General features: G+C 62.0%; 161 protein-coding genes and 6 pseudogenes. 53 read left to right on the forward strand and 114 right to left on the reverse strand.

All coding sequences use genetic code 11. The features are described from left to right. Nucleotides 1-124: 124 nt before the first annotated feature. The 4 genes from DMO26_RS23895 to mtgA form a co-directional block, all read right to left on the reverse strand. Nucleotides 125-532 carry a hypothetical protein gene (locus DMO26_RS23895; RefSeq protein WP_117194685.1) on the reverse strand — a complete coding sequence of 136 codons (408 nt, stop codon included), beginning with the start codon at nucleotides 530-532 and terminating at the stop codon, nucleotides 125-127. A gap of 132 nt (nucleotides 533-664) precedes the next feature. After that, complete coding sequence (rpmF, locus tag DMO26_RS23900) at nucleotides 665-850, reverse strand: 50S ribosomal protein L32 (RefSeq protein WP_003543812.1); 186 nt, start codon at nucleotides 848-850, stop codon at nucleotides 665-667. 148 nt (nucleotides 851-998) lie between these two features. Next, nucleotides 999-1,646, reverse strand: coding sequence for a glutathione S-transferase family protein (locus DMO26_RS23905; protein ID WP_117194686.1), 648 nt, complete (start codon nucleotides 1,644-1,646; stop codon nucleotides 999-1,001). 73 nt (nucleotides 1,647-1,719) lie between these two features. Then, complete coding sequence (gene mtgA, locus DMO26_RS23910) at nucleotides 1,720-2,466, reverse strand: monofunctional biosynthetic peptidoglycan transglycosylase (protein ID WP_404947082.1); 747 nt, start codon at nucleotides 2,464-2,466, stop codon at nucleotides 1,720-1,722. A 129-nt stretch (nucleotides 2,467-2,595) separates the two neighbouring features. Here mtgA and DMO26_RS23915 point away from each other — a divergent pair, with 129 nt between their 5' ends. Continuing rightward, nucleotides 2,596-3,510: a polyprenyl synthetase family protein gene (locus DMO26_RS23915; RefSeq protein ID WP_117194688.1), complete on the forward strand. Its 915-nt coding sequence runs from the start codon at nucleotides 2,596-2,598 to the stop codon at nucleotides 3,508-3,510. A 16-nt stretch (nucleotides 3,511-3,526) separates the two neighbouring features. After that, entirely contained in the window at nucleotides 3,527-4,159 is a 633-nt protein-coding gene (locus DMO26_RS23920; protein WP_205421259.1) for a LysE family translocator, read from the forward strand. A gap of 24 nt (nucleotides 4,160-4,183) precedes the next feature. Here DMO26_RS23920 and DMO26_RS23925 read toward each other — a convergent pair whose 3' ends face one another. From DMO26_RS23925 to DMO26_RS23950, 6 genes and pseudogenes are all read right to left on the reverse strand, one after another. Next, the gene (locus DMO26_RS23925) at nucleotides 4,184-4,843 is read right to left on the reverse strand and encodes an OmpA family protein (RefSeq protein ID WP_117194689.1); all 660 of its coding nucleotides are present in this window, start codon (nucleotides 4,841-4,843) and stop codon (nucleotides 4,184-4,186) included. 73 nt (nucleotides 4,844-4,916) lie between these two features. Further along, nucleotides 4,917-5,068, reverse strand: a pseudogene (locus tag DMO26_RS34515) (histidinol-phosphate transaminase); the annotation flags it as partial. Between the two features lie 3 nt (nucleotides 5,069-5,071). After that, nucleotides 5,072-6,322: a flavodoxin-dependent (E)-4-hydroxy-3-methylbut-2-enyl-diphosphate synthase gene (gene ispG / locus DMO26_RS23935; RefSeq protein ID WP_117194827.1), complete on the reverse strand. Its 1,251-nt coding sequence runs from the start codon at nucleotides 6,320-6,322 to the stop codon at nucleotides 5,072-5,074. Nucleotides 6,323-6,452: 130 nt separating this feature from the next. Next, nucleotides 6,453-7,643: an MFS transporter gene (locus DMO26_RS23940; RefSeq protein WP_117194828.1), complete on the reverse strand. Its 1,191-nt coding sequence runs from the start codon at nucleotides 7,641-7,643 to the stop codon at nucleotides 6,453-6,455. A gap of 330 nt (nucleotides 7,644-7,973) precedes the next feature. Continuing rightward, nucleotides 7,974-11,435 carry a pyruvate carboxylase gene (gene pyc, locus DMO26_RS23945; RefSeq protein ID WP_117194690.1) on the reverse strand — a complete coding sequence of 1,154 codons (3,462 nt, stop codon included), beginning with the start codon at nucleotides 11,433-11,435 and terminating at the stop codon, nucleotides 7,974-7,976. A gap of 132 nt (nucleotides 11,436-11,567) precedes the next feature. Continuing rightward, on the reverse strand, nucleotides 11,568-12,308 hold the full coding sequence (locus tag DMO26_RS23950; RefSeq protein ID WP_117194691.1) for a helix-turn-helix transcriptional regulator: 741 nt from the start codon (nucleotides 12,306-12,308) through the stop codon (nucleotides 11,568-11,570). Nucleotides 12,309-12,618: 310 nt separating this feature from the next. On the opposite strand from DMO26_RS23950, the gene DMO26_RS23955 reads away from it, so the two are divergent. After that, nucleotides 12,619-14,388 (forward strand): glucan ABC transporter ATP-binding protein/ permease, encoded by a 1,770-nt coding sequence (locus DMO26_RS23955; RefSeq protein WP_117194692.1) that lies wholly within the window; start codon nucleotides 12,619-12,621, stop codon nucleotides 14,386-14,388. Between the two features lie 281 nt (nucleotides 14,389-14,669). Here the strand turns inward: DMO26_RS23955 and DMO26_RS23960 are convergent, their stop codons facing one another. Beyond that, nucleotides 14,670-23,171, reverse strand: coding sequence for a GH36-type glycosyl hydrolase domain-containing protein (locus tag DMO26_RS23960; RefSeq protein WP_117194693.1), 8,502 nt, complete (start codon nucleotides 23,169-23,171; stop codon nucleotides 14,670-14,672). 429 nt (nucleotides 23,172-23,600) lie between these two features. Between DMO26_RS23960 and DMO26_RS23965 the strand changes: the two genes are divergently transcribed. Beyond that, nucleotides 23,601-24,764, forward strand: a complete 1,164-nt coding sequence (locus DMO26_RS23965) for a M20 aminoacylase family protein (RefSeq protein WP_226951407.1) — start codon at nucleotides 23,601-23,603, stop codon at nucleotides 24,762-24,764. 85 nt (nucleotides 24,765-24,849) lie between these two features. Here DMO26_RS23965 and DMO26_RS33840 read toward each other — a convergent pair whose 3' ends face one another. The 6 genes from DMO26_RS33840 to DMO26_RS23990 all read right to left on the reverse strand — a co-directional run bounded on the left by DMO26_RS33840 (nucleotide 24,850) and on the right by DMO26_RS23990 (nucleotide 31,599). Continuing rightward, entirely contained in the window at nucleotides 24,850-24,990 is a 141-nt protein-coding gene (locus DMO26_RS33840; protein ID WP_162895045.1) for a hypothetical protein, read from the reverse strand. A gap of 179 nt (nucleotides 24,991-25,169) precedes the next feature. Continuing rightward, on the reverse strand, nucleotides 25,170-26,144 hold the full coding sequence (locus DMO26_RS23970; RefSeq protein ID WP_117194830.1) for a threonine ammonia-lyase: 975 nt from the start codon (nucleotides 26,142-26,144) through the stop codon (nucleotides 25,170-25,172). Between the two features lie 86 nt (nucleotides 26,145-26,230). Then, nucleotides 26,231-27,064: an endonuclease/exonuclease/phosphatase family protein gene (locus DMO26_RS23975; protein ID WP_117194694.1), complete on the reverse strand. Its 834-nt coding sequence runs from the start codon at nucleotides 27,062-27,064 to the stop codon at nucleotides 26,231-26,233. Between the two features lie 69 nt (nucleotides 27,065-27,133). Beyond that, a complete protein-coding gene (gene cls / locus DMO26_RS23980) occupies nucleotides 27,134-28,594 on the reverse strand; it encodes a cardiolipin synthase (protein ID WP_117194695.1) in 1,461 nt (486 codons plus the stop codon). Nucleotides 28,595-28,670: 76 nt separating this feature from the next. Further along, nucleotides 28,671-30,026 (reverse strand): aspartate aminotransferase family protein, encoded by a 1,356-nt coding sequence (locus DMO26_RS23985; RefSeq protein ID WP_117194696.1) that lies wholly within the window; start codon nucleotides 30,024-30,026, stop codon nucleotides 28,671-28,673. 139 nt (nucleotides 30,027-30,165) lie between these two features. After that, entirely contained in the window at nucleotides 30,166-31,599 is a 1,434-nt protein-coding gene (locus DMO26_RS23990) for a M20 family metallopeptidase (protein ID WP_117194697.1), read from the reverse strand. Nucleotides 31,600-32,130: 531 nt separating this feature from the next. Between DMO26_RS23990 and DMO26_RS23995 the strand changes: the two genes are divergently transcribed. The 5 genes from DMO26_RS23995 (at nucleotide 32,131) to DMO26_RS24015 (ending at nucleotide 37,601) form a co-directional block, all read left to right on the forward strand. Then, nucleotides 32,131-33,726, forward strand: a complete 1,596-nt coding sequence (locus tag DMO26_RS23995; RefSeq protein ID WP_117194698.1) for an ABC transporter substrate-binding protein — start codon at nucleotides 32,131-32,133, stop codon at nucleotides 33,724-33,726. Nucleotides 33,727-33,886: 160 nt separating this feature from the next. Beyond that, a complete protein-coding gene (locus tag DMO26_RS24000; protein WP_117194699.1) occupies nucleotides 33,887-34,891 on the forward strand; it encodes an ABC transporter permease subunit in 1,005 nt (334 codons plus the stop codon). Between the two features lie 81 nt (nucleotides 34,892-34,972). Next, nucleotides 34,973-35,890 (forward strand): ABC transporter permease subunit, encoded by a 918-nt coding sequence (locus tag DMO26_RS24005; protein ID WP_117194700.1) that lies wholly within the window; start codon nucleotides 34,973-34,975, stop codon nucleotides 35,888-35,890. A 2-nt stretch (nucleotides 35,891-35,892) separates the two neighbouring features. Further along, the gene (locus DMO26_RS24010) at nucleotides 35,893-36,750 is read left to right on the forward strand and encodes an ABC transporter ATP-binding protein (protein ID WP_117194701.1); all 858 of its coding nucleotides are present in this window, start codon (nucleotides 35,893-35,895) and stop codon (nucleotides 36,748-36,750) included. 8 nt (nucleotides 36,751-36,758) lie between these two features. Beyond that, nucleotides 36,759-37,601 carry a dipeptide ABC transporter ATP-binding protein gene (locus DMO26_RS24015; protein WP_117194831.1) on the forward strand — a complete coding sequence of 281 codons (843 nt, stop codon included), beginning with the start codon at nucleotides 36,759-36,761 and terminating at the stop codon, nucleotides 37,599-37,601. A 1,403-nt stretch (nucleotides 37,602-39,004) separates the two neighbouring features. Here DMO26_RS24015 and pbpC read toward each other — a convergent pair. The 20 genes and pseudogenes from pbpC to DMO26_RS24115 form a co-directional block, all read right to left on the reverse strand. Further along, nucleotides 39,005-41,086: a penicillin-binding protein 1C gene (pbpC, locus tag DMO26_RS24025; protein ID WP_117194703.1), complete on the reverse strand. Its 2,082-nt coding sequence runs from the start codon at nucleotides 41,084-41,086 to the stop codon at nucleotides 39,005-39,007. Between the two features lie 16 nt (nucleotides 41,087-41,102). Next, the gene (locus DMO26_RS24030; protein WP_117194704.1) at nucleotides 41,103-46,553 is read right to left on the reverse strand and encodes an alpha-2-macroglobulin family protein; all 5,451 of its coding nucleotides are present in this window, start codon (nucleotides 46,551-46,553) and stop codon (nucleotides 41,103-41,105) included. A gap of 216 nt (nucleotides 46,554-46,769) precedes the next feature. Next, entirely contained in the window at nucleotides 46,770-47,519 is a 750-nt protein-coding gene (locus DMO26_RS24035) for an SDR family NAD(P)-dependent oxidoreductase (RefSeq protein ID WP_117194705.1), read from the reverse strand. A 9-nt stretch (nucleotides 47,520-47,528) separates the two neighbouring features. Next, nucleotides 47,529-48,284, reverse strand: coding sequence for a PCC domain-containing protein (locus tag DMO26_RS35110; RefSeq protein ID WP_404947083.1), 756 nt, complete (start codon nucleotides 48,282-48,284; stop codon nucleotides 47,529-47,531). 111 nt (nucleotides 48,285-48,395) lie between these two features. Continuing rightward, a pseudogene (locus tag DMO26_RS24040) lies at nucleotides 48,396-50,036 on the reverse strand (acyl-CoA synthetase); the annotation flags it as partial. Then, complete coding sequence (locus DMO26_RS24045) at nucleotides 50,033-51,202, reverse strand: acetyl-CoA acetyltransferase (RefSeq protein WP_117194707.1); 1,170 nt, start codon at nucleotides 51,200-51,202, stop codon at nucleotides 50,033-50,035. The pseudogene DMO26_RS24040 and the gene DMO26_RS24045, both read right to left, overlap by 4 nt. Before the next feature lie 56 nt (nucleotides 51,203-51,258). Next, nucleotides 51,259-52,122, reverse strand: coding sequence for an IclR family transcriptional regulator (locus DMO26_RS24050; RefSeq protein WP_226951408.1), 864 nt, complete (start codon nucleotides 52,120-52,122; stop codon nucleotides 51,259-51,261). A gap of 33 nt (nucleotides 52,123-52,155) precedes the next feature. After that, nucleotides 52,156-53,175, reverse strand: a complete 1,020-nt coding sequence (locus DMO26_RS24055; RefSeq protein ID WP_117194708.1) for a TRAP transporter substrate-binding protein — start codon at nucleotides 53,173-53,175, stop codon at nucleotides 52,156-52,158. Nucleotides 53,176-53,223: 48 nt separating this feature from the next. Then, entirely contained in the window at nucleotides 53,224-55,128 is a 1,905-nt protein-coding gene (locus tag DMO26_RS24060) for a TRAP transporter large permease subunit (RefSeq protein ID WP_404947080.1), read from the reverse strand. A 268-nt stretch (nucleotides 55,129-55,396) separates the two neighbouring features. Then, a complete protein-coding gene (locus tag DMO26_RS24065; protein ID WP_117194709.1) occupies nucleotides 55,397-56,203 on the reverse strand; it encodes an SDR family NAD(P)-dependent oxidoreductase in 807 nt (268 codons plus the stop codon). A 124-nt stretch (nucleotides 56,204-56,327) separates the two neighbouring features. Beyond that, nucleotides 56,328-57,338, reverse strand: a complete 1,011-nt coding sequence (locus DMO26_RS24070) for an amidohydrolase family protein (RefSeq protein WP_117194710.1) — start codon at nucleotides 57,336-57,338, stop codon at nucleotides 56,328-56,330. An 18-nt stretch (nucleotides 57,339-57,356) separates the two neighbouring features. Further along, nucleotides 57,357-58,136 (reverse strand): ABC transporter permease, encoded by a 780-nt coding sequence (locus tag DMO26_RS24075; RefSeq protein WP_117194711.1) that lies wholly within the window; start codon nucleotides 58,134-58,136, stop codon nucleotides 57,357-57,359. Beyond that, nucleotides 58,133-58,945 (reverse strand): ABC transporter permease, encoded by an 813-nt coding sequence (locus DMO26_RS24080; RefSeq protein ID WP_162895046.1) that lies wholly within the window; start codon nucleotides 58,943-58,945, stop codon nucleotides 58,133-58,135. The genes DMO26_RS24075 and DMO26_RS24080 overlap by 4 nt, the downstream gene beginning before the upstream one ends. After that, entirely contained in the window at nucleotides 58,942-59,736 is a 795-nt protein-coding gene (locus tag DMO26_RS24085; RefSeq protein ID WP_117194713.1) for an ABC transporter ATP-binding protein, read from the reverse strand. The genes DMO26_RS24080 and DMO26_RS24085 overlap by 4 nt, the downstream gene beginning before the upstream one ends. Nucleotides 59,737-59,800: 64 nt before the next feature. Further along, nucleotides 59,801-60,784 carry an ABC transporter substrate-binding protein gene (locus tag DMO26_RS24090; RefSeq protein ID WP_162895047.1) on the reverse strand — a complete coding sequence of 328 codons (984 nt, stop codon included), beginning with the start codon at nucleotides 60,782-60,784 and terminating at the stop codon, nucleotides 59,801-59,803. A gap of 66 nt (nucleotides 60,785-60,850) precedes the next feature. After that, nucleotides 60,851-62,137 (reverse strand): MmgE/PrpD family protein, encoded by a 1,287-nt coding sequence (locus DMO26_RS24095; protein WP_117194715.1) that lies wholly within the window; start codon nucleotides 62,135-62,137, stop codon nucleotides 60,851-60,853. Continuing rightward, the gene (locus DMO26_RS24100; RefSeq protein WP_117194716.1) at nucleotides 62,134-63,189 is read right to left on the reverse strand and encodes an aminopeptidase P family N-terminal domain-containing protein; all 1,056 of its coding nucleotides are present in this window, start codon (nucleotides 63,187-63,189) and stop codon (nucleotides 62,134-62,136) included. The genes DMO26_RS24095 and DMO26_RS24100 overlap by 4 nt, the downstream gene beginning before the upstream one ends. Next, complete coding sequence (locus DMO26_RS24105; protein ID WP_117194717.1) at nucleotides 63,186-64,298, reverse strand: M24 family metallopeptidase; 1,113 nt, start codon at nucleotides 64,296-64,298, stop codon at nucleotides 63,186-63,188. Before DMO26_RS24105 ends, DMO26_RS24100 begins: the two co-directional genes overlap by 4 nt. An 11-nt stretch (nucleotides 64,299-64,309) precedes the next feature. Continuing rightward, nucleotides 64,310-66,019, reverse strand: coding sequence for a hydantoinase B/oxoprolinase family protein (locus DMO26_RS24110; protein WP_117194718.1), 1,710 nt, complete (start codon nucleotides 66,017-66,019; stop codon nucleotides 64,310-64,312). Nucleotides 66,020-66,022: 3 nt separating this feature from the next. After that, nucleotides 66,023-68,086 (reverse strand): hydantoinase/oxoprolinase family protein, encoded by a 2,064-nt coding sequence (locus tag DMO26_RS24115; protein WP_162895048.1) that lies wholly within the window; start codon nucleotides 68,084-68,086, stop codon nucleotides 66,023-66,025. A gap of 233 nt (nucleotides 68,087-68,319) precedes the next feature. On the opposite strand from DMO26_RS24115, the gene DMO26_RS24120 reads away from it, so the two are divergent. Beyond that, complete coding sequence (locus DMO26_RS24120) at nucleotides 68,320-69,228, forward strand: LysR family transcriptional regulator (RefSeq protein ID WP_117194720.1); 909 nt, start codon at nucleotides 68,320-68,322, stop codon at nucleotides 69,226-69,228. 1 nt (nucleotide 69,229) lies between these two features. On the opposite strand, the gene DMO26_RS24125 is transcribed toward DMO26_RS24120, so the two are convergent. Then, the gene (locus DMO26_RS24125; protein ID WP_117194721.1) at nucleotides 69,230-69,865 is read right to left on the reverse strand and encodes a LysE family translocator; all 636 of its coding nucleotides are present in this window, start codon (nucleotides 69,863-69,865) and stop codon (nucleotides 69,230-69,232) included. 120 nt (nucleotides 69,866-69,985) lie between these two features. Between DMO26_RS24125 and DMO26_RS24130 the strand changes: the two genes are divergently transcribed. Next, nucleotides 69,986-70,468 (forward strand): Lrp/AsnC family transcriptional regulator, encoded by a 483-nt coding sequence (locus DMO26_RS24130; RefSeq protein WP_117194722.1) that lies wholly within the window; start codon nucleotides 69,986-69,988, stop codon nucleotides 70,466-70,468. 5 nt (nucleotides 70,469-70,473) lie between these two features. On the opposite strand, the gene DMO26_RS24135 is transcribed toward DMO26_RS24130, so the two are convergent. Together DMO26_RS24135 and DMO26_RS24140 are read right to left on the reverse strand one after the other, a co-directional pair. Next, nucleotides 70,474-71,049: a DUF2239 family protein gene (locus DMO26_RS24135; protein WP_117194723.1), complete on the reverse strand. Its 576-nt coding sequence runs from the start codon at nucleotides 71,047-71,049 to the stop codon at nucleotides 70,474-70,476. A gap of 57 nt (nucleotides 71,050-71,106) precedes the next feature. Further along, nucleotides 71,107-72,186 (reverse strand): acyltransferase family protein, encoded by a 1,080-nt coding sequence (locus DMO26_RS24140; RefSeq protein WP_117194724.1) that lies wholly within the window; start codon nucleotides 72,184-72,186, stop codon nucleotides 71,107-71,109. A gap of 187 nt (nucleotides 72,187-72,373) precedes the next feature. Between DMO26_RS24140 and DMO26_RS24145 the strand changes: the two genes are divergently transcribed. Then, complete coding sequence (locus DMO26_RS24145) at nucleotides 72,374-73,177, forward strand: MBL fold metallo-hydrolase (RefSeq protein ID WP_117194725.1); 804 nt, start codon at nucleotides 72,374-72,376, stop codon at nucleotides 73,175-73,177. A 54-nt stretch (nucleotides 73,178-73,231) separates the two neighbouring features. Here the strand turns inward: DMO26_RS24145 and DMO26_RS24150 are convergent, their stop codons facing one another. The 18 genes from DMO26_RS24150 to pehA form a co-directional block, all read right to left on the reverse strand. After that, complete coding sequence (locus tag DMO26_RS24150) at nucleotides 73,232-74,245, reverse strand: amidohydrolase family protein (RefSeq protein ID WP_117194726.1); 1,014 nt, start codon at nucleotides 74,243-74,245, stop codon at nucleotides 73,232-73,234. Between the two features lie 164 nt (nucleotides 74,246-74,409). Continuing rightward, nucleotides 74,410-75,189, reverse strand: coding sequence for an IclR family transcriptional regulator (locus tag DMO26_RS24155; protein ID WP_117194834.1), 780 nt, complete (start codon nucleotides 75,187-75,189; stop codon nucleotides 74,410-74,412). 92 nt (nucleotides 75,190-75,281) lie between these two features. Then, nucleotides 75,282-76,532 (reverse strand): LysR substrate-binding domain-containing protein, encoded by a 1,251-nt coding sequence (locus tag DMO26_RS24160; RefSeq protein WP_117194727.1) that lies wholly within the window; start codon nucleotides 76,530-76,532, stop codon nucleotides 75,282-75,284. Between the two features lie 80 nt (nucleotides 76,533-76,612). Continuing rightward, a complete protein-coding gene (locus DMO26_RS24165) occupies nucleotides 76,613-77,536 on the reverse strand; it encodes a methylenetetrahydrofolate reductase (RefSeq protein ID WP_117194728.1) in 924 nt (307 codons plus the stop codon). Nucleotides 77,537-77,627: 91 nt separating this feature from the next. Then, nucleotides 77,628-79,040, reverse strand: coding sequence for a vanillate/3-O-methylgallate O-demethylase (gene ligM / locus DMO26_RS24170; protein ID WP_117194729.1), 1,413 nt, complete (start codon nucleotides 79,038-79,040; stop codon nucleotides 77,628-77,630). 147 nt (nucleotides 79,041-79,187) lie between these two features. Continuing rightward, complete coding sequence (locus tag DMO26_RS24175) at nucleotides 79,188-79,922, reverse strand: GntR family transcriptional regulator (protein ID WP_404947081.1); 735 nt, start codon at nucleotides 79,920-79,922, stop codon at nucleotides 79,188-79,190. Between the two features lie 179 nt (nucleotides 79,923-80,101). Further along, nucleotides 80,102-80,974 carry an NAD(P)-dependent oxidoreductase gene (locus DMO26_RS24180; RefSeq protein ID WP_117194731.1) on the reverse strand — a complete coding sequence of 291 codons (873 nt, stop codon included), beginning with the start codon at nucleotides 80,972-80,974 and terminating at the stop codon, nucleotides 80,102-80,104. Nucleotides 80,975-80,988: 14 nt separating this feature from the next. After that, a complete protein-coding gene (locus DMO26_RS24185) occupies nucleotides 80,989-82,044 on the reverse strand; it encodes a 4-oxalomesaconate tautomerase (RefSeq protein WP_117194732.1) in 1,056 nt (351 codons plus the stop codon). A gap of 191 nt (nucleotides 82,045-82,235) precedes the next feature. Beyond that, nucleotides 82,236-82,907, reverse strand: coding sequence for a 4-carboxy-4-hydroxy-2-oxoadipate aldolase/oxaloacetate decarboxylase (ligK, locus tag DMO26_RS24190; RefSeq protein ID WP_117194733.1), 672 nt, complete (start codon nucleotides 82,905-82,907; stop codon nucleotides 82,236-82,238). A gap of 9 nt (nucleotides 82,908-82,916) precedes the next feature. Further along, a complete protein-coding gene (locus tag DMO26_RS24195) occupies nucleotides 82,917-83,645 on the reverse strand; it encodes a PIG-L deacetylase family protein (protein WP_117194734.1) in 729 nt (242 codons plus the stop codon). 18 nt (nucleotides 83,646-83,663) lie between these two features. Then, on the reverse strand, nucleotides 83,664-84,620 hold the full coding sequence (locus tag DMO26_RS24200; protein WP_117194735.1) for a VOC family protein: 957 nt from the start codon (nucleotides 84,618-84,620) through the stop codon (nucleotides 83,664-83,666). A gap of 269 nt (nucleotides 84,621-84,889) precedes the next feature. After that, nucleotides 84,890-85,543, reverse strand: coding sequence for a TerC family protein (locus DMO26_RS24205; RefSeq protein ID WP_117194736.1), 654 nt, complete (start codon nucleotides 85,541-85,543; stop codon nucleotides 84,890-84,892). A 343-nt stretch (nucleotides 85,544-85,886) separates the two neighbouring features. Continuing rightward, nucleotides 85,887-86,708, reverse strand: coding sequence for an ABC transporter permease (locus tag DMO26_RS24210; RefSeq protein WP_226951414.1), 822 nt, complete (start codon nucleotides 86,706-86,708; stop codon nucleotides 85,887-85,889). A gap of 58 nt (nucleotides 86,709-86,766) precedes the next feature. Beyond that, the gene (locus tag DMO26_RS24215) at nucleotides 86,767-87,696 is read right to left on the reverse strand and encodes an ABC transporter permease (protein ID WP_117194738.1); all 930 of its coding nucleotides are present in this window, start codon (nucleotides 87,694-87,696) and stop codon (nucleotides 86,767-86,769) included. 3 nt (nucleotides 87,697-87,699) lie between these two features. Then, nucleotides 87,700-88,683, reverse strand: coding sequence for an ABC transporter ATP-binding protein (locus DMO26_RS24220; protein WP_117194739.1), 984 nt, complete (start codon nucleotides 88,681-88,683; stop codon nucleotides 87,700-87,702). Continuing rightward, nucleotides 88,680-89,678 (reverse strand): ABC transporter ATP-binding protein, encoded by a 999-nt coding sequence (locus tag DMO26_RS24225; RefSeq protein WP_117194740.1) that lies wholly within the window; start codon nucleotides 89,676-89,678, stop codon nucleotides 88,680-88,682. The genes DMO26_RS24220 and DMO26_RS24225 overlap by 4 nt, the downstream gene beginning before the upstream one ends. 89 nt (nucleotides 89,679-89,767) lie before the next feature. Continuing rightward, a complete protein-coding gene (locus DMO26_RS24230) occupies nucleotides 89,768-91,402 on the reverse strand; it encodes an ABC transporter substrate-binding protein (RefSeq protein WP_117194741.1) in 1,635 nt (544 codons plus the stop codon). A 22-nt stretch (nucleotides 91,403-91,424) separates the two neighbouring features. Beyond that, nucleotides 91,425-92,969, reverse strand: a complete 1,545-nt coding sequence (gene pehA / locus DMO26_RS24235) for a phosphoric/sulfuric ester hydrolase PehA (protein WP_117194742.1) — start codon at nucleotides 92,967-92,969, stop codon at nucleotides 91,425-91,427. Between the two features lie 218 nt (nucleotides 92,970-93,187). Here pehA and DMO26_RS24240 point away from each other — a divergent pair, with 218 nt between their 5' ends. Beyond that, a complete protein-coding gene (locus DMO26_RS24240) occupies nucleotides 93,188-94,006 on the forward strand; it encodes a sugar phosphate isomerase/epimerase family protein (RefSeq protein ID WP_117194743.1) in 819 nt (272 codons plus the stop codon). 51 nt (nucleotides 94,007-94,057) lie between these two features. On the opposite strand, the gene DMO26_RS24245 is transcribed toward DMO26_RS24240, so the two are convergent. From DMO26_RS24245 to DMO26_RS24260, 4 genes are all read right to left on the reverse strand, one after another. Next, nucleotides 94,058-94,744, reverse strand: coding sequence for a GntR family transcriptional regulator (locus tag DMO26_RS24245; protein ID WP_117194744.1), 687 nt, complete (start codon nucleotides 94,742-94,744; stop codon nucleotides 94,058-94,060). 363 nt (nucleotides 94,745-95,107) lie between these two features. Continuing rightward, on the reverse strand, nucleotides 95,108-95,617 hold the full coding sequence (locus tag DMO26_RS24250) for a flavin reductase (protein ID WP_117194745.1): 510 nt from the start codon (nucleotides 95,615-95,617) through the stop codon (nucleotides 95,108-95,110). Continuing rightward, on the reverse strand, nucleotides 95,614-96,708 hold the full coding sequence (locus DMO26_RS24255; protein ID WP_117194746.1) for an LLM class flavin-dependent oxidoreductase: 1,095 nt from the start codon (nucleotides 96,706-96,708) through the stop codon (nucleotides 95,614-95,616). The genes DMO26_RS24250 and DMO26_RS24255 overlap by 4 nt, the downstream gene beginning before the upstream one ends. Further along, a complete protein-coding gene (locus tag DMO26_RS24260) occupies nucleotides 96,705-97,412 on the reverse strand; it encodes a GntR family transcriptional regulator (RefSeq protein WP_117194747.1) in 708 nt (235 codons plus the stop codon). The genes DMO26_RS24255 and DMO26_RS24260 overlap by 4 nt, the downstream gene beginning before the upstream one ends. Before the next feature lie 249 nt (nucleotides 97,413-97,661). Here DMO26_RS24260 and DMO26_RS24265 point away from each other — a divergent pair, with 249 nt between their 5' ends. The 3 genes from DMO26_RS24265 to DMO26_RS24275 are packed head-to-tail and all read left to right on the forward strand — an operon-like array spanning nucleotide 97,662 to nucleotide 100,317. Continuing rightward, nucleotides 97,662-98,417: an HpcH/HpaI aldolase family protein gene (locus DMO26_RS24265; RefSeq protein ID WP_117194748.1), complete on the forward strand. Its 756-nt coding sequence runs from the start codon at nucleotides 97,662-97,664 to the stop codon at nucleotides 98,415-98,417. A gap of 9 nt (nucleotides 98,418-98,426) precedes the next feature. Next, nucleotides 98,427-99,386 (forward strand): C-terminal binding protein, encoded by a 960-nt coding sequence (locus tag DMO26_RS24270; protein WP_117194749.1) that lies wholly within the window; start codon nucleotides 98,427-98,429, stop codon nucleotides 99,384-99,386. Between the two features lie 4 nt (nucleotides 99,387-99,390). Next, nucleotides 99,391-100,317 (forward strand): NADP-dependent oxidoreductase, encoded by a 927-nt coding sequence (locus tag DMO26_RS24275; RefSeq protein WP_117194750.1) that lies wholly within the window; start codon nucleotides 99,391-99,393, stop codon nucleotides 100,315-100,317. A gap of 4 nt (nucleotides 100,318-100,321) precedes the next feature. Here the strand turns inward: DMO26_RS24275 and DMO26_RS24280 are convergent, their stop codons facing one another. Then, nucleotides 100,322-101,128: an aspartate/glutamate racemase family protein gene (locus DMO26_RS24280; protein WP_117194751.1), complete on the reverse strand. Its 807-nt coding sequence runs from the start codon at nucleotides 101,126-101,128 to the stop codon at nucleotides 100,322-100,324. A 97-nt stretch (nucleotides 101,129-101,225) separates the two neighbouring features. Between DMO26_RS24280 and DMO26_RS24285 the strand changes: the two genes are divergently transcribed. Continuing rightward, a complete protein-coding gene (locus DMO26_RS24285; protein ID WP_162895049.1) occupies nucleotides 101,226-101,759 on the forward strand; it encodes a winged helix DNA-binding protein in 534 nt (177 codons plus the stop codon). On the opposite strand, the gene DMO26_RS24290 is transcribed toward DMO26_RS24285, so the two are convergent. The 6 genes from DMO26_RS24290 to DMO26_RS24315 all read right to left on the reverse strand — a co-directional run bounded on the left by DMO26_RS24290 (nucleotide 101,738) and on the right by DMO26_RS24315 (nucleotide 107,494). Further along, nucleotides 101,738-102,529 carry a cyclase family protein gene (locus tag DMO26_RS24290; protein WP_117194752.1) on the reverse strand — a complete coding sequence of 264 codons (792 nt, stop codon included), beginning with the start codon at nucleotides 102,527-102,529 and terminating at the stop codon, nucleotides 101,738-101,740. The two genes, DMO26_RS24285 and DMO26_RS24290, sit on opposite strands and share 22 nt — an antisense overlap. Next, entirely contained in the window at nucleotides 102,526-103,770 is a 1,245-nt protein-coding gene (locus DMO26_RS24295; RefSeq protein WP_117194753.1) for an SDR family oxidoreductase, read from the reverse strand. The genes DMO26_RS24290 and DMO26_RS24295 overlap by 4 nt, the downstream gene beginning before the upstream one ends. Further along, a complete protein-coding gene (locus tag DMO26_RS24300) occupies nucleotides 103,770-104,945 on the reverse strand; it encodes a thiolase family protein (protein ID WP_117194754.1) in 1,176 nt (391 codons plus the stop codon). The genes DMO26_RS24295 and DMO26_RS24300 overlap by 1 nt, the downstream gene beginning before the upstream one ends. Next, nucleotides 104,945-105,370, reverse strand: a complete 426-nt coding sequence (locus DMO26_RS24305) for an organic hydroperoxide resistance protein (RefSeq protein WP_117194755.1) — start codon at nucleotides 105,368-105,370, stop codon at nucleotides 104,945-104,947. The genes DMO26_RS24300 and DMO26_RS24305 overlap by 1 nt, the downstream gene beginning before the upstream one ends. A 71-nt stretch (nucleotides 105,371-105,441) precedes the next feature. Further along, complete coding sequence (locus DMO26_RS24310) at nucleotides 105,442-107,055, reverse strand: AMP-binding protein (RefSeq protein ID WP_117194756.1); 1,614 nt, start codon at nucleotides 107,053-107,055, stop codon at nucleotides 105,442-105,444. A gap of 10 nt (nucleotides 107,056-107,065) precedes the next feature. Further along, the gene (locus DMO26_RS24315; RefSeq protein ID WP_117194836.1) at nucleotides 107,066-107,494 is read right to left on the reverse strand and encodes a hypothetical protein; all 429 of its coding nucleotides are present in this window, start codon (nucleotides 107,492-107,494) and stop codon (nucleotides 107,066-107,068) included. A 399-nt stretch (nucleotides 107,495-107,893) separates the two neighbouring features. On the opposite strand from DMO26_RS24315, the gene DMO26_RS24320 reads away from it, so the two are divergent. The 4 genes from DMO26_RS24320 to DMO26_RS24335 all read left to right on the forward strand — a co-directional run bounded on the left by DMO26_RS24320 (nucleotide 107,894) and on the right by DMO26_RS24335 (nucleotide 113,264). Further along, the gene (locus DMO26_RS24320; protein WP_117194757.1) at nucleotides 107,894-109,429 is read left to right on the forward strand and encodes an ABC transporter substrate-binding protein; all 1,536 of its coding nucleotides are present in this window, start codon (nucleotides 107,894-107,896) and stop codon (nucleotides 109,427-109,429) included. A 77-nt stretch (nucleotides 109,430-109,506) separates the two neighbouring features. After that, complete coding sequence (locus tag DMO26_RS24325) at nucleotides 109,507-110,523, forward strand: ABC transporter permease (RefSeq protein WP_117194837.1); 1,017 nt, start codon at nucleotides 109,507-109,509, stop codon at nucleotides 110,521-110,523. A gap of 1 nt (nucleotide 110,524) precedes the next feature. Then, complete coding sequence (locus DMO26_RS24330) at nucleotides 110,525-111,400, forward strand: ABC transporter permease (RefSeq protein ID WP_117194758.1); 876 nt, start codon at nucleotides 110,525-110,527, stop codon at nucleotides 111,398-111,400. A gap of 1 nt (nucleotide 111,401) precedes the next feature. Further along, nucleotides 111,402-113,264 carry a dipeptide ABC transporter ATP-binding protein gene (locus DMO26_RS24335; protein ID WP_117194759.1) on the forward strand — a complete coding sequence of 621 codons (1,863 nt, stop codon included), beginning with the start codon at nucleotides 111,402-111,404 and terminating at the stop codon, nucleotides 113,262-113,264. A 22-nt stretch (nucleotides 113,265-113,286) separates the two neighbouring features. On the opposite strand, the gene DMO26_RS24340 is transcribed toward DMO26_RS24335, so the two are convergent. After that, nucleotides 113,287-113,991 carry a hypothetical protein gene (locus tag DMO26_RS24340; protein ID WP_117194760.1) on the reverse strand — a complete coding sequence of 235 codons (705 nt, stop codon included), beginning with the start codon at nucleotides 113,989-113,991 and terminating at the stop codon, nucleotides 113,287-113,289. A 377-nt stretch (nucleotides 113,992-114,368) separates the two neighbouring features. Between DMO26_RS24340 and DMO26_RS24345 the strand changes: the two genes are divergently transcribed. Then, entirely contained in the window at nucleotides 114,369-115,166 is a 798-nt protein-coding gene (locus DMO26_RS24345; RefSeq protein ID WP_117194838.1) for an ABC transporter substrate-binding protein, read from the forward strand. A gap of 76 nt (nucleotides 115,167-115,242) precedes the next feature. Beyond that, a complete protein-coding gene (locus tag DMO26_RS24350; RefSeq protein ID WP_117194761.1) occupies nucleotides 115,243-115,917 on the forward strand; it encodes an amino acid ABC transporter permease in 675 nt (224 codons plus the stop codon). 9 nt (nucleotides 115,918-115,926) lie between these two features. Here DMO26_RS24350 and DMO26_RS24355 read toward each other — a convergent pair whose 3' ends face one another. Beyond that, the gene (locus DMO26_RS24355) at nucleotides 115,927-116,442 is read right to left on the reverse strand and encodes a MarR family winged helix-turn-helix transcriptional regulator (protein WP_117194762.1); all 516 of its coding nucleotides are present in this window, start codon (nucleotides 116,440-116,442) and stop codon (nucleotides 115,927-115,929) included. Nucleotides 116,443-116,513: 71 nt separating this feature from the next. Continuing rightward, nucleotides 116,514-118,091, reverse strand: a complete 1,578-nt coding sequence (locus DMO26_RS24360; RefSeq protein WP_117194763.1) for a phytoene desaturase family protein — start codon at nucleotides 118,089-118,091, stop codon at nucleotides 116,514-116,516. Between the two features lie 317 nt (nucleotides 118,092-118,408). On the opposite strand from DMO26_RS24360, the gene DMO26_RS24365 reads away from it, so the two are divergent. The 3 genes from DMO26_RS24365 to DMO26_RS24375 all read left to right on the forward strand — a co-directional run bounded on the left by DMO26_RS24365 (nucleotide 118,409) and on the right by DMO26_RS24375 (nucleotide 121,482). Further along, the gene (locus tag DMO26_RS24365; RefSeq protein WP_117194764.1) at nucleotides 118,409-119,194 is read left to right on the forward strand and encodes a cyclase family protein; all 786 of its coding nucleotides are present in this window, start codon (nucleotides 118,409-118,411) and stop codon (nucleotides 119,192-119,194) included. A gap of 159 nt (nucleotides 119,195-119,353) precedes the next feature. Beyond that, nucleotides 119,354-120,943, forward strand: a complete 1,590-nt coding sequence (locus DMO26_RS24370) for a phytoene desaturase family protein (protein ID WP_117194765.1) — start codon at nucleotides 119,354-119,356, stop codon at nucleotides 120,941-120,943. 29 nt (nucleotides 120,944-120,972) lie between these two features. Continuing rightward, nucleotides 120,973-121,482: a MarR family winged helix-turn-helix transcriptional regulator gene (locus DMO26_RS24375; RefSeq protein WP_117194839.1), complete on the forward strand. Its 510-nt coding sequence runs from the start codon at nucleotides 120,973-120,975 to the stop codon at nucleotides 121,480-121,482. 2 nt (nucleotides 121,483-121,484) lie between these two features. Here the strand turns inward: DMO26_RS24375 and DMO26_RS24380 are convergent, their stop codons facing one another. The 4 genes from DMO26_RS24380 to DMO26_RS24395 form a co-directional block, all read right to left on the reverse strand. Beyond that, nucleotides 121,485-122,846, reverse strand: coding sequence for a virulence factor family protein (locus DMO26_RS24380; RefSeq protein WP_117194766.1), 1,362 nt, complete (start codon nucleotides 122,844-122,846; stop codon nucleotides 121,485-121,487). Further along, nucleotides 122,843-125,425 (reverse strand): bifunctional lysylphosphatidylglycerol flippase/synthetase MprF, encoded by a 2,583-nt coding sequence (gene mprF / locus DMO26_RS24385; protein ID WP_117194767.1) that lies wholly within the window; start codon nucleotides 125,423-125,425, stop codon nucleotides 122,843-122,845. The genes DMO26_RS24380 and mprF overlap by 4 nt, the downstream gene beginning before the upstream one ends. 89 nt (nucleotides 125,426-125,514) lie before the next feature. After that, on the reverse strand, nucleotides 125,515-127,062 hold the full coding sequence (locus tag DMO26_RS24390) for an indolepyruvate oxidoreductase subunit beta family protein (protein ID WP_117194768.1): 1,548 nt from the start codon (nucleotides 127,060-127,062) through the stop codon (nucleotides 125,515-125,517). Nucleotides 127,063-127,065: 3 nt separating this feature from the next. Further along, on the reverse strand, nucleotides 127,066-129,222 hold the full coding sequence (locus tag DMO26_RS24395; RefSeq protein ID WP_117194769.1) for an indolepyruvate ferredoxin oxidoreductase subunit alpha: 2,157 nt from the start codon (nucleotides 129,220-129,222) through the stop codon (nucleotides 127,066-127,068). Between the two features lie 330 nt (nucleotides 129,223-129,552). On the opposite strand from DMO26_RS24395, the gene DMO26_RS24400 reads away from it, so the two are divergent. From DMO26_RS24400 to DMO26_RS24495, 20 genes are all read left to right on the forward strand, one after another. Further along, complete coding sequence (locus DMO26_RS24400) at nucleotides 129,553-131,088, forward strand: ABC transporter substrate-binding protein (protein WP_117194770.1); 1,536 nt, start codon at nucleotides 129,553-129,555, stop codon at nucleotides 131,086-131,088. Nucleotides 131,089-131,255: 167 nt separating this feature from the next. Then, the gene (locus DMO26_RS24405) at nucleotides 131,256-132,263 is read left to right on the forward strand and encodes an ABC transporter permease (protein WP_117194771.1); all 1,008 of its coding nucleotides are present in this window, start codon (nucleotides 131,256-131,258) and stop codon (nucleotides 132,261-132,263) included. Further along, complete coding sequence (locus DMO26_RS24410; RefSeq protein WP_117194772.1) at nucleotides 132,256-133,152, forward strand: ABC transporter permease; 897 nt, start codon at nucleotides 132,256-132,258, stop codon at nucleotides 133,150-133,152. Before DMO26_RS24405 ends, DMO26_RS24410 begins: the two co-directional genes overlap by 8 nt. Then, nucleotides 133,149-134,009: an ABC transporter ATP-binding protein gene (locus tag DMO26_RS24415; RefSeq protein WP_117194773.1), complete on the forward strand. Its 861-nt coding sequence runs from the start codon at nucleotides 133,149-133,151 to the stop codon at nucleotides 134,007-134,009. The genes DMO26_RS24410 and DMO26_RS24415 overlap by 4 nt, the downstream gene beginning before the upstream one ends. Next, nucleotides 134,009-134,836 carry an ATP-binding cassette domain-containing protein gene (locus DMO26_RS24420; protein ID WP_117194774.1) on the forward strand — a complete coding sequence of 276 codons (828 nt, stop codon included), beginning with the start codon at nucleotides 134,009-134,011 and terminating at the stop codon, nucleotides 134,834-134,836. Before DMO26_RS24415 ends, DMO26_RS24420 begins: the two co-directional genes overlap by 1 nt. Nucleotides 134,837-134,950: 114 nt before the next feature. Then, nucleotides 134,951-137,299, forward strand: a complete 2,349-nt coding sequence (locus DMO26_RS24425) for a bifunctional salicylyl-CoA 5-hydroxylase/oxidoreductase (RefSeq protein ID WP_117194775.1) — start codon at nucleotides 134,951-134,953, stop codon at nucleotides 137,297-137,299. A 9-nt stretch (nucleotides 137,300-137,308) separates the two neighbouring features. Beyond that, entirely contained in the window at nucleotides 137,309-138,106 is a 798-nt protein-coding gene (locus tag DMO26_RS24430; protein ID WP_117194776.1) for an SDR family NAD(P)-dependent oxidoreductase, read from the forward strand. Nucleotides 138,107-138,147: 41 nt separating this feature from the next. Then, the gene (locus DMO26_RS24435; protein WP_117194777.1) at nucleotides 138,148-138,594 is read left to right on the forward strand and encodes a cupin domain-containing protein; all 447 of its coding nucleotides are present in this window, start codon (nucleotides 138,148-138,150) and stop codon (nucleotides 138,592-138,594) included. 58 nt (nucleotides 138,595-138,652) lie between these two features. After that, nucleotides 138,653-139,495 carry an enoyl-CoA hydratase family protein gene (locus DMO26_RS24440; RefSeq protein WP_117194778.1) on the forward strand — a complete coding sequence of 281 codons (843 nt, stop codon included), beginning with the start codon at nucleotides 138,653-138,655 and terminating at the stop codon, nucleotides 139,493-139,495. Beyond that, nucleotides 139,495-140,670 carry an acyl-CoA dehydrogenase family protein gene (locus DMO26_RS24445; protein WP_117194779.1) on the forward strand — a complete coding sequence of 392 codons (1,176 nt, stop codon included), beginning with the start codon at nucleotides 139,495-139,497 and terminating at the stop codon, nucleotides 140,668-140,670. The genes DMO26_RS24440 and DMO26_RS24445 overlap by 1 nt, the downstream gene beginning before the upstream one ends. 5 nt (nucleotides 140,671-140,675) lie before the next feature. Beyond that, on the forward strand, nucleotides 140,676-141,107 hold the full coding sequence (locus DMO26_RS24450; protein ID WP_117194780.1) for an acyl-CoA thioesterase: 432 nt from the start codon (nucleotides 140,676-140,678) through the stop codon (nucleotides 141,105-141,107). Continuing rightward, entirely contained in the window at nucleotides 141,085-141,480 is a 396-nt protein-coding gene (locus DMO26_RS24455; protein ID WP_117194781.1) for a RidA family protein, read from the forward strand. The genes DMO26_RS24450 and DMO26_RS24455 overlap by 23 nt, the downstream gene beginning before the upstream one ends. A 5-nt stretch (nucleotides 141,481-141,485) precedes the next feature. After that, on the forward strand, nucleotides 141,486-143,468 hold the full coding sequence (locus DMO26_RS24460) for a 3-hydroxyacyl-CoA dehydrogenase NAD-binding domain-containing protein (protein ID WP_117194782.1): 1,983 nt from the start codon (nucleotides 141,486-141,488) through the stop codon (nucleotides 143,466-143,468). Nucleotides 143,469-143,769: 301 nt separating this feature from the next. Beyond that, complete coding sequence (locus DMO26_RS24465; RefSeq protein WP_117194783.1) at nucleotides 143,770-145,374, forward strand: ABC transporter substrate-binding protein; 1,605 nt, start codon at nucleotides 143,770-143,772, stop codon at nucleotides 145,372-145,374. After that, the gene (gene argE, locus DMO26_RS24470; protein WP_117194784.1) at nucleotides 145,374-146,528 is read left to right on the forward strand and encodes an acetylornithine deacetylase; all 1,155 of its coding nucleotides are present in this window, start codon (nucleotides 145,374-145,376) and stop codon (nucleotides 146,526-146,528) included. Before DMO26_RS24465 ends, argE begins: the two co-directional genes overlap by 1 nt. Nucleotides 146,529-146,538: 10 nt before the next feature. Beyond that, on the forward strand, nucleotides 146,539-147,510 hold the full coding sequence (locus DMO26_RS24475) for an ABC transporter permease (RefSeq protein ID WP_117194785.1): 972 nt from the start codon (nucleotides 146,539-146,541) through the stop codon (nucleotides 147,508-147,510). After that, nucleotides 147,507-148,451 (forward strand): ABC transporter permease, encoded by a 945-nt coding sequence (locus DMO26_RS24480; RefSeq protein WP_117194786.1) that lies wholly within the window; start codon nucleotides 147,507-147,509, stop codon nucleotides 148,449-148,451. Before DMO26_RS24475 ends, DMO26_RS24480 begins: the two co-directional genes overlap by 4 nt. Beyond that, complete coding sequence (locus DMO26_RS24485) at nucleotides 148,448-149,428, forward strand: ABC transporter ATP-binding protein (protein WP_117194787.1); 981 nt, start codon at nucleotides 148,448-148,450, stop codon at nucleotides 149,426-149,428. Before DMO26_RS24480 ends, DMO26_RS24485 begins: the two co-directional genes overlap by 4 nt. Next, a complete protein-coding gene (locus DMO26_RS24490; RefSeq protein WP_117194788.1) occupies nucleotides 149,425-150,432 on the forward strand; it encodes an ABC transporter ATP-binding protein in 1,008 nt (335 codons plus the stop codon). The genes DMO26_RS24485 and DMO26_RS24490 overlap by 4 nt, the downstream gene beginning before the upstream one ends. Before the next feature lie 17 nt (nucleotides 150,433-150,449). Further along, nucleotides 150,450-151,868, forward strand: a complete 1,419-nt coding sequence (locus tag DMO26_RS24495; RefSeq protein WP_117194789.1) for a M20 family metallopeptidase — start codon at nucleotides 150,450-150,452, stop codon at nucleotides 151,866-151,868. 1 nt (nucleotide 151,869) lies between these two features. On the opposite strand, the gene DMO26_RS24500 is transcribed toward DMO26_RS24495, so the two are convergent. Together DMO26_RS24500 and DMO26_RS34520 are read right to left on the reverse strand one after the other, a co-directional pair. Continuing rightward, entirely contained in the window at nucleotides 151,870-153,132 is a 1,263-nt protein-coding gene (locus DMO26_RS24500; RefSeq protein WP_117194790.1) for a type 1 periplasmic-binding domain-containing protein, read from the reverse strand. 109 nt (nucleotides 153,133-153,241) lie between these two features. Then, entirely contained in the window at nucleotides 153,242-153,730 is a 489-nt protein-coding gene (locus DMO26_RS34520) for a hypothetical protein (RefSeq protein ID WP_226951409.1), read from the reverse strand. On the opposite strand from DMO26_RS34520, the gene DMO26_RS34525 reads away from it, so the two are divergent. Further along, nucleotides 153,711-154,247 (forward strand): transglutaminase-like cysteine peptidase, encoded by a 537-nt coding sequence (locus DMO26_RS34525; protein WP_226951410.1) that lies wholly within the window; start codon nucleotides 153,711-153,713, stop codon nucleotides 154,245-154,247. The two genes, DMO26_RS34520 and DMO26_RS34525, sit on opposite strands and share 20 nt — an antisense overlap. 36 nt (nucleotides 154,248-154,283) lie before the next feature. Here the strand turns inward: DMO26_RS34525 and DMO26_RS24510 are convergent, their stop codons facing one another. From DMO26_RS24510 to DMO26_RS24540, 7 genes are all read right to left on the reverse strand, one after another. Next, complete coding sequence (locus tag DMO26_RS24510) at nucleotides 154,284-154,934, reverse strand: ribbon-helix-helix domain-containing protein (protein ID WP_117194791.1); 651 nt, start codon at nucleotides 154,932-154,934, stop codon at nucleotides 154,284-154,286. An 11-nt stretch (nucleotides 154,935-154,945) separates the two neighbouring features. Beyond that, a complete protein-coding gene (locus tag DMO26_RS24515; RefSeq protein WP_117194792.1) occupies nucleotides 154,946-156,238 on the reverse strand; it encodes an HlyD family type I secretion periplasmic adaptor subunit in 1,293 nt (430 codons plus the stop codon). Continuing rightward, nucleotides 156,235-158,388 (reverse strand): type I secretion system permease/ATPase, encoded by a 2,154-nt coding sequence (locus DMO26_RS24520; protein ID WP_117194793.1) that lies wholly within the window; start codon nucleotides 158,386-158,388, stop codon nucleotides 156,235-156,237. The genes DMO26_RS24515 and DMO26_RS24520 overlap by 4 nt, the downstream gene beginning before the upstream one ends. A gap of 21 nt (nucleotides 158,389-158,409) precedes the next feature. Further along, a complete protein-coding gene (locus DMO26_RS24525) occupies nucleotides 158,410-159,765 on the reverse strand; it encodes a TolC family outer membrane protein (protein WP_117194794.1) in 1,356 nt (451 codons plus the stop codon). Nucleotides 159,766-160,179: 414 nt separating this feature from the next. Further along, the gene (locus DMO26_RS24530) at nucleotides 160,180-177,600 is read right to left on the reverse strand and encodes a T1SS-143 repeat domain-containing protein (protein ID WP_117194795.1); all 17,421 of its coding nucleotides are present in this window, start codon (nucleotides 177,598-177,600) and stop codon (nucleotides 160,180-160,182) included. A gap of 214 nt (nucleotides 177,601-177,814) precedes the next feature. Beyond that, complete coding sequence (locus tag DMO26_RS24535; RefSeq protein ID WP_117194796.1) at nucleotides 177,815-178,531, reverse strand: response regulator transcription factor; 717 nt, start codon at nucleotides 178,529-178,531, stop codon at nucleotides 177,815-177,817. Beyond that, entirely contained in the window at nucleotides 178,528-179,766 is a 1,239-nt protein-coding gene (locus DMO26_RS24540) for a GAF domain-containing sensor histidine kinase (protein ID WP_117194797.1), read from the reverse strand. The genes DMO26_RS24535 and DMO26_RS24540 overlap by 4 nt, the downstream gene beginning before the upstream one ends. Before the next feature lie 240 nt (nucleotides 179,767-180,006). Here DMO26_RS24540 and DMO26_RS24545 point away from each other — a divergent pair, with 240 nt between their 5' ends. The 5 genes from DMO26_RS24545 to DMO26_RS24565 all read left to right on the forward strand — a co-directional run bounded on the left by DMO26_RS24545 (nucleotide 180,007) and on the right by DMO26_RS24565 (nucleotide 185,400). Beyond that, nucleotides 180,007-181,023: a substrate-binding domain-containing protein gene (locus tag DMO26_RS24545; protein ID WP_117194798.1), complete on the forward strand. Its 1,017-nt coding sequence runs from the start codon at nucleotides 180,007-180,009 to the stop codon at nucleotides 181,021-181,023. An 87-nt stretch (nucleotides 181,024-181,110) separates the two neighbouring features. Then, nucleotides 181,111-182,574 (forward strand): sugar ABC transporter ATP-binding protein, encoded by a 1,464-nt coding sequence (locus DMO26_RS24550; RefSeq protein WP_117194841.1) that lies wholly within the window; start codon nucleotides 181,111-181,113, stop codon nucleotides 182,572-182,574. Further along, complete coding sequence (locus DMO26_RS24555; RefSeq protein ID WP_117194799.1) at nucleotides 182,571-183,512, forward strand: ABC transporter permease; 942 nt, start codon at nucleotides 182,571-182,573, stop codon at nucleotides 183,510-183,512. Before DMO26_RS24550 ends, DMO26_RS24555 begins: the two co-directional genes overlap by 4 nt. Beyond that, the gene (locus DMO26_RS24560; RefSeq protein WP_117194800.1) at nucleotides 183,509-184,459 is read left to right on the forward strand and encodes an ABC transporter permease; all 951 of its coding nucleotides are present in this window, start codon (nucleotides 183,509-183,511) and stop codon (nucleotides 184,457-184,459) included. Before DMO26_RS24555 ends, DMO26_RS24560 begins: the two co-directional genes overlap by 4 nt. A gap of 23 nt (nucleotides 184,460-184,482) precedes the next feature. Continuing rightward, nucleotides 184,483-185,400: an SMP-30/gluconolactonase/LRE family protein gene (locus DMO26_RS24565; RefSeq protein ID WP_117194842.1), complete on the forward strand. Its 918-nt coding sequence runs from the start codon at nucleotides 184,483-184,485 to the stop codon at nucleotides 185,398-185,400. Nucleotides 185,401-185,593: 193 nt separating this feature from the next. Here the strand turns inward: DMO26_RS24565 and DMO26_RS24570 are convergent, their stop codons facing one another. Beyond that, nucleotides 185,594-186,184, reverse strand: a complete 591-nt coding sequence (locus DMO26_RS24570) for a CGNR zinc finger domain-containing protein (RefSeq protein ID WP_117194801.1) — start codon at nucleotides 186,182-186,184, stop codon at nucleotides 185,594-185,596. A 149-nt stretch (nucleotides 186,185-186,333) separates the two neighbouring features. Here DMO26_RS24570 and DMO26_RS24575 point away from each other — a divergent pair, with 149 nt between their 5' ends. Further along, entirely contained in the window at nucleotides 186,334-187,188 is an 855-nt protein-coding gene (locus tag DMO26_RS24575; RefSeq protein WP_117194802.1) for an alpha/beta fold hydrolase, read from the forward strand. Between the two features lie 324 nt (nucleotides 187,189-187,512). Here DMO26_RS24575 and DMO26_RS24580 read toward each other — a convergent pair. The 28 genes and pseudogenes from DMO26_RS24580 to DMO26_RS24725 all read right to left on the reverse strand — a co-directional run. After that, a protein-coding gene (locus DMO26_RS24580) for an IS5 family transposase (protein ID WP_117194803.1) occupies nucleotides 187,513-188,264 on the reverse strand; the annotation gives its coding sequence in 2 pieces (ribosomal slippage) (nucleotides 187,513-187,934 and nucleotides 187,934-188,264; 753 coding nt in all). 356 nt (nucleotides 188,265-188,620) lie between these two features. Then, nucleotides 188,621-189,038 (reverse strand): annotated as a pseudogene (locus tag DMO26_RS24590) (PIN domain-containing protein). Continuing rightward, a pseudogene (locus DMO26_RS34530) lies at nucleotides 189,035-189,167 on the reverse strand (FitA-like ribbon-helix-helix domain-containing protein); the annotation flags it as partial. The pseudogenes DMO26_RS24590 and DMO26_RS34530, both read right to left, overlap by 4 nt. A 179-nt stretch (nucleotides 189,168-189,346) precedes the next feature. Beyond that, nucleotides 189,347-190,195 (reverse strand): alpha/beta fold hydrolase, encoded by an 849-nt coding sequence (locus DMO26_RS24600; protein ID WP_117194806.1) that lies wholly within the window; start codon nucleotides 190,193-190,195, stop codon nucleotides 189,347-189,349. 62 nt (nucleotides 190,196-190,257) lie between these two features. Further along, nucleotides 190,258-191,760, reverse strand: a complete 1,503-nt coding sequence (locus DMO26_RS24605; protein ID WP_117194807.1) for an ABC transporter substrate-binding protein — start codon at nucleotides 191,758-191,760, stop codon at nucleotides 190,258-190,260. A gap of 75 nt (nucleotides 191,761-191,835) precedes the next feature. Continuing rightward, a complete protein-coding gene (locus DMO26_RS24610) occupies nucleotides 191,836-192,978 on the reverse strand; it encodes a PLP-dependent cysteine synthase family protein (protein WP_319025410.1) in 1,143 nt (380 codons plus the stop codon). 3 nt (nucleotides 192,979-192,981) lie between these two features. Further along, complete coding sequence (locus DMO26_RS24615) at nucleotides 192,982-193,368, reverse strand: Rid family detoxifying hydrolase (RefSeq protein WP_117194844.1); 387 nt, start codon at nucleotides 193,366-193,368, stop codon at nucleotides 192,982-192,984. A 19-nt stretch (nucleotides 193,369-193,387) separates the two neighbouring features. Continuing rightward, entirely contained in the window at nucleotides 193,388-193,966 is a 579-nt protein-coding gene (locus DMO26_RS24620) for a peroxidase-related enzyme (RefSeq protein ID WP_117194808.1), read from the reverse strand. Continuing rightward, nucleotides 193,963-194,454 (reverse strand): CMD domain-containing protein, encoded by a 492-nt coding sequence (locus DMO26_RS24625; RefSeq protein ID WP_117194809.1) that lies wholly within the window; start codon nucleotides 194,452-194,454, stop codon nucleotides 193,963-193,965. Before DMO26_RS24625 ends, DMO26_RS24620 begins: the two co-directional genes overlap by 4 nt. Before the next feature lie 4 nt (nucleotides 194,455-194,458). After that, complete coding sequence (locus DMO26_RS24630) at nucleotides 194,459-196,726, reverse strand: molybdopterin-dependent oxidoreductase (protein WP_117194810.1); 2,268 nt, start codon at nucleotides 196,724-196,726, stop codon at nucleotides 194,459-194,461. Continuing rightward, entirely contained in the window at nucleotides 196,692-197,648 is a 957-nt protein-coding gene (locus DMO26_RS24635) for an ABC transporter ATP-binding protein (RefSeq protein ID WP_117194811.1), read from the reverse strand. Before DMO26_RS24635 ends, DMO26_RS24630 begins: the two co-directional genes overlap by 35 nt. Continuing rightward, nucleotides 197,645-198,655 carry an ABC transporter ATP-binding protein gene (locus DMO26_RS24640; RefSeq protein WP_117194812.1) on the reverse strand — a complete coding sequence of 337 codons (1,011 nt, stop codon included), beginning with the start codon at nucleotides 198,653-198,655 and terminating at the stop codon, nucleotides 197,645-197,647. The genes DMO26_RS24635 and DMO26_RS24640 overlap by 4 nt, the downstream gene beginning before the upstream one ends. A 7-nt stretch (nucleotides 198,656-198,662) precedes the next feature. Beyond that, a complete protein-coding gene (locus DMO26_RS24645; protein WP_117194813.1) occupies nucleotides 198,663-199,853 on the reverse strand; it encodes a M24 family metallopeptidase in 1,191 nt (396 codons plus the stop codon). Beyond that, entirely contained in the window at nucleotides 199,850-200,707 is an 858-nt protein-coding gene (locus DMO26_RS24650) for an ABC transporter permease (RefSeq protein ID WP_117194814.1), read from the reverse strand. The genes DMO26_RS24645 and DMO26_RS24650 overlap by 4 nt, the downstream gene beginning before the upstream one ends. 11 nt (nucleotides 200,708-200,718) lie before the next feature. Further along, complete coding sequence (locus tag DMO26_RS24655; protein WP_117194815.1) at nucleotides 200,719-201,636, reverse strand: ABC transporter permease; 918 nt, start codon at nucleotides 201,634-201,636, stop codon at nucleotides 200,719-200,721. Nucleotides 201,637-201,670: 34 nt separating this feature from the next. Next, nucleotides 201,671-203,155 carry an NAD(P)-binding domain-containing protein gene (locus DMO26_RS24660; RefSeq protein ID WP_117194816.1) on the reverse strand — a complete coding sequence of 495 codons (1,485 nt, stop codon included), beginning with the start codon at nucleotides 203,153-203,155 and terminating at the stop codon, nucleotides 201,671-201,673. Nucleotides 203,156-203,157: 2 nt separating this feature from the next. Next, nucleotides 203,158-204,129, reverse strand: a complete 972-nt coding sequence (locus DMO26_RS24665) for a LysR family transcriptional regulator (RefSeq protein ID WP_162895050.1) — start codon at nucleotides 204,127-204,129, stop codon at nucleotides 203,158-203,160. Between the two features lie 256 nt (nucleotides 204,130-204,385). Further along, a complete protein-coding gene (locus DMO26_RS24670; protein WP_117194818.1) occupies nucleotides 204,386-205,321 on the reverse strand; it encodes a LysR family transcriptional regulator in 936 nt (311 codons plus the stop codon). A gap of 134 nt (nucleotides 205,322-205,455) precedes the next feature. Continuing rightward, nucleotides 205,456-206,949, reverse strand: a complete 1,494-nt coding sequence (locus tag DMO26_RS24675) for a carboxylesterase/lipase family protein (RefSeq protein ID WP_117194819.1) — start codon at nucleotides 206,947-206,949, stop codon at nucleotides 205,456-205,458. A 7-nt stretch (nucleotides 206,950-206,956) separates the two neighbouring features. Beyond that, nucleotides 206,957-207,751 (reverse strand): ABC transporter permease, encoded by a 795-nt coding sequence (locus tag DMO26_RS24680; RefSeq protein ID WP_117194820.1) that lies wholly within the window; start codon nucleotides 207,749-207,751, stop codon nucleotides 206,957-206,959. 8 nt (nucleotides 207,752-207,759) lie between these two features. Continuing rightward, entirely contained in the window at nucleotides 207,760-208,641 is an 882-nt protein-coding gene (locus DMO26_RS24685; protein ID WP_117194821.1) for an ABC transporter permease, read from the reverse strand. Next, nucleotides 208,638-209,705, reverse strand: coding sequence for an ABC transporter ATP-binding protein (locus DMO26_RS24690; RefSeq protein WP_117194822.1), 1,068 nt, complete (start codon nucleotides 209,703-209,705; stop codon nucleotides 208,638-208,640). Before DMO26_RS24690 ends, DMO26_RS24685 begins: the two co-directional genes overlap by 4 nt. Before the next feature lie 24 nt (nucleotides 209,706-209,729). Continuing rightward, entirely contained in the window at nucleotides 209,730-210,812 is a 1,083-nt protein-coding gene (locus DMO26_RS24695) for an ABC transporter substrate-binding protein (protein ID WP_117194823.1), read from the reverse strand. A gap of 131 nt (nucleotides 210,813-210,943) precedes the next feature. Beyond that, on the reverse strand, nucleotides 210,944-211,945 hold the full coding sequence (locus tag DMO26_RS24700) for a dipeptidase (RefSeq protein WP_205421260.1): 1,002 nt from the start codon (nucleotides 211,943-211,945) through the stop codon (nucleotides 210,944-210,946). Next, entirely contained in the window at nucleotides 211,945-212,580 is a 636-nt protein-coding gene (locus DMO26_RS24705) for a 2-hydroxychromene-2-carboxylate isomerase (RefSeq protein WP_117194825.1), read from the reverse strand. Before DMO26_RS24705 ends, DMO26_RS24700 begins: the two co-directional genes overlap by 1 nt. Then, on the reverse strand, nucleotides 212,573-214,054 hold the full coding sequence (locus tag DMO26_RS24710) for an FAD/NAD(P)-binding protein (RefSeq protein WP_162895051.1): 1,482 nt from the start codon (nucleotides 214,052-214,054) through the stop codon (nucleotides 212,573-212,575). The genes DMO26_RS24705 and DMO26_RS24710 overlap by 8 nt, the downstream gene beginning before the upstream one ends. Before the next feature lie 184 nt (nucleotides 214,055-214,238). After that, nucleotides 214,239-214,565 (reverse strand): annotated as a pseudogene (locus DMO26_RS34980) (transposase); the annotation flags it as partial. Nucleotides 214,566-214,881: 316 nt separating this feature from the next. Beyond that, a pseudogene (locus DMO26_RS24725) lies at nucleotides 214,882-215,124 on the reverse strand (IS110 family transposase); the annotation flags it as partial. Nucleotides 215,125-215,253: the final 129 nt, after the last annotated feature.

A 215,253-nucleotide genomic window follows, 5' to 3' on the forward strand; every position in this document is an offset into this window, starting at 1 on the left:
TCGACATAGCTGAAGAGTTCCCCCGTCCGAACATCGCCGCCACGCATTCCATAATCCCCAAAGCCCCTCGGACGCAGTGAATCATTTCGAAGCAGTCAATGCCAGTGGCTTTTTCAACAGCCTGCTAGAGCCCGATGGATACGTCGCGGCCGGCCGAGCGGACCGCCACCGCAAAGCCGCCGACGACATCGATGAACGTGATCGTCATCAGGATGAAGAAGATCTGCGTCGCGGCATCCCTCACCAGCAGGAATTCCACCAGATAGGCGATGAAAACCAGCATCGACAGCATGTGATTGAGAAGCGAGCCGCGCCCGTTGCGGCTCGCTTTCAGGATTTCCACGAACAGGAAGACCAGCGAGACAACGATGATGCCGTCGCCGAGCGTCATGGTCCATGTCGCGCCGGAGAGCATCTGGAGCGAACTGACGACACTGCCGAGCGATGCGATCCCTCCGCCGCCCAGAAGGCCGAGCATCGCGAGATTGTAGAGGATGAAGGGAATGATCATCAGCGGCAATGCGGCGAGCATGAAGGGCTCCGGAGCTTTAACGGAATGGGTCGGCCCGGACTGTGCTTCCTGAATACGCTTTCCGCAAGACGTCGCGGAAACAAAAAAAGGCCGGCAGAGCCGGCCCTTCAAGCGAACGTTCAAGTAAAACGCTTACGCGCTTTCCTTCGGCGTCAGAACCTGACGACCGCGATACATGCCGGTCTTCAGGTCGATGTGATGCGGACGGCGCAGTTCGCCGGAATTCTTGTCTTCGACATAGGTCGGAGCCTTGAGCGCGTCGGCGGAGCGGCGCATACCGCGCTTCGACGGGCTCGTTTTTCTCTTCGGTACAGCCATTTTCGTTACTCCACTTTCGTGCAAAACATGATCTCCGGCCGGAACTGAGGCCGATTGGACATGTTTCGATCTCGGAAATTTGGGCGGCTTATACATGGCCGGCAGGGCTTTGACCAGTCCTTGCTGGGATTTTTTGAGAAATATGCGGCTATGCCTCGTCCTCGGGCACGATCCAGGTCTCCTTGAGGGCCGCGTCCTGCCATTGCACCCAGGCCGGATGAGACTTCATGGCATTCATGTAGGCAAGCGTCTCCTCGTCCTTGACCAAGTCATAGACATCGAACCGGTTGACGACGGGCGCGAACATCGCATCCGCGGCGGAAAACGCGCCGAACAGAAACGGCCCGCCGGACTTGCCTCTGAATTCCCGCCAGATCGTCTCGATCCGGGCGACATCGTCCATCACGCCGTCAGGCAGGTCGATCACCCTTTTCGGCCGGCGCATGTTCATCGGGCAGGCATTGCGCAACGCCCGGAAGCCGGACAGCATTTCCATCGAGATGGAACGGGCGGCGGCACGGTCGTCGCCCGCATTCGGCCACATGCCTTTGTCCGGAAACATCTCGGCGACGTATTCGATGATCGAAAGCGATTCCCAGACGCGCACGCCGCCATGATGCAGGACCGGAACCCTGCCCGTCGGCGAGATCGGCTTGAACTTCGGATTGCCGGCTGGAAAATCGAAGGGGATCAATACCTCCTCGAAAGGCACGCCTGCCGCCGTCATCGCGATCCAGGGGCGGAATGACCAGGAGGAATAGTTTTTGTTGCCGATATAAAGAGTAAGCTTTTCCATGGGCGGCGTCTCCGGTTGGCTGCATCAGCCTATAATCGGCATCACCGGATGCGACCAATGAAATCGCTGAAACTCAACCATAAATGCATTTGATATAGTCGCCGGCGCTCCGCGCCCTGCGCTCCACGATGCCGGCGAGCCGCTGCATGCCGCGGCCCGGCTTGCCGGCAACGCGGGTGATGGGATTGGGCAGCGAAACGGCCAGAAGCGCGGCCTGCCGCGCGCTGAGTTTCGAGGCGGGTATCCTGAAGTGATATTGGGCGGCGGCCTCGGCTCCATAGATGCCCGGCCCCCATTCGGCGATGTTCAGGTAGATTTCCATCATCCGCCGCTTCGACCAGACGAGATCGGCTCCGAGCGCCAGCGGCAGTTCGAGCCCCTTACGGATGAAGGACCGGCCGTTCCAAAGGAAGAGGTTCTTGGCCGCCTGCATGGGAATGGTGCTGGCCCCGCGCGTCGCTTCTCCATCCAGTGCATCCTCGACCACGCCGCGCATCTGGTTCCAGTCCACTCCACCGTGGAAACAGAACTGGCCGTCCTCGGACATCATCACCGAACGGACGAGATTGGGCGAAATGTCGTCGATGCTCATCCAGCGACGGTCGTAACCGCGAAACAGCGCAAGTTCCGACAGCATCAGCGTCGAGACCGGGCGAGTGAAGGGCAATGCGTAGACGAAAACGAGGAGATAGGGCAGCAGAAGAACCGCAAGGACGATCAGCACGGCGCGGCGGATTAGGCCGCCGGAAAACAGGCGCCGGCGCAATCCTGTGTTCACCGGCTCGTCCTCCTGCACCTGGCTTTCGGGCGTTATATCCAATGTCCCGCTCATCCCTGTTTCCGTTTTCATAACCGCACAACGCGGCCAAGGCGAGTCCGGCACCGAAAACTTCGCGTGTGCTGGTAAATCGCCGTTGCCAGCCAACAATCGCCATGCCAAACAGCGGCCATGACGGACAGCAAGACGGAATTCGAAATGCGCCTGCGGCAGAGCGCCGCCGAGACGGAGGTCATGCTTTCGTCGCTGCTGTCCGATACCTGTCTCGGCGACGAAATCGCCCGTCCGCCGCACTTGATGGCCGCCATGCGGCATGGCTCACTGAACGGTGGAAAGCGGTTGCGGCCCTTTCTTCTGCGCGAGGCCGCGGCATTGCTCGGCGGTTCCTCGCAGGCAGCCTTGCGCGCCGGCGTGGCGCTGGAATGCCTGCACTGTTATTCCCTGATCCATGACGATCTGCCGGCCATGGACGACGACGACCTGCGCCGCGGCCAGCCGACCGTGCACAAGGCCTTCGACGAGGCGACCGCGATCCTCGCCGGCGACAGCCTGCTGACCTATGCCTTCGACATCATCGCCGCGCCCGAGACCGAGCTTGCCGACCGGCTGAAGATGGAACTCGTCCTGTCGCTTGCGCGGGCTGCCGGGCCGGGAGGAATGGCGGGTGGTCAGGCCTTGGATCTCGCCGCGGAGAAATCCCCACCCGACGAAGCCGGCATCGTGATCTTGCAGACAATGAAGACCGGTGCTCTGCTGCGCTTTGCCTGCGAAGCCGGCGCCATCGTCGCCGGTTCGCCCTCGGCCGATCGCGAAAGGCTTCGCCTTTTCGGCCAGAAGATCGGCCTTGCCTACCAGCTCGCCGACGATCTTCTGGACCTTACCTCCGATGCCGCCACCCTGGGGAAGGCCGCCGGCAAGGATGCCGCGCGCGGCAAGGGAACGCTGGTCGGCATGCATGGCATGGACTGGGCCGAAAAAAGGCTCGATGCGCTGACCGAAGAAGCCGTCGAGCTGCTTGCGCCCTACGGAGAAAAGGCGCTTATTCTGCAGGAGACGGCACGCTTCATCGCCAGCCGAGATAACTGACGCCTGGGGAAAGACCTTGCCCGATATCCTGATCTACATGTGGCCGGCTTATATCGCCTATATCATCAACGTCGCGAGCCCCGGCCCGGCCAATTTCGCGATCATCGGCGCGTCGATCTCGCAAGGCCGCCGTGCCGGTCTCGTCACTGCGCTCGGCATTGCCTGCGGCTCGTTCACCTGGGCCTGTGCGGCAGCACTCGGCCTTGCCGCGCTGCTGCGCAACTATGCGATCGCGCTGGAAATCCTGAAGGTCCTTGGCGGGCTCTACCTGATCTACCTGGCCTGGAAGGCTTACAGATCCGCACGCCTGCCCGATGCGAAAGCCGCGATCGGCAATGCCCGGACGGATTATACGTCGCGCCAGCTCTGGCTGCGCGGCTACATGATCCACTTGACCAATCCGAAGGCGATCTTCGCATGGCTGGCGATCATTTCGCTGGGCCTGCCGGAAAACGCGTCGACCTCGGCAATCGTCCTGATCATCGCCGTCTGCATGACGTCCAGCCTGACGATCTTCACCACCTATGCTATGGTTTTCTCGACATCCCACGCGTTGCGCGGCTACAGGGCCGCCCGACGCTGGATCGAAGGCACGATGGCCGTCTTCTACAGCGTCGCCGGCTTCAAGCTTCTGACGAGCCGCATCTAAGCGACTCGCCGGAGCTTTTTACGATCAGCCTTGGGTAATCGGAGCAATCGCCACCTCGACGCGGCGGTTCTGCGCACGGCCGTCCGCGGTCGCGTTGGATGCGATCGGCTGCGACGGACCGAAACCCATCGTCGACATGCGGCGCTGGTCGACCCCGCGGCTGCCGAGATAGTTTGCGACGGAAGCGGCGCGGCGCTCGGAAAGTCCCTGGTTGTGCTGCAGGCTGCCGGTCGAGTCCGTATGGCCGTTTACGTCGACGAAGGTCCTGTTGAACTTGTTCAGCACGAGCGCGACGGAATCGAGCGTCCGGTAAAACGGCGGGATCACCTGGTCCTGGTCCGTGGCGAAGGTAATGTTGGACGGCATGTTGAGGATGATGCGGTCACCCATGCGGGTCACCGAAACGCCGGTGCCCTGGAGTTGCGCACGCAGTTCCGCTTCCTGATTGTCCATGTAGGCACCGATGCCGCCACCGGCCAGCGCCCCGATGCCCGCGCCGATCAACGCGTTGCGGCCCGCATGGCGCCCGCCCGTCAGGCCACCCGCAAGAGCACCGAGACCGGCACCGATCGCGGCGCCGCCGGCCGTATTGGAAATCTTCTGCTCGCCCGTATAGGGGTCGGTCGTGGTGCAGGCAGAAAGATAGGTCGCGCAAAGCGCAACGATCGCGATTTTCTTGATCATATAAATCGAAGTCCCCGTCGTCAGTGGTGACTCTCATTTACCATGAATTGCGGCAATAGCGAGGTGGCCCGCCGTCGGCTGCGGCACGGATGGCTTCGAGCTCTTTCGGCGACGGGCCGTAAGGGTTCTCGTTCGTGTTCAGCTTGACGAGATTCCGGATGCCCGGCTGTTCGTCGGCGGCATAGGGTTTCAGCGTGCTGACGACGGCGACCAGTACTGGCTCATGGATTATTCGGCAGCCGTCTTCTGGCCGAAACGGTTCTCGATATAATCGATGACGAGCTTCTCGAAATCGGCGGCGATATTGGGACCACGCAGCGTCATCGCCTTCTTGCCGTCGATGAAGACTGGGGCGGCCGGCGTCTCGCCCGTACCCGGCAGCGAAATGCCGATGTCGGCATGCTTGCTCTCGCCCGGTCCGTTGACGATGCAGCCCATGACCGCAACATTCAGCGCTTCGACGCCTGGATACTTCTCGCGCCAGACCGGCATGTTCTTGCGGATATCGTTCTGGATGTTCTGGGCAAGTTCCTGGAAGACCGTCGACGTGGTGCGGCCGCAGCCCGGACAGGCGGCGACGACCGGCACGAACTGGCGGAAGCCCATGACCTGCAGGAGTTCCTGCGCCACCTGCACTTCACGGGTGCGGTCGCCATTCGGCTCCGGCGTCAGCGAAACGCGGATCGTATCGCCGATCCCCTGCTGCAGCACGTAACCCATGGCGGCCGAAGACGCGACGATGCCCTTCGATCCCATGCCGGCTTCGGTGAGACCGAGATGCAGCGCGTGGTTGGAACGCTCCGCGAGCATGGAATAGACGGCAATCAGGTCCTGTACCTGGCTGACCTTGGCCGAGAGAATGATGCGGTTGCGCGGCAGGCCGATCTGTTCGGCAAGCTCGGCCGAGATCAGTGCCGACTGGCAGATCGCCTCGTGCATGACTTGGCGAGCGGAGAGCGGCGAGCCCTCGGCGGCATTGCGGTCCATCAGGGTCGTCAGCAGGTCCTGGTCGAGCGAACCCCAATTGACACCGATGCGCACCGGCTTGTCATAGCGGATCGCCATCTCGATGATGTCGGCGAACTGCTTGTCCTTCTTGTCCTTGAAACCGACATTGCCCGGATTGATGCGGTATTTGGCGAGCGCCTCGGCGCAGGCAGGATGATCGGCGAGCAACTTGTGGCCGATATAGTGGAAGTCGCCGACCAGCGGCACATCCATGCCGAGCCGCAGCAGACGTTCGCGGATCTTCGGGACGGCGGCGGCGCTCTCGTCGCGATCGACGGTGATGCGGACGATTTCGGAACCTGCCTTGTAGAGGGCAGCGACCTGAGCGACCGTCGCGTCGATATCGGCGGTATCCGTATTCGTCATCGACTGGACGACCACCGGTGCACCCCCGCCGACAATGACGCCGCCGACATCGACGGCCACGGTCGCGCGGCGCGGCTTCGGATCATAATCGATGGGTGACGACATCGGAAATCTCATCGGCTTGGTGAAATGAGCGCTTTTCAGGTGGCGTATGCGTTGCCGCTTGTCAACGGCGCGCCGCATACTTTGATCCTGGCGCCGCGCAACTCTTCTATCGAAGCCCTATTACGCCTTTTTAATGGTGGGCGTTGTCGGCATGCCTGGCGAGCGACGACAGGAGCAGCACCACGAGGATAAGCACCGAAAGACCCGCGAAGATCGCCGCAAGGCCGGTATGTTCGGCGATGAAACCGATGCCGGAAGGCGCGACGAGAATACCCGAATAGCCCATGGTCGTCACCACGGAGAGACCGACGCCGGCCGCCATGCCCGGCAGGTTGCCTGCCGCCGAGAAGCAGATCGGCACGATGTTGGAAATGCCGATCCCGGCCAGCGCGAACCCTGCGATCGCCATCGGCGCGTTTTCGGCGAAACCGATCAGCAGCAGCCCCAGGATTGCAATGACCGAACAGACACGGAGCGTCATGACCGCGCCGAAACGATCGCGGATCAGGTCACCGGCAAAGCGCATCGCCGCCATGGTCAGCGAGAAGGCCGCATAGGCAAGCCCTGAGAGGCTCACCGACGCCGCAAGCTCATTGCGCATGTAAAGTGCGCCCCAGTCCAGGATTGCCCCCTCGGGGATCATACAGAACAGCGCCATGATGCCGATCAGCCAGGGCAACGGCGAAAGCGGCAGTCGGCGGGCGGCCGCGTGGTTCGCCTCGTCCGGATGCGGCGCATCATGCAGCACCGTTCGCCAGGCTGCGACGATCATCAATGCGGCGAGGATCGTCACCAGGATTACATGCGCGGAAACGCCGATGTGTTCGATCAGGAACCCGCCGGTGGATGACCCGACCAGACCGCCGAGGCTCCAGAAGGCATGGCAGGACGACATGATCGACCGACGCATATGCTTCTCGACCGAAACGGCATTGGCATTCATCGCCACATCCATGGCGCCCAGCAATCCGCCAAACAGGAAGATCGCCACGGCGCCGGTCCAGACATCGCCGACCCAGGTGAGCAGCAGCAGCGTCGGCGTCAGGAGAATGGCGGCAACCTTGCTGACCTGGCTGGAGCCGAAGCGGGCGATCTGACTGCCGGCGATCGGCATCATCACAATCGACCCAAGGCCGAAAGTCAGAATCATCAGACCAAGCGCGCTTTCGCTGAGGCCGAGACGACCGGCGAATTCCGGAATCTTCGGCGCCCATGCTCCGACCATGAAGCCGTTCATGAGGAAAAGCAGCGCCACTCCCACCCTTTCGCGGGTAATGAAGGCGGGGCGTCCGTGAGGCCGGGAGGAGGAGCGGGTATCCATGAAATCAATCCTTCTGGTTGCGGCAACCTTCATTTAAATCGATTAGATTTGCAACGACGCACCACACCTCTCCCTCTCACAAATTATATCTGAAGGAAACCTGAACAGGTGGCAGAGCCGGGACTGACAGCCGGCGCGCAGCGCGCCGGTCTCCGTTCTGGCACCGTTCGGATATAGGCGATTGTCTGGCTCGGCTTTCTGGTCTGAGAAGACTTGCCGGCCAACGATGCGATTATCGGCGCCATCCTGATCGGCAGCGCCGGCCTCATGATCATCTTCGGCAAGAGGCTCGGCCGGAAAGTTCACGGAACGAAGGAAAGCGGCTGAAAATCAGCCGCCATAGACGATCAGCAGATCCTTGGCATCGATCTGGTCGCCGGCCTTGACCAGCACTTCGGCGACGCTGCCGTCCTTTTCGGCATGCAGCGCCGTTTCCATCTTCATCGCCTCGATGGACAGCAGCACGTCGCCGGCCTTGACGGCCTGACCGGCTGAAGCGAAGACGCGGGAAATGACGCCCGGCATCGGCGCACCGAGATGCGCAACATTGTCTGCCTCGGCCTTGCGGCGAACGGCGCTTCCGGAGGCGCCATGCGCCCGGTCCGGCACCTTGATGCGGCGCGGCTGGCCGTTCAGTTCGAAAAAGACGGTCACCATGCCTTGCGCATCCGCGCCACTCATCGCCTGATTGACCACGACCAGCGTCTTGCCCCTCTCGATATCGGCAAACAGCTCCTCGCCGTCCTTCAAACCGTAAAAATAGGCATGTGTCGGCAGGACCGAGACCGGACCATAGGTGTCGGACGCCAGCGCGAAGTCGGTGAACACCTTTGGATACATCAGGTAGGAGGCGAATTCGAAATCGTCGACCTTACGGTCGAGCTTGGTTTCGATCGCCTTGCGCTCGGCATCGAGATCGGCCGGCGGCAGAAGCGAACCCGGCACGGCCGTGTACGGCTCCTCGCCCTTCAGCGCCTTCTTCTGCAGCGCCGCGGGCCAGCCCCCCGGGGGTTGGCCGAGATCACCCTTCAACATCGAGACGACCGATTCCGGAAAGGCGATGTCCTTGGCAGGGTTTTCGACATCGGCGACGGTCAGGTCCTGGGAGACCATCATCAGCGCCATGTCGCCGACCACCTTGGAAGACGGCGTCACCTTGACGATATCGCCGAACATCTGGTTCACGTCCGCATAGGTCTGCGCGACCTTGTGCCACTTGGTGTCGAGGCCGAGCGAACGGGCCTGTTCCTTGAGATTGGTAAACTGGCCGCCCGGCATTTCGTGCAGATAGACTTCCGAGGCCGGCCCCTTGAGATCGCTTTCGAAGGCGGCATACTGGTTGCGCACGGCTTCCCAATAGAAGGAGATGCGGCGAATCCATTCTGGATCGAGCCCCGGATCGCGCTCGGAGCCGGACAGCGCTTCCACGATCGAGCCGAGGCAGGGCTGCGACGTGTTGCCGGAGACCGCATCCATCGCCGCATCGACTGCATCGACGCCGGCGTCGACCGCGGCAAGCACCGTCGCAGCCGAGATCCCCGACGTATCGTGCGTGTGGAAATGGATCGGCAGGCTGGTCGCCTCGCGCAGCGCCTTGAAGAGAACGCGTGCGGCCGCCGGCTTCAGCAGGCCCGCCATGTCCTTCAGCGCGATGATATGGGCCCCTGCCTTTTCCAGTTCTTCGGCGAGAGACGTATAATATTTGAGGTCGTATTTCGGTCGGGCGGAGTTCAGGAGATCGCCAGTGTAGCAGATCGCCGCCTCGCAGAGCTTGTTTTCTTCCTGGACCGCATCCATGGAAACGCGCATGTTCTCGACCCAGTTCAGGCAATCGAACACGCGGAAGAGATCGATACCGCCCTTCGCCGCCTGGCGGACGAAATATTTGACCACGTTGTCCGGATAGTTCTTGTAGCCGACGCCGTTTGCTCCGCGCAGCAGCATCTGCAGCAGAAGGTTCGGCGCGCCCTCGCGGATCAGCGCCAGCCGCTCCCACGGATCCTCGGTGAGGAAGCGCATCGACACGTCGAAAGTCGCTCCGCCCCAGCACTCCAGAGAAAAGAGATCGGGAAGCGCCCGCGCATAGACGCCGGCGACGCGCGCGATGTCATAGGTGCGCATGCGGGTCGCGAGCAGCGACTGGTGCCCGTCACGCATCGTCGTGTCGGTCATCAGAACGCGCTTTTCATTGCGCATCCATTCGCCGAACTTCCGGGGTCCGAGCCGGTCCAGAAGCTGCTTGGTGCCGTCCGGAACATCGCCGTTGATATAGGGCAGAACCGGCCTGGCCGACTGCGGCGAAGGCTCCGGCCGCCCCTTGGTTTCCGGATGGCCGTTGACGGTGACGTCGGCGAGATAGGTCAGGAGCTTGGTGGCACGGTCGGCCCGCTTCACCTGTTCGAACAGTTCCGGCGTGGTGTCGATGAACCGCGTCGTATAGGAATTGTCGCGGAATTTCGGATGGCCGATGATCGCTTCCAGGAAGGTGAGATTGGTTGCAACCCCGCGGATGCGGAATTCGCGCAGCGCCCGGTCCATGCGGCTGATGGCTTCCTGCGGCGTGGAGCCGGCGGCCGTCACTTTGACGAGCAGAGGATCGTAATAGCGGGTGATGACCGCGCCGGAATAGGCCGTGCCGCCATCAAGACGGATGCCGAAGCCTGCCGCCGAACGATAGGCGGTGATCCGGCCGTAGTCCGGGATGAAATTGTGCTCCGGATCTTCCGTGGTGATGCGGCACTGCAGCGCATGACCGTTGAGGCGGATATTCTCCTGGGCCGGCACCCCCGATTCTGATGTGCCGATCGCAAAACCTTCGAGGATATGGATTTGCGCCTTGACGATGTCGATGCCGGTGACGACTTCGGTCACCGTATGCTCGACCTGGATGCGCGGATTGACTTCGATGAAGTAGAATTTGCCGGTATCGGCATCCATCAGGTATTCGACCGTGCCTGCACCGATATAGTTCGTCGCCTTGGCGATCTTCAGCGAATATTCAGCCAGCTCCTGGCGCTGCGCTTCGGAAAGATAAGGCGCCGGGGCACGTTCCACGACCTTCTGGTTGCGGCGCTGGATCGAACAGTCGCGCTCGAAGAGGTGCACCACGTTCCCGTGCGTATCGCCGAGGATCTGGCTTTCGACGTGGCGGGCGCGCTCGACGAGCTTTTCGAGATAAACCTCGTCCTTGCCGAAGGCCGCCATCGCCTCACGCTTGGCTTCTGTCACTTCCTTGGCCAGATCGGCCTCCGAACGGATGACGCGCATGCCACGGCCGCCGCCGCCCCAGGACGCCTTGAGCATGACGGGATAACCAATGGCTTCGGCCATCTTCGCGACTTCGCTCATATCGTCCGGCAGAGGTTCGGTCGCCGGCACCACTGGTACGCCGACCGAGATCGCCAGATTGCGCGCCGCGACCTTATTGCCGAGCTGGCGCATCGTCTCCGCCGTGGGGCCTATGAAGATGATGCCCGCATCGTTGCAGGCCTCGACGAATTCCGGACTTTCCGACAAAAGGCCGTAACCCGGATGAATGGCATCGGCTCCGGAAAGCTTCGCGACGCGGATCACTTCCGGGATCGAAAGATAACTCTCGATCGGCCCCATGTCCTTCGCAAGGTGCGGGCCGCGGCCGACCTGATAACTCTCGTCCGCCTTGAAGCGATGCAGGGAGAGCTTGTCCTCCTCCGCCCAGATAGCGACCGTCTTGATACCCAGTTCATTGGCAGCCCTGAAGACGCGGATCGCGATCTCCGAACGGTTGGCGACGAGAATTTTCGAAATCTGCAAAGTGGCTCTCCCCAGGCCCAGCGATAAATTGCTGCACTGCAAAGAGAACAATATCGCGCTAATTAAGCAAGCGGAATCTGCTGCCGAGCCGCATGTTGAAATTGTGTCACGATTGATTTGGGGAACTGTCGCTTAGGTCGTAAGCCCGAGGCGAAACGCCGAGGCGACGACGTGCTGGCGGTTCTTGGCCTTCAACTTCTCCTGCAGGCCATTGATATACCAGTCGACCGTATGGCTGGAAATATCCAGCGACCGGGCAATCTCGTTGGACGTCAGGCCGTCCGCAAGCAGGACTATCACTTCCATTTCGCGTCTGGTCAGCTGAGTATCCACATTTGCGACGGCTTCGAAGCCGTCGGACTGGTTCCGGATTTCCAGAAACCGCCAGAATACTTTCTTGGCGGCCGCGTCGAAGAGCGCCATTTCCGCCGGCGAGAGATCGACGGGCCGGCCGCCCAATGTCATGTAGCCGAGCAATCCATTGCGGCCATGGATCGGAAACGTATATCCGTCAAGCAGGCCGTAGCGGGTTCCTTCCTGCATCATCCGCTGCATGCGCTGCCTGTGCGGATCGTTTTTCAGCCTGACAACGGCATCCCGCCAGCGGAAGGGCCTCTGCGCCATGCTCAGCATCCGGACGGTCGGATCGACGAGAACGTATTTGCGGGCGAGATAGATTTCCTGCCACCCCTCCGGCCAGCGGCCGGCGAGAACGAAGTTCATGGAGTCCTGATTCGGCCGCGACTGGAGAAGAACGCTGTAATATTCAAAACCATAGGCTCGCAGAAGGGATTCCACCTGGGCTGTCAATTCGGTCTCAGTCTTGCTTTCTCCGACAAGCACCAAAAGTTGCACGATCAGTTGAATATTCAAGACTGCCCCCTGCCCGGCCTTCTTTGGCGCATTTTTGCTTTGGATTAAAATTCAGTTATTTCCTGCGTGATAATCGATTAGCATAGTTATCATTCGTTGAAGGTACACCGCGAAATCTAGCCCTCGATCGTTTTGTGACGAGGCAACGCCCTTCGGACAGGACACGGAATTCGCGAACTCTTGCCCTCCATTAAATATTTCTGGCAGAAGAGGTTCCACGTCCGGCATTCGTCGCGGAATTGCCGTTTCCGATCCATATGTTCCATGTCCCGCCGCGCCGTCGGCTCGATTATCAATGAGGTTGCCGCAGTTGACGCTGTTCCAGGTTTATGCACGGGCTCTCCAGTATCTGGCGAAGAACAAGTGGCGAGTCACCGCCGTCGTCATCGCCAATATCGTGCTTGCCGTCATCACGATCGCCGAGCCGGTCCTTTTCGGCCGCATCATCGATGCCATTTCGTCCGGCACCTCGGTGGCTCCTGTCCTCATGCTGTGGGCGGGCTTCGGCGTGTTCAACACTGTCGCCTATGTACTCGTCGCCCGTGAGGCGGACCGGTTGGCGCACGGCCGCCGCGCGTCGCTGCTGACGGAGGCATTCGGCCGCATCATTTCCATGCCGCTCACTTGGCACCATCAGCGCGGTACGTCAAACGCTTTGCATACGCTGTTGCGTGCTGCGGAAAGCCTGTTCGGCCTATGGCTGGAATTCATGCGCACGCATCTCGCGACTGCGGTCGCCATCGTCCTTCTGGTGCCCACCGCAGTCTCGATGGACTGGCGGCTCAGCATCGTGCTTCTGGTGCTGAGCATCCTCTACTGGATCATCGGCGTCACGGTGATGAACCGCACCAAGGAAGGCCAGGCCTCCGTCGAGAACCACTACCATACGGTTTTCTCGCATGTCAGCGATTCGATCAGCAACGTCTCGGTCCTGCATAGCTACGACCGGATCGAGGCTGAGACCAAGGCCCTCAAGGCCTACACCAAGGATTTGCTCGCCGCTCAGTATCCCGTGCTCGACTGGTGGGCGCTTGCTGGCGCCTTGAACCGGACAGCGTCCACGGTCTCCATGGGCATCATCCTCGTCATCGGAACCATGCTCGTGCAGCAGGGTGAGATCCGCGTTGGCGACGTCGTCGCCTTCATCGGCTTTGCCAACCTGCTGATCGGTCGCCTCGATCTTCTGCGCCAGTTCGCCACCCAGATTTTCGAAGCCCGCGCCAAACTCGAGGATTTTTTCATCCTCGAGGATTCCGTCGAAGACCGCGCCGAACCGGCGGATGCCCGCGACCTCGGCACGGTGAATGGCGAGGTGGAATTCCGCGACGTTTCCTTTGGTTTCGCCAATACCAACCAGGGCGTTCACAACATCTCCTTCACGGCCAGGGCAGGTGAGACTGTCGCGATCGTCGGTCCGACCGGCGCCGGCAAGACGACGCTCATCAACCTGCTGCAGCGTGTTTATGATCCGCAGGAAGGCCACATCCTGATCGACGGCGTCGATACTAGCACCGTCACGCGCAAGTCGCTCCGCAGCTCGATCGCCACCGTCTTCCAGGATGCCGGGCTGTTGAACCGCTCGATTAGCGAAAACATCGCGCTGGGCCGCGAGGGTGCGACCGACGAGGAAATCCTCCAGGCGGCGGAAGCTGCCGCGGCAACCGATTTCATCGAAAGCCGCCTGACGGGCTACGACACCACGGTCGGCGAGCGCGGCAACAAGCTTTCCGGAGGAGAGCGCCAGCGCATCGCGATCGCCCGCGCCATTTTGAAGAACGCGCCGATCCTCGTCCTCGACGAGGCGACCAGCGCCCTCGACGTGGAGACCGAAGCCCGCGTCAAGGCGGCGATCGACCGTCTGCGCGAGAACCGCACCACCTTCATCATCGCACATCGCCTGTCGACCGTCCGCGACGCCAACAAGGTGATCTTCCTCGACAACGGCCGCATCGTCGAAATGGGCAGCTATGACGAGCTCAGTCAGCTCGGCGGCCGCTTCGCCTCGCTGCTGCGCACCAGCGGTTTGTTGAGCGACGAGGATGAAGACGCAGACAAGGCGGAAGCCAGCCAGCCGGCCTGAGAAACGGCACGCGGCAAGCATCCGCGCTCGTCCGCCCCTTCCGGAATTATTCTGCGGGAGGGTTCGCAAACCTCTCCGCCGTCATACTCAGGCCTGTCCCGGGCATCTATCCACGTTCATGCGCTGAACCGGCCTAGGCCCTTGGAACGTCGTCGGGTTAAACCGAAGACGAAGATGGCGGCGGAGCGGGACGCGCTATCCGTAAACAACAATGCAAAAAGCCGCCTTTCCGGAAGGCGGCTTTTTGTTTGACGTAAACCTTATACGGGAGGGACCGGGCCTCAGTTGTTCGCCGGCTCCGGCAGCCGCTTGGCGGCGGCACTTGCCACGACGAACTCCCCGTTCTTGTCCGCAGCCTTGCCGTCTACCGTCACCTTGCCGCCTTCGACGACGATCTTGTGAACCACGCCGTCGAGCGTCAGGTCTGCGCTGAAACCATCCCAATCGCTCGGCAGCGACGGATTGACGTGCAGCTTGTCGCCCTGGCGGCGGATGCCGAGAATGCCCTCGATCGCCGCGCGGTAGAGCCAGCCCGCAGAACCCGTGTACCAGGTCCAGCCGCCGCGGCCCTGATAGTCGCCGGCGCCGTAGACGTCGGCCGCGACCACATAGGGCTCGACGCGATAGGTTTCCGCCGCCTCACGGTTGAGGGCATGGTTGATCGGATTGAGAATCTGGAAGCACTTCCAGGCATCGTCGCCGCGCTTCAGCGCCGCCAGCGCCATCACCACCCAGATGGCCGCATGGGTATATTGGCCGCCGTTTTCGCGCACACCCGGCGGATACGCCTTGATATAGCCCGGGTCCCTGCGGGTGTTCTCGAAGGGCGGCGTGAAGAGGCGGATGATGCCTGCATTCTCGTCCACGAGCTTCTCCATGACCGCATCCATCGACTGACGGGCACGCTCCGGATCGCCCATGCCGGAGAGCACGCTCCAGGTCTGGCCAAGCGAGTCGATACGGCATTCGTCGCTGCTGGCCGAGCCGAGCGGAGAACCGTCGTCAAAGTAACCGCGGCGATAATAGGTGCCGTCCCAGCCGGCCTTTTCGAGCGCCTGCTTGAGGCTCTCGATATGGTCGGCCCAGCGCTGCACGCGCTTGCGGTCCTTGCGGGCTTCCGCGTAGGGAATGAAGTTCTGCAGCGCGGCTCCGAGAAACCAGCCGAGCCAGACGCTCATGCCGCGATGGCCGACGCCGACACGGTTCATGCCGTCGTTCCAGTCGCCACCGAGGATCAGCGGCAGGCCCTTGTCGCCGGTCCGGGCGATCGCAAGATCGAGCGCACGGGCGGCATGTTCGTAGAGCGTGCCGGTTTCCGCCGAAACGGTCGGCTGGATGAAGGCGTCGTGCTTGTGCTTTTCAAGCGCCGGCCCTTCGATGAACGGCAGTTCCTCATCAAGCAGCGTCCCGTCGCCGGTCACCGAGACATACTGGTGCATCGCATAGGCGAGCCAGACCACGTCGTCGGAAATCTGCGTGCGGACGCCGGCGCCGGTGCCCGGCAGCCACCAGTGCAGCACGTCGCCTTCCTTGAACTGGCGCGACGTCGCGTTGATGATCTGGGCGCGGGCGAGCGATGGCTCGTGCACCAGGAAGGCCAGCGTGTCCTGCAGCTGGTCGCGGAAGCCGAAGGCGCCGGACGCCTGATAGAAGGCGGAGCGGGCCATGATGCGGCAGGCGAGCGCCTGATAGGGCAGCCAGTAGTTGACCATGTTGTTGAGCGACTTGTCCGGCGTCGAGATCTTCAGGCGGCCGGTGAAGCCGGTCCAGAAGGCCTTGTTCTCGGCCAGGATCGGCTCGAACTCCTCGGTGCGCAACTGCGCCACGAGTGCTTCCGCCTCTTGCCTTGTCTCGCCGTCACCCATGTAGAAGGTGACGGTCTTCTCTTCGCCCGGCGCGAGCTCGATATCGTAGAGGAGCGCCGCGCAGGGATCGCCGTCGAGATCGAGCGAACCGCTGAGATCGGACGCCGCCGTGACCGCTGCCGGCGTCTGTATGGAGCCGAACCTGCCGATGAATTCCCGCCGGCTGACGGTGAAGCCGACCGGCTGTTCCTTCATCGCCATGAAGGCGAAGCGGCGGTAGTCGATGCTGAACGGGTTGGTGGCGTAAAGCGCACCGGTTTCTTCGTCGCGGCTCGACAGGATGAACGGCACGGTACGCGCCGCATTGCCTCCGAGCAGCCATTCCGCATAGCCGTAGACGCGTAGCCTGCGGGTTTCCGAACCGCCATTGTGCAGCAGGATATGCGACAGCTTGGCGGGACGGTTGCGATCGACCGTCTGCGTCATCTTCAGCTTCAGGCCGTTCTCCTCGCTGGAGAAGACCGAATAGCCGAGACCGTGACGCGCCTCGAACTTGACCTCCGGTTTGCGCGACAAGGCCGCGATCGGGGTCATGACGGCGCCGCTGTCACGGTCGGCGACGTAGAAGCCTTCGCTCGGACGGTTGAGCACGAGGTCGTTGGTCCACTGCGTCAGCTGGTAGTCGCGCGAGTTCTTGGCCCAGGTGAAGCCAGCGCCTTCCGCCGAAACGTGGAAGCCGAACTTGTCGTTGGAGATGACGTTGATCCATGGATGCGGCGTCGCCTGGCCGCCATGCAGCCGCACGACATATTCGTTGCCTTCTGCCGAAAAGCCACCGAAGCCGTTCCAGAATTCGAGATCGCCACGGGTTTCGGTCACAGCCGGAACCTGGAAGATGTCGCCGTTGAGCAACGGACGACGATCGACCTCGATCTCGCGGTCTTCCGGCGGCGCAAAGATCGTCGCCGTGCGGTTGAGCTGGTCGATGATACGGCCGTTGCGGGCATGCAGGACGACGCGCGAAGCGGCGATCATGCCTTCAGCCGCCGCATCGCCCATGATTTCGCGGCGCAACAGGAAGACGTGCTGGCGCTGACCTTCCGCCTGTCCGGTCCGCCGGGCGTTGGTCGCCATATGTTCGATGGCCTGCTGCAGGTCCTGCGTATCCTCCGCGATGCGCTCGTTGAGGATGATGAGATCGCTCGCAACGCCCCGGGACCGCAGATATTCCTGCGCACCCATCGCCTCCTTGGCGACAGTCAGGTCGTTTTCGTCGTTGAGACGCAGCGTGAAGATCGGAAGGTCGCCGGACACACCCGATGGCCAGAGGCCGGATTGCTGCTGCATGCTGGCGTTGAGCGTCGCCTGGTCGGCGCGGAGCTGCATGTCCGGATAGACCAGGTAGCGGGCGAGATGCTGGAATGCGGCCGCGTCCTGAGACGTGACGCCGAGATGGCGCATCTGCACCTGTGTGCGGGTCCAGGCCTGCGTCAGCTCGCCCTGGAAAGCGTCGGCGTGACGGTAGCGTTCGATCGCCGCGTCGAGGTCCTCGCGCTGGGCGGCAGCGATGGTCCAGAACACCACGCTGACCTTCTTGCCTGCCGGCACGCGCACGACGCGGCGAAGCGACAGGACGGGATCGAGCGTGAAGCCGTCGGTGTTCGACAGCGTCGCGCCCGGATCGAAAGCGGCAGCTTCCGCAAGCGTGCGGCCGCGGCCGAGGAACTTGCGGCGATCCGTTTCATATTCGGTCGGCCGCGCCGAGCCGGCATTGTCTGCCGCCAGATGCGCGATCATCATATCGGGATCGGTCGGGCTGCGCTTGTTGCGCCAGGCGCGGATCACGTCGCCGCGACGGCCGATCTCGGTCTTGACGAACATGCGCGCAAAGAGCGGATGCCCGCTGTCGTCCGCTTCGTTGGTCAGCACGGGTTCCATATAGGAGGTCACTTCGATGAAGCGGTCCTCGGTGCCCATGTTGAGCAGCGTCAGACGACGGCCTTCCGCATCGTGCTCGCTCGCGACGATGACCTCGACCGTACTGGTCAGGTCGCCGATCGTCTTGTGGAATTCGGCCCGTTCGTCCGAAAAGATCGTCTTGGTTTTCTCGCCTTCGGCGCGGCGCGGCTCGGATGTCGCCGACCACCACTCACCGGTCGCGGTATCGCGCAGGAAAAGGAACTGGCCCCAGCGGTCTTCTGTCGGATCCGCCTTCCAGCGCGCGACGCCGAGACCGTTCCAGCGGGAATAGCCCGTGCCGGCGGCGGTGAGCATGATCGAATAGTGGCCGTTCGATAGAAGAACGAGTTCGCGGTCCTTGGTCGCCGGGTTGTTGATGGTGCGGATTTCCGGCCGCAGCAATTCACCACCGCCCTTGCCGGGGGTTTCCTCGTGCTTGGCGCTCATCACCGGGATGTCGCGCGGCGCCTTTTCCTGCAACAGCAGTTCCGCCGCCTCGATCACCGGATCGGAATGGAAGAGCTCACGCAGCAGGCCGTTCATGACGACGTTGGCGATCGCCGCGATCGACATGCCGTGATGGTGGGCATAATAGTTGTAGACCACGGCGCAGCGCTTGCCTTCCGGCACGCGGGTCGGCGTGAAATCGACCGCATCATGGAAGCCGAACTGGCCGAGCGCGCCGAGCGAACGGAGTTCCGCAAGATTTTCCGCCGCCGAGATCGGATCGTACTGACTGGCGAGGATCGATGCATAGGGCGCAATGACGGCATTCTGGCCGAGACCGCGCTTCAGACCGAGCGTCGGCACCCCGAAATTGGTGTACTGGTAGTGCATCTGATGGTCGAGCGCGTTGAACGCAGCTTCCGAAATGCCCCAAGGCGTGCCGAGGCGGCGGCCGTGGTTCATCTGTTCCTGGACGATCAGGTTGTTGGTCTGGTTCAGGATACCGCCCTGACGCTCCTGCATGACGAGCGGCGGCATCAGGTATTCGAACATGGAACCCGACCAGGAGACCAGCGCGCCGCGCGCACCGATCGGCACGACCTGGCGGCCGAGCTTGTACCAGTGTTCCGTCGGCAGATCACCTTTTGCGATGCCGAAGAGGCTGGTGAGACGCGCTTCCGACGCCAGAAGGTCGTAGCAAGCCTCGTCGACTTCGTTGCTTTCGACGCGATAACCGATCGACAGGAGGCGTCGGTCCTTGCGGAACAGGAAGCTGAAATCCATCGAAAAGGCAAGATTGCGGGTCCGGTCGCGAAGCGCGCTGAGCCGCTCGCGCAGCGATTCGATATTGGCGTTGTCGAAAACGCTGTCGGAAATATGCGCCTCGCAGATCGCCACCAGCGATGCCGACCAGCGGGTCACTTCCTCGCTCTGCGCCGTTCGGACTTCCTGGTCGAGATTGATTGCCAGCTTCTGGATATCGCGGGCGAGGACGGCGAGATTGATGATACGGATCGACGCGAATTCATGCTCGCGCTTGACGGCGGCCAGCGCGTTGCCGAAGCCGACGATGCGCTCTTCGAGACGGCGGCGCAGCGGACGGACGGTCTTGCGGTCATCCGGCAGGGCCTTGAGCGTTTCGGCGAGAATGCCGGAGACGTCGCCAATGCCGTCGAGATTGCCCTGCAGATGCGCGGAAGGCGCTTCCGCCCAGATGCGCAGGGCCGAAGAAATGGCGATCAGGTGGCCGGCGAAGTTGCCGCTGTCGACCGAGGAGACGTAACGCGGCACAAGCGGCTTCATGGTATCGATATGATACCAGTTGAACATGTGCCCGCGGAACTTCTCGGCCCTTTCGACGGTCGAGATTGTCTGTTCGAGACGCTCGATCGTGTCGGTGAAGCTGATCCAGCCGAAATGGCGCGCCGAGATCGTCGAGAGCAGGTAGACGCCGATATTGGTCGGCGACGTCCGCTTGGCGACCGACGGGTTCGGCTTTTCCTGGAAATTGTCCGGCGGCAGGTAATTCAGTTCGGCCGTCACGAAGGTCTCGAAATAGCGCCAGGTGCGGCGCGCGATCTTGCGCATCTCGACGGAAACCGGTTCCGGCACGAACAGGCGGTCCTCGGTTTCGGCCGACTGGCTGACATACCAGGCGACGAGCGGCGAGAAGATCCAGAGCACGGCGAACGGAATGCCGACGAGGAAGGCGTTGTCGCCGGGCAGCGCGGACAGGATGATGCTGAGCACCGCGATTGCCGGCGCATGCCACATCGCGCGGTAATAGTCCTGGGGACTGCCCTGCGCGTTCGACTGGATCGATGCGGCCGTGCGCCATTCCAGCATCAGCTTGCGGCTGAAGAACAGGCGATAGAACGAACGGGCGATCGCATCCGTCATGATGCAGGCGGCGTCGGCGATGAAGACGATGCGGAGCGCGACCTGCGCATTGGCCGAACGGATATCCGACCAGACGGAATAGAAATGCGCCCGCGGCACGATGTCGGTGGAATGCGGCAGGAGACCGGTGATGAGGCCGATCGTCGGCGCGACGAACAGCGAGAAGATCAGCAGGATCTGCCAGATCAGCGCGCCGAGCGGATCCATGAAATACCAACCGAGTACCGATGCGAAGAACCAGGCGATCGGCGTGAGCGACCGGCGCAGGTTGTCGAACATCTTCCAGCGGCCGAGCGCCGTGACCCCGCGTTTCGGGTCCATGATATAAGGCAGGAGCTGCCAGTCGCCGCGGGCCCAGCGATGCTGGCGCGAAACTTCGACCTCGTAGCGGGTCGGGAAGTCCTCGACCAGTTCCACGTCGGTGACGAGCGCGCAGCGCGCGAACGAACCTTCGAGCAGGTCGTGCGACAGAACCGAATTCTCCTCGATCCGGCCCTTCAGCGAGGCTTCGAACGCATCGACATGGTAAAGGCCCTTGCCGGTGAAGCTACCTTCGCCGGTCAGGTCCTGATAGACGTCGGATACCGTGAAGACGTAAGGATCGAGGCCGCGGCCGACCGAGAAGACGCGCTGGAAAACCGAGGCTTCCTTGCCGGTCGTCAGCGACGGCGTGACGCGCGGCTGCATCAGGCCGTACCCATGGACGACCCGGTTGGTCTCGGGATCGAGCACCGGCTGGTTGATCGGATGATGCATCTTGCCGACGAGCTTGGTGACGGCTTCGCGCATCAGACGCGTATCGGCGTCGAGCGTCATGACATATTGCACGCCCTGCGGCACCATGTTGGCGCCCGAGAGATAGGTTGTGTCCTGATCGCCGCGCAGCAGCATGTTGAGTTCATGCAGTTTGCCGCGCTTGCGCTCCCAACCCATCCACGCGCCTTCGTTCGGGTTGAACAGGCGGCGGCGGTGCAGCAGGTAGAAACGGGTCCGGCCGTCCTCGTCATATTTCGCATTCAGTGCCGCGATTTCGCGCTTGGCATAGTCGAGGATTTCGAGGTCCGCTTCGGTTTCCTCGAACTTGCTGTCGCGCCAGTCGCTGAGTAGCGAGAAATAGATTTCACCATGCGGATTGGCGAGATAATGGACTTCGAGATTGCGGACGAGTTCATCGACCGTATCACGGTCGGTAATGAGGCAGGGTACGGCAACGAGCGTCTTTGCCTCGTCCGGAATACCTTCCTTGAACTCGTAGCCCACCAGCCGCGCCGGACGGACCACATAGGTCACCAGCGTGTTGAACAGCCCCGTTGCGCCTTCGGAAGCCGGCAAGGCGAACATCAGCAGGAAGAAGACGACGACCGGCAGCGGAATATCCGCCTGTACCAGGAAATAGCCGGTGATCGCGAGCACGACCAGGGTAATGAAAATGACAGGGCCCGCGATGGCGAACCAGTTCAGCTTGCGGACCATCCGCACGAACTGCTGCACCATGAGCGGATTGTAGCCGACGGCGGCTTCCAACTCGCGGCGGCGACGGCCGACGACGAACGCTCCGACATTGGTTTCGCGTGGATCGGCATTTTCTTCCGCCGCGGCTTTTTCGGCGAGTCGAATCGCGATTTCCGCAATCTCGGCTTCGCTCTTACGAGAGCGACGGGCGATCTGTTCGATGCGATTGCGGTAGCTGTTGCGCGAACCGAAATCGAGCGCCTCGTAATCCGTGCGCTCGCGGAAGAGCTTGTCGATCTGCGAGACGTCCTCGAACCAGACGCTCCATTCGGTATCGTCGATTTCGCGCAGGCTCTTGATGATGTTGCCCATCGTCACGTTGCCGGACGAAAGACGATTCTGCTCGGCCTGCATCACCTCTTCGACGGTGGTGCCGGCCTCTTCGAGACGCTTTTCCAGCCAGGCGACGGCGAAACCGGTGTTCTGGGAGGCGTTGCGCAGACGATAGAGGAACTGTGCCGTGAACGTATTGTCGCTCGTCAGGTCCTCGATGCCCTTGAGCAAACCCGCGCTCTGTTCCTCGCTATTCAGCCGGATGATTTCATCGGCCGTCTCGTTGGCGCGGCGGCGCATGTTGCGCGAACGGTCGACGCGGGTGGCGATGCGGCGCAGGTTCTCGATCAGCACGAAACGGATGAAGGACGGCAGCGCCCAGATTTCGCCGATTTCCAGCGGCTCGGTTTCCTGGAAACCCTCGACCATCGCCGCCAGCCCGTCGCGATTGAGACTGCTGTGGGTATGGGCGACATAAAGCCAGGCAAGCACCAGCACGCGCGGCATTTCCTGGCCGCCGACGGTCGCCGTCCTGAGCTGCTTGAAGAACTTCTTCGGGAAGTCGCGGCGGACTTCCTGGATCGCCTCTTCGACGATGTAATAGTTGTCGAGCAGCCATTCCGCCGCCGGCGTGATCGAGGCGCCCGCGTCGACATCGACCGACGTCGCCCGGTAGACGCGGAAAATTTCCTGCTCGTTTTCCTTGTGACGCTTGAAGAATTCGAAATCCACGACGCCCGGCAGGCTGGATGCGCCCTCCCTGCCCAGCTTCTCGCCGCATTCCCTCAAGGCGTCGATATTGAAATAGGTCGCGCGGATCGAATCGTTGTGATCGATCTGCTTGGCTTCGGTTTCGCGCGGGGAAGCTGACGGGTTATTAAGGGACATGGACACGCTTCTGGTGAAAATCTCGGGGTTTTGTCGGCCTCGCCTTACTCGGCCTGCCTCGTCGGCGCCAGTCATCATTTGAAATATGGTGACCGCACCTCAAGACAAATCCATGAAGAGGGAAATAGAGAGCGCCTCGGATATGGCAAATGACCGAACGGAATCTATTTCCCGCCTTCGCGGATTGACGCATCCTACGCCTCTAAGCAGACCTGCCTGAATGGAACCTGAACAGAAGCAGGCCCTTGATAAAACGATTGAATTCCAGCTTCCGGTCTGGCGTGGACTTTCGCCATCCGGGATCGTTCCGCAGCTGGACTTCTAACGAAGACGGGTTACTTCGCCGGCCGGTGCTGCTATTCATGCCACCGACGGCAGGCGGGCACGGCGCCTGCCGATAACCCAATCGATTTTTCGGTGTTTCAAGCGATGACGATCCAGTTTTCCAACTACATGGCAGAAGTCGTGGCCACACGCCGCTACCTTCATCAGCATCCCGAACTCGGCCTTTCCGAATTCAACACTTCGGATTTCATCGCCCGGCAGCTTGGCGACTTCGGTTATGAAGTGACCCGCGGCCTCGGCCAGACCGGCCTGGTGGCGACGCTGAAGAACGGCACGGGCAGCCGCTCGATCGGCATTCGAGCCGACATCGACGCGCTGCCGATCGAGGAGGAGACCGGCGCGGAATATGCCAGCCGGAACAAGGGCTTGATGCATGCATGCGGCCATGACGGCCACACCGCCATGCTGCTCGGCGCTGCCAAGATCCTGGCCGAGCGCAGGAATTTCGACGGCACGATCCACCTCATCTTCCAGCCGGCCGAGGAAAACTTCGGCGGCGCGAAGCTGATGATCGACGACGGCCTCTTCGAGCGCTTCCCCTGCGATGCGGTTTTCGGCCTGCATAACGACCCGAGCCTCCCCTTCGGCCAGATCGGCGTCAAGGAAGGCCCGATGATGGCAGCGGTCGACGAATGCCGCATTACCGTCAACGGCCACGGCGGACACGGTGCCGAACCGCAGGGCGCATCGGACCCGATCGTCTGCGGTGCGAGCATCATCATGGTGCTGCAGACCGTCGCCTCGCGCAACATTCATCCGCTTGATGCCTGCGTGGTCACCGTCGGCGCCTTCCACAGCGGCACCGTCAGCAACATCATCCCCGAACGCTCCGAAATGATCCTGACCATCCGCTCCTTCGATCCGGACGTCCGCGACGAACTGGAACGCCGCATTCGCATGATCGCCGAGGGCCAGGCAGCGAGCTACGGCATGAGCGTCACGATCGACTACAAGCGCGGCTACGAGGCGACGGTCAACCATAAGGCCGAGACCGATTTCGTCCGCGACCTTGCCCGCCGCACGCTCGGCGAGGACAAGGTCGTCGATCTGCCGCGCCCGTCGATGGGCAGCGAGGATTTCGCCTTCATGCTGGCGGAACGCCCAGGCACCTATTTCCTGCTCGGCACCAAGCGGACCGACGACGATCCGCCTCTGCATCATCCACGTTTCGATTTCAACGACGACGCGCTGCCGATCGGCGCGACCTTCTGGGTTGAGCTGGCCGAAGCCTATTTACCTGCGAAATAATCTCGCAGCCGCTGCTCTGAAAACGAAACACCTCCCGGGCGGTCGCGCGGGAGGTGTTTTCCGTCCGGGGAGGACCGGAAGAGGCTTACGGAAAAACGCCAAGCGTCACGGCACCGACAAAAACGAAGGCGGCTGCGACGAGAGCCGTATTGATTGCCCATTGCCACTTGCTGGCAAAGGTAACGCGAACAGGGAAAGACCGTGTCTGATGCTCGATGTGCTGCATGGATGTCTCCCGGGTTCTGGATCCGCTCTTCCCGAGCGTCTCCTTACCTTATCTTATCTCTAGTAACCCGATAGAGATAACGTTCCTCGCGGCAGGACGTTCCGTAGAAAATCCTTTTTTCTTAACGGCGCCTCTCCGCAATTAACGGTTTATTATGCCCTTCCCGTACGTAAGGGGGGTCAAGCGGGAAATTTGTCGAGCGCCAGCCTGAAGACTTCGGCGTCGATATTTCCGCCCGAGCAGACGGCAATCACCGTGCCGCCGAGGCTTTCTCCATGAAAGATGGCCGCCGCCAATGCTACGGCGCCGCCAGGCTCCACGACGATCTTCAACCTGTTGAAGGCAAGCGCCACCGCGTGCAGCGCTTCGTCTTCGGTCACCACCAGCCCCGGCCCGCAAAGCCGCGAGACGATCGGGAAGGTGATGTTGCCGGGCTGAGGCGTGATGATCGCATCGCAGAGCGAGCCGGACTGCGTCGCGTTGCGCTCGATCTTGCCGGAAGCGAGCGAGCGGGCCGTGTCGTCGAAACCTTCGGGTTCCGCCGGGTGGACGACAAAGCCCGGAGCCTTGGCCGCCAGCGCCAGGGCGACGCCGGAAATGAAACCGCCGCCGCCGGTCGGCACGATCACGTCGGCCTTTTCGATACCCTCTTCCCTGGCCTGCTCGGCAATTTCCAGGCCGGTCGTGCCCTGGCCGGCAATGACCAGCGGCTCGTCGAACGGCTTGACGAGCGTCAGGCCGCGCTCCTTGGAAAGACGTGCGCCGATTTCATCCCGGTCCTCGTTGGCGCGGTCGTAAAGCACCACCTCGGCGCCATAGGCACGGGTGTTTTCGATTTTGATGCGCGGCGCGTCGGACGGCATGATGATGACGCTCGGAATGCCGTGAAGTTTTGCCGCGAGTGCTACGCCCTGCGCATGGTTGCCCGACGAGAAGGCGATCACGCCCTTGGCCCGCACCTCCGGCGCAAGCGCAGAGATCGCCGACCAGGCACCGCGAAATTTGAACGAACCCGTGTGCTGCAGGCATTCCGGCTTCACGAAAATGCGCCGGCCGGCAATCTCGTCGAGGAACGGGGAAGAAAGCAGCGGGGTGCGGCGCGCATGTCCATCGAGGCGGACGCGGGCGGCTTCGATCATGGCGATATCGGTCATCGGGAATTCCGTCTCCGGGAAGGGATAGGGGAGGTAAATGCCCACCCTATCGGCGGTTTTCGCCTCGGTAAAGCACCGGAAACACCTCAGCCCATCCCGGTGTCCTGCGTGGCCCGAAGCATGCCCAGCCTGACGACGGTCTTGATCGGCAGATGGTCGGAGGCGAGCCGGGCGAGCGGCGTATCGTGGGTCGTGACGGTGTCGATGAGGCCCGGCCGGTTCGCCATGATGCGGTCGAGCGCGAGCACCGGCAGGCGCGAGGGAAAGCTAGGCACCGCCGCCGGCAGGCCGAAGACCGGCGCGAGCGTGTTGAGGGAAGAGCGGTCGCCGAGACGCCATTCGTTCAGATCCCCCATCAGCACGGTCGGCTGCTCGTCCCGCGAACGCAGGATGTCGAGGATCATGCGCGCCTGCTGGTGCCGCGAACGGTTGAGCAAGCCGAGATGCGCGGCGATGATGCGGAACGCGCTGCCATCCTTGAATTCGAGTTCGGTCATCAGCGCGCCGCGCGGTTCGAGCCCCGGCAGCTTCATCTGATGCACGTCGCGCACGAGCCCTTCGCGGAAGAAGATGACATTGCCATGCCAGCCATGCGCCTTGGCGACCCCCGAGACTGGCACCGGCAAAAGGCCTGTTTCGCGCTCCATCCAGGCAAGGTCCAGCAGTCCGCGCCGCTCCCCGAACCGCGTATCCGCCTCCTGCAGGGCGATCACATCCGCGCCGATCTCGCGGATGACATGGCTTGTCCGCGCCGGATCGAACTTGCCGTCGATGCCCACGCATTTGTGCACGTTGTAGGATGCGATCAGCATGCCCTCGGCCGGGTCATGCGGTGCATGCGCCCCGGCGCCCCGGTTCTTGCGGGCGCGGATCGAGGCCAGAATGCTTGCCGGAAGATTGTTGGAGCGTTTTTCCCGCATGGTCGGAGAGGCTGTTCGCAGATGCACAAATTATAAGGCATTCTACCCGCATATCCAGCAATTCCGAGGCTAGAGATAGGGCGAACCCAACCAGAGCACGCGCTCGATGAACCGCACCGGAAAGGGTCTTGCCTTTAACCCCTCAAGCGTCACTTCGGTTGCGGAGGAAATCGCCAAATCTATTCTTCTTTCGAGCGCCTCGGCGAACGGGCAGTCGAGAATCTCGAGATCCACTTCGAAATTCAGCCGCAGAGAACGGGGGTCCAGGTTGGAGGATCCAACATAGGCCCAGCACCCGTCGATCACCAGAAGCTTGGAGTGATTGAAGGGGCCGGAAGCCCGCCAGATGCGGCAGTAATTCTTCAGCATCTGATCGAACTGCGCCGTCATGGCACGATCGACGAGAACGAGGTTGTTGGCGGTCGGCACCACGATGTCGACCGCAACGCCACGCCGGGCGGCCGTCACCAGCGCGGTGATCAGTTCCCGATCCGGCAGGAAGTAGGGCGAAACGATGCGGATGGAGCTGCGCGCCACCGAGAAAGCGCCCATCAGCACCTTGTGATTCGTCTCCACGCTGCGGTCCGGCCCGGACGAAACGGCACGGATCATGATCGGTGCGCCGGGCTTGGTTTCCGGAGGCTGCAGTGTCCAGGCCTCCCCCTCCAGCGTCTCGCCGCTCGCGAACTGCCAGTCGGCGGCAGCGATCGCGACGAGATCGGCAACCACCGGTCCGGTGACCCTGAAATGGGTGTCAAAGGCGCATTTGTCGCCGCTGAACTCGCTGGAAAAGCCTTCCCGGATATTCATCCCGCCCGTGAACGCCGTGCGGCCATCGATCACCAGGATCTTCCGGTGGGTTCTCAAGTTTGCGTAGGGCAGCCTGAGGCCCATGATGACGTTGCCATTGAAGACGTCGGCGGTCACGCCGCCATCCCGCAGCATGCCGAGCACGCTCGGCACCGAATACCTTGCGCCGACTGCATCGATGAGAACGCGCACCTCCACGCCGCGCTTGACGGCCGCGATCAGCGCATCCGCAAAACGGGCGCCGATCCGGTCGCGGTCGAAAATATAGGTTTCCAGGATAATGCTGCGTTTCGCCTTGGCGATCTCCTTCAGCATGGCGCCGTAAGCCTCGTCGCCCGTGTCGAGCGCCACGATCGTGTTGCCGGTCGTCAGCCGGTGGCTCGTCACGCGGTCGCCGAGCGTCTTCATGGAACGGAAGCGCTGGCCGAACTTCCCGGTCACCATCGCGTCTGTCGCGTCATAGGATGCGAAATCTGCTCGGATCTTGCCCTGCAGCAGTGCTCGCCGGTCGCTGATCACCGTCCTGCGGATGCGGTTGATGCCGGCGATCATGTAAAGCAGGGCGCCGACGATGGGCGATAGAACGATAATGCCGACCCAGCCGACGGTGGATCGCACCTCCTCCTTGGTCATCGTCGCGTGGATCGCAGCGGCAGCCCCCATCAGGACCGACAATACGAAAAGGATATGCGGCCAATAGGGTTCGATGAGATCCAGCATGGACTGGAATATAGGGGCGCCGATGTGAAGCGCAATCGGAGCCGCACCGACAGGTCGGTACGGCTCCGGGAGATGATCAGGCGGCGAGTTGCTTCCCGAAGGCGTCGAGCGAAGCCTCGAACGTATCGAAGATCGCGTCCACCTGCGCTTCGGTGACGATCATCGGCGGGCAGAGCGCCAGCGAGTCGCCGATCGCCCGGGAGATCAGGCCCTTTTCGACCATGATGGAGAACAGTTTCGGGCCGAGCTGGCCGGCGGCGAAACCGTCGCGCGGCTTCAGCTCCAGCGCGCCGAGCAGGCCGACGCCGCGAGCTTCGACCGCCAGGGGATGGCTCTCCAGCGCCTTCAGGCGGCTCTGGAATTTCGGCGCCAGCGCCCGCACGTTGCCGACGAGATCCCGCTCCTCGATGATCGCGATGTTTTCCAGCGCAACCGCGCAGGCGACCGGATGGCCGGCGGCGGTCACCCCATGGCCGAACGTCCCGATCTTGGCGGATTCGTCAGCCAGCGGCCCATAGACATTCTCGTTGATCAGCAGCGCCGAGATCGGCTGATAGGAGGACGAAATTTGCTTCGACAATGTCATGATGTCCGGCTGCAGTGCAAAGGTGGTCGTCCCGAACATCTCACCGGTGCGGCCGAAACCGCAGATCACCTCGTCGGCGATCAGGAGGATATCGTACTTTTTCAACACCTTCTGGATTGCCTCCCAATAACCGGCCGGCGGCACGATCACGCCGCCTGCGCCCATGACCGGCTCGCCGATGAAGGCAGCGACGGTGTCCGGGCCTTCCTTCAGGATCAGGTCTTCCAGGTCCTTGGCGCAACGCGCGACGAAAGCCGCTTCGGTTTCGTTGTCCTGCTTGTAGACGCGGTAATGCGGGCAGGTCGTGTGGAAGATGCCCGGAAGCGGCAGGTCGAAAGACCGATGGTTGTTCGGCAGTCCGGTCAGGCTGGCGCTGGCGACCGTTACGCCGTGATAGCCCTTGATGCGCGATATGATCTTCTTCTTCTCCGGCTTGCCGAGCGCATTCGAACGATACCAGACCATCTTGACGGCCGTATCGTTGGCCTCGGAGCCGGAATTGGTGAAATAAGCCTTGGACATCGGCACCGGCGCCATCTGGATCAGCTTTTCTGCAAGCTCGATCGACGGGCCATGGCTGCGGGCGGTAAAGGTATGGTAATAGGGAAGCTTGGCCATCTGCTTGGCTGCCGCATCCACGAGGCGGCTTTCGCCGAAACCGACACCGACGCTCCAGAGACCGGCCATGGCCTCGATATACTTCTTGCCGGTCACGTCATAGACATAGACGCCCTCGCCTCGATCGATCACCAGCGAGCCATCACGCTCCAGCGCGCGGGCGTTCGTGTAGGAGTGCAGGTGATAGGCCTTGTCCCGGGCCTCGATGGAATTGGGCTGAACAGTCACGGCGGACCTCCTGTGAGACTTATAGGAATTTCATAGGCGGAAACGGCTGTATTGGACACCCCCTATCGCCGGTTCCGGCCCGCCCAAACGTTCAAAATAATTGACGTTTCAATCAATGCTTTTGGTGATTTCCAGCGACTTACTTCTGCGCCATCGCGGCGACCGGGGGTTCGGCGCCTGCCGGAATGGGGCTCCGATATTCCTGTCCCTTGCGCCGCTTTTTCAGGTCGGCCCAGGCGGCCTCGCGCAACTGATCGCTCGTCATCGCGGCAAGCCCGGTCGCAGCCATCGCCTTGGCGGCGGAAACCATGCCCTTGTGGGCAAGCGCGCTCTTGCCCTGCGCCACCACCTGCCAGGTATGAAGCTGCGTGCCGACGGCAAGCGTCGCGCCATAGGCCTGTACGGTGGGCACCACCCAGCTCACGTCGCCCACATCGGTCGAACCGCCCATCTGGCGGTTTTCGCTGTGCGCCGGAAGGATGAAGTCGGCGAGCGGAATGTCGCGCTGTTCCAGGCGCTCCTGGTTCCAGCTTGCGGCGATGTCTTCGGGCGTGAGTGTGGCGCGGATCTTTTCGGCGAATGTAATATCTGCGGCGTCGAAGGCCGGCGGTCCCATGCTGTCCCAGACGTCCTGCATGACGTCCATCAGCGGTGTATTGACGACAAGGTTGGAGACGCCGGCCAGGATCGTGCTCTCGACCTTGGTCTCGGTCATCAGCGCCGCACCGTCGGCGACCTTCTTGACCCGCTCGATCAGCGCGAAAAGCCCCGGCAGATCCGCGGAGCGGACGACATAACGCACCTTGGCATGCGCCTGCACGACATTTGGCGAGATGCCGCCGGTATCGAGGACGGCATAGTGAATCCGGCTTTCCGAGGGCATGTGTTCGCGCATGTAGTTGACGCCGACGCTCATCAACTCGACGGCATCCAGCGCACTGCGGCCGAGCTCCGGGACTGCGGAAGCATGCGCCGCCCGGCCTGTGAAGGTGAAGTCGATGCGGCAGTTCGCAAGCGATGTCTCGCGCTGCACGCCTGCAAAATTGCTGGGATGCCAGCTGATCGCGATATCGACGTCTTCGAAAGCGCCTTCGCGCACCATGAAGGCCTTGGCCGCGCCGCCCTCTTCCGCCGGACACCCGTAATAACGCACGCGGCCGGGCGTGCCGGTCTTCTCCAGCCAGTCCTTCAGGGCCGTCGCGGCGAGCAGCGATGCCGAACCGAGAAGGTTGTGGCCGCAGCCGTGACCGTTGGCGCCGGCCATCAGCGGATCGTGGCGGTCGACGCCGGCCTTCTGGCTGAGGCCGGCCAGGGCGTCGTATTCACCGAGAAAGGCGATCATCGGGCCGCCCTCTCCCGCTTCGCCGATCAGCGCGGTCGGAATGCCGGCGACATTTTCGGTAATCCTGAAGCCCTGGGTTTCCAGCATTTCGCGATGCGCGGCTGCCGAAAGCCTTTCCATGTAGCAGGTCTCGGGCGTCTCCCAAACACGATCCGCAAGCTCGATGAAGACTTCCTTTTTGCGGTCGATGAAGTCCCAAACGAGGGGGAGATTGGAATTGCCTGTCGTCATGAAACCATTGCCTCGATGCGTCTATGCTGGTCGGAAGGTCCGAACCGTACTCCATTCTGGTCCGATGGCAATGTGGCGATGCAGCAAAATCGACGCCAGCGAAGATTGAACGGAGAGAAAGCGGTTGTGATCAAGACGCGAATGTTAGCATCTCGACAACGACATCATAATCGCTATGCTCCCGCGCCACGGCCCGCCGGCAAATCTAGGAAACGAGCCGATAGCAATAAAAACATACGGGGATTTTGCCAAATTTGCGGAAATTTTTCCAAAAAATGCAGCGGGCGTAAAATCCGGTACGGCTGAACGCGTTGAACCGGAAAAGAGGAACAAGGGCACGCGCGGCTGAAGACGTGAGCGGACCCGCCAGGAGAAAATGACGATTGAGAACGGCCGCAGCGAAATATCGCCAGCCAGGAGGTGCATAACAGAAGATCAGGCCTCGGGCGCGAGAGAGCGCGCGCCAATCCAGAAATTGAAAATCAACGGGGCTCGGCGTTGCCGCCAGCCTCAGGTTATTGGGAGACCGATATGAAATACAAACTGACCCTCGCTGCAGCGCTGCTGTCGGCAACCTTCTTCGCCGGCGCCGCCAGCGCCAAGACCTTCGTTTACTGCTCCGAAGGTTCCCCGGAAGGCTTCGACCCCGGCATCTACACCGCCGGCACCACCTTCGACGCCTCCGCTCACCCGGTCTACAACCGTCTCCTCGAATTCAAGCCGGGCACGACCCAGCCGGAAGCCGGTCTCGCCGCGAGCTGGGACATTTCCGCAGACGGCACCGTCTACACGTTCAAGCTGCGTCCGAACGTCAAGTTCCAGACGACCGAATTCTTCAAGCCGACCCGCAACCTGAACGCCGATGACGTCGTGTTCTCGATCGGCCGCCAGGTCGATGAAAAGAACGCCTGGCACAAGTACATTTCCGGCGCCTCCTGGGAATATGCCGAGGGCATGGGTTTCCCGAAGCTCATCAAGTCGATCGAGAAGGTCGATGACCTGACCGTCAAGGTCACGCTGAACCGGCCGGAAGCACCGTTCCTCGCCAACCTTGCCATGCCGTTCGCTTCGATCCTGTCGAAGGAATATGCCGACAGCCTCGACAAGGCCGGCAAGAAGGAACAGCTGAACCAGATGCCGGTCGGCACCGGTCCGTTCACCTTCATCGGCTACCAGCAGGACGCCGTCATCCGCTTCCAGAAGAATGCCGGTTACTGGGGTCCCGCTCCGAAGATCGACGACCTCGTCTTCGCGATCACCACCGATGCCGCCGTCCGTTACCAGAAGCTGAAGGCCGGCGAATGCCACCTGATGCCGTATCCGAACGCTGCCGACGTCAAGGCGATGAAGTCCGATCCGAACCTGAAGGTCATGGAGCAGGAAGGACTGAACGTCGCCTATCTCGCGTACAACACGACGCAGGCTCCGTTCGACAAGGTCGAAGTCCGCAGGGCCCTGAACAAGGCGATCAACAAGAAGGCGATCGTCGATGCCGTTTTCCAGGGCATGGCGACCCCGGCGGTCAATCCGATCCCGCCGACCATGTGGTCCTACAACAAGTCCACCCAGGACGACACCTATGACATCGAAGCCGCCAAGAAGATGCTCGCCGATGCCGGCGTCAAGAACCTCTCGATGAAGGTCTGGGCGATGCCGGTTTCGCGTCCGTACATGCTGAATGCACGTCGCGCCGCCGAAATCATCCAGGACGATTTCGCCAAGATCGGCGTCAAGGTCGAGATCGTCTCCTACGAGTGGGCCGAATACCTCAACCGTTCGAAGGCCAAGGACCGCGACGGTGCGGCCATGCTCGGCTGGACCGGCGACAACGGCGACCCGGACAACTTCCTCGACACCCTGCTCGGCTGCGACGCCGTGGGCGGCAACAACCGCGCGCAGTGGTGCAACAAGGAGTTCGACGAACTCGTGAAGAAGGCGAAGGTCACCTCGGACATGGCAGAGCGCACCAAGCTCTATGAGCAGGCGCAGGCCGTGTTCAAGAAGGAAGCCCCCTGGGCCACGCTCGACCACTCCCTCTCCGTCGTTCCGATGCGCAAGGGCGTGACCGGCTTCACCCAGAGCCCGCTTGGCGATTTCACCTTCGAAGCTGTCGATATCGCCGAGTAAGTCACGGCTCACGACGATTTTGCCGCGGGAAGCGTTGCGTTTCCCGCGGCATTTTCTTATGAGACGCCCAAAATATGGCGGAGACGCCAAAATCGCCGCATCCATGGCTTGACAAATCCATGAATCGGCCACGAAGCAAAAACCACCGTAAGGTTTTAGAATGTTTGGCTTTCTTCTGCGGCGTCTTGCCGTGCTGATCCCGACCTTTATCGGGGTCTCGATCATCGCTTTTTCCTTCATCCGACTTTTGCCGGGCGATCCGGTCGAGCTTCTGTCCGGCGAACGCGTCATGTCGCCGGAGCGTCATGCGCAGATCAGCCATGATCTTGGCTTCGACCGCCCGATCGTCATTCAATATTTCGACTATCTCGGCGGCGTGGTGACCGGCGACTTCGGCACATCCATCGTCTCCAAGAAGCCGATCCTCGACCAGTTCTGGGCGCTGTTTCCGGCGACCGTCGAACTGTCCTTCTGCGCCATCGTCATCGCGATTGCGCTTGGCATTCCGGCCGGCATGATCGCGGCGATCAAGCGCGGCTCCGTCTTCGACCAGGGATTGATGGGCATCGCGCTCGTCGGTTATTCCATGCCGATCTTCTGGTGGGGCCTGCTGCTGATCATCCTGTTCTCCGGCATCCTGCAATGGTTCCCGGTTTCCGGCCGCATCTCGCTGATGTTCTTCTTCAAGCCGGTCACCGGCTTCATGCTGATCGACTCGCTGCTGTCGGGCCAGAAGGGCGCCTTCACCTCGGCGCTCAGCCATCTGGCGCTGCCCTCGATCGTGCTTGCGACCATTCCGCTCGCCGTCATCGCCCGCCAGACGCGCTCGGCCATGCTCGAAGTGCTGTCGGAAGACTACGTCCGCACCGCCCGCGCCAAGGGCCTCTCGCCCTTCCGGGTCATCGGCATCCATGCGCTGCGCAATGCGATGATCCCGGTCATCACCACGATCGGCCTGCAGATCGGCGTCATGCTCGCCGGCGCGATCCTCACCGAAACCATCTTCTCCTGGCCGGGCATCGGCAAGTGGATGGTCGACAGTGTCTTCCGCCGCGATTACGCCGTCATCCAGGGTGGTCTGCTGCTGATCGCCGCCATCATCATGATCGTCAATCTCGTCGTTGATCTGCTCTACGGCCTGATCAACCCGAGAATCCGACACTAAGCCCGGCACAGGGCATGTCGCGCAAAAGTGTGAAGCGGTTTTGCGACAACGACATGCCAGGATAAAGAAGGAGAAAATCCCATGGCCGACACAACAGCCGCCAAACCGACAGAGCCGGTATCGAGCGCTGCCATGCGCCGCCAGATGCTCCGCGAATTCTGGTTCTACTTTTCCGAAAACCGCGGCGCCGTTCTGGGGCTCATCGTTTTCATCGCCCTCGTTTTCGTCGCGATCTTCGCATCGTTCATCGCCCCGCACTCGCCGTTCGAGCAGTATCGCGATTTCGTTCTGCTTCCGCCTGCCTGGGCTGAAGGCGGCAACCCGTCCTACCTGCTCGGCACCGATCCGGTCGGGCGCGATATCCTGTCCCGCCTGATCTACGGCGCACAGTATTCGCTGTTCATCGGCGTCTTCGTGACGACGCTGTCGCTCGCCGGCGGCATCATCGTCGGCCTGATCGCCGGTTATTACCGCGGCTGGGTCGATACCGTCATCATGCGCCTGATGGACATCATCCTGGCCTTCCCGTCGCTGCTCTTGGCCCTCGTGCTCGTCGCGATCCTTGGGCCGAGCCTGACCAACGGCATGATCGCCATCGCGCTCACCCTGCAGCCGCATTTCGTGCGCCTCACCCGCGCCGCCGTGATGGCCGAAAAGACCCGCGACTACGTCACCGCCGCCCGCCTTGCCGGCGCCGGTCCGCTGCGGCTGATGTTCCGCACCATCCTGCCGAACTGCACCGCGCCGCTGATCGTCCAGGCGACGCTCTCCTTCTCGAACGCCATTCTCGACGCGGCCGCCCTCGGTTTCCTCGGCATGGGCGCCCAGCCGCCGGCGCCGGAATGGGGTACCATGCTTGCCGAAGCGCGGGAGTTCATCCTGCGTGCCTGGTGGGTCGTCACCTTCCCCGGCCTTGCCATCCTCATCACCGTTCTCGCCATCAACCTGATGGGCGACGGCCTGCGCGATGCGCTTGACCCGAAACTGAAGAGGTCCTGATCATGGCGCTTCTGCAAATCGAAAATCTCACCGTCGAATTCGAAACCGCCACCGGCTGGTTCAAGGCCGTCGACGGCGTCTCCATGTCCGTTGAAAAGGGCGAGGTTCTCGCCATCGTCGGCGAATCCGGCTCCGGCAAGTCCGTCGCCATGCTGGCCGTCATGGGCCTGCTCCCCTGGACCGCGAAGATCACGGCCGACAAGCTTCTCTTCGAAGGCCGCGACATGCAGAACATCAGCCCGGCCGAGCGCCGCAAGCTGATCGGCAAGGATATCGCGATGATCTTCCAGGAGCCGATCGCCAGCCTCAATCCGTGTTTCACGGTCGGCTTCCAGATCGAGGAAGTGCTGCGCGTCCATCTCGGCCTGGACAGACAAGCCCGCCGCGCCCGCGCCATCGAACTGTTCAGGCAGGTCGGCCTGCCCAATCCGGAAGAGCGGCTCAGCCACTTTCCGCACCAGATGTCCGGCGGCCAGTGCCAGCGCGTGATGATCGCGATCGCCATCGCCTGCAATCCCAAGCTCCTGATCGCCGACGAGCCGACGACCGCGCTCGACGTGACGATCCAGAAGCAGATCCTCGACCTCATCATGGCGCTGCAGGCGAAAAACGGCATGGGCCTCATCATGATCACCCATGACATGGGCGTCGTCGCCGAGACCGCCGACCGCGTCGTCGTGCAGTACAAGGGCCGCAAGATGGAGGAAGCCGACGTGCTCTCCCTCTTCGAAAGCCCGAAGAGCAACTATACCAAGGCGCTTCTGGCGGCCCTGCCGGAAAACGCCACCGGCGACCGCCTCACCACCGTTTCCGCCTTCTTCGACGGCAATCCGGAACCCGCTCCGGGAGTGAACGCCTGATGGACACCATGACCGACAACACGATGCTCGAAGTGCGCGACATCAAGCGCGATTACGAACTGCCGGGCGGCCTCTTCAAGCCGAAGAAGATCATCCATGCCGTCAAGGGCGTTTCCTTCAAGCTGGAACGCGGCAAGACGCTGGCGATCGTCGGGGAATCCGGCTGCGGCAAATCCACCCTTGCCCGCATGCTGACTTTCATCGACGAACCGACCGGCGGCGACCTCCTGATCGACGGCCAGAAGATGGACACCCGGCCCGGCCATCTGACACCGGAGATGCGCCAGAAGGTGCAGATCGTCTTCCAGAACCCTTATGGCTCGCTCAACCCGCGCCAGAAGATCGGCGACGTGCTGGGCGAACCGCTGGCGATCAACACCTCGATGTCGGCCGAGGAACGCCGCCATCGCGCCACGGAAATGCTCAAGAAGGTCGGCCTCGGCCCGGAACACTACAACCGCTACCCGCACATGTTCTCCGGCGGCCAGCGCCAGCGCATCGCGATTGCCCGCGCACTGATGATGAACCCGAAACTGCTCGTCCTCGACGAGCCGGTCTCGGCCCTCGACCTTTCGGTGCAGGCCCAGGTCCTGAACCTGCTCGCCGACCTCCAGGACGAATTCGGCCTCACCTACGTCTTCATCAGCCACGACCTCTCCGTCGTGCGCTACATCGCCGACGAAGTGATGGTGATGTATTTCGGCGAGGCGGTCGAATACGGCACCCGCGACGAGGTGTTTTCGGACCCGAAGCACGAATACACCCGCACGCTGTTCGCAGCGACGCCGCGGGCCGATATCGAGTCGATCCGGGCGCGTGTTGCAAGAAAGAAGGCAGCGACTGCGGCCTGACTAACGCCGCGCCTGCTCAGGCGGGGCGCTCCCCATGTCGGCGCTGCGCATGACGCTTTCCGAAAGCCGGAATGGATTTTCAAGAAGCGCAATGCTCGGGAATATGGTCATTGGGGGGCCTAAGAAAGGCAGTGACGCGTGTTACCCCCTTTGCCCGCCGACATCCCTTGGTGGAGAGACCACAAGCGGCACTGCCTTTCCGCCAGACTGACCAGGTGCTGACCAGCAACACCGAATGTGCCCAACGTTTCGGGCTCCATCGCAACATGTTTGGCGAAGCCGGTGCCCCGGCCAATCTCCCTCTTGTAGAGGAGATGCCCTGCCGGACCGAGGGGATGCAGCACAGCCTTCAATGCCGGTTTCTGTATTTCAACCGGGGACAAATAGCGGCGCCTTTCGAACATCTTCAATGACTTGCGCCATCTGTCATCCCCGCCCTCCTCTACTACGCCTATAATTACCCCGCTTCCGTCGCCGGAGTGTTTCGCGAGACGTTCGCGGGCAGGCGGGGGCCGGCGCCCTGGTCGGACCTGTAACGTGCAGGAAAGGCCAGGGAGGTGAAAGCCATGGAGCGCGTGCTTGCCAAGGCACGTGTTCCTGTCAAGCCTCCCCCTGGCCGCCGGGCCGGGTTCGGTTGAGCCGTGCAAGTGGCGGAAATGCCATGCAGCGAGGCGAGGTGATCACCTGTAGGGACCGGAAGTCCTGACCAGACGCCGAAGGCCACGCGAATGCGGAGCCACACATATAAACTAAATGAGGTTCCGCATTCGTGTGGGCTCTCCGATCTTTGAAAACCACGGCAGGAACCTGCACGCGGAGGTAGCAACGCGCCCGATAGCCTTCTATCAAATCACGCGCGTTTTTGGATCCTCGGGTCAAGCCCGAGGGTGACGAATACCCTAAAGCATTTCCGGCGAAACGGAGGCGTCTCCAATGCTCTATCTCCTTGTTTTCACGCATCTCGGACGCAAAACCAGTTCCCCACTTTTGCTCGAATTGCCCCAGGATGACGGGCGCCTGGGGTGCCGACGAGTGCTGGGGACGGCTCAGAAAAACAACACTGTCCCAACTCTTTGCTCGGGCTGCCTTGGGTATCGTGACATCCCCTCCCCTCGTCATCCTCAGGCTTGACCCGAGGATCCAGGTAAAGGCAACAAACCTGCAACTCAACCGCAGACTCTTGTGCTCAGGGATTTCGAAGGCAATAAGTCGAGACGCCCGATTTAAACGAGGCGGGGCCTGAACACGACAGGCTCAGAAGGACTGCCACCTCGCTGTTCAAGCTGCTTTAAGTATCGCGGCACCCCCTCCCCTCGTCATCCTCGGGCTTGACCCGAGGATCCAGGCACAGGCGACAGACGCGCTCCGTCACAGCCGAACCCCATTGGGCCGGCTGACTGCACTCACTCGACAAAAACCCTGACACTGGCGGCGCGCCCAACCGCATCGATCACCGTCAGTGTCGAATAACCGGCGCCCTCTGGCGTCCATTCATTGGTACGCCGGCGGGAAAGATCCTCGAGCGGCTTGCCGTTGGCGAGCCAGCGGAACGGCGCCCGACCGCCCTGCAGTTTCAGGACGAGCGGCGAGATCTCGCCCGAACGTGCCCCGAGATCGACGCGGGCACCTTCAGGCGGATAGACGATCTGCGGGGCCGGCTCGCGCGTGGAGGCGGAAAACAGACCACTTGCGGTCATCGAAAAACGCCGCTGGCTGATCGGCAAGTCCGTCTGCGCAAGCCGCACGGCCCCGGATGGTGCCGACGGCAGCGGCGTGATCGGCACGCCGGATTTCGAAAAAGCCTCGAACAGGATCGGCGCCGCCGTCTGGTAACCGGCAATGCCCGGTACCGCGCCATTGTCCGGTCGGCCGACCCAGACGCCCAGCACGTAGCGCCCGTCGTAACCGACGGACCAGGCATCGCGATAACCGTAGCTCGTTCCGGTCTTGTAAGCGATGCCGAGCCGGCGGCTGCCCTGCGGCGGCAGGACATCGGACAGGATGTCGGCGACATTCCATACCGCCACCGGCTCCAGCAGCGGTTCTGCCGCAATGATGCCCGGCTGGTCCTCGATCCCGTTGCCGAGCCGGACGGGATTGCCGCGATTGGCAAGCGCCGCATAGGCCTGCACGAGATCCTTCAGAGTGATGCCCACACCACCGAGCCCGATCGCCAGACCCGGTGCCTCGTTGGGTGGCAGGACCGGCCGCACATCCGCGCGACGGAAACGGATCATCAGCCGCGATGGCCCGACCGCATCGAGCAGCCGCACCGCAGGCACGTTAAGCGACAGTTGCAGAGCCTGCCGCACGCTGACATCGCCCTGGTAGGTCATGTCGAAATTCTTCGGCCGGTAACCGAAGAAATCCGCCGGCCGGTCCTCGATGATTGTCTCCTGGCTGACCAGCCCCTGCTCGAAGGCAAGCCCGTAGATGAATGGCTTCAGCGTCGAGCCCGGCGAGCGCAAGACGCGCGTCATGTCCACCCAGCCGGAGCGGCTCGCATCGAAATAATCCGCCGAACCCACCTCGCCGACGATCTCCCCGGTCGTCACATCCGCCATCATCATGGCGAGGGAAACTTTGGGTGCGAGTTTGACTGAAGCCTCCCGCGCCACCTGCTCCAGGCCCTTCTGGATATTCCGCTTCAGCGTCGTGCGATACAACTCGGCCTTCGGCTGCTTGCGGATCGCCGCCTCGGCAAGATGTGCGGCATGGGCTGGAAGCTGCAATCGCCTGTTGGGGATCGCGTCCCCCGCGGCGCGTTCCGCCTCCCCCTCGCCCGTGATTGCGGCAACCGCCGAGCGCATCAGCACCCGTTCGCGCGCCACCTGCGCCGCCTTGAAATGCCGGTCCGGCCGCCGGCCTTCGGGCGATTGCGGCAGGGCGACGAGAAGTGCGGCTTCGGCCACGGTAAGCCGGCGCGGTTCCTTGCCGAAATAGGCAAGGCTCGCGGCGCGCACCCCTTCCAGATTGCCTCCATAGGGCGCATGGGTGAGATAGATTTCGAGGATTTCCCGCTTGCCGAGCCGCCGCTCGATCTGGATGGCGCGGACAAGCTGCAGAAGCTTTGCCGAGAAGGAACGGGTTTCGCGCGGCTCGATCAGCCGCGCCACCTGCATGGAAAGGGTCGATGCGCCGGACACGATCTGGCCATGGCTGACGAGTTGCCAGGCTGCCCGGCCGACCGCCCAAGGGTCGACGCCCGCGTGATCGTAAAACCGCTGGTCCTCATAGGCGACCAGCATTTTCAGAAAACGCTGGTCCACATCCTCCGGTACCGTCTTCAGCCGCCAGCGGCCCTCCGGCGTCGCGAAGGCGCGCAAAAGCTCGCCGTCCTTGTCCAACACTTCGGCCGAGACGATCTTCACCTTGTCGAGCGGCGGTGGATAGGCCTTGTCGGCCGCATCGAGACCGACGACCGCCCCCGCCGCCAATAGAAGGCAGGCGCCGAGGCCGATCGAGACTTTCCACCGAAACTTCATGGCGACAGGCCGCCGCCTACTGCGCGGCGACCACCTCCATCTTGCCGGTCGCGGTGCGGGCCGAGAACTGCGGACGATACATGTCCTCCACCTGCGCCGCAGGGTGATCGTAGACGCCCGGCGTCACGGCGCGGACGACATAGGCGAGATTGATCTCGCGATTGTCGCCGGCGCTGCGGTCGAAGGCCGCCACGAACCGGTCGTTGCGGAACTCCATATGCGCCGGCGTCACTTCCTCGATGAAGTCGAAATTCGCGAGATTGGCGCTGTCGACGATGCCCGGATTATCGATCTCGAAACCGGCCGGCAAGAGGTCGGTCACGACGATGCGCGACGGCCAGCTGTTCGTCTCGGTGATGCTTAGCACGACGACATAACGCTCGTTCTGCTGCACTTCGCTGACGCTCACCTCTTCGCCATCCATGTTGTAGTAGGTGCGGGTGATATCGAACCCGTCGCCGCCGGCCGGCAGCGGCTGGGCGGGAGCGGCCACCGTGGTGATCGCCGCGGACAGCGGGTCGCCACTGTCGTTGCGGATCGTCACCGGATGCACCATCAGCGCATCGCCGGGCATCTGCGACATCAGCGTGCCGCGATGATCGGCGCCATTGACGTTGAGGCGAAGGTTCTGGTCGCCGTTCTGCAGGGCGCGGGCGGCGAGCAGCATCCAGGTCTGTTCCTGGGTGCTGGTATATTTCTTGGCGGCCCATTCCTTGGCGACAACGTTTGCGAGCGCCGGGACGATCGGCGGCACCGGCTTGCTTTCGGCGGCGAGGGCCAGGACCGCGGCACCGTCACGCAGCGACGAACCATAGTCCGAGCGGACGAGGCTAACCTTCTGGACCAGCGCATTCTCCGACATCTGCAGCGAGGCGGCGAAGATGTTCCGCGAGCGCGCCGCATCCCCGTAGAGCGCCATCGCCGCGGCGATATGCGCCTTGGAAAGCGGCGTCGGGAAGTCGTTCAGCATCGTGTCGGCGTAGTACCGCAGGTCGCTGATCGCGGCCTTGCGGTTGCGGGCGAGTACATAGAGCGCATAGGCGATCTCGTTGCCCTGGTCCTTGACGTTGTTGGTATAGCTCAAGGAGTTCTGCAGGCTTTCCAGCGCCTGCACCAGCGCCTGTTCCGGCACGGTATAACCCTGTTCACGAGCACGCGACAGGAAGTCCGTCACGTAGGAATCGAGCCACAGATCGCCGCCGCCCGGACCCCAGAGGCCGAAACTGCCGGCAGAGGACTGGTAGGAGAGCACACGGTAGATCGCGTCCTGCACCCGCTTCTTGACCTCGCCGTCTTCCGCAAGCCCGTTTTGGACCGCCATTTCGCTGAGATAGAGGAGCGGCAGGGCGCGGCTCGTCGTCTGCTCGGCGCAGCCGTAAGGATAGCGGCTGAGGCTCATCAGCAGCGCCGGAATGTCGAAGGCCGTGGAGCGGCTGACATTGACGCTGACGGAAGCACCTGGAAGCATGCTGTCGGCGAGCAGGTTGGAATCGACTGTCAGGCTTGCGCCGGGCTTCAGCTCGACCAGCCGCCGCTGGGTGACCGGCATGGCGGCCGGGCGCACGGGGATGTCGAGCTGCTGATAGACCGAGACGCCGCCGACATTCTGCAGGCTGATATAGACCGACCCGTCACCCACCTTGATGCCGGAAATCGGCAGCGTGACATTGGTCTTGCCGCCGGCAGCAAGCTTGACCGACCGCAGCGCATTCTTGCCGACGGAAACCGGTTCCGTTGTCATCACATTGAGCTGGTAGTCGCCTGCCGGCGCATCCGTATTGGCGATGTCGAGCCTGAGGTTCGCCTTGTCTCCCGGGGCCAGGAAACGCGGCAGGCTGGCGGTGACCACGATCGGATCGCGGATCACCACATCCTTCACCCCATGGCCGACACCCGTCTTCGACCAGGCGACCGCCATGACGCGCGCCGTGCCGTTGAACTGCGGGATGTCGAACGAGACGTTCGCCTTACCCTGTGCGTCGAGCTTCACCGGACCGGAGAAGAAGGCGACCAGCTTCTCCTTCGGCGGGCTTGCCTGCAGCGCAACACTGCCGCCGTCGCCGCCGGTGCGCAGCCGCCCGGTGGCTCCGAGCGAGCCGTCGATCAGGCGGCCGTAGATGTCGCGGATTTCAAGCCCCAGCCGGCGCTGACCGAAATACCAGTCGTCCGGGGCCGGCGGCTGGTAGCGGGTGAGATTGAGGATGCCGACATCCACCGCGGCAACGGTGACATAGGCATTCTCGTTGGCGCCCGCGCCGGCAACTTGAACGGCAATGTTCAGCGCCTGCCGCGGCAGCGTCTTTTCCGGCGCTGTAATCGCAACCTGCAGGTCGCGGTTTTCCGGATCGACCTTCAGCCAGGTAATGCCGATGGCGCGCATCGGCATGCGGCTTTCCTGCGCCTGACCCGGACGATAGAGCGTCGCCGTGACATAGGAACCGGCACCCCAGTCTGCGGTAACGGGAATGCTGACTTCGCCGCCGCTGGCGCCGAGGCTGACATTCTGTACGGCGAGCAGGTTTTCCGAACCGGCCGTCACCATCAGCTCGCCGGCATAACGCGACGAAATCTTGAGTTTTGCGGTCTCGCCCACCTTGTAGCTCTGCTTGTCGAGGGCGATCTCCAGCGCGTCCGGCGTCTCCGTCGACATCGCAGTCACGAACCAGCCTGCATCGAACTCGACGCTCGACGCCGGACCGCCGATGTCGGCGGTCTCGATCTCCAGGCGGTAACGGCCCCAGGTGACGGGCACGGAAACCTTGCCGCCATCGGCTGCCGTCACGTTGACGGTACCGTTCGCGACCTGGCTGGTGCGGGTCACCGGTTCGAAACGCCAGGACGAGCCTTCGCGATACCACTGGTAATCGCGCTCGACCTTGACGAGCTTCCAGGGGAGGCCCTGCTTGGCCTGCTTCTTGCCGTCGGCGCCGACGACGATGACGGAGAAATTGCCGACCGAGTTTTCGGCGAGATCGCCGGAAAATTCCGGCTTGATGCCGATGCGCGCATCCTCGGCTTTGACCGGCAGGGTGATGGTACGCTCGACGGCGCGCCCGCCGGCTTCCTGCATGCGCACGACGATATCGGCATTGATGAGCTGCGTCGTGGAGGGTACCTCGCTCACCAGCGCATCGAACACCGCCTTGCCCTCTTCGTCGGTCGGATCCAGCGCATCGAGCGGAATGCGGGTCGCTTCCGTCTCTTCCTCATCGGCAAGGCCGAACTGGTAACCCGGGAAGGCTGCATTCTCGCGTGTCGGCTTCAGCGCGATTTCGCCTTCGAGATTGAGGCCCGCGCCCGGCGCGCCATAGAGGAAACGGCCGTCGATATTGATCGGCGAGGCTTCGCCGACGACGAGCTGCTTCGCCTCAGTCGTCATGTCGAATTCGATGCGGTCGGGCACGAAATCATCGACCATGAAGGTCTTTTCGCCGATCGACGAGCCCTTCGGATCGGTGAAGATCTGCATCGTCCAGGTGCCGCGCATGGCGGTCTGCTGCAAGGGCAGGTCGAGCGCGTAACCACCGAGCGAGCCGTTATTGACCACCCGCCGGTCCTCGACGCCATCCGGGCGAAGGAAGACGAAGGTCAGCGGCAGGTTCTCGATCGCCGTCGCATCGATGTTGCGGGCAAGCGCGGTCGCATGCACGGTCTCGCCGGGACGATAGATGCCGCGTTCGGTCCATGGCAGGATGTCGATCGCACCCGGCGCCGGCCGGCCGGTCACGCCGCGGTCCGAAAGGTCGAAACCGGCACGACTCATGTCAAGGAAGACGTAGTCCTGGCCGTTATTCTGGGCTGTCAGCACGGCCGGAACCATGCCTGCCGTGCCGCGCATCAGACCAGCTGTGAAGATGGCGCGACCGTCGCGATCGGTCCTGGCGGTGCCGAGGATTTCGTTATTCTTAGCGAGCAGCTGCAGGTCGACACCGGCGATCGGCTTGGCACTTCCGAGCGCGCGGGCAAAGACATGCAGGCCGTCCGTGCCGGCATAGGTGGAAAGACCGATATCGGACACGACGAACCATTGCGTCGCCTTGGTGTCCCATTCCTGATTGACGGCGTTGGAAGCCGCCGCCGTCAGCATATAGACGCCCGGCTTGCGGGTCGGCAGCGCCTCATCGACCGGGAAGCTGGTGATCACGTCCTTGTTGATGTCGCGGGCGATCTCGATGGAGCCCTGCCACACGAGTTCACCGCTCGTCTGCTCGATCTGGCTGGCATTGTAGCCGTCCATCTGGGTGAGGAACTGCGAGTTGGCGAGCAGCCCGGCGATGTTGCGGTCGCCGACGCGATAAAGCTTCAGGTCGGCGCGTTCGGTGTTGACCGAAACGATCGGAATGCCGCGGCGCGCGGTCGACGGCAGCACGAAACTGTCGCCGGTGAAGCGCACCATCGCCGACCGGTCCTTGACGTAGAGGTCGAGGTCCACCTGAGCGACAAGCGGCTCGTCGACCGAAGACGGCAGGCCGCGTCGCAGCGACAGCTTGTAGCGCTGGCCGTGCGTCAGGCCTTCGACGCAGATCTGGTTGTCCTTGGCTTCCATCGCCTTCGGCGCCTGGCCGTCCACCACCACGAAGGGAGCATAATCGACGCCGGCCTTCACCAGCGGCTCGGAAAACTGCACACAGACACGTGGATTGGCGCTGTCGTTGTCGACCGTGTTGCCGGTCACGCGAAAACCCTGGCGTTCGCGCAGGTCGTTATAAGCCGCCTGGACCGTGCGTGCATTCACCAGCGCGAGGCTTGCCTTGTAGGCATTGAGCGCCGGGCGGAAAGTCTGCTGCTTGGCGAGCGCTGCGGCCATCACAGCCAGCGCATCGGCGCGGGTCTGCTTCGTGCGAGAGAGTTCGTAGCCGTTGATGGCGGCAAGCGTTCCTTCGGCATCGGCAGACGAATTGTTCTTGGCCGTGCCGGCGGCCCGCGCCATTTCTATCCAGAGCTTTCCGTCTTCTGGCGTCAGCGACAGCGCACCCTTGAAGTTATAGAGCGCGGTATCGACATTGCCCTTCAGAAGCTCGCCCTGGGCGATCGCCTTCAGGTTTTCGACACCATAACCCTGCTGGTTGTCGCCGAGCGTCAGGCCGTCCTTCTGTTCGCGGGCCTGCTGCAGGAGTTCTTCGGTAAGGAAGGAAAGTTTCGGCGGGGCGCCGATATCCGGTTCGGCCGCGACCTCCACCACCTTGCCGGCCACCGCACCGGCGAAGGTATTGAGCTGGCCGTAATCCGACTTGAGGAAGCACCATTTCGCCTTGACGTTGTAGGTGAACGCCTTGCAGGAATTGTCGCCGATACAGGCCGCCTCGCATTGCGGCTGGCTGACGTTCTTCACCGTCCTCAGATCGAAACCGGCATAATCACCGTCTGCCGTCGTCTCCACACGCCTTTCGGCTGCGGCCAGTGGCGACGCCAGGACCAGAGCAGACATGAGAAAAGCAGAAAAGCCGAAAAATGCGCGCCTAGACATGGAAAGTCCCCTCCTTACAGCGCCACGCGTCGTTCATAACACGCTGAGAACGCTATAAAACTTTGATCTGCACAAGGCGCTCGCGCGCCGGTGCGGGCTGCCGTCGGATGTGCCAGTTTTCCAATGAGTTCCGGAACTTGTCAATGAAGCTCCGCGCTTCCCGGCGCGGATTTTCATGAAGACATTGTCATAAACGAAAACCTGTAGCGGATCGGTTCATGCCATCAGTCCGGCGGCGGTAAATCCACCGTCGACGGCCAAAACCTGTCCCGTCACGTAGGACGACTGCCGGCTGTCGACCAGGAAGGCGATGGCCGAGGCGATCTCAGCCGGCTGGCCATAACGGCGCAACGGCACGGTGCGGTGCCACTCCTCCCGGGTGGCGGCCGTGTGGTTTTCCTTGACCATCGGCGTCTCGATCGGCCCCGGTGCGATCGCGTTGACCCGGATGAGGTCGTCGGCCAGTTCCACGGCCATGATCTTGGTGAGGGTGATCAGCGCACCTTTCGAGGCCCCATAAGCGGAACGGCCGAGATTGCCCTTGATCCCGGAGACGGAAGCAATGTGGACGATCGATCCGCCGCCGTTTTCCCTGAGGATCGGCGCCAGCGCCTGCGAGAGCGCAAAGGCACCGACGACATTGATTTCGTAGATGCGCCGGAATTGGTCGGTCGTCGTATCCGCGAACCGCATGTTCGATCCGACCCCGGCGCTGTTGACCAGCGCTTCGAGCGGGTGGGAAAGCCGGCGGCACCGCTCGGCGAAATCCGCGATCGCCGCTTCGTCGGTGATGTCGAGCGGCACGGTCGTCAGGAATGCCGCCTGGTTGCCGAGCCTCTGCGTCAGCCGTTCGAGCGCCGCTGCATCGCGATCGACGGCGATCACATGCCATCCGGTATCGATCAGGAGCTCCGTCGTCGAAAGGCCGATACCCGATCCTGCACCCGTGACGACGATGCTGCGCATCCAGCTCTCCTATAGCCCTGCGATGACGAGTTCGAACGTGACCCCGACGGGATTGTCGCCGCGCGCAAGCCGGCCGCGATAGATGATCCCGTCCGTATCGACGACGGCCGCATCGAGCCTGGCACGCGGGCCATCAGGCGTCTTTTCCAGGATTCCATTCTCAATGGCGATTTCGGTAGCCAGGCAGGCCACGCGCCGGCCATCCTCGAAGACCGGCTCGTAGATACTGCCGATACCGAAGATCAGGGCTTTCTCGACACCATGGCCGACGCAGATCTCTTCGATCGCCGTCGCCACATCCTCGTTCGGCCTGATCCGCAGCAGGATGCCATTGCCCGGGCCGCTTTCGCCGACAGCCGAAAACAGCGTGAAATTTGTTTCGCTATCGGCAATGGAGTCGAACGTGGCCTTGACGCTGCCGTATCCTCTGACCGGAACCGGCTCGCTGACCACGCTGTCGAAAGGCAGAACATGCCCCATTCGAAGCCCGCCCTCACCCGTATCCCAGATGCCGTGGCAATGCACGAAGGGCGCTCCGTCCCGCTCGCCGAAGATGGCCGTCGCCGCCTGGAATTTCCCGCCGGCCGGGGGAGCGAAAGTCTCGCTGTACCACGCGGCATGCTCCTTGTCCGGCGAAAAGGCCGGCAGGACATAGCGGAATGGATCGCACGCGCCACCCTCCACATTCACGAAGCCGCCCTTGCAGCCAGCCTCCGCAAAGACACGCGCTACGCCGGCCAGAAACACCTCGCCCGGTTGAAGCATGCCTTCCACCGGCCTCAATTCGGTCCGAACCGCTTCACGGCGAACGGCCGCCACTGGCCCCGGGTGCCTTATATGTCGCGGCGTCGGCCTATCATTAGCCGGCTTTCGATCAAGTTCGCCGCGCGCCTCCAGTTCCTCGCGGATCAGCTTCTTGGTGATCTTGCCGTAGGCCGATTTCGGCAGCGCGTCCCAGAACAGAAAGCGCTTGGGCATCTTGTAGCGGGACATCTTGCCGTCGATGAAGCCGAACAGCTCCTCCTCGGACACGGTTGCGCCGCTTTTCGCGACGCAGACCGCATATCCGACCTCGCCCCAGAGCGGGTCCGACACGCCGAGCACGGCGACCTCGCTGATCGCGGGATGGGTCAGCAGCTTCTCCTCGATCTCGCGCGGATAGACGTTCGAGCCGCCGGAAATGTACATGTCCGAGGCGCGGCCGGTGATGTACAGAAACCCCTGATCATCCATGTGGCCGAGGTCCCCGGTACGGAACCAGCCGTCGCGGAACGCCTTCTCGTTGGCTTCGGGATTGTCGTAGTAGCCGGCAAAGACTGCGGGGCCGATGCAGCAGATCTCACCGGTTTCGAAAGGCGCGACTTCCTCGCCCCGATCGTTCTGGATCGACACCTGCATACCGGTCCGTTCCATGCCGCAAGTGCCGATCTTCACGCCCTCGCCATCATCCGGCGAATGCAGAGCCGGCGGCAGCACGGTGATCGCCCCTGTCACCTCGCCGAGCCCGAAATACTGTACGATGACCGCCCCCAGCGATTTCAGCGCCCGCTTCTGGTCCTCGCGATACATCGGCGCGCCGGCATAGATCACGTAGCGCAACGAGGAATGATCGTATTTCTCCGCCGCCGGATGCTCGACCAGGAGCTTCAGAATGGTCGGTACGGTGAACATGGTCGAGACACGCCACGTCTCGATCAGCGCCCAGGCCGTGTCGATGTTAAATTTTTCCGTCGGCAGCAGGATAGTCTTCACGCCGTGCGCCACCTGGGTAAGCTGGTGCACGCCCGCGCCATGCGAAAGCGGCGCCACGACCAGCGCCGCATCGGCGGAGGTCACGCCCGGCATCAGGTCGCAGAGGTGGTTGTTTATGACGAAAGCCATCTGGCCATGGGTCAGCACCGCCGCCTTCGGCCGTCCCGTCGTGCCGGACGTAAAGAAGAACCAGCAGGGATCGTCCCGCTCGACGGACGCCTCGACCGGTTTCCTTCCATAGAATTCCTCGACGATCGCATCGTAGGACGGGCCGAAATCCGCCTCGCCGATGGCGATCATGAAGCCGATCTCGGCATTCGTCCCGCGCGCCACCCGCGCATGGTCCGGAAATGACGCATTGCACATCATGCCCGTCGCGCCGCTCGCCTTGGCGAGATAGGCGACTTCCTCCGGCGTCTGGCGGAAATTGGTCGGAACCCACACCGCGCCGATGCGGAAACAGGCGAACATGCTCTCGAACATCTGGTTGCAGTTCTGCGATTGAACCAGGAGGCGGTCGCCCTTCGTCACACCGAACCGCTGCTGCAGCGCCGCCGCCATCGCATCGATGCGCGCCTCGAACTCCTCCCAGGTCCAGGTCTTTTCCGCCCAGACGAGCGCGATACCCTGCGGCTCGCGTCGCATCGCCTGCGTCACGAAACGGGCGAGGTTCATCACCCGCGTCGAACGCGGGCGGAGCCCCCCTTTCGGTTCGGCCTCGCCGCGTGCGGCAACTTCCGCGGTTACCGAACTGACCGCGTTCATTTCGTCCGCTCCAGAATGGAAACGTAGTTGGCGACGGCAGCGCCGCCCATGTTGAAGACGCCGGCCATGACGGCGTCCGGGATCTGCATCTCGCCCGCCTCGCCGCAGAGCTGCATCGCCGCCATGACATGCATGGAAACACCGGTCGCGCCGATTGGATGGCCCTTGGATTTCAGGCCGCCGGAGGGATTGACCGGCAGGCGCCCCTCCCTGCGGGTCACGCCCTCGCGGATGACGCGGTAGCCACTGCCGGGCTCGGCCAGCCCCATCGCCTCATATTCGATGAGCTCGGCGATGGTGAAGCAGTCATGCGTCTCGACGAAGCTCAAGTCATCTAGCGAAACACCCGCCTCGCCCAACGATTTCTGCCAGGCAAGCCGAGCACCTTCGAAGGCAATCGGATCGCGGCGCGACATGGCGAGGATGTCGTTGACATGATTGCGCGCCCTGAAACCGACCGCACGTTTCATGCCGGCAGCCACTTCGGGCGCGGCGACCACCAGAGCCGCCGCGCCATCCGAGACCAGCGAGCAATCGGTGCGCCGCAGCGGTGCGGCGACGTAAGGGTTCTTGTCGGACACAGTGTTGCAGAAATCGAAGCCGAAATCCTTCTGCATATGGGCGTAGGGGTTCTTCATGCCGTTCGCGTGGTTCTTGGCGGCGATCATCGCCAGTTCCTCGGAACGATCGCCGTAGCGCTGAAAATAATGGCTGGCGATGCGGCCGAAGAGACCCGCAAAACCGCCCTCCACATCCGCCTCCTCCTCGCGATAGGAGGCAGAGAGCAGGATGTCGCCCGTTTCCCTGGTCGGCAGCGCCGTCATCTTTTCCGCACCGACGACGAGCGCGATCTTGCCGCGGCCCGACGCTATGAAATCGAGTGCCGAATAAAGCGCCGCCGAGCCGGTCGCGCAGGCGTTTTCCATGCGCACCGCCGGCACGTGATCCAGACCATCGGCTGCCATCGCGACCAGCGCGCCCTGGAAATCCTGCTTGGAAAAGCCGTTGTTGAAGACACCGACGAAAATGCCGTCGACATCCCTTGCCGTGATGCCGGCATGCTCCAGGGCCGGATTGATGACTTCGGCCATCAGCTCCCGCGTGGAGCCGGCATCGGATTTGCCGAATTTGGAATGCGCCCAACCGACGATCTCGGCTCCTGACATGATCTTCTCCTCCGTTTCAAACGATTTCGGGGGTCTGCGCCGGCCAGCGTGCCGGTCTATGACCCCTTTGTTTGCAGCTTCCGCTCTGCTCGCACCGCCGGCTTCTGCGTGCCGAAAAGCGCCTTGAGCTTGCCCTGCACCCGCTCCACTTCCTGGGTCAGCAGCGCCGCAAGCTCCTTCTGCCGCTGCTCTCCCATGCGGCTGTCGATCGCAGCGATCGATAGCGCCCCCGCAAGCCTGCCGTCGGGCAGGAGGATCGCCATGCCGATCCCCCAGGAATTGGCGATCACCCGGCCGGGATTGAGCGCATAACCAACCTCCCGGGTGCGGGCGATGTCGGCGCGGACGATCTCAGGCGAATAGCCCGGATAATGCGCCGCGATAACGCTCTCGATCCGGCAGAGAATCGCTTCGATTTCGCCATCAGAAAGCGTCGCAAGCATGGCAAGCGACCCGGCTCCGACGCCGAGGGGGTTCTGGTCGCCGGTCAGCAGCGCATGCGTCCGCACCGGATGGGTTCCTTCCTCGCGATGCAGGCAGACGGCATAGTCGTCGCGACGCATCGATACGAAACTGGTGTCGGCCGACACGCTCGAGAGCCGTTTCAGGCTTTCACCGGCCATTTCCAGCAGGCCATGCCGGCGCGAAGCCAGCATGCCGAGCACATAAAGCTCGCCGCCGAGATAATAGCGGCGGGTGAGCTCGTCCTGTTCGATGAGGCGGGAGCGCATCAGCGCCATCAGGAGCCGGCGGGCCGTGGGCTTGTTGAGGCCGCTGTCGGCAACCACCTCGGCAAGCGCCACGCCCTTCTCTGCGGCCCGCCCGACGATGGAGAGAAGCTGCAAAGCCCGCTCCACCGCCTGCGCCCCCGAGACCGATCCCTCGCGGAGACCGGACAGGTTTTCGATCATCTCTTGCATTGGCCGTTCCTGTCCGGCGCCTCGACCTGCAGATCAGCCGAGCTTCTTGCCGACCGCCTTTTCGAGGATCGCCCAGGCCTCATCGCCGTATTTCCCCTTCCAGTCCTTGTAGAAGTTCGCCGCCCGCAGCTTCTCCTGGAACAGCGCCCCATCCGGTTTGTTGAACTTCATGCCCTTGCCCTCAAGTTCGGCCTGGACGGTGGCGTTGAGACCCATGACGTCCTTGCGCTGCAACTCGGCGGCGGCGTTGAAATGCTTGGAAACGATCTGCTGCAGGTCTTCCGGCAGCGCCTGCCAGGCGCGACGGTTGAGCAGGATCCAGAAACCGTCCCACATGTGGTTGGTCATCGAGACGTATTTCTGAACTTCGTAGAGCTTCGCGGTCGTCAGGATGGCGAGCGGATTTTCCTGGCCGTCGACCACGCCGGTCTGAAGGGCGGTATAGGTTTCCGCGAAGTTGATGGAAGCTGGGGCCGAGCCGAAGGCGGTGAACATCGAAGTCCAAAGCGGGCTGACCGGCACGCGAATCTTGAAGCCTTCGAGATCCTTCGGCGTCTGGATCGGCCCTTTGGACGAGGTGATCTGGCGGAAACCGTTGTCCCAGATCTTTTCGAGCGTCAGCAGCCCCTTCTTCTCGATCTCGGAGCGAACATATTTGCCGAGATCGCCGTCCATGGCCGGCCACACCTGATCGTAGCTCGGAAAAGCGAAGCCGACGCCGTTGAGCGAGGCATTGGGAACGAAGGTGGAAAGAATGATCGGCGACAGGCTGAACATCTCCACGCCGCCGGAACGCACCTGGTTCAGCATGTCGGTATCGGCGCCGAGCTGGCTTGACGGAAAGATGTTGATCGCCATCCGACCACCGCTCTCTTCCATGATCTTGGCAACCGCTTCCTTCGCGCGGATGTTCATCGGGTGGCTGATCGCCTGGTTATTGGCGAACTTGTAGGTGAATTCGGCGGCATTGGCCGGCCGCGTGCGGATCGAAAAAGTCGTGGCGATACCCGTCGTGGCGGCGCCCAGAAGAAGCGTTCTGCGATTGACGTTCATGAAATCCTCCTCCGATTTCAGTTCCCGGTTTTTATGGTCTCCCGGCTTTCAAAGAAAAACCGTCGAGAAGTGGGGCACCGCCGCGATCAGCAGAAGGCCGACCATCAGCGCGCCGATATAGGGCCAGATGGCCTTCATGGCCGCGTCCGGCGAAACGCTGCCGATCTTGCAGGCGATGTAGAAGCCTATGCCGATCGGCGGGGTCATGAGGCCGATATTCATGGCCGTGACCACGACCATAGAATAGTGGATGTCGTTAATGCCGAGTGAGCGCGCGACCGGAAACATGATGGGCGCCATCAGCACGATCGCCGGCAGACCTTCGAGCACGCAGCCGAGCACCATGAAGATCAAGATGGTGACACCCATGAAGGTGAGCCAACCGCCAGGCAAACCTTGCACCGCCTGGACCAGCTGTTGCGCGAACCCGGTCTGCGTCAGCGCCCAGGCCATGGCGGAGGCGGCGCCGAGGATCATCAGGATCGCACCGGAAAGTGCGGCGGTTTCAACCAGCATGGCATAGAGCCGGTTCGCGCCGATGCCGCCATAAAGCACCATGCCGATGATCATCGCATAGAGAACCGCGATCGTCGAAACCTCGGTTGCCGTCGCAATCCCCTCGCCGACTGCGGTGCGGATCAGGAAAGGCAGGACGAGCGCCGGCGCGGCGACGAGAAGCGCTTTCTTGATGACAGAAAGCGGCACCCGCTTCACACCTGCCATGGATTCATGCCGCGACTTCCAGCGCGCCAGAACCGCAAGTACCAGAAGCAGGACCATGGCGATGGCGAAGCCGGAGGTGAACAGGCCGGCAATCGAGACACCCGCCGCCGACCCCAGAACGATCAGCACGATCGAAGGCGGCACGGTTTCCGCCATCGCCGCGCCGGTGGCGAGCAGCGCGATCATTTCCGGCGGCTTGTGGCCGCGCCGCTTCATTTCCGGAAAGAGCGCCGGCGCGACGGTTGCCATATCCGACACTTTCGAGCCGGAAATGCCGGAAACCAGGAAAAGCGATCCGAGCAGCACGTAAGACATGCCGGCCCGCACATGCCCCAGAAGCGAAGCCAGAAATTCGACGATCGCCTTGCCCATGCCCGTCGCATCGAGAATACAGCCGAGCAGCACGAAGATCGGAACCGAAAGCAGAATGATGCTCGACATGCCTTCGTCCATGCGGCCGATCATCACGAAAACCGGCACCGACGTGGTGAAGGACAGGAAGGCAAGCGTACCCAGCCCGAAGCAGAAGGCAATCGGCACGCCGAGCATGAGGAACAGCGCCACGAAGCCGACAAGGAAGATCGGAATGTTCCAGTTGCCGATGCCCTTGAGGGCTGGTGCGGCGACCCACAGCAGCCCCGTGACCGCCGCGATGAGCGCGACGGAAATGACGACATGGCGAAAATTCGCTCCCTTCAACGCGTGGACAACTGCCAGGATGAGCATCAGAGCAATGCCGGCCGGCAGGGCTGCAGCACGAAAACTCATCGGAATATTGAGCGCAGCCGAGGTGATATAGGATTCCTCGATCGCATATTCGTAAGCCGGCCGCAGCATGACGCCAAGGAACACCGCCACCAGCAGCATGGTGAGCCTGCTCGCGAATTCCCTCGTTCCGCGCGGCAGCATGCCCACGAAGAGCGTCAACCGCAGGTGCTCGCTACGATCGACCGCCATGGCCGCGCCCAGCATGGCAAGCCACAGAAAGGAGATCGAAGCCACTTCGTCGATCCAGACGATCGGCAGCGAAAAGACATACCGGGAGATCACGCCCGTGAGCAGCAGCCCGATGATTCCGACGAGAAGCAGAGCGGCAACCGCCTCGACGGGCCGCATCCAGACGGAAGCCTTCGTCTGGGGCGCGACACCTTCCAGGCCAGCCAGCAGCGACGCTTCGTCCATCATCTCGATCGTATCATTGGCAGTCGTCACGCATTCATCCTCCGCCATGCCGCGCATCACGCACAGGCCGAAGGACAGGTTTCGGAACGATCGCCCAATACAGCCGACCTGGGATACGCCCTCCGGCGCATTGCTCCTCCTCCCGACGTCTGGCTCCTCCAGCCATCGTAGTAGTCCATGATATGGATCTTATTCTTCTTCGAGTTGCCGAACTGTGCTGGAGACCTGTGGTTTAGGCAAGACTAAAATCAAGTCTGGTGTAAAATTCCTCGAAGAAGATCCATATATTGGAACGATGCGATTCCTCCATTTCGGATCACTGGCTCAAGCTGCCCGACACGGTCACATGCAGTCCGCCATCGACCGGAAGCTCCACTCCGGTGATGTATCGCGCCTCATCAGACGCCAGAAACACCGAAGCCCAGGCCACGTCCCAACCATCTCCCTGGCGCTTCATGGGGGAAAGCGCATCCCGCCTGGCCTTCATCTCTTCGGCCGAACCATAATACCCGCTGATCTGCTGCTGGATATGCGGCGTATCCATCACGCCCGGCAGGATGGCATTGGCTCGGATGCCTTTGGCGGCATATTCGATGGCGATCGCTCTTGTGAAATGATTGAGCGCCGCTTTCGATGCATAATATGAAACGTAGGGATAACCGGTCCACCGGATGGAGGCGAGCGAGGAGATATTGACGATCGCGCCGCCGCCCTGGCGTTCCATGATCGGCAGAACGGCCTTGCAGGTGAGGAAGGCGCTGGTGAGATTGACATCAATCACCCGGCGCCAGCTTTCCTCCGTCGCCTCCGCGGCGCCGCCGGGCATATTGATGCCGACATTGTTGTGCAGCACGTCTATGCGGCCGAACCGCTCCATCGTTTTCTCGACAACGGCTGCAATATCTTTGGATCTGGTCACGTCGGCGGCGAGCGCAAGGCCTGTTCCGCCCTCCTGCCGGATCACGTCGAGCGTGTTCTTCGCGGCATCGAGATTGACGTCGACGCAGACGACGCTGCCGCCTTCGCGGGCATAGGCGACGGCCGCCGCCTTGCCGATTCCGAAACCCGGGCCGACCGAACCGGCGCCGAATACGAGAACGACCTTGTTCTTCATGCGATCCATGTGTTGCTCCTCCAGGCCACCCTCCCCGGCAACCTGAAGCAACTTATCGCGGGCTTCCCGATCGGTCCACGTCCAAGAACGAACAGAACATGTTCAGAAACATATCTAAACGGCCGGCACCGGATCAGGCAGCGGCCGCCGCCGGCAGTTTCAGGCCGAGAGTGCGCACGGCATTATCATGGAAGATCTTCTGCTTTACGGCCGGCGACATCTCGATCTCGTCGAGCAGTTTCAGGCAGACCTCCGGATCCCAACAGGGATAATCCGTGCCGTACATCACGTTGTCGACGCCGAAATAATCGATCGCGAATTTCTGGCCTGCCGAGTGCGGCGAAACCGTATCGGTGAACATCCGGTGCAGGTAATGGCTGACCGGCTTGGTAAGGCCTGCTGTCTTGGAATTCTTGTCCATGCGGCCGGATTGGTAAGGCAGCGCGCCGCCCGTATGCGACATCACGACCTTCAGGCCCGGATGCCGCTCCATCAGGCCCGAGAGGATGAGGCGGGACGCCGCAGCGCTCACCTCGACCACCCGGCCGAGGCTCAGATGCAGCGCATCGTTATACCCCTGCATCACGTCGGCGAAGACGGCGTCGGTCGGGTGGAGGAACATCGGCAGGCCGAGTTCGGCGACGCGGGCATAAAAAGGCTCCAGCCGCGGATCGTCGATCATGCCCTCCTTGCCGACGCTGCCCGGCAGGTTGACGCCCATGAGGCCAAGCCGGCCGACAGCGTCTTCCAGCACGTCCATGGCGATCTTGGTATCGACCAGCGGGATTGCGGCGGATGCCCAGACGCGACCCGGATAACGCCGCTGCGCCCAGGCCATTTCCTCGTTCCAGGCGATCGCCGCATCGCGGCCTTCCTCTGCCGGCAGTTCGGAAAAATAGATCGACAGCGGGCCGATCGAGCAGACGACGGAAATATCGTGGCCGAGCGCATCCATATAGGCGAGCTGCTCGTCGAGATCGAACCATTCCTTCCAACTCGCCACCGTGCCGCGGCGGCCATTGGCACCGTGATAGGTATAGCCGCCGCGCGCATTGGTGAAAGCCTTCGGATAATCCTCGCGCTTCATCAGCGGCCCGAAAATCGACCGGGGCCACCAGTGGAAATGGGAATCGATGATCTTCATGACGCTAACCTCAAGATTTCAGCGGCCGCTATCGACCCGCCAGGAGTCGGTCTTGGATTCCAGGAAGGACAGGATCTGGGTGAGGATGACGCCGAGCAGGATGACGATGACGATCGACACCATCATCTTGGTCGTCTGCATCAGCTGGCCGTAATAGGTGATTGCATAACCCAGGCCGGCATTGGCGCCGAACAGCTCGGCCACCACGACGCCGGTCAGCGCACGGCCGACGCCGAGGCGAAGCCCCGCCATCATCACCGGTACAGACCCCGGCAGCGCCACCTGCAGGAAGACATCGAGCGGCTTGGCGCCGAACGAACGGGCGGCGCGGGCAAGATCGCGGTCGGTATTCTTGATGCCGGACAACGTATTGGCATAGATCGGCGTCAGCGCGAACAGGAAGGCGATGGCGATGATCGTCGGCGTGCCGTAACCGAGCCACGCGACGAAGAGCGGGTAGAAGGCGACCGTCGGCGCGGAGTATTTGAACCAGATGAAGGGTTCGAGCGCCGCCTCCACATCCGAGAACCAGCCGGCCAGCATGCCGAGAACGATGCCGACGACCGTCGCCAATCCCATCGACCAGACGAAGCAATAAAGTGTCGCGCCGACATTGGCGCCCACTTGGCCATCTTCGAACTGCGCCAGGAATTCGGTCCAGACCTCGCTCGGCGTCGAGATGAAGAACGGATTGATGAGTCCGCCGTCGACGGCGATCTGCCAGAAGACGAGCAGGCCGATCATCGAAAGCGTGCCGAGGATCAGCGCCTGGCGGCGATAAAAGAGTTCGGCGATCATTTCGACCTCCAGTCGCGGACCTTGTTTTCGACCGAGCGGACAAGGATGGTGAGCGTGTAGCCGAAGGCGCTGACGACGAGCGCATAGACCAGCAGGCGGTCGATGCGCATCGCGGAACCGTAAAGATTGAGCTGGTAGCCGATCCCGGCCTGAGACACGAAGAGTTCACCCACCACCACGCCGAGCACGGCGCGGCCGACGGCGAGCCGGATGCCGGTCAGCAATGCCGGCAGCGAACCGGGCACGAGGACGCGGGTGAAGATGTCGAACTTCGTCGCACCGAACGAACGCGCCATCCGCAGAAACCGCGGATCGGCCTCGCTCATGCCGGCCATGGTGTTCAGCACGATCGGAAAGACGGCCCCGAGGAAGACCACGGCGATCTTCGGCGCCATGTCGATGCCGAGCCAGATGACCATGATCGGCAGGAGCACCAGCGTCGGCGCGATGTAGAGCGCCATCAGCGGCGGATCGATCAGGTAACGGGCGATCTTAGACGTTCCGAGCAGGACGCCGAGCGGGATCGAGACGACGACCGCCAACGCAAAACCCGCGACGAATTCCGTCAGGCTTATCTGCGCGTGATAAAGAAAATTGTCGTTCCGGAAGATATCTATCGCTGCGAAGAAGACTTCGGTCGGCCGGCTGGTGAAGCGGCCGTTCACCCAGCCCATCGACGGCGCCACCTGCCACAGGACGAGGAAGGCGAGCACGGCCAGCGCCCCCACGAGGGTCGGCCGGGAAGGACGCAGGAAGGAAAACGATATCTGGCGCACCGCCGGTTCGGCGGTCATTTCTGCCGATCTCACGCGACCTCCTTCACCAGCTGCATGCTGGACATATCTTCCGCAAGATGTGCACGCAGGCGCTTGCGCAGATCGTGGAAGGGCTCGCTGTCGAGCACCGCCTCGTCGCGCGGGCGCGGCAGGTCCACGTTGATCACTTCCTTGATGTGACCCGGGTTGCGGCCCATCACGACGATCTTGTCGGCGAGAAAGATCGCCTCATCAATGTCGTGAGTGACAAACAGCGCCGTCTTCTTATGCCGCTCCCAGATGCGCAGAAGCTCGGTGCCCATGATCTCGCGGGTCTGCGCGTCGAGCGCGCCGAACGGCTCGTCCATAAGCAGCACGTCAGGATCGACGGCGAGTGCACGGGCGATATTGACGCGCTGGCGCATGCCACCGGAAAGCTGGTGCGGATGATAATCGGAGAAACGGCCGAGGCCGACGAGACGGATCATCTGCATGGCCCGTTCGTTCAAATCGCCGCCGCTCCACCGCTGCATCTCAAGGCCGAACTTGACGTTGCCGCGCACCGAGCGCCAGGGAAGAAGCGAGGCTTCCTGAAACACGACGGCACGATCGCGACCGGGACCGGTCACCTCCTTGCCGTCGATCCGGATCGAACCGCGCGACAGATTGACGAGCCCGGCCATCGCCATCAAAAGCGTGCTCTTGCCGCAGCCGCTCGAACCGACGATGGTGACGAACTCGCCCTTTTCGATCGACAGATCGACGCTGTCGACGGCGGAAAACACCTCGTTGCTCTTCGGCTTACGATAATCGATCCCGAGATCGCGGATTTCAATCTGCGCCACTTTACTTATCCTCCTGGAGCGGGCTCCTACCCGCTCTCGTTATACCATCATACAAACGTCAGGCCTACTTGGGTTTCCATTCGTTGTAGGTGTCGTGGAACGTCCCGACCCAGTATTTTTCGAGCGGCATCGGCGCTTTGTAGCTGCCGTTCATGATGCCGATGTCCCAGAAGACCTTCATTCCGGCATCGCTTGCCAGACGACCGTCCTCGAAAATCTCGTCGATGAAGTCGTCGTAACCGCGGTTGAGATAGGTTTCTTCGAGGCCGAGCTTCGCAGCGAGCAGCTTGACCGATTCTTCCTTGTGGGATTTGGCCCAACGCACGGCCTTGGCGAAGCCGCGCAACACCGCCTTGATGGCGTTCGGATCGTTCTTGATGAAGTCCTCACGGGCATAGAAGCAGTGGAAGGGGAAGTCCGGCGTGATCGACTTCTGCTGCAGGAGCAGGTTCATGCCGCGATCGGCCGCCATGAACTTTTCCGGCGTCGCGAAGATGTTGACCTCTATCTGGCCGGCTTCCATGGCTGCGAGACGCGGAACGGAGCCGCCGCCCTGAACGATCTGCACGTCGCTCTTGGGGTTGATGCCCTTGGTGGCGAGCGCATAACGGGTCAGGAAGTCGGTCGAGGAACCGAAGGTCGAAATGCCGAAGCGCTTGCCCTTGGCTTCCTCCAATGTCTTGATCGACGGAACCGAATACCAGTCGAACACGGCCATGTTGAAACCGCCGTAGAAGATCTTCACGCCCTGGCCGCTTTCGACGCCGAGCAGCGCTTCGGAGAATGCGCCGACGCCGATATCGACGGAGCCAGCCACCATGCCGCGCACCAGTTCGGTACCGCCCTTGAAAGCGACGACCTTCACGTTGACGCCCTCTTCCTTGAAGAAGCCCTGGGCATCGGCGACATAGATGGGCAGCAGGGTCGAGGTATTGAGCGGAAGGCCGATCGTGATGTCCTTCTTCTCGATCGCCTGGGCGTTCGCCGCCTGAAAGGACAGCGCGGCAAATGCCGCCGCCGTCGCTATGGTTTTCAGAAATTTCAGCATTCTCTCCTCCTTGTGCGACGCCGGCACTCCCTGCGGCATCTGTTTTTCGTAAGTTCCAGTGTCCCTTCAGGCCGCCTCGCTCCTCGGGAAAGAGGCATCCGTGAGCTTCATGAGGAGGCTGCGGGCCTCCTGCACTGCAGCCGCATCGGCATCGGCAAGCGCGGCTTCCAGCCGCTGCAATTGCCGCGCCGTCGCGGCGGGAAGGCTTTCGATCTTGCGGCCGAGCATGGCCTGCGGGCCCTCGCCACCAGCCTGAGGCCAGATGGCCTCGCGTGTCTGTCCCTTTTCCATAACGACAACACGCGCCGGCCAGCCTTCGCCGGGGAGCGTGTCATCGGCCATGATCGTCACACGTTCGGCAAAGGCCATGACATCCGCATCGAAGGCTCGGGCGCGGTCCACATCCATCAACCTCGCCGGCTCGAAGGCGGCAATGCCGAGCTGCAGTCCGAGATGGGCGATGGTCGACAAACGGTCTTCAGCGACAAGCTGCCGGCTGGCAACGGGCGCTGCCACGGCCGGCAGAAAAACTTCGATACTGTCGATGGCACGGGGATCGACACCCTTTTCCAGCAGATGACGGAAGGCCTGGATCGCATTGATGCCCTGACGGGCGGAGACGAAAGGCTTCATTCCGACCCGCGCGATCGCCAGCGGATCGACATGGGCGGCCTCCAGGGCGACGGCTGCCGCCGCCTGCCCTTTCATCCAGCCGGGCGAGAGGAGGGCCAAATCCCCCTTTACTCCCGCCTTGGCGGCAAGCGCGGCACGGATCCCCTTGAAGGTCGCTTCGCCGATTGCCAGCCAGCGGGCCGACGGCATGCCGGACGGACGGCCGTTGCGCCCCGAACTGCCGGCCATTGACAGCACCAGCGCCTGGGCAACCTGCTCGTCCGAAAGATTGAGCGCAATGGCCGCACTCACCGCCGCCGCGGCAGGTGTCGCAAACAAACCCGGCCAGGTTTCCGGCAAGGCGGAAACGCCGCCTACAGCCTCCGAAAGCGCCACCCCGACGGCATGGCCGGCGGCAACCGCCTTTACATAGACCGCATGATCCTGCGCGAAAATCAGCGCCGCCGGAACCGCCATGGCATCGGGCGTCGCGCAAGAAGGCACGTGGATGGCATCCCATTCCGTAAAACGGATAACCGCCGACGCGCCCGCGGCAGAGGAGACTATGTCGCCCGGACCAGCTTCGCGATAGAAGGAGAGCAACGAAGCGCCCTCGGTCGCACCGGCACCGGCCGCCAGACAGGCGAGCGCATCGAGGGTATGCAGAGCGACAAGATCGCGGGTAGTTTCGTCCCCGCCATCGATTGCCGAAAGAATGGAAACGAGATCGCGTGCGTTCATTCGGCCGCCTCTCGCAAAGATATGTCGCCAAGTCCGACAGGCCGGGAGGCGACAATCGTTTCGCCATCCAGCGAAAACGCCGTGGTCAGAATGGCGTAGGGCACCGGCGCGGCGAGCGGCGTTTCGGCATCGGCGACCACCTTCAGCGGCCGCGTGCCGTAGGGCGCCTCGATATGCCAGTCGAGAAGCCTGGCCCCGTCAGGCAGATAGAAAGCCGAAATCGAACCGTCGACCGGATGGGCGGGAGAAGCCCGATCCAGCGCCGCGCTCACGGAGGAGAGGCGCGCCCCAATTTCGGAAACTGAAGAAAACGTGTCGACGCGGCGCACCCACACACCGTTATAGGCGACCGAGAGCCGCACCGCGAAGGTACGGCCGAGTTCCGCCCTGCCGGTGCGGATGAAACGCCGATCCCGGGAAAGGTCAGGTGCGACGGCAACATAGCATTCTTCGGCGCCGGCAAGCCGCACCGCCCGCTCGACGGGACCGGTGAAATCACCGGCAGATTTCGAAGCCACGTCGCCGGCCTTGAAGGCCTCGCGGGCGATAGTGTCCGTGTGGCGCACGAGATCGAGCTCGGCGCGATCCGCCTGGCCGCGAACTGCGGTGAAGAGGTCCGTCACATCCGAAAGCTCGACTGGCAGGATGGACAGGATCTCGTCCACGACGCCGCCGGGCATGCGATCAAGCTCGACCACGCCAAGACGTTTTGCCCCGACCCTGGCCAGCCGCTCGCCCGCGAGCTTGCCTGGGAACGGCGAATGGGCGACCTCGAAGGTCGGGGCGACGGACTTCACCCATTCCCCGACGCGCTTCGACAGAGCCGTCAGGAAGATCGGCAAACCTTCGCGCAGCACCAGGACAAGGCCGTCGGACCAGTAGGGCGTAAAACCGGAAACCCAGGTGACGCCGGCCGAGCGCACATGGTTGGTATAGATCAGCACGCCATCGAGACCGGCAGCAGCGATCGCCTGCTGCAGGCGGGCCTGCCGCGCCTTTACGTCCGCGAGGGAGAGTTCATTTTCGCGCCACTGGATCAGGCCGTGTCTCATGCCGCTGCCCTCCGAACGCCGACCGAGAACAGTTCGCGCGGCGTCTTCGTCAGGATTTCAGGCCCGTCGGCGCGGACGATCAGCGAGTCGCCGTGCACGAAGTAACCGATCTCAGGATTATAGGTGTTCGGGTGGACGATCAGCGACATGCCTTCCTCGATCACCGTGGTCACGTCTTCGAGAATATGCGGCTTGGTATCCGGGAAGAGTCCCAGGCCGTGGCCACGAACACGGGTATATTCGCTGGTCACATACTCACCGAGACCGTGGGCGCGAAAAATGTCGTTCTCGGCGCGGGCGATATCGGCCGCCGTCACACCCGGCCTGACCACCGCGAGACCGGCTTCGAGCGCGTCGTTATAGATGCCGAACACCTTGCGCTGCGCCTCGTTCGGTTCGCCGATGACAAGCGTGCGGCAGATCTGGACATAATAGCCGTTGACGCAAGGGGTAAGCTCGGTCGTCACCAGATCGCCGGGCTTCAGCACCTTGCCGAGCGGCGGCGCCATGCCGCGCACTTCCGGGCCGCCGACGCCGATGATCATGAAATTGTCGTCGACGCCTTCATTGCGGAAGAAGGATTCGATCTCGGCGATCAGTTCGTAATCCTTTTTGCCGGCAGCAGCCGCATTGCGGAACACCGCATAACCTTCGTCCGCAAGCCGCGCGGCACTGCGCACCGCGTTCAGCTCGTCGGCGGATTTCACCATCAGCAGGCGATCGACCAGCGCCGTCGCATCCTCGAAGCGAAGGTCGCCGCGCCGGGCGGCAAGCCCATAGGGCAGATGACGTTTCGGGCCGGCCGCGATGCGGCTGTTGCCGAGCCGCGCGACGACGCCGGATACCGTGCCAACCAGATCGTCGGCGATCACGGTCTTCACCTCCGGGCATTCGACCGCCGCCCGCTCGCCTTCCAGCTCGTCGTCGAGATAGAGGGTGACGTCGCCGTCACGGGTGACGACGGCCAGTCCCTCGCCTTCGAGAATGCCGAAATCGGCGGCGTAACGCAGATAGTCGTTCTGCCAGGCATTGCCGTAGAGCACGAGGCCATCCAGCCCCGCCTCCAGCATCGCCTCGACCAACCGTTTCTTGCGGATTTCGCCGATCATCGCCACGCTCCTCAGCCGTTCACCGCGATGCGGCGCGGCATGGGCGTTTCGCCGTAACCGTAGTTGCGGACAGCCGCCTCCCTGGACACGAGACCGTTGGTGATATCCTCTTCCAGATCCGAGCGCGAGCGACTGCGCGGATCGCCGTAACCGCCGCCGCCGGCGGTGAGGAAGGTGATGCGATCGCCCGGCCTGAACTGCACGTCAGTCGCCTTGTTGACCCGCTGCTGCGTGCCGTCGGCGCGATCGATGATCGCCACACTGACCTCGCCGGCATGACCCCCATGCAGGCCCCAGGGCGGGGTGACGGTACGGTCGAAGTTGATATTGCCCTTGCAGGCGCGCAGGCACCGGTAGGTCAGCTCGATGCCGAGACCACCGCGATGTTCGCCGGCGCCGCCGGAATCCGGGCGCAGGGCGTGTTTTTCGATGATGAAGGGATACTTGATCTCCTGCAGCTCGACCGGCGTGTTGCGCACGTCGCCCTGGCAGACGGAGACGGCCGCGGATTCGCCGTCCTCATGCGGACGCCCGCCCCAGCCGCCGCCGAAGATGTTCATCAGCAGGAAGCGGGAACCGTCGTCATAAAAACCGAAGAAGGAGCAGCCGCCCATATCGCCCTTGTGGGCGGCCGGGATCAGCTCGGGAACTGCCGGCGCCAGGGCTTTCAGGATCGTGTCGATGACGGTCGGCAGCGCGATGCTCCACTGACCGAGTGCCGCCGGCGGACGCGCCGAGAGGATCGTGCCGTCCGGCAGGTCGACATTGAGAGCCCGGAAGCAGCCTTCGTTGACATCGAGTTCCGGCGAGGTCAGCGCCTTGAAAGCGACGCGGGCCGCCGCGATACCGCCCGAGCGGCCGGAATTCAAAGGACCGTTGACCTGCGGATGCATGCCGTGGAAATCGACGGTGATGGTCGAGCCGGAGACGATCACCTTGACGGCGATCCTGAGCGGGGTCGCAAGATCGCGTCCGTCATTGTCGAGATAGCTTTCGGCAGAATAGATGCCGTCCGGAATACGTTCGATCACCTGGCGGACCGCGTTGTCGGCATGGTCCCAGATGGTCTCGACGCAGCTTTCCACCACGCCGCGGCCGTAACGGGCGACCAGTTCGGCATAACGCTTGGCGCCGATCTGGCAGGACGCCACCTGGGCGCGCAGGTCGCCGAGGCTGGCATCCGGATAACGGATATTGTCCTGGATGATCTGGTAGAGCGTGTCGTTGAGCTCGCCCGCCTTGTAGATCTTTAAGGACCGCATCTGCAGGCCTTCGGAGAAGATGTCGGTCGTCGCGTTGGAGCCGAAACCCTGGCGGCCGCCGCCGATATCCACCCAATGGGCGCGGTTGGCGGCAAAACCGATCAGCTCTCCATCATGGAAGCAGGGGGCGTAGACGACGACGTTGTTGAGATGCTGGCCGCAGATATGGCCGTGGTTCATGACGAGGACGTCGCCCTCCTCGAAACCCTTCAGCCCGTATTTCCTGATGCCGTCCTCGACGGCGATGCCGAGATCGGCGAGGAAGATCGGCAGGCCGCCGCGGTTCTGGGAGATCATCCGCCCGGTCGTATCGATCAGGCCGCAGCAATAGTCGCGGACTTCGTAGATCATCATGTTGTAGGCGGATTTGCAGAGCGCCTCCGCCATTTCGTCGGCATAGGCGACGATCGCATTGCGGACGACTTCGACGGTGATGGGATCGTTCTTCATCGGGGTCATGTCTTATTCCTCGCTCTGCTTGGCGAGCGTCACCAGGAGATGGCCGGCTTCGTGGACGAGCACTTCGTCGCCGGGGTGGATCAGGATGGTGGAATTGGGTTCTTCGATGACCGCGGGGCCGGTGAGCTTGAAGCCGGCCGGCAGCGCCGGGCGCCAGTAGATGGCCGTCTTCAGCGGCTTTGCCGGATCGTCGAACACGACATCGCGGCTGCCGACTTCGGCTTCCCCCTCGGCTTCCCACGGACGTGACAGCCATTCCTCGGCGACATTGTCGGTGCGGGCAGCGGTGAGCACGAGGCGCAGGCTGACAATTTCGAGCGCTTCGGTCGGCGCCGACTGGCTGTAGCGGCGGTCATGCTCGGCATCGAAACGCCGGCGAACCTCACTTGTGTCGCCCGACAGCATGCCGGTGTTCTCGATCGGGATCGAGATTGCATGCTCCTGGCCGACATAACGCAGGTCGGCGAAGAACCGGTGATCCGCCTCGTTCTCGGCAATGCCGTCACGCTTCATCTGCTCGCGGCCGCTCGCCACCAGTTCGGCATAGACCTTCTCGACGCCTTCATCCGACAGTTCGCCGACGCGGCCGATGAAGGTCTGCACGAAATCCTGCCGCCACGAGGCCATCAGCATGCCGAGCGCCGAGAACGTGCCCGGCAGTTTCGGGATGATGACCTGCGGAATGTAGATCTCGCGGGCGATGGCAATCGCGTGCAGCGGACCGGCGCCGCCGAAGGCGATCATCGCCGTGTCGCGCGGGTCGATACCCTTGTTGATCGAAACGGCACGCACCGAGAGCGACATGGAACTGTCGGCGATCTTGGCGACGCCGAGCGCCGCCTCGACCGGATTGAGCTTCAGTGTGCTGCCGACCTTGTTCAGCATCGCCTGTTCGGACGCGGCCCTGTCCAGCGGCATGCCGCCGTTGAGGAAACGCTGCGGATTGATGCGGCCGAGGATGAGGTCCGCGTCGGTGACGACGGGCAAGTCCGCGCCTTTGCCATAGCAGGCGGGGCCTGGATCGGCGCCGACGCTCTGGGGACCCACATGCAGGCCACCGGCATTGTCGACCCAGGCGATCGAGCCGCCGCCGGCGCCAACCTCCACGATGTTGACCACCGGCAACTGCATCGGCTGGCCGTCGGCTTCCTCGCCGATCACGTAACCGGTTTCGATAGCCGGCGCTCCATCGGTGATCAGGCTCGACTTGGCGGTGGTGCCGCCCATGTCGAAACCGATGCAGCGCTTCAGGCCGAGCAGCTTGGCGAGGCGACCGGCGCCGATCATGCCGGCGACGGGACCTGATTCCATCATCGACACCGGCTGTTCCTGCGCTTGGCCGATGGACATCACCCCGCCGTTCGATCGCATGATATGGATCTTGCCGCCGAAGGCGCCGGAGCGGAGATAGGTTTCCAGCCGCTTCAGGTAACCTTCGACGCGCGGACCGACAAAGGCGTTGAGCGCCGTTGTCGAAGACCGCTCGTATTCGCGATATTCGCGCAGGATCTCATGCGACAGCGTGATGAAGACATTCGGCAGCGCCTTGCGCAGCATGTCGCCGACGCGGCGCTCATGGACCGGGTTGGCCCAAGAATGCAGCAGGCAGATCGCCACAGATTCGACGCTGGCCGCCTCGATCTCGGCGATGACGGCGGCGACTGCCTTCTCGTCCAGTGCTTCGAGCACTTCGCCCGAGGCAAGAATGCGCTCCGGGATCTCGAAGGTCAGGCTGCGCGGCACCAGCGGCTGCGGGCGCTTGAAGAACAGGTTGAAGGCCTGGATGCGGTTGGAACGGCCGATCGCGTAGACATCGCGGAAACCGCTCGTGGTGATCAGTGCGGTGCGGGCGCCCTTGCGCTCCAGCACCGTGTTGATGGCGATCGTCGAGCCGTGCAGGATTTCGTTCAATTCGTCGGGATCGCAATTCGCAAGCTCGAGGCTGCGGGCGATGCCCTGGGTCGGATCGGCCGGCACGGTCGAGGTCTTCGACGTCACGATCCTGCCGTCGACATAACCGACGAGATCGGTGAACGTACCGCCAATATCAATTCCGACAATATTCATGCGTCCTCCTGTCCGCATGGAGCCCATGCGGAATGCCTAATCTTTGCGGATTGGGCCGAGACCTCGGCCAGCGGTGGCAGGAACACTCCGGCTGACGGCTAGAGCGTCAGGCTCCCAATGAGATTGTTCATGTCATTCCTCATCCTCGAATGACATTTGATCCATTCGAACGGCAACTAGCAACGGGTTGGGGGGCTTTAGGTTTGATAGCCTATAGACTATAGGTTATCACCATGTTCAACATCACGCTCCGGCGCATGGAAGTTCTGGTTGCAGTGGTCGAGGAGGGAAGCTTCGCGGCCGCCGCCGATCGTTTCGGCATCGCCCAGCCCTCCGTCAGCGCCCATATCATGGCGATCGAGAAGGAAATCGGCGGGCAGATCTTCGTGCGCCGCCGGGGCCGCAAACCGCTCTTGACCGAGATCGGCCGCAGCGTGCTGCAACATGCGCGCGAGTTCCTGGCCGAGGCCGACGACATGCGGGCCGAGGTGGTAAAAATTCGCGGCGAGACCGGCCAGCAGGTCGTGCTGTCCTGTCAGCGCAGCCTGGCCAATTTCGTTTTGCGCAAGGAAATCACGGACTTCGCCTTGGCCCGGCCGGATATCCAGCTGGTCCTGAGGATCGGCAAGCAGGAAGATGTTTTTTCCGAAGTGCGCGACGGCGTCGCCGATGTGGGCTGTTTTCTCGGCAATGAAGACCTGCGCGGCGTGCGTGCGGAGATCATCGGCCGGGAAAAACTCGTGCTGATCGCCTCGCCGAACCACGCCCTTGCCCGTCGCAAACGGGTCAAGCCGCAGGACGTGGCCCGTTATGATTTCGTCGGTCCGCCGCCTTCGTCTCTTTTCGGCCGCGGTGTTTCGAAACTTCTCGCCAATGCCGGCATCAGCCATGTGAAGGTCGCCGCCCAGGCGACGGAATACCAGTTTCTGCGCGAATTCGTGGTCGCCGGCGTCGGCATCGCCTGTTCGCTGGAGCGGAGTGTCGCGGCGGATATCGAGCGCGGCATGCTGATGAAACTCGATTTCGCAGGCGACGATCTGACCTTCGACGTCCGGCAGATCGCATCCGTACGCAGGCCGCTCTCGAAGCCCGCGGCCGATCTGATGGAGTATCTACGAACCAATCACAAATCGCTGGCGTGACCTATTGCGGCCGGCCGGATAACGCCAGCCGAGCACCGAAACCGATCAGCAGCGAGGCGAAGAGCCATTTCTGGATCGCCTCGACCAATGGATGACGCCTCAGGAATTGGCCAAGCGCCGAACCTGTGAAGGAAAGAAGCACGTCGAAGGCGAAACCAAGAGAAACAAGCACGATCCCAAGAAAGAGGAACTGCCCGGCAACGCCGCCCTCCACAGGGTGAACGAACTGCGGCAGCAATACCGAACAGAACAGCAGCGGCTTGGGATTGAGGAAATTGGTGAGCAGCCCGCGGCCGATATCGCCACGGTAGGAGGAGGTTGAGCGATTTTCATCCCGCGCACTTTCCTCCGGCACCAGCGAAGCGGCCCGCAGGATGCCGATGCCCAGCCAGATGAGATAGAGGCTGCCAACCAGCCTGATAATATCGAAAGCCATCGGCGACGTGCGGAGCAATGCCGCAAGCCCGAGCGCCGCGAGCGCCACATGCGCGCCCCTCGAAGCGGCAAGCCCGACCGCAGCCGCCAAGGCATGCCCATATCCTCGCACTGCCCCGGTCTGCAGCACCAGAACCATATCGGGCCCCGGCACCAGGAAAGCGACCACCAGCGCAGCTAAAAATATCCAAAGCTCGGTCATGTCCAACTCCTTTCCGCTCTATTCTAGCGTCGGAGCGGGTAGCATGTCCTTGCGAAGACGACCACAAAATGAGAGGTAATTGGCGGAAACGATCAACCAATATCCAATCGCTGTCATATTATGCCAAATCTGAAGCTGGATGCCATAGACCGCAAGATCCTCGCCGCCTTGCAGCGCAATGCGCGGCTGACCAATGTCGAGCTGGCCGATGAAGTCGGCCTTTCGCCTTCTCCCTGCCTGCGGCGGGTGCGGATCCTGGAAGAGGCAGGCGTCATCGGCGGTTATCATGCGAGCCTCAACCGCAGCGAACTTGGACTCGGACTGACGGTCTTCGTCGGGATCAAGGTGGAACGCCATCACGGCGCGGCCCCGGATGCATTCCGCGATGCGGTGCGCGATATGCCGGAAGTCATCGCCTGCCATCTCGTTTCCGGCGAGGCTGATTTCCTGCTGCAGATCGTCGTGGCCGATCTCGCGGCTTATGAGAAGCTGCTGCTCGGCACCTTGCTCAACCTGCCGGGCGTCACCGATATCCGCAGCAATTTTGCCATCCGCACGCTGAAGGAAACGGCACCCTTGCCGCTCGGGCACCTGCCGCAATAGTGGTGTTAGGTCTCTTCAGGGCCTGTTTCCAAAGCGCCGCGGGCAAGGTGGCGGGCATGGTCGCGGACATCCTTCGGCCAACCTTGCGTCAGCGCACGGAAACGCTCGGCCTGCCCCGCGTAAAGCGCCCGCGCCGCCTCCTCGTATCCCGGTTGGTCACCTGCCAACGCTCGCATGAAACGATCCGCCGCCTCCTGGGAACGGCGCTTTTCGTCATCGGACAGGCTGGCGGCTCGCGCCGCATCGACCAGCTTGCGCAATGCTACGGAAGCGCCGCCTGGCTGCTGGCCAAGCCATTCCCAATGCCGCGGCAGCAGCGTCACCTCCCGCGGCACCACACCGAGCTTCGGCCGGCCGGGACGCCGTTCGGTGGGGATAGCGACGTTCTCACCCTGCGGCAGACGTCCAAGACATTCCGCGAGACTGCCGCGCAAATCGAGATCGACGGGCTTGCCGGTGGCATCGTCGAAGACCAGAAGATGGTCATGATCGCGATCCTTGAGAGCAGTCACGACCTCGTTCGGTGTGCCGCTCGCAACACGCCTGTCGTCTTGAAAAACTGTCCAATGAAATTCCGGCATTCACATCCCTTTCAGGCGCAAATTTTATCCGGGTAGAATATACGTGTCAACCCGATGTCAGGCCGTCCGCTGCCTCAGGCGTCCCCAGCCTTCCTTGATATGGCCGGCGGCGCGAACAATCGCTCGTCGTGCCCGGGGCTCGATCGTCCTGGCGATTGCCAGTGAAACCAGAAGCAGGAGCGCGACCAGGACAAAAGCCACCAGCCAACGGTTCTGCTCTGTTCCGAAGCGGGCGAAAACCGCATAACCGATGTTCTGGTGCAAGAGATAGAGCGGGTAGGTGAGCCCGCCGAGACCGATCGCCAACGCGGGAGAAATGCGCAGCGACGGCGCCGTGGCGCAGATCGCCATGATGCCGAGGGACACAGGACCGATCAGGGCCAGCCCTTCGACATTGCGGACGAGCCCATACATTTCCACAAAATCCGGCTCGGTCAGGAAAGGCGTCACGGTTGCCCAGCAGGCGGCGAGCGCCAGCACGCAGAGATTGGCCGGCGACCAGTCGCGCTGCGTCTTGTAGAGCGTCAGGCCGAAGGCGAAATAGCCGGAATATTCGGTGATCAGCAGTTTCTGGACGGCGCCGCTGCCGATGAGGGTCTCGTTGGCCACGGACAAGGCAAGCCAGGCCAGTACCAGCACGCGCCAGCCGCGGTCGAAAAGGCCGATCGCGATCAGCACGAAGACCCAGAAGTAGAAGATGATCTCGTAGGCGATCGTCCAATAGGCACCGTCGAGGAACGGCTGGCCGAGACCGCGCGAGATGATGACGGCATGCGCCAGCCATTGCCTGACCGTCGGCGGATCGAGCGTCGGCACATGCCACATCGAAAGCACGACGGCGGTGATCGTCGCGCAGGCGATGAAGGTCGGCCAGAGCCGCGCGAAACGGCCGGCGGCAAAATCGTAAGCCGAGCGGCCCTCGGCCGACATGGCGATGACATAGCCGGAAATCGCGAAGAAGATCAGCAGACCGGCATCGAACCACATGGCGAACGGCGCCAGTTCCGGAAAACCGAGCCCGCCGCCTTCACCGGAAATCCGCATGCGGAAACCATAGTGGAAGGCCAGCACCATCAGCGCCGAAATAAGGCGCAGGATATCCAGATTCAGCAGCCTTGGGGTATTCGGGACCGTCATGGGATTCTCGGGCACGATGTAAATCGCCATCACCCTAATGGACGCGCCTTTGAAAAAGGTGAATCAACTGCCGCGAATGCGCACGTTTGATCCTCTAGGAAGAGGCCAAGGCTTCCCTTTCCGGAGCGAATATCGTTTCTTGTCAGTTTAATGACGAGCGGCAAAGCAGCCGCCAAGGGAGGATTCGATGACGATTTTTCTCTGCAACGCCTGCGGCACATCCTTTGACGGGCCGAACGGGGCACCGGAAATCTGCCCCATCTGCAGCGACGAACGCCAATATGTTCCCCCTTCGGGCCAGTCCTGGACGACGCCGGAGAAATTGGCGCGTACGCACCGCAACACCTGGCTGGAACTGGAGCCGGGCCTCACGGCCATTCAGACTGTACCTGCCTTCGCCATCAACCAGCGCACCCTCCTGCTGCGGACGCCGCAGGGCAACGTCCTGTGGGATTGCATTGCCCTTCTTGATGACGCCACAAGGACGATCGTCAAATCACTTGGAGGCTTGAGCGCGATCGCCATCTCCCATCCGCATTACTACACCACGATGCAGGATTGGGCCGCCGCCTTCGATGCGCCGATCTACCTGCACGCCGCAGACAAGGAATGGATCTGCCGACCTTCGGACCATGTCCGGCTGTGGGAGGAGGATGCGCTGGCGTTGTCGTCCTCAGTGACACTGGTCCACGGCGGCGGGCATTTCGCCGGCGGCACGGTACTGCATTGGCTGACCGAAGACGGAACGGGCGTGCTTCTGGCCGGCGATATCGTGCAGGTGACCCCGGGCACCGACCACGTCTCCTTCATGTGGAGCTATCCGAACATGATTCCGCTCAGTGCCACCGAAGTCGCCGATGTCGCCGAGCGGCTGGCGCCCTGGCCTTTCGAGCGCATCTACGGCGCCTTTTCGCATCAGAATGTCCGAAAGGATGGACAGGCGATCGTCGCCCGCTCCGCCAAGCGTTATATCGACCGGCTCACGAAATGAAAACGCGCGGGCGTTTGCCGCCCGCGCGCTCGATAACTCAGAAAACCGGATCGCTTACTTCAGGCCGAGAAGCTTCTTGGCATTGCCTTCGTAGATCTTCTGGCGCGTCGCGTCGGAGATGTTCATGTTGTCGAGAACCTTGATGGTCTCACGGATGTACATCGGGCCGCCTTCCGGATCGAACGGCGCGTCGGATGCGAACAGAACACGGTCTTCGCCGAAGAATTCAATCGCATGCTCGATTGCCTTGGTCGAGCCGAAGCTCGCGGTATCGGCATAGAACTCCTTGAAATACTCGAGATGCGGACGCTCCAGCGCCTTCAGCACCGTGGAGAGATCCCGATCCGACGTGCGCTTGCCCATCTGATCCCAACCGGCGCCGACGCGGCCTTCGAAGAACGGCACCATGCCGCCGGCATGATGGGTGACGACCTTGAGGCCCTTGTACTTGTCGAAGATGCGCGAGAAGACGAGGCGGGCCATGGCGGCCGAGGTTTCATACGGCCAGCCGAAGGTCCAGAAAATTTCGTATTCCGAACGGTCTTCGGTGAGGTAGTCCGGGAAGTTCGCGCCGCGCGAGGGATGCAGGAAGACGGGCTTTCCGGACTTCGCCATATATTCGAAGAAGGGCTCGAACTGCGGCAGGTCAAGCGGCTTGCCGCTGTAATTGGTAAAGATCTGCACCGCGCAGGCGCCGAGATCCTCGACCACGCGCTTGGTTTCCGCCATCATCCATTCCTGGTTTTCCATCGGCACGGTGGCGATGAAGGCCGGGAAGCGTTCCGGATATTTGTCGCACAGTTCCTTCTGGGAATCGTTGCCGATCCGGCCGAGGTCATAGGCGCGCTCGGCGCCGGCGAGCTTTTCGAGCGGCGGCGAAGCCAGCGACAGGACCTGCTGGTAGTCCTCGCCGAACATGTCCATGACCTGAAAACGGCGGTCGAGATCCGTCATCATCGGCACCGCACCGGAGCGCATGGTGACGTCGGTCATCGTGCCGATATAGCCGATCAGCTTGTCGAAAAAGGGCTTCGGCCAGATGTGGTTGAAAGCGTCGATCTTCTTCATGGAATGCTCCTCCGGTCTTGTCTTGCCGGCATTGCGGACATGTTGCGATCCGGTTGCCGGGCTCCAAAAAACTTCATGCAAAAAGGCACGATACGCGCTCGGCGTCGTGCCGCACCATGCGAAGACCTATGGCGTAAGTCAACCCGTTTTCTTGCAATATGAGATTATTGACTTAAAACTTTATGTCTGTGGGAGGCAAGTGATGCGCTGATATCGGCCGCCGCCTGCCGCACGTCATCGCCGATCTTTTCGACGATCGGCCCGTCTGCCAGATCTTCGCCGATCGTCAGGGAGAAACTTGCGATCGGACTTTGTCCCGCGTCGAAAATCGGCGCTGCAAATCCTATGACCCCAGGGGTTACCTCACCATAGGCGACCGCATACCCCGTTTTCCGGACGGATTTCAGAACCTCCAGAACCTGCTCGACCGTGTGGCCGACACCTGCTGCCTGCCATTCACCCAAGGTCCGCTTGAGGAGCGGCAGCAGGTTGCGGCGCGGCAGGAAAGCGACGATCGAACGACCGATCGCCCCACGGCTGAGCGGCATCGGCCGTCCGCGCGGATAGCTGCTGATCGCTTCCCGGCTGGAGCTCAGGGATTCGACGCAGAGGATTTTTTCCCCGTACCAGCGAACCAGAAGCGCCGTGCATTCGTATTTTCCGGTGAGTTTCTGCAGGTAAGGGGCACCGGACAGAATCAGGTTGTCGGACTTCCGGAGCAGGTAATCCATCTCCACCACCCTCGGCCCCAGGGTGAAGCCGGTATTGGGCATTGAGGTGAGAAAACCACCCTCCTTGAGGATCTTGAGATAACGATAGAGCGTCGGGCGGCTGTAGCCCAGCTCCTCCATCAGCTCTTCGGGGGTCCATTCGAGGCGCTCTTCGGTAAAGACTTCGAGCACCGCCTGAAGGCGTTCGAGACTGTTGACTGCCTTTTTTCTCAAGATGCTTCCATGCTCCTTCACCGGCACGTGTCATCGGACGGCCGACTAGGCGGAATAACGATAAACGCGAAATGTGCAATGGCAAGTGGCGCCTACTCAGCCGCCTTCAGCGGCGGCAGACGGCCACCTTCGGCGGCGTTGGCTGCTTCCTCGCTCGTCACGACGCGCCGGACAGCGGCCAGATATTCGGCCTGAAGCGCGGTCGGCTGCCAATTGCGCCGGGTGGTGATACCGATCGAAAGCGGCTTTCCGGGTATCTCGTAGTTGAGCAGCGTCAGAAACCCCGCCTTCAGTTCGTGCCGGAGTTGATGTCTGGAAAGAAGTGCCAGTCGGTCGGATTGCATCAAAAGTCCGCGTAGGGTCGTCAGCGAACCCGTTTCCACCGTTCCCTGCTTGCGGTAACCTTCCGGGAATTTGGCTGCCAGGGCATCGAACGTGCTGCGGTTGGGCGTTCCCTTGCGAGCGACGATCCACGGATATGCGGCAAGATCGGCCGGCGACACGTTCGCTTTGCCGGAGAGGGGATGGCCGACGCCGGAAACCACCGCAAGCCTGAAATCGAAGAGCGGCTCCTGAACCAGCGTTGGAGAAATGCGGTTTCTCAGCGCACCGATCAGAAAATCGATATGCCCCATCTCCAGATCGCTCAACAACTGTTCATAGCTGCCTTCCAGAATCTCGAATCGGGCCAGGGGGTAGCTGGATGCAAGCCAGGCGATGGCATCCGGGACAACGGTGGTGCGTGCCATCGGCAACGCGCCGATCGACACGAGACCGTCGAACTTGCCGCGCAGTTCCTGCACTTCCTCCATGGCGTTGCCGAGTTCTTTCAGCGAAAGCCCGGCCCAGCGGGCCGCGGCGCGACCGGCGCCCGTCAGCCGCGTTGCCCGCCCGTCCGCCTCGAAAAGACTGGTGCCGAGGACCGCTTCGGCATTGCGCGCCGTACGCTGCACCGCGGCTCCGGATTGATCGAGGATGCGCGCCGCACCCGGAAAACCGCCGGCCTGCGCGAATGCCTGCAGGGCGCGAAGATGGGAAATAGTGAGCCTCGCTTCGGCACCCGAACCGCGTGCCGCCGGATTGGATTGGAGCCTCAGGCAACCGGTGCGGATAAGTTCGAGCGCGCGCAGCGACCGGGCCTGCACGACGCGGCCCGCGGCCGTCGCCATGGCGAGGCCCGGCCCGCGTTCGAGAAGGCGGGTGCCGAACAGATCCTCCAGGCGGGAGATCGCCTGTGATGCCGCAGGCTGGGTAACACCGACGATATCGGCAGCCTGCGTCAGCGAACCGGTGCGCAGGCAGGCGCAGAATAGACGAATATGACGCAGATTGGGGTATTCCACGTGTTTGTCCTCCCCTGCCTTGCTCCTCCCGGCAGCGGGGTGAAGCGGGAAAGTCAGTCACCCGCCCGCTTCAGGTTAAATCAAGGCGCGACGTTACGCTCGCCGGTCAGCTGTTCGTTCATCCATTCCGCACTGGCGCGAATGCCGCCGAGCGGGAAGACGTGGATCTGCTGGATCAGGCTTTCGGGATGGGCCGCTTTGTAATCGGCGATGTCGGTCAGCACTTCAGTCGGCTCGTAGGGAACGAGCAGCTTGCTAAGGTCCATGGCGCGCTTCTGCAGCACGCCGAGCGAGGGGCCGACGCCGCAGGCGATGGCAAACTTGATCAGCGTCTGCAGCTTGGTCGGGCCGGCGATGCCCAGATGGATCGGCAGCTTGACGCCGGCGGCAGCGATGCGTTCCGCCCAGGCGATGACAGGCTTGGCGTCGAAGGCGAACTGGGTCGCGATCGCCATCTCGGCATCGGTCCGTTCGGAATAGGCCTGCTTGAACTTCAGCGCCTCATCGACGATCCGGGAACTGCCATCCTTGTCGATGTCCTTGTTACCCTCCGGATGGCCCGCGACATGCAGCCGCTTGAAGCCATAGCGGTCGAACAGGCCGGTTTCGATCAGCTGAATGGAGCTGTCGAAATCGCCGGCCGGCGTCGATACGCCGCCGCCAAGCAGCAGCGCCTGGTCCACGCCCGCCTCGTTTCTGTAGCGCTTGATCCAGTCTTCGAGCGTCGCGAGGCTCGGAATGATGCGGGAGGGAAAATGCGGCATGACGGGGAAGCCGTCCTCATGCAGGCGCCTTGCGGTCTGCACCATGTCCTCGATCGGCGTGCCCTCGATATGGGCGATATAGACCCGCGTGCCCTTCGGCAGCAGTGTCTTGAAATCTTCGATCTTCGCCGCGGTGCGCGGCATGATTTCGATGGAGTAGCCGTCGATGAGATCCCTGAAGCTCACTGGCTCCACGGCCTTCTCTTCCTGCTTGCCCTTGAACAGATTCAAAAGTGCCATTGTTGATCCTCCCCCCGGTTGAGCCAATGAAAAACGTCCGGTCAGACGGACGGAGCGGCGTGCGAGAAACCCTTCTCGCACGCCGTGGCCATCAGAGGGCCTTCTTGGTGCGCCAGCTTTCGGCGTAATTTTCACGTGCTTCCTGTGCGTAAGGCACTGCAGCGACGCGAACGCGGATCTCAGCCTGGCCGTGGCCCTGCTCGACCGAGGTCTTGGAAGTACCGCCATCCGGCTCGCCCCAGACGAGCGTCAGGATGTCGTTTTCCTTGATGTCGGCATCGACGACGCCGAGCGACAGCATGGAACGCTCGTTGTAGCTATAGCCGTTGAACATCGACAGGCCGACGACCTTGCCATCCTTCAGGACCTTGTCGAAGCTCGACGAGGCGTAGTTGGAGAGCGGGAAATCGATCCACTTCTTGGCCTGCTCGCCCGGCTGGAAGGCCGAGGCGATGACCTTGACGACGTCGTCGGAGTTCCACTCGAAGGTAACCTTGCGGCGCTGCGGGGTTGCCTTCTGCTTTTCGACGGCGGCGCGGCCGACGAAATCGTGGTCGAACTTGACGTAGACGCCGTAACCGAGCTCGTAGGGGTTCAGGTAATAGTCTTCGATATTGTCGGAGACGAAGCTGCCGCCGATCGAACCGGAAGCTTCGTAGCTCTGGGCCGAAAGCCAGTCGCGATAACCCTGCAGTTCGTCGCCCGTGTAGATCGCCGGAAGCGGCGACGGGATCCAGCCGGACTCTAGCGTGTTGGTGGCGTAGGCGCGGCTGCCGACCGGACGCAGATCGACGCCGGCCTCTTCAGCTGCCTTCAGGATGGCGGCGCGGACTTCGTCCTTCTCCGCATACGGACCCCAGATTTCGAGACCCGGAGCGCCGGCCATGCCGTGGCGCAGAGCCTGAACCTTGCGGCCGCCGACATTGATCCAGTCGACATGGAAGAACTTGATCTCCGGGATCGGGCCGCCGTTCATCTTTTCGAAGACCTTCGGAGCGTCCGGGCCCTGAATCTGGAAACGGTAGTGGATACGGGTGACGAGCTTGCCATCCGGACGCGAAGGCGAACGCGGATCGTGGGTCAGCTTGACGTTATGCTTGCCGAGCGAGGCGTTGTAGAGCAGCCAGTTGGCGGTCGGGGCGCGGCCGACGAGAACGAACTTCTCTTCGGTTTCGCGGAAGATGATCATGTCGCCGATGACATGACCGGCCGGCGTTACCGGAACGTAATGCTTGGCGCGGTCGACGCCGAAATTGGCGAAGCTGTTGATCGACAGGCTTTCAAGGAACTTGGCAGAATCCGGACCTTCGACGACCAGCTCGTCCATGTGGTGAGACTGGTCGAACAGGACCGCGCCTTCACGCCATGCGGCCTGCTCGGAGCGCCAGTTGGAGAATTCCGGAGCGACGACGGGGTATACATAGATGCCGGTCTTGGAGTTGCGCAGATGCTCGACGGTATTGCCGGCATCCTTCAAAACTTGCGTGAGATTGGCCTGAGACACGGAATTCCTCCCTATGGTTTGAAATGTCGTGTATACATGACGGCATCGGCGGACAAATTCAAGGGGAAATATTCGGCAGGCTGACGATCGCCCCGAATGGTAAACCGGAGGCTTCCGACCGTTAACAGAATGCTCGTGGGGGCCTCTTCAGGAATTGAGGAGAACGAGGCCCGGAACTGTCAGCATCAGTTCGGGATCTTCGAATACGGCATATTCGAGGTTCTTGCGGGCGATGCGGGCGTGCTCGCGGGCGATGAACTCGGCTCTTGCGCCTTCGCGGCCGGCAATCGCCGTCACCAGGGTGCGATGCTGATCCTGGGCGATATGCAGCGACTGGCGGAAAGCCGCCACATGTGCACGGCCGGAAAGGAAGGCGGAAGGCGAAGCGAAGGGAAGGCGGGTCGCGCGCTCCACCTCACGCTGGATCACGGTACTGCCGGAAAGCTCTACCAGGACTGCATGGAATTTCGCGTTCGCTTCGGAATAAGCCTCCAGATCCACGTCATCCGCGGCCTCGCCGAAACAATCGTCCAGCCGGGCCTGGATTTCCCGAAGCTGATCCATCCCCGCCTGGGAGACACCGCGCTCCGCGGCGAGCCGGGCTGCGGTGCCTTCCAGCACACCGCGCAGCTCGATCGCATCGACCGCATCCGCATAGGTGAAGCTGCGGACGACGAAACCGCCATTAGCGAGCCGGTCGAGAAGTCCTTCCTCGGCAAGCCGCGACATCACCTCGCGCACCGGCGTGCGAGAGATCTGCAACGTCTCGGCGAGCGACACTTCGAAGAGCCGCGTGCCTCCGGGGTAATCACCGCTGAGGATCTTCTTGCGCAGCTCCATCAGCGCGCGCATCGTATGAGTGGTTCTCGAAGTCTCTTCCAATTCAGCACCTTTGCCTGACACGAGGTCGGCGCAACCTCCGCCTGTCGATGGCACAAATCTTAGCCACATCTGATGGATTGGCCAAGTCCCGTGTATACAGGCATCCGATGCCGCAAATGACGGGCGGGTCTGGGGCTGGAAGACCGGCAGGTATACAAGAAAGCGCCGGGGATTTGGCCTTATTTGTCCCTGCGTCGGGCCGCCAGAACACGAGCGACGGCTTCCTTCAAATCGCCGGCCGGCTTGACGCCGCTTGCCGCCATCGCATCCTGGATTGCAGCGATTTCCCGGGCGATGCCGCCGTTGAGGCCGAGTGCATCGAGCGTCTCCCCGCTTTCCCGCATCTCGGCAGCGCGCCGGCGGCCATGGCGGGTGGTGCGCTCGAACTGGTAATCCGGGAATTTCGACCAGTCGAGGCCCGGAAAGCTGCCGGAAAGCGAAGCAAGGATTTCCTCGAAGCAGCCGGAGGCTTCTGCCGCCAGCAACGCCTCGACGGTGATCGCCTCGAGACCCTTGACGAAGACGGAACGAACCATTTTGATGGCCGTCGCCGAACCCACGGCTTCACCGGCCAGATCCACGTTGAACCCGAGCTTCCGGAACCGATCGAGAAGTTCACCCGCCGTCTTCCCGGCGATCAAAACCGGCGTCGCATGCCCCTTCGGATGGACCGGCGCCATCACCGCCATGTCGAGATAATCGGCACCCGTCTGATTGACCAGGGCGGCGGTCTCGCGCTTGCGGCCCGGAGAAACGGAATTGATATCGATCAGCAACGCGCCCTGGCCTAGATGCGGCGCGATGGATTGCGCTGCATTGAGGCTCTGATCCGCTGTCACCGCGCTGAAGATCCATTCGGCGTCGGCAAGGCCAGCAGATGAATCCGCTGGCTGCACGCCGCGGCTCACCATCGCATCCCGCATTTCAACAGCACTTTGCGCATTGTCGAGCAGCACGTCATAGGCGCGGAATTCCCCGCCATCCAGCTTCGGCGCCAGGCTGTCGTGGAAGGCGCGTGCCGCTTCGCCAAAGCCCAGGAATGCGATTCTCATCCGCCTCTCCCAACTCAATCGTCGAAGACCACGCCGTCGAACAACTTTCGCGCCGTGCGCAGCACCGCCGCGCGATAGACCTCGCCGTTTTTCATCGTGGCGATCACGCTCATCTCGCCGGTCGGATGCTCGATCGACAGGAGCTTTTCATCGCCCTCCGGAATAATCGCCAGTTCCGAGGCGGGACCTTTCGGCAACAGGCAGGCCGTCGCGACGCTGACGGCTCCGAGAACGCCGATCGCATCGTGGCAGGTATGCGGGATGAATGTGCGCGTCGAGATTGCTCCTCCCGCCATCGGTGCCGACACCATTGTCATTTTCGGCACGGATTTCTTGGCGACGTCGCCGAGATTCATCATCGGTCCGGCCTTCAGCCGGATCGCCTCCAGCCTGGCGCGAAGCTCCTGGTTCGCCTCAAGCTCCTTGGGGCCTTCCGTGCCGGTAATGCCAAACACATCGGCGCGCATGACGACACAGGGCATGCCGTTGTCGATCAGTGTGCAGGCAACGCCTTCGATCTCGTCCACGGCATTGCCTGTCGGCAGCAGCGCGCCGCAGGAGGAGCCGGCCGTATCGGCGAATACGATCGGCACCGGCGCGGACGTGCCCGGCACGCCGTCGATCCGGGCATCGCCCTTGTAGGTCACCTGCCCGCCGGGCGTCTCGACCGTCGCGATGGCGATCTGTCCGGTATTCTCCATGAAGATCGAGACTTCGGTCTTCTCGCCCTTGACGGGCACCAGCCCGCGCTCGATCGCGAAAGGCCCTACGCCGGCCAGGATGTTACCGCAGTTCTGCGCGTCCGTAACGACCGGCTGGTCGACGAAGACCTGCAGGAAAAGATAGTCGACATCGACTCCTTCCCGCTCGGACTTCTTCACCACGGCAACCTTGGAGGTCAGCGGATGGGCGCCACCCATGCCGTCGATCTGGCGCGGATCGGGTGAACCCATGACCCTCAGCAGAAAATTGTCGCGGTCGGCCGGGAGGTCCTCGACGAGGAAATAGCCGCCCTTCGAGGTGCCGCCGCGCATCCACATGCAGCGGATGCCGGTTTCGGTGTCAGTCATTCTCCAACCTCCCTCTTCTCCCCTGTCGGAAAAGGAGAAGCAACTTTCGCTGCTACATGGTGGAAAGGCTTAAACCTTCTCCGCCGTCATCCTCGTCCTCGGGTTTAACCCGAAGATGTCCCGAGGATCTGCAACGGTCGACGTGGATGGATCCTCGGGACAAGCCCGAGGATGACGGCCAAACGCACCGCTCAGATATATTTCAAACCCTTTTCAGCCAGCCGGCCGCGCATGCCGTAGATGTCGAGGCCGAGTTCGCCGGCGGCGAGCCGCTTGCGCTTGTCGTCCTCGGCAGCCACACGCGCTTCCGCCTTCCTGGCGACGGCTTCCGCTTCTTCGCGGACAACGACGCAGACGCCGTCGTCGTCGGCGACGATCACATCACCGGGCCGCACATAAGCTCCCGCGCAGACGACCGGTACGTTGACCGAGCCAAGCGTCTCCTTGACCGTACCCTGCGCGAAGACCGCCTTGGACCAGACCGGGAATTTCATCTCGGTGAGATCCGCCACATCACGCACGCCCGCATCGATGATCAGGCCCTTGCAGCCGCGCGCCAGCGCGGATGTGGCGAGCAGGTCACCGAAATAACCGTCCTCGCAGGGGCTGGTCGGCGCAAGCAGCAGGATATCGCCCGGCTTGATCTGCTCGATCGCCACATGCAGCATCCAGTTGTCGCCCGGAGGCGCGGAGATGGTCACCGCGCTTGCTGCAAGCCGCGCACCGCGATAGATCGGCCGCATGTAGCTCGCAAGCAGGCCCTTGCGGCCCTGCGCCTCGTGAACGGTCGCGACACCGCAGGCAGCCAGCCGGTCAACGACCGACTGATCCGCACGCTCGATATTCTGGACTACGACACCCATTGGATTTCCTCAGAGTTCGTCGACGGTGCGCGGAAAGACCGACTGGAAGCCTTCCGCGTGGGTCGACTTGCGCCCGCCGGACTGCCCGCCCGAATTGCGCATGAAGTGGTTGCCGCGGTTTTCGGCGACGTTCTTGTAGAAGTCCCAGAGGTGCTCCTGGCCTTCCATGCACTGGATGGCGGCCCACTTCTTTTCCCAGACGGGCGAGATGTCGAGGAAGACGTCCGGCTTCCATTCCATCTGTTCGGTCTGGTGCGGCTCGAAAAGATAGAGCTGCGGCGCGCCGAGCACCTTTTCGCCCGGATTGTGACCCCAGGCCTGGGCGATCATGCGGGCATCGAGCGCGACCTGCGTGGCATACATGTGGTCGGTATTGTAGGGATCCCACTTGGAATGGGACAGCATGAATTCCGGCTGCACCTTGCGGATCACGTCGACCAGCTTGAACTTCGCCTCCTGGTCGACGATGAGCGGGTAATCGCCGAGGTCGAAGAACTGGATGTCGGTGACGTCGAGCGCCTTGGCCGCCGCTTCCGCTTCCTTGCGGCGGGAGGCCTTGACCTTTTCCAGCGTCATGCCCGGGTTCTTCCAGAGCTTGGCACTTTCGCCGCGCTCGCCATAGGACAGGCAGACGACAGTGACTTCGTAACCCTTTTCCTCATGCAAGGCGATCGCGCCGCCGCAGCGCCAAACGAAATCCGCCGAGTGAGCGCTGATGACCAATGCTGTCTTTGCCATTGTATGCCTCTTGATTTCTTACTTGTGCGCAACCGGCGGCGTGCCGTGCGTATGGAAGGTTTCGATCGTCTTCATGCCCCAGGCCTGGCCCTTCTTGCGGTCGGTTTCGGTCCAGACAACCGGCTTCCAGTCGGGACGAAGGATCAGGCGGGCGCCGGCATTGGCAAGCTCCACGCGGTTGCCGGCGGGCTCCCAGACATAAAGGAAGAACGTGCCCTGGATCGCATGCTTGTGTGGACCGGATTCGATATGGACGCCGTTTTCCAGGAAGATGTCGGCGGCGCGGAGAATATCCTCACGCTGGTCGCAGGCATAGGTGACGTGGTGGAAACGGCCGTGCGAACCGGTATGGTCCTCGGAGCAGGCGAGGTCGTAGGTCTTGTTGTTGATGGTGAACCAGCAGCCGCCGAGCCGGCCATTGTCAAGCTGGATCATCTCCGTCACACGGCTGCCGAGCGCTACCGTCATGAACTCGCGGATTTGGCTGACATCGGCGGCAAGCAGGTTGACGTGGTCTAGGCGCCGCGGGCAGGCGCCGCGGCCGTGATACCGCTGGGCGATGTTCTTCAGCGCCGGCTTTTCTTCCGGCGGCGCGACATATTCCCTGGTATCCCAGTAGAGTTCGAAAAGATGGCCGTCGGGGCTCCTGAACTGGTAGGCACGGCCGTGGCCCAGATCGCCATCGGTCCAGCCCGCGCCCCAGCCCCGCTCTTCGATGACCTTGACACGACGTTCCAGCGCTTCGGCGGAAGACGTGCGATACGCGACGTGGCCGATACCTGTCGTGTGATGCCTGGTGAGCTTCAGCGTATGGAATTCATAGTCGTCATAGGCGCGCAGATAGACGCTGTCGCCGTCGCGGCCGCTCTCGGTCAGCCCATAGACGCGGGTGAAGAAATCAAGCGTCTCCTCGAAACGGTCGGAATAGAGCTCCACATGGCCCAGATGGGCGACATCATAACAGGGTTCGGTCATCGGCTTTTCTCAGGATCCACTTGCAACGCCGGCGGAAGGGCGCAATCTCCTCCAGATCGGATCCGCGTTCTCCACCCGAAACGCGGCCGGGCGCCGGGCGCCGCAGCTGGAACGAAGACATAGAAGCAGATCCGCAGCCTGACGAATAGGTTCTGCTGCGGGGGCATAAGTTTTGGTTGAAACGGAAAAGGCAAGCCGATGCGGCGATGCCGGGATATCATTGTCCCGACGTGGCGCGGCGGGAAAGCCGCCGCGCCACAGGAGAAAAATCAGCCGCCGATATAGGGCAGGACTTCGTGAGCACCGCGCCAGATCATTTCGAGCGCGACATAGAGGATGACGGCGAGACCGACATAAGCGATCCAGCGATGCTTGTTGAGCAGGCGGGCGATGAAGCTCGCGGCGACACCCATCAGCGCGATCGACAATACGAGGCCGAAAATCAGCACCTCGGGATGTTCGTGCGCGGCACCGGCAACGGCCAGAACGTTGTCGAGCGACATGGAAACATCGGCAATGACGATCTGCCAGGCCGCCTGTGCGAAGGTCTTGCGCGGCGCTCCGCCGGCAATCGTGCCGTCGGCATTGATATCTTCGTTCTCAAGCGCCTCCGTGGCTTCCTCCTCGTGATGATGAGGAGTGCGCAGTTCGCGCCACATCTTCCAGCAGACCCACAGAAGCAGGATACCACCGGCCAGCAGCAGGCCGACGATCTGCAGAAGCTGCGTCGTGCCAAGCGCGAAGCCGATACGCAGAACGGTCGCGGCCACAATACCGACCAGAATGGCTTTGGAGCGTTGCGCTTTCGGCAGGCCGGCAGCGGCAAGACCGATGACGATCGCATTGTCGCCGGCCAGGACGAGGTCGATCATGATAACCTGCGCGAGGGCTGACAGCGCCTCCGCGGTAAAGAATTCCATCATTTGGCACCCAATCTCGATAAGGCGGGGATGCCGTGTGCGTGGACCGTGACGAACTTGAGACCCTACGACCGGCGTTCAGCATGTCGTAGGTCACCGCCGTTTTCGTCACGTGATTTCCACGAACACCAGGCACCCAAGTTGGACAAAATCCAGTCCGACATCACAGCTCACGGATGAACTGCCAGAGGGGCCCGGTCCTGGTGCCGCAGATTTAACGGCATGACTGCAGAAACTCAAGTGGCAGTCCGTGAAACATTGAACGTATTGCCGCAATTTTACACCGGATCGTTGACGATCTCTTGCCGGAGGAAAACGGCGGCCGGGCGCCGGCCGCCGCCCGAAATCAGGAAATGGTGGGATCAAGCCTGTCGCGCAACCAGTCGCCGACGATCGAGATCGACAGCGTCGTCAGCATGATGACGAAGGACGGCGCGAGCATGATCCAGGGGGCGCGTGTGAGATATTCGCGACCGTAACCCACCATGTTGCCGAGACTGGTCATCGGCGGCTGCACGCCGAGACCGAGGAACGAAAGACTCGATTCCATCAGGATGATTTCCGGGAACGTGAGCGTCATGGAGACGATCAGCGTCGAGGCGATGTTCGGCAGGATGTGCTTGAGGTAGACGCGGGAGGGCTTTGCGCCGAGCTGGGTGACCGCCGAGGCATAACCCTGGCCGCTTGCGGCGATCGCGAGACCGCGGGCGATACGGGCGTAGCGTTCCCAGCCGTAGAAGCCCATCAGGCAGATCAGCAGGGTCAGCGACGAGCCGAAGAAGGCAAGCACCGCGAGCGACATGATGAGAAACGGCATGGCCGCCTGAAAATCCGCGAGCATGAGCACGAGCTGCTCGACGAGGCCGCGGAAATAAGCCGCCAGGAAGCCGAGCGCGGTGCCGATGAAGGCGGAAATCAGCGTCGCCCCGAACGCGATCAGCAGCGAGATGCGGATCGATTCGATGAGGCGGGACATCACGTCGCGGCCGAGTTCGTCGGTCCCGAGAAGGTGTGCAGGGTTGCCGGGCAGCGAGAGGCGGTTGCGCAGGTCCATCGCGGTAATCGCATAAGGACGGATCCAGTCGGCACCGAATGCGATGACGACCATGGCGACAATCCAGGCGATACCGATCACGACGAAGATCGGAAACCGGCGCTTCCTCTTCATTTTATGGGTGGTACCGATGGCCGGCGCGGTTTGAGCAATGTTTGCCATGTCTGCTTCCTCAGTGCCGGGCCTGGTTGTTGCGCAGGCGCGGGTCGAGATAACCATAGAGAATGTCGACCACGAAATTCGAAATGACCATGGTCGCCGCCACCATCAGCAGGATGCATTGCACCACGGCCAGATCGCGGTTGGCGACCGAGACCACCAGAAGACGGCCGATGCCCGGCCACGAGAACAGCGATTCGACCACCACGGCGCCGGCGATCAGCGTGCCGACCATGAAGCCGGTGATCGTCACGATCGGGATCGCCGCATTGGGGAAGGCGTGCTCCCAGATCACCCGGCGCCAGGGCAGACCCTTGGCACTCGCGGTGCGCATATACGGCTGGCCGAGGATTTCGATCATCGCGCTGCGGGAGAAGCGGGCGAGAATGCCGGCGCCGCCGATGCTCATCGTCGCGATCGGCAGGATCGCATGCATCCAGGTATCCTGGCCGCCGGACGGCAGCACTCCCCAGGTGACGGAAAACACGAGCACGAGGATGAGGCCGAACACGAAGCTCGGCATGGTGAAACCGACCACGGCGCCCGCCATGACACCACGATCAGCAGCGCTGTCGCGATGCAACGCAGCGTAGACGCCGGCCGGAATGCCAATCGCCAGCTTGAGGATCAGGGCCGGGACGGTCAGTTGCAGGGTCGCCGGAATGCGGTCCAGAACCAGCGAGATCGCTGATTGGCCGTCGCGCATGGAAATGCCGAGGTCGCCGCCCATGATCGCAGTGAAGTAGCTCAGATACTGGATCCAGATCGGCTGATCGAGCCCCCAGGCCTTGCGGAATGCGACGATCGCTTCCGGCGGCGCTTCCGGTCCCATGATGATCAGTGCCGGATCGCCGGACATGCGCAGCACGACGAAGGCGAAAGTGACGACGAGAACGATCGTCATGAAGGCGCGAAAGGCGCGGATGAGGAAGAAGCGCAACATGGATCAGGTCTCCGTCGAAGCCGCCGGCACGAGGTGGCAGGCCGCCTTGCGTCCGGCCTCCACGGTCACGAAGGCCGGCACCTCTGCCTTGCAACGCTCGGTCGCCATCGAACAGCGAGGATGAAAGGCGCATCCGGAGGGTCGTGCAGCGGGGTTCGGCGGCTCGCCCTGCAGGATGATGCGGTCCTTGAGCGCGGTTCCCGGCACCGGCACGCTGGAAACCAGAGCGCGAGTGTAAGGATGCAGCGGCCGCCGGAATATGTCCGCCGACGGCGCCTCCTCGACGATCCGGCCGAGATACATGACGGCCACCCGGTCCGAGATGTTGCGGACGACCTTCAGGTCGTGGCTGATGAAAGCCATGGCGATGCCCCGCGCTTCTTGCAGGTCGCGCAACAGGTTGATCACCTGCGCCTGGATCGACACGTCGAGCGCCGAAACCGGCTCGTCGCAGACGAGCAGATCCGGATTCGTGGCGATCGCCCGGGCAATGACGACGCGCTGACGCTGGCCGCCGGAAAGCTCATGCGGATAACGGCCGGCCTGATCGCGGCGAAGGCCGACGGCGGTCAGCAGCGTCTCGACGCGGTCCTGCCGCTCCTTCTCCGTGCCGACGGCATGGATGTCGAGCGGCTCGCTCACCTGCGTGCCGATCGGCACGCGACGGTCAAGCGCCGCCAGCGGATCCTGGAAGACGAGCTGCATGCGGGAGCGCAGGTCCCGCCAGGCATTGGTCTTGATCGCCGGCATCGGTTTGCCGTCGAACTTCACTTCACCCTCGGTCGGGGCTTCGAGGCCGAGCAGCAGCCGGCCGGTCGTCGACTTGCCGGATCCGGATTCGCCGACGATGCCGAGCGTCGTGGACGGCGCGACCGACAGCGTCACGCCGTCCACGGCACGCACATGCGTCGCCGTGCCGAAGAGGCCCTTGCGGGAAACATAGGTTTTGACGAGGCCGGCCGCCTCGATGAGATTTGCGGCGGTCATGCGAATTCCACCTTCTGCTTCGTCGTGCCGGAGGCGGTCGCGGAGCGCATCTCGTCCAGCGCATTGAAACAGGCAGTCGCCCGCCCTTCCGTTCCGGAAAGTGCCGGAACCTGATTGTGGCAAACATCGGTCGCATACCCGCAGCGCGGCGCGAACGCACAGCCCGCCGGCATGCGCCCCGCCTGCGGCACGGTGCCGGGAATGGGGATCGACCGCTCCCGGCCGGCATCAAGCCGCGGAATCGCATCGAAAAGGCCGCGCGTATAGGGATGCCGCGGTGCACGGAACAGCATCTCGGTGGAACATTGCTCGACGATGCGCCCCGCATACATGACGCAGACGCGCTCGCAGATCTGGCTGACGGCGCCGAGATCGTGGCTGATGAAGACGATCGCCATGCCGGTTTCCTGACGCAGCGAGATCAGGAGGTCGAGGATCTGCGCTTGGATCGTGGCGTCGAGCGCCGTGGTCGGTTCGTCGGCGACGAGCAGGTCCGGCTTGCCGGCGAGCGCCATGGCGATCATCAGGCGCTGGTTCTGGCCGCCTGAGAACTCATGCGGATAATTGTCGAAACGGCGGGCGGCACCTGGAATGCCGACGAGATCCATCAGCCGTATGGCTTCGGCCCGTGCAGCGGCACCGGCAAGGCCCTGATGCAGTTCGACGGCTTCAGCAATCTGCCTGCCGGCGCGCAGCACGGGATTGAGCGAGCTGGACGGGTCTTGGAAGATCATCGCAATGCGTCCGCCTCGGACCTGTTCCAGTTTCTCACGCGGCGCACCGACGAGTTCCTCCTCGCCGAGCCGGACGGAACCGGATACAGCCGCCTTGCCCGGCAGAAGGCCGAGCGCCGCAAGCCATGTCACGGACTTGCCGCAACCCGATTCGCCGACAAGGCCGACAGCTTCGCCCTTTTCAATCTTCAGGTTGATTCCGTGAAGAACCGGAACGCCGCTGAAGGCGACCCCGAGATTGGAGATTTCGACCAACGGCATGAACCGTCTCCTTTTCTGGGTACCGACTGGTGGCACCGGGAAACAAGAAACGGGCCGGAGGTCGCCCTCCGGCCCGCAGAAGGCGGAGCCTAGCTCCAGTTGCCGGCCCGGAAGTCCATGGCGAAGGACGGCGCGGCCTTCCACTTGATCTTCTTCGACTTGGCGGTGAACACGGCATTCTGGTGCAGGACCGTGTAGGCCGGATCGTCGCGCTCGCAGATCTGCAGCATGCGGGCGAAGGCTTCGCGGCGCTTCGCACGGTCGGTGCTGGTTTCCATGAAGTTGGAAAGGGTGTTCATCTCCTGGTTCGTCCACTCGCCGACCTGCTGCTGCTGCCCGTTCGGGCCGTGCTGGGCGACGATCGAGGCGACCGGATCCGGGAAGCTTGCAGAGTTCGACCAATCGCGAACGGCGCGGGTCGGTGTCTTTTCGAGGATCTGCTGCCAGTTTTCCTTCATTTCGATCTGGACGTTCAGGCCGACCTGAGCCCACATCTCGACCAGAACCTGCGCCGTGGCGGTCTGGTTGGTGTAGTAGTTGTTGAGCAGGCGATATGGGATCGGATCACCCTTGTAGCCCGCCTGCTTCAGGAGATCGCGGGCGAGCTGCGGGTTGAATTCCGGAACCTTCCAGTCCTTGATCAGCATGTCGGCGTAGAAATCCCACTGCAGGCCTGCCGGGACCTTGGTGCGGCCGGCCCAGAGCGAATCGACGATCGCCTGGCGGTCGATGGCGTGGGTGAAGGCGCGACGAATGAGCGGATTGCCGAGCTGTGCATGGGTCTTGTCGAACACGGTCAGGCGATGGTTGGTGATCGTGCCGCCGAGAACTTCGTAACCGGCGTTCTTTTCGATGCCGGCGATCTGATCCGGCGGGATGTCGCTGGCGAGGTCGTACTGGCCGGAAAGCAGTCCGTTGATGCGGGAGGCGACTTCCGGAACTTCGACGAAGCGGATCTGCTTCAGCGCCGGGCGGCCGCCCCAGTAGTCGTCGTGGGATTCGTAGATCAGGTAGGTGTCCGGCTTGAACTCGGCGACCTTGTAGGGGCCGGTCGTGACAGGCTTGCGGGCCCAGTCGAGATAGCTCTTGGCTTCATCCCATGACCGGCGGCTGGCGATCGAGCTGACACTAACCGACAGACGGCCTTCCATGGTGACGTCGGGCGTGCCGTTGACGAAACGGACGGTGTACTTGTCGATGATCTCGACGCCGAGCAGAGCCGGCCAGATGCGGCGGGCAACGGCCGGGATTTCGACCGGGAGTTCCTTGTTCTCGCGGCCGAGCGGGTTCTTCTCGGTGATGAAGATGGTCTTGCCGGTGGCCGGCTGAGTGTTGCCGAACATGCGCTCCTTGCCGAAGGAGAAGGCGACGTCTTCGGCCGTCAGTTCGTCACCGTTGTGGAACTTGACGCCCTGACGGAGCTTCAGCTCGACGGTCTTTTCGTCGATGCGTTTCCATTCGGTGGCGAGACCGGGGGTTGCCGTCAGGTCCGTCAGCCAATTCGTGCCGATCAGGGCTTCCCAGAGCGACGAGCTGAAGATGCGGCTGCCGACGTTCGACTGTTCGCGGAGCGGGTCGAGCGTGTTGGAGTTGGAAATCTTCTGGACGGCGATGGTGATCGACGGACGCTGATCGGCCTGGGCGATCGAGAAGCGCGGCAGGATCAGCGAGCCGGCAGCGGCGCCGGCGAGGCCGAGCGTGCTGCGACGGGTGAAGTTGACCATGGATATCTCCTTGAGGGTTGGTTTAATTGTCGCGAACGGTCAGGCCCTGCGGACCGGAGCGATAGTGGGTAAGGGTTCTGTCAGCATGGACGAGGCGCCAGGAAAGCGCCTTCTGGGCATAGTCGCGCACCAGCGCCGCATAGGCCGGATCGTCCGCCAGGTTGGTGAACTCGTGCGGATCCTTTTCGAGATCGAAGAAGAGCGGCGGTAGGGCGGCAAAGTGGACATATTTGTACTTCTCGTCCTGCACGACGCAGAGGCTCGAAGTGTCCATGCCGAGGCCGAGAACGGTCTGCGGCTCGGAATAAAAAACGTCCCGGAAATCGTATTCGTAGTGAAGTTCTGTCCGCCAATCCGCCGGCCGGGTTCCTTTCAGGAAAGGCAAAAGGGAAGCGCCGTCGCAGGCGCGGGGAATATCGCCGCCGAGCCAGTCGAGAATGGTCGGCATGACGTCGATGCTTTCGGTAAAGGCGGTCTCGATTTCGCCGGCCCGCGGATTGTCGCGGCCATCCTTGATGACGAGCGGAATGCGGAAGCTCTCGTCATTGTAGCCAATCTTGCCGAGCAGGTGATGATCGCCGAGCTGCTCGCCATGATCGCTGGTGAAGATGATCAGCGTGTCGTCCCATTGGCCCGTCTCGTCGAGATAGTCGAAGACACGGCCGAGACAGTCGTCCACCTCGGTGATCAGGCCGCAATAGGTGGCGCGCATCTGGCGCAGTTCGGCCTCGTCCATGGTAGAACCGGATCCTTCCGCGCCATGAAAGAAGGAACCGCGCTTGATACCGTCCACGTAGAACTTCATCAGGGGATGCTGGGCACCTTCGACATCCGGGTTCGCGGCGCGGATCGGCGCCGGCATGTCCTCCGGCTTGTACATGGCGTGGTAGGGTGCAGACGCGACGAAAGGCGGATGCGGCCGGTAATAACCGAGGTGCAGGAAGAAGGGCCGGCCCTTGCGGCCCTTGAGATAGGTGAGCGCCCGTTCGGTGAAGAAGGTCGAGTCGGAATATTCCTTGGGGATTCGCGACGGCTTGTCGGTCGCACCGGCCAGCGCCTCTCCGCCTTCCGGCAGCCAGATGTCGGGATGATGCTCCGGCAGTTCGAAACCCTGCTGTGCCACCCAACCGAAATAACCTTCCATGTTCGGCTCGAAGGCGCCGACCGAGCGGAAACCGTCCATCAGGTCGCCGAGACCGAGGAAACGCGGATCGTTTACGGAGGTTGTGCGCGGATCGGGCGTCGTGGTCGTGTAGCCGATCAGCGCCGGATCGTAGCCGACGGTACGCAGCGCCTTGCCCAGATTGAAATGGCGCTGATCGAGCGGCACCGTGTTCTGCACGGCGCGATGGTTCATCAGATAGAGACCGGTCAGCAAACTGGCGCGCGCCGGACCGCAGGGCACACAGGTCGTCACGTGATTGCGGAAGGTCACACCTTCCCGGCAAAGGCGGTCGAGATTGGGCGTCTTCAGGAAATCCGGCTTGCCGTCGGCACGCAGGACATGCGGCATGAAATCCGCCCGCCACTGGTCCACAACGATAAGAAGTACGTTCTTTCTGGTCACGGTTACCCCCGAAATTGCCGGGGCTATTTGGCGATCCTGTGTATCAGTTCCGTGACGCTATCTTTGCGATTCCATGAAATTGAACACGGATGCAAATTTCGCGAATTCTTGTTACAAATGTAAAATTACCGACACAAAATTCTGCCATGTCGCGGCCATCCGGGCATTTCTCCGGTAATTTCCCTCCCCCGCTATTTCCTTTGATTGATGGAGTTTCCATGTCTTCCCTTCCCGTGATCGGCGCCGCCATGACGCTCGACGAGCTCGAAATCCACCGCAACTGGCTTTTCGAAAAGCAACGCGACCTCGAACTCCAGGACTTCACCACGGGCGACGTGCTGAACGGCGACTGGGCTTCGCTGGCGGAACGAGCTCGGAGGCTGCTCGATGGTTATACCGGCCGCCTCGGCATCCACGGCCCGTTCTGGGGCTTCACCATCGCCTCGCATGATCCCGATATCCGCGCCGTTGTCGCCAAACGCCTGAAACAGGGCCTCGACGTCTGCGCGGCCATAGGCGCCACCCAGATGGTTGCTCACAGCCCCTATTCCACCTGGTCCTACAACAATCTCGACAACAACAAGGGCGAGCGCGACCGGGTGGTCGAACATGTGCATCTGACGATGCGCGACGCCGTCAGCTACGCCGAGGACATCGGCGCCGTCATCGTTCTCGAGAACATCGAGGATATCGACCAGCATGCCCGCGTGGCGCTCGCCGATAGTTTCAACTCGCCGGCCGTCGCAGTTTCGATAGACACGGGCCATGCGCATTACGCCCATGGCTCCACCGGCGCCCCGCCGGTCGACTATTACGTCAAGGCCGCCGGCAACCGGCTGCAGCACGTCCACCTCCAGGATGCCGACGGCTATGCCGACCGCCACTGGGCACTCGGCGAAGGCAATATTCTCTGGAATTCCGTATTCCAGGCCCTTGCCGACCTGACCAGCAATCCGCGCCTGATCGTCGAGATCAAGGACAAGGCGAAGATCCCGGCTTCCGTCGATTATCTCGCTTCGTTCGGCCTCGGTCAGTAAGAACGACGCGACAGATCATGTCCCCGGCATTGGACGCCGGGGGCATCGGCGTCATTCCGGGCACATGTCCCTGAGATGACCCTGGGTGGCGAGAATATCGCCTACCATCCTTTCCCGGGCCAGTGCGCCGTTGCGGTCACGCAAGGCTGCGACGATCTGAAAATGATAGGAAGAAAAGGGGTGCACGACACCCTTGTCGAATTCCTTCTCCACATAATTGGTCAGCATCCGCATATAGGGCCCGAAACGCAGCCACAGCATTTCGATATGCTGCGGCAGGACTTCGGAGGCGGACTTCTCATAAATGCCGAAATGGAATTCCTGGTTCTTGCGCAGCATGCCGTAGACGTCGCCGGCCTTGCCGGTCTCTTCGTGCTCGCGGGCAAGCGCTTCGGAACGATCGATATCCTCGTCCGTCATGTTGGCGGCGGCAAGTTCGGTCGCAAGTCCTTCGAGTGCGATGCGCGCCTGACATAGATCCTCGAGCCGGGCGCGCGATATCGCCGGCACCCGCGCCGATCCGTTATGACCGATCTCCAGCCCGTTTTCGGCGGCAAGCCTGCGAAGCGCCTCGCGCACCGGCATATGGCTGGTGCCGAATTCCGTTGCCAGGGACGAAATGGTGATTGCCTGCGAAGGGGCGAACGAGCCCCACATCAGTGCACGACGCAACTGCTCGTAGACCGAATCCTGCACGGTCACGCGCGATGTCACCTTCAAAAGCCCGCTGTCCGCCATGCTTTCCTCTAATTTCCTTCAAATCACAACCAGGCCTCGCATAAGAGGCCTTGCTCTTCAAGTCTCATCCTCGTCGGGAGATCTTCTGTCCCCGACGCGGCTCGTCCTGACCTGATCTTGCTGACACAATAGAACAACGAGCGATTTGATCAAATGCGCGCAAGCAGTGATAATCGCAATATTTTCGGGAATGTGATTTCGCGCGCCCCGGTCCTCGGCAATCCGACTTCGGGAGAATGGAATGAAATTCGCAAGTAGTGAGAGAGGTGCTAGCGGGAGACTCCCTGCTGCTGCCAGAAGTGCAAAATATGCTTATCGCTCATAAAGTGAGGCAGGAAGGAGAAGCCCGAAAAGGCTTTCCAGTCATCTGATGTGGTGGTAGCGCCGCCGGAAATACACAAGCGCTTCTTCCTCGTCCCCGCCATGAGCGATGCCGATCACGCGGCAGAACAGCACGTGATGCGTACCGCTTTCGATCGCGTTTTCGACTTCGCAATCGAAGGAAACGATCGCGTCCGCCAACCGGGGCGAGCCGGTAGCGCCCAGAATCCAGTCACCGACCGCGAACCGGTCCTCCTGCGGCGTCGATCCGCCGAACAGTTTCGACATCGCCTCGTGGCTGGATGCCAGCGTATTGACGCAGAGCACGCGGTTCTTCTCGAACATGCCCGCAACGGAACTCGACCGGTTGAGGCAGACCAGCAGAGTCGGCGGCCGGTCCGTCACGCTGCAGACGGCCGAAGCGGTAAATCCCGCAAGCCCGCCAGGTCCGTCCGTCGTGACGATGTTTACCGCCGCGGCCAACCGCGCCATACCCTCCCGGAAGGCCAGCCGGGTCGCCTCGACCTCGTCATGGATCAGGTCGGCCGTCATTCGACACGCAACCCCGCTTTTTTCAGAAGCGGCAGCACCCGGTCGCAGAAGAAGGGCAGTTCGTAGGTGTAATTGACGAAAGACATTGCGATACCGGAATATCCCTGGTTGGAAATTGCTATCATATCCTCGACGATCTTTTCCGGCGTGCCGATCAGCGGATACCCGCCCGCGCCGCCGGCGAACCGCTTGCGATAACGATCATAGCTTTCCTTGTCATGCGATTGGGAAAACTCCTTCTTGCCGGCCATGTGGGCGTCGACCGCCTCATGGTCGGCCATGGTCACGGCATAACGTTCGTAATAATCCTCGGCCTCCTTCTGGCTTTCGCGGCAGACGACGTGGCAGACTGTATAGGCGCCCACATCCCGATCAAGCTTTTCCGCTCGGGCCTTGATATCTGCCACATGCTTGCCGGCCTCGGAAATCTCCGTGAAGGTTGTAAAGAGATATTCGCAGTTCCTGGCGGCAAAGTCCCGGCCGGGTCCGCCGAAGGCAGCGTTCATGGTGACCGGCCGCGGCGATTGCAGGCTTGCCGGGCGGCTTACCACGTCCTTCAGCTTATAGTAGGAGCCGTCGAAGTCGAACGGAGCGTCCGAAGCGTAGGCCCGTTCCATGATCTCAAGCCACTCCGCCGCCTGATCATACCCCTTCTCCACCAACGGCACGCCGAACATGCCGAATTCCTTGGGATTCCAGCCGCAAACGATGTTGAGGCCTGCCCGACCTCCGCTGATATGATCGACCGTCGCGAGCGCCTTGGCGGCGTAGAGTGGATGCACGAGCGGCACGTGCACGGTCATGAAAAGGCCGATCCGCTCGGTCACCGAGGCAAGCCCGGCGGCCCAGGTGAAGGTCTCGAACGACCACTCCCGGACCCGGTTCCTACCTCCAAATCCCTTCCAGCGGGCGATCGGCAGGAAGAAGTCGAGCCCGCCGCGATCGGCGATCTGCACGGCATTGAGATTGTCCGCCCAGCGCGCCTGCCAGCGTTCCGGCACATCGGTGATGGCGAGCCCTCCGTCGGCATTGGCGGAGAAGACACCGAGCTTCAATCTGCTCGAGCCTTTCAGCGGATGTTGCTTGATCATGCTGTTCCTCTCTTGGTGTATCTTCTACGGGCCGTGCGCGACATCTCTGCTTCCCGCAACTGGCGCTGGCGAACGTCGAGATAGGCCTCTTCCGCCGCGAACATGAAAAGTGTCATCCGGTCCTGCACCATCAACGGGTCATGCGCGAGAAAAGCCCTGTGGATGCGCGACAGTCCGTCGATATACCGCTCGGCCGTAGCGCCGTCGGCGAATGTGCCGAGCCGCACCGACTGGAAATAATCCATGAACCGGGAAATGGTCGCCGCCATATGCGGATTGCGGACCGCCTTCAGCCAGGCGTTGCGGAAATCCACGTTTGCCGCCAGCAGCGCCGGGATGTCGTTTTCACCAAGCGCCTGTTCGACCCGGTCCATGGCCGCGGCCAGTTCCGCTTCCACGGCCGGCGTCATGTCCCGCGCCGCGCTCGCCGCCGCCCGGGGTTCCAGCTGCCGGCGCACTTCGAACAGACCCGAAATATCCTCGAGCGACAATTCCCGGATCGCAAATCCCCTCGTCGTGCCGACAAGATAGCCTTCCGACACCAGCCTGAGCAGGGCCTCGCGGGCGGGCATGCGGGAACTGCCGTTTGCCGCGGCGATATCCGTGTCCACCAATCGGTCGGATGGAGTGATCATGCTCCGCTGCAGCTTCAGCCGCAGATCGGAATAGATCGCATCCACCAGATTGTCGCTCGGCTTTGCCATCGTGCTCTCCTGGTTAATCGGTATACTGTTTATTCGAAGTTTCAAGCGATTTTTGTGTGATCCTTCGCTATTAGCGCAAAGTTCGGCAGTTTCCGTATACGGATGCGCATGAAATGACGGCCAATGATTGTATGGATGCCGCTTTTATTCGGCTTGAAGCATCAGGAATTTTAGGCTTAAACTTTATTTGACCGCGAGGTGCGTATCATCTCGCCAACCCGCCAAGGGACCAATTTCCAGAGGATCGTCATGAGTGATTTCCGCAAGAAATGCATCAGTTGCGAACGGGTGATCGGCACATTCGCGGCCATTCCGAATCCGGTGGCAATCGAGGTTGCCGCCGCCGCCGGCCTCGATTTCCTTTGCATAGACGCGGAACATTCGCAGATCGACCGCGAACTCGTCGAAAACCTGGTTCGCGCCGCCGATGTCCATCGCGTGCCGGCCATGGTCCGCGTACCCGGCCATGCGCCCGAATGGATCCAGACGGTACTCGATGCGGGTGCCGCCGGCGTTCTGGTGCCGCGCGTCTCCACCGCAGCCCAGGCCAGGGCGGCCGTCGCGGCGACCCGTTATCCGCCCATCGGCGAACGCGGCGTCGGCCCGGGCCGTGCTTCGGGCTACGGTTACCGCATTCCGGACTACCTGGCATCCGCGAACGAAAGCCTCGTCCTGTCGATCCAGATCGAGACGGCGGAAGGACTCGCCAATGTCGATGAGATCGTCGCCGTCGAGGGCGTCGACGTCATCTTCATCGGTCCCGGCGACCTTTCTGTCTCGATCAACGCCATGGGGCCTCCCGGCGCAGAAAAGCTGAACGCGGCGATCATCACGATCGCGGACGCTGCCCGCAAAGCCGGCAAGGCGGTCGGCATCTTCCGGCCGTCCGCCGACGACGTCGGCAGGTGGGCCGGTGTCGGCATCACCTTCTTCATGCTGGCGAGCGACACGATGTTTCTCGGCGCAAGCCTTGCAGCCGGCGTCGCCGCCGCCCACAACGCATGAGGTGAACCGATGAAGATCATCAAGACCGACGGCATGCTCACCGTCGAACCGGAGCAACTGGCCTATCTCGAAGGTCTCGGCGCCGAATTCGTCGAAAAGACGCTTCTCACCGAGGACGCCCTAATCGCAGAGGCAGCCGATGCCGACGCGCTGATGGTGCTGCGCGAACCGATCACCACCCGGGTTCTTGCCGAACTGAAGAACCTCAAGGTCATCGGCCGCTTCGGCGTCGGCCTCGATTCCATCGATGTCGAGGCCTGCACCAGGGCCGGCGTACAGGTGACCTACGTGCCGGATTCCAACATCGACGAAGTCAGCACGCATGCGCTGGCGCTGATCCTGTCGCTTGCCCGCAAGCTGAAGACCTTCGACAGCGCGGTGCGCAAGGGCCGCTGGCGGGCGATGGAGGATGGTGCCGGCATCACCCGGCCGAGCGGTCAGGTTCTCGGCTTGATCGGCTTCGGCCAGATCGGTCGCCTGACGGCTGGCAAGGCCAAGGCCTTCGGATATGAGATCATCGCCTACGATCCTCACATGCCCGCGGAGAGGATTTCGGCTGCAGGCGCCCGCCCCGTTTCGCTGGACGAGCTCTTTGGCGCAGCGGACTTCGTCTCCCTGCACGTCCCCGCAACGCCGGAGACCCGCAATATCATCTCGGCTGAAGCACTGAGGAAGATGAAGAAGGGCGCCTTCGTCATCAACGTCTCCCGCGGCGGCCTGGTTGACGAGACCGCGTTGGCGGAAGCGATCACCAGCGGCCGTATCGCCGGGGCGGGGATCGACACGTTCGAAAAGGAGCCGCCGTCGCCGGACAATCCGCTGCTCGCGCTCGACCAGGTGATCGTTTCGCCACATGCGGCACATTATTCGACGCAGAGCTATGCGGAAGTCCGCAGCAAGGTATTTGCCGACGTGGCTGCGGTGCTCAAAGGCGGGAAACCGAAATATCCCGTAAACCTCAAAGGGTGAGACCGTGAAGGCCATTCAGTACAGCGAGCACGGCCCAGCCGAAACGATGCGTTACGTCGATCTGCCCGACCCGGTCGCGGAAGCCGGCCAGATCCTCGTCAAGCTGCAAGCCGCAAGTGTCACGCCCTTCGACTGGAAGCTCCGAGCCGGCTATCTGAAAAGCCATTTCACCCTGCCCATGCCGAGCGTGCCCGGCCGCGACGGCGGCGGCACGGTGATCGCTGTCGGCGAAGGCGCAAGTCAATTCAAGGTCGGGGACCGGGTGGTCGTCATGGCCGGCGTCTTCGCCCAGGGCGGTTATGCGGAAATGATCGCCGTCGATGAAAAGCAGGCTGTAAGGATTCCGGACAGGTTATCGACGATCGAAGCCGTGGCGCTCACCAATGCCGGCCTGAGCGCCTGGATCGCCCTGCAGACCGCTGAAGTCAAATCGGGTGACAAGGTGCTTGTGCATTCCGGCGCCGGCGCGGTCGGCGGTCTGCTCATACAACTTTGCCATCATCTCGGTGCGAACGTAAGCACGACCTGCCGCTCCAGCAACCGGGACTATGTTCTCGGCCTGGGTGCGGATAGTGCTGTCGCCTACGATCAGCAGGACTTCTCCGAAGTTTTGGATGATCAGGACATCGTTTTCGATCTGATGGGTGGCGATGTCCACGACAAATCCTACAAGGTCCTGAAGAGGGGAGGCCGCCTGGTGTGGCTGGTTGCCGATCCGATCAAGGATCGCGGCGCTGATTTCGGCGTGACGGTTACCCGCATCATGGTGACCGACGACAAATCCGCGCTTCAGGCGATAATGGATTTGGCCGGTGCCGGCGTACTGCAACCACAGGTCGCTCGCACCATGCCCCTTTCCGAGGCGGCGGAAGCCCATCGCCAGATGGAAAAAAGCGCAATTTCCCGCGGGCGCCTGATACTCACCATGTGATCTCTCAGGTGCCGCCGGGAAACAGCGGCGCCCCACGGCCTTTGGCAACGAAGGTCCGGAAATCCTCGACCGCATGCTCGTTGGCGAGCGCGCAGAATGGTCCGCGGCTGACCTCGATGCCGTTGATCCTCTTGAGCCGCACATCCATTTCGGCGCTCTTCAGCGCTACCGCTGCAGTATTGACCACCGGCGCATGCAATACCCTAAAGCCGTACTCGCCACCGACGAGCAGGCCCGGCAGCACGCCTGCCGGCACGACGACATCCGCACCGTCGCGCACAAGGGGTTCCGCACAGGCAGAGAAATTCGCAAGCATTCGCGTGCGGGCCTCGCCGTCGCCGGCAAAGGCGGCACTGAAATCGGAAGGCTCGCAATTCATGCCGACCACGTGCCGGACCCGGCTGCCGAGACCGTAGAGATCGGCCTGTTCATAATGCCAGACCTGGAAGACGTCATCGAGCGTGACGAGCGCCAGCCGCCGGCCGAGGCGAGCCGCATAATGCATGCAGACCTCGCCCGTGCCGATCACCGGGATCGTCAGCGCCGACTTGAGTTCGTAGAGACCGGGATCCTGGAAATGGCCGAGGACGACGGCGTCGTAACCGCGGCTCGCCGCCTCCAGTCCGTTATCGATGGCAATCGCCGCGCAGCGGAATTCCGCCAATCGCCCGAAGTGACGGTCAGGCGGGCTGATGCCGAAGACATCCACGGTCGTGCCCGGTTCGGCAATGCCGTTCAGGTAGTCCGAAAGCCGCTTCATATAGGCGGCACTCGCGGTGGCATCGATGAAGCTCTGCCAGAAAATGCGCATTGTCCCCTCGTTTCGCTCTTTTTCCTGCGAGAATTCGCTCTCGTCAAAATATGAATTTAAGGCTTTACTCTTGCTTCAAAACAGCCTGGAGAATCGCATGACCACGCCCGAAAACCCGCTGAGCGACCCGACCGTGGAGATGTCGGAGGCGGCGCTGACGGAATTCGAATGGTCGCTGTGGCGCATCTCCGCAGCGTTTCTGCGCTGGCAGTCGGAATGTTCGAGCGAGCTTGCCGGCGCGGGCCTGAGCGGTCTCGACACCGCCATCCTGCACACGATCCGCTATCGCAACAAGCCGAAAGGACTGGGCGAGATCTCTCGCCTGCTCGGCCGCGACGACACCGCCAACATCCAGTATGCCATCAAGAAGCTGCAGACCCTGCAGCTTATCGAGCGCGTCAAGGGCCGCTCGCGGAAGGACACGCTCTACACGCCGACCCGCAAGGGCACAAAACTCACCCAGGACTATCGGGCGCTGCGCCGTCACCTGCTGATCTCGCTGATCCAGAAGATGGATCATGCGGAAAAGGGGCTTGGCGGGGCGACGGAAATGCTCGAACTGCTGACGAGTTTCTACGACACGGCCGCCCGGCGCGTGGCGAGCGGTTCTCATCCCATCGAGCGCTCCTGAACGAGTGCGAGGACGCGGAGAGGACTGCCCGAGCCGTTCTGGATCTTCAGTGGCGCCGTGACGATCAGCGTGCCGGTCGGCGGAAGCCGGTCGAGATTGGCCAGGCACTGCAGGCCGTATCGTCCCGCCCCATGCAGATAATGATGCGCGGGATAGGGTGGCGAGAAATGCCCAGCCTGCCCGGCATCCGTGCCGATCGTCTCCGTGCCGAAACCGATGATGCCCCGCTCCTCGACGAGAAACCGCATCACCTCTGCGTCCGGCCCGGGCGTATGCGCGCCATCCGCCAGCAGGTTGGCGTAAGCGGCGCCCGATTTCTTCGACCAGTCGGTGCGCAGCAGAACCCAGCTTCGCACGGGAATGCGGCCGTGCCTGTCTTCCCAGGCGGCCACATCAGCGACGGTGAACAGGAAATCCGCATCCTTCGCCGACTGTTCGGAACAGTCAATCAAGCAGGCCGGAGCGATCATGTCGGCGGGCGGCATCGTATCGACGGAATTGAGCGGCAGGTCGCGGCCCGTATACCAGTGGATCGGGGCGTCGAAATGCGTGCCGGTATGTTCGCCGAAGGAAAGGTTGTTCCAATACCAAGCCGGCCCGCCGGCATCGTATTGGGAAATCCGCTCCATGCGGAACGGCGCCGACTGGCCGAGTTCCGGCGGCATGACGATGACGGGGAAATCCGGCGTAAGCGTTTGGGTGAGGTCTACGATCCTGACCTGGCCACCGGCGAGCGCCGCCGCAAGGGCTCCGAGAATATCGTAGCTCATTGGCCCGCCTCCCGCTCTACCGCCTTAGGATTGTCGAACAGCCGCGCCGCGATATCCTTGGCGACGTCACCGACATAGATATCTTCCAGTCCGCGCCTCAGCCCGTCGACGATGGCGTCCGCGAGGGTCTTCGGTACCACCTTGGGCGGCGGCACGGTCTGGAACCATTCGGTATCGAGCGGGCCGGCAAAGGCATTGACCACCCGGATCCCGCCCTGGCGAAGTTCGCCGCGCAGCCATTGCGACAGCGACAGGCAGGCCGCTTGCACCGCCGAATGAACGCCGAACTGCGGCACGCTGCTGAGACCGTGGATGGACAGGACGTTGACCCAGGCGACGGCGCCCGTCGCGCCATCCGCTCCGCGTGAGCGCATCACCGGACCGAAAGCCTGTGCCAGCCGCATCAGGCCCATGACGGTGTGATCCATCGCCTCGCGCGCCGAATTTGCCGCGCCCGCATCGAAAAGATGCGCCGGGCGTACATGGTCCGCTGTGTTGATCAGGATCTCGACCTTGGCACCGAGATCCATCGCCAGTTCCTGGACCGAACGCTCGCTGGTGAGGTCCAGATCGACGAGTTCCACGCCTTCGACGGCCTCCAGCGCCGCCTGTTCGCTGAAAGGTTTCCAGCGATCGGCTATTCCGACGAAAATCCTGGCCGCCCCTGCTTTCTTTAAGGCCAATGCCAGTGCCACCGCGACCGGACTGCGGCCGTCCGATATCAGCACGCGCCGGTGCTTGGGATCGGCGGTCAGTTCCCGCCACTGGGGGTCGTCTTCCATATTCGGCGTCTCCGAAATCGGGTGAGCGAAAAATACCGCCTGCCCGGCACGATCCAGCTGAAGCGTAAGCGTGAGCGGGCTACCTGGTCCGCCGCAATCGCCATGCAGATGCACGACCGCGCTCGGCCCGCAATCGAGCTTCACCAAGCCTGTCCGCCAAGGCATGTGCTCGCGGTAATAAGGGTCGCTCGTCACCTCGATCCGGGTTTCCGAAATAAGGGTGCCGCCGGTTGGCGCATCCTGGAACCGCAGGTCGGGCGACAGGCAGTTCGGGCAGGCTTCCCGGACGGGGTAAGCATATTTTCCGCATTCGCCGCAGCACTGCAGCATGAACCGGCCGACCGAGGCGGCAAGCGTCAGACCATGCGCCTTGCGGCTGCGGGCCGAGGGCGGCAGCAGCGGCTGTGTCGTGCGGGCGAGCGGGTTCTTGTGTTTCGGTCTGGCAAGCGCCTCGGTCATCACGCCCTCGCCAGTATGGCGGCCGCCGAGGCAAGGCCGCGGTCGTAGTTGATCATGCCGAAGCCGGAAACCAGGCCGAGCTTCGCGTCCTGCACCTGGCAGTCGCCCGCCGAACCGAGGAGCTGGCGCATCGCTTCCGTAATGCCGAGATGTCCGCCGGCGGCACCTGCCTGCCCGACCGAAAGCTGGCCGCCGGAGGTATTGTGCGGCATCGAGCCGTCGACGGTGAACGTATTCTGCCGCACGAATTCCGGACCCTCCCCCTTTTCGCAGAAGCCGAGATCCTCGAACTGCATCATCGAGATGACCGCATAATCGTCATAGGTCTCGATGAAATCCATGTCGTCGGGCCTTGCGCCCGCCATGCCGTAGAGTTCGTCGCGGTCGACCACCCAACCGCCGCGCACCTGCACAGGATCCTCGCAAAAGGCATTATGCCGCTCGATCGCCGAAAGCAGCCGCACGAACGGCAGGCCGAGCGATTTGGCCGTCTCTTCCCGCATCACCAGAAACGCCTCCGCCCCGGCACACGGCATGACGCAATCGAACAGGTGAAAGGGTGCTGCAATCGCCCGGGCCGACATGTACTGTTCCAGGGTCAGCGGCTTCTTCAGCAGCGCATGAGGATTTTTCATCGCATTGTCGCGCTGGGCGATGCAGAGCTTGCCGAAATCCTCGCGCGCCGCGCCATGGCGATCCATGTAGTGACGCGCAATCAATGCGAAACTGGCATTTGGTCCCCCGGCTCCGTAGGGGTAGGATGCGTCCTGAGCGAAACGGGAAAAGTTGGCAAGCGTCTTCCGAAACGTATCGACCTGATTGGTGTCGGCCGCAACGCAGGCGACGATATCCGCGTCCCCCGCCTGCACCGCCCGCGCTGCCCGGCGGATCGACACGATGCCCGAAGCGCCACCCATCGGCACATGATCGAGATGGCGCGGCGACAGTCCGAAATGCTGGGTCAAGGCAATGGCGCTGTCAGGCCCCATGGTGAAGCTCGACACGCAAAAACCATCGAAATCGCGGTGGCTGATGCCCGCACCCTCGGCCAATGCCCTGAGCGCCCTGCCCATCCACCAATGCGCGCGCTCGATGGAATAGCGCTGGTAGGGCACCGTCACCGGCACCGCCAGCACCACGCCGTCATAGCTCTGCCGCATGCGGGAAAAGGCCATCAGGCGACCGTCAGCTTGACGTCGATATTGCCGCGCGTCGCGTTCGAATAGGGGCAGCGCTCGTGCGCACCCGCAACGATTTCCTCCGCTATCGCCCGCTCGACGCCCGGCAGGGAAGCCACGAGGTCGACGGCGAGCGCATAACCGACCGGCACCGGACCGATGCCGACCTTGGCGGTGATCGACGTATCGTCCGGCAGCGCGATCTTCCTGTTGCGGGCGACGAGCTTCACCGCCCCGAGAAAGCAGGCCGCATAACCGGCGGCGAAAAGCTGCTCCGGATTGGTGCCCTCGCCGCCCGGCCCGCCAAGCCCCTTCGGCACCGAAAGATTGACCGAAAAGCTGCCGTCGACGCTCTGGGCTTTCCCCTCGCGTCCACCATGCGCCACGACGGCCGTTTCGTAGAGGATCTTCTCCGGGATCATGCAAACCTCCATACAAGGAATTTAGCTTTTATTTATCGTATATCATGAAACAAACTGACGCGACGGACGCGTCAGCCGGCCTTGCGGATCGAAACCTTGAGCTCCCGCAGGTCTACTGCCGAACCATCCTCGACGGCTTTCGCCGCCATGGCCTTGATTTCGCCGCGCTGCAGCTTTTGGGTGGAGCTCACCGGCAGCCTGTCGATAAAAGCCACGTAACCGGGAAGTTTGTGATAGGCGATATGGGCGCCTGCCGCCTCGATGATCTGCCTCGCCTTCTCGACCGGTTCGCCCGCTTTCGCCGCCTCGCTCTCGACGATGAAGGCGAACACTTCCTCGCCGCGCAGGTCGTCCGCCACCGGCGTCACCGCGGATGCTTTCACGCGCGGGTTCTTGGCAAGCGCCGCCTCGACCTCCAGCACCGCGATATTCTCGCCGCTGCGGCGGACGATGCTCTTCTTGCGGTCGAAGAAATAGAGAAGTCCTTTTTCATCCGCATAAACGACATCGCCGGTATGGAACCAACCGCTTTCCCAGGCCTCCTCTGTCGCCTTTTCGTCCTTCAGGTAACCGCTGAAGAAACCGGCGCGCGGATTCGGCCCTTTTGCACGCACAAGAAGCTCGCCGGGTTTTCCCAATTCTGCATCATTGCCGGCGTCGTCCACGATGCGAAAATCCATGCCGGCACGCGGACGGCCGATGCAGCGCAGGCCCGGCGTATATTCGTCCGCCGCGGTAGTGGTGACGGCCCGGCCGCCGGTTTCGGTCATCGCCCAGGCTTCGACGATCGGGATGCGGTAACGTTCCTCGAACTCGATTTTGTGCCGCGCATCGACGCCCGGCCCCAACGCGAACCTCACCCGGTGCGCCCGCTCCGCCTCGATGACGGGAAGCTGCAGCAGGATCGCCGGAATGACGCCCAGGCAATGGACGATCGTCGCACCGGAATCGGCGACCGAAGCCCACCAGGAACTCGAATGGAATCGGTCGAGCGGCACGATCGCCCCGCCTGCCATGATCATGCCGACGGCGGTGCAGCCGAGCGCATTCATGTGGAACATCGGCAGCGGCGTCAGCGCCACCTCCTTGCCTTCGTCCATCTCCGCGATGCCGCCCTGGGTCGTGTACCACTCGGCAACGGTAACGAAGTAGAGGTTCGAAAGGATGCAGCCTTTCGGTTTACCGGTGCTGCCCGAGGTAAACAGCAGCGCGCATTCGGCGTCCGGCCCGCCAGCGCACGCTTCACGGGCTTCCGGGCATGCCGGAATCTCGTCGCCGACCGCGATCACCTTCACCATGTCCGGCCTGATGTCGCGAAGCTCGTCCAACCGCTCCGGGATCACCACCATCAGCGGCGCCTCGGACATATCGAGCTGGAAGAGCAGTTCGTCGCGACGCAGGTCCGGGTTGATCGGCACGATCGACACGCCGATCGCGTTCAGCGCCAGCCAATGGTCGAAGAATTGCGGCCGGTTTTCGAGCAGCAATGCCACCCGTGCGCCGACACCGTATCCGGCCTCCGCAAACTTCTGTTTCAACAGACCCACGCGCGCGAAAACCTCGCCATAACTGTAGCGAAACCCCTCCGGTGCATAAGCAAGCTTCGCGCTCTTCGGCGCGATCAGCATCGGCGCTTCCGGCCTTTTCAACGCCTGATGTTCGAAGAGCAGATAGGGAGAATGCATCGTCTTGTCCTCAAGCTCGCTCCAGCAGGCCTTTGATCAAAAACATCTCGGCCTCGTGAATCGTGCCGAACTGGACCCATTCCGCATCCGTCTGGCTCTCCAGCCGCCAGGTCAGCAGCGTCACCACGCACTTATCCCGCCCCATACGAAGAAGCGCGCCGGGAATGACCCGAGACATGTTGCGGAATTGCATGGTCTCCTTCGACCCGCCAACCTCGTAGTCCACCTGAAGGCGAGCGCGATCCACATTGAGGCGCACGAACGTCTGCTTCCCGGTGAAGGTGGACGTGCCGCAGAACAGGCCGGGCTCCACCTCAGTACGATTGAGGCTGCCCCAGGCCCACTGGCCTTGCTTCAACCCGTCGGACATCAGTTCGAAGGCGGCCTCCGCAGGGCGCTCCACCATGATGCTGCTTGAATGGCAATGCGGATCGATCATGAGCATCCCTCCTTCAGTCCTTTTGGGTCGCAATTTTCAAAAGGCATTTTAAGTGTAAAATAATGGGAAAGAACGTCAACGTCTTTTTGCGAGACGCCTCCGCGCGAATACTCGTTTTCCGACGGATGAATATCGAGCTTTCAACCTGAAGAGCAAAAAATCCCCATATTTACGGCTTTTTCGCAGGAGCAGTTCCGAGAATCTCAATTTCCCGCTCTCAATAATTTTAGGCTTGAAGTAATCTATACCTCGTTCTACGATCCCCTCAATTGTCAAGGGGACGACCGCAAAAGCGGTTCAAAACAAAATCGAAGCTCCTGGCAGGATTGCAGGCTTGCGTTTCACCAACCGCCGCAAGCCCGTCGGCCGCAATCGACGGGCAGAACCAGAGGGATCGTCATGACTTTTGAAATCGACCGCAGAAATCTCCTGCAGATGCTCGGCCTTGCCGCGGTCAGCGGCTCCGCGCTTTCGCAGGCCACCTTCGCTTTTGCCGCAGATACGGACAGCGTCACCATCGGCTGGCCGTCGGACGTGCCGTCCTGGGATCCGAACCTGCGTTTCGTCCCGGATGCGCAGCCGATCTTCAAGCTGGTCTTCGACCAGCCTCTGGATCAGGCGCCGGACCTGAAGCTGATCGGCAATCTCATCACCAAATGGGAATTGAAGCCGGACGGCCTCTCGATGCCTTTCGAGATCCGCAGCGACGTGAAGTTCCACAACGGCGATCCGATGACGATGGAGGACTTCAAATACACCTTCGTCGACCGCGTGAAGTCCGGCCTCAAGCTCGACATCGCCAATTCCTGGCGGACCCTGACCGACATCGAGATCACCTCGCCGACCTCTGGCGTCATGAAGTTTTCCGCGGCGACCCCGACCGCTCCTCAATGGCTCGCATTCCTTGGCAGCTATCTCGTTCCGAAGAAATATATCGAATCCGTCGGCCCGGAGGAATTCGCCAAGAAGCCGGTCGGAACCGGCCCATACAAGCTGGTCGACTACCAGATGAACTCCCGCATCGTGCTGGAGCGCAACGACACCTATTTCGGACCTAAGCCGAAGATCAAGCGCGTCACCATCGACATCATCAAGGATCCGTCGGCCCGCACCGCCGCCATTCAGTCGGGCCAGGTCGATCTGACGGTCAACATCCCGGTCCGCGAAGCCGAGCGCCTCGGCAAGACCGACGGCCTGACCGCGGAGATCAACCCGTTCACCCGCCTGATCCTCCTGCAAATGCGCAATGACAAGGGCTTTGCCGACATGGCAGTGCGCCTCGCCGCCCATCACGCGATCGACAAGGCGGCTCTTTCCAAGGCTTTTTACGGTGGTGCGGCCGTGCCGCTTTCCATCCCGGCCACGCCCGGCACGCCAGGCTACCTGCCGGACTACAAGTTCGCCTACGATCCGGAACTTTCCAAGAAGCTGCTCAAGGATGCCGGCTATACGGCCGAAAAGCCAGCCACATTCACGCTCGCCTCGACCAACGGCCAGTTTCCGAGCGATTTCGACATCGCCCGCGCACTCGTGCAGATGTGGCAGAAGGTCGGGTTGAAGGTCGAACTGCAGCAGATCGAATATTCCAAGTATTTCGAACTGAACCGCGGCGGCCAGCTGCCGGAAGCCACCCTCTACAGCTTCGACAACGCCACCGGCGACCCGGAAATCTTCTCCGGCTATCTCATGAACCCGAAAATGCCGTTCGGAGCCTGGAAAGGCATGGAGATCGGCGACAAGATCCTCAAGCTCTTCGTCGAACCGGTCTACGAAAAGCGCATCGCGGGTTACAAGGACGTCGCCAAGGAAGCGGTCGAAACCGGCGCCAACATTCCGATCCTGCAGAGCGTCCAGACGCTGGTCCGCAAGAAGAGCCTCAGCTACGTCAAATATGGCAACGCCTGGGTTCTGGCCAATACCATGTCGTGGTCCTGATGCCACTCTGACCCAAATCGTTCCAGGGTCCGGCCTGCCGGGCCCCTTTCCCTGACATTTCAATACGGGGCATGCGCATGTTTGCGACCATTGCCAAGCTGTTGGTAAAGCGCGTGCTGACCGCGATACCGATCCTGCTCGTTGTTTCCGCGCTTCTCTTCTGCATCCTGCGCGTCCTGCCGGTCGATCCGGCGGCGATGTCGCTGCCGCCGAATGCGACGGTCCAGGAAGTCGAGGCCATGCGCAAGGAAATGGGTCTCGACCGGCCGATCTATGAACAATACGGCATCTGGCTCGGCAAGCTGCTGCAGGGCGATATCGGCCGTTCCATCCATTTTCGCCAGGACGTGACATCGCTGATCGGTACGACCTTGCCTGCCACGGTCGAACTCGCCGTCATCGCCATGATGGTCGCCACCGTCTTCGGCCTCGCCGGTGGCCTCTTCCTCTTCTACGTGCGCGGTACGCGCGCCGAAGCGGTCATGGATTTCGTTTCCATCCTGCTGCTGTCGTTGCCGGAATTCCTCTGGAGCCTTTTCCTGCTGCTGATCTTCGGCGTCTTCTTCGAGGTGCTGCCCTTCACCGGGCGCCTGAGCCCCGGTTTCGAGCGTCCCGTGGTCACCGGCTTCCTGCTGCTGGACAGCCTGATTACCGGCAACATCTCGACGTTTTTCAACGCGCTGGAGCACATGATCCTGCCCTGCCTGGCGCTCGGCATCGCGCTGTCGCCGTCGCTAATGCGGGTGCTGCGCTCCAGCCTGCTCGACGTATATCAGGACGATTACATCCAGCAGGCGCGACTGCGCGGCCTGTCCGAAAAACGCATCCTGGTTCGCCATGGGCTGAAGAACGCCATCCTGCCGACATTGAGCCTCATGGGTGTGCAGTTCGGTTTCCTGTTCGGCGGCACGCTCCTGGTCGAGATCATCTATTCTTATCCGGGCATGGGCAACCTCATGGTCGACGCGATCCGCAATGCGGACCTCCCGATCATCCAGGGTGCGGGGCTGACCTATTGTATCGCCGTGCTGGTGATCAGCATCGCGGTCGACAGCCTGTACCTGATCCTCAACCCGAAACTGAGGGCGCGTTGACATGGCGAGCTTCGAAGGAAAACGACCGCTTCCGCTCTGGCTGAGATCCGGCCGCGTCCAGACAGGCCTTGTCATCATCTTCATCCTCGGCATCTGCGCGATCTTCGCGCCCTATCTTGCGCCGAACGATCCGAACGAGCAGAACCTTCTCGCCATCCTGACCCCACCCGCCTGGGCAGACGGCGGCGACCCGATGTTCCCTCTCGGCACCGACAGTCTCGGACGCTGCGTGCTCTCCCGTCTCATCTTCGGCGCCCGCGTTGCTTTGACCGTCGCTTTCACAGCCTCGGTCGGCGCGATGCTCATCGGCGCCTTCTTCGCTCACGTCGCCGGCTATTTCGGCGGCTGGATCGACTGGCTGATCGGCCGCGTGGTCGAGATCTGGCTTTCCTTCCCGCCGGTCATCCTCTCGCTCATCCTCATGGTCGGCCTCGGTACCGGCCTGCGCAATGTCGTGCTGGCGATTATCCTCGTCGATTGGACGCGCTTCTGCCGCGTCCTCAGAAGCGAGGTGATCGTGCTGCGGCGACGCGACTACGTTTCGGCCGCTCAACTCGTCGGCTTCTCGCACTGGCGCACCGTCACCCGCGAAATCCTGCCAGGTACTTTGCCGCTGCTGATCACCCTCATGAGCCTCGAAATGGGCGTCGCCGTGATCGTCGAAGCAATCCTGTCCTTCGTCGGCATGAGCGTCAGCTCGGAAACCGCCGCCTGGGGCCAGATGATCGCCGACGCGCGCCAGAATATCTATGAGGCGCCCTTCAACCTGATCGCACCGATCGGAGCGATTTTCTTCGCGGTCTTTGGCTTCAACATTCTGGGCGACGGACTGCGCCGCACGCTCGACACACGCCTGACGCAGACGGAGCGCACCTGACATGGCGAACCCTATTCTCTCCGCACAGGGCCTCTGCGTCGAATCTGTCGGCGGCGCGGAAAGCTTTCCGGTCCTGACGGACCTCAACTTTTCGCTCGAACCGGGCAAGATCCTCGGCCTCGTGGGTGAATCCGGCGCCGGCAAGTCCATGATCGGCCGCACCATTTCGCAATATCTGCCAAAAGGTTTTACGGTCACCAGGGGCATGTTGAAATTCGACGGCGAAGACCTGGTTGGCATGGTGCCCGAGCGACGCCGCAACTTGCTAGGCCGCGAGATTGCCTTCATTCCGCAGGAACCGCTCTCCGGCTTGAACCCCGTGCTCAGCGTCGGCCAGCAGATGAAGGAACATCTGGCCCGCATCGGACTTGCTTCCGGCGAAAACTGGCGCCAACGGGCATTGAAGGAATTCGAGGCCGTCCACCTGCCGCATGGTGCCGCGCTGCTCGACAAATATCCGCACCAGCTTTCCGGCGGCATGTGCCAGCGCATCCTGATCGCCATGGCTTTCGCCAGCCGTCCGCGGCTGCTGATTGCCGATGAACCGACCACGGCGCTCGACGTGACGATCCAGGCACGCATCGTCAAGCTGATTGCCGAGATGCAAAAGCGCGACGGCACGGCGGTGATCTTCATCACCCACGATCTCCGCCTTGCATCGCAGATCAGCGACGAAATCATGGTGCTTTATGCCGGCCGGCCGGCCGAACGCGGTCCTGCCAAGCAGCTCTTTTCCGCGCCGGCACACCCCTACACGCGCTGTCTGCAGCTTGCCAACCCGACGATCACCGGACCGCGCCGCGGCCTCTTCATCCTGCCGGAACGCATGCCGGGCCTGCGCGTGCTGAAGGAGCTGAAGGGTTGCCGTTTTGCCTCCCGCTGTCCGAATGCAATCGAAGCCTGCACACAAGCCGAACCGCCGCTCGCGGAAATCGGCGCGAACCACATAGCAGCCTGCATTCGCACGGAGAAAACGCCGGAGATCGTACCGCCCCGGCTCGCCCCCGGTCGCGAGTCTTCTTCGGCCAAGATCCATCTCTGCGGCGAGAAACTTACCAAATCCTATACCACGGCCTGGAGCCCTTTTGCTCTGCGTACGAGTTTCAAGGCGGTCAACAGCGTCGATTTCACGCTCGGCGAAGGCGAGTTTGTCGGCATCGTCGGCGAGAGCGGCAGCGGCAAGAGTTCGCTGGCGCGCCTCGTCGTCGGCCTCGACACGCCGACGGAAGGCCAGATCACCCTTGCCGGCCGCGACGTGACCGCCAACGGCAATTCGGAAAGGGCCTACCGCCGCGACTATATCCAAATGGTTTTTCAGGACCCGCAATCGGCGCTCAATCCGCGCCGGCGGATCGGCAGCATCGTCACTCAGGCAAATGAGGCAAGCGGCCTTCACAGCAGCACTCAGGAGCGCATGGACCGCGCCGCCGAACTGCTGAAAGAAATCGGCCTGCCGCCCGATGCGGCGATGCGCTTTCCATCGCAGCTTTCCGGCGGTCAGAAGCAGCGCGTCAATATTGCCCGCGCGCTCTGCACCCTGCCGAAGATCCTGGTTGCCGATGAGATCGTCTCCGGCCTTGACGTCTCGGTTCAAGCCCAGCTTCTCGACCTGCTGTTGAAGCTGCGCGACGAGCACGGTTTTTCGATGCTGTTCATCAGCCACGACCTCTCGGTCGTCCGTTATCTCTGCGATCGGGTCATGGTCATGTATCGCGGGAAAGTCGTCGAGAGCGGAAAGACGGAAGCGGTCTTCGCCGACCCGCAGCACGCATACACCCGTAGCCTGCTTGCCGCCGTGCCGCCGGATGACGTCAACATGGACTGGTCGCCCGTTCTGGCGGAGGCCGGATATCAGGTGGAATGACGACCGTTGCCATGATCGGAGATCAGGGAACGATGATGCGCGTTTCCATCGGAAAATGCGAATTGCCGCCTTCGAAGGGCGGGAAGGTTTTGAAGTCCTCGCGCATGGCGATGCGCGCAGGCGACTGCAGCGCCGCCTGAAGCGCCGCCGGACTGTCGAACATCACCCGGTTGCGCTGCATGTGATTGACCCGCTCCCACGGCAGGAAGCCGCACCAGTCGATGCGTGAAAGAACCTCGATCTTTCGTATACCGGGAAAGGTGCGCATGACCTGCGGATGGTGGGTGACGTAGTGATGCATCCAGACATTCAGATCCCGCGCCGGCCCCTGGTAGTGCACCACATAAGAGCAGGGGTTGCCATTCTTTTCGATATCGAGGGCCGCGTCGTCGACGGGGAAATGCCGCGCATACATCGCCTGCTGCGTCGCCTTGGCGCCTCGGATGCTGGAGAGCACGCCGGAGGCAGCAAGCTGCTGCAGATGGCCGGCCGGCGCCATCGCGTCTTCCAATTCGGAGAGCTCGTTGAAATGCAGCTGCATGCCGAAAACCGGGGACTGTTCGTCCTTGTTGTACATGTCCCTGGTGATTTCAGGCGTATAGAGATTGGCGGAGGTTAGGCCGGGGGTCAGCCTGACTATTTCTGCAACGGTTTCGACATCGGCTTCACTGACCGCAAGCTGACTGCCCTCGGCATTTTCGAAAAAGGCGAAATAGGCAAAACGCATGGCGTGATTCTTCCTGTTCCCTTGGAGACCGCAATGCGTTCACGGTCGCCTCCGTTCCCCATTCAATGACGCCACTATCGGACCGCCCGCAGCAAAAAACAAGTTTAGACTTAAATCATTCTTGGGTTTGGGACGTCCCCGCATACTCCCGGAAGGACATGATTTAAGCTTCAATCTTTTCGCTTGAAAGTCACCGGATTTTGCATCACGATCCCTGTCAATCGCGCGTTGACCAGGATTAGAAGCGCCGCACCATCGCTCTTGGGAGAGAGCCCGTTTCAGGTTATTCCTTTTCATCGGCGAACAATAAAAAACATATCCGATCCGGTGGAAGATGCCTCCGGTTCACCAAACAGAGGGAACAGAAATTCATGTCCATGCTCCTTTTCCGCCGCGCCTTCGTGGGCCTCGCGGGCGCCGCAATCCTGTCCGCCGCAAGCGCCGGCCTCGCATCGGCAGCAGCTCTCGTCGTCGGCTCCTATCCGAGCAACCCGCCCTTTGAATACAAGACCTCCAGCGGCACGTTCGAGGGTTTCGAGGTCGACATCGTCAATGAAGTGGCCAAGCGCCTCGGCATGACGGTGGAAATTTCCGACCTCGGCTTCCAGGCGCTCTTTGCCGCCACCTCCTCGAAGCGTATCGACGTGGCGATCTCCTCGATCACCATCACCAAGGAGCGCCTCGGCAGCCAGTCCTTCACCCAGCCTTATTATGATTCCGACATGGGCATCGCCACCCGCAAGGAAGCGACCATTGCCAAGGTGGAAGATCTGAAGGGCAAGATCGTCGGTGTGCTGGCAGGCTCCACCGGCGATAAATGGGCGAAGGAAAACCAGGCAAAATACGGCGTCAGCGAGATCAAGAGCTACAACGCCCAGCAGGATCTTCTGATGGATCTCTCCGCCGGCCGCGCCGACGCCGCCGTCAGCGACGTTCCGGGCATGGAATACGCTTTCCTCAAGATGAAGGACCTTGCCGTCAAGGTGCGCATCAAGACCGGTGAACAGTATGGCCTGATGATGACCAAGGATCACCCGCTGCTCGCCAAGGCGAACGACGCCATTACTGCGATGAAGAAGGACGGCACTCTGGCAGCGATCCACAAGAAGTGGTTCGGCAGCGACCCGGCCGCTGGTTCTGCATCCGCCGTTGAACAGCCGATGCCGAAACCCTGAGCCGGCTGTCGACATCCGACATCCCCATGCCGGCCGGCGACGGCCGGCATTTTCATGAGCACAGAGGCCGGATGACATGACCCTCCTCGACACATTCTTCAATATCGAGGTTCTCGGAGACGCCTTCCCGGCGCTGCTGCGCGGCCTGATCAATACCTTTCTGCTCGGCGTCGCGGGGATCGGCTTCGGCATTCCCTGCGGTCTGGTGATCGGCCTCCTGCGCCTCTATGGACCGAAGCCCGTCCGCACCCTCATGGTGCTTTATATCGACATCTTCCGTGCGGCACCTATGCTGGTCGTGCTGATCATGATCTATTACGCACTGCCCTTCGTCGGCATCCGGTTCTCGTCCTGGACCTCCGCGGGCCTCGCCTTCACGATCGTCATGGCCGCCTATATGGCCGAAGTTTTCCGATCGGGTATCGAAAGCGTCCCGAAAGGCCAGTTCGAAGCGGCAGCCGCCCTCGGGCTGCCCTTCCTCGTCACGCTGCGAAAAGTCGTGCTGCCGCAGGCGATCCGTATCGTCATCCCGCCGATGACCAACAACTGCGTGTCGATGTTCAAGGATACCTCGCTCGCCTCTACCGTTGCTCTGCCGGAATTGTTGAAAGAAGCGACCGACGCGCAGGCCCTGCATGCAAACCCGACCCCGCTGATCGGCGCGGCGCTGATCTATATCGCCTTCCTTTGGCCGATGGTGCGGCTGGTCAGCCTTCTCGAAAGGAAGTTCGGCAAGGAAAAAACACGCTGACCGGAAGGATTACTCGAAGGCCACTTCGGAAAGGTGACTGCTGACCGAACTTTTCACCGCACCGATCTCCGACCAGAGCGCCGGAATCATCGGTGGATCGACATCCGCCATCATGTCCTGCAGCCAGCTTTCATGCGCGGCTGCCATGGCGGCAAATAAGGTCGTACCGGCTTCGGTCAATTTCGCGACGGTGACGCGCCGGTCGCCATCCGGCGTCACGCGCTGGACGTAGCCGTCCGCCTCCAGCCGTTCCACCAGGCCGGTGACATTGCCGTTGGTCACCATGGTGCGTTTGGAAAGCTCTCCGAGCCGCAACCCCTCCTTCTCGCGATAGAGTTGCGCCATGAGGTCGAACTGCGGCAGCGTCGCACCGAATTCATTGCGCAGCCGGCGGCGGATTTCGGCGGTTATCAGCTTCGTCGTCGACAACATCCTGAGCCAGAGACGCAACTCGGGCTTCGAACGCCCTTGCGCGCCCTGCACGATGATCTCCAGATCGACGTTGATCGCTTCCGTTTCTGCCATTCCGAATGCAGCCTCTCTGAACCGAAATCAGGTCTAGAAGCGGATATTTGAAATGTCCAAGGTTGACGCACTCAACGCTTGCCGGCCAACATCTTCGCCAGCATGAAGCCGGAACCGGCGCCGGTTCCCGCCCCGGGCCATGTCGACGCCCCGCAGAGATAGAGCGATTTCACGGGCGTCCTGTAACGCGAGTAGCCTGCAATCGGGCGGAAGAGGAAGTTTTGGTCGAGATGGTGGCTGCCGGAAAGATTGTCGCCGCCGATCAGGTTCGGGTTCTCCCGTTCGAGATCGATGGGCGAGAACACCGCTCTGCCAAGGATTTTTGCCTTGGCGCCTGGCGCATAGATTTCGAGAATATCCAGCACACGGTCGGCGTAGGCGTTCTTCACCTCATCCCAGTGTGTACCGACAATGGTCCCGGAAGCGTCGCCTTGAATTTCGGCGGGCAGAACGCGTACCTGCACCCAGAGGACATGCCTGCCGTCCGGCGCGCGCGACGGATCGAGGGCAGTTGGCTGACCCACGACCAAAACCGGTTCGGCCGGCAGAAGACCGGCCATGGCTTCGGCATAGACCCGCGACATCATCGCCAGATCGGGCGCGACATGCACATATGCAAAGCTATTCAGCACCGCGCCCGCCTTCCAGTCCGGCAATCCGTCCATGGCAAGATGGATCATCATCGTACCGGGACCTGCGCGGAATTTTTCGATCTTGCGGTCGAAGGCCTCTCGAGCCGGATCGGCGCTCATCAGCCTGCCGAACAGCAGCTTGGGATGCACATTGGAAATGACCGCCTTGCGGGCCGTGATCGTCCGCCCGTCCGCGAGCGTCACGCCCGTTGCAACGCCTTTCGACACCTCGATCCGTTCAACCGGCGTGCCGAGCAGAATCTCGCCGCCCTTTGTCTTCAGGAGGGCGGTCATCGCCTTGATGATCGTACCCGCGCCGCCTCGGCCGATCACCATGCCGAATGCCTGGTTCGCCATGCTTTCGAGATAGGGAAACAGCGCCCCGCCCGCGACATCCGGCGCGAAGTCGAGATGCAATCCCCACGCGCTCATCATCGCCTTGATCTTGTCGTGGCGAAATCGCGCATCGAGGAAATCCCGCGGCGAGGCGAGCAGCATGCGGGCCGTGTCGTAGAGCCAGCCGCTACCTTTCTCCCGCCATGCCTTCCAGACCACCTTGGCGGCAGCCAAGGACGGCATGGGCGAGCCGAGCAGCCCGAAGATATGCGGTGCATCGGTACCGAATTCGCCAAACAGTTTTCTCCACGCCTCCGCATCCTCTGACGAAAGCGCTCCGATCGCGCCGGCCGTTTCTTCGAGATCGGTGGAAACGCCGAGACAGGTCCCGTCGCGGAAAACGCTGGCGAAACATCGTCGTACCGGCACCAGGCCGAGGCCATGTGCAATCAATTCGTCTTTATAGGTCGCGAAGAAGGGCGAACCGGCAAACATCGAAAGGTTCATGGCAGCGAAATCGTGCCGGAAACCCGGAAGGGTGAGTTCGCGGGTCTTCACCGCGCCGCCGGGCTCGCTGCAACCCTCGACCACGGCGACCGACCAGCCTTGCGCCGCGAGATGGATAGCCGCCGCAAGTCCGTTATGGCCGGCTCCGATCACCACCGCATCATAGGCCGTCATCCTCGTTCCCTCTGTTCCGATTATTTATCCATATGCATACATTTTCTGGAAGCGGCATCAAGAGCGCCATCCGCGGGTGACCTGCGGTCATGCTGACGCCTCCGCTCAGTTTCAGGCGGTTATCGCTTTGCTTCCGAAGAAATCTCGCAAGTTTCCTCGCTTCTGGCCATGGAAATTTGTCCGCGGGCGCCGCCTTCGGATTGCTTGCATCCTCATATTTTCTGACATACGCTTTCGGCATCGGTTAGCGGCGCCAGGAGAGGAAACCGGCTGTCGCCCGGCTCACGAAACCGGTCATTCAAGGGGAACCCGGCACCATGTCTTCCGCAGCTCTTTCCACCCTCGCTTCCGCCCTTCTCTCCGGCTCGGTCAAGGTCGTCGACCTGACGGCGCCGCTCGGACCGGATACCCCTGTCCTCTACCTGCCGCCGCAGTTCGGCAAGAACACTCCCAAGGTCGCCGTGCATACGATTTCGGCCTACGACCAGGACGGCCCGTTCTGGGCCTGGAACTGGCTGGAACTCGGCGAGCACACCGGCACCCATTTCGACGCGCCCTGTCACTGGATCACCGGCAAAGACAATCCGAACAATACGACCGACACCATTCCGCCGCAGAATTTCGTCGCACCGGTCAATGTCATCGACCGTTCCAGGGAAGCTGCCGCCGATCCGGACTATCTGCTGACCGTCGAAAGCATCAAGGAATGGGAAACCCAGCACGGCGAGATCGAAGCCGGCAGCTGGGTGCTGATGCGCTCCGACTGGTACAAGCGCAACGGTTCGACCGACACCTTCCTGAATGCCGACGAAAACGGTCCCCACTCGCCCGGCCCGACCGCCGAAGCGATCGAATACCTGCTCTCCAAGGGCATCATCGGCTGGGGTCAGGAAACTGTTGGCACCGATGCCGGCTCTGCCGGCGGCATGAACCCGCCCTTCCCGGCCCACAACCTCATGCACAAAAACAACAAATACGGCCTTGCCTCGCTCTCGAACCTGGACCAGTTGCCGCCGAAGGGTGCCGTGCTGATCGCCGCCCCCCTGAAGCTCGTCAAAGGCACCGGCTCGCCGGTCCGCGCGCTGGCTTTGATTGCCGGCTAACGACCCGCCCTTCTCCTCGTGGGAGGAGATGGCCGGGCACCGGATGAGGGGCCGCAGATTTACCATCGCTCCCCCTCATCGCCTGGCACCCGCTCGCCACGTCTCCCAGCTTGGGGGGAAGAAAAACCTGAGTCGCTTTGACGCATTTCCGGAGTACCGATGGCGGATTTCGACTACATCATCGTCGGCAGCGGCATCAACGCACTGGTCGCCGCCACCATGCTTGGCAAGAAGGGCAGACGAGTTCTCGTCTTGGAGCGCAACGACCGCATCGGCGGTTGCCTACGTACCGAGGAGATCACCGAGCCCGGCTTCGTCCACGATGTGATGGCGACCACCATGGTGCTGTTCCTCACCTCGCCCGCCTATGGTGCGCTCGGTAAGGACCTGGAAGCCCGCGGCCTGGAATTCTGCCATGCGGACCTGCCGACCGGTGTGCTTCGCCCGGATGGTTCTTCCGTCATCTTCTCCAAAGATCGCCGGAGGAACATCACCACCTTTGAAGCGCTGGCTGCGGGTGACGGCAAGACCTTCGACCGGGAAATGAACCTGCTCGGCGCCGACGCCGCCTTCCTGTTCTCGTTGCTCGGCGGCGCGCTCTGGTCGGGCGGCACGCTCAAGTCGGTCGCAAAACAGGGCTGGAGCAAGGGCCTCCGCCAGCTCGCCGCCTGGTTCGGCGATGCATTGACGCCGGCGCGCGGTTATCTCGAAACCGCCTACAAGTCCGAAGCCGTGCAGGCGCTTTGGGCACCCTGGGTGCTGCATTGCGGACTGGCCCCGGAAAGCGCCTATTCCGCCGAAATGGTCAAGGTCATCGGCTTCGCCGTCGAACTGGCCGGCTGCCCGATCGTCAAAGGCGGCGCTATCAATCTCGTCAAGGCTTTCGAACGGCTGATCGCCGATCAGGGTGGCGCTGTCCGCACCGGCGCCGAGGTCGAGGGCATCCTGGCCGGTCCTGGCAGCAGGGCCGTGGGCGTTCGCCTTACAGGCGGCGAGACGATCAAAGCGGACGCCGGCGTCGTCTGCTCCGTGACACCCCACCAGCTTTATGATCGTCTGCTGAGGGACTGGCCGCAACCGGCGCCCGCCGACATCAGCGAAGGCGTTGCCCGCTACCGCTACGGCAAGGGCAACATGCAGATTCACTATGCGCTCTCTGCCCCGCCCCGCTGGAAAGGAGATCTTGATCTCGCTAAGGTCGCTCTCCTCCACCTGACACCGGGCCTCGACGGAGTCTCGCGCGCCACCAACGAATGCGAACGCGGCCTCCTCCCTGCCGAGCCGACGGTCTGCATCGGCCAGCCGGCGAGCTTCGATCCTTCCCGCGCGCCGGAGGGCAAGTCGGTCCTGTGGCTGCAGCTTCCGGAAACGCCCCGTTTCATCAAGGGCGATGCGGCCGATGAATTGCACACGCCTGCCGACGGCCGCTGGACCGAGGAACTCCGCGAACGTTATGCCGACCGTATCGAGGCGCTGCTCATCCGCCATATCGAGAACTTTTCGGAGATCAAACTCTCTCGCCGCACCTATTCGCCGGCCGATCTCGAGACGATGAACATGAACCTCGTCGGCGGCGATCCCTATGGCGGCTTCTGCGGGCTCGACCAGTTTTTCCTCTGGCGACCGTTCAAGTCGTCTGTTAACCACCGCACCCACGTGCCGGGCCTCTATCATATCGGCGCCTCGACCCATCCGGGACCCGGGCTTGCCGGCGGCTCCGGTTTTCTTCTCGCATCATCGCTCCGCTGAGGCGGAGCGGCCCAGGAGACATGGATTTCATGGCAGAACGGTTTTCAGGCGTCGTGCTCCGCCGCTCCCAGGAGGGAAATCAGGAAAACCGCCCGACCATGGGCGAAATCGGACTCAACCATTTCGCGCCCTACCTGATGAACCGCATCATCGCCCGCTGGAATTCCAACATGGCGGAGGAACTGCGCGAATACGAGCTTTCGACCGCCAAGATGCGCACGCTCGCCGTACTCAGCGTTTCCGCCTCGCTCACCATCAACGAGCTTTCGGTGTTCGCCGTCATCGAACAGTCGACGATGAGCCGGACGCTCGATTCGCTGGAGGAGCAGGGTTACATCCGCCGCACGCCGCGGACGGAAGACATGCGCATCCGTGACGTGACGATCACCGAAGAAGGGCGGGATGCCTTCGCCCGCTTCTGGCCGACCATGTATGATTCGCTGCTGCAGATGTTCGACGGCATCGACGAGGAAGAATACCGCGCCTTTACGGGCACGCTGCATAAGATTCTCCTCAACATCCGCAAGCACGAAATCTGAAGTTATTTCAGCCGCGCCTGCAGGCTGTCGCGGATGCGCTTGCCGAGCGCCTGGTAGTTCTCGTCGAAATGATGCCCGCCGTCGATCGGCACGACCTCCACGCCCTTGTCCTTCAGCGTCGGGCACGGATCATCATCCTCGTCCGTGCCGTAGACGCATTGGATGATCTTCGGATCGATCTTCGCGACATCGTCGAGTGGATCGCCGCCTTTGCCCGCCGTTGCCACACCCAGCCAGCCGGTGACGGAAATCTCGTAGTCCACCGTGTTCGAAAGGCCGAGCAAAGTGATCTGCTTGACGCGCGCTCGATCCGCGGTGGGCAGGAGATTGTAGGTGGCCGGAAGAACGTCCGCGCCGAAGGAATAACCGATCAGCAGCACGTTCTGAACGCCCCACTGTCGGCGGTAGTGCTCGATGATCTTCGCGAGATCGTCCGCCGTTCCCTGCGGCGTCCGCTCGGACCAGAAATAGCGCAGGGAATCGAGTCCGATCGTCGGAACGCCCTGCGACTGCAGGTAACCGCCGACCTCGCTGTCGAGATCGCGCCACCCTCCGTCGCCGGAATAGATGACTGCCATCGTGTTCATCGCCGGCTTGGCTTCAAGCACGTTCAGCGGCAGGTCGAGCGGCTCGCTGGCGCGCGCAACCGCGGCGATGCTTGCCAGCAGTTCCTGGTTCAGCGCGACATCCGGCGCAGCACCCGAGTTGGCAAGTTCCACCTCGGGATGATCCTGCTTCAGCTTCTGCGCATGTGCCTTGCCGGCCGCATTGGCCGAAGCGGTGAAAATGATCGTCACCGTCGCCGGAACGGCGCCGTCGTCGAAACCGTAGACCGTGCGATCGCCGACCCTCTGTTTAGGAGCGGGCGTGCAAAGCTCTTTGGAGAGCGGAATACCTGCCAGCGGATCGACCGCGATGACCTCGCCGATCGTCGCATTGGGGCTTTGGGCAACCATTGCGAGCGCCAGGGCGCCGCCTTCGCCGATGCCAGCGACGACGGGATGGCGATATTGCGGATTGCCGATGCGCCGCTGCACCTGCTGTGACAGGTCCTCGATATCGGAAACCATGTAAACACAGTCACCCGTATCGGCGGACAGCGACTTTATGTAGGCGGGGAAATCGATGCCGATAACGGCGGCGCCCGCATTCACGAGCGCCTGCGCCCGGGTCTCTTCCTCGGCATCCCAACCACCCGCATCGGAAATGAGGAAAACGAGGCCTTCAAGATCATTGCCCTTTTTTGGAAGCATGATGTGCGGCGACGGGATCATACCGGTCTGGTAGTCGGGCTGTTGGGCCGAAGCCGGAGCGGCAAAGCATCCAAGAGCAAACGCGACAAGAAAAGAACGCAGAGACATCATTTACCGACCACTCCTCTCAAGCCGCCGCCGATCAGAAGCGTTGCGTCCATCATCACGATGGCCGGGCTGACGCCGCCGGCCACGGCAAGATAACGCGGCTCCCAGACGGGATGGAATTTCGACTTGAAAGCCTTCAACCCTTTGAAATTGTAGAACCGTTCGCCATGCTCGAACACCACGCTGCCGATCCGGTCCCAGGCAAGCGCCACCTCGCGGGTGGACATGCCGGATAGCGGCGCCATTCCGAGATTGAAATGTGCATAACCCGCATCGCGAAGATATTCCATAATTTTCACGAACAGGAAATCCATCGACCCTTTCGGCGCTTCCGGAGAAAAGCGCATCAGGTCCACGGTTCCCTGGTCTTTCGTATCGGTCACCGAGAGCGTCGCAAAGGCGACGATCCGCCCCTCCCTTCGCAACACCGCCACGGATTGCGCGCTGACATAGTCGTCCCGGAAGGCACCGAGGGAAAACGTCTTCTCGCGGGTGTTGTGTTCGGCAAGCCAGGCGTCGGACACCTGCCGCAACTCCTCGATCGAGGCCATCACCTCCTGCTTCTCCATCACGGCAAAGTCCAGCCCCTCGCGAAGGCCTTTGTTGACGGCCTGGCGGAGCCCGGAAAGCCGGCCTCCCTTGAGATCGAAACGGTGAAGGTCGACGATGGCGAGTTCGCCGAGCTTGAAGGCCCTCAGGCCGGCGTCGGCGCAATGGGAAAGCAGGCCTGGGGAGATCTGGTAGAATACCGCGCGCCCCCCTTGCGCGCTGGCCTGTTCGACGAAACGCCAGACGAGGTCCGCAACTTCTTCCTGAGGACCGATGGGATCGAAGAGTGCGATCCATGAACGCCCCTGGATGCCATACATGATGAACGCCCGGCCGCTTTCGGAGAACATCAGCCGTTTGTCGCCCATGCGCACGAGATTGGCGTCGGCATTGTCCTGTTTCATCACAACCTCGATCGCACGGCCGAGGTCGTCCGCAGTCGAAGGCGGCGTGCGACGCACCGCGGGCCGGAGCAGGCTGAAGATCGCGATCAGCGCGGCGGCAATGGCAAGACCGAGCACGGCGCGCAATCCGCGCGGCGCTTCTTCGGAAAATTCAAACTGCCACCAGAGCTCGCGGCTGTAGTCCACTTCGCGATAGGCGAAGAGAAGCACGGTGATCGCCGCCGCCACGATGATCAGCATGGCGGCCATCCAGCTCGGCGTCAGCACCTGCCCGAACAGTGACGCCCGCCGCTTGAACTGTCCGGCGCTGAGGAAAAGCCCGGTCAACAGGACGACCAGGAAAAGCGCCTGGAAAAGCGCGATCGCCCGCATGAATGCGAAAACGAGTGCCAGCGCGGTACAGATCATGCCGATCCACCAGGCGCCATCCAGCCGCTGGCCTATGCCGCGCGCCGCGACGAACAGGATGAGACCGAGAATGCTGGAGAAGAAATGCGCGCTTTCGAATACCGGCAGCGGCAGATAATTGCTCAGGAAGTCGAGCTGGGTGTCCGGCGTGGGCGTGACGCTTGAGAATACCAGCATGGCGCCGGCGATCATCGCGAAAGTGGCGAGCAACGGCGGCGCCAGGCGGAATTCCAGCTTGCGCAGCGTCGAGGCGACCGGGTGTTTTGCCAGCTGCCTGAGCTCGACGCCGATCACCACCAGCGTCGCGATCAACAGCGGCAGGACATGGTAGATGACGCGGTAGAGAACGAGGCTGCCGAGCACCTGATCGAGATTGACCGTATTGCCGAGGGCTGCGACGATCACCGTCTCGAAGACCCCGAGCCCGGCTGGAACATGGCTCAGGACGCCGAGCCCGATGGCGGTCGCATAGATTGCCACGAAGGAAGGCCAGCCGATCCCGGTCTGCGGCAGAAGTACGTAGAGGACGGAAGCGGAGGCAGCGACATCCAGCGCCGTGACCAGGAACTGCTGCGACGACGTGCGCGTATCCGGCAGGCGAAGCTTGAGGCTGCCGACCGACACCACGCGGCCATCGCGGCCGAGGATCACCAGCACGGTCAGGACGACAATGATCGCGACCGCGCCGGCCCGCACCCAGCCGCCATCGATGCCGAGAACCTCACCGATCCGCGGCGCGGTGACGAGGGAAGCAAGTGCGGTCACCGCCAGAAGCCCGATGCCGAATGCAAGCGTCACGAAAGCGATGACGCGGCCGATGTCGTCCGGCGACAGGCCCAGCCGCGAATAGGCGCGGAAACGGATGGCCCCGCCGCTGAGTGCGCCGAAGCCCGCAGTATTGCCAACGGCATATGCACTGAAAGCCGTCACGGCGACCGGCACGAAGGGCAGCGGCCGACCGATATAGGTGAGTGCATTCACATCATAGCCGACCAGTGCTGCAAAGCTGAGCGCTGTAAAGAAAATGGCGAGCCCGATCGACGACCAGCGGGTATCGGCAAGCGCATCGATCACATCGTCGTAGCTCACCTCATTGGTAAGCTTGTAGATCGCGAACGTCGTGAAAGCGAAAACCGCCACCATCGCCAATGCGATCAGGAAAGGACGGTAAGTTTCAAGAAGGTCTCGAAAGCGGCCAGGCTGACGATCCGTGGATTCCATGACGGTTGCCGGATTTGAGGAGCAGTGCGTAGATTTTGGTCAGTTGCACAGCAAAAGCAACCGGATCACGGCTATAATGTGTCTTGTCGTCAAAGCGTGGCCACGGTCTTGAGAGCGCCGTCCAATGCGATGCCGTTTTCGTCCAGCAATGCCGCCTGCCGCAGCCGCTTCATCCACGCGGCACCATCTTCGCGGCCCGAAAGCGCCGGCAGCGCCGACATGACCCGGTCGAACTTCGAAAGACCACGCGCGTGGGTATCGGAATAACCCTTCACGAGGCGGCGGTTGCTGATCACTTCGACCGCGAGATCGTAGTTCCGTGACAGAAGCGATGTCGCCGTGTTGAGCCAGGCTTCGCGATGCTCGATTTCCCGCGCGTGCCGCAGCGTGCCGCGGCGGGCGCGCCGCAACGCTGCCAACGTGTAGAGCGTCAGGAACCAGAAGAGCGTGCCGGTCTGCACCCGGCGGCCCTTGTTGATGCGGCGGTCGAGCCAGGCGAAAACCTTCGGCCGGTTTTCGATCCACAGACCGAGTTTCCTCGGCATGGTGCCGCAGACCTCCTCCATGCGCGGATGCATGTATTCGGTCATGTAGAGGATCTGGTCCTGCTTGACACCGACTTCTTTGCGGACGCGATCGAAACGCGAGCCGCGGGTTTTCAGGTCTGCGACACGGATCACATCGTCATAGGCCATGGCGACGGCGACGTATTTCGCCGACTGGACGGAGAAGGCGAAGTCTCGGTCTTCCCCGCCATTGGCGCGGTCGAGCGCGTGGAGCTTGCCGACCCGGTCGAGATACTCGGCGGCATAGGCTGGATCCTGGAAATCCGTGAGCTTCTTGACCCCGGCGAACAGAAGCGGCCAGGCGACCTCGGGAAATTCGGCACGCAGACGATGGACGAGGCGATCGAGTTCCAGATGGCCCGCGGTTTCCGGCATGACGTCGAAACGCTTCGGCGGCGAGGCGGTCACTTCGTCCCGCGGTTTGGCCTTGGTGCGCTCATAGGCGGCGTTGAAGGCACGCAAGCTGGGCTCGACCCCCTTGCCACCGCCGCGGATCGTCGCCTCGAAGGCCTCCTTGGAGAAAGGCAGCACGTCCGCCGCGGCAAGCGCGCCGAACATCGACGCCGAAATCACGCTGCCGTTCTTCAGCGCCAGCGTATCCATGTCGAAGGCGATCGTGCGCTTGGCGGCGAAATCCGTCGCGCCGACCACGACGGTCGGATCGCCGATCCCGTCGCCCGGTTTTTCCTTCTCGCCAACCGCAAAGGAGCGGTGCGTCGAGGCGATCAGCGTGGTCTTGTCCGGTGTCACGAGGCCGCGTAGAACGGAGCGGCCGGCCTCCATCAACTCGGCGGCCAGCACGACATCCACGTCGCCCGGCGTCGGCATGAGCGAAAAGATCGGCGATACGCCGTCACGGGCCGGCAGCATCTCGATATAATAGATCGTCGCGCCGGTGCGCTGGGCAACGCCCGGCACCGAGGTCGACTGCGCCATCCAGCCCTGTTCTTCGGCAAGGCCGACGATCCAGTCCGCCAGCACGCCGCCGCCCTGGCCGCCCATGGCCATGATCGCCAGCGTCAGCGGCTTGTCGGAAACGTGGAGCGTCTTCAGGTTCACGGTCTCGTTCATCGATCAAACCTCCGCGAAGACGACGCGGCCAGCGGCACGACGAGCCTGCAGCCAGCCGATCACCGAGGCCCGGAATTTCGAGAGGAACCTGTCCCAGCCGGTCGGGTTATGGATGACGTCGGCGCGATAGAACGACGGACAGAGGACGGCAGCCTCGGAAACCTCCCCGCAATTGCCACAGCCGACGCAGGAATTGTCGATCGCCGCCACCGGATCGTCCTTCAGCGGATCGTCCGTATGCCTGACCGACAACGACGGGCAGCCGGAAAGGCGGATGCAGGCGTGATCGCCGGTGCAGACATCCTCGTCCACCCCGAAACGCTCCTTGACCATGCGCTTGCCATCCTTGACCGCCTGGTTGAACTGCAGCCGCACGCGACGCTGCTTGTTCAGCATGCATTCGGAAGAGGCGACGATGATCTTCGGCCCCTTTTCCTTCGTGGTCAGCGCTTCCTTGAGCGTGTCGCGCATCTTGCCGACGTCGTAGGTGCGATCGATCTGACGCACCCAGGTGGCGCCGATACCTTTCACCGCATTGACGATCGAATTGTTCGTCTTGCGGTTCGGGTTGATGGCGCGCGACGACATGATGTCCTGCCCGCCGGTCGCCGCCGAGTAATAATTGTCAACGACGAGAATGACGCCGTCCTGCTTGTTGAAGACGGCATTGCCGACCGAGGTCGCGAGGCCGTTGTGCCAGAACCCGCCGTCACCCATCACCGCGATCGACCGCTTGTCCGCCTCGACGTTGAAGGCGGAAGCTGAAGCAGGGCCGAGACCATAACCCATCGTCGTGCCGCCGATGTTGAACGGCGGTAGGATCGAGAACAGATGGCAGCCGATATCCGCCGAAACGTGGTGTTCACCGAGTTCCTTCTCGACCAGTTTCATTGCCGCGAAGATCGGCCGCTCGGGACAGCCCGTGCAGAATCCGGCCGGCCGCTGCGGCACGACCTCGGCGAGCGCCTTGACCTTAGGATCGTTAAGGATCGGCGTCGGATCGGGCACCGGCGGCTGGTTGCCGAGCAGCAGGCGGTCGTACATTTCGATGAAGGTCTTCAGCCCCTTCATCATCACAGGCGCGGTATATTCGCCGCCGAGCGGCAGGATGTCCTTGCCGTGCAGGCGGGTCTGGATATCGCGGCGGCGCATCAGCGTGTGCAGCGACTGCTCGATATATTCCGGCGCGCCCTCTTCCACCATGATCACGGCCTTCTTGCCGAGACAGAAATCCACGACCTCGTCATCGATCATAGGATAGGCGACGTTCATCACATAGATCGGCACCGAGGAATTGCCGTAGACATCCGCCAGGCCAAGCTGCTGCAGGCCGCGCATGACGCCGTTGTAGAGACCGCCGAGCGTGATGATGCCAATCTCGCCTTCCTCGGGGCCGAAATGCTCGTTGAGCTTCCTTTCCTTGATGAAGTTGACGGCGGCCGGCCAGCGGCGTTCCAGCTTGTCCTTGTCCTGCGCGAAATTCGCCGGCGGCAGGACGATGCGGTTGACGTCGCGGACCGGGTTTTCCAGCGCCTGCTTCAACGTGAAATCAGGACGCTTGTTGTTCTTGGCGACAAACTGGCCGTGCACGTGGCAGGCACGGATGCGCACTTCCAGCATGACCGGCGTGGACGAGGCTTCCGAAAGCTGGAAGCCATCCTCTACGGCTTGAACCATCGCCGGCAGGTTGGGACGCGGGTCGAGAAGCCACATCTGCGACTTCATCGCAAACGCATGGCTGCGTTCCTGCATGATCGAGGAACCTTCGCCGAAATCCTCGCCGAGGATGATCAGCGCGCCGCCGTTGACGCCGCCGGAGGAGAGGTTGGAGAGCGCGTCCGACGCGACATTGGTACCGGCCGTCGATTTCCATGTCACGGCGCCGCGGACCGGATACATGACAGAGGCGGAGAGCATGGCGGCAGCTGCCGCTTCCGAGGCCGAGGTCTCGAAATGTACGCCGAGATCTTCCATGATGTCCTTGGCATCCGCCAGCACATCCATCAGATGCGAGATCGGCGACCCCTGATAACCGCCGACATAGGAAACGCCGGATTGCAGCAGCGCCTTGGTGATCGCAAGGATGCCCTCGCCGCGAAAAATTTCGCCTTCTCCAAGCTTCAGATCTTCGACTTCGCGTGCGAATGATCGCTCGGCCATGGCAGTTCCCCTTTGCCTTTGCGGCTTGTGGTCCTAAACATTTGCAAAAGCATATTTTCTACATCACATATTTGTCAATTCACAAATCCCTTTCAAACTACGCGCACCACTGCGGGGCAGGACGCCCGGTCGAAAAGCCGTCTTCGATGACAACATATATGCAAAAGCATATTATTTACTGACGCCAACGTTAAAATTACCCGTGTCAGCCGCAGATTCCCCTTGCTGCCATTCAGCACTTATTTTAACGTTCAACCATCCAGAGGAACGAGCCCGGCACGGACAGCCCGTCCGCAAGTTTGGCCACCAGGGAACAACGGAGTTGGATCCATGACGACGCTCTCGAGGCGCCAGGCATTGAGTCTGGGCGCGGCTACCTTTCTGACAGGCGTACTTTCCGGACGTAACGAGGTTATCGCGCAGGACAGCTCGACGCTGACCATCGCTTTCAACGTCAACCTGCCCTCATTCGATCCAACCGTCGGCCCCTCGGCGGTCAACCCCACGATCCAGGCGATCTACCGCTCCATCTTCGACCAGTTCATCGGCCAGGGACCGGATCTCTCCTTCCAGCCGGGCCTTCTGACGGCCTGGGGCTGGAACGAGGACAAGACCAAGGTCTGGGTGGATGTCCGCGAAGGCGTCAAATGGCATGACGGCTCGGATTTCACCCCAGCCGATATCGTTTGGTCGCTGGAGCGCGCGGCAAAACCGGAGACCGGCAATCCGATCCAGTTCGTATGGGGCGGCGTTTCAAATTATAAGATCGAAGGCAAACGCATCACCGGCGATGTGAAGCAGTACGATCCGACCTTCTTCAAGTGGATGGCCTTCCTGACTGGTTATGTCATGCCTAAGGCCTATTATGAGAAGGTCGGCGCGGAAGGTTTCGAGAAGAAGCCGATCGGCACCGGCCCTTATATGTTCGATGCCTATGAGGGCAACGCCTTCCTGCGCTTGAAAGCCAATCCAAACTATTACGGTGGCAAGCCGGCCTTCGACACGGTCGTCTTCAAGTTCGTGCCGGACGCCACGAGCCGCGTCGCTGAAATCGAATCCGGCTCCTCCGACATCACGCTTGAAATCCCCTATGAGGAATACGACCGCCTGAAGGAAAAGAAGGGCCTGAGGGGCGCTGCCAAACCGATCTCCGATATCGGCATGATCTTCCTCAACAACACCGACGCCATGCTCGACAAGAACGTGCGCCTTGCCGCCCATCACGCGATTGACAAGAAAGCGATCGTCGATCGGCTCCTGAAAGGCTATGGCGTGCCGATCGATACGCTCGAGGCGCCGGAATACGATGCCTACGACGCCTCGATCAAGGTCGGCTACGACCAGAACAAGGCTAAGGAACTGCTGAAGGCTTCCGGTTTCTCGACCGAAAAGCCGGTAAAGTTCAAGATCCAGACGACGCGCGGCTTCAAGCCGAAGGACTATGAAATGATCCAGGCGATCGTCGGCATGTGGCGCCGCGTCGGCATCGAGGCGGAAGTCGAGGTCTACGAGATCGCCAAGCATTACGAACTGCGCGCCGCCGACCAGCTTGCTCCCGCCGCCTTCTACAACTGGGGCAACGCGATCGGCGATCCGACCACCTCGACCGGCTTCGCCATGTTCGGCCCCTCACCGCATTCGGTCTGGAACACCGACGATCTCGACCAGAAGATCATGCCGCTCTGGGGCGAAAAGGACGAGAAGAAGCGTATCGACGGCTGGAAGGCAGTCAGCAAATACATTGCCGAACAGGGCTACGTGATCCCGCTCCTGCAATATGTCCAGCCGATCGTCTACAAGGAAAAGCTGAAGGTCGTGCCGAACGTTTCCGGCGCTCTGCAGCCGACGCTGGTGTCCAAGGCCTGATTGGCAGATTGCCCCTCACCCTAACCCTCTCCCCGCTCGCGGGGAGAGGGGGTGTGTCCAGCTCCATGTTTGCTGTGGAATGCGCCGGCGCGGCATATCCCTTCTCCCCGCGAGCGGGGAGAAGGTGGCGGCAGCCGGATGAGGGGCACTCAAATCCAGGAATGCTAATGATCGCCGTATCCATCCTCAACAGACTGATCATGGCGGCGGTGACGCTGTTCGGCGTCGCCGTAATCGTGTTCGTGCTCTTGCGCGTCGTGCCGGGCGACCCGATCGCCATGATGATCGCGCCGGGTGCGAGCCCTGCCGATATCGCCGCATTGCGCGCCAAATACGGCCTTGATCTCAGCCTGACGGCACAGTTTGGCGTCTGGATCGAAGCAGTGCTGATAGGCGATTTCGGCACCTCCATCTCGCTTCGCCGCGACGTGCTGGAACTGCTCCTTAGCAGATTGCCGGCCACGCTGGAGCTTGCCTTCGCAGCCTTGATCGTCGCCATGTTGATCGGGGGTACCGTGGCCGTGATCGGCACCCTGTTCCGCCGCACGTCTCTTGAGCCGGCTATCGACACCACAAATGGCGTGCTGCTCGCCGTGCCGGATTTCGTCTGGGCTTTGGCGCTAGTCCTCATGCTCGGCGTTTTCATCCCCGTCTTCCCGCTATCCGGCAGGATCGATCCGACGCTGTCGATCGATTTTGTTACCCCCTTCTATCTTCTCGAAAGCCTCGTCCGGTTCCGCTTCGACGTCTTCTTTGATGTCGCAGCCCATATTGTAATGCCCGTTCTGGCGCTCGCTCTGCCGCTCGCCACCGTCATCACCCGCATCCTCAAGGAAACACTGCTCGAAGCCATGGTGCAGGATTATGTCCTGCTGGCGCGCCTGAAGGGCATGTCGGAAACCCGGCTGGTGCTGCAGGAGGCCTTGCGCAATGCCGTCGGCCCCGCCTTGTCGCTCACCGGCGTGCAGTTCACCTTCCTCGTCGGCGGTACTGTCATCGTCGAGCGCATCTTCGCTTATCCCGGCATCGGCAACATGGCGATTGACGCCGTCATCAACCGCGACCTGCCGCTGATCCAAGGGCTTGTCCTGGTCTTCGGTTCGATCTTCATCGTCATCAATCTTGCGGTAGATTTGCTTGCCGCAGCACTCAATCCGAGGCTCTGCCATGGCTGAGCCCGTCATCGTCATCGCCCCGGCAACCAAGCCTCCTCGCGTCCCGTCACAACTGCGAGGCCTGCTGGCCGAACAGAAAGTGCTGTTCGGCGGTGGCTTCATCTTGCTCCTCGTTGTCATCGCAACCCTTGCGCCTCTGATCGCACCAAAAGACCCGCTGGAACAGGATCTGATGCTCGGTTCGCTGCCACCCGCCTGGCTCGACGGCGCCGAACCCGGCTATTACCTCGGCACCGACGATCTCGGCCGCGACATCCTCTCCCGCCTGATCTACGGCAGCCGGATCGCCTTGCTTGTCGCCTTCGCATCGGCAAGTCTTGCGGCGCTGATCGGCACGGTGCTCGGCCTGCTGGCCGGTTGGTATGGCGGCTGGACGGACCGGATCATCTCGCGGATCGTGGACATCTGGATGGCTTTCCCGCCGGTCCTGCTCTCCATTCTGCTCGTCGCCGTCTTCGGCTCAGGGGTCCATTCGGTCATCGCTGCGATCGTCATCATCGATTGGACCCGCTTTTGCCGCGTGGTCCGTGCCGAAACGCTTGCCCAGGCGCAGCTCGACTACATCACCGCCGCCCGCACCGTCGGTTTCCCGCGGTTCAGGATCCTGACGCGAGAAATCTTTCCCAACATCGTGCCCGTCCTGATCGCTCTAGTCAGTCTCGAAATGGGCATCGCCGTCGTGGTCGAAGCCATCCTCTCCTTCGTCGGGCTCTCGGTCTCTTCAGACACACCCACTTGGGGCGGCATGATCGCGCAAGGCCGCCAGCTCATCCATCACGCCTGGTGGCTGCTCGTCGCGCCGCTCATCGCGCTCTTCGCCACGGTTCTCGCCTTCAACCAGCTCGGCGGCGGCCTGCGCCGGGCACTCGATCCGGTGCTCAAACGATGACGGAGAACCTGCTCACTGTGGCCAATCTCTCCGCCGTCTCCGATCGCGAAGACGGCGTGCCGGTGCTACGCGACGTCGACCTGACCTTGAGACCAGGCGAGGTGCGCGGCCTCGTCGGCGAAAGCGGTGCCGGCAAATCCACCATCGCCAAGGCCATCCTCGGTATCCTGCCGCGCACGGTGCGCATCACCGGTGGCCGGATCGATTTCAAGGGCCGTGACCTTCTGGTGATGAAGCCACGGGATCTGCGCAACATTATGGGCTCGGAAATCGCACTGATCCCGCAGGATCCTCAGACAGCCCTCAATCCCGCTCGCCGCATCGGCTTCCAGCTCGCCGATGGGCTGAGATTGAAACGGGGCATGTCGGCGAAAATCGCCGAAGCCCGCGCCCTACAGCTCCTCGCCGATGTGCAGATCCGCGATCCTGATCGGATCATGAAAAGCTATCCGCATCAGCTTTCCGGCGGCATGCGCCAGCGCGTGCTGATCGCTGCCGCCTTCGCGGTCGATCCTCAGCTGGTCGTCGCCGACGAACCGACGACGGCGCTCGACGTGACGGTGCAGAAGGAAATCCTCCGCCTCATCCGCCGCATGCAGGAAGCGCATGGCACAGGCGTGCTGTTCGTCACCCACGACCTCGGCATCGTTGCGCAGATCTGCGATAGCGTGACGCTGCTCTATGCGGGCAAAGTCATAGAGGAAGGCCCGGTACGCGACGTACTCGAAACCCCGCAGCACAATTACACCAAGGCCCTCATCGCCGCCGGCCCACGTTATGACAGGCCGGATGCCGGGCTCGAACCTGTGCCGGAAGCCGTCTTCCGCGAACTTCGCCAGGAGATTGGGATCGACTGATGGACGAGCATCTCCTCACCGCCACCGGCATCGAAGTCACCTATGGCAAGCGCCCAGGCCTGTTCGGCGGCAAGCCCGCGACACCCGTCCTGCACGGCGTCGATATCCGCATCGGCCGCGGCCAGACGGTGGGAATCGTCGGCGAGTCCGGCTCCGGCAAGACGACGCTCGGCCGCGCGCTGCTGCGCCTTGTCGATGTGTCCGCCGGAAGTATCGCTTTCGACGGCAAGAACATCACTCATATCCCGGAAGCAGAAATACGGCCGCTGCGCCGGCGCATGCAGATGATCTTCCAGGACCCCATGGCGTCGCTGAACCCGCGCCACACGATCCGCCGCATCCTCACCGGCCCGTTGTTATTGCACGAACTGGCGAGCGATACGGCATCCGCCTTGGAGCGCGTGAAGACGGTGCTTGACCGTGTCTCGCTGCCTGCCGCCTGCCTCGACCGATATCCGCACGAACTTTCCGGAGGCCAGCGGCAGCGCATCGGCATCGCCCGCGCCGTGCTGATGCAGCCGGATTTCGTGCTGGCCGACGAGATCGTCTCCGGCCTCGACGTCTCCACCCAGGCGCAGGCATTGAAACTGCTGAAGGGGCTTTCCCGAGAGCTCGGGCTGGCCATGGCCTTCATCAGCCACGACCTCTCTGTCATTCGTGCCATCTGCGACTATGTTTATGTGCTGCGGCTTGGAAGGATTGTCGAGGAGGGTCCTTGTGAGCAGGTCTTCGGAAATCCCGCTGCCGCCTATACCCGCGCGCTTCTCGATGCGATCCCGCTTCCCGAATACGATCCGGGCTGGTTGGAGCGAAAAAGCGAAGCTTGAAAGACCTGTCCGATAAATCAGAAGTCGAGGGAATTATCCGCTTGACGGTTTGATCGAACGCCATATAGTTTAAACTTAAAATAATGAAGAACGGAACCTCAGGAGGATTTGGATATGCGCATCGTCTGCATCGGTGGTGGTCCCGCAGGTCTTTATTTCGCGCTCCTGATGAAGAAGTTTCATCCCGAACATTCCGTTTCGGTGATCGAGCGCAACCGGCCCTATGACACGTTCGGCTGGGGCGTGGTTTTCTCCGACGCCACCATGGTATCCATGCGCGCATGGGACCCGGAAAGTGCGGCCGAAATCGAGGATGCCTTCAACCACTGGGACGATATCGAACTGCTCTTCAAGGGCACTCGCCAGCGCACCTCCGGCCACGGTTTCGTCGGCATCGGCCGCAAAAAGCTCTTGAACATCCTGCAGCGCCGCTGCGAGACGCTTGGCGTCGAACTGGTTTTCGAAACCGAGGCCAACGGCGATCTCGATTACCCGGATGCGGACCTGATCATCGCCTCCGACGGCTTCAACTCGAAGATCCGCAACCGCTACCCCGAAGTCTTCGAGCCGGACCTCGTGGTGCGCCCGAACCGTTATATCTGGCTCGGCACCAACAAGCTGTTCGACGCCTTCACCTTCGATTTCCGCAAGACGGATCACGGCTGGTTCCAGGCGCATATCTACAAGTTCGACGACAAGACCTCGACCTTCATCGTCGAGACGACCGAAGAGGCCTATGAAAAGCACGGCCTCGGCCAGATGGACCAGCAACAGTCCATCGACTTTTGCCAGGGCCTCTTTTCTGAAGTACTCGAAGGCGCCGAGCTGATGACCAACGCGCGGCATCTGCGCGGCTCCGCATGGCTGAACTTCAACCGCCTGATCTGCGGCAAGTGGAGCCATTTCAACGGCAACTCGCATGTGGTGCTGATGGGCGACGCTGCCCACACGGCCCATTTCGCGATCGGCTCCGGCACCAAGCTGGCGATCGACGACGCGATCGAACTGACCAACCAGTTCAACAAGCTCGGCCATTCCAGGGAGAACATCCCGCAGGTTCTCGAAACCTATGAGGAAATCCGTCGCGTCGATGTCGCCCGCATTCAGAACGCAGCGCGCAACGCCATGGAATGGTTTGAAGTGGTCGGCCAGCGTTATGCCGATACGCTGGAGCCGGAACAGTTCATGTATTCCATGCTGACCCGCTCCCAGCGCATCAGCCACGAGAACCTGAGGCTGCGTGATCCCGCCTGGCTGGAAGGGTACGAGCGTTGGTTCGCCAAGAAAAACGGCCTCGACGTTACCGGCAACGGCCGCACCCTGCCGCCGATGTTCACGCCCTATTCGCTGCGCGACACCCACCTGCCGAACCGCATCGTCATGTCGCCGATGGCCATGTATTCGGCGAAGGACGGATTGATGGACGATTTCCATCTCGTTCATCTCGGGTCCCGCGCGCTCGGCGGCGCCGGTCTCGTCTTTGCGGAGATGACCTGCGTTTCGCCGGACGCGCGCATCACGCCCGGCTGCCTCGGCCTCTGGAACGACGAGCAGGCCGCCCGCTGGAAGCGCTTCGTCAGCTTCGTGCATGAGAACTCCGCCGCCAAGGTCGGGATTCAGCTCGGCCATGCAGGCCGTAAGGGCTCGACCAAGGTGGCCTGGGAAGGCATCGACCAGCCGATGGAAGAGGGCGGTTGGCCGCTGATCTCGGCCTCGGCGCTTCCCTATCTCAAGAACAGCCAGATTCCGAAGGCGATGGACCGCGCGGATATGGACCGGGTGAAGGCCGATCATATCCGTGCCGCGCAATATGCGGTCGAGGCCGGCGCCGACTGGCTGGAACTGCACTGCGCCCACGGCTACCTGCTCTCGAGCTTCCTCTCGCCGCTCACCAATATCCGCACGGACGAATATGGCGGCAGCCACGAGAACCGCGCGCGTTATCCGTTGGAGGTCTTCAAGGCGATCCGCGAGGCCTGGCCGGAAGGCAAGCCGATCTCGGTCCGCCTGTCCTGCCACGACTGGTTTGAGGGTGGCAACACGCCGGAAGACGCCGCGATCTTCGCCAGGATGTTCAAGGACGCCGGCGCCGACCTCATCGACTGCTCGTCCGGCCAGGTGTGGAAGGAAGAAAAGCCGGTTTACGGCCGCCTCTTCCAGACGCCGTTCTCCGACAAGATCCGCAACGAGATCGGCATTCCGACGATCGCCGTCGGTGCGATTTCCGAGGCCGACCATGCCAATTCGATCATCGCCGCCGGGCGCGCCGATCTCTGCGCCGTCGCCCGTCCGCATCTCGCCGACCCAGCCTGGGTGCTGCACGAGGCGGCCAAGATCGGCCTGACGACCATTCCGTGGCCAAAGCAGTATTATTCCGGCAAATCGCAATACGAGACCAACCTCGCCCGCGCCGCCGCGGCCGCCGCGCCTCCAGCGGTCGGCCCGACGGCCGTTGCGAAATAGGACCCGGCCATGAGCGACGCGACTTCGGCCAGGCTCGCCAACCGTCATGCCCTCGTCACCGGCGCGGGCAGCGGCATCGGCGCTGCGATAGCGACCGCGCTGGTGGAAGCCGGTGCGCGCGTGACGCTGGCTGGACGGCGGGCGGAACCGCTGGAGGCATTGGCCGAAAAGCTGGGTAAGGAGAAGGTCTGCGTCGTTGCCGGTTTGGATGTGACTGATCCGGCTGCAATCGAAAGCGGTCTGAAGACGGCGCGCGAAACATTCGGCCCGGTCGATATCCTCGTCAACAATGCCGGCGAAGGCCCGAGCGCGCCCTTCGAGAAGACGTCACTTGAGATGTGGAACCGGGTCATGTCGGTGGATCTGACTGGCGTCTTTCTCGTGACCCAGGCCGTGCTGCTCGACCTGAAAACCTATGGCGCCGGCGCCCGCATCATCAACATCGCCTCGACGGCAGGGCTGACGGGTTACGCCTATGTCTCGGCCTATGTCGCCGCCAAGCATGGCGTCGTCGGCCTCACCCGCTCGCTGGCGCTGGAGCTGGCGAAGACCGGCATCACCGTCAACGCCGTCTGCCCCGGCTTTACCGATACGCCCCTGATCGCCCGTTCGATCGAGACGATCGTTGCCAAGACCGGGCGGACCGAAGCACAGGCACGACAAGAATTTACCAAGAGCAACCCGCAAGGGCGGCTGGTGAAGCCGGAGGAGGTTGCGGATGCGGTTCTATGGCTGGCATCGCCGGGTGCGGCATCGATCAATGGGCAGGCAATCGCGGTTGCCGGGGGAGAAATCTTGGCAGGCTAGTCGGCCGGACATGAACCAAGAAACGAAGCTGGGAGATCGAGATGAAACTGGAAAAGGGCATAACCGAGAACGGTAGCGGATATAACGGCACCAGCTGGAATATCCTGGGCCAGGTCTATTTTCCGAAGGCGGTCTGCGACGACACCTTCGCCTTCGAGACCAACAGCCTGCCAGGGCAATTCGTACCTGTGCATATCCACCCCACTCAGGACGAGTTTATCCTTGTGCAGGAAGGGGAACTCGATCTGAAACTCGACGGCCAATGGGTCAAGGCAAAGGCCGGCGATCTGGTCCGCATGCCGCGCGGCATTCCCCACGGTTACTTCAACAAGTCCGACAAGCCGTGCCGGGCACTCTTCTGGGTCTCGCCGGCCCGCAGACTCCACCAACTTTTCGAAGAACTGCACGAGATGACCGATGTGGAGGAAATCGTGAAGGTTTCCGCCGCCCACGAGGTGGATTTCCTGCCACCCTCCACCAATGACTGACACGGGAAGTTTTCCCGGCGACTAAAAAGGCGCCTGGTCGAGGAACGGGGAGACGAACATGAGCGATGTGATGAAAGAGATGAAGCAGGGCTTCCGCGACTATCAACCGAAACACTTCCTCTGGGAAGTGAGCGAAAACGGCCGCGTCGCGACGATCCGCCTGAACCGCCCCGAACGCAAGAACCCACTGACCTTCGAAAGTTATGCGGAGCTGCGCGACCTCTTCCGCGATCTTGCATATGCTTCCGACATTCGCGCCATCGTTCTGACCGGGGCAGGCGGCAATTTCTCTTCCGGCGGAGACGTCTTCGAGATCATCGAACCGCTGACCCATATGGCAATGCCGGAGTTGCTCGCGTTCACGCGCATGACCGGCGACCTCGTCAAGGCGATGAAGAAATGCCCGCAGCCGATCGTGGCGTCTGTCGACGGCATCTGCGTCGGCGCCGGCGCCATTCTCGCCATGGCCTCCGACCTGCGGCTCGCGACGCCGCAGGCCAAGACCGCCTTTCTTTTCACCCGTGTGGGCCTCGCCGGTGCGGATATGGGCGCCTGCGGGATCCTGCCGCGCATCATCGGGCAGGGCCGTGCTGCCGAACTGCTCTTCACGGGCCGCACGATGAGCGCCGACGAAGGGCAGGACTGGGGCTTTTACAATGCCCTGCACGCGGCCGACAAGGTCGAGGCGGAAGCCGCGAAACTTGCCCATTCGCTGGCCGACGGACCGTGGTTTGCTCACACGATGACGAAGACCATGCTGAACCAGGAATGGGCGATGGGTATCGAAGAGATGATCGAATCGGAAGCCCAGGCCCAGGCGATCTGCATGGCCACCAAGGATTTCCGCCGCGCCTTCGAGGCTTTTGCCGAGAAGCGCAAGCCGGTCTTCGAGGGCAACTGATGGCCGCGCCCACCACCCTCAAAGGCCCCGGCCGCGATTTCCTTGATTGGCCGTTCTTCGACGAAAGCCACAAGGTGCTCGCCGAGAGGCTTGATGCGTTCACGGCGTCCGGCGCGCTCAGCCATATCGACCATTCGAATACGGATGGCGCCTGCCGGGCGATCGTGAAGGCGCTGGGCGAGGCCGGCCTTCTGGATGCCGCGACCGGCGCCGGCGGCAGCCGGTCGATCGATAGCCGCGCCGCTTGCCTGACGCGTGAAACGCTTGCCTGGCATGACGGATTAGCGGACTTCGCCTTCGCCATGCAGGGGCTCGGCACGGGGGCGATCGGCCTGTCCGGTTCGGAGGAATTGCGCGGCGCGATTTTGCCGAAAGCACAGTCCGGCGAATGGATTTCCGCCTTCGCGCTGTCGGAAAAGGAAGCCGGCTCGGATGTCGCGGCCATGGCCTGCGCCGCCCGCAGGCAGGGCGGCGATTATGTCCTCGACGGAGAGAAGACCTGGATTTCCAACGGCGGCATCGCCGATGTCTATACGGTCTTCGTTCGTACCGGCGAGGCGCCCGGCACGCGCGGCATCTCCGCCTTCGTGGTCTTCGCTGACGATCCGGGCTTTTCGATCGCCGAACGCATCGATGTGATCGCCCCGCATCCCTTGGCGACGATCCGCTTCGAGAACTGCCGCATTCCCGCCTCGCGACTGCTCGGCGCCCCCGGCGAGGGTTTCAAGATCGCCATGCGGACGCTCGATATTTTTCGCGCTTCGGTCGCCGCGGCCGCGCTCGGCTTTGCCAAGCGCGCACTGGACGAGGCGGTCGCCTATGCCAAGGTGCGGCCGATGTTCGGTGATCACCTCTCCGACCTGCAGCTTACCCAGGCCGCTTTCGGCGATATGGCGGCTCAGATCGATGCCGGCGCCCTTTTGACCTATCGCGCCGCCTGGCGCCGCGACGTGCAGGGTTTGCCGACCACCAAGGAAGCCGCCATGGCGAAGATGGTCGCGACCGAAAATGCACAGCAGGTCATCGATCGCGCGGTTCAGATTTTCGGCGGCCGCGGCGTCAGGAGCGGTGAGATCACCGAAAGCCTCTATCGCGAGATTCGCGCGCTGCGCATCTACGAGGGAGCCACCGAGGTGCAGAAACTCATCATCGCACGCGAACTTCTGAAGGCGTGAAAACAGTGGCTTATACGACATCCCGCCGGCTGAATTTCGGAGATTGCGATCCATCCGGCATCGCCTATTTCCCGTCTTATCTCAACATTCTGGTGGGAGTGTACGAGGAATTCTTCCGGGTGACCGGCTTTCCTTGGCCGGAGATGATCAACGAACGGAAAGTGGGCCTTCCCACGATAACGCTTGACCTCACTTTCACGAGCCCCGGCTTTCACGGTGACCTGATGGATTTCACCGTCAAGGTCGTCCGGATCGGCAACAGTTCGGCCGACCTTGAACATGAGGTACGAGCCGGCGACCGGCTGCTCTGGACCGCAAGGCAGCGGCTTGTCGCTACCTCCCTGGAAACCCATAAAGCCTGCCAATGGCCGGACGATATGCGCGCAGCGCTGACACAGCATTTGGAGAAGAATGATGCACACGATTCTGCAGCCTGAAGGCTGGGCAAAACCGATCGGTTACGCCAACGGCGTCGCCGCGACCGGCCGCCAGATCTTCGTCGGCGGGCAGATCGGCTGGAACGGCCAATGCCAGTTCGAAACGGACGATTTCGTCGGCCAGGTGAAACAGACGTTGGAGAATGTCGTTGCCGTGCTGGCGGAAGCCGGCGCGAAGCCGGAACACATTACCGCGATGACCTGGTATTTCACCGACAAGGCCGAATATCTCGGCAACCTGAAAGGCATCGGTCAGGTTTACCGCGAGGTCATCGGCCGGCATTTCCCGGCCATGGCCGCCATGCAGGTCGTGGCGCTGGTGGAAGATCGCGCCAAGATCGAGATCCAGGCAACCGCCGTCATTCCGGAATAAGCAAGATGAGCGAGACGACCGCATTTTCCGCCACGGTTTCGGCTGCGACCCGGGACGGCGTCTTGGTCGTCACGATCGACAACGCCCCGGTCAACGCGACATCGGCGGATGTCCGTAACGGCCTTGAAAAGGCGCTTGCCCGTGCGGAATCGTCAACCGACGTGAATGGCGTTGTCATCACCGGCGCCGGCAAGACCTTCATCGGCGGCGCCGACATCAAGGAATTCGGCAAGCCGGCCATGGAGCCGACCCTGCCTGCGGTCATCCAGAAAATCGAAGATCTGTCGAAGCCGGTCGTCGCGGCCCTGAACGGCGCAGCACTTGGCGGCGGGCTTGAGGTGGCACTCGCCTGCCATTATCGTATAACCTCCCCGGCCGCGCAGGTCGGCCTACCGGAAGTCAAGCTCGGCATTGTCCCCGGAGCCGGCGGCACGCAGCGCCTGCCACGCCTGATCGGTATTCCGGCCGCCCTCGACCTCATTACGTCCGGCCGTTCGGTGAAGGCAGAGGAGGCTCTGTCGCTCGGGATCGTCGATGAAATCGGTGAGGGCGATCTTGTCGGGACAGCAGTTTCCATAGCCGGAAAATTTGCCGGCAAGCCGCTCCGCCGTACGGGCGAATTGACGGTCCCCGTCGTCGATCCTACCGAGATCGAAAAAGCTTCGGCAAAAATACGCGCCAAGGCACGCGGTCAGAAGGCGCCGGCCGAAGCGGTGCGCCTGGTCACCTCCTCCGCCCGCCCCCTTGCCGAAGGCCTGACAGATGAACGCGCAACCTTCCTGATGCTCCGCGACAGCCGCGAGGCGGCGGCGCTGCGGCATGTCTTTTTCGCGGAGCGCGAGGCATCCAAGGTCGATGGGCTGGAAGGCATCGCGCCGCGGCCTGTTGGCCGGATCGGCATCTGCGGCCTCGGCTTGATGGGCAGCGGCATCGCGGTGGCGGCGCTCGGCGCAGGTTATACGGTGATCGGTCTCGACCAGACGCCCGACGTCGCCGAAAAGGGCCACGAACGGATCGTCGGTCTGCTGGAGCGAAATCTCGCCTCAGGCCGCCTCGACCAGGCAGGTTTCGACGCGCAGAAGGCTCGGCTTTCGGTAACAGCCCTCGACTCCGATCTCGCATTCTGCGACCTGATCATCGAAGCCGTGTTCGACGATCTCGACGTCAAGATCGATCTCTTCCGCCGTCTCGACAGGGTTATTCGCCCGGATGCAGTCCTCGCCACCAATACCAGCTACTTGAACCCCGACGAAATCGCCGCCGCGACCGCTCATCCGGAGCGGGTGTTGGGCCTGCATTTCTTCTCCCCGGCCCATGTCATGCGCCTCGTGGAAGTCGTGCGTTGCGCCAGAACCGCGCCGGATGTGCTGGCCACCGGGCTTTCCGCCGCAAAGAAACTCAGAAAACTGCCGATCGTCACCGGCGTGACCGAAGGTTTCATCGGCAACCGGATCTTCTCCGCTTATCGCCGCGAAGCCGAATTCCTGCTGGAGGACGGCGCCCTGCCGCATGAGATCGATGCCGCGCTGGAAGAATATGGTTTCCCGATGGGCCTGTTCGCGGTCTACGATATGGCGGGCCTCGAAATCGCCTGGGCGCGCCGCAAGCGGCAAGCGGCAAGCCGCGATCCTTCGGCGCGCTATGTCGAAATTGCCGACACACTCTGCGAAGCCGGTCGCATGGGGCAGAAGTCTGGCCGTGGCTGGTATGCCTATCCCGACGGCAAACGGATAATCGATCCGGAGGTGACGATTATCATCGAGGCTGCCCGTGCGAAAAAGGGCATCGTTCCCCGCCATTTCTCCAGGGACGAAATCCTTAAACGCTTGCTCGAAGCGATGGCCATGGAAGGTGATGCGCTGCTTGCCCAAGGCATTGCCGCAAGACCAGGGGACATCGATCTCGTCATGATCAACGGCTACGGTTTTCCGTCCCATAAGGGCGGCCCGATGTTTGCCAGAATTGAGCCTCCTCAATCCGACACTTGATTTCCAACTGCATAAGAGGCTGAATAGTATTCCTTTCCGGAAAAATTACCTCCCGAAAGAGACGCTCCCGCGCCTGCATTCCTTGCATCGAAAAGAGTTTCGCTCATTTGATCAAACTCGCTTGCATGATTCCTTAAATGGCCTATTGTTTGCTCAAGCCTCGCAAGTAGGCACTCAAACCAACGACAGGGAACGCTGCATGCCCAAAGTCAGAGAGCTTTCTCCCTTCAGATATTTTAACTTTAAAATATCTGTCGCGTCGTTGTCTGCATTCAGACTCTCTCGTGGCGCTTAGGAGATCATGATGTCGTTCTCGTTTTCCGCATTCAAACGCAAGATGCTGCTGGGCACGATCGCCGCGGCGATTGCCGCCCCGCTGGCCGGCCATGTGCAGGCCGCCGATTTCAAGTTCGCCGGGCCGCTCGATGCCTATACGCTCGATCCGCACGCGGTCTCGAACACGCTGATCTTCGCAGTGTTGGCCAATGTCTATGAACCATTGGTCCGCCGCAACGCGGAACAGAAAATCGAGGCCGCCCTCGCCACCGACTGGAAGCAGGTGGATGGCACGACCTGGGAATTCAATCTCCGCAAGGGCGTGAAATTCTCGAATGGTAATGCCTTCAATGCAGATGACGTGGTTTTCTCGCTGACCCGCGGCCAGGCCGGCGGCATCAAGGCGAACCTCAACTCCATCGCCTCTATCGAAAAGGTCGACGATTACAAGATCCGCATCAAGACCCGTGCCGTGAACCCGATCCTTCCGAACCAGATCACCAACTGGTTCATCATGGACAAGGAATGGGCCGAGGCCAACAACGCCGTGCAGCCGGGTGCGGCCAACAACGCGACGGAAACCTTCGCCAACCGCAATGCCATGGGCACCGGCCCCTACGTCATCAATGAACGCGATCCGGGCGTGAAGACGGTCTTCGCAACCAACCCGGGCTGGTGGGACAAGAAGACCGGCAATATCGACAACGCCACTTTCTTCGTCATCGCCAACCCTTCGACTCGTGTCTCGGCGCTGATTTCCGGCGAGGTCGAGATGATCGACGGCGTGCCGCCGCAGGATGCGGAGCGGATCGAGAACGACCCGAAGCTGCACATGCAGGCGGGTCCCGACCTACGCACCATCTACATCCAGCCGGACGTCGCGCGTGACAGCTTGATCTTCGGCAGCGAGAAGAGCAAGAACCCGTTTAAGGATCTGAAAGTTCGCCAGGCGATGGAAATCGCCGTCGACAGCGGTGCCATCCAGAAGCGCATCATGCGTAACTTCTCGGTTCCCGTCGGCCTGCCGATCGGCAAGGAAGTCAACGGTTTTGACGCAACGCTCGGTGCGCCGGTCAAGCCGGATATCGACAAGGCCAAGGCGCTGATGAAGGAAGCCGGTTATGAGAACGGCTTCACCGTTACGCTGGATTGCACCAACGACCGCTTCATGAACGACGAAGCGACCTGCCTCGCGGTCGCCGCGTCGCTTGCCCGCATCAACATCAAGGTCGAGCCGCGCGCTCAACCGACCGCAAAATGGGCGACCCAGGTCAATCCGCCGGAATACAATACCAGCCTCGCCATGCTGGGTTATTCGCCGGCTACCTATGACGCGCACATCTTCCTGACTTCGATCGCCGCCACCCGTGATCCCAAGAGCGGTCTCGGTGCCTTTAATATCGGCGGCTACTCCAATCCCGAGGTCGACAAGCTGATCGACGCTATCGGCAAGGAGACCGACCAGGCGAAGCGCACGGACCTCATCAAGCAGGCGTTCAGACTGATCAAGGCGGATGTCGGCTTCATTCCGCTCCACCAGTTGAACATTCTCTGGGGCGTGAAGGATAATGTCACCGTCGTTCAACCTGCCGACCTCGCCTATCCGCTGCGTTATTTCACGGTGAAGTAATGACGATCGGAATTGACATTAAGAAACAGCTCGCCGGCCTGATCTCCTTCCCGACGGTAAGCGCCGTCTCGAACCTGGACCTGATCAGATATGTCGAGGAGCAGACCGCCCCCTACGGGGGGCGTGTCCGCCGCTTTGCTAGCCCGGAAGGCGACAAGGCGAACGTCCTGGTCTCGATCGGACCCGAAACGCCCGGCGGCATCATCTTCAGCGGCCATACCGACGTGGTGCCGACCGAGGGCCAGGCCTGGACCGGTGACCCGTGGACATTGAGGGAAGCGAATGGCCGGCTGATCGGCCGCGGCGCCACCGACATGAAAGGCTTTCTCGCCTGCTGTCTCGCCGCCGTGCCCGCGATCGCCGGCAAGAACCTCAAGAAACCGGTCCATCTGGCTTTTTCCTATGACGAGGAAGTCGGCTGCACCGGCGTCGGCCCGATGGCCGAATGGATCGGCAGGAGTGACCTGAAGCCGCGCCTTGCCGTTATCGGCGAGGCGACCGGCATGGACATGATCGCAGCCCACAAGGGCGGCCTGATCGGCTGGTGCCGCATCAAGGGCAAGCCCGGCCACTCCTCCCAGCCGGATCGCTACGTCAATGCGGTCATGGCGGCGGGTGACATGATCGCCGAGATCAACCGCATCCGCGAAGACATGCGCAACGGCCCGCAATTCGAAGGGCTGGACCCGCCCTATTCGACGATCTCGGTGAATGTCATCAAGGGTGGCCTGCACGGCAATATCGTTGCGGAAAGCTGCGATTTCTTCTGGGAAATGCGCATCATACCCGGCGAAAGCGAGACCGCCGTGTTTGAACGAATGCAGCGTTTCGCCACAGAAAAACTGAACCCCGCCATGCAGGCGATCGATCCTGCGACGGGCGTCTTTTTCGAGCTGCAGGCGCGCATTCCGGGCCTGAAACCCAACGATGACCCCGCGCTTGACGCCGAACTTTTGAAGCTTCTCGGGCGCTCCGAACCCCGTTATGTTTCCTATGGCACGGAAGCGGGCATCTTCCAGATCGCCGGCGTTCCCTCGGTTGTCATCGGTCCGGGCGATATCGCCGACGCGCATCAGCCGGACGAGTCGGTCGCGATTTCCGAGCTGGAGAAATGCGCCGCCTTCCTTGATCAGCTCGGTGACACCTGCTGCTGAGGATTTGCATGTGCTGAACTATGCCGCATCCCGGATCGCGCAGACCTTCATCGTCCTGCTCGTGATCAGTTTCATCGCCTTCCTGTTGGTCGCCAATATCGGTGACCCGCTGACGGCCCTTCTGTCGGCCGACGCGACTGTGACGGAGCGCATGGAACTGATCGCGCGCCTCGGCCTCGACCAGCCGATCGGCACGCGTTTCCTGCATTTCCTCGGAAACCTGCTGCAGGGCGATTTCGGCCTCTCCTACCGTACTCAGGATCCGGTTGCAAAACTGATCATCGAACGCATGCCGGCGACGATCGAACTGGCTTTCGTCAGCCTGCTGATCACCATCCTGGTCGGCGTGCCGGCCGGCATCTATTGCGGGGTCAATCCGCACTCGCTGTTCGGCCGCTTCATCATGCTGATCTCGACAGCCGGCATCACGCTGCCGAACTTCGTCGTGGGCCTGCTGCTGATCGCCGTCTTCTCGGTGCAGATGGGCCTGTTGCCGTCGTTCGGACGCGGAACGGTCACCAATCTGGGCTTCTGGAGCACGGGCCTTCTTTCCGTCTCCGGCTGGCGGGCGATCATCCTGCCGGCGGCGACGCTCTCCACCTTTCAGGTCGCCTTCGTTATCCGCATGCTGCGCACCCAGCTTATGGAAGTCGGCCAGAGCGAGCACATCCGCTTCGCCCGTGCCCGCGGCCTGTCGGAAGCCCGCATCTGGTATGTCTATGCGATCAAGAACACGCTCCTGCCGGTCATCACCATGCTCGGTCTGCAGCTCGGCAACATCATCGCCTTTTCGGTGGTGAGCGAAAACGTCTTCGCCTGGCCGGGCCTCGGCTCGCTATTCCTGCAATCGATCCAGGCGGCGGACATCCCGGTCATCGCCATCTACCTGATCTTCGTCGGCCTGGTCTTCATGGTCATCAATCTCGTCGTAGAACTGCTCTATCCGCTGATCGACGCCCGCGTGTTGAGGAGGCAATCATGACGACCGTCGTCAACGCTCCTTCGGCTCCCGCCGCGCGTCGCAGCCGCTTTGCCAACCTTCGGCGCGCCATGCTGAAGGCACCCGGTGCCACGCTTTGCGCCGTGATCATCCTCGCGATGTTCCTCTATGCGTTCATCACGCCGCTTGTCTCGCAGAACCCGTTCGAGTTCGCCGGCATGTCGGTGCTCGACAGCTTCATCCCGCCTATGTGGATGACCGATGGCGTGCCGGATTTCCCGCTCGGCACCGACGACCAAGGGCGCAATCTCCTGACCGCCATGGCCTATGGCATGCGCACCTCGATCATCGTCGGCTTCCTGTCCGTCATCATCGGCCTCCTGCTCGGCGGCAGTCTCGGCCTGGTCGCCGGCTTCGTCGGCGGCAGGGTGGATGCCTTCATCATGCGGCTTGCCGATGTGCAGCTCGCCTATCCCGCCCTGCTGCTCGCGATGATCATCGATGGCGCTGCCCGTGCCGCACTTGGCGCCGAACGCAGCGTTGCGACCGCCATCACCATCGTGGTTCTCTCGATCGGCATCGCCTTCTGGGTCCAGTATGCCCGCACCATCCGCTCCTCCGTGATGATCGAGCGCGACCAGGACTACGTCTCGGCCGCCCGCATCACCGGGCGCGGCAACCTTTCGATCATCGTGCTGCACATCCTGCCGAACGTCATGGCGCCGGTGCTCGTCATCGCCACCATCAATCTCGGCATCGCCATCATCACCGAGGCGACCCTGAGCTTCCTTGGCATCGGCATCCCGGTCACCTCCCCCTCGCTCGGCACGCTGATCCGCAACGGCAACAATTTCCTGCAATCCGGCGAATGGTGGATTTCCGTCTGGCCCTGCCTCGTGCTCGTCCTATTCGTCGTCTCGGTCAACATCCTTGGCGATCACCTGCGCGACGTCTACAATCCGAGACTGAAGGGCCGCTCATGACCACGCCGCTTCTCGACGTCCGCGACCTGACCGTCACCATCAACCGGGATGCCGGCGTGGTCACCGCGCTCGATAAGGTTTCCTTTTTCGTGAACCCGGGCGAAGTGCTTGGCATCGTCGGCGAATCCGGCGCCGGAAAATCGATTACCGGTGCGGCGATCATCGACCTCCTCGTGGCGCCCCTGAAGCGCACCGGCGGCACGATCACGCTGGCTGGCGAACGGCTCGATACGCTTTCGCCGAAGGCCATGCGTGCGGTGCGCGGCGGCAGGATCGGTTTCATCTTCCAGGACCCGATGACCAGCCTCAATCCGGTCATCACCATTGGCCGGCAGCTCTGCGACACGATCGAGGCACACCTGAAGACCGGCGGCGACAAGGCGAAGAAAATGGCCCTCGAATGGATCGAGCGGGTCGGCCTGCCGAACCCGGATGTACAGTTCAAACGCTACCCTCACCAGCTTTCCGGCGGCATGCGGCAGCGTATCGTCATCGCGCTGGCGCTCTGCGCCAATCCGGCGCTTGTCATCGCCGACGAACCGACCACCGCGCTCGACGTCTCGGTCCAGGCGCATATCCTGCAGCTGATGCGAGACCTGCATCGCGAGAGCAAGACCAGCATGATGCTGATCACCCACGACCTCGGCGTTATAGCCAAGATGGCGGACCGCGTGGCTGTGCTTTACGCCGGCCGCGTCGCCGAGATCAGCCCGGTCGGCGAACTCTTCAATGCACCGAGACATCCCTATACCCGCGGCCTGATCCGCGCGACGCCGATGCCTTTTGCAAACGGCGAGGTGCGCCTCGACCAGATCCCCGGCGCCATGCCGGGTCTCGGCAAGACGCCGCCCGGCTGCGCCTTCAATCCGCGCTGTTTCAAGGTGGAGGGCGATTGCCGCGCGGCCGTCCCGCCGCTGACATCAAGGGAAAGCTCCGCGTTTTCCTGTTTCCACCCGCTGGAAAAGGAGATTGCATGAGCGCCGGGGATTTCCTCACCCTCGACCACGTCAGCAAGGTCTATCGCCGCAATCAGGGTTTTCTGGAACGATTGAAGAAGACCGACGCCGGCGGCACGAGGGCGGTCAGCGACGTCAGCCTGACGGTGCGCCACGGCGAGACCGTCGGCCTCGTCGGCGAAAGCGGTTGCGGCAAGTCCACGCTTGCCCGCCTCGTTTCCGGCCTGATGGCACCGACTTCGGGCGAGATTTCCTTCCGAAAAGATGCCGCGGGCAAGGCACCCCGCCTGCAGATGATCTTCCAGGACCCCTATTCTTCGCTCAACGGCCGCTGGACGATCGAAGATATCATTGCCGAGCCGATCAAGGTGCACAGGCTGCGCCAAGGGAAGGCCGCAATCCGTGCCCGCGTCGATGAACTGCTTGTCCAGGTCGGTCTCTCGCCGGCCGATGCGGAAAAATACCCGCAGGAGTTTTCCGGAGGGCAGCGTCAGCGCATCTGCATCGCCCGCGCCTTGGCCGGTGAGCCGGAATTCCTGATCCTCGACGAGCCAACCTCGGCGCTCGACGTTTCGGTGCAGGCGCAGATCCTCAACCTGCTGCGCGACCTGCAGAAGAACCTGCACCTGACGAGCCTGTTCATCACCCACAATCTTTCCGTCGTGCGGATCATGGCCGACCGGATCGGCGTCATGTATCTCGGCGAACTGGTCGAGGAAGCGCCTTCGGAAGAACTTTTCCGCCGACCGCGCCATCCCTATACTCGCCTGCTGATCGATGCGGCGCCGGACATGGATACCAGCGACCGCTCCCTGCATCCGATCGCCGGCGAACTGCCGAACCCCGCCTTCCCGCCCTCAGGCTGTCGTTTCCACACCCGTTGTCCTTTCGCCAAGGACATATGCCGCAATACGGTGCCGCCGCAGAAGACGACCGAAGCGGACGGTCTGTACCGCTGCCATTTCGACCTCGACCTGTCGAATGCCTCGATCGTACCACCGTCCGCCAACGTGAAAACCGCCTGAACTTGTAGGATGCTCCGATGACCACAGCCCCCTCCCGCCAGGCGACGATCGACAAGGCCGTGGGTTATCTGGACGACGGCTCGTTCGAAACCACGCTGCGCAAACGCATCTCCATACCCTCCGCCAGCCGCGTGGCGGCCAACAAGCCTGATCTCTGGCGCTATATCGCCGAGGACATGCAGCCCTTCTTCGAGCAACTGGGCTTTACCACCAAAATCTACGAAAACGAACTGGCGCCCGGGCCCTTTCTGATCGCCGAGCGGATCGAGGACCCCGCCTACACGACCGTCCTGCAATACGGCCATGGTGATGTGGTCGCCGGCCTGGAAGGACAGTGGGAGGAAGGCCTTTCGCCTTTCGAAATGGTGGGGAAAAACGGCGCCTGGTACGGTCGCGGCACCGCCGACAACAAGGGTCAGCACGCGGTGAATCTCGCGGCGATCGAAGCCCTGCTGGCCGTCAAAGGCTCGCTCGGCTTCAATCTCAAATACCTGATCGAGATGGGCGAGGAATCCGGTTCCCTCGGCCTTGAGGAAATGTGCGCCGCTCACAGGAACGAATTGGAAGCGGACGTCTTTATTGCATCGGACGGGCCGCGGCTCGCGCTGGAGCGGCCGACTATCTTCCTTGGCGCCCGTGGCGGCATGTCATTCCATCTGGAGATCAATGCTCGCGAAAGCTTTCAGCATTCCGGAAACTGGGGCGGCATCCTTTCCAATCCCGGCATCGAACTCTGCCATGCGATCACCGCGCTGGTCGGCCGCACCGGCCAGATCAGGGTGCCGGAAATGACGCCGGGCTCGATCCCGGAAAATGTCCGCGCCGCGCTGAAGGATTGCCACATCACGCCCGCCGCGGGCGATCCACCGATCGAACCCTGGTGGGGTGAACCAGGCCTTTCGCCGGAAGAAAAGGTCTTCGCCTGGAGCTCCTTCGAGGTCATGGAAATGGAATGCGGCAACCTCGACCAGCCGCTCTATGCCATCCCGCCGAAGGCTCGTGCCCGCGTGCAGTTGCGTTTCCCGGTCGGCGTCGATCCCGACGCCGTCGTTCCCGCCGTGCGCAGAGCTTTGAAGGACGCAGGTTATGACCGCGTCGTGGTGAAGGACCCGACCGACGCGATCTTCCTCGCAAGCCGCCTTGACCCCGACCATCCCTGGGTCAAGCGCATCGTTGCCTCGATCGAGAAGACGCTGGGCACCCCGCCGGCCATCCTGCCGAACCTCGGAGGTTCGCTGCCGAACAACATCTTCTCCGACCTGCTCGGCCTGCCGACGATCTGGATCCCCCATTCCTATCCGGGCTGCCTGCAGCATGCGCCGAACGAACATCTGCCGATTTCGATCGTTCGTGAAGGACTGGCGATGATGGCTGGTCTTTATTGGGACATCGGCGAACGACAAGCTGAATTCGGCACAAACCATTTCGGCGCCTGAATTAGAAACTGACCGGCCTTGGATCCATGGCAACCGGGTGACCGCCCTCAATCTTATAGAGCCCAAGCTTCCGCTCCAGCGCGCCGTCCTTGGTGAAGCGGAACAGTCCGGTGACGCCCCGGAAACCGGTTTTGTTGGTCAGCGCTTCGGCCGTGAGTGCCGCAGGCCCCTTGCCTCGCATGATCCCGGCGGCAACGGCGATACTGTCGTAGCCATGGGCCGCATGGATCGAAAGGGGACGATGGTTGTAGCGGCCGTACCGCTCGCCGATCAGTCCGAAGCCCTCCGGGTCGAAAGCAGCGACGATCACATCTGCTGCGGCGGGATCAGCATAAATCGCGTGCGGCCAGCTGCTCGTCCCGACCACGGCAAGCCGCGCATATGAAGTTCGTAGACCTTTCAGGGCCGTTCCGACATCCGCACCCTCTCCCATGAGGATGGCAGCGCCGGCATTATCGAAAAGACTTTTGTTGCGGACGAGAATATCGGCAACCGCAGCCGCCGATGGATCGTAGCGAGCCACACCGGTAACCGCGCCGCCGGTCTGCGCGACCATCCGCTTCAGTCGCTCCTCGTCTTGGCCGGGAAAACTGGCCGGCGCCAGCACGGCGATCTTCTTGTGCCCGGAGGAGATCGCCGACCGCGCACCTTTGACGGCGCTCGATACCTCGTCCATGCCGAAATTGAAGACTTGCGGGCCGAACACGGGCTGCGAGAGATTGAGGAGCGGCGCTCGCTGATCGACGGGAATGGCCGCGATCGCCGCGGTGGTCGCTTCCGGCGCAAAACTGACGATGAGGACTGAACCGCGCCCTTTCGCTGCCGCGATGGCAGGTGCCACCGCTGCAGGGCCGGCCGAGATATCTATAATCTTGACCTTCATGATCGCCGTCTCGTCGAGCTCGCCGATCGCCAGCGCTGCGCCATCCCGGATATCGCGTGCGGCTCCTTCGTAAAAACCGTTTCGCGCCTTCGGCAGAAGCAGCGTGATCTCGGAATTGCCGCGCCCGAACGTCTCCTCGACCAGCGATGGCGGCGGTTTGAGCGGCTTTTCCTTCGGGGCGCTCTCCAGAACCTGCTCGGACTGACAGCCGGAAAGGCAGCCGATCACAAGCAGGCCGAGACACCGGGCCCGAACCCGCCACCAGACGGTACGAACACGACGCAACGTCGGGAAACCAGAAGCCATCACGGAGAGCTGCAAGCTGAAAAAGTCCTTGGGCAGATGCATGGACCATTCGATGGTCTTCTGATTGAAGGTCATGTTAACGCGGGCGAAATCTCTTCACAAGCGTTTCCGCCAAAGCTAAAATTTTACGCGATTTTTCTCAAAGAATTTATCCGAAGCTTATTCATATATAAAAACTGGAAATTCAGGTCCATTTGCTAGTCTTCCCGTAATATGGGAGACCAGACATGGGAAATAACAACAACAAAATGAAAGCCATGTTCTTTGGCGCCATGTTTTTTTCGGCGATTTCTTCTGCTGCGCATTCAGCACCTTTCCTGGTCCCGAAACCGCAGATCAATACTGAAATGAAGACCTCAATCCTGGAAAGCCCCGTCCTGAGATATTTTCCCCAGCCGCTCCCGCTGTTTGCCGCCCTGTCGGCAGACGGTTTGAGGGTCGTGACGAAATCCTCAATCTTTGCAAGTTTCCAAACCACCCTTGCTTCGCCTGCACCGAAGCCACAGAACTTGGTCGAGGTCGCGTTGCGGCCCGCCGACCCTTCTGCGTCGATCCGCACGGCCCCCGCACCTGGCGGCGCGGTATTCGATACCGTTGCCATTCCGATAAAGCGTCTCGGCGCGCTCAGAAAACTGGCCTCAGCCATCGAGCAGATGGAAAACGGTTCCGCCATTACCTGCAGCGGCAGGACCTGCATCCAGACCGCAGCCGCCATCCGTCTCGTAAGTGCGAAGACTTCGCAATCGTCCATTCGCGACAAGCTCAACGCGGTGAATGCGGCGGTCAACCAGTCCATCCGTTATCGCGCCGATCAGGACGCTGACCGGTGGAGCACTCCGCAGGAAACGCTCGCCCTGCAGCAGGGCGACTGCGAGGACTTCGCCATCCTCAAGATGGCGGCCCTGCGCGCCGAAGGCGTCGATCCCGGTAGCATGTCCATCGTCATCCTGTTCGACCAGAAACGCCGCTTCTACCACGCGGTCCTTTCCGTCGAAGTTGGCGGCAGGTATTTCATCCTCGACAACATGCGCAACCAAGTCCTTGAGGACACCCAGCTTCCCGACTACCAGCCGCTCTATTCGATCAGGGGCGGCAAGGGCTTCCTGCATGGCTCGCGCCGCAAGGGCCAATCCCTCGCATCGGCCATGCCGCTCGAAAAGATCGCACCCGGTGAGGGCGCGAGCTTTTGACGCCTTCAGCCAATGCCGTCCGTGAAGGGACAGATATCAGTACCGCGAGACATAACCGATCAGCATCGGCTTCTCATGCGCCGGCGCCAGCGCCAGATTGATCTGCCCTTTAAGGACCTGCCGGCCCCATGAAATCGCAAAGCCCGTATTCAGGGTCTTGCCGCGATGGAGCTGCAGTGTCTCCATTGCATCGTCGATCTGGGTCTCGATCGAGAATTTCAAACTCCTCAGAAGCTGCGATGTGTCTTCGGACACCAGCCGTTGCCGCAGCATGGTGAGAAACGGCTCGTTGAACAGCCGGATCCGCTTGTCGCGGGTGAGCACGATCGTCGGCGAAGGCGACGCCTGGACGAGCGCGTTGAGATTCTCGAACGAGGAAATGTCCTCGACGGTCGCCAGTCGCCCGAGCGCCCATTTGAGGCTCAGCACACGTAGCAGCGACGTGAGATTGCCGCCCTCGGGAAGCTGGGTCGCGGCATATTGGACGAGGTCGCCGGTGGTCACTTTGCCCGATGCGGACATGCGGCCAAGCCCCTCCCAGTAGATCCTCTCCAACCGGATACCCCGCCGCTCGCCGTTGCGGGCGACGACTGCGCGAAATCGCGGTTCGACTTCGTCCTTGGCGATCGCCGGGAGCGGCTCGCCCGCCGGTTCAACGATAGAGATCGGAAGAGGGTCCGGTTTCATCCGCCCGCCCCTCAACGCTCGGTCAGCGCGTCGGAGCGCGCCCGGTTGATCGGCTTCATGAGATAGCTGAGGACTGTCTTGCGGCCCGTCATGATCTCTGCGGACGCGATCATGCCCGGAATGATCGGATAAGCCTTGCCGTCGCGCTCCAGCTCGGATTTGCCCGTCTTGACCTGGACGAGGTAATAGGTTTCGCCCTTTTCCTTCTCCACGATGCTGTCGGCCGAGACATTGGTCACCTCGCCTTCGAGGCCGCCGAATATGGCAAAATCGTAAGCCGTGATCTTGACGATCGCCGGCTGCCCACGGCGGACGAATGCGACATCGCGAGGCGATATCCGCGCCTCGATCAGCAGCGTATCGGCGGTCGGCACAATGCCCGCAACGACACGGCCCGGATCGACATAGGCGCCGATGGTATTGACTTCCAGCGTGTTGACGATGCCGTCGACCGGCGAACGGATGTCCGTCCGCTTGACGCGGTCGGAGGCGCCCCGGATGGTTTCGTCGATGACCGAGAGCTCGGAAAGCGCCTGGGCCTTGTCGGTCAGGGCCTGTTGCCGGATCGCCAGCGAAATTTCGCCGACCTGCAGCTTCGCCTCCGCTACGGCGCCCCGGAGCCGCTCCAGGCTCTCCTGATAGACCTTCAATTGGCCCTGCTGGTCCGTCAACTGGCTTTCGACCGTCAGAAGCTGGGTCTGCGCGACCAGCCCTTTTTGAGCCAGGGGACCGTAAAGGTCGTGCTGCTTCGTCGACGCGGCGATATTCTTCTGCAGACGCTCGATATTGGCATTCGCCTCGCTGAGCTCGTTCTGACGCTGTTTCACGCGCTCCCGGAGTACGTTGAGCTTGTTCTGGTAGCTCTCGCGGTTCACCGCAAACAGGCGCTCCTCGTTGTCGCAGACATTCTTCGCGACGGCCATCACCTCCTGCGGACAAGCGAACGGCTGATCGTATTCGCCTTTCTCCTCCATCTGCAGACGGGCTATCTTGGCACCAAGCGCTCTCGCCTTGGCGACCGATTCCCCCAGCGTGGACTCGGTCGTGGTATTGTTGAGCTGTACGATCAGATCGCCCTTGCGCACGATCTGCCCCACCTGGACCGCGATTTCCTGGACGATGCCCGCTTCCGACGACTGGATGATCTGCGTCTTTGAGACCGGGATGACCTTGCCCTCGCCGCGGGCAATCTCGTCGATTTCCGCGATCGCCGCCCAGGCGATGAACGTCACCATGCAGGCCGCGACGAGACCGACGAGGATCCGTGCGAAGAAAGGCGGATTGTCGTGAATATTCCGGCTCACGGCTTCCCTCCCTTCTGCATCGCCTCGATCACCGTTGCCTTCGGTCCGTCCGCGATGATGCGCCCCTTGTCGATGACGACGAGCCGGTCCACCAGGTCCAGCATGCTGTAACGGTGGGTCGCGATGATCAATGTGGTGTCGCGGCTGAATGCGGTCGAAAGCTTGCTGAGGAGATGACGCTCGCTGGCCAGGTCCATGGCGCCCGACGGTTCGTCGAGGAAAACGATCTTCGGCTTGGTCAACAGCAGGCGAGCGATCGCCAGCGCCTGCCTCTGACCGGCCGAGAGATTGTTGCCGCGCTCGCCGACCGGCATGTCGAAACCGCGCGGATGATTGGCGACGAACTCTTCGACGCCGGTCATGCGCGCCACATCCAGCAATTCCTCGTCCGTCGCGTCGGCCCGGCCGATCAGCAGGTTCTCCTTGACCGTGCCTGAAAACAGGTCAGAGGACTGCCCCGCAATGGCGACGGCGGCGCGAACCTCCGCCATGTGATATTGACGAATATCCACGCCGTCGATCAGCACCCGGCCCTCGCTCGGCAGGAACAGGCCGTCGAGAAGGCGCCCGAGCGTCGTCTTGCCGGACCCGATACGCCCGATAATGCCGACCCGCTCTCCCGGAGCGACGGTCAGCGACAGCTGATTGATGACCCGGTAGTCCGAGCCAGGATATTGGAACGAGACGTTTTGGAAGCTGAACCCGCCATGAGCGATCTGACGGTTCACGAAACCCACCGTCGAAGGACGGTCTTCGGGCTGCTGCATGATCTGGTCGAGGATCCGGAGCGAAGACATCGCCTGCCGGAAGCGGGCGAGAGCCATGGCGATCTGCCCGAGAGGCGCCCCTGCACGACCTGCCAGCATCACCGTCGCGATGATCGCGCCCATCGCCAGGTGGCCTTCGGAAAACGCGTAGGTGCCGGCGATGACGATCAGCACGCTCACCATCTGCTGGACGAAGTTGGTCAGGTTCACCGCATTGGAGGATATATGCTTGATGTCCTCGCTCGTACGGCTCGAAAGTTTCATCAGTTCCTGCCAGCGGCGCAGCATTCCGGCTTCGGCACGAAGCGATTTCAGCGTCTCGATGGTGGAAATCGTTTCGACCAGAAGCGCCTGGCGCCGCGACGCCTCGTTGGTCGCGGCTGCCATGCGGTGACCGATCTTTGCCTGGGCATGGAGGCCGATCAGGACGGAGAGTAGAAGTGCGATCGCGGGAATGACCACAAGCCAGCCCGAGATCGCGTAGATGACGACCAGAAAGATGAAGACGAACGCCGTATCGATCAGAAGCCCGATCGTATTCGACGTGAAGAACTCCCGAACGAATTCGTACTGCGTCACACGGTTGGCATATTCGCCGGTCGACATTGGCCGCGACGCCATCGTGGCGTTCAGGACCTTGTCGAAAATCATCTGCGAAAGACGCAGGTCCGCGTTACGTCCCGCATAATCGATCAGCGATGACCGCGCAGTCTTCAGCAGGAAATCGAACACGTAAGCAAGCGTGATACCGATGGCAAGCACCCAGAGCGTCGGAAATGCCTTGTTCGGCAGAACCCGGTCATACACGTTCATGGTGAAGAGCGGCGAGGCCAGGGCGATGATGTTGATGAACAACGCGGCCATGACGACACGCAGATAGGTTCGCCAGTAGGGAACCAGTGCCCGCATCAGCCAGTGACGGCGCTCGATCTCGGTTGCCGCACCGACCCGCGCATCATCCGATGCATTCTGATAATAAAGCGTGAAGGCAAAGCCGAAACGCGGTTTCAGCGCAGCGATATCCTGCCGCGCCAGCTTTTGACGGCTGCCGGAAACCGCGGTCACATCGATGACGTAGTTCCCGTCCGCATCCTCTTCGAGCAAAGGCAGGACGCCGCCGTTTTCGAAGACGATGATCGCGGGACAGTCGAAATTGCCTTCCCGGCATTCGCGGTCCGTGCGGCGAATGACTTCCAGGCCGATGCGCTGCGCAAGATGCTCGACATCATCCAGCTCGAGGGATTCGGATATCTCGTCCGGCAGTCCGGAAAAGAGCACGATGTCCGAAGCAGGCCGGCCGTAGAAACCGGCAACGGACCTGAACGCTGTCTTGAACGTCTGGAACGGCGTTGTGGCTGCGGGGTCGAGCTTGACGTTGAGCATCTTATCCTAGCCGATCCGCCGCTATCGGATGGGCGCCAGGAGATCCATGGGCATGTCAGCCTTTTGACGCGAGTCAAGCTCGACATAACCAGGATTCTTGACGCCTCCCGGGACCGCGAACTCATTTCGGGCATAAGTCTGTGCCTGGCCGACGGGCTTGAGCTTCATCGACTGAAGCAGAGTTCCCGAAGCTGCCAGGATCTTGTATTCGGCAAACAGAGCGGCGAACCGTGCGGTCTCGGCAAGAATGCTGGTGTTGAACCGGGTATTCTGGGCGTCGAGCACATCGAGAAGCGAGCGCTGGTTGACCTTGAACTGCTCACGGTACGAGCCGACCAGGCTGGCATTGGTCGAGGACTGCCGCCCGAGGATGGACGACAGCTCTCCCCTGCTGTTCCGCTCGTTCCAGGCGGAACGCACGGATTCCTCCACCTCGCGATGAACCTCTGCCAGATTGTAGCGCTGTTCGCTGGCGCGACGGATCTGCTCCTGCTCGCGCGCCTGGTCTATGCCGCCGCGATAGAGATTCCAGCGCGCAACGACGCGAACCTGCAGGTCGGTGGTCTTTCCCTGATCGGCATTGATATCGTCGCCGATCTGGGCCGTGCCCTGAAGATCGACCTTGGGCAGATAGCTCGAGCGGGCGCCGCGAACGCCGGCATCGGCTGCGTCGACATCGGCGTCCGCCGCGTGAATCTGCGGGCTGTTGGACTTGGCGATCACGATCGCGTCGTTCAACGTCTTCGGAATGTGGCGGGCGAGAGATGCCGGCATCTTGACTGTACCGATCGGCTCGCCCACCGTCTTCAGGAAGCGGATCTTGGTAAGTTCGAACTCTTCCTGGGCTTCCCGCAGGCGTGCCCGGGCAGCCTCCAGCCGCTCCCGGCCTTGCAGCCTGTCGGCATCCGTCAACGCGCCGCCGCGAATGCTCTCGCCGATGTCTCCGAGTATCTGATTGTGGAAGGCGACGTTCTGCTGGGCGATCGCAACGATCTTCGATTGCAGGATGTATTCCAGGTAATCCTGGGTGACTTGAAGACCGAGCGACTCCGAGCGCTCGACGACACGAAAGGACGCACCGTCCACCCTCGACGCCTGCTGATCGACCTGGGCGCGACGATTGCCGCCGTCAAACAACGTCTGAGTAATCGTCAGGCCGGCATCGGTCGGTGAGAAGGTTTCGTAATTGCGGCTCAGCGTACCGGTACTGCTGTTGGAAAGTCTTCTTCGGCCGACACCCGCTTCGAGATCTATCGAAGGAAGATAAAGTCCCCGCGCCTGCCTTAGTTCAAACTCGACGGCTTCGCGATTTTTCACGGCTTGCATGATCTGCGGGTTGGTCGTCAGAGTTTTGGCGACAGCCTCGTCAAGCGTCATCGCCTCTGCCGGCGAGACAAATACAAGCCCTGACAGTACCAAAGCCGAAATGGCGCCAAATATTCTTTTGTTCTTAAACAACTTGACGCCCCCCCGCCGATCAAATTCCAGCGCCGAGTCATATACGGACCGGATTTCGCTGAAAAGCAAATACCATTTTTGAAATTCTGTCCCAAGTCTGCTTCGAATATCTACGGTTAATTCTGATATTATGACCTACATCTATTTGTTTCTTAACCGAAAATTAAGGCACATCAGAAGAAGCGGCGATAGTCGCCGACCGCTGCGGCCGGCAAGGCGGGTACACATTTACCGCTTGTGTATCCGCCAAGACACAACAGCCTGTCACATTATCCGCCCGCATCTCCGTACAAGGAAGGCGCCTGGGCGCCTTTCCCTTTGGCAACCGTCTGCTTACGCATGCGAAATATCGGTGGAATGTTTCTGTTCGTCGAACAGGATTTTGATCGCTTCCGTGTGATTCTGAAGGACGGCGACATCCTGCCAGACGCCTGAGGACATCTGGATGCCGATTGTCGTATCGCTGCCGGTTATCGTCGAACGCACGTTCGCTGCCACGTCCTCGATCCTCGCCGGATGACCGAGCAATTGGTCAAGAAGGTTCGACACATCCAGCGCATCGCCTTCGCCGAACTTGTAGTCGGTGATGACGTCGGCCATGTCCAGTTCGTTCAGCGCCGAGGGATCGAGCACGAAAGTATCGGCCCCTTTACCGCCGGTCATTTCCGTCATGCCCGGCAGACCAGCGAGGATATCGTCCCCGTCGGTGCCGATCAGGACGTGATCCGGCCCGTCGCCCGACATCGGCTGGAATTCCGCCATGAAGAGGCTCTCCGTATCGCTGGCGACGAAATTGGCCGATGGCGCTTCGTCAACGCCGGCAACCGTCAGCGTCACCGTCGCTGTCGAAAGACCTCCGTGACCATCGTCGATCGTATAGGAGAAGGTATCGTTGAACGTAGCGCCTCCGGCGAGCGCCTGCAGCGTCGCCGAACCCGTCGGATCATAGGTGATGAGCCCCGTTCCGGCATCGTAAGTGATGTGCGCGAGGGCGCTGGTCGTTCCCGAAACCAGAGCCAGGGATGTCGGTGAGCCGGTGTCGTTGGCAAGCAGCCAATTGGCCGAGAAGGTGAATACGGCGTCCTCGTTGATGGCCGCGTAAGTCGCCCCCGGCGCACCGGCTTCGATGACGTAACCGACGGCTCCCACAAGGCTGTTGTTCTCCGAGATGTCGTTCCAGTGACGCTGCAGATCCGTCGCCAGATAGTTTTCGGCCCGCGGCTCCCCGGAAAGATTGTTGGGATTTCCGCTTCCCCAATCCGTGAACGCTCCTCCGACGGCACTCCCCGACGACCAGAAGACCGTACCGGCTTCCGGACCCGTCACCCAGGCCCAGGTGCCTTCCCTGATGGCGGAGTTGAGACTTGAAAATTCCGCGCTGTCGGAACCGCCGAGGCTGATGCGATCGACGTTGGTGGAATGGCTTAGGATGAAACTCCATTCCGCCGCACTGGTGACCGTCGCGAGATAGCCGGCCCCGCCCAGCGCTGCATCGGCGTTTTGCAGAGCGGCCTGCCAAAGCGTGCTCGATGTCACCGTCTGATAAATATGGCCGTTATCCGCGAACCAGTTCCAACCGGCAGGAACCAGCGAGATCGTGTCGCTGGCCGCCACACGGTATCCGGCCTCGTTGATATCCGTCACCGTCACGGTGACCGGAGCGGAGGCCAGGCTGTTTCCTGTACCGTGGTCGTCGGCTTCGACGGTGAGACCGATCGTCGGATTGCCGTCCGAATTCTCGGTCTCGAAATCGAGGCTATGTCCGGCTTTCAGCCGAAGTTCGTAGGTCCCCGGAGAACCGTCCGGAGCCCCGGAGGCCACCACCTCGAACCGGCTATCTTCCACACCACCTTTCAGGACGCGGAAAGTGATGCCGCTCGTCGTGTCGATGTCCGATACGACGAACGTGTCGATGAGTGCTCCAGCGGTGTTTGCTACAATCGACTGAGAGGCAAGCCCGCTAATCTGCGGCGCATCGTTCACCGGTGTCACCGTAAGCGAAACGGTATCGGTCGCCGTCGAGATCGATTGCAATCCGCCGCTTAGATTGACGTAGTTGCCCGCCGGCACGCCGCCGAAAGAGGGATCCCAGGCGCGGAAGGTGATGGCGTCCTCGATCGTGCCGAAATAATTGGCGTTCGGCTTGAAATAGAGCTGGTAGTCCGCGCCCAACAGCAAGGCGTTGCTGGCGGACACCGCTCCGAAGGCGGTCCAGCTTCCTCCCCCGTTGGCAGACCAGTACCAAGTGCCGTTCGTTCCGTTCAGCCCCGTGATCGCCATCCCGACGACGAAACTGTCGTCGTTGACGTTGTCGAGTCCGCCGGCGGCCGAAGAGAGATCGACAAAGCTGGAAACGGGCGTTCCGGTCGTGCCCGAAACCGGAGTGGCCGCATCCTCCGCCACGAACATGCTGGGGATGGCTGTTGTCACGAGAACCGGCGTATCGTTGACGCCGGTGATCGAGAGGGCGAGTTGGTTGGAGGATACGTCCGACTGGTCGCCGTGCAGGGTGTATCGGACGGTAGCGGCCAGCATGGCGCCGTTGCTGAGTTTATCCCAGTCCGTCCCGACGAGGGTGACTTGGATCTTGTTGTCGCCGGTGACTTCCACCAGAAGATCGTCCGCATCGAGGCCGTAAGAATTCGAACCGATGGTGACAGTACCGATCGAAATATTGTTCGGCGCGCCGGCATCCACATCCTTGGTATCGTTGGCCAGCACATCGAAGATCTGGCTCGGCCCATTTTCGACCATCGAACCAGTGTCGAAGCGGGCAACCGGTATGTCGTTGACCGGCGTAACCTGGAAAGACACGCGGCCCACATTGGTCTTGAAGTCATCCAGCCCATTGGTCTGGCCGTTGTCGCTGACAGTGTAGTCGAACGAGGCCGTGCCGTTGAAGTTCGCATCGGGCGTGAAACGGATATCCGCCCCGACGATCTCCACCGTGCCGCCGGTTACGGCAGAGACGGAGGTGATCGTCAGCGTCTGGCCGCTGTCGCCTGGGCCGATACTGTCGTTGTCGAGCAGCGAGGCGAAGTCGATCACCCGCACGCCGCTGTCTTCGGCGACGCTCGACAGCATGTCGTCAACCGCGACAGGCGCATCGTTCACCGGTGTCACCGTGAGCGAAACGGTATCGGTCGCCGTCGAGAAGCCGGTCGTGCCGCCGTTGGCGGTGGTGTCGACATATTGACCCGGCGTGCCGGTGTGATCCCAGGCACGGAAGGTGATCGCGTCCGCGATCGCGCCGTTGTAGCCGGCATTCGGCCTGAAATAGAGCTGGTAGTTCGAATAGAGCAGCAAGGCGTTGCTGTTCGACACGGCCCCGGCGGTGATCCAGTTCGTTCCGCCATTGGGAGACCAGTACCAGCTGCCATTCGTCGTATTCAACGCAGTGATCGCGATACCGATGATGAAGCTGTCGACATCGCTGACATTGTCGAGCCCGCCGGCCGCCGACGCCAGGTCCACGAAGGACGATACCAGCGTGCCGACCGTGCCGGACACCGGCGCAGCCGCATCTTCCGCCATGGACATTGCCAGGCTCGCGGTCGTTGCCAGAACTGGCGCGTCGTTGACGCCGTTGACGGTCACTCGAAGCTGACTGGAAGAACTGTCAAGATTGTTCCCGAGCAGAGTGTAGTTGACTGTCACGGTGACGCTTGCCGTGCTCGTCAGCTTCTGCCAGTCCGAACCGACCAGCGTGACCGCGATCTTGTTGTCGCTGGCCAGCGAGACCATGACATCCGAGCCGTCGATCCCGTACTGGTTTGCTCCGACAACCCTCGTACCGACAGAAATCGCGTTCGACGCGCCGGCGTCGGAATCCATGGTGTCGTTGGCGAGCACGCTGAAGATCGCGCTGCCGACGTCCTCGGTCATGGTACCCGAGTCGATAACCGCGAGCGGCAGATCATTGACCGGCGTGACTTCGAAAGAGACGTGACCGATATCCGTCTTGAAATCGTCGGCGCCGTTGGTCCGGCCGTTGTCGATGACGGTGTAGTCGAACGAGGCCGTGCCGTTGAAATTCGCATCGGGCGCGAAGTAGATATCCCTGTCGACGATCGTCGCTGTGCCACCAACCACGTGATCGATCGCGGTGATCGTCAGCGTCTGTCCGCTGTCGCCGGGGCCGATACTGTCGTTGTCGAGCAGCGAGGCGATGCTGATCACCCGTACGCCACTGTCTTCCAGGACACTCGCCAGCGTATCGTGGCCCGCGACCGGTGCCGCGTTGCCCGCGGCGATGGTGACGTTAGCGGTGGCGGTTGTGCTTGCCAGGTCGCTGAGCGAGCCCGTCGAGAGAACGGCGGTGTCGGTGACGTCGACGGTCATCGACAACGTGAACGTGCCGGAATACCCGCCCGGCGGCGTCATGGTGATCGACGCCAGGCCGGCGATATCCGCCGGAGTGTCGATGACCCATGTCGCGCCGGCCGCATGACCGACGGAGAAGGTCGCACCGGCCGGGAAGCCGGAAAGCCTGATCGAGGTGACCGATTCCGAACTGTCGCTCAGGGAAATGGCGACGGGTATCGTGACGCTGGCATCGCTGTCGCCGACATTGACGACCGGGTCGAGAGAAACGATTGCGCCGTCGGCGACCGGCCTGATGTCGATCACCTGGGTCGCGGTCGTGGTGGCCGTATCGCCATTGGCGGTTTCGGTGCTTGTTGCCGCAACCTTCAGCGTAAAGCTGCCGCTCCAGTCCTTGGGCGGCGCATATGTGAGATTGCCGAGCTGGGCAGGCGTCAGCACCCAGCTGCCATCCGGCTGTTTGACACCCGCAGATAGCGTGCCCCCATTCTCGGGAAAACCGGAGAGAACGATCCGGGTGAGGCTCTCCGAGCCATCGGTATCCGTGAGCGCCACGGAAATCGACAGCGAAACCGGCATGTCCTCGGTGCCGAAGGGCGACAGGGTGAAGATGCGTTGCTCGATCTCACCCGGCACACTCTGCGCCGACTCACCGCCGGCATTGGCATTGCCTTCGGTCCAGATGACGACGACATTGCCTTCCTTCGTCACGGCGATCGCCGTGTCGCCACCCTGTGCCGTCTCGATGGTCTGATCGCCGGCGGGATCACTGTTGATCAGGAATTCATTGCCCACCTTGACGCCGTTGCTGTCGAAGCGCTGGCCGTAAATCCCGTCCGTTCCGGCTGCATCCTGCGCAAAGGACGTCCAGGTGATCAGGAAGCCGCCATCCGGCAGGGCCGCGACCGATGGGAAGTCCTGGTCGTTCTCCGAGCCGGTATTGACCTGGAATTCGCTGCCGCCTTGGCCGTTCGCGTCGAAGACGCGTGCAAATACATCGTAGCCATCGACGTCGGAAAGGCCCTTGGCCATCCACGTTACGACAAAGCCGCCGTTCGGAAGGCCGGTGACCACCGCATTGTGCTCGAAGCCCGCCGTAGTGACATTCACCCTGAACTCGCCGTCGATCGGCCTGCCGTTCGCCGTATAGCGCTGGCCATAGACGCCCTGGCTGAATGCCTGATCCTGGCCAAACGAATTCCAGACGACGACGAAGCCGTCACCTACCGACGCGATGGACGGAGCGCCTTGCGTTCCATTAACAAACGTATTCACGAGGAACGGCATACTGCCGCCGCCCTCCGAGTTATAGACCTGGGCAAAGACACAGGTACCTGCGTCACCATCCCAGGCCGTGAAACTCACAACGAACCCGCCATTGTCCAGTGCGGTCACCGTTACCTGATGCTGGTCACCGTCACCCGAGATAGAGAACTGCTCTCCGTTGCGGCTGCCGTCCGCATGAAAACGCTGGCCGTAGAGGTCGAAGCCGTTGCCGGACGATTGCCAGATCACCACGTAGCCGCCGTCCGTAGTCGCCGCGACGGATGGCTGGACCTGCGAATCGCCGGTCGTCGCATTGACGATCGTCTCGGAACCGAGCGGATTACCGTTCCCGTCGAAACGCTGGGCAACGATGGTCTCCAGACTGCCGTCCTGGTCGAAGGACTGCCAGACCACGACATGGCCCCCGTTTTCCAGCGCTGCAACGACCGGAAGACGCTGGCCACCGGCGATCGTCGAATTCACGGTGGTTTCGTCACCAAGAGCGGTAAGTTCTCCCGAATGCTCGAAGTTGACCGCCGGCGCATCCGCATCCGGCGTGACGACGATGCTGAAAGTCTTGGATGCAGCGCCGGTGCCGTCGGAGACCTTCAGGGTGCCGGTCAGCGTGCCGCTGAAATTCTGCGGAGGCGTAAAGGAGACGCCATCGCTCGGGAAAGCGGAGCCCAACCCATCGAAAACCACCGTATTATTGCCGATGACGATCTTGTAGCTCAGGTTTTCGTCGGCCGTTTCGGCATCCTCGACCAGCGTCGCCATCCAGTTTTGGAACTGCGCGAGCGTGACCGCGAGCACCGTATCCTCAGGCATCGTAACCGCTTCGATCGTACCGCTCAGCACCGGAGCGTCGTTGGTACCCTGGACGGCTATGTCGAGCTCTGCCGTGGATTTGCGCCCGTGCACATCGGAGATTTCGTAGGTGAAGACCTCCGTCTGCTGAGTGTTCGCAGCCAGTTTTTGCGTCGCCGCGCGGCTGTTGTCGAGGTCGTAGCGGTAGCTGCCATCCGCATGGATGGTGAGCGTGCCGTAAGTGCCCTCGATCTGCACGCCGGCAACCGTCACGGCTGTCGCGGTGCCGCTGCCGAATTTAATGCTGGTGACCAGCAGTTCATCGAATTGGTCGGCATCGGCGTCATTGTCGAGCACGCGGCCGGCGGCCGAGCTATCTCCGGGAACCGGTATCACACCGCCGCCGGCTTCGATAACCGGATCGGCAGCATTCGTATCCTTTGCCGCAACCGGCGCATCGTTGAGGAGATCCTGTGCGGAAACGGTTCCGCCAATTTCACCCGCGAAAAAGAACTGTTCGATGTTCTTCGCCGTGGCGATGACGGCGCCGTTTCGCTGCAGCGTAAACGTGCCGTCCTCGGCCTGGGAGATGTCGTAGTCTCTCCAGCGGCCGGCAAGCTTCAGCGTGTCCTGATCACCAGCATCGATCCCGTCGGCATCCGTGATGACGACCTTCGTGCCGGCAAAGCGTCTCAGGTCGATCGTGTCGTTGCCAAGACCACCATTGATCGTGACGGTCGAGGGAGCGATCGCCGTGCCGGCAAGATCGCCGAGAACGAGCGTATCGCCGGCATTGCCGAGATTCACCTCCAAGCGTTCGATCTCATCCACGCGCACGACCGCGCCGTTCGCGCCGGTGTAGGAAACCCGGATATCCGTCGAATTGCTGCCGGTACCGGGTACGATGTCTGTTCCGGCCGCCTCCTTCGCCACGGTGAACGTGCGAGCCACGTTGTCTCCGGAAACCCGGAGGATGTCGTAATTCGGGTTGGTATCCCCCGTCTCGCTTCCGCCGTCGATGATATCTGCGCCGTCACCGGCCGTATAGAGGAAGACGTCGTTGCCGGCTCCGCCCTTCAGGACGTCGTCCGCGACGCCGCCGGAGATCTGGTTGCTGCCATCGTTGCCCTGTACGGCATTTGAAAAACCATCACCCACGACGTTGATCGGCGCATCGCCGGCCAGCGTGATCTTCTGGACGCCGCTCAGCGTCAGTGTGATGCCCGCATCCTCGGCTCCGCCGACGACTGTCAGATCTTCCTTGTTGATCGTTGCACTGCTGGTCACGGTGCCGGAAAGCTCTATCCGGTAGCCCGCAAGGGTCGATGCCGCATCGTTGGCGGCCTGGATCGACCGGTAGGTTCCGACAAGCGCCGTACCGTTGAACACGCGCACCGGCGCGAGCAGATCCAGCGTGGTACCGTCAAGGAACGCGATCTTCTCGATGCCGTAGAGATTGTCCGTGTTGGAGACCGGCCCGCCGCTCATATATTCCGGCGCGCCGCTCAGAGCCTCGACACGCCAGATACCGATGCCGGGATAGGCATCGGCTTTACCGAATTCCGGATCCCAGAAAACCCGGTAATTATTCGCCGAACCCGCATAGGAGGCTCTGTCCTCCTCGCCGGCCGTCGCATTCAGGTCCGCACCCGTATTGCTCGTATCATTGCCGTAGAGGCTGTCGGACGCCTGGCCGCCCCAGAGAACGTCCTTGCCGGTCCCGCCCTTGATGATATCTGCGCCCTTCGCGCCGGCCAGGCGGTCATTGCCCTCGCCACCCTCGATCACGTCGTTGGCCGCACCGCCGATCAGAATGTCGTCGCCACCGCCGCCCTGGATCGTCGTGCGGCCCGCGAATTCGTCGCTGACATAATCATCCTTCATGATGATGACGTCATTTCCGCCCGAACCGACGATACGCTCCATGCCCTTGATCGTCGTCTGGTTGCCGTCCAGCAGGAAGCCTTGGTTGCCGGTGTTCAGATAGAGGATGTCTCCCGCATCACCGCCGCCGTCGATCGAATCGGATGTTCCTGCAAGGCCTGAAGCGCTCGTCGAAAGCGCAACGTTGCCCGCGACCGTGAAGGAATGGTTGATGCCAGCCCCATAGGTCTTGTCGGCGCCGAGATTGATGATGTCGCTGCCCGCACCGCCTTCGATCGTGTCGGCACCCGCCCCGCCCGTTAATGTATCGTTGCCGCTGCCGCCGCGTGCAACGTCATTGCCGGCGCCGCCGGTGAAGGTGTCGTTGCCGTCATTGCCGTCGAACACCACGGAAACCGGGTTCGTAGCGGTCACGCCGCCGGCATTGACCACATCCCCGGTCGCCGAGTTGCTGCCGGTGATATGGATGGTCGCAGGCAGGACGGCGGTGTTGGTCAGATCGCCGACATTGACCGTGATCGCGCCGGTGCCTGCCACGATCTCGATGCCCTCGATTTCGTCGGCGCGGATCGTCGCGCCATTGGCGCCGCTATAGGCCACAGTGATGTCGGTCGCATCTCCCGCACCGGCATTGATCTGCGAACCGCCGGTGATGCGGCCGATATCGAATGTCCGCGCCTGGGCATCACCTGTGACACGCAGCACGTCGTAATTGGGCCAGGTGTTGAAGGTTTCCCGACCGCCATCGATCCGGTCGGCACCGTCACCCACATTGTGGATGAACAGGTCGTTGCCCGCCCCACCTTCGAGAGTGTCGTCGCCAAGACCGCCGATGATCGTATCGCTGCCCGCGCCGCCGCGGATCGTATTGCCCTCGCTGCCGCCGACCAGCACGTCGCTGCCCGCGCCGCCGGTGATATTGATGACCCCATCCACTTCGTCGCGGCCGAGCACCTTGTCGGCGACGGTGCCTATGTCGGTCGCGGTATCGCCGGCGACGGTCTGCCCGTTCACCGTGACGGAATCGTTACCGAGATTGACGAATATCCCGGATTCGATACCAGAATAACTGATGGTGCTGCCGCCGTTGGAGATGCTGCCGGCCGCGTCGACCCGGACGGTGAAGCCCGCCCCGTCGCTGTCGCCGTCGCTGTCTGCCGCGGTATAGAGGAAACGCAGATCGACATATGAACTGGTGCCGCTGGGAGCCTGATGGTCGAGCGTCTGGAAGAGGGTGAACGTGTACCGGCCGCTGTTGCTGTCCGCCAGCGCCACGCTGAAGACCCAGTTGGCGGTATCGGTATTATGCTCTTCGTCGCCGACATAGGCGACCAGCATTCCGGTGATCAGAGCATAGGACAGAGCCCGGCCGTCGGAATAGAGTGCGACCGAATGCCCCGCGGCATTGGTGATGCTGCTCGGCGCGGAAGCAGCAAAGGAGACCGAACGATTTTGCGCGCCGCCGTTGTTGTTGTCGCTCTTCCAGTCGATGCCGAGCGATACGTTGCTGACCGCGGGGCTGCCGCTCTGCTCTTCGACCGTCTGGCGCCCCGGCGAACCGGCTTCCGGTGTGCCGTCGACGATGGTGACAGAGAACGAGCTCGCATCCTCGTCGCCGTCACTGTCCTTTGCGACGAAGCCGAAATTCAACGTGGCCTGGAGATCGATACCCTTGCTGTGGTCGATATTGTCGTAGAGGACAAAGGTGTACGAACCGTCGAACAGATCCGAAAGCGTGACGCGGAATACTTCCGTATTGCCGGCCATGCCGGACAGGACGGTTCCACCGTTCGACAACGAATAGATGATCGCGTCGCCATCATGGGTCAGGCCGGAATTGGCGCCGTCCAGTGCACCGTCGAACGTCACGGAGCGGTTGGCGGAACCGGAATTGCTGGCGTCCGCACCCCAGTCGATCGCGAGGTTGCCAAGCTGGATGGCTGAATAATCCGTGTCTATGAGGACGAGATCGATCAGATCCGCCGGCAGATTGCTTTCCTTGACGATCTCGTTCTCGACCGCGCCGATCGAGGGGCCGCCGTCGACGATCTCGACGCTGAAGCTGCCTGCCGCCTCGTCGTTGTCGGAGTCTTCGGCGATGAAGTTGAAACTGAGCGTCTTCGAGCCGGCATCGTCCCCCTTGTGATCGATATTGCCTAGCAGCCGGAACGCATATTGCCCGGTACCATCGTCGTCCAGCGAGACCGTAAAGACGAGACGCGTGTCGAGCCCGCTGCCGGCATAGGCGACCAGGGTATTGCCGACGACTTCATAGTGAACGGCATCACCGTTCGAGGTCAGGCCCGCCGGAACCTCGTTCTCCCCGAAACGGACCGAGACATCCGGACCGCGATGGGCGTCCCGATCGTCTGCACCCCATCGAATGCCGAGGTCGCCGCGCCGGACGACGGATGTCGCCGAATCCGGATTCGCTTCGTCGTTTCCGGGGCCTAGCAGGGTGTAGGGGAGATTGGCTTCATCGACGGTCTCGTTTTCCGGGCCGTCGATGAAAGGCGCATCGTCGTCAATCGTCACGGTCACCGAGCCGCTTGCCCGGTCCCCGTCGCCATCCTCGATGGTGAACCGGAAATCGATATCGATGTCGTCTTCGGTATTCGCCCCGTCGCTCGTATCATGGTCAAGCGGCCGCTCGAGCGTGAACGTGAACGCACCGTTGGTGACATCCGTCACCTGTAGCGTGAAAACGACCGGTCCGTCCTCGCCGGCCAAGGCGGTCAAGGTATTGGTGTCGTTGTCCCAACCGTAAGCTAGGCTCTTGCCGAACGACCTCAGCCCCAGGTCTTCCAGGCTTTCGATATCGAAGACGATGTTGGTTGCCTCGCCGGCAAGCCCGTCGACACCCAAATTGTAGTTGAGTTGGCCGTTTGCCACGGCATAGCTTGCCTCGGCATCGCCGTCGTAAACGTCGTAGGCATCGTTGCCGGTCGAAAGTCCGTCTTCATCGACAGTGATGCGGGCCTGCTCCTCGTGAACCACCGGCGCGTCGTCGACGATCCTGATGTTCAGGGCAGCCGAGGTCGTGGCATGCGTCGTATCGTTTTCCCGATCCGAGATCGTCAGCGTCACGTAAATCCCATCCACGGTGACCGCGTCGTTCGGATCCTCCGCATCGGCGTGTTGGACCGCATGGTATTGCGCCAGGGTCACGGTGCCGTCGTCGTCGATCATCAGCGCAAAGACGACGGTCGTACCGGCCTTGCCGAATACGAAATTGCCGTCGGTGTAGAGAGCTACGGTCGAGCCGTCGAGCGCCCGGACGCCTGAATCCTCGCCGTTGAACGCGGCACCCTCGGCCGTCGTCAATGCAAGCGCCAGGGAACCCGCGCCATCCGCGCCATAGCCGGCGCCGGCGATGGAAACCATCTCCGCCTGCTGCGACCAGTTGAACGGCTTGCCTCCGAGCATATAAAACGCTTCCGGGATGCCGCTCGTCACGTCGTCGGTATCGTCCTGGACCCCATAGGCCTCGTCGGAGACGAGAGAGGCATCCTCGTCGTAGGCGATGTCCGCGACAGGTGCGTCATCGTCGATTGTCACGCTGAACGAACTGCGGCCGGTCGAATCGCCGTCGGAGTCGGTCGCACGAAAGTGGAAAGTCAGTGTGATGTCGTCTTCGGCATCCGTCCCGTCGTGATCAAGATTGCCGATGAGATCGAACGTATAGCTGCCATGCGCAGTAGTCGGGTCGAGCGTGACCTTGAAGACCTGGTTCTCGGCTACATTTGCATTCGTGCCGCCCTTGTAGGCAGTCAGAACATAGCCGCCATTCCAGTTTCCGGAAGCATCGCGCAGATAGTCGATACGGTAGTCGAGCGGCACCCCGTCCGACTTGAGGCCCGCGAAGGTCTCGCCGAGATAGGTTTCCACCTTGGTGTCGCTGATCCTGCCGATGCCGATTTCGGCCACCTGCTTGCCGGCGCGGACGAAGGCCACCTCGCGGCCGATCGGGTCGTCGTGGTTCGGGCGCTCATCATCCACATATTCGGACTTGAGGTCGGCATCGGCGCCCCAGTTGATGCTAAGGCTGACGGCACCCGTGCTCGTCGATGCGCCCTCGAGGTCGCTGCCCGTTCCTTCGGAGGCGGGATAGGTCTCCCAGTCGCCGATGCTCGAAAGTCCATCCTCGTCCACCGATGAGCCGGCGGCGCCGGAAAGCCACGGCGTATCGTCGTCGATCGTCACGTAGAAGCTTCCGCCGACGCTATCCCCGTCGCCGTCGACCGCCTTGAAGTCGAAGCCGAGCGGAATGATGCCGCCCTGAGCGAAGCCGTCGTGGTCGAGATTGTCGATCAGCGTGAATGTGAAGGAACCGGAGCCCTGGTCCGAAAGGGACACGGTGAAGACCGCGGCCCCCGTCTTCTCTGTGCCGAGATCATTGCCCTGAGCGTCGAAATAATGGCCGTCTTGATAACGGTAGGCAGTAAGTAGCGTGCCATTCTCGCTGACCTCGTAGCGGATCGAAATACCATTCGAAGTCAGGCCGCGCGGCGCGGAATTGCGGCCGAACACGACGAAGCGGTCGCCATCCGCTTCGGAAAAACCGCCATCGGCCATCGCATTGGCGCGGTCGGCACCCCAGAAGATGTTGAGCGACCTGCTCGTGACATCGCCTTCCTTGCCGAGATCGTCTTCGTCGACACCGCCCAGGCTGGGGAACAGGCCGAGCACCGGCGTATCGTCGTCGATCGAGACGGTGAAGCTGTTCGTGACAGAATCGCCGTCGGCATCCCGCGCAACGAAGTCGAAATCGAGACGGGTATTGTTTTCCGCCTTGCCCCGCGCCTGGTCGATATTGTCGATCAGCGTGAACGTGTAGGAGCCTGCCCCCTCATCCGAAAGCGTGATTTTGAAGACGGCCGCCGCTTCCTTGGCGATAGGCCCTTCGCTATCGCCCTCCCTTGCTTTGTTTCCGATGGGCCAGCCATTGGCGTCGTAATAGCGGCCATCCTGGAAACGGTAGGCCGTCAGTTCCGTGCCGTCCTCACTGACTTCGTAAACGATGGCGAAACCGTTCGACGTCAGGGCCGTCGGAACCGCATTCTCGCCGAAGACGACCGAACGGTCGCCCACGACCGGATCGCCGGTTACGCCGCCGTCGATCACATCGTTGGAATCATCCGCGCCCCAGGAGATGTCGAGGCTGCGCGTCGTGACCGTCGCCACCAGGAGCGTGTCGCCGCCGCCGAAGATCGGGCCGGGATTTCCACCGCCCGATTCAAGCCGGGGGAAACCGTCTTCGTCGACCCGGCCAAACTGCGGCGTGCCGATGACGAGCCCATCGTCGGCAATCGTCACCGTCGCCGTGCCGACTTCGGCCTGGTCGCCATCCGCGTCGGTGGCGCGGAAACGGAACGACAGGGTCGCAGAATCGGAATTCGCCGAATGGTCGAGTTCCCTGAAGATCTCGAGCGTGTAGGAACCATTCGTGGACGTCGGATCGAGGACGATCTGGAAGACCTTGGCTTCGGTCCCTTCGATATAGGCCGTCAGCGTCTGACCGCCATTGGCGCCGGCCGTCAGTGTGTAGGTCAGCGCATTGCCGCCAGAGGTCAACGTCGCGCCCGTGATGTCGAGCCCGAAGGCGGATACGTCAGCCGAGCCGGAAACGGCCGAGGCGACCACGCCCTTGGTATTGGCAAAACCGACCGTGCGCCCGAAACCGTCCTCTCCGCTGCGGATGTCGTCATCGGCACCCCAGGAAATGCCGAGCGAGATCGCTTCCGTCACGGTCCTGTCCGCTTCGGTCGCATCCGTCTGGGAATAGGCGGAAATGTCGTCCTCGGCGAGGGCGGCAGCACCGGCCGTTCCCCGCACCGGCGCGTCGTCGGCGATTTCAACCGTGAACTGGCCGACATCCGCATTGTCCCCGTCCGCATCCGTGCCGCGGAAGCGGAATGTCAACCCGGCCGCGTCGGAGCCGGAGTCATGGTCGAGTTCGCCCATGAGCTCGAACGTGTAGCTGCCCTTCGCCGCTGTCGGATCGAGCGCGACCTGAAAGATCATTTCGCCGGACGTGGTGCCCTTGTAGGCACTTACGATTTGGCCGCCGCCGACCGTGTCCGTGACGACATAGACGAGGGGGACGCCGCCGGAGGAAAGCGAGGCGCCGGAGATCGACAGGCCGACCGTGCCGGAACTCGCATAGGTACCGGCGGCGACGTTGCCGCCCTCCGCCACGAAATGGACGGTACGGCCGACGGTGTCGCCCTTGCCGCGAATGTCGTCGTCGCTGCCCCAATTGATGCCGAGCGAGGCTGTTGCCGTTTTCGTCGTGTCGGCCTCCGGCGTTGCGTCGGTGGCATCATATGTGGAGATGTCATCCTCGGTGAGGCTGCCGTTCGTCGCTTCTCCTTGACTCGGCTTGCCGTCAATTACGGATATGCCGAATGATCCCGTGATGCTGTCGCCATCGGAATCGGTCGCCTGGAAGGCAAAGTCCAGCTCGACCGTGCCTTCATCGCTCTGGGCGCCGTCGAACGTACGCAGCAGGGTGAAGTCGTAGGCACCCTTGCCGTCGATGCCGCCGTCATCGAGCGTAACCGTGAAGATGACGGTGCCGCCATCGATGTTCTCGCCCGTGTAACCGGTCAGCGTGCGCCCGTCGTCCGAGAGATGGTAGCGAACGGGCTGACCGTCGGATGTCAGCGCCGCACCGTCACCATAGGTGACGACGGCACCTTCGACGATATTGTGGAAGACGACCGAGCGGTCGCTCGATCCGGCTTCGCCGGTCGGATTGTTGTCGTCGGATCCCCAGGAGATTTCAAGCGAGCCGGAGGCGTTGTCTGAGGCACCCTCCTCGGTTTCGGAAACCAGGCCGGCCTCGTCAAGAACCCCTTCCTCGGCCTCCGCCCAAGCCGGGGCATCGTCGGTGACGATGATCGAAAAGTTGCCATCGATGCTGTCACCGTCCGCATCCGTGGCGGTGTAACCGAAATTTAGCGTCAACTGACCGACGGCTTCGCCGTCGATGCGATGGTCCAAATTTCCCTGGAGTTCGAAGGTCGCTCTTCCGCCGGCCAAGCTCGGGTCGAGGATGATCGTGAAGACCGCCTCGCCATTGGCCGGATCACCCTTGTAGACGGTCACCGTCTGGCCGCCGTTCGGCAGGCCAGTCACCGTGCCGACCTGGAGCGCAACGCCGTCCGAAGTCAGCTCGGCCAGCGCAGCCGTCAATCCGTTGAACGCGAGCGTCCGATGCAGAACCACGCCAGCATCGCCCGCCTTCACATTGTCGGATCCCCAAAATATCCCCAGATCCGCCGAACCGGCCAGGGTTTCCTTTGCCACATCGTTGCCGCCCACAAGATCGTCTTCGTCGACACCCGCAAGTTCTGCCGGCTGACCCGCCACCGGCGCATCATCGACGATGCTGACAGTGAACGTATTCGAAGACGTGTCGCCATCCGCGTCCGCCGCGGTATAGCCGAATGTCAGCGCCAGCGTGTTTTCGCCGGAACCCGCGACATGATCGAGCGGCTTTACCAGCGTAAAAGAGTATTCGCCGTTATTGGCGTCCGAAAGCCTTGCGTAGAACACCACGTTGGCGCCGGTCGCGGCGGTCGGCGCAACCGATCCGGTATAACCGACCAGCGTGCCGTCCGATAGCACGACGGTCGAAACAGCCTGTCCCGAAGAGGTCAGAACCGTGTCGAAAGCCCCGGAAATACCGACATTGGCGTTTGTGAAGGCAACCGAGCGGTCACCCGGCTGGCCGTTGCCGTCGTTGGCGGAATCGGCGCCCCAGTTGATGTTCAGCGAAATATTTTGCACCGAAGCGGTCAGGCCGTCGGCCTCGTCGTTGCCGGCATTGACCGCCTCATCCTCGACCGTCGAGGCGGCACCGCCCGTGGCGACCGGCGCATCGTCGACGATGCTGACGGCGAATGTGTTCGAAGACGTGTCTCCATCCGCGTCCGTCGCCGTATAGCCAAACGTCAGCGTCAGCGTATTCTCGCCAAAGCCCGCGGCGTGATCGAGCGGCTTCACCAGCGTGAAGGAGTATTCGCCGTTGTTCGCGTCCGAAACCGTGGCATAGAAGACCACGCTGGCGGCGCCTTCTCCGGTCGCGGCGGTTGGCGCAGCCGATCCGGTGTAACCGACCAAGGTACCGTCCGGCAGTACAGTTGTCGAAATCAGCTGGCCTGATGAGGTCAAGGTCGTGCCGTAGGCACCGGAAACGACGATATTGGCATTGGTGAAGGCGACCGAGCGGTCGCCGGGCTGGCCGTTGCCGTCGTTGGCGGAATCAGCGCCCCAGGTGATGTTCAGCGAAATATTCTGCACCGAGGCCGACAGACCGTCGGCCTCGTTGTTCCCGCCATTGACCGCCTCGTCCTCGACCGTCGACGCCGTGCCCGAACCTGCGACCGGGCCGTCGTCGCCGATGTCGATCATGAATGTCGCGGTAGACGGGTCTCCATCGAGATCCGCTACGGTGAATTCGAAATTCAGTCGCAGAATATCATTGGCGCCGATTTCGCCCCGGTCGGTATGATCGAGAGGCTGGAATTGCGTGAAGGTGAAGTCGCCTGTCATGACGTTGGTGACCGTCAGCGTGAAGACCGGCACGCCGTTCGCGGTAGCGATCAGCGTCAGCACGGGAGCATCCGGCGTGCCGCCGACCGCGAGGGCCTGAAGGACGACCGGCACCCCACCGGAGGTCAGCGAGACGATCGAGCCGTCGGACGTTCCTTCCGCGAGGTTCAGGGCGTTGACGAAGGCGACCGACGACACCGTTCCGTATTCGGTACCCGGATCGAATTCCAGCACGCCGGTGATCGTCTCGTTTTCGAACGCGCCGGAACCGAGCGCCGACTCGACCAGACGAAACGCCTGCGACATGTCGAACCCGACCGGCACGTCGTCGGCGATCCCCGCATTATCGCCCTGCGAGCCGTCGCCAAAATCGGAATCTCCGAGCAGCGATGCGAGCCGGATCGGCCCGTTCTGACTTTGCTGAATCGTGTCGAACTCACCGCCCGAACTGCTCGGACGCGCCGAGGCGGAATAGGAACCGTCGGGACCGGCGGCAACATTGATGCCGTTGTCTTCGAGCGCGGCAAGGAACACCTGCTGCTGCAGTTCCACCTCGCCGATCAGGATCGTCGGTACCTTGGTTGCGCCATTGACGATGACGATTTCCGTGCCATCGGCCTGGACCAAGATCAGATTGGCACCGTCGATCCGGATTTCGTCGATCGATACGTTCGCCGCCAGATGCGCGACATTGTTCGAATCTGGCTCGACGACGGTCGTCCCCGGCACCGGCGGAGTGACGGGATTGGGAGGAAGCCGGCCTGTCGTGGGAGCCTGATTGCCTCCCGCCTGGGCGAGCTCGATCTGCTCCTGCAGCGGCAGAGAACGCGCGACTTCCTCCGAAATATCGGAATAGAATTCTTCCTGTCGGTTTTCTTCCGAAATATTGAACAGGCGCGGTTCTTCGACAGACATGACTTTACCCCCAGCGTAACTGGGCGCAATCAACGCCGCCGCCGGAGGGGAAGCAAGACTTCGTTAACCTTTGGGATATAGCCGGTTATGTTCGGCGAAATAAAATCTTTAGGGAAAGGTTAACCTAGAAGAGCATCGGCGACTTCAGAGCCCATTTCCCTGCAGATCTGGAATACTGCCGGGATGAATAGCATAAGGCTTTCGGGGTCACCGATCAGTTTCCGCCGGAATTGCGCAACTCCCGTTCCGCGCGTTCGAGTGCGCTGGCATTCAGAACCTTGCGGAGCAGCGCCACGGCCACCGCCCGCATGCGCAGGTTATACCAGCCTTCCGGTCCCTCGCCGGGAACTTCGTACACGTCCAGCTTTTCATAAAGCTGCTGCAGCCGGTTCTGCACGCTGCGTAGCGACAGCTTCTTGCGCTGGGCGATCGCCTTGTCGGTGAGGCCGAGCGCCACGTCCACCAGAATCTCGTATTCCGCGTCGCTCAGACCATGCGCGTTGCCGAGGTTTCTCTGCTGGATGCCGCGCACTTCGCGATCGATCACGCATTGCGATTCCATGAAGACACCCCGAAGGGCGAGCTTCAACCGCTCGTCGGAGGCGGACTTCAGCACATATCCGTAGGTCGCCCCTTCCGGAACGATGCGCGCCACGCCGCGCACATAGGCCTCGTCGGAATAGTTCGACCAGAACAGGATCTTCGTGTCCGGCCGCTCGCGCCAGATCGTGCGAGCTGCTTCGATGCCGTTGCGCTCGCTCATCTGCAGGTCCATGACGACATGTTCCGCCCGCAGCTTGCGGGCCTGGAGTTCGCCGCTCAGGCCATTCTCCGCCTCCAGCACCATGTCGCATTCGGGCAGTGCCGCCCGCACGGCCTCGTTCAGATAGGAGCGGTGCAGCGGGTCGTCCTCGACGATCAGCACCCTCATGACGACGTCTCCGCCATGCGTCGCGCGACCACCGGCAATGTGACCTTCACGGAGGTGCCCCGTGCATCCGCATTGCTGCCGAGTTCGAATTTCGCCGAAATGAGCCGCGCCCGCGTCTTCATGTTGTCGATCCCATGGCCCGCCTTGTCGCGGGGATTGCGGATGCCGCCGCCGTCGTCCGTCACTTCGATCGAGAGCATCCGCTCATGGCTCGCAAGCCGCACCGTGATCGTTTGCGGTTGGCCGTGACGGATGGCATTGTTGACCGCTTCCTGCACGATGCGGAAAAGCGCCGTCGCCACGGTCTGGTCGAGATCAATGAGCGCGCCGTCGCTTTCGTCGGCCATCCGCCATTCGATCGCCTGTCCGCTTTCACGCACCGAGCGTTCCAGATGGTTCTCGATCGCCTCCGCCACCCCGAAAAGCTGCAGCACCGTCGGCTTGGCCTCCTCGATGATCTGGCGAAGATCGTGCATGCACTGCTGCAGCGTGCGGCAAAGCGGTTCGAGAGCCTCCCCATGCATGTCCGGAAGACCGGACAGTCGCTCCATGCGCCGTGAAAGCCGCGTCAGGTCGGCAAGCGTCTGGTCGTGAAGGTCCATGCCGATCCGCTGCCGTTCCGCCTCCAGCGCTTCGGTCAGCTTCAGCGCGCCAAGCCGCAAACCTTCCTCCCGGGCACGGGCCTCCGTCTCGACGATCGCCGAACGCTTGGCCTGTTCCGCAGCCCTCAGCGCGAAGAAATAGGGCGCCAGCAGGTCTGCGATCGATCGGGCGTTCTCAACGTCCTCCATCGTGTAGGCGTCACGCTCGTGGCTGGAGCAGCTCAGGGCGCCGATGATATCGCCTTGGACCTTCAGCGGCACATGCAGCCGGCTCCTGAGCGACAGTTCGATGATCGGGCTTGAAAAAGCGCCCTCGAAATGGAATCGCGGATCGGCGCAGGCATCCGGCGACAGCAGGAAATCGACCTCGCCGGAAAGCAGCGTACGGATCGGGCTGCCGGTCAGCAGCGCCGGCGGATGTTTGCTCCACGCCGTCTCGAGCCCGCTTTCGTAGGCGATGTGGTATTTGCCGTCCAGCATCTTGATGCAGACGTCGAGATGGTCGTGCGGGATGATGTGACTGATCTCGGCCGCCACCGCCTGGATGATCGAATGGAAATCGAGCTGACCGGCCAGCAGCCGGGAAATACCGAGATAGCGGTCGAACAGCGAATTCCGCGTCGAGTTGAGCATGGCGGACCTCCTCCAGTCCTCGAACCTATTAGACGCTTCGCCGTGGTTCTTGTCCTGCGGGAACCCGCAAATTTTGCGCGAGTACCCGCAGAAAGGTTGCTTGTATGCGCCTATACAACATCAGATTTCTCCTCCATGCTCGCTTTACTGAGCAAACGGGGCTCAGCACAATCACTATCTTCGGACAACCGTTGAGGAGCGGGCCGGGGAAAGCCCGTTGGGAACTCTAGGGAGGAAATCATGATCATCAGGAAGATGCTTTTCGCATCTGTCGCCATCGCTTGCGTTGCCGGGCCGGTCTCCGCCCTGGCCGATACTTCGGGCAAGAAGATTGCGCTTTCAAACAACTATGCCGGCAACTCCTGGCGCCAGGCCATGCTGACCAGCTGGGACAAGATCACCAAGGATGCCGTCGCCAAGAAGGTCGTCGCCGCCGCCGATCCGTTCACGACAGCCGAGAACCAGGCGACCGAACAGGCAGCCCAGATCCAGAACATGATCCTGCAGGGTTATGACGCGATCGTCATCAATGCCGCCTCGCCGACCGCGTTGAACGGTGCGGTCAAGGAGGCCTGCAACGCCGGCATCACGGTCGTCTCCTTCGACGGCATCGTGACCGAACCCTGCGCCTGGCGCATCGCCGTCGATTTCAAGGCGATGGGCGAAAGCCAGATTGATTATCTTGCCAAGAAGATGCCGAAGGGCGGTAACCTCCTGGAAATCCGCGGACTTGCCGGGGTATCGGTGGATGACGAGATCCATGCCGGCATCCAGGCTGGCGTCCAGAAGAACCCGCAGTTCAAGATCGTCGGCGCAGTCAACGGCGATTGGGCGCAAGACGTCGCGCAACGCGCCGTCGCCGGCATCCTGCCGAGCCTGCCGGAAATCGCCGCAGTCGTGACCCAGGGCGGCGATGGTTATGGCGCGGCCCAGGCATTCGCTGCCGCCAAGCGCCCGATCCCGACCATCGTCATGGGCAACCGCGAGGACGAGCTCGTCTGGTGGAAGCAGCAGAAGGACAAGAACGGTTACGAGACCATGTCGGTCTCGATCGCGCCGGGTGTCTCGACGCTCGCCTTCTGGGTGGCACAGCAGATCCTTGACGGCAAGCAGGTGAAGAAAGACCTCGTGGTACCCTTCCTGCGCATCGACCAGGGCAATCTCGAAACCAATCTCGCCGGCACCCAGAAGGGCGGCGTCGCCAATGTCGAGTATTCTCTGGAAGACGCTCAGAAGGTCATCAGCAGCGCCAAGTAGGCTGATCCTCTCCCAAGAAAGGTCGCGGCATCGGCCGATGCCGCGACCCTGATTACCGTGCCGCCGACCATCGACGACGTGTTCCGCATGAATGAAGTGACAGCAAGACGAGAGGTGGTTGCCGCCCGCGGCATCAAGGTGACCTTTGGCGCCGTGAAGGCGCTGGACGGGGCAGATCTCGTCATCCATGCCGGCGAATGCGTCGGGCTGGTAGGCCACAACGGCGCCGGCAAATCCACGATCGTCAACGTCATCAACGGCGGCCTGACCCCGCATGCCGGTGAAATCACCCATGCCGGCAAGGGCGGCCAGCACGGCATATCGGCGGCACGGGCCAGCGGCATCCGCTGCGTTTTCCAGGAGCTGTCGCTCTGCCCGAATCTCACCGTCACCGAGAACGCCCGCATCATGCACGCGGAACTTGCCGGCTGGAACTGGCGGACAAAAGCACGCGCGCTCGTCGAGCGGAAACTGCAGGACATATTTCCCGGCCATCGCATCGATTGCGATAGCACGGTCGACGATCTTTCCATCGCCGAACGGCAGATGGTGGAAATCGCCATCAGCTTCGCCGGCCTCCATGAAAAACCGAAACTCGTCATCCTCGACGAACCGACGTCGTCGCTCGATGCGGGACTGGCAGCCCAGCTCATGGCCTATATCCGCCGCTTCGTCGGCGAAGGCGGCTCGGTCCTGCTGATCTCCCACATCCTCGGCGAGATCCTCTCCACCTCGGACCGCATCGTGGTGATGAAGGACGGCCGCGTCGTCGCCGATCGCGCTGCGCCCGAATTCAGCTCCCGCAGCCTTGTCGAGGCGATGGGCAATGTGGTGCGAGAACAGGAATGGTTGCGTTCACCGGGCAAGCGCGGTGGCGCGCCCGTCCTCTCCACGCCGCCGCGACGCGGCCATGGCCTTGCTTTCGAAGCGCATCGCGGCGAGATGGTCGGCCTTGCCGGCCTCGGCGGCCACGGCCAGACGGAAACGCTTCTCGATCTCTATCTTTCGCGCAACGGCAACTGGTGGCCGGCTCGGGAGAAGGAGATTTCCTTTGTCGCCGGTGACCGCGGCCTTAACGGCACGTTCCCGCTTTGGAGCATTCTGAAGAACCTCAGCATAGCCTCACTCCGCAATCTCTCTTCCAACTCGATCGTCGATCGCGGGCGCGAGGCCTCGCTCGGCAACGGCTGGAAAAAACGCATCGAAATCCGCACGCCCGACATGGAAAACCACATCCTGTCGCTCTCCGGCGGCAACCAGCAGAAGGTGCTGTTCGCCCGCGCGCTGGCGACGACGGCGAGGATCGTGCTGATGGACGACCCTATGCGCGGCGTCGATGTCGGCACCAAGCAGGAGGTCTACGAAATCCTGCGCGCCGAAGCAGCCGGCGGCCGCACCTTCATCTGGTATTCGACCGAAATGGACGAAATACGCCTCTGTGACCGGGTCTATGTTTTCCGCGAAGGCGCAATCGTTGCCGAACTCGTCGGCGACGAGATCACCGAACAGAACGTGCTCGAAGCCTCCTTCGCGGGAGGCGAAGCCGCATGAAGATATCTTCCGGCACCATCCGCCTGCTCATTCCCGCCGCGTCGCTCATCCTGCTGCTCGCTGCCGTCTTTTACATGCAGCCGCGCGCCATGAGCTACACCGGCCTAAACCTGCTCTTCAATCTCGCCGTACCGATCGCGCTTGCGACCGTAGCGCAGATGCTCATCATGGCGGTCAACGATCTCGATCTGTCGATGGGCACCTTCGTCAGCTTCTGCGCCTGCGTGACCGCAACTTTCCTGCAGTCCTCGCCGGCAGTGGGAGTGCTGATCTTCCTTAGCGCGATCGCCGCCTATGCCGCGATCGGCGTCGTCATCCATCTCCGTGAACTGCCGTCGATCGTCGTGACGCTCGGCATGAGCTTTGTCTGGGGCGGGCTGGCGGTGCTGATGCTGCCTTCTCCCGGCGGCGAGGCACCGGGTTGGGCGCGCTGGCTGATGACCTCCCGGCCGCCTTTCGTGCCGATGGCGATCGTCGCGAGCGTCGTCATTGCGCTTGCCACCCATTTCCTCATCATGCGCTCTTCCGCGGGCGTGCTGATCCGCGGCGTCGGTGGCAATGTCCGCTCGGTCGAACGCGCCGGCTGGTCGGTGATCCGCATCCGCGCCGGAACCTATGCGCTCGCCGGTTTCTTTGCCGTTTTGTCCGGCATTGCGCTCGTCGGCCTCACGACCTCTGCGGACGCCAATATCGCGCTGCGCTATACGCTGCTGTCGATTGCCGGCGTCATCCTCGGCGGCGGAGAGTTCGTCGGCGGCAAGGTCTCGCCTATCGGCGCCGTCATCGGCGCGCTGACGCTGACGCTTGCCGGCTCGTTCCTCTCCTTCATGCGGATTTCGCCCGACTGGCAGATCGGCGCCCAGGGCGCGATCCTGATCGTCGTCCTGGCGCTCCGCCTTTTCCTCAACCGACTGGAAAAGCGGGAGAAGAGCCGATGAACGCCGCACGCCGCCACCTCTTCTCCAGACCCTGGATCTGGTCCTTTGCGGCGACGATCATCGTCTGGATCGTCACCGTGCTCTTCACCGGCGGCGCAAGCTCGCTCGACCTGTCCCAGGCGGCGCTCACCTTTGCGGCATTTTCCGTCATCGTCGGCATCGGCCAGATGTTCGTCATCACGCTCGGCCCCGGCAATATCGACCTTTCCGTGCCCGCCACGATGACACTTTCGGGCACCTTGGCGCTGAAACTGATGGATGTGCAGGACGGCATGATCATAGTCGGCCTGCTGCTTTCGATCCTGCTCGGCTTCGCCGTCGGCATCGGTAATTATGTGCTTATCAAACTGCTGCGCATCCCCCCGATCATCGCGACGCTCTCCATGAGCTTCATCATCCAGTCGACGGCGATCTGGGCGAACCGCGGCCTGCGCATCAAGCCGCCGGATATGTTGGCGGATTTCACGACCTCCAATCTGTTCGGCATCCCGAACATCGCGATCGTCGCGCTCATTCTCTCGGCGCTCGCCTGGGTTCTGCTGGAAAAGACCATCTACGGCCGCTGGATTTCCGCTATCGGTCAGAGCACGTTTGCCGCACGCATGACGGGCATTCCGGTCGACGGCACGCGGCTCGTCACCTACATCCTCTGCGCGGTGCTGGCCTCGATCTGCGGTTACCTGCTCGCAAGCTTCTCCGGCGGCGCGGCGCTCAACATGGGGTCCGAATACCTGCTGATGTCGATCGCCGTGGTGGTGATCGGCGGCACCGCGGTCGCCGGCGGCAATTCCAATATTCCCGGTATCTGGGGCGCCTCGCTCTTCATGTTCCTTGTCGTGTCGATGTTGAACACCTATGGCTTCGGAGCCGGGTTCCGCCTCATCCTCACCGGCCTCATCATCATCGCCGTCATCTTCGTTGCCGGCGGTCGCCAGTCCAACCGATGAACAACTCCGATCGGACGCGTCCCATGCCGCAGACCCCTTCCATCTACGAAATCCACGACGAACGTTTCCGGCAGCTGATCGTCGGCAGCGCTGCCCTTGAGGAGCTCTATTCCGATTGTCGATGGGCGGAAGGCCCGGTTTGGTTCGCAGACCTGAATTGTCTGATCTGGAGCGACATCCCCAACCAGCGCATGCTGCGCTGGGCGCCAGACGGCGGCGTGTCGATCTTCCGCTCGCCGTCCAACTTCGTCAACGGCAACACGCGCGACCGTCAGGGTCGACTCGTCTCCTGCGAACACGGCGGCCGTCGCGTCACCCGCACCGAGATCGACGGCTCGATCACCGTTCTCGCAGACCGTTACCAGGGCAAGCGGCTCAACTCGCCGAACGACGTCGTGGTCCACTCGGATGGCAGCATCTGGTTCACCGATCCGACCTACGGCATCAAGTCCGATTACGAGGGTTATCGCGCCGAGCCGGAACAGGAGACGCGCAACGTCTATCGCCTCGATCCCGGAACCGGCGAGCTCGTTGCCGTCGTCACCGACTTCGGCCAGCCGAACGGCCTTGCCTTCTCGCCGGACGAGACGAAACTCTACGTGGCGGATTCCGCGTCGAGCCATGACATCAAGGCACCGCGCCACATCCGCGTCTTCGAAGTGGCCGACGGCAAACATCTCGGCAACGGCAAGATCTTCTGCAGCCTCGACAACGGTCTGCCGGACGGATTCCGCGTCGATGTCGGGGGCAATGTCTGGACCAGCGCCGGCGACGGCGTGCATTGCTTCTCGCCGGAAGGCAGGCTGCTCGGCAAGATCCTCGTGCCGCAGACGGTCGCCAACGTCACCTTCGGCGGCCCGCGCAGAAACCGGCTTTTTATTACCGCCACCAGATCGCTCTATTCCGTCTTCCTGGCGACCAACGGTTCGGCCTTGGGCTGACCTCGATGTTCTGAGATTAAATGCCGCCATCCCGCCTCCAAGCGGACGGTTCATCGGCGACGGCCCGCCGAGACGCGGCATGACCATCACGAAGATTGACCATCCGACCCCGGGGGTTCCCGACGCTACATCAGCTTGCCTGATCCGCCTGGATGTGTCCTCGGAGACGCTCGAGGTTGCGGCCCGACGCGTTCTATTCGTGCGCCCTGTGGCGCGAGACCTTCTCGCGGTTTCCGCAGATCCGCATGCTGCACCAGCGACGCTTCCCGCCACGTGAGGTGTCTAGGAACAACCAGCCGCAGCGGGGGCAGGAACGCAGCCTGTCTCGTGGCAGGGTGAAGAAACCTTCGATCGAGAGCATGGCAAGGACAGCAAGGACGGCATCGGGATCCTGCCACCTGGCAGGGGCGAGCTTGGGTCTCGTGCCGTCCAATCCGATTGCACCGCAGGTAAGTCCGCCGGCGGCGCATTCGAACAGCAGGCCCAATGCTTCCGCCGCAGGCGGCTTTTCCCCGATGAGCAGTCCGAATATCCTCGCCGAGGCCTCCCTGATTGCATGAATCCCTTTCAGGAAAGGTCGGCCCGCTATCCCCGCGACCGCCTCAGCCTCGCGGGCGCCGGCAAGCCCCGACGCTTTAAACCAGTTTCCAACGTCCCCGGCGGATTTAAGCAGCTCGTTGTCGGGCTGGGGCACTCGCCGATTGAACACGGCATTCGCGAGGTCAAGGGCGGGATGCCCGCCAATGAAGTGCTCTGGTACCCATTTCGTTTGTGCGTTCGCCATGGAACATAACCTCTATAGGCATGTTATCTGGTTACGACGGTAACCATCATAAGCATGATATCCGGTTTCAAGGCTAGACGATGCTTCCGTCAAGCGAAAAGGAGAAATGAGAGAGGGAAACCTATCACCACAAGACCCGCCACGAGACGGTGAATGTCCAAGGACTTGACATCTTCTACCGGCATGCAGGCGATCGGGACAAGCCGGCGATCTTGCTCCTGCATGGCTACCCGACTTCGTCTTACATGTATCGCAACATCATCGAGCCATTGGCGGAAACAGCATATGTCGTCGCGCCGGATCTGCCCGGTTTCGGCTACTCCTCCGCGCCATCCGCTGATGCTTACGACTACACATTCGAGAACATTGCCAACACGATCGACGCGCTTCTCACGGCGCTGGACCTCGAAAGATTCTTCCTGTTCATCCACGATTTCGGCACGCCCGTGGGCTATCATCTCGCGACGCGCCGGCCGGACCGCATTCGCGGGCTCATCGTCCAGAACGGCAATGCCCACGACGAGGGGCTAGGACCAGGATGGGACGCCCCGAAGGCATTCTTTGCCGATCCCACTGAAGAAAACCGGGCCAAGCTGCCCGACTGGATGAATTTCGACACGACCCGATACCAGTACATCGGAAATCAGCCGGAGCGCCTGGCGATTCTCTATCCCCCTGAGGGCTGGCATCTCGACTGGGAGCGTCTGGCGCGGCCCGGAATCATCGACATCCAGTTTAAGATCTTCTCCGATTACGGATCTCACATTGCGCGTTTCCCGACCATCGGAGACTACCATCGCAAGCACCAGCCGCCGTGCCTTTTGCTTTGGGGCAGGCACGACCCCTTCTTTGATATAAACGAGATCATGGCATACAATCGCAGCCTTGAGGCGTTGGAGGCCCACGTCTTCGAGAGCGGACACCAGCTTTTGGAGACCCATCACAGAGAATGCGCAGCTCTCGTGACCCGCTTCATACTCGAAATGAACGTGCGGCGAGCTTGATTTTCTTTTGTCGCTCCAGCCGACCGGCACTCGATCACCCATGCTGACCGCTTATGACGAGCCGACCGGCTGCCGTGACCGGGGACAAGCAATACAAAGTGCCCGATACCGAGCTGCCCGGCTTTTATGAGCGCGAAAAACACTGATGGCCCAAGCCGAGTTCCGGCGTTGGACAAGCCCTTTGGCCGCTTGAGGCGGCAGCCGAAACGCGTTGCGGAGCGGCACGTCAAGACTGGCGACTCGCTCGCTGCGAGACCTCAGGACATTGCAGTCTAAGGTCTGTGGCGCAAAAGTGTGCAGCGGTTGTCTAGGGCCTGTTGAGATTCATCTTGAGTTTATGACGGCGGCGCAAGCGTAGATCATTGCAGAGAAATTTCTGTCGGTTTTATCGCTTCGCATGGCGATGGCCTTGAACTCTTTGAGCTTGCAAAAGAAGTTTTCGATCAGGTGCCGCCATTTGTAGACTTGCTTGTCGATCGTGATGGGATGCTTTCGTTTTGGTCTCTGGGAAATGACGATCCGCGCACCGCGCTCGTTCATTTCCTCAATGATCCAGTTGGCGTCGAAAGCCTTGTCGGCAAGGATCGTGTCGAAATCGATGCCGTCGATCAGGGCAGCCACGCCGATTGTATCGTAACGCTGGCCGGGCAAGAGGTGAAACCGCACGAGGTTGCCAAGGGCATCGGTCAGGGCAAGGATTTTGGTCGTCCAACCACCTTTCGATTGTCCGATCGCCTGATTTTGAGTCCCCCTTTTGCGCCGTGTCCGTGACGGTGGACCGGAACGATCGTAGCGTCGACCATCGCATATTCCATGTCCGGATCATCCGACACAGCTTCGAATATCCGCTCGAACACGCCCTTCCTCGACCAGTCGTTGAAGCGCTTGAAGATCGTGTTCCAGTGGCCGAACTCATCCGGTAAATCCCGCCAAGGGCTGTTGGTGCGTGCTTTCCAAAGAACCGCCTCCAGAAACAGGCGGTTGTCACCGCCGCTGCGACCGGGGTCGCTATCCTTGCCAAGGCAATGGGGAGCCATCCTGTCCCACTGGGCGTCCGTCAACACAGTCCGAATCATCTTCAAACTCCTCAAAAGGAGCTTGAATCATCATGCGTCTTTCAACGAAACCCTGAAGCTCAACAAGCCCTAGAGCGGGCGCGTTCAATGATCGGGCCGGCTTATCTGAAGCGGTTCCGCGCTGTCCTTGCCGAGGAGGAGGCGAGATGGCGACGGTTACAGTTTCAGTGGTTGCGGGAGGGGGTATTTTCCGGGATTCGCTTCGAGCCTGATGGGCTCTTAAACTTTGGTTGCGGGGGGCTCGCAACCAACGATTCCTGCGATTGATCGAACGCTCGATACCAAGATGGCGGCTTGGGCGGTAGGCTTTGGTCTTGAACCGATGCGAACCTACGGCACTTGAATCCACACTGTCGTCATCGGGACCAGGGATTAATCTTTCAACCCGGCGGCCTCGAACGGGCTTGGGTCGCGAGTGGCGATTGCAAGGCCATTCGCTGCTGCTATGGCGGCAATGTAGCCATCAGCGGTGCCGATCGCTTTCCCAGATACTCGCGCGCGAGTCATCGGTTCCGAATAAAATCGTAAAGTCGCCAGATTGAAGGATAGTATACGCTCGGAAAAGTGAGGCAGCACTTCAGCCTCAATGCGGTTGCGGAGAATAGTTTGCCGTTTCCCCGCGGGCAAAGCAGCGATGCCGAAGCGAAGCTCAACAATCGTTATTATCGAAAGGAACAGCGTCTCAATGGCTTGGGCGTCCAACCAGGCGACTACTGCGTCATCTGGAATCGGTTTCCACGGCTCGGATATAACGTTGGTGTTCAGCAAGATCATTCAAAGGTGATCGGTTCAGCAGGTGTCTTGTCGCGACTTTTCTGCAGGGCTTCAACGTCGCTGTCGGGAAGCTCAGCGTCGCGACCAATAGCCCGCCAGTAAAGAGCCGAGCTTAACCCGTTCAGGGGGACATGGTCTGGCTGTTCATAGCGCTCACTTATCCATCAGCCGTTAAGCCACCAACACCGTGGCAACGCTCCCGCCGCTTCAAAACCTTGTCGGCACCTGCAGATCCGTCGGAATGTCATACCGAGCAGGTCGAGGTCAAATGCACGCCAACTTTCGAGACGACACGAAGCAATTTAAGGTCATTGTAATGAAGCGGTCCGGTCCAAAAACGTCCTAATCGCCGCAATAACAATGGCATTTGCCTCGGCATGGACCGCATGGTTCGCCCCCGGCACTTCGAGAAGCTCGCCCTTGGGGATTCGCTCGGCGATCAGCCGGGAATGGTTGGGAGGGCAGATCCAGTCTTCCGCCCCGCAGATAACCAGCGTCGGCACAGGGATGTCCTCGAGGCGATCGCGGAGATCGTAGAGCCGTTCCTTGAAGAGCGCGTTGTGGGTTTCGGCATGCAAGTGCATGGTGCGGGTCCGTTCCAGCGCAGCATCCGGATCGAACTTCTCATAATAGAGCGGCTGCAGGGCAAGCCAGATGAGACGAAGCTCCGTGTCGTCCTTCACCTTGTCGGAAAACATCTTGTCGAGCATCGACAGCGAGGCGCTTGTCGCCTTGTGGAGGCGTTCCTTGAACACCACCATCGCGTCGTCCTCGTGATGATAGCTCGCCGTCGTGCCGCGCAGGATCAGCCGGGAAAGGTTGTGCCCATACTTGACTGCATAGGTCAACGCGATCATGCCGCCGAAAGAGCCTCCTTGCAGGATGATTTTGCGGCCGCCGCAGAGATTCACGCGAAAGGCTTCGACGTCGTCCGCCAATTGCTCGAACGTATAGGGCGGCGTCAGACTGGTCTCGCCGCATCCGCGCTGGTCGTAGGCAATCAGGCGATACTTGTCCGACAGCGGCTTGTAGGCGTTGAATTCGCCGCGCCGATCGCCGATGCCGCGTCCGCCATGAAGCGCGATGATGGTTTCCGCATCCGGATCCCCGATATCGTCGTAAACGAAGGTGGCGTTGTTCAGGGTCACTGTCGGCATGATTGTCCTCGATCTGGCTGGAGGGCATCCCGCGCCCCATCCGAGCGCGGGATTCGGGATCATCAATTGGCAGGCTTCATGTCGAAGGCACGGACCCAATCGTCGCCGCGCGGCGTCCAAGTGATGCGCTTGGAAAGCCCGAAGGTCGCCGGCTGCGTGTAGAGGAAAAGCGCGGGCGCTTCGTCGCACATCACCTCGGTCGCCTTCTTGTAGGCCTCCTGGCGTTTGGACTTGTCCATGGTCGAACGGCCGTCCGCCAGCGCCTTGCCGAAATCGGCATTGTCCCAATAAGCGTAGATGTTGCCCGGCGCGAAAAGGGTCAGGAGACCGTCGGCGTCGATCGTCGGCCAGGCCTGGCTGAGCAGGCTCAAGGGGGCAAGGTCCTTCGTCTTCAGGTATTTATCCATGTAGGCGCTGAACTGCATCTCGACGATCTTTGTCTTGACGCCGATCTCCTCGAGTTGGCTCGCGACGGCCTGCACCACCTCCCCGCCATTGAGATAGGTTCCGCTCGGAACGTCGAACTCGATCGGTTCGGAAGGGGCGCCGCCCGCCTGCTCCAGCAGTTCGGCGGCCTTGTCCGGATCATAGGGATAAGGTTTCAGGTCCGGGTTGAAGCCGAAATAGGTCTTCGACATCACCTCGCAGCGGGCGATCTCGGCCTGGTCGTTGAAGATGGCCTTGACGATGCCTTCCTTGTCGACGGCGTAGTTGAGCGCCTGCCGGAACAGCTTGTTGTTGAGCGGCGGCTTCGTCGTGTTGAACTTGATGAACACAGTGCGCGTGCTCGGCACGGCGCCGGCCTGGGCGCCGCCATTGTCCTTGATGCGCTGGATTTCGGTGGTGGGGATCGAATTCACGAAATCGACTTCACCGGCGAGAAGGGCCGCGACGCGGCTCGCCGGTTCCGGGATAACGCGGATGATAACCCGATCGAAATCAGGCTTCCCGCCCCAATATTGCGGATTGGCATCGAGCGTGAAGCTTTCGCCCGGCTTGACCGAACTGAGCACATAAGGGCCCCCCGACGCCGTCTCGGTTGCCGGTTTGTGCTCTGCCACCCATTTCGGCGGGAGAAGGAAGAACATCGAGAGCTGCTCGATCATCGCGGGATAGGGCGCGCTCGTCTTGATCTCGAGCTCGGTCGGACTGACGACCTTGACGTCCGAGATCAGCGTGAACCAGGCCTTGATACGGGCGTTGAGCGCCGGATCCCGCACGCGGTCGAAATTCCACTTCACCGCTTCCGCGTCGATCTTCTCACCGTCATTGAACGTCGCGTCCGACCGCAGCGTGATCCGCCAGGTCAGATCGTCGACGCTCTTCCATTCGGTGGCCAGCCACGGCACGATCTTCATGTCGGGGGCTCGCAGCACCAGCGACGGATAGATATGGCTGAGCAGGCTGAGATCGGTGCCGACCGATGCCGTCATGTGCGGATCGAAAGTGTTGATCGTATTGGTGATGCCGATCGTCAGCGTCTTGCCCTCGGCCAGCGCCGTGGTCGACATCAGGGCGCTCAATGAAACGGCGGCGACCGCCGTAGATATCAGTTTCCTGTTCATGTTCCGTCTCCTTCTGGTTTGAGAATATTATTGTTTTTCATGCTGTTATGCTTGCCTGCAAGGAACGGACTTCCTCTATCGCGTATCCTTGAGAATAATCGGATCGAACTTTCCGGTATCGAGGAAGGTCTCGATCATCTGCCTATGGGGTTCGATGTCGATGCCGTTCTCCTTCAGCCAGTCGGGGTTGTAGTAGGTGGAGGTGTAGCGGTCGCCACTGTCGCAGATCAGCGAGACCAGTGAGCCTTCCTCGCCTGCCGCCATCATGCAGCCGGCGATCCAGCATAGCCCGAAGAAATTGGTGCCGGTCGAACCGCCGACCCGCCGGAACAGCCGCTCCGACAGGACGTGCATGGCTGCAACCGACGCCGCATCCGGGATCTTGATCATGTGGTCGATGACGCCCGGAATAAAGGACGGTTCGACCCGCGGCCGTCCGACCCCCTCGATGCGCGAGGGCCTCTCGCAGGTGACGTTCACGTCGCCGGAGCAATACGCATCGTAGAAAGCGGAATATTCGACATCCACGACGCAGAGCCTCGTCGGGAAATTCCGGTAGCGGATATAGCGTCCGATCGTCGCCGAAGTGCCGCCGGTGCCGGCGCTCATCACCACCCAGGCCGGATGCGGATGGCGCTCAGCCTGCATCTGCTCGAAAATACTCTCGGCGATGTTGTTGTTGCCGCGCCAGTCGGTCGCCCGCTCCGCGTAGGTGAACTGGTCGAGATAGTAGCCCCCTGCCTCCTCGGCCAAGCGCTGGGCGACATGATAGAGCTCGCCGGGGCTTTCGACGAAATGACAGCGCCCGCCGAAGCGCTCGATCGCCTCGATCTTCTGGCGGCTGGTCGAGCGCGGCATCACCGCGATGAATGGCAGTTCCAAAAGATGGGCAAAATAAGCTTCACTGACCGCGGTCGAGCCGGATGAAGCTTCCACCAGGGTCGTACCCTTCCGGATCCGACCATTGCAGATGCCGTAGAGGAAGAGCGAGCGTGCCAGCCGGTGTTTCAGGCTGCCGGTAGGATGAGTCGATTCGTCCTTCAGGTAGATCGAGATGCCCTTCAACCCCTTGAAGACCGGGTTGACCAGATGGGTGTCAGCCGAGCGGCGGCCGTCGCCCTGCAAGATACCGATCGCTTGCCGCGCCCAGTCGCGATCCTCGCTTTCGTGCAGCCGCATCACCGGCGGGCAGGACGGGGAGGATTGGGTGCCCGACATGGGTCAGGCCTTTGCAGGAATAGCGATGACGGCCTCGACCTCGACCTTGGCGTCCTTGGGCAGGGCGGAGACCTCGAAGGTCGCACGCGCCGGATAGGGCGCGGAAAACACCGCGCCATAGGCCTCGTTGATCGCCGCAAATCCGGAAAGGTCGGTCAGCAGGATCGTGGTCTTGATCGTCTTCGACAAATCGGTGCCGGCCGCTTCGGCAATCGCGGCGATGTTCTTCAGGCACTGCTTCATCTGCTCGACGGCATCGTCGGAACTGAAATTGCCGGTCGATGGATTGATCGGAAGCTGCCCCGAGACGAACAGCAGATCTCCATGCCGGACAGCCTGCGAATAGGGTCCGATCGCGGCTGGAGCATTTTCGGTCGATATGGCGTTCATGATGTTCTCCTTGTTCATGTTATCGGTCGTCAACCGGTGTGGAGTGGCCAAGCGTGTGCATCAGACGGTTCGCCCAGCCGAAGATTGCGGCGGAATGGATGAGGTCGACGATCTCGGCTTTCGAAAGACCATGGTCGCGCAGCGCCTGCACCTGATCCCTGCCGACATGCGAGGGCGTCTGCGACAGCGTCCTGCAGAAATCGACTATCGCCTGGATCTTCGGCTCGAATGGGCCATCGAGACCGCGCACGTAGATTTCCTCGACCACGTTGGAGCGGCCGGAAAGCTCCACGTAGCGGCGCGCGTGGACGGAGGCGCAATAGACGCAGCGGTTGACCGCGGAAGCGACGAGCGCGCCGAGTTCCCGTTCGGCCCGGTCGAGTCCTCCCTTGGCATACATTATGGCATTGAAGAGCTTCGTCCGTGCCACATAGGATTCCGGGTCGTGCGCGAGCGTGCGCACGTAGGGCGACACCTTGGTGTTGGAAGGGGTCACCTGCATGGCCGCAAGCTGCTCCTCCGTGGCGGTCGCCACATCGACCGGCTCGATATAGGGCGCCCAGGCGAGCGCCTTGACCTTGAAACGCGACGCACTCATGCCACCAGCTCCAATGCTTCCAGGCCGACGATCACGCGCGCCTCGAAATTGACGAAGGCGATCAGTTCCGAGAGCGCGATGATCTGCGGGTTGGAAAGTCCGGCGACTGCGAGGCGCTCGATGTCGGCGCTGGTGTTGTCACGTGGCGTCCTGGTGACGAGGTCGGCATGGCGGACAAGCGCCTGCGTGAAGATGTCCTCATCCGCCGGAAGCTCGGCGGCGGAGCCGATCGCCGCCAGAGTCTCGTTGCTGCCGGCTTCCTCCAGCATCAAGTCATAGGCCCGCGCCAGATCGTTCCGGCCGATCAGCCGCGCCATGCGGGCGGCGAGTGCCGCGCGCATGGCGTGGCCGATGCCGAATCCGTGGCCGGGCTCCAGCACCGTCTGACGGCACAGTTCCGTCCCCTCCACATAGTCCGGCCGCTCGCGGCGGATCCGGTAGAGTTCGGAATCCGGCTTTATCCCCGACAGGATATCAATCTGATCCATGCATTCAGTCCTCATGTTGTTCCGGTCCCGATCCGCGCCATGCGCGGATCGAAACTAGGCAGGAATTCGGTGCGGTCGCCTGAGACAGGCGGGAAGCGGCCGTGATCGGCGTCAGCGTATTCGGATTGCCGCCATGATCGATCCCGTCGCCGTCCGGGTGAAACCAGCCGCCGGTCGGCAGGACGGCGACGCCCGGCATCAGGCCCGCGTCGATCGTCACGGCTGCGATCGTGCGGCCCCGGTCGTTGTAGAGTTCGCAAAGATCGCCATCCCCGACGGCGAGCCCCTTTGCATCCCCGGCACTCAGCATGAACCGTTCGCAACCCTTCAGCTTAGCGCTTTGGCTGGCGGGGCCGTATTCAAGCTGTCCATGCAGACGGTGCGCGGGCTGCGGCGAAAGAAGATGGAACCGGTGTTGCGACGCAAGCGGGGCGCCGAGCCATTCCTCCGGCTCCCTCCAGGCAGGATGCGAACCGATATCGGGATAGCCGAATTCGCCGATCGTGCTGGAGGTAATCTCGATCCGACCGCTCGGCGTCTTCAGCGGCGAGCGGTCGGGGTTGTTTCGGAAGCGGCGGAAATGATCGGCGGGCGCCGGCGCGTCCTCCCCTTCGTCAAGGATCGCAAAGCCCCGCGAGCGGAAGGCCTGGAAGTCGGGCAGTTCGGGATAGCGCTGACGGTAACCTTCATAGATATGAGCCAGCCAGTCGTCGACGCAGCGGTTTTCATCAAACGCTTCGCGGCAACCGAGCCTATCGGCGATCAGACAGTAGGCCTCATGATCGGCGAGCACCCCTTCCGGCGGTTCCATGACGCGCCGGCTGTAGACCAGCCAATTATCGCGCGATGAGGCCGCGACGTCGTCCCGCTCAAATGGAAAGGCCGAAGGAAGCACGATGTCCGCCATCTTCGCGGTGGCGGTCCACATGTTCTCGGTGACGATCACCGTTTCCGGGCGCCGGAAGACTTCGACAAGACGATTGAGGTCCTGATGGTGATGGAAAGGATTGCCGCCGGCCCACCAGACAAGCCGGATATCGGGCAGTTCGAGGGTCTGGCCATCATACTCGATCCGCCCGCCCGGGTTTTCAAGAAGCTCGGTTATGCGCGCGACGGGGATGAAATGACGAACAGGATTCATTCCCTGCTCGAACGCCGGCCCCTTCAGCCGGCGTACCGGCTGGCCGACGGCATTGACAGCGGTCAGGCCGAAGGCAAAACCGCAGCCCTTCCTCCCCACATGGCCAGCCATGGAGGCAAGCGCAATCGCCGTCCAGAACGGCTGCTCGCCGAAACGGGCACGCTGCAGCGCCCAGGCGACGTTGATCAGGCTGCGATGGTCGTGCAGGTCTTCGGCAATTCCGATGATCGTCTCGGCCGGCACGCCGGAGATCGCCGACGCCCAGGCGGCGTCCTTGGCAATGCCGTCCGTCTCCCCGATCAGGTAGCTTTCGAACTCTCCGAAGCCCGTGGTGCAGTGATTGAGGAACTCGTAATCGAACAATCCCTCGGTCAACAGCCTGTGGCACATGCCGAGCATGACAGCCGCGTCCGTGTTCGGACGGATCGAGACGTGCCGAACATTCTGGCCCAGGGGCGCATCACCCGCCGCCGGGCTGAAAACGACGATCCGAACGCCCCTTTCCTGGCAGCGCCGCAGCCATTCGACCGAGCGATGGCTACCGGTGCCGCCCGCCTCGACCTGCGCATTGGTCAGCCGGAAGCCGCCGAACCCGACGAGCAGTTCACAATTCTCCGCAATGTCGCTCCAGGACGGCGCCGTATCACAGGCGTCCTTGTAGTCCCTCCCCAAGATATGCGGCAGCAGCACGCCGGCCGCGCCGTAGGAATAGCTGTTGACCGAGGAGGTGAAGCCGCCGGCGAGGTTGAGAAGCCGCTTGAGCTGGCTTTGCGCATGATGGAACCGGCCGGCACTTGCCCAACCGTAGGAGCCACCGAAGATCGCCTGGTTCCCGTGGGTGGAGCGGACACGCCGCAATTCATCGGCAATCAGGCCTGCGACCGCGTCCCAGCCCACCGCGACGAATTCCTCCCTGCCCCGACCGACGCCCGTGCCGGCCAACGGTCCATTTTCCAACCAGGAGCGCCGCACCATGGGCACACGGATGCGCTCGCGATGATCGGCAAGATCCAGATAGCCAAGCCCTATTTCCGAAGGATCGGGATCATACCGGAAAGGCAGGAGCCGCGGTTTCCCGTTCGCGTCAAAGCCGACCTCATAGATCCCGAAATGAGTCGCGAACAGGTGCATGGCGCTGACCTCCCAGGACGAAGTGCCGATCCCCGACCGCCCGTAACAAGGCTTCCTCGGGCGGCAGGTTGGCATTGACATCAAAAGCGATAGGCTGGCGGTTGCGCTCGATATCCGGGTCGGGAACCGGGATTGCCGAAAGGAGCGCCTTGGTATAGGGATGCTGCGGATTCTCGAAGATCGCCTCGCAGGGACCGATCTCGACGATACGGCCGCGCAGCATCACCGCGACCCGATGGCAGAGGTAACGGATCATCGACAGGTCGTGGGCAATGAAGAGGTAGGTCAGCCCCAGCTCGTCCTGCAGATCCTGGAACAGGTTGACGATCTGCGCCTGGATTGAGACGTCGAGCGCGGTGATCGGCTCGTCCGCGACGATAAACGCCGGATTGAGCGCAATCGCCCGGGCGATGTTGACGCGCTGCCTCTGTCCGCCGGAAAACTCGTGCGGATAGCGCTTCATGAACGAGGGGTCGAGACCGACCTTCTTGAAGAGCGAAGCGACCCGGTCCTGCCGCTCCGACCGCGCCCCGGCAAGCCCGTGCACATCGAGCGGTTCGGCGACGAATTCCCCGACCGTCATGCGCGGATTGAGCGAGGCATAGGGATCCTGGAAGATGATCTGCATGTCGCGCCGGTAGGGCTTGAGCATCGCCTTGGAAAGACCGGTGATGTTCTTGTTCCTGAAGAGAATGTCGCCGCTTGTCGGTGCCTCGAGCTGAAGCAGCACGCGCCCGGTCGTGCTCTTGCCCGAGCCGGATTCGCCAACGAGACCGAGCGTCTCGCCACTCGCAATGTCGAAGCTGACATTGTTGACGGCCTTGAGCGCAACAGTCCGGGACCCAAACAGCCTGCCTTCGCCACCATAGGTTTTGCAAAGCCGGTTGACGGAAACGAGAGGGCTGGCGTGAAGCTTGGTCATGCCTGTGCCTCCATGCGCGCAAGCTCGGCACGCAGGTCGTACCAGGCCGCCACCCGATGGCCGGGAGTGCTGTCGGCAGCATCGACAAGCGGCGGCGTTTCCAATTTGCACCGCTCCGTGGCGAAGGGATTACGCGGCGCGAAAGGATCGCCGACCGGTTCCTTCGTCAGATCGGGTGGATTGCCGGGGATCTGATAGAGCCGGTTGATGCCGCGCCGGCCGCCATGTGGAAGCGATTTCAGGAGGCCCCAGGTGTAGGCGCTGCGCGGATCGTGGAAGACGGAACGGACCGGACCACGCTCCATGATGCGGCCACCGTACATGACCTGCACGGTATCGGCGAGGCCGGCGACCACGCCCATGTCGTGGGTGATCCAGATGACGGTCGTGCCGATCTTGCGTTTCAGCTCGCGGACGAGATCGAGGATCTGCGCCTGGACGGTGACGTCGAGTGCCGTCGTCGCCTCGTCGGCGATCAGGAGCTTCGGGTTGCAGGAAATGCCGATGGCGATCATCACCCGCTGGCGCATGCCGCCGGAAAATTCATGCGGATACTGCCGGGCGCGGCGGGCGGCATCGGGAATGCCGACCAGTTCGAGAAGTTCGATCACCTGCGCCCGTGCCTGGCTCTTCGACATGCCGAAGTGCCGGCGCAAAGGTTCGGCGATCTGCCGCTCGATCGTCAGCACCGGGTTGAGCGAGGTCATCGGATCCTGGAAGACGAAGCCAATCTCCTTGCCGCGCAGGTCGAAAAGTTCGCGTTGCGAGAGTGTCAGCAGATCGCGGCCGTTGAAGATCACCTGGCCGCTGACGATGCGGCCCGGCGGGGTGGCGATCAGCCCGACCATCGAAAGCGCATGCACGCTCTTGCCCGAACCGGATTCGCCGACGATGCCGAGGGTCTCGCCCTCCTCAAGGATATAGGACACGTCGTTGACGGCATGCACCGTGCCGGACGGCGTGTCGAACGCGACGGTAAGATTACGGACCTCGAGCAGCGGAGCCATCGGACGCTCAGACCTCCAGGTAGCCGCCGGCGGAGCGGGTCAGGTATTCGCGGCCGGTCTCGGTCATGAGAACCGTGTCGGAAATCTGTGTCGCGCAAACGCCGGGCACACGGATATTGGGCTCGAAGGTGAAGATCATGCCCGGCTCCAGCACCAACGGAGAATTGGCGTCGAGCGAGGAATGCTCGTGGCCGCCGAGCCCGATGCCGTGACCGATGCGGCCGGGAATATTGGCGGCATAGCCGCGCTTTTTCAGGCCTTCACGGGTCTTCTCGAACAGGTCCCTGTAGGGTGTCCCGGGCCTGATGATCGCATCGACCTCCCCGCGAATCTCGAGGATGGCGTCGAGCGCCCGCCTGTTGACCTCCGGCAACGGTCCCATGGCCACGGTCCGCTCGTTTTCCGCATGGATGCCATTGGCGATCGTCCAGATAAGGACCGAGACCGCCTCGCCGCGCTGCGGCTTGCGCTGGGTCGGGTTATCGCAATTGAAGAACATGCGCGGGCCGGAGAGCACCCAGGTCCAGAGGCCGTTCTGAACACCGCCCTCCAGGGAGCCGAAATCGCAGACTTCCACATCGGGATAGTTTTTCGCCCAGAGCCTGTTCATCGCGTGCATCGAGGCGATCGCGACGTCCCGCTCCGTTCCGCCCGCCGCCAGCGTCTCGACCGCGGTATCCATGCCAAGGTCGGCGATCTTCGCGGCGATGCGCGCCTGGGCGATCTCGTCAGGATCCTTGATCAGCCGGCAATGATCGATGAGAGGGCTGACATCGGTGAACGTCGCGTCCGGCAGAGCCTTGCGAAGCTGACCGAGCCGCTGGATCGAAATGAACTCCTCCTCGATCCCGATAGTCTTTGCAGCAACGCCGAGATCGCCGAGGATGGAGGCAAGCGCATCCTGCCAGTTCGGTCCCATCGTCACCTTGGTGGACCATGCGCCATAAAGACGAATGTCCGGCACCCAGGCGCTCGCCCGGCCATGATCGTCGCGCAGCGCATGCACGAGCATGATCGGGTCGTGGTCGCGCGTGAGGATGGCGATCACAGGATGCGAATAGATGATCGGGTTGAAACCGGTGAAATAGAAGCTGTTCTCCGGCTTGAAGGAAACGATGACATCGACGTCCTGTTTCGCCATGCCCGCCTTGAGGCGTCCGACGCGGGGCGGCAGGCCGGATGGGGATATCTTGTTCATCGCATGGTCCTCAATTTCGGATCGAAGTAGTCGCGCAGCCAGTCTCCCAGGAGGTTGACGCTGAGCACGGTCAAAAGGATCGCGACACCCGGGAACGTGACGATCCACCAGGCCGTCGAGATGTAGACGCGGCCATCGGCCAGCATTCGGCCCCAGCTCGGGTTCGGCGGCTGGACGCCGAGGCCGAGGAAGGACAGCGCCGCATCCATGATGATGATGCGGGCGAGTTCCAGCGTCGCGACCACGAGCGCCGGCGTCAGGACGTTCGGCAGGAGGTGCTTGATCATGATGCGCCAGGTCCCCGCCCCGATCGCATGCGCGGAGAGCACGAATTCCCTCTCCCGCAGCGCCAGAACCTGGCCGCGGATGATGCGCGCGTAACGCAACCAACTCGTCAGCGCGAGCACGACGACGAGGTTGGTAGTGGACGGCCCCAGCGCCGCGATCACCAGAAGCGCGAGCAGCATGAGAGGCAGGGCGAGCTGGATATCGACGATGCGCATCAGCACCCGGTCGACCATGCCGCGATAGTAGCCGGCGACAATGCCGAGAAGCGTGCCGACGATGCCGCCGAGAACGACGGCGGCCGTGGCGATCGTCAGCGTTACCCGGCTCCCGTGGACGATGCGCGAGAGGATGTCGCGGCCGAGTTCGTCGGTGCCGAGCGGATGGGCGCCCGGCGAAAAAAGCCCCGTCCAGGTGGGTGCCGCCATGCGGGCGACAAGGTTCGAGCGGGTCGGGACCGGCAGGCCAAGATAGGGCGCAAGCAATGCGGCCAGGACGAAGACCAAGACGAGCACGAAGCCGAACAGTCCGGCGCGGCTTTTCAGGAGGGCGAGGAAGAAGGACTTCATGGAAGGCCCCCTTATTGCCGGCTGATACGCGGATCGAGCACGCCGTAGAGCAGGTCGACCAGCAGATTGATGAGGATGAAGATAGCGGCGACGAGAGCGACACCCGCCTGGATGACCGGGAAATCCTGAGCCTGGATCGCCTGCATGATGATGCGTCCGACGCCCGGCCAGGCAAACACCGTCTCGATGACCACCGAACCGCCGAGCAATTCACCAGCGATGATGCCGATCATCGTCACGACCGGGATCAGCGCGTTGCGGGCGATATGCCAGAAAAATACCGTGCGCGGCATGAGGCCCTTGGCGCGGGCGGTGCGGACGTAGTCCTCGCGCATGATGTCGAGCAGCGACGACCGCAAAAGCCGGGCAATGGAGGCGGAGACGAACACCGCAAGCGTCAGCCCCGGCAGAACCAGATGGGCGATCGTGCCCGAGCCGCCGGTCGGCAGCCAGCCGAGATCGACCGAAAAGACGAGGATCAGCATGATGCCGAGCCAGAAGACGGGTGTCGCCTGCCCCAACAGGGCCGCGATCATGACGACGAATTCGGAGATGGTGCCGCGCTTCAAGGCGGCAACCGCGCCGGCGGCGCCACCGATCAGCGTACCGAACAGCAATGCGGCCCCGGCAAGCTCGATGGTGGCCGGCATGCGTTCGAGAACGACATCCATCGCCGGCCGGGTATGCTGGAACGAAACGCCGAAATCTCCGCGCAGCATCGCGACCATGGAAAGGGCATATTGTTCGAGGATCGGCCGATCGAGACCAAGGGTGATCCGCAGCGCATCGATCTCCTGCTGGTCGGCTCCGACCGGAAGCAGCAGCACCGCAGGATCGCCCAGCACGCGGCTGACGAAGAACACGATGGTCACGACACCCCAGATGGCGAGCAGCGCTTCTCCGAGCTTGACTGCCAGGTAGCGGTTCATGGGCATGGCCCCGCAGCGGCAAGAACCGTGTCTCTCATTCCGCCGCACCCTTTTCGAGATCATCGAGCATCGCGGCGGAATCGGTCCACTCGTCGCCAAGCAATTCCGGCGTCGCGTAGGCCACGAGGTTGGCGAAATGGGTTTCGCGGTCCGCAACGAAGAGGCTGCGGGCGATGCCGCGCGCTAGCCGGCGTCCGCCGTCACTGACGGCCGGGATATCGCCCGACAGCTTGCCGTGGCTGAGCGAGGCCGGATAGTTGAAACAATGAACGAGCCGCAACGAGGGGCAGCTTCCCGGTACCTTTTCGAGGAACTCGAAATCGGGACCGAGATAGGGCGAGGTTGCGAGTTCGCCGTTCCCCACGCCCTCGGCGGGTGCATAGACGTCCTGCCAGAATTGGATGAAGGGTGCGAAATGGTGAAGTTCCGGCCGCGCATCGAGCTCCACACGGAAACCGGTCGCGAAGATCACGAAGTCGTATTCCAGGTCGCCGCGGCTGGTCTCGACGATCACTCGGTCGCCCTTCTCATACAGGCCGCGCGCCCCCGTCGCCAGAAAGAACCGACCGTGGGGATGGCGCGAAACCCGCAGCGTGGAGTCCCGCGGCGGCGGCGTCTGAGTCCCCAGCACATAGTCCATGAATTTCCACTTCCAGTCGTCGCTCAAGCCCGCAAATCCCTGCACGACGCCCTGGCTGGAAATGCCGGTGAATTTGTTGACGCGCGGCATCTCCTTGCGGCGGATGATCATGTCGACACCAGCGGCCCCCGCTTCGAGGGCGGTCGCAGCATTGTCCATGGCCGAGGCCCCGGCACCGATCACGGCGACGCGCTTTCCCTTCAGGGCCGCAAAGTCGATGTCATCGGCCGAATGCGCCCAGAACCTGCGATCCACATGCTGCGCGAAGTCGGGCACGTAGCCGCCGCCGAGACCGTCGCGGCCGGTTGCAAGCACGACATGTCGTGCATATATCCGCTCATCCTCTCCGCTGGACAGGTTGGCGGCATCAAGGGCGATCAGATCATCATTGACCGGCGCCATGCCGGTGACGGCGATACGATTCCGAACCGGCAGGTCAAGCACCTTGCGATACCAGACCAGGTAATCCATCCACTGTTCTTTCGGGACCTTGCCAAGCGCTTCCCAGGCCTCCGCGCCGAACTGCGCCATATACCAGGCGCGGAAGGTCAGCGACGGCAGGCCGAGGGCCGGGCCCGTCAGTTGCTTTGGCGAGCGGAGCGTCTCCATGCGGGCGAACGTGACCCATGGCCCTTCGAGCCCCTGCGGAGCGCGGTCCAAGCAGACGACGTTGTGAATACCAAGCATCTTCAGCGACGCGGTCGCCACGAGCCCGCACATGCCGGCGCCGACGACGACGGCGTCATAGACACGCTCGCCGTCGTATTCGGTCGCCGGCACCCACTCCTTGGGAGGAAGCTCGAGGAGCGAAAGGTCGTCGGCCAGTCTGCTTTCGAGACCTGCCAGACCCGTCGACGGCTGCTTCGCTTGGACGTTCAAGATCAATGCTCCTGTGCCTGTTGGCCGGCGCCGAACGTGGCATCGGCAACGCGTTCGATATGGCCCGGATCATGCGCGATGAAACCGGGCATGCGGGCTGCTGAAATCCTGATGATCAACTGGATGAGCTCGAGGACGCCATCCGGAAGCGGCCTGGAAGCCGCCGAAAAAATCCCCCAGAGAAACGGGACGTTCATGTCCAGCGGGCGGATTTCGACATTCTTCAGCTCGATGCCATAGGCGGTAGCGGGCTCGACGATCGCGATGCCGAAGCCGGTCGCCGCGAGTTGCAACGCGTTGAGCGCCGCGTTGGTGTCTACGATGCGCGATGGCCGGACACCGGCAACCTCAAGCGCCTGGTTGACGCGGCGGCGCAGGCGGAAGGGGTTCGCCATGGTGATCAGGCAACGATCGGCGAAATCATCCATGGAAATCGTCGGCTTGGCGGCCAGAGGATCATCCACCGCGACCGCCGCTACGCAAGGCGACTGGAAGAGGCCATGCACTTCAAGACCGGGATGCTCGACTGGCAGCGACGCAACACAGAGATCAGCCGTCCGGGCAAGTACGGACTGGACCGCGGCCTCGGCCGAAATGCTGCGCAGATGGATGTTCCGGGGAAGCAGGCTTTCCGGCATCTCGGCCAGCGCCAGGGGAAGAAGACCGCTCGCGAAAGCCGGGATCGCGGCAATCTCGATGGGGCCGAGCTCCGCCGACGCGATCGTCTTCGCCCGCTCCTGGAGCTGACCGATCCCGGTCAGGAAACGTTCCGCATCGGCATGGAAGGCAATCGCCTTGGACGTCGGTGTGATGCGCGGGCCATTCCGTTCGAAGAGCGGAAACCCGACAGAGGCCTCCAGCTCCTGGACAAGCCGCGTCACCTGGGATTGCGAACGGTCCAAAAGGCGCGCCGCGGCAGTGATGCTGCCCGCAGATATGACCGCCAGAAAGACTTCGAGCTGCTTGATTTCCATCGCCAACCCATAATGCGCAAATTGCAGCATCGATCAATGTCAATTCGTTTAATGCATAATCAGGTTTGAGGCAACAAGAAACACTGCCTATAAAATGTGCTTCAGGCTTGGCAATCGAACTCTCGGCATGCATTCGAGGCGCCGTCGTCCAACGAGACTTCAAATGGACATAGGAGGCGCAACCGGACTGGCTGCGCCTCGTGTATCGCGTTCATTTCAGGGCAAGAGGGCGTTGCTGTTTCGCGGTGATCGCCAGCTAGACCGTCGGCAAGCTGTCGTGTTTGCGAAACCTGGTCAGCTTCGACGCCTGGTGCTCGATCGCATCGATCAATCGCCGGACGGTCGCCGACAGCGGCAGTCCCGTCGCCGTGATCACGCCCCAATGGAATGGGACATCGAAACTCAGGGGAATGACGGAGACATCCTTGATCGGCAGCCCGCTCAGGGTGACCGATTCGACGATCGCCACTCCGAGGCCTGCGCGCGCCAGCGAAAGCGAGACATAGGTGGCGTTGCTGTCGATCACCCCGCCGGGCTTAATGCCATGCTCGACAAAGGCGCGGTCGATGCGCATCCGCAGCCGATAGGGATTTGCCGAGGCGATCAGCCGGCGGCCGTTCAGATCGGCTGGCTGCAGGATGTCCTTCTCCGCCAGGTCGTCGCCGGCGGCCACGACGGCCACGCATGGCACCTCCCCGATCCAGTGGACGTCGATACCCGGGTTGTCGAGCGGCAGGCTGGCAACGCCCACATCGGCCGTTCGCGCCAGAACCGTCTGAACGACATTCTCCGAAGCGATGCTCTGCACATGAACATGTTCGGGAAAGAGTTCCTTTGGCAACTCCTGCAACGCAAGCGGGATGACACTCGCGGCGATCGCCGGGATCGATGCAAGCTCCACCGCCTTCGCCTGAGCAGTTTCGATCTGCCGGGCCCTTTCGCTGATGGTGCGCAGCCCACTGAGGAACAGTTCTGCCTGAGAGAAAAAGGCGACCCCCTGCTCGGTCGGGGCGATCCGTGGTCCGTTGCGATGCAGCACCGGAAAACCCAGTTCCTGTTCCAGTTCCTGAATGAGCCTCGTCACCACCGGCTGGGATTTCCCGAGCGCCTTGGCGGCCCCCGTCATGCTGCCGATCGACATCACGGCCACGAAGGCCTCCAACTGGCGGGTATCAAGATATTCCGGAGGCATGAGGCTTCCCGTTTTCGCCCTGACGAGTGACATTCCAGCATTCAACAACGTGGTGTGTATAGCCATCTTATCCTTGGCGAACCAGTCCGGTTCGGAACGGGCTTTTGTCGGCGGGAGCGGTCGCGCGATCCTTTTCACGCGCTCGCGGTGCTCCAAAGCGCGGTGCGCCCATCGAAGGGGGCCGCGATGACACGAAAATCCCCGCCATCCATATGCAGCACCTTTGGCTGCGAGGCCGAATAGTGGGGCCAGTCGCCGGCCGGCGACTTCGGCATCTCGTCGCGAATGAAAGAAACCCAGACGTCGTGAACAGCCGTCGCGAAATTCGGTTGAGTGACGGCCTGTCGCGTCGCTAGATGACTGACGTCCATGCCGCGCCGGTACCAGACCTCGCCGACTTCGGCGCCATGCGGCGCTCCGAGTTCGTCTGCGCCTATCGGCCCGTAGAGGTATTTGTAGACGGGCTGGCGGACCGCATGCAGTCGTGCGAAGCGCGTCGCCGGGTTCTGGAAGACGAGATCGCCCCCGACGGCGCGCCAGATGCCACGTGGAGAATGATCCGGCAACGCACGCCGATAGCGCTCGACGATTTCGCTGCCGGTCAGCCCCATCGGTCGCACGCGTTCGTGCAGCAGGCTTGCCGCGATCTCGAAATCCATGTCCGGCTGTGCCGTCGCATGGGTCACGTATTCGCCGGTCGTACATCCGATCATCATCGGCACGGCGATGGTTTCACCATCCGCTGCGGCGGCTTCCGGATGCCGCGGAAGGGAGATGCCGTCGATGACCGGGACGAAGGGTACGCCCAGCATCGACGCGGAGCCGTCGCGATCGAAATCATGCCGTTCGTAGGATTCGTTGCAGAGATCGCGCTGCGCGACCAGTAGAGTCTCGAAGGGCATGTCGCGCAGCTCTGCCTCAGTCACCTGCAAATAGTCGAGCATGCGACGATTGAGCTTCTTCGCATCGTTCATCGTGGAAATGCCGGTGCTCGCTCCGCTTTGGGGCATCGCCCTGGCGAAGAGACCATGCGCCGCCGGCATGGCCATGACCGCCGCAATCGCGAAGCCACCGGCGGAACGGCCCGCGAAGGTGACGCGCTTCGGGTCACCGCCGAAGGCTCCGATATTATCGCGAACCCATTGAAGCGCGGCGATCTGATCGAGCAGGCCGCGGTTGTCCGGCGAACCGTCGTTCAGATGTAGGAAGCCGAGCGCGCCCAGCCGGTAGTTGACGGTGACCTCAACGATGCCACTGGCCGCAAAGGCGCCGCTTTGCAGAACGGCCTCGTTCGCCGAACCGACGGCATAGCCGCCGCCATGGATCCAGACAAGTACCGGAACGGAACCGGTTACCGATGTCGTCCGGATATTGACCGTCAGGAAGTCCGTGCCGAACTCCAGTTTCGACGCGGCCGCCTTGCCTACGGGACCGTAGGTCGGGATTTGCGGACAGACTGCGCTGAGCGTCCTGGCAGAGCGGATGCCAAACCACCGGGGCACCGGCTGCGGCGCCGCAAAGCGCCGCTCCGGCGTGATCGGCGCAGCATAAGGGACCCCGAGAAAGACGTGATATCCATTTTCCCGAAACCCCTCGACGGGACCGCCCGTTGTTTCGACGATTGTCATGCCGACCTTATATTGCCCTGCGCAGGCCGACCAATCTTTCGACCGCGACCACGACGCCGATGGAGATCAGGATCAGAATGACGGAAAGCGCGGCGATCTGCGGATCGGTGGAGTATTCGAGGTAATGATAGATTTCGGTCGGCAGCGTGGACGCCTTGACCGAGACGATGAAGAGCGAAATCGTCGCCTCGTCGAAGGAGATCAGGAAGGCGATCACCGCGCCGGCGATCAGGCCGGGACGCACCAGCGGCAGGGTGATGCGCCAGAAGACCATGGCCGGAGACGCCCCGTGTACCAGCGCCGCCTCTTCCACACGCGTGTCGACGGCCATCAGGCTCATGGTGATCGTCCGTACCGTGTAAGGGATTGTGATGCCGAGATGGGCAAGCACGATGCCAGGATAGCTGTCGAGCAGGCCGATCGGTGCGATCACCAGCATGATGCCCACCGCCAGCACGATATGCGGCACGAGGAAAGGCGCGAGGATGAGGAAATTCACCGCCGCCTTGCCGCGGAACTTGTAGCGCACCAGCGACAGCGACAGGAGCATGCCGGCCGAAACCGACACGACGCCGACGATCACGCCGATCGCCAGGCTCCGCCAGAAGGCCGAGATAAACTTCACATTCTCGAACACTTTCACATAGGAGCCGAACGACAGACTTTCCGGCGGAAAGGCCAGATACTGGCGCGTGTCGAAGGAGATGATGAAGACGATGACGATCGGCGCCAGCAGGAAAAGATAGAGCAGCGTGATCAGCGTGTTCCAGGCGACGCGGCCGATGAGTGAATTGTTCTGCATGGCCGGCCTCACACTTCGAGCGCGCGCAGCGCACGCTGGTAGAGAAGAATGATGCTGCTGAACAGCACGAGCAGCATGACCGAGAGCGCCGCCGCCAGCGGCCAGTTGAGCGTCACCGTCGCCTCGTTGAAGACTTCCGTGCCGAGAACGAAGACGCGCCCTCCCCCCATCAGCCGAGGCGTCACGAAAGCGGAAATCGCCAGCACGAAGACGAGGAGCGCTGCCGTCAGCACGCCGGGCAGGCTGAGCGGCAGGACGATGCGCGTGAACACCTTGAGCCGGCTTGCCCCGAGCATCGCGGCCGCCTCCTCCAGTTGAACATTCAGTCGGCCGAAGCCGCTGAGCATGGCGAGGATCGCATAGGGCATCAGGATTTCGATCAGCGCGACGGTGGCGCCGAAGCTGTTGTTGGTGAGGCGGATGACGCCATCAGTGAGCGACAGCGACTGCAGCGTGCTGTTGATGACGCCCCGGTCTCCGAGGATCACCATCCAGCCATAGGTCCTGACGACAGACGACGTCAACAGGGGTGCCACCGCAAGCGCCGTCAGCACGCCCCGAAAGCGGCTTTGCGTCCGGACAAGGAAAAGCGCGATAGGATAGGATAGGATCACGGCGAAGATCGCGACATTGAAGCCGACAACCAGAGTATTCCAGGCCACCCGCCAGTAGAACGGATCGAACAGCACGGTGGTGTAAGCTTCCAATGTCCAGTCGCCGCCGCTCAATGCTCCCACGGCCGAAGAGGCGAATGAGGCGCGCAACAACCAGAGGAGCGGTAGCAGGAAGGTGATGATCAGCGCGACGAGGCCGGGCAGAAGCAGTATCAGGAGGATGCCTCGCGAGGCGGCCGGCGCGCCGCTCGCAGGCGCTGTCACGGCGGCGCTCATGCAGCCTCCCGACCGATCAGGGTCACGTCATCGGGCGCAACAGTCAGTGTGACATTGTCGCCCTTCTTTGGCAGGACACCCGCATGGGTCGGCAGATCGGCCTGCAGCACGCGGCTGCCGCAGCGTACGCTCAGCGTCAGGATCTGGCCGCGATAGACGATATGCTCGACCACACCGCTGAAGCTGTTCGGCTGGCCTGGTTCTCCCGCAAGAAGCAATCGGTGGGGCCGCACCATCAATTTGATCGATGATCCGATCGCGGCTTCACCGGCAAAATGAAGCAGAGGCAGACCGTCAACCTCCGCAAGGCCCGGTCCGGCGACTCTGCCCTCGAAGAATGTTCCAGCACCGATGAAGGACGCGACGAAATGAGTCTGCGGCCGATCGAAGATGTCAAGCGGGGTTCCGATCTGTTCGAGTTTTCCTGCCGACATGACCGCTAGGCGGTCGGCCATCGAAAGCGCCTCGTCCTGGTCGTGGGTGACGAAGATGGCGGTAACGCCGGTGCGTGCCTGGATGTCGCGGATTTCATCGCGCATCTCGTCTCGCAGTTTCGCATCGAGGTTCGACAGCGGCTCGTCGAGCAACAGGAGTTCCGGCTCGATCACCAGCGACCGGGCGATCGCCGCGCGCTGCTGCTGGCCACCGGAAAGCTGGCTGACCTTGCGCTCGCCAAAACCGGCAAGCTTGACAAGGTCGAGCGCCTTCCTGACGCGCTCCTCGCGCTCGGCCCTGCCGACCTTGCGCATTTCGAGGCCGAAGGAGATGTTCTCCGCGACCGTCATGTGGGGAAACAGGGCATAGGCCTGGAAGACCATGCCCATGTTCCGCTTATAGACGGGAATGGCGGAAACGTCCCTGCCATCGAGCCTGATCGCGCCCGAGGAGGGAGCGATCAGGCCGGCGATCATGCGCAGGATCGTCGTCTTGCCGCAGCCGGAAGGCCCGAGCAGGGCCAGCATCTCGCCGCGCGGCAGCGAGAAGCTGACGTGATCCACGGAAGGCTTTTGGGCGCCTGGATAGGTCTTCACGAGATTGTCGATGATGACGTGATGATCAGCCATAACGGCCAGTTTCCTCAAGAGAGATCAGTTGAGCGCGATGACTTCGCGGTTGATGCGCTGGATCCAGGCGGAATATTTGTCCGCAACGAAGTTCCAGTCGAGCGACATCTGGGCGGCCTGGGCCTCCTTGGAGCCGTAGATGCGCGCGGCAACCGCGTCCGTCAGGGTCACCTTGGTATTGACCGGTCCGTAGAAGCTCTTCTCGGCGAACGTCGCCTGTGCCTCGGTGCCCAGCGCATAGTTGATGAAGAGCTGTGCCGCCTCGGCATTCTTGGAGTTTTCGACGAGACCGATCGTATTGGTCTGGCCGATCGAGCCTTCCTTCGGCGCGGCCACCGCGATCTTGCCGCCCTGCGTGTCATGCAGGTATTGCGCTCGGCCGTTCCAGCAGATGGAGAGGTCCACCTCGCCGCTCTGGACGACGGCGTAGCAATCCGGCGCCGGCTCCCAGGTCGAGACATTCGGGGCGATTTCCTTGAGCATGTCGATCGCCGGATCGACGCTGTCCTTGTAGTCGGCGCCCTTCAGCTTGTCGAGGATCGGCAGCAGGATGACGCCGCGCGTATCGCCGAGCTTCGCGGCTATCTTGCCCTTGTATTTCGGGTCGGTCAGATCGTTCCAGCTCGTCGGCGGCTGCTTCACGCTGTCGGTATTGTAGAGGATCGCCAGATTGTCCTGCGAGAAGGCGACCGCCTTGTCGCCGTCGAGGCGGGCCCAGTCCGGCATCTCGGCAAGGCTCGTGACCTTGGCCGGATCGAGCTTGGTGAAAATACCGCTCTTGTTCGCCTTTATGGCGACCGAGACGTCGATCAGGGCCACGTCGATCTTCGGGTCGGCCTGCTGAAGGGTCAAAAGGGCGAGCGTCTCTGCGGAATTCTTGCTCTGCTGGTAGGTCACCTCGATGCCTGGATATTTCTCCTTGAAGGCAGCGATGACGAACTTCTGATAGTTGTCGGCGAAAACGCCGGAAAAACCGACGATGTTCACCGTTCCCTTGATTGAGGCGTCCTGGGCCTCGGCCGCGCCGGCAAATGCGGCAAGGCCGGCGGCAATAATGCCGGCGTGGAGGAACATCCGCGAAATTCCGTTTTGCATGCGTATCGTCATGTCCGTCTCTCCAGTTTTAGGCATGGCGTGTGTTCTTATATCCCCATGCAGTTCCCTGATCCCGCAAACGCGGTCTCCCGCTCGATAAGCCGAGGCAATTTCCTCCTACCGACAGTCCATGCCGGAGAAGATCAGGCCATCGGCGTCCAGGCCGCGTCGAGCACGCGCAGCCAGTTCCCGCCGAGAAGCTTGAGCACCAGTTCCTCGCTCCAGCCGCGCGCCAGCATGCGGGCCGTCAGGTTCGGCATCTCGGTTATCCGCTCAATTCCCTTGGGCTTCGATATCTTCACCGAGCCGAATTCGGTCAGCGTGCGCGCAGTGCCCTTGTCCTTGTTGGCCCAGAGCAGCCAGGGACCGGGACGCGGCCGGTCGAGCGAAAAATCCGTGCCGATGCCGACATGGTCCTCACCGACGAGATCAATCACGTAAGACATGGCATCCAGGTAATCCTCCACCGTCGCGTCGTTGCCGGCCGCGAGGCCCGGCGCGAACAGGCTGATGCCGATCAGGCCACCCTTTTCGGCGCAGGCGACGAACAGTTCGTCCGGCTTGTTGCGTTTGACGTCCCGCAGTGCCCGCGGCAGGATATGCGAGATGCAGACAGGCCTCTTCGAATAGGCGATGACGTCGGCGCTGGTCTTGTCGCCCACATGGCTGAGGTCGCAGAGCACACCGACGCGGTTCATTTCCGCCAGCACTTCCCTGCCGAAGCCGGTGAGCCCGCTATCGACCTCCTCTAGGTAGCCCGCGCCGGAATAGTTCTGAGTATTGTAGGTAAGCTGCATGATGCCGACACCGAGATCCTTGAAGATCTCCACGTAGTCGAGCTTGTCTTCCAAAGGCGAGGTGTTCTGCCAGCCGATGATGATGCCGGTCTTGTTCTCAGCTTTCGCCGCATGGATATCGGCAACCGTGCGGACCGGCCGGATGATGTCGTCGTTCTCGCGCAGAAAGCGCCTCCACTCGGAAACGTAACCGATCCCTTCGCGGAAATTCTCCCAGAGAAGAGAGGAGACGTTGACGGCAGTCAGCCCCCCGGCGCGCATTTCCTCGAAGATCGACCGGCTCCACTGGCAGGTCTGAAGGCCATCCACGATGATCGCGTCGTCATGCAGTTTTCTTGCGTCGGTCATCACGCCTTTTCCTCACGCATTTCAGTGGTGTTGCTGGCTTTCAGGGCGCGGTCGACGAACTCCAGGCGATCCTGCCCCCAGAAGAGTTCCTTGCCGAGGACGTAGGTCGGCGTCCCGAAGATGCCGAGCCGCTCTGCGTCCGCGAGATTGCCGTGCCACTCCGCGACGATGTCATCCGGCTGCGGATCGGCGACGAGCCCTCCGGCCGCCTCGCCGGCCGTTGCCCGCGCGATCTCGCGAAGCGTGGAGAGGTCGGCAATGTCACGGTCCTCGGCCCAAAGCGCCCGCTGCACGGCGAACGAGAAGGAAATCGCGTCAAGACCCGCCCTCTGGATCGCGATCGCCGCCTGCGCAGCGGGCTCGATCGTGCGGCAGGGGTAGAATTTCGGTTTCAGGTTAAGCGGCATGCCGAGATAGTCCCGCCAGCGGCGCAGTTCGATCTCGTGATAGAGCTGGCGCGCATCAGGACGCTTGCGCAGCGGGATGCCGCCATTCGCTTCTATGATGCGGATCGGCCTGAGCCGCACGCCCGCGTCATTCTCACCGGCAATCGCGACGGCTCTCTGGGCGCCGAAATAGGCCCATGGCGACGAGATTCCGTAGAAAATCTGAAGCTCCGGACGTCGTTCATCCATTGGCAATGCTCATATCCTCGTCAATATCGGCATCCGTCCATTCGTCGCCCAGAAGTTCCGGCGTATCGAATGCGAGAAAGCGGTCGAGATGGTAGGTCCGGCCCTCCACGAAGAGCGACCGCGCGAGTCCCGTCGCCAGGCGCGCCGCGCCATCGCTGATGGAAGGTATCCCGCTGGTGATCTTTCCGTGCGAGGGAACCGCCGGATAGGCGAAGCAGGCGACCCGCGAAACCGAGGCGGCAAGACCGGGATCGAGCCCGGGCTTCGGCAGAAACTCGAACGAAGGACCGAGATAGGGTGTGGAACCGATACCCTCATGCTCCCAGCCGGCAGGCGGCGCATAGGCGTCCCGCCAGAGCAGGACCTTGTCGGCGAGCGCTGAAAACTCCGGCCGCTTGCCGAAATCGACCGAGAAGCCCGTCGCGAAAATCACCAGATCGGTCCGATAACGCCCCTTCGGCGTCACCACGTCCACCGCATCACCGGCCTCGACGAGATCACTGATCGGGCTTGCGAGATGAAAGAAGGCGTTCGGATGACGCGAGACGCGTAGCACGCTGTGGCGTGGCGGCGGGATCTGAGCCCGCTCGCCGGCAACCATGTAGGTCCACTTGTCCGCATCCGGCAGACCGACGTATCCGTGCGTCATCCCCTGGCTGCCGACCCCGGTGAATTTGTCGACACGCGGGATATCGACACGGCGCACGAAGATGTCGACGCGCGCAGCGTCCGCCTCCAAGGCGGCTGCGGCATTGTCCATCGCCGATGCGCCGGCGCCGACAACCGAAACACGCTTGCCTTTTAAGGAAGCCATATCGATGAGATCGGCGCCGTGCTTCACGAAGCGCGACGGTATACGCGCTGCGACATCCGGAAGCGTCGGAGCGCCAAGCCCGTCGAGACCTGTCGCCAGAACAACGCGCCGGGCAAGCACCTGCTCTGTCGTCCCGGCCCTGTCTAAGTCGAGAGCGATGAGGCCATCGTCGCGAAAGCGGAGCGCGGACAGGGCGGTTTCATTGACCACATCAAGCCCGAGCACTCGTCGATACCAGACAAGATAATCCATCCACATGGGACGCGGGATGAGGCCCATGTCGAGATAGGCCTGCGCGCCGTATTGCGCCTCGAACCAGGCGCGGAAAGTCAGGGAAGGGATGCCGAGCGCGGGCCCAACGGCGTCCTTGCGGGTGCGCAGCGTCTCCATCCGCGCATAGGTGATCCAGGGGCCCTCCCGCCCTTCTGGAGCGCGATCGAAGGCGTGGACATTGCCGATGCCGACCTTCTTCAAGGCGGCCAACGTCACCAGCCCGCAGAGACCGGCCCCGATTACAGCCACGTCCAGAACCTCGGTGCCATCGACTTCGGTCCGAGGAAGCCAGGCCTTCGGCGGCTGGTTGAGCCAGAGCAAGTCAAGCGCAAGGCGTTTTTCCAGAGCCTCAAGAGAAGCCGGGCGGGATAGATCGTTTGTTCCCACTTGATCGTCGCATTATTTTAAAATGACATTATAATAAGACTACGATGCAAATATCGAAATGTAAATGGACAGCATTTAAAATAGGGCAGGGTGTTGATTTCTACCGAGAATTGGCTCTGATGCACATTTGCTGAAGTGTGACCTGAGACCCAAATCCTCCTCCAAATTTTGGTAGAGTCCGTCAGCCGGTCGAATATTCCTTCGGCACGAGGCCTAGCCACGCCGCCAGATCTCGAGCCTTCCGGGACTGTCGGCCGTTTCCAACGGTTGCGAGGAGCGCAGTCGCGCCCAGAGCTCCGATGCCTGGAATTGTCATGAGCCGCCGTGCAACATCCTTCCGACCGGCGATAGCTTCGATCTCCCGTGTCACGTCGGCGATGCGTTGCTCCAACTGGCTCAGATCATTGAACAGATCGGTGAGAAGCTTTCGCATCGCCCCCGACAAGTCGTTCGACAAATCCCCGAGCGTTTGCGGGAGGTCGAGCTTGAACAGGCCTGCTCCCTGCCGGAGCCATTCGAGCCCCAGATTCGAGCGTGGCTTGAGGCGGATCCGGCGGTCTCGGCAGCCTCGGTCCTGGAGCGTCTGATGAGCGCTGATCCGTCACGCTTCACGAAGAGAAGCCTGCGGACGGTGCAAATGGCAGTCAAGGCTTGGCGCATCGAAACAGCCGGGCTGATTATTCTCGATGGAGACTGGATCAAGGGCGCCCCGTTATCTTCCCCTGCGGCAGGAGAAGATAACGGCCATCTCAGCGAACAAAACTTTGGTAACATTCCTGGGTGAGGCAATAGGGGGGGTCAATTTCTCACTTCGCCCGACACCAGGTCTGCGTCTTGGCTTTAGAAATGACTTCGTGGGTCTTCGATAGTTCCTGCAGATCGTTAATGCCAGCTTCAAGCGGATCTACGTAGACCTGGGTTGCTCCGATCCGCAGCATATGCAGAATAACCTGTGCATCCTTCGGATCGTTCTTGTCCCAGCCGTTATGAAGCGCCTCCCGCGTTCTGGCCAATGCGACAGAAGAGATCAGTCGCAACTGGAATCCCGCCACAAGCAGCTTATGCGCCAGGGTTGTCGGGCGACATGCACAATTGACCCCCGGACGGCATAAAGAAGTGACCCCTCTGTTTTGAGAGGAGCAATAGATGACGATTGAGATTTCGGTGAATCCTGCATTGTCGAGAGGGATGCAGGGTGA

The organism is Rhizobium terrae (assembly GCF_003425685.1).
GTDB lineage: Bacteria > Pseudomonadota > Alphaproteobacteria > Rhizobiales > Rhizobiaceae > Neorhizobium > Neorhizobium terrae.

Coding starts and splice junctions, on each gene's coding strand:
- DMO26_RS24090 (WP_162895047.1), bottom strand. CDS start 60,784: ATGCTGAAATTTCTGAAAACCATAGCGACGGCGGCGGCATTTGCCGCG.
- argE (WP_117194784.1), top strand. CDS start 145,374: ATGACGATCGGAATTGACATTAAGAAACAGCTCGCCGGCCTGATCTCC.
- DMO26_RS24510 (WP_117194791.1), bottom strand. CDS start 154,934: ATGAAACCGGACCCTCTTCCGATCTCTATCGTTGAACCGGCGGGCGAG.
- cls (WP_117194695.1), bottom strand. CDS start 28,594: ATGCTGGATCTCATCGAACCCTATTGGCCGCATATCCTTTTCGTATTG.
- DMO26_RS24565 (WP_117194842.1), top strand. CDS start 184,483: ATGCCGCAGACCCCTTCCATCTACGAAATCCACGACGAACGTTTCCGG.
- DMO26_RS35110 (WP_404947083.1), bottom strand. CDS start 48,284: ATGCTTCAACCGGGCGAGGTGTTTCTGGCCGGCGTAGCGCGTGTCTTT.
- DMO26_RS24095 (WP_117194715.1), bottom strand. CDS start 62,137: ATGAACGCACGCGATCTCGTTTCCATTCTTTCGGCAATCGATGGCGGG.
- DMO26_RS23895 (WP_117194685.1), bottom strand. CDS start 532: ATGCTCGCCGCATTGCCGCTGATGATCATTCCCTTCATCCTCTACAAT.
- DMO26_RS24280 (WP_117194751.1), bottom strand. CDS start 101,128: ATGCGCATTTTCTGGCAGAGCTTCATCGATGCCACCGCGAGTGCCGCC.
- DMO26_RS24570 (WP_117194801.1), bottom strand. CDS start 186,184: ATGGCGAACGCACAAACGAAATGGGTACCAGAGCACTTCATTGGCGGG.
- DMO26_RS24440 (WP_117194778.1), top strand. CDS start 138,653: ATGAGCGATGTGATGAAAGAGATGAAGCAGGGCTTCCGCGACTATCAA.
- DMO26_RS24320 (WP_117194757.1), top strand. CDS start 107,894: ATGACTTTTGAAATCGACCGCAGAAATCTCCTGCAGATGCTCGGCCTT.
- DMO26_RS24635 (WP_117194811.1), bottom strand. CDS start 197,648: ATGACCAAGCTTCACGCCAGCCCTCTCGTTTCCGTCAACCGGCTTTGC.
- DMO26_RS24180 (WP_117194731.1), bottom strand. CDS start 80,974: ATGAGAATCGCATTCCTGGGCTTTGGCGAAGCGGCACGCGCCTTCCAC.
- DMO26_RS24030 (WP_117194704.1), bottom strand. CDS start 46,553: ATGTCTAGGCGCGCATTTTTCGGCTTTTCTGCTTTTCTCATGTCTGCT.
- DMO26_RS24355 (WP_117194762.1), bottom strand. CDS start 116,442: ATGGCAGAAACGGAAGCGATCAACGTCGATCTGGAGATCATCGTGCAG.
- DMO26_RS24335 (WP_117194759.1), top strand. CDS start 111,402: ATGGCGAACCCTATTCTCTCCGCACAGGGCCTCTGCGTCGAATCTGTC.
- DMO26_RS24675 (WP_117194819.1), bottom strand. CDS start 206,949: ATGACAATCGTCGAAACAACGGGCGGTCCCGTCGAGGGGTTTCGGGAA.
- DMO26_RS24250 (WP_117194745.1), bottom strand. CDS start 95,617: ATGACGGCCGACCTGATCCATGACGAGGTCGAGGCGACCCGGCTGGCC.
- DMO26_RS24245 (WP_117194744.1), bottom strand. CDS start 94,744: ATGGCGGACAGCGGGCTTTTGAAGGTGACATCGCGCGTGACCGTGCAG.
- DMO26_RS24670 (WP_117194818.1), bottom strand. CDS start 205,321: ATGCCTCCGGAATATCTTGATACCCGCCAGTTGGAGGCCTTCGTGGCC.
- DMO26_RS24430 (WP_117194776.1), top strand. CDS start 137,309: ATGAGCGACGCGACTTCGGCCAGGCTCGCCAACCGTCATGCCCTCGTC.
- DMO26_RS24705 (WP_117194825.1), bottom strand. CDS start 212,580: ATGGATGAACGACGTCCGGAGCTTCAGATTTTCTACGGAATCTCGTCG.
- DMO26_RS24070 (WP_117194710.1), bottom strand. CDS start 57,338: ATGAAGATCATCGATTCCCATTTCCACTGGTGGCCCCGGTCGATTTTC.
- DMO26_RS24645 (WP_117194813.1), bottom strand. CDS start 199,853: ATGAACAAGATATCCCCATCCGGCCTGCCGCCCCGCGTCGGACGCCTC.
- DMO26_RS24055 (WP_117194708.1), bottom strand. CDS start 53,175: ATGAACGTCAATCGCAGAACGCTTCTTCTGGGCGCCGCCACGACGGGT.
- DMO26_RS23915 (WP_117194688.1), top strand. CDS start 2,596: ATGACGGACAGCAAGACGGAATTCGAAATGCGCCTGCGGCAGAGCGCC.
- DMO26_RS24110 (WP_117194718.1), bottom strand. CDS start 66,019: ATGACCCCGATGAAGAACGATCCCATCACCGTCGAAGTCGTCCGCAAT.
- DMO26_RS24480 (WP_117194786.1), top strand. CDS start 147,507: ATGACGACCGTCGTCAACGCTCCTTCGGCTCCCGCCGCGCGTCGCAGC.
- DMO26_RS24230 (WP_117194741.1), bottom strand. CDS start 91,402: ATGGTCAACTTCACCCGTCGCAGCACGCTCGGCCTCGCCGGCGCCGCT.
- DMO26_RS23960 (WP_117194693.1), bottom strand. CDS start 23,171: ATGTCCCTTAATAACCCGTCAGCTTCCCCGCGCGAAACCGAAGCCAAG.
- DMO26_RS24265 (WP_117194748.1), top strand. CDS start 97,662: ATGAGTGATTTCCGCAAGAAATGCATCAGTTGCGAACGGGTGATCGGC.
- DMO26_RS24145 (WP_117194725.1), top strand. CDS start 72,374: ATGACGATTTTTCTCTGCAACGCCTGCGGCACATCCTTTGACGGGCCG.
- DMO26_RS24310 (WP_117194756.1), bottom strand. CDS start 107,055: ATGCATTCTCCCTATCTGCTCTTCGAACATCAGGCGTTGAAAAGGCCG.
- DMO26_RS23970 (WP_117194830.1), bottom strand. CDS start 26,144: ATGACCGATATCGCCATGATCGAAGCCGCCCGCGTCCGCCTCGATGGA.
- DMO26_RS23940 (WP_117194828.1), bottom strand. CDS start 7,643: ATGGATACCCGCTCCTCCTCCCGGCCTCACGGACGCCCCGCCTTCATT.
- DMO26_RS24255 (WP_117194746.1), bottom strand. CDS start 96,708: ATGATCAAGCAACATCCGCTGAAAGGCTCGAGCAGATTGAAGCTCGGT.
- mprF (WP_117194767.1), bottom strand. CDS start 125,425: ATGGAATCCACGGATCGTCAGCCTGGCCGCTTTCGAGACCTTCTTGAA.
- DMO26_RS24045 (WP_117194707.1), bottom strand. CDS start 51,202: ATGTCAGGAGCCGAGATCGTCGGTTGGGCGCATTCCAAATTCGGCAAA.
- DMO26_RS24195 (WP_117194734.1), bottom strand. CDS start 83,645: ATGGCAAAGACAGCATTGGTCATCAGCGCTCACTCGGCGGATTTCGTT.
- DMO26_RS24100 (WP_117194716.1), bottom strand. CDS start 63,189: ATGAGACACGGCCTGATCCAGTGGCGCGAAAATGAACTCTCCCTCGCG.
- DMO26_RS24560 (WP_117194800.1), top strand. CDS start 183,509: ATGAACGCCGCACGCCGCCACCTCTTCTCCAGACCCTGGATCTGGTCC.
- DMO26_RS24415 (WP_117194773.1), top strand. CDS start 133,149: ATGACGGAGAACCTGCTCACTGTGGCCAATCTCTCCGCCGTCTCCGAT.
- DMO26_RS24370 (WP_117194765.1), top strand. CDS start 119,354: ATGGCGGATTTCGACTACATCATCGTCGGCAGCGGCATCAACGCACTG.
- DMO26_RS24620 (WP_117194808.1), bottom strand. CDS start 193,966: ATGAGTGCGTCGCGTTTCAAGGTCAAGGCGCTCGCCTGGGCGCCCTAT.
- DMO26_RS24290 (WP_117194752.1), bottom strand. CDS start 102,529: ATGAGCTACGATATTCTCGGAGCCCTTGCGGCGGCGCTCGCCGGTGGC.
- DMO26_RS24300 (WP_117194754.1), bottom strand. CDS start 104,945: ATGGCCTTTTCCCGCATGCGGCAGAGCTATGACGGCGTGGTGCTGGCG.
- DMO26_RS24165 (WP_117194728.1), bottom strand. CDS start 77,536: ATGGCACTTTTGAATCTGTTCAAGGGCAAGCAGGAAGAGAAGGCCGTG.
- DMO26_RS23925 (WP_117194689.1), bottom strand. CDS start 4,843: ATGATCAAGAAAATCGCGATCGTTGCGCTTTGCGCGACCTATCTTTCT.
- DMO26_RS24285 (WP_162895049.1), top strand. CDS start 101,226: ATGACCACGCCCGAAAACCCGCTGAGCGACCCGACCGTGGAGATGTCG.
- DMO26_RS24205 (WP_117194736.1), bottom strand. CDS start 85,543: ATGATGGAATTCTTTACCGCGGAGGCGCTGTCAGCCCTCGCGCAGGTT.
- DMO26_RS24330 (WP_117194758.1), top strand. CDS start 110,525: ATGGCGAGCTTCGAAGGAAAACGACCGCTTCCGCTCTGGCTGAGATCC.
- DMO26_RS24405 (WP_117194771.1), top strand. CDS start 131,256: ATGATCGCCGTATCCATCCTCAACAGACTGATCATGGCGGCGGTGACG.
- DMO26_RS24495 (WP_117194789.1), top strand. CDS start 150,450: ATGACCACAGCCCCCTCCCGCCAGGCGACGATCGACAAGGCCGTGGGT.
- DMO26_RS24065 (WP_117194709.1), bottom strand. CDS start 56,203: ATGGATCGCATGAAGAACAAGGTCGTTCTCGTATTCGGCGCCGGTTCG.
- DMO26_RS33840 (WP_162895045.1), bottom strand. CDS start 24,990: ATGCAGCACATCGAGCATCAGACACGGTCTTTCCCTGTTCGCGTTACC.
- DMO26_RS24340 (WP_117194760.1), bottom strand. CDS start 113,991: ATGCGTTTTGCCTATTTCGCCTTTTTCGAAAATGCCGAGGGCAGTCAG.
- DMO26_RS24600 (WP_117194806.1), bottom strand. CDS start 190,195: ATGCCGACAGTGACCCTGAACAACGCCACCTTCGTTTACGACGATATC.
- DMO26_RS24655 (WP_117194815.1), bottom strand. CDS start 201,636: ATGAACCGCTACCTGGCAGTCAAGCTCGGAGAAGCGCTGCTCGCCATC.
- DMO26_RS24105 (WP_117194717.1), bottom strand. CDS start 64,298: ATGATCGGCGAAATCCGCAAGAAACGGTTGGTCGAGGCGATGCTGGAG.
- DMO26_RS24535 (WP_117194796.1), bottom strand. CDS start 178,531: ATGAGGGTGCTGATCGTCGAGGACGACCCGCTGCACCGCTCCTATCTG.
- DMO26_RS24395 (WP_117194769.1), bottom strand. CDS start 129,222: ATGGCCGAGCGATCATTCGCACGCGAAGTCGAAGATCTGAAGCTTGGA.
- DMO26_RS24015 (WP_117194831.1), top strand. CDS start 36,759: ATGACCGACAACACGATGCTCGAAGTGCGCGACATCAAGCGCGATTAC.
- DMO26_RS24125 (WP_117194721.1), bottom strand. CDS start 69,865: ATGACCGAGCTTTGGATATTTTTAGCTGCGCTGGTGGTCGCTTTCCTG.
- DMO26_RS23975 (WP_117194694.1), bottom strand. CDS start 27,064: ATGCGGGAAAAACGCTCCAACAATCTTCCGGCAAGCATTCTGGCCTCG.
- DMO26_RS24690 (WP_117194822.1), bottom strand. CDS start 209,705: ATGGCTGATCATCACGTCATCATCGACAATCTCGTGAAGACCTATCCA.
- DMO26_RS24630 (WP_117194810.1), bottom strand. CDS start 196,726: ATGCACCTGTTCGCGACTCATTTCGGGATCTATGAGGTCGGCTTTGAC.
- DMO26_RS24455 (WP_117194781.1), top strand. CDS start 141,085: ATGCACACGATTCTGCAGCCTGAAGGCTGGGCAAAACCGATCGGTTAC.
- DMO26_RS23990 (WP_117194697.1), bottom strand. CDS start 31,599: ATGACGACAGGCAATTCCAATCTCCCCCTCGTTTGGGACTTCATCGAC.
- DMO26_RS24000 (WP_117194699.1), top strand. CDS start 33,887: ATGTTTGGCTTTCTTCTGCGGCGTCTTGCCGTGCTGATCCCGACCTTT.
- DMO26_RS24680 (WP_117194820.1), bottom strand. CDS start 207,751: ATGCAGAACAATTCACTCATCGGCCGCGTCGCCTGGAACACGCTGATC.
- DMO26_RS24260 (WP_117194747.1), bottom strand. CDS start 97,412: ATGGCAAAGCCGAGCGACAATCTGGTGGATGCGATCTATTCCGATCTG.
- DMO26_RS24425 (WP_117194775.1), top strand. CDS start 134,951: ATGCGCATCGTCTGCATCGGTGGTGGTCCCGCAGGTCTTTATTTCGCG.
- DMO26_RS24365 (WP_117194764.1), top strand. CDS start 118,409: ATGTCTTCCGCAGCTCTTTCCACCCTCGCTTCCGCCCTTCTCTCCGGC.
- DMO26_RS23965 (WP_226951407.1), top strand. CDS start 23,601: ATGACGATCCAGTTTTCCAACTACATGGCAGAAGTCGTGGCCACACGC.
- DMO26_RS24130 (WP_117194722.1), top strand. CDS start 69,986: ATGCCAAATCTGAAGCTGGATGCCATAGACCGCAAGATCCTCGCCGCC.
- DMO26_RS24060 (WP_404947080.1), bottom strand. CDS start 55,128: ATGGCGGAGGATGAATGCGTGACGACTGCCAATGATACGATCGAGATG.
- DMO26_RS24115 (WP_162895048.1), bottom strand. CDS start 68,086: ATGAATATTGTCGGAATTGATATTGGCGGTACGTTCACCGATCTCGTC.
- DMO26_RS24700 (WP_205421260.1), bottom strand. CDS start 211,945: ATGACCGACGCAAGAAAACTGCATGACGACGCGATCATCGTGGATGGC.
- DMO26_RS24550 (WP_117194841.1), top strand. CDS start 181,111: ATGAATGAAGTGACAGCAAGACGAGAGGTGGTTGCCGCCCGCGGCATC.
- DMO26_RS24555 (WP_117194799.1), top strand. CDS start 182,571: ATGAAGATATCTTCCGGCACCATCCGCCTGCTCATTCCCGCCGCGTCG.
- DMO26_RS24050 (WP_226951408.1), bottom strand. CDS start 52,122: ATGCAAGAGATGATCGAAAACCTGTCCGGTCTCCGCGAGGGATCGGTC.
- DMO26_RS24220 (WP_117194739.1), bottom strand. CDS start 88,683: ATGACCGCCGCAAATCTCATCGAGGCGGCCGGCCTCGTCAAAACCTAT.
- DMO26_RS23905 (WP_117194686.1), bottom strand. CDS start 1,646: ATGGAAAAGCTTACTCTTTATATCGGCAACAAAAACTATTCCTCCTGG.
- DMO26_RS24240 (WP_117194743.1), top strand. CDS start 93,188: ATGTCTTCCCTTCCCGTGATCGGCGCCGCCATGACGCTCGACGAGCTC.
- DMO26_RS24650 (WP_117194814.1), bottom strand. CDS start 200,707: ATGAAGTCCTTCTTCCTCGCCCTCCTGAAAAGCCGCGCCGGACTGTTC.
- ligK (WP_117194733.1), bottom strand. CDS start 82,907: ATGGGTGTCGTAGTCCAGAATATCGAGCGTGCGGATCAGTCGGTCGTT.
- DMO26_RS24435 (WP_117194777.1), top strand. CDS start 138,148: ATGAAACTGGAAAAGGGCATAACCGAGAACGGTAGCGGATATAACGGC.
- DMO26_RS24445 (WP_117194779.1), top strand. CDS start 139,495: ATGGCCGCGCCCACCACCCTCAAAGGCCCCGGCCGCGATTTCCTTGAT.
- DMO26_RS24500 (WP_117194790.1), bottom strand. CDS start 153,132: ATGACCTTCAATCAGAAGACCATCGAATGGTCCATGCATCTGCCCAAG.
- DMO26_RS24685 (WP_117194821.1), bottom strand. CDS start 208,641: ATGAGCGCCGCCGTGACAGCGCCTGCGAGCGGCGCGCCGGCCGCCTCG.
- DMO26_RS24390 (WP_117194768.1), bottom strand. CDS start 127,062: ATGAACGAGACCGTGAACCTGAAGACGCTCCACGTTTCCGACAAGCCG.
- DMO26_RS24485 (WP_117194787.1), top strand. CDS start 148,448: ATGACCACGCCGCTTCTCGACGTCCGCGACCTGACCGTCACCATCAAC.
- DMO26_RS24540 (WP_117194797.1), bottom strand. CDS start 179,766: ATGCTCAACTCGACGCGGAATTCGCTGTTCGACCGCTATCTCGGTATT.
- DMO26_RS23995 (WP_117194698.1), top strand. CDS start 32,131: ATGAAATACAAACTGACCCTCGCTGCAGCGCTGCTGTCGGCAACCTTC.
- DMO26_RS24625 (WP_117194809.1), bottom strand. CDS start 194,454: ATGGATCAGATTGATATCCTGTCGGGGATAAAGCCGGATTCCGAACTC.
- DMO26_RS24350 (WP_117194761.1), top strand. CDS start 115,243: ATGACCCTCCTCGACACATTCTTCAATATCGAGGTTCTCGGAGACGCC.
- DMO26_RS24605 (WP_117194807.1), bottom strand. CDS start 191,760: ATGAACAGGAAACTGATATCTACGGCGGTCGCCGCCGTTTCATTGAGC.
- DMO26_RS24640 (WP_117194812.1), bottom strand. CDS start 198,655: ATGGCTCCGCTGCTCGAGGTCCGTAATCTTACCGTCGCGTTCGACACG.
- DMO26_RS34525 (WP_226951410.1), top strand. CDS start 153,711: ATGGAAAACGGTTCCGCCATTACCTGCAGCGGCAGGACCTGCATCCAG.
- DMO26_RS24380 (WP_117194766.1), bottom strand. CDS start 122,846: ATGATGTCTCTGCGTTCTTTTCTTGTCGCGTTTGCTCTTGGATGCTTT.
- DMO26_RS24325 (WP_117194837.1), top strand. CDS start 109,507: ATGTTTGCGACCATTGCCAAGCTGTTGGTAAAGCGCGTGCTGACCGCG.
- DMO26_RS24615 (WP_117194844.1), bottom strand. CDS start 193,368: ATGAACGCCATATCGACCGAAAATGCTCCAGCCGCGATCGGACCCTAT.
- DMO26_RS24135 (WP_117194723.1), bottom strand. CDS start 71,049: ATGCCGGAATTTCATTGGACAGTTTTTCAAGACGACAGGCGTGTTGCG.
- DMO26_RS24010 (WP_117194701.1), top strand. CDS start 35,893: ATGGCGCTTCTGCAAATCGAAAATCTCACCGTCGAATTCGAAACCGCC.
- DMO26_RS24345 (WP_117194838.1), top strand. CDS start 114,369: ATGCTCCTTTTCCGCCGCGCCTTCGTGGGCCTCGCGGGCGCCGCAATC.
- DMO26_RS24410 (WP_117194772.1), top strand. CDS start 132,256: ATGGCTGAGCCCGTCATCGTCATCGCCCCGGCAACCAAGCCTCCTCGC.
- DMO26_RS24075 (WP_117194711.1), bottom strand. CDS start 58,136: ATGATCGCCGAACTCTTTTATCGCCGCCAGGCGCTGATCCTCGGCACG.
- DMO26_RS24695 (WP_117194823.1), bottom strand. CDS start 210,812: ATGACGATACGCATGCAAAACGGAATTTCGCGGATGTTCCTCCACGCC.
- DMO26_RS24225 (WP_117194740.1), bottom strand. CDS start 89,678: ATGCCGTTGGTCGAAATCTCCAATCTCGGGGTCGCCTTCAGCGGCGTT.
- DMO26_RS24400 (WP_117194770.1), top strand. CDS start 129,553: ATGACGACGCTCTCGAGGCGCCAGGCATTGAGTCTGGGCGCGGCTACC.
- DMO26_RS34520 (WP_226951409.1), bottom strand. CDS start 153,730: ATGGCGGAACCGTTTTCCATCTGCTCGATGGCTGAGGCCAGTTTTCTG.
- DMO26_RS24460 (WP_117194782.1), top strand. CDS start 141,486: ATGAGCGAGACGACCGCATTTTCCGCCACGGTTTCGGCTGCGACCCGG.
- DMO26_RS24465 (WP_117194783.1), top strand. CDS start 143,770: ATGATGTCGTTCTCGTTTTCCGCATTCAAACGCAAGATGCTGCTGGGC.
- DMO26_RS24120 (WP_117194720.1), top strand. CDS start 68,320: ATGTTCAACATCACGCTCCGGCGCATGGAAGTTCTGGTTGCAGTGGTC.
- DMO26_RS24490 (WP_117194788.1), top strand. CDS start 149,425: ATGAGCGCCGGGGATTTCCTCACCCTCGACCACGTCAGCAAGGTCTAT.
- DMO26_RS24140 (WP_117194724.1), bottom strand. CDS start 72,186: ATGACGGTCCCGAATACCCCAAGGCTGCTGAATCTGGATATCCTGCGC.
- DMO26_RS24035 (WP_117194705.1), bottom strand. CDS start 47,519: ATGCGCAGCATCGTCGTCACGGGTGCAGGATCGGGTATCGGCCTTTCG.
- DMO26_RS24200 (WP_117194735.1), bottom strand. CDS start 84,620: ATGACCGAACCCTGTTATGATGTCGCCCATCTGGGCCATGTGGAGCTC.
- DMO26_RS24210 (WP_226951414.1), bottom strand. CDS start 86,708: ATGAAGAGGAAGCGCCGGTTTCCGATCTTCGTCGTGATCGGTATCGCC.
- DMO26_RS24295 (WP_117194753.1), bottom strand. CDS start 103,770: ATGACCGAGGCGCTTGCCAGACCGAAACACAAGAACCCGCTCGCCCGC.
- DMO26_RS24360 (WP_117194763.1), bottom strand. CDS start 118,091: ATGACGGCCTATGATGCGGTGGTGATCGGAGCCGGCCATAACGGACTT.
- DMO26_RS24525 (WP_117194794.1), bottom strand. CDS start 159,765: ATGACGCTTGACGAGGCTGTCGCCAAAACTCTGACGACCAACCCGCAG.
- DMO26_RS24375 (WP_117194839.1), top strand. CDS start 120,973: ATGGCAGAACGGTTTTCAGGCGTCGTGCTCCGCCGCTCCCAGGAGGGA.
- DMO26_RS24315 (WP_117194836.1), bottom strand. CDS start 107,494: ATGATCGATCCGCATTGCCATTCAAGCAGCATCATGGTGGAGCGCCCT.
- DMO26_RS24270 (WP_117194749.1), top strand. CDS start 98,427: ATGAAGATCATCAAGACCGACGGCATGCTCACCGTCGAACCGGAGCAA.
- DMO26_RS24305 (WP_117194755.1), bottom strand. CDS start 105,370: ATGATCCCGGAGAAGATCCTCTACGAAACGGCCGTCGTGGCGCATGGT.
- DMO26_RS24545 (WP_117194798.1), top strand. CDS start 180,007: ATGATCATCAGGAAGATGCTTTTCGCATCTGTCGCCATCGCTTGCGTT.
- DMO26_RS24520 (WP_117194793.1), bottom strand. CDS start 158,388: ATGCTCAACGTCAAGCTCGACCCCGCAGCCACAACGCCGTTCCAGACG.
- rpmF (WP_003543812.1), bottom strand. CDS start 850: ATGGCTGTACCGAAGAGAAAAACGAGCCCGTCGAAGCGCGGTATGCGC.
- DMO26_RS24150 (WP_117194726.1), bottom strand. CDS start 74,245: ATGAAGAAGATCGACGCTTTCAACCACATCTGGCCGAAGCCCTTTTTC.
- DMO26_RS24215 (WP_117194738.1), bottom strand. CDS start 87,696: ATGTTGCGCTTCTTCCTCATCCGCGCCTTTCGCGCCTTCATGACGATC.
- DMO26_RS24610 (WP_319025410.1), bottom strand. CDS start 192,978: ATGTCGGGCACCCAATCCTCCCCGTCCTGCCCGCCGGTGATGCGGCTG.
- DMO26_RS24420 (WP_117194774.1), top strand. CDS start 134,009: ATGGACGAGCATCTCCTCACCGCCACCGGCATCGAAGTCACCTATGGC.
- DMO26_RS24665 (WP_162895050.1), bottom strand. CDS start 204,129: ATGGAAATCAAGCAGCTCGAAGTCTTTCTGGCGGTCATATCTGCGGGC.
- ispG (WP_117194827.1), bottom strand. CDS start 6,322: ATGTCGTCACCCATCGATTATGATCCGAAGCCGCGCCGCGCGACCGTG.
- DMO26_RS24005 (WP_117194700.1), top strand. CDS start 34,973: ATGGCCGACACAACAGCCGCCAAACCGACAGAGCCGGTATCGAGCGCT.
- pbpC (WP_117194703.1), bottom strand. CDS start 41,086: ATGAAGTTTCGGTGGAAAGTCTCGATCGGCCTCGGCGCCTGCCTTCTA.
- DMO26_RS24530 (WP_117194795.1), bottom strand. CDS start 177,600: ATGTCTGTCGAAGAACCGCGCCTGTTCAATATTTCGGAAGAAAACCGA.
- DMO26_RS24185 (WP_117194732.1), bottom strand. CDS start 82,044: ATGACTGACACCGAAACCGGCATCCGCTGCATGTGGATGCGCGGCGGC.